Source organism: Bradyrhizobium zhengyangense (assembly GCF_022012555.1).
GTDB lineage: Bacteria > Pseudomonadota > Alphaproteobacteria > Rhizobiales > Xanthobacteraceae > Bradyrhizobium > Bradyrhizobium zhengyangense.
The window spans coordinates 1-222,501 of record NZ_JAKLTZ010000007.1 but is presented as its reverse complement, the minus strand read 5'-3'; the positions used below and the strand labels follow the sequence as shown (position 1 = coordinate 222,501).

Below are 222,501 nucleotides of genomic sequence, written 5' to 3'. Positions count from 1 at the left end.
GCGAGCATGGAGCCGACGGTGACGATGCGGCCGCCTTCACCCATCAACCGCGAGGCGGCGCGGATCGCCGCGATCACGCCGTGAACGTTGACCTGGTCCTGCCGTTCCAGCGCGCCGGTATCCGCATTGGCATCGTCGGTCGCGCCGCCGGCGGCGACGCCGGCATTGTTGACGAGGATGTCGAGATGGCCGAATTCCCTGGCGACGTCGTTGACGAGCTTCGTCACGTCCTTGGCCGAGGCTTGATCGGCCTTGAAGGCGCGAGCCTTGACGCCGCGGGCCTTCAATTCGGTGACGACAGCTTCGGCCTTGTCCGGCGAAGCCAGGTAGCTGATGGCGACGTCAGCGCCTTCATCGGCGAGCGCGCGGGCCGAGGCCGCGCCGATGCCGCGCGAGCCGCCGGTGACGAGGGCAACCTTGCCTGAGAGCTTCTTGGTCATTGGATTTCTCCAGTCCGTCAATTTCTGATGGGCCTTGGATAAGCCTCCGCCTGTGGTATAGAAATAGAAACTGTTGAAACATATTGTTTCCTAATATAACCCTGCGGACCCTCGCCATGGCCAAACTCCCCGATTTCGAGGCGCTCGCGATTTTCGCAAAAGTCGTGGAATTACGGTCGTTTGCCGGGGCCGCGAGCGAGCTCACGATGTCCAAGGCCACGGTGTCCAAGGCGGTCACCCGCCTGGAGGAGCGGCTTGGCGCCCGTCTGTTCAACCGCACCTCGCGCCGCCTTGCGCTGACCGACGCCGGCCACAAGCTCGCCGATCGCGCCACGCGCCTGCTCGCTGATGGTGAGGCCGCAGAGAACGAGGCGCTGGCGCAATCGGTGGCGCCGCGCGGCCTGGTACGGCTTGCGGTGCCCATGACGTTCGGCATCAAGGCGGTGGCGCCGCTGTTGCCGGAGTTTTTCGAGACCTATCCGGAGGTCTCGGTCGATCTGCATTTGAGCGATGCCACCGTCGATCTGATCGGCGAAGGTTTCGACATGGCGGTGCGGATCGCGCGGCTGCCGGATTCCTCGCTGATCGCGCGGCGGCTCTTCACCATGCCGCGCTTCACGGTCGCGGCGCCGTCCTATCTGAAGAAGCACGGCCGCCCGACGCATCCGATGCATCTCGCCCAGCACAAATGCTTCAGCTACGCCTATCTCTCGACGCCCAATATCTGGCACTACACCAATTCCGCCGGCGAGCAGGCCAGCGTCCGCCCCGGCGGCCTGCTTCGCGTCAACAACGGCGAAGCGCTGATGCCGTCGCTCCTATCAGGCCTCGGCATCGCGGAGCTACCTGAGTTCATCGTCGGCGATGCCATCTCTTCCGGCGCCGTCGAAGTGATCCTGAAAGACTGGAAGCAGGCCGAAGGCGCCGTGCACCTCGTCACCCCACCCGGCGGCCCGAGGCCCGCGCGAGTCGAGGCGCTCGGCGAATTTCTTGCCGCGAAGCTGCCGGGGACGTGCAAGCGGAAGCCGAAGAAGGGTGGCAAAACCGGTTAGCTACTACTGTATCCTCAGAGCAGCTATCGTAGGGTGGGCAAAGCGAAGCGTGCCCACGTCTTTGCTCGGGGGGATCGCGAGTGTCTCGATATCGGCGCGTACGAGGGAGGACGTTCTTCTTCACCGTTGTGCTCGAAGACAGGTCGAGCACGCTGCTCGTCGATCAAGCTGATCGCCTGAGACGAATGTACCGAACCGTCTTTGAGCGCCAGCCATTCGAGACGATCGCAATCTGTATTCTGCCGGACCATCTCCATGCGATCTGGACGCTGCCGGAGGGCGACGTCGACTTTTCATCGCGTTGGAATCTGATCAAGGGCGGATTCTCGCGGGGCTTACAGGCTGTCGCGCCTTCGATGAGCAAATTGAAGAAGCGCGAGAAGGGCATTTGGCAGCGCCGCTATTGGGAGCATGCAATTCGCGATGACGCGGATCTGGAACGACACGTTGATTACATTCATTTCAACCCAGTGAAGCATGGCCTCGTGACGCCGGTGCGCGATTGGTCTCTCAGCAGTTTCCATCGCTACGTCAAGCAGGGAGCACTTCCCGTGGATTGGGGCGGTGATATGCGGGATATTGCGGGGCAATTCGGCGAGTGACGCGGGCACGGCGCGCGAAGAGCGCGCCTTTGCCCACCCTACGGAATCTCGCAATGACGGTCTTCCAGCTACGACACCTTCACGCCGTCGATCGCGACGATCCGCAGGCTCGGCTTCAGCGTCTTCTCCAGCTCCGACTTCAACTCATGCACCCGCGGGTCGGTCGAGCGCGCGGCGCACACCGCGTATTGATGCACGGATTGCGTCAGGGCGCGGCGCGCCTCCGGCGTGCGCGTCAGTTCGGGCTTCGAAAGCCGCAGGACGATCGCCGCCAAATTCACCAGCATCTCGTCCAGGGCGACATCGATGGTCGCAAGTTTTCCCATAACACTCCCTCCACACTCGCCCTCGCAGGGCAACGGAGGGTGGAGGGATGCGTTCCGGACGAGGCCGAACATGGCTAACACTTCGTAAACGGCTTGTTCTTGCGGACCGTGACGCTAGGCTGGGAGGGAAACAAGAAAACAAGGGGAGGGGGCTGCCATGAATCGACGTATGGATCGACGTGACGTCTTGCGCGCGGTTGCCGCGTTGCCATTGTTGCGGGCCGCGTTGCCGGCGCAGGCCTTCGCGCAAGCCTACCCCGTTCGCAACATCACCATGATCGTGCCATTCCCCGCCGGCGGCCAGGCCGATCTCGCGGCGCGCCCGGTGGCGCAGGCGCTGGAGCGGATTCTCGGCAAGTCCGTCATCGTCGACAACCGCGCCGGCGGCGCCGGCGGATCGGTCGGCAACGCTGCGGCGGCGCGCGCCGAGCCCGATGGCTACACCCTGCTGATGGCCTTGTCCTCGCTCGCGGTGCTGCCCGAGGCCGACCGGCTGTTCGACCGCCCCGTCGCCTACGAGATGTCGCAGTTCATGCCGATCGCGCGCGTGCTGGCCGATCCGACGCTGCTCGCGGTGCCGACCTCGGCACCATGGAAGACGGCGCAGGAGTTCGTAGCGGATGCGAAGAAGCGTCCCGGCCAGATCACCTATGGCTCGTCCGGTCCCTACGGCACGCTGCATGTGGCGATGGAGATGTTCGCAAACAGCGCCGATATCAAATTGCTGCACGTGCCGTTCCGCGGTGCGGGGCCAGCGCTGACCGCGCTGCTCAGCGGCACCGTGCAGGCGATCGCGGCCGCACCGGGCACGCTGAAGCCGCAGGTCGACGACGGCAAGCTGCGCGTGCTCGGCAATTGCGGCGCGCAGCGCATCGCGAGCTTCCCCGACGTGCCGACCTTCCAGGAGCTCGGCTACAAGGATGTCGAGATGTACATCTGGGCCGGGCTGTTTGCACAGAGCGCGCTTCCCGCACCGATCGCGAGCCGCTTGCGCGAAGCGATGGCGCAAGTGATGACGAGCCCGGACGTGCTCAAGACCTTCGACGCGTCGGGTAGCCTCGTCGCGTATCAGGATGCGCCCGATTTCGCCAAGTTCGTCGCGACCGACAGCGCAAGGCTGATCGCGGCGGTGAAGAAGATTGGCAGGGTGGAATAGGTTCCAGCCGCTTCCTCACATTTTGTTGTTGGTCCAGAACCTGTCCGCGCCTCATTGATTGAAGACAAGTCGAGCGAGTTGGAAGGATCGGAACCATGCGAACAGAGCGGATTGCGCTGGGTGTGGCGCTCGCGATTGGCGGCATCGTCGCGCAGAGCGCAGCATTCGCCGAGGAATATCGCGGAACCATGGAGCAGCAGATGGCCTGCACGCCTGATGTCTGGCGCCTGTGCAGCGACCAGATTCCGGATGTGAGCCGCATCACCGCTTGCTTGCGGCAGAACACGCCGCAACTCTCCAGTGGCTGCCGCGCCGTGTTCGAGTCCAACAACCAGATGCCGCCGCAACAGCAGGTCCCGCGCAATCGCGCCGCACCGCCGCCGACGCGCTACAACAATGCGCCGTCGCCGCAGGTGCAGCCACGGCCTTATGATGATGACGACGATTAGCGCTGCCTAGCGCCTGTCCTGTTCAGGTCGACGTCCGAGCACCATCCGCAAGGCGGCGCCGAACAGAATGACCGCGACTGGCCAATGGAACCAGATTTTGTGCCCGCCAGAGAACAGATTGATCATGATCAGGAAGGCGGACACCGTGAGCGCCACCGCAACCGGCCGGGGCAGCTTTCCCAGCCAATCCGAAACGGCATTGGTGGACGATGATGGCTCGCGCCTGTCGCCCATCCGCGGAGCGCGCGCGCTCTCCGAGGGCGTTCGGTTTTCCTCCATCGGGATGCTGGCATGCCCGGCGGCTTGGCCGCCCAGGGTCACCCGATAGCTGGTCAGGGGCGCGATGTTCTTCATCGGGCGCTGGCCGAGACAGTCGAAGCCAACGGACAGTTTGTTGTGCACCTGATCGTAGACGGAGCTCGAGATCACGACCCCGCCGGGGTCAGCGAGCTCCTGCAGCCGTGATGCGATATTGACGCCGTCACCATAGATGTTGGTGCCGTCCACCATCACGTCGCCGAGGTTGATGCCGATGCGAAACCGCATCGCGTTCGCTTGAGGCGCGGCCGATTCCTGATCGGATATTTCCTGCTGAATCTCGATCGCGGATTGGACGGCCTCGACCACGCTGGCGAATTCGGCGATCACGGCATCGCCCCAGGTGTTCACGATGCGGCCGTCATGGCGCTCGACCAGTCGGGCAATGGCCGCGCGGGAGCGGCGGAGCGCTTCCAGCGTTCCGGCCTCGTCCGCTTCCATGAGACGGGAATAGCCGTACACGTCAGCGCACAGCACGGTGGTCAGTCGTCGTTTCACCTTGTCATCGGGCATGGTCCTCATCCTAGCCTCCCTGACCGGCAAATGCATCAGGCATCGCATCTGGCGCCGTCGCGGTTCAGCGACCGGTCGTCCCGTCCCGAAACCGTCACGTCTGTGCAACGAATTGCCGTCGGCCAAGTTGATTGCGGTCGGAAGCTGTCGATTGGAGGAATGTCATGTCCAAGACCGAATCCAAGACCAAATCCATGACCAGAATTCCTGCTGCACTTTGCGTGTTTGGCGCGATATTGCTCGGAGCACCTGCAATGGCAGCTCCAGTCACTGCTTTGTCCGGAGCCGCCAAGCCGATGGCGCAGGAGAACGACCTGGTGCAAGCGCGATTCGGCTGGCACTGGGGCTGGGGCCATTCGCACCGCGCGAACTATCGCTGCCGGCCCTACTGCGGCTGGGGCGGCTAGAGCGAAATGCGTTTCGGTTGAATCGGTGCAATCCGCGAGCTCCGACACCTCTCCTCGCTGGGGAGAGGTGTCGCAGGCCGACCGATCGAACCCGCGTTATGGCCTGTGCTCGCAGACGTCGACCCATTCCGCTGCGGTCAGCTCGGCCATCCGATCGGGCGTGATGCGCACGGCGCTGTGGGTCGAGCCCGCGGCCGGCACCACCACGTCGTACGCCTTCAGCGAAATGTCACAATAGACCGGCAGCGGCGATTTCAGGCCGAACGGGCAGACGCCGCCGACCTCGTGGCCGGTGATGTCGGCGACCTCTTCCAGTCCCAGCATCTTCGGCTTGCCGCCGAACTGCGCCTTTACCTTCTTGTTGTCCATGCGCGAGGTGCCGGCCGCGACGATCAGGATCACGCGCTCGCCGACGCGCAAGGACAGCGTCTTGGCAATCATGCCGGGCTCGACGCCATAGGCTTCGGCGGCCAGCGTCACGGTCGCCGAGCTGATCGGGGATTCCATGACTGATATGTCGGGGGCTTTCTCGGCGAAGAAGGCGCGAACGGATTCCAGGCTCATTCCAGTTGGCTCATCGAGGACTTACGGGCGGGCGGCAATCGCGGGCAGGTCCGAAAGCGAACGAACACGATAATCCGGCGCAAAGCCGAGCTCGTCCATCTGGGTGCGGATCGCCTTGAACATGGTCAGCGGTGCCACGAGTTCGGTCTCGACGCAAGCCAGCGCCATCGCCTCCGGCGTCACCCGCTCGATCCAGGCGACGTTCAGCCCGAACGCCTTGGCACCGGCGACGTCCCAGGGATTGGAGGAGACGAACAGCACCTCGCCAGGCGCGGTGCCGAGCACCTCGCCGATCAGCTCATAGGCCTGTGGGCTCGGCTTGAAGATCTTCTTGGCATCGACGCTGATGGTGGCGTCGAGCAGGCGGTCGAGCCCGGAATTGCGCACCAGCGCGTTCAGCATATCCGGGCTGCCATTGGAGAGGATGGCCAGCTTTCGCGGTCTCAAGGCCTCGAGCGCGGCGGTCGCGTCCGGATAGAGATCGAGATGCAGATATTTTTCGATGATCCGCTCGAAGGCCTCGTTCTCGTACGCCAGCCCAAGCACGCGCAGCGTATAAGCCAGCGAGTCGCGCGTGACGGCAGAAAAATCCTGGTAGCGCCGCATCAGCGAGCGCAGCCAGGTGTATTCGAGCTGCTTGATCCGCCAGACCTGCGTGATGATCTCGCCATAGCCCGGAAACGCATCCTCGGTGATCTCAGCGACCGACTGGATGTCGTAGAGCGTTCCGTAGGCATCGAAGACGACGGCTTTGAGATTCATCGGCTGTCCTTCCGGGCGGTGTAGTCACAAGAACCCCGCTTGGGGGCGTGCGCGTATCGTCAGCTTACCAGAGCACAGCAGACGCCGGCCACCGCAAGCGTGATCGCGGCTTGTGGACGCAGTGCAGATGTTGGCTGTTTCGCTGACCGCTCTTCCGGGCTTGGTTCAAGTTCCGAAATGCGGCCGTCGCCACTGTAGAATGCGTCACGCTAGTCGCACACTTCGGTAGCGAAGTTGGTAGCAGATGTGCTGAAATATTTTCGCTGCTCGATGCGACATCCGGGCTTGACGGGCCGGCAACCGGCACTCGAGCAGATCATCTGGCCGCTCGATCTCGCCTGCGGTTTCGAAGGCGTTGACTCGACCTGCTTTCGCTCGTCGTCCGCTCCTTTCGGCGATTCACGAGTCGCCACTGGCTTCTTGTCTTGGCCCCTCTCGCATTCGTTGTCACCATTGAGGTGATAATTTGCCCGGCAGGTGATCTTGACGCAGGTGTCGCCATCAGCCCTGAAGCCGTGCTCGCAGACAAGCGGACAAACCCGACCAGGCCTGGCCTTGATCGCATCGAGCGCTTCGAAGCTCGCCAGCTTGGTGTCGAATTTTGTTCCGGCAAACTTGTTAAACAGCGTCAGGGAGCGCTGGGAGGCATTGCTCCAGTCGCCGTCAGTTGCGCCCGTCATACAACCGACACGGCGCAGCTCAGACTGCACCAGCTTGATCGTCTCTTGAGGCGAGAGGGATGGCTGCGATGGCGTGGGCGGAAGGTCCGCAACCTTCATGGCGTTGTCGTTCTTGTCCTTGGTTTCCGTCGCCGCCTGCTTCTGCGCTGTAAGTTCGGCAGCAGCCTTCTCTCGGGCAATGCTGTCGGCTAGCGCGGTCTCGGCCGCCTGCTTTTCGGCAAGTGCCTTGGCGACTGCAGCTTCCGCCTCCTTGCGCCGCTGCTCGGCCTCTGCTGCCTTCGCCTCTTCAACCCGTTTGGCCTTTTCTGCCGCAAGCCGGTTGTCCTCGGCAGCCTTCGCGGCCGCCGCGGCCTTCTCCTGTTCGGCCTTGTTGGCGCGATCGGCGGCCAGACGTGCCTTCTCCTGCTCCGCCTGTCGGGCCTTGTCTACCGCCTCAGCGCGGGCTTCCTCGGCCGCGATCTTGTTGAGCTGGCCCTTGGCGAGACCGGCGTAGAATCCATCGGGATATTGGGTCAGGAACACGGTCCAGCCATCGCGGGTACCGAGTTGAAGCGCGAATTCGTAGTCGCGGCGAACGGCCTCCTGCGGATCGGCTTGCGCTCCCACTGCCGGTGCGGCCGGGACCAGAGACAGATCTTCGCCGCCGAGCGAACCGTAGACGTAAGGCTCTTGATGATAGGCCGTGCTCCTGAGAACGTCGTCGCGGACGAAGCCAAAGGCTTTGCGGAGATCGAGCCCTGGTTTTGGCAGGCGTTCGACCACGGCAATTGCAAATGGGCTGTTCTTCGAGTCTCCGTCCGACGCCGTCGAGCCCGCCTTGGCGGCAAAAGCGATCATCGTATTCGGACTCGACGGCTCGACCTTGGCAAGACCGCGACCGATAGAACGGCTGGCCACGGTGCGTTTCATAGTTCCGGCGAACGGGTTGTCCCGGCAGGCATCGAGAATGACGAGGCGAAGCTGCTTGGCTGGTTCGATCGTCGCCAGGATACGGTCGAGCGGAAGTGCCTCGTCGTAGACGTCCGTATCGACTTCCAGCGCGGCATCGGTCGGGACCAAATAGTTGATGCCATCGACCTCAATCCCGTGGCCTGCGTAATAAACAACGGCGATGTCGGCATCCCGGCTCCGGAGGCCAAATTCCCTCAGCGCTTTCCGCGTCTCGGCAATGTTGAGGTCAGTCTTGATCTCGACGAGATCGAATCCAGCGTTCCTGAACATGCCGCCAACCAAGGCGGCGTCATTCACAGGGTTCGCCAGCTTCGGCACGCTCTTGTAGGCGGAATTGCCGATCACCAGCGCGACCCGGCGTTCGGCATGGGCCGAACCGAACGTCAAGCAAAGCAAAAAGATTAAGAAAAACCAGCGAGGTGTGCGCATGGAAGCCCCGATTATGTGCACAGGGTATTTGCAGCTTGCCATAATGCAAGTGGGACTTTGTGATGTCGATCACAGTAAAGGTCGCCCGCCTTTGAAGCGCGTCACGAAGCTGATTTTCGGCATTGGCGCCAAGCCGACATGCGACTGGCGCCTGCTTGCGAAGGGAAAGGGCCTGTGTCCCCCCGGAACTTTGCCAACGCCTCTCCGTTCCCGTTAGCGGGCATGAACGTAGGGAGGCGTGATGAAATGGATGTTGGTCGTCTTGGTCGGCGGCGTCTCACCCGTCAACACCGATCTGGTGTTCGACAAGTTCAGTGACTGCCTCGCCGCCGAGGAGCAGATGCGGCAGCACTATGCTGACGCGTTCGAGGCGTGGGATCGCACGGCTGCGGCAAGGATCGAACGCCGCAGCGACTACAGGAAAGCCCGTGATATCGAGGCCAAACGGCTGCTCAGCAACGTAGGGACGTGCGTCCCGCACGGTGGCGGCGATGCGCAGCCGGTCACAGCACCGCAGCAGCAACCTTCTGCTCCAGCGCCGTCGCAACCTGCCGCGACACCGTCGCCGCAGCCAACGCCGCGACCTTAGTGAGTGCGCTGGTTGCGCGCGCCGGAATGATTCCGCCGCCCGCGAACTAAAGCGTCACGACGACCTTGCCGAAATGCGAGCCGCTCCGCAGGTGAGCATAGGCTTCGGGGACGTCCTCGAAATCGTAGATGCGGTCCACGATCGGGTGGATCGCATGTTCGGTCAGGAAGCGATTCATCGCAGAGAAATGTTCAACCGATCCGACGGTGACACCGATGATATCGGCATTTTCCCATTGCAGGCGAGCGAGATCTGGCTTCGGACCGAACCCCGTCAAGACGCCGATCTGAATGATCTTGCCGCCCGACGCGACGGATCGCAGCGACCGGTCATAGGTGCCAGGACCGCCGAGTTCGAGAATGTGGCTGGCACCTTCGCCACTGGTGGCCTTCATCACGGCGATATCCCAGTCCGGGGTGTTGCGATAGTTGATGAGGATCGAGCCGCCCAGTGTCCTCGCGCGGGCAAGCTTTTCATCCGAGGACGAGATCACGATCGCGCGCGCCCCGAGCGCCGCAGCGAATTGAAGTCCGAACAGTGCGACGCCACCCGTTCCCTGGACGAGCAGCGTGCCGCGCTTGCTCAACCCACCGCGTGTGACGAGGCCGTGCCAGGCCGTGACGCCAGCACAGGGCAAAGTGGCCGCTTCGACCGAGGACAAATGCGGCGGTACGGGGACGAGCGCTGACGCCGGCAGCACGACATACTCTGTCAGCATTCCGTCCGTCGCGTTGCCACCGAGGGACGACGCAACGTAGCTGGATTTGAACGGCCCGGAGATCCAATCGCGAAAGAACGACGCGGCGACGCGGTCGCCGATCTTCCATTGCGCGACCTCGGCGCCGATGGCGTCAACGATGCCCGCACCGTCGGAGAGCGGCACGCGGCCGTTGACTTCGTTCTGGCCCGCGCGGTCGAGGATCAGAAGGTCCCGGTAGTTGAGACTGACCGCTTCGACCCGGACGCGGACTTCACCATTGGCGGGTTCGGGCTTGCTGACGTCGGCTCGCACGAGGTGGCCGGCCCCCGCATGGCTGTTCAAATGATAGGCTTTCATCATTGCTCCCTTCACAAGTGGCATTCACTTGGATGAGCACCATCTGTACGGTCTGACAGTGCTGTCAGGGTCAAGAGGTCTTCAGATGAAAATTGGCGAGCTTTCCCGCAGCACGGGGGTCAGCGTCCGGATGCTGCGCTATTACGAAGGCGAAGGCTTGCTCGCGCCGCAGCGGACCAATTCCGGTTATCGCGACTATGGCCCGGAGGCAGAGGAGACCGTGCGGCGGATCAAAATGCTTGGTTCGGCGGGGATGAAGCTCGAGACGATCCAGCAATTGCTCCCGTGCGTCCGGAACAACGATCCGGCTTTCACGCCGTGCAATGAGCTACGAAGAATCCTCGCTCAGCAGGTCGGCCTGATCGACGAACGCATCGAGACGCTCAGCCAGAGCCGCACCATTCTGGCGGGCTATCTGGCAAGTGTGAACTGATCGCGCATCGCGCGTCGACTTCCGCCCTCGGGCCGTGAGCGGACGTCGTTAGGACGCGCCTAGATCCCCAAGATCTTCCGCGCGTTGGCCTTCAGCACCTTCGGCCGGATCTCGTCGCGGATGTCGATCTTGGCAAAGTCCGACAGCCAGCGGTCCGGCGTGATGACGGGCCAGTCCGAGCCGAACAGCATCTTGTCCTGCAGGATCGAGTTGATGTAGCGCACCAGGATCGGCGGGAAATATTTCGGCGACCAGCCGGAGAGGTCGATATAGACGTTCGGCTTGTGGGTCGCGACCGACAGCGCCTCTTCCTGCCAGGGGAAGGAGGGATGTGCGAGGATGATCTTGAGGTCGGGGAAATCGGCCGCGACGTCGTCCATGTACATCGGGTTGGAATATTTCAGCCGCATGCCCATGCCGCCGGGCATGCCCGAGCCGACGCCGGTCTGGCCGGTGTGGAACAGCGCGATCGCGCCGCCATTGTTGATCTCTTCGTAGAGCGGATAGGCCATGCGATCGTTGGCGTAGAAGCCCTGCATGGTCGGATGGAATTTGAAGCCGCGCACGCCGTATTCCTCGATCAGCCTGCGCGCCTCGCGCACCCCGAGCTTGCCCTTGTGCGGGTCGATCGAAACGAAGGGGATGAGGACGTCCAGATGGTCGGAGGCGATCTCCAGCATCTCTTCATTCTTGTAGCGGCGGAAGCCGGTCTCGCGCTCGGCATCGACGGGGAAGATCACGGCGGCGATGTTCTTGGAGCGGTAATAGGCCGCGGTCTCCGGCACGGTCGGCGGATGCTTGTGCGGCGACTTGAAATAGTCGGCCATCTGCGCCTGGAAATCGTCATAGCCGTCGTCGGGATGGGTGCCGCAAGGCTCCTCGGCATGGGTGTGGATGTCGATGGCGACGACCTTGTCGATATCAGGCAGCTTCAGCTTGGGCATTGGTGTCCTCCCGACGGGTTGCCGAATTGATTATATGATATAACGAATTTGGCAAGGCGTTGCTGGCGGAGAAACCGCAACCCGCTAAAGTCTTTGCGGGGCCTGGCCGGGGCCTGACAGAATCGGGCCGAACCGGCCGCTTCTACTGTGCATGGGGTTGTTTCGCGTTTTGCCTGCGAGGAACCAGCCAGACAACATTGACATGACCTCCCGCCATGCCTTAAGAACCGCCCCGTCCCGGGCGGTCGGTCCGCCAGCGGGAAATATCTCATTTTGCCACATTCGCGCGTGCCGAAACGGTAGTGCCGAACACGGCCTTTCGAACGTTCAGGATTCTGCCATGAAGGTCCGTAACTCGCTGAAGTCGCTGCGCGGTCGCCATCGCGCCAACCGCCTGGTCCGCCGCAAGGGCCGGGTCTATGTGATCAACAAGGTGCAGCGCCGTTTCAAGGCTCGCCAGGGCTGATATTGCCCTCGCGGTCGCCTTCGCGCGCCCCGCAAGACCACGGTCTCACACGAGTTTGACGCCGCCTTTGCTTTGCAAGGGCGGCTTTGCGCGTTTAGACTTTCACCATGACCGTGAGATTCCTTTTCCCGCGCACGCTGTGCCTGGCCCTGGTTCTTGGAACTGCCGGCCTCGCGCCGGCGCTGGCGCAGAATGATCCGGCCCCGCCGACGAAGCAGCAGAAGAAGCTGCCGGAGGCACCGGCCAAGCTGCCCAAGGCCGACCGCACCAAGAACCTCGATTTCCTGTTCGGCGCGCTAAAGGCCGCTCCCGACGACGTCAGCGCCAAACATGTCGAGGCGCGGATCTGGGCGATCTGGCTGCAGACCCCGAGCGACACCGCTGCCCTCCTGATGGCGCGAGCCAAGGCGGCGGTCGATGCGCAGAAGATCGACGTCGCGATCAAGCTGCTCGATTCCGTCATCAAGCTCCGGCCCGATTATATCGAAGCCTGGAATCGGCGCGCCACGCTCTATTACATGCAGAACGACTATGCCCGCTCGCTCGCCGACATCCGCGAGGTGCTGATCCGCGAGCCCCGTCACTTCGGCGCGCTCGCGGGGCTCGGCATGATCATGCAGGACGTCGGCGACGAGAAGCGCGCGCTCGAGGCCTATCGCAAGGCGCTCGCCGTCAATCCGCACCTCGAGAAGATCCCCGAGCAGGTGAAGGCTTTGACCGAGAAGGTCGAAGGCCGCGACATCTAGCCGATATTTCGATCATTTCTTGAGCGGTTGCGGCGCGCCGCGATTAACCACGATCGGAAGCGCAATGCGGCAAGGACTATTGCCGGTGCTGCCGCAGGTCTACCTGCATGGCAGGGAGCACAGCCATGATGCGTTTGATCTTTGCTTGTAGCTTGCTGTTGGCGTCGGGAACGATCAGCCTCGCCAATGGGCTGTTCTGGGTGGTTGGCAATCGCGCCACCGGCAAATGCAATATCGTGACCAGCAATCCGGTCATCATTGGCGACATCTGGTTCGGCGACGGTCCCTACAAATCCAAGGACGACGCCAAACTTGCGCGCTCGACCATCCGCGCCTGTCCCGTGCTCACGCCCGACGAGCAAAAGGCCGAGGACGACGCCGGCTAATCCGGCTTAGTGCAGCACGTTGGTGCCGCGCTCGGCGAGACCATGATCGGCGGCCGCGGCATAGGCCTTGGCGAGCTCGGTCTCGAGATGTTCGTTGATCAGCAGCAGCGCCCGCACCGCACCGCGCAAATCGCCGTTGCAGCTTGCCACAATCTCGTCGATTGCGGTGTCATTCGATCTGAAGCTCATCGAAAAATCCTCCGGTTCAAACCAGGACAATCCTGCCGGTCTTTCCTGCATCCCCTGAGGTTGCGAGGAGGGATCGGCGCCCATCCGCTTCCAAATGGCGGAACCGACCGTGGCGATTATAAGGACGGCGCGATGACGACTGCATGAAGCTGGTGGGAGGCTTGTAGGTCGTCGGGTGGATCATTGATTTCATTGAGTTTTTTAGTTCGGCAATTCTGCACATATCCACAGGGCGGCATTTCCGGTGGAAGCGCTGGGCCTCCCCGCGCGAAACTGCCGTCTGCGTCATTCGTAACTGCCATGTGCCCTGGATCGTCCGGACTGTCTCCATGATCGTTTTATCAGCCGTGACGGCGCTGGCCCTGCTCGCGCTGGTCACGCAGGCCGGCATCATCGTCGTGCAACGTTCCTTTCCGCCGCAGGGCCGGATGATCGAGGTCGAGGGCGCAACGCTGCACGTCGTCGACATTGGCCCGCGCGATGCGGGCTGGCCGATCGTCATGCTGCACGGCGCCAGCTCGAATCTTGAAGTGATGCGGCGTCCGCTCGGCGACATGCTCGCCGGGAATCATCGCGTCATCCTGATCGACCGCCCCGGCCATGGCTGGAGCACGCGCGCGCGACGGCAGGATTCGACGCCTCAGATTCAGGCGCGGATGATCGATGAGGCGCTCGGCAAGCTCGGGATCGATCGCGCGATTTTCGTCGCGCATTCCTGGAGCGGTGCGCTGGGCGCGCGCCTGGCGCTCGATCACCCAGGCCGCGTTGCTGGCCTCGTCATGCTGGCACCGGTGACCCATCCCTGGCGCGGCGGCGTCGGTCGCTACAACGAGATCATCGCAACGCCTGTCATCGGCCCGCTGCTCGCATTCACCATCACGCTGCCGCTGGGCTTTTTCGTCACCGAATCGGGCGCACGCAACGTCTTCCTGCCCCAGACGATGCCGGATGGATTCGTGAAGGAGTCCGCGACGCCGCTCTTGCTGCGGCCGCGCGAATTCATCGCCAATGCCTACGATCTCGTGACGCTCAAGGAAGCGGTGGCCGCGCAGGCGCCGCGCTACGGCGAGATCAAGGTGCCTGTGACGATCATCGCCGGCGCGCCCGACAAGACGGTGCGGACCGACATCCACGCGCGCCCGTTCGCCGCGACGGTGCCGGATGCAAAGCTGATCGTTCTGCCCGACCTCGGCCACATGGTGCAGAATGCGGTGCCGGATCTGGTGAAGACGGAGATCGAGACGATGATCGGTCAGATCGCCCCGGCGCAGGCGGCCGCAGATTAGCGGCCGCCATCAACCGGCTTACTGCTTGATCTTGCCGTCCTTGTCGAACTGCGAGACGTAGGTCCAGAGATTGTTGATCTCGGTCTCGTTCTTGATGCCGGCGAACGCCATCTTGGTGCCGGGGATCTTGGCCTTCGGGTCCTTGATGTATTCCTTGAACTGCGCCTCATTCCAGGTGATGCCGGAATTCTTGTTCGCATCTGAATAATTGTAGTCTGGCGCGGTGCCGGAATGACGGCCGTCGAGGCCGTTCAGCTCGGGGCCGACCTTGTTCTTGGCGCCTTCGCCGATCGCGTGGCAGGCCAGGCACTTATTGAACGATGTCTTGCCGGCTGCGGCGTCCTGCGCCATCGCTTTTGACGACATCGCGGTGGAGGCTGCGGCAGTCATGGCGAGGGCAACCAACGCGCCGAAAGTCAATTTTTTCATAGCTCTTCGTCTCTTCCCGGGGTCAGAGGGTGGATCGTGGTTTTGGCAGGTCCGGTGCACGGGGACAAGCTGCCAAACCCTGACAGGTTTCCTGATAGCAGACTTGCCTCAGAGAGAACTTGCGCTGCAACAAAGCAATGCGACCTTCGGAGGACCCTACCCAAACGTGGGCAGACATGATTGATTTGCCGGAACAAATTCCAATGCCCGACGAAGGTTTTGTAACATGGCCATCATGATGCCCGCGAGCGATCAGGCGGTGCTGGCGCGCCGCAGCGAGATCGTCGCCGCCTTGCGCGCAATCGTGCCCGGCGAGGGCGTGATCGACAGCGCCGCCGAGATGCGGGCCTATGAATCCGACGGGCTGACCGCCTATCGGCAGCCGCCGATGGTCGTGGTGCTGCCCGATACGACCGAGCAGGTCTCGCTCGTCCTGAAATATTGTGCCGCCCAGGGCATCAAGGTGGTGCCGCGCGGTTCGGGCACGTCGCTGTCAGGCGGCGCGCTGCCGCTCGAGGACGGCGTGCTGCTGGGCCTCGGCAAATTCAAGCGTATCCGCGAGATCGATTTCGACAACCGCGTCGTCGTCACCGAGCCCGGCGTCACCAATCTCGCGATCAGCCAGGCGGTCGCGCATGCCGGCTTCTATTACGCGCCAGATCCGTCCTCGCAGATCGCCTGCTCGATCGGTGGCAATGTCGCGGAAAATTCCGGCGGCGTGCATTGCTTGAAATACGGCATGACCACCAACAACGTGCTCGGCTGCGAGATTGTCCTGATGAGCGGCGAGATCCTGCGCATCGGCGGCAAATCGGCGGAGAATCCGGGTTACGACCTCATGGGCGTCATCACCGGCTCGGAAGGCCTGCTCGGCGTCATCACCGAGGTCACCGTGCGCATCCTGCAAAAGCCGGAGACGGCGCGCGCACTGATGGTCGGATTCGCGCAAGTCGAGGCGGCCGGCGAATGCGTGGCGCGCATCATCGGCGCCGGCATCATCCCGGGCGGCATGGAGATGATGGACAAGCCGGCGATCCACGCCGCGGAGGCCTTCGTCCATGCCGGCTATCCGCTGGATGTGGAAGCGCTGCTGATCATCGAGCTCGACGGTCCCAAGATCGAGGTCGATGAGCTGATCACGCGCGTCGAGACCATCGCCAGAGGCTGCGGCTCGGTGACGCTGCAGATCTCCAATTCGGAGGCCGAGCGCAATCTGTTCTGGGCGGGCCGCAAGGCCGCGTTCCCCGCGGTGGGCCGCATCTCGCCCGACTATCTCTGCATGGACGGCACCATTCCGCGCGGCGCGCTGCCGAAGGCGCTGGCGCGCATCCGCGAGCTCGGCGAAAAGTACCAGCTCGGCTGCGCCAACGTGTTCCACGCCGGCGACGGCAATCTGCATCCGCTGATCCTCTACGATGCCAACAAGCCGGGCGAGATCGAGCGCGCCGAAGCCTTCGGCGCCGACATCCTGCGCGCCTGTGTCGAGTTCGGCGGCGTGCTCACCGGCGAGCACGGCGTCGGCATCGAGAAGCGCGATCTCATGCCCGACATGTTCACCGAGATCGACCTCAACCAGCAGCAACGGTTGAAATGCGCCTTCGACGCGCAGGGCCTGCTCAACCCCGGAAAGGTGTTTCCGACCCTGCACCGCTGTGCCGAGCTCGGCCGCATGCATGTCCACGCAGGCAAGCTGGCGTTCCCGGATATTCCAAGGTTCTAGACGCTCGCGAAAGGAAGGGCCCGCGGGTGCGGGCCCTTCTCCGCGAGCCTCACAGCATCCCGTACTGCGCCCGCTCGCGCTTCGCGAGTAGCGGCAACGCCTGGTCGGCGATCCAGGTCTTGAAGTGCGCGCTCTCCTGGTGTGCTTTGAAGGCGGCCTCGTCGCGGAACAGTTCGTAGAACAGGAACTGGGCCGGATTGTCCTTCGCCCGCGAGATCAGGAACAGCTTGACGCCGTCCTCGCGCTGCGCGTCCGGCAGGAAACGGTCGAGGATCCCAGCGACCTTGTCGGCCTCGCCGGGCTTTGCCTCCCATTGTGCGACGACGAGCAGGCCGCCGCCGTCGACGGCCTCGCTGAGGGATTTTTGCGTTGCATAGTGGTTCATGGTCCTTCCTCCTTGTCTGTCTTCACCGGTTGGCCTCGATCGCGATCGACGCAGATTTGTAGCGACGGCCTGCTGGCTTTGGTTCGCCGGTGATCGAAGTATCGATGTCGTGAACGCTTCGGCCACGATCGAAGCGTCGATGTGGCCCTGCGACGGGTCGCGAACGCGCCGGCGAGGGGCGCTTGCGTCACGCCGCATTTGATTTTGGCGACGAATTTCGCTACCGCCTTCTCCCGTGGATACGCTCAAGGTCAGAGACGCCAAAGACGTCGAAGAGGTGGTGCGCGCGGCGATTGCCAACGAGCAGCCGCTCGAGATCATCGGTCATGGCAGCAAGCGCAGCATCGGCCACGCGATGGCGACCAATGCCGTGCTCGATATCTCCGCTTTGAACGCCGTCACCTCCTACGAGCCGAACGAATTGATCGTCACGCTCCAGGCCGGCGCGCCTGTTGCCGACGTGCTGTCGCTGATCGACGCCAAGAACCAGCAATTCGCTTTCGAGCCCATCAACACCGCGCCGCTGCTCGGCACGCCTGCCTCGGGAACCATCGGCGGCATGATCGCGGCCGGTCTCGCCGGCCCACGCCGGATCAAGGCAGGCGGGGCGCGCGATCATCTCCTCGGGGCGCATGCCGTCTCCGGCTTCGGCGACAGTTTTAAAACCGGCGGCAAGGTGGTGAAGAACGTCACCGGCTATGATCTCTGCAAGCTGCTGGCGGGCTCCTGGGGCACGCTGTCGGTGATGACCGAAGTGACGCTGAAGGTGATGCCGAAGCCGGAAGCGGAGCGGACGCTGCTGCTGCGCGGCCTCGACGATGCCACCGCCAACAAGGCGATGACGGCGGCCCTCGGCTCCCCCTACGACGTCTCCGGCGCCGCGCATCTGCCGAAATCGGTGCTCCGAACCAGGACTGACGGGCTCGGCGATATCGCCGGCCAGGGCGAGGCGGTGACCGCGCTGCGGCTCGAGGGCATCACGGCCTCGGCCAGCCATCGCGCCGGTTCCTTGCGCGAGCTGCTGGCGCCGTTCGGCGCCGCGACCCTGATTGAGGATGCCGTGTCGTCAGTGCTATGGGCCACCATCCGTGATGTGTTGCCGTTTGCGGCCGGCAGCGCGCTCGGTGCTTGTCCGGTGTGGCGGATCGTCTGCCCGCCGGCCTCGGGGGCGGCACTCGGCACGCAATTGGCGCGCGAGACCGGTGGCGATGTGATCTATGACTGGGGCGGCGGACTGATCTGGGCGGCGCTGCCGCCGAAGGCCGATGCGCATGCCCCTTCCGTACGCCAGCGTGCCGATGCAGTCGGAGGGCACGCCATGCTGATCCGCGCAGCCGAGGACGTCAGGCGCGGCGTCGACATATTCCACCCGCAAGCGCCGGGCGTTGCCGCCCTGAGCGAACGGGTCCGCGCCAGCTTCGATCCGAAGTCGATCCTGAACCGGGGACGCCTGAGGCGGGCTACGGCATGAAGACCGAATTCTCACTCGCGCAGCTTGCTAACCCCGACATCGCGGAGGCCGACAAGATCCTGCGCGCCTGCGTCCATTGCGGCTTCTGCACGGCGACTTGCCCGACTTATGTCCTGCTCGGCGACGAGCTCGATAGCCCGCGCGGTCGCATCTATCTGATCAAGGAAATGCTGGAGAAGGACCAGGCGCCGACATCGGAGGTGGTCAAGCATGTCGATCGCTGTCTGTCGTGCCTGGCTTGCATGACCACCTGCCCCTCCGGCGTGAACTACATGCACCTCGTCGATCAGGCCCGTGTCAGGATCGAGCAGCGCTATCAGCGCCCGCTCGCCGAGCGGCTGCTGCGCCGGGTACTCGCCTTCGTCCTGCCGGACCCGCAATGGTTTCGCATCAGCATGCGGCTGGCTCAGCTGGCCCGACCCCTCGCGGTCTTCCTGCCGACACCGCGGCCCTCGGCCACGCCAGGCCTGATCCAGCGCCTCAAGGCGATGCTGGCTCTGGCTCCCGGCCGGCTGCCGGCGCCGGGCGCGCTTCCGGGCAGCGTGTTCGCGGCGCTCGGCAAGAAGCGTGGCCGGGTCGCGCTGCTGCAGGGCTGCGCCCAGCAGGTGCTGGCGCCGCGCATCAACCAGGCCGCCATCAGCCTGCTCACCCGCCACGGCATCGAGGTCGTCCTGGTCAAGGACGAGCAATGCTGCGGCGCGCTGACCCATCACCTCGGTGATGACGAGGATGCGCTGGCGCGCGCTCGCGCCAATGTCGCAGCGTGGCACAAGGAGGCCGCCGGCGAGGGGCTCGACGCCATCCTGGTGACGACGTCCGGCTGCGGCACCGTGATCAAGGACTACGGTTATCTGCTGCGCGAGGACGCCGTGTTCGCAGCCGATGCGGCAAAGGTGTCAGCGCTTGCCAAGGACATCACCGAATATGTCGCCGGTCTCGGCCTCGCACCGAGCACGCAACAGGACAACATCGTCGTCGCCTATCACTCCGCGTGTTCGTTGCAGCACGGACAGAAAATCACAGGCCTTCCGAAAGAATTGCTTTCCAAGAATGGATTCGTGGTGAAAGATGTGCCGGAGAGCCATTTGTGTTGCGGTTCGGCGGGGACCTACAACATTCTCCAGCCCGAGCTTGCGGGCAGGTTGCGTGATCGCAAGGTCGCCAACATCGCCAGCGTCAAGCCGGACATGATTGCCGCAGGCAATATCGGCTGCATGGTGCAGATTGCCAGTGGCACGTCAGTTCCGGTCGTACACACGATTGAGCTTCTCGATTGGGCTACGGGCGGGTCGCGGCCGGCATTGAATGCGTCGAGCTGAGCCCTCGTCCCGAGGTGACAGCTGAAGGCGCCCGATCGACCATTGTTCGGCGGCAACAGGAGGACCACGATGGCGAAAGCGAGCAAGAAGAAAAGCAAGAAGGCTAAAAAGGCCAAGAAGGTTGTAGCGGCGAAGAAGGCGACGAAGAAGAAGGCGGCCAAGAAGTCTGCCAAGAAGGCAGCGAAGAAATCGGCCAAGAAAGCCGCACCGAAGAAGACAGCGAAGAAGGCCGCTGCCAAGAAGGCGGCGCCGAAAAAGGCCGCCAAGAAGACTGCGAAGAAGGCGGCACCGAAGAAGGCGAAGGCAGCTCCCGCTCCGAAGCCGGCGGCCCCAGTAGCCGCACCAGCTCCCGAGCCCGCCGCCGAGACCAGCTGGGCGATGCCTTCGTCTTCTGCGGAACCGACGCCGGCCGAAGGGCAGGGTTAGGCCCAGAGTTCGGCCAAGGCCAGGTTCACCGGACCAGGCTTCCCCCTCGGGCGACCGATCGACAACAGGAAGGCCGCAGCGGCGATGCTGCGGCCTTTTTGCATCTACGTCAGGGATTACCGGAGGCTGCCCGTTTTTGAGTCAGCTGATTCGTAGCGCGCGGGCCACGGAGCAACGGGCCTCCGTAGTATCCCGGCCGCCTCTGTGCACTTCGGCGTGAAAATAATGTGATCGAGAAGCAACACCGGCTGACAACCTTTCGCGGAATCGTCAGAACGCCCAAAAAGTCGGCAAATGCTCGTGTTTTTTGCTTCTCGCTTTGCGTCTGTCCATCCAAATTGCCTCAGTTACGAAATTTGCAAACAGGTCGGGTGCTCTGGGGGGCTTCCGGAGCTCGGCCGGGGTCAGAACTTGGTGATGGGGATCGAAATGAAGAAAGTGGCTTTGTTGGCAACGGCGCTGGCAATGGTGACGGGTTCGGCTTTCGCGGCGGACATGCCCTTGAAGGCTGTGAAGGCTCCTCCCGTGCCCGCGTTCGATCCCTGGGATGTCGCCTTCGGCGGCGCGATCATGAACGACTACATCTTCCGCGGCGTGACCCAGTCGAACCACAAACCGTCGGTCGCGGCCTATTTCGAGCCGCGCTACAACGTCACCAAGGACCTCCAATTGTACGCCGGCGTGTCCGCGGAGAGCATCTCCTTCGCCAACCGCGCCGCGGCTGAAGTCGACATCTACGGCGGTATCCGCCCGACCTTCGGCGCCTGGGCCTTCGATATCGGCGTGTGGGGCTATCTGTATCCGGGCGGAAGCTGCGCCGACAACGTGCTCACCGGCGGCGTCCCCGGCGGCGGCGTCTGCCCCGTCAGCACCACGACCATCTTCCTCGCCGACGGCAACGTCATGAAGAAGGACGTCAGCTTCTTCGAAGTCTACGGCAAGGTGAACTACACCATCAACGACAGCTTCACGGTTGGCGCGACCGAGTTCTACTCGCCGAACTTCCTGAACTCCGGAGCCTGGGGCAACTACGCGTCGTTGACCGCCAAGTACACGGCGCCCAGCACGATGTTCGGTGCTTCCGGCGTTGGCATGTACGTGTCGGGTGAATTCGGCCGGCAGTGGTTCGGCACCTCGGATGCCTTCTACGGCACCGGTGCTGGCACCGTGTTCGCCAACGGCATTCCCTACAAGGATTACAACACCTGGAATATCGGCGTCGGCTTCACCTACAAGGTGTTCACGCTCGATCTGCGTTACTCCGACACCGATCTGAACAAGGGTGATTGCAACGCCTTCACCAGCGCCTTCAACGCCACCGGCACCACCAACGTCACCCCGATCAACCCGGGCGGCGCCGGCTCCAACTGGTGCGGCGCGGCGGGTATTGCCAAGCTGTCCTTCGACCTGACGGCGATGACCAATCTGAAGTAAGTTTTGTCCCGAGACGACTAACAAGGGCGGCAGAGCGATCTGCCGCCCTTTTGTTTTGGGGGACTGTGCGAGCGGGAGAACGGAGCCGGAGCGTCACACTCCGTTCATTGCGAGCGCAGCGAAGCAATCCAGAGTCTTTCCGCCGAGACAGTCTGGATTGCTTCGCTGCGCTCGCAATGACGAGGTCTGAGCTGGGACCTCGCCCTCAGCGCGCGTAGCCCGGATGGAGTGCAGCGAAATCCGGGTCTATCGGCGCAGTGAGATATTCCCCGGATTGCGGGGAGCCTGTCATCGGGCGGCGCTTCGCGCCGACCCGTTGGCTCCCTCCGGGCTACCCCTCAGCGCGCTGCGCTCGGCTCCGGTTCGACTGGGGTACTGTCCTTGCCCAGCACATGGATCGCTCCGTCCTTCATCATCGCCACCTTGCGGGTGTGGAAGGCATCGAGCGTCGAGCGATGGCCGATCGAGACGATGGTGGCCTGCGGCAGCTTCTCGGCCAGCAGCCGGTAGAGGCGGGCCTCCGATGGTTCGTCGAGCGAGGCGGTGGCCTCGTCCAGGAACAGATAGTCCGGCGCATGCAGCAGCGCGCGGGCCAGCCCCAGGCGCTGCTGCTCGCCGAGCGACAGCATCCGGTTCCAGTGCCCGTCTTCGCCGAGCCGATCGGCGAGGTCGGGCAGGCCGACCGATATCACCGCGTCCCGGATCTGGCTTGCCTGGAATGCGCCGGGCGCTGCTGGATAGATCACGGCATCACCCAGCGCGCCGACCGGGAAATAGGGACGTTGCGGCAGCATCATCAGCTTCGCCTGGGCGGGGACGACGATGGTGCCGGTACCGAACGGCCAGATGCCGGCAATTGCCCGGAACAGCGTCGACTTGCCGGAGCCCGACGGCCCGGTCACGAGCACGCGCTCCGACGTCTGGATGGCAAAGCCGTCGGCTGCCACCAGCGGCTTGCCGTTGGGCAGATACACGCAAAGCTTCTCAAGCCCGATATTGCGGCTGCCGCCGGCCGCCTTGAGCTCGATCGTCGCCTGATGCGCCGGCAGGTTTACCGCGCTGTCGACCGACATCTCGAAGCCGTCGAGACGCGCGACGATCGCACGCCATTCGGCGATCGAACGATAGGCCGTGACGAAGAAGGACAGAGCATCCTGCACGCTGCCGAAAGCCGAGCCGGTCTGCATCATGTCGCCGAGCTGGATGCTCTTGGCGAAGTAAGCTGGCGCCACCACCACATAGGGAAAGATCACCGCTGCCTGACTGTAGCTCGCTGTGAAAGCGGTCAGGCGCTTGGTGCGCCCCATGATCGCATACCAATTGCCGATCACGAAGCCGAAGCGGTCCAGCAGGCGGCTGCGCTCGGCGCCTTCGCCCTTCAGCAGCGCGATCTGCTCGGAGTTTTCGCGGACGCGAACCAGATTGAAGCGGAAATCGGCCTCAAAGCGCTGCTGCTCGAAATTGAGGTTGATGAGCGGCGCGCCGATCCAGTGCGTCAGCGCCGTACCCAGCACCGCGTAAAGCAGCGCACACCAAAACAGAAAACCGGGGATGACGATATCGGTGCCGTAAAGGTGCAGTGGTGCCTTGTTGGACAGACCCCACAGGATCACGACGAACGAGGCCAGCGTCACGATGGACGACAGCAGGCCCAACCCGATCACCAGCGTTTGCTCGACGAAATTCTTGACGTCCTCGGTGATGCGCTGATCCGGGTTGTCGGCGGCGTCACCCGTGAGCTGCATGCGATAGTGCGTGGCCTCGTCGAGCCATTCGCCGAGGTAGTGCCTGGTCAGCCATTGCCGCCAGCGGATCTGCAGCCACTGGTTCAGATAGAGTTTGTAGACGGCGAGCGCGATGAAGACGGACGCGAGGCCGAGGAATATCCAGATCTCCGTGACGAACCGGGCCAGATCGTATTCCTGGATGGCCGTGAAAAACCGGTTCTGCCACTGGCTGACGAGGACATTGATCGCGACCAGCGCCAACTCCATCGCGATCACCGCGGCGAGCAGGCCGCGACCGGCCCATCTGTCCTCCGATCGGAAATAGGGGATGGCGATTCGCCAGACGATCGCGAGCGTGGCGCGGATGTTGTTCACAGAGGGATATCTCCTGAGGGATATTCACAGCGGCCCTGACGCCAGGCGGCTGAGGCCATGGCAGAAAGCGGCGCACTTAGACTAAAGTCGCAAGTTCTGCAATTTGCGTTGGCGAGCCGCAGCTTGCAACCCTAGCATGGGCATAACGGCGTGGGGTGGGGACCTCCAGATTTTCGCGAGCTTGTGAGCAGGGGCGGAACCGCTGCTTTCGCGAGGAATTCGCGTCCAACTCGGGGGTTATCGCTTGCAACGTCAAGCAGGTCTGGCCGTCCACGCGGGCCACCTGCCGCACACATGCGTGGGGGAGGAAGACCATGTGGAATCAAATCTATGATCCGTTGCACAGCCCCGTGCTGTCGACGATCGCGGCGGCGATACCTGTCGTCACGCTGCTGGTGCTGATCGCGAGCGGGCGCGTTCAGGCTCACATTGCGGCCATCGTCGCCGTGATCGTGACCAACCTGATCACGATCTTCGTGTTCACGATGCCGGTGAACATGTCGGTCCGCGCCTCGATCCTCGGCATCGTGACCGGCTTCTTCCCGATCGGCTGGATCGTTCTCAACGTCATCTTCCTCTACCAGGTGACGGTGACCACCGGTCGCTTCGAGCTGCTCAAGCGCGCGGTCGGCGGCGTCACCGAGGACCGGCGATTGCAATTGCTGCTGATCGCATTTTCGTTCGGTGCGTTCTTCGAGGGCGCCTCGGGCTTCGGTACGCCGGTGGCCATCACAGGTGCCGTGCTGATCGGTCTCGGCTTCTCGCCGCTTGCGGCCTCCGGCCTGTCGCTGATCGCCAACACCGCGCCGGTCGCCTTCGGCGCGCTGGGCACGCCGATCCAGGGCCTCGCCTCGGTCACCGGGCTTGATCCCTACATTCTCGGCGCGATGGTTGGACGGCAATTGCCGCTGTTCTCGCTGATCGTGCCGTTCTGGGTGGTGTGGGCGTTCGCGGGCTGGAGAGGCATGAAGGATGTCTGGCCGGCGATCCTCGTCACCGGCGTGTCGTTCGCGGTCCCGCAATTCGTGATCTCGAACTTCGTCAATCCCTGGATCGTCGACATCGGTGCGTCGCTGATCTCGATGGGCGCGCTGATCCTGTTCCTGAAGGTCTGGCAGCCGAAGCAACTCTGGCTGTCGCCGGCGCTGCGCGGGCACGATGAATCGGCGGCAACGATGGCGACGGCAAAACCGATCGACAAGACGCCGCTGACGCAAAGCGAGCTGTTCAGCGCGCTTCTGCCGTGGATCATCGTCTGCGTCGTGATGCTGGTCTGGGGCAATGGCGCCTTCAAGACCTGGGCGAACAACATCTTCGTCTGGAACTATCCCGTTCCCGAACTGCACCAGATGATCAACAAGATGCCGCCGGTCGCGCCGGCGCCGACCAAGGAAGCGGCGGTGTTCGGCTTCACCTACCTGTCCTTCACGGGCACCGGCATGTTGATCGCGGCGATCATCTCCGGCTTCCTGATGGGTGTCGGTCCGGGCCGGCTCTTGCTCGAATACGGCCGCACCATCCGGCTCTGCGCGATCTCGCTGATCACGATCTCGGCGATGCTCGCGATCGGTACGTTGACGCGGCTCTCCGGCGTCGACGCGACGCTGGGTCTCGCCTTTGCCGCAACCGGCGTGCTCTATCCCTTCTTCGGCACGCTGCTCGGCTGGTTGGGCGTGGCGCTGACGGGATCGGATACGTCGTCGAACATCCTGTTCGGCAACCTCCAGAAGATCACGTCGCAGCAGCTCGGCCTCTCGCCGATCCTGATGGCGGCGGCGAATTCATCCGGCGGCGTGATGGGCAAGATGATCGACGCGCAATCGATCGTCGTCGCCTCCACCGCGACCAACTGGTACGGCCACGAAGGCACCATCCTGCGCTTCGTGTTCTGGCATTCGATCGTGCTGGCCTGCCTCGTCGGTGTGTTCGTGACGTTGCAAGCCTATGTCTATCCGTTCACGGCCCTCGTCCTGAAGTAACAGGCGCCTCCGGCCCCGATACAAATCCCCGCGGGCTTGTCCCGCGGGGATTTTTGTATCTTGAACCGACGAACCTTCTCAAAGGCCTTGCCGTCTTATAGAAGACCCCCGGCAAATCGGGTCGGTTGAGAGGTCTCATGGTGTTGTTGAAGCGGATGGTGTGCACGGTCGCTGCAGTGCTTGCGATGTCCGACGTTGCGCGTGCGCAAGAGGGCTTTCCCTTCGGCACCGAGATGACGCTGGAGGCCGTTCCTCAGCCCGGCTCCAAGCGGATTCCCAACCTCGAGATCGGCGACAATGGCGAGGTCGTGCTCGAGCTCTGGTGCAAGGGCGGAAAAGGCCAGTTCTCGGTGGCCGGCAATACCGTGATCTTCGTCCCCGGCCAGATCCAGGATCGTTCCTGTCCGCCGGCCAGGGCGCAAGCCGACGACGAACTCGTCGCCGCGCTAGCCGCCGTCGAGACCTGGAAGCGCCAGGGTGAGGTGCTCACGCTGATCGGCCCCAAGACGCTGCGCTTCCGCCAGAACGGGAATTAGCCCTCTCCGTCATGCCCCGCGAAGCGGGCAATGACAGCGAGTTTGTCGCTTCGCCTACTTCCACACCGACTTGTCGGCGTCCCAGCGCTGGCCTTTCAGCTCCTTGGCGAGCGCTTCGATCGAGCCGTTGTCGTCGGGCTGGTCGCCTTCCTCATCGGCCGTCGCCTCGTCAGAGACATTGAGCTTGGCGCCGGTGCTTTCGTCGGCGGTCGTGGTCGAGGGGCTGCCGATCCAGAGGATCAGCTTGTCTGATGTCCCCGGCTTGTCGGCGGAAACGAGGCCCGCGACCTCGATCGTGTCGGTGAGCTCGAGCGCCGGGAAATCCTGGTTCGGCCGCTTGAACACCAGCTTGAGCTTGCCGGTGGCGGCGTTGAAGCTCTGCGAGACCGGCTTGGCCGCGAGCGTCCTGCTGAGCACGCCGGCGATCGCGCCTGCGAGCTTGTCGCGGTTGATCTTGTCGCCGTCGCGCCAGTCGGCAGCGCCAACGCGGATGGTGCGATCCATTTCCACCAGTCCGGCGGTCCAGCCTGCGGCCGTGACGCCTGGCATCGCCTTGAATTTTGCGAGCAGCGCGGCCGCGCGCTCCGGATCGACCGACATGTTGATGGTCTGCTCGCCGGCGCGCAGCGCGTCACAGCCGACGGTCAGGCTTGCCAGCGTCACCTCGACGTCCTGGCCCTTGAGGCCTTTCAGGAAGTCGGTCGCGGCATCGAGCTTGACCTTGACCGCGATCGCCTCCGGCGAGACTTCAGTGAAATCCTTCGGCTGGGGCGTGATGCCGTCGTCGGTGGTCTGGTTGTCCAGAAACTCCTTCTCGCTGAGATCGGCATTATCAGGCGAGGTCACTTCGGTCACGGCCTGGCCGATGCCGATCTGGCCGCGGAATTCAAAGGTGTCGCCGGTGGGCTTGCGCGTAAGCTTGACCGTGACAGGCGCCTTCGCGCCGAGGCTCGTGGTCGTGCCGGTCAAGGTCTGGCCGGAGACCTGGAGATTGACGACGAAGCGATCCTTGCGATCGGAATTCTTCGCCACGGGATAGCAAACGTCGAGCACGGCCGCGGTGACCGTCTTGCCCTGCCGCGTCTCCTTCAGGATGACGTCGGCGTTGCCGTCCATCAGCCCGTCGATCGAGGTGAAATAGCGCGTCTCGGTGCCGCCGGGCGCCGCGGCCTTCGGCGACAGCTTCATCTGGGCTGATACGAGCCCTGGAGACATGACGAGCAGGCTTGCCAAGAGAGCCGTCGGAAAAAGCGCGCGCATTGACGAAATCCTCAAATCAGAATCGGCGCGCCACCGTAGTGGGTTTTGTCCGCCGGTTGAAGCGCGGGCCAGTCTCGACAAAAAAGAAGGCCGCCCGGAGGCGGCCTTCGCAACAGTGTCAGGGGGAAGGATGGGCTCAGAAGCCACCCATGCCGCCGCCGGCCGGCATGGCGGGCGGGGCATCCTTCTTCGGCGCCTCGGCGACCATGGCTTCGGTGGTCACCAGCAGGCCGGCCACGGAGGAGGCGTCCTGCAGCGCGGTGCGCACCACCTTGGCGGGATCGATGATGCCCTTCTCGATCATGTCGACATAGTCCTCGGTCTGGGCGTCGAAGCCGAAGGTCTCGGACTTGTTCTCCAGGATCTTGCCGACCACGATCGACCCCTCGACGCCGGCATTCTCCGAGATCTGGCGGATCGGAGCTTCGAGCGCCTTCAGCACGATGTTGATGCCGGCCTGCACGTCGGCGTTGGCGTTGGTGAGACGGCCGACCGCCTTCTTGGCGCGCAGCAGCGTCACGCCGCCGCCGGGGACGATGCCTTCCTGCACCGCGGCGCGGGTGGCGTTGAGCGCGTCCTCGACGCGGTCCTTCTTCTCCTTGACCTCGATCTCGGTCGCGCCGCCGACGCGGATAACCGCGACACCGCCGGCAAGCTTGGCCAGACGCTCCTGCAGCTTCTCACGGTCGTAGTCCGAGGTGGTCTCCTCGATCTGGGCCTTGATCTGCCCGACGCGGGCCTCGATCTCCGGCTTCTTGCCGGCGCCCTTGACGATCGTGGTGTTCTCCTTGTCGATCACGACCTTGCCGGCGCGGCCGAGCATCTTCACCGTGACGTTCTCGAGCTTCATGCCGAGATCGTCGGAGATCAGCTGGCCACCGGTGAGGATCGCGAGGTCTTCCAGCATGGCCTTGCGGCGATCGCCGAAGCCCGGCGCCTTGACGGCGGCGACCTTGAGGCCGCCACGCAGGCGGTTGACGACCAGGGTCGCCAGCGCCTCGCCCTCGACGTCCTCGGCGATGATGACGAGCGGCTTGCCCGACTGCACGACGGCTTCGAGCACCGGCAGCATGGCCTGCAGGCCGGAGAGCTTCTTCTCGTGCAGGAGGATGTAGGCGTCCTCGAGCTCGGCGGTCATCTTCTCGGGGTTGGTGACAAAGTACGGGCTGAGATAGCCGCGGTCGAACTTCATGCCCTCGACGATGTCGACTTCGGTGTCGAGCGACTTGTTTTCCTCGACGGTGATGACGCCTTCGTTGCCGACCTTCTGCATCGCCTGCGCGATCATCTTGCCGATGGCGGCATCGCCGTTGGCCGAGATGGTGCCGACCTGGGCGACCTCGGAAGAGGACGCGACCGGCTTGGCGCGCTTCTCGATGTCCTTGACGACGGCATGGACCGCGATGTCGATGCCGCGCTTGAGGTCCATCGGGTTCATGCCGGCGGCAACCGATTTGGCGCCTTCGCGCACGATGGCCTGGGCCAGCACGGTCGCGGTGGTGGTGCCGTCGCCGGCGAGGTCGTTGGTCTTGGAGGCGACCTCACGCACCATCTGGGCGCCCATGTTCTCGAACTTGTCCTCGAGCTCGATCTCCTTGGCGACGGTGACGCCGTCCTTGGTGATGCGGGGGGCGCCGAATGACTTCTCGATGACGACGTTGCGGCCCTTCGGACCGAGCGTCACCTTGACCGCGTTGGCGAGAATGTCGACGCCGCGCAGCATGCGATCGCGCGCGTCTCCGGAAAACTTGACGTCCTTGGCAGCCATTGTCTGCAATCCCTGTTGTGTCGTGATGTGTCGTGCGTGGTGATGTGCGGCGGAACGATGGATGCCCGGACCTGATGATCCGGGCATAGCATTCAGCGGCCGTTCAGGCTGACGGCCTTAGGCCATCACGCCCATGATGTCCGACTCCTTCATGATCAGGAGCTCTTCGTTGTCGATCTTGACCTCGGTGCCCGACCACTTGCCGAACAGCACGCGGTCGCCGACCTTGAGGTCGATCGGGATCAGCTTGCCAGCCTCGTCACGGCCGCCGGGGCCGACCGCGACGACTTCGCCCTGGGACGGCTTTTCCTTGGCTGTGTCGGGGATGATGATGCCGCCCTTGGTCTTTTCCTCGGCGTCGATACGTTTGACCACGACACGGTCATGCAGCGGACGAAATTTGGACTTAGCCATGACGTTTCCCTTTGGAGGCTCGCTTTTTTCGAAAGCAGCGGAAGTGGGTGGCGGCGCCGCCGTCCTTCCTCTTCCCGAGGGGCGAACGGCGCGCTTAGCAATCGGTCTTTCCGAGTGCTAATAGTGCGCAGGGGATATGGCTTGGCTGCGATCCTGTCAAGCAAAGGTGGTTAAGCGATTGGTGAGGCGGATATAGGATGGTGGCATTGGAAACTTGTTCGGGGCTCGGGCGTATCAAAGGACGTCATTGCTCTGGCAGCGGTTTTGCGCTTGGCTGCGGGAGGGGTGCGGCCATGGTCTTGTTCGGGGGAATGCCATGATCAGTTCAGCTCACGCGCGCACGGTTGCCAATCTGGCGGCGGCCTCTTGCCTGGCGCTGCTGTTGGGGGCCTGCGGCGGCGGCATGAGCCTGCCGTCCTTCTCTTCGTCCCAGCCTGCGCCTGAGGCCGAGCCCGGCGTCGCGCCGGAAATGCCGGCCTCGATCCGCGCCGACGAGATCGTCGGCCGCTGGGGCCTCGCCTCGTTCCAGAACCCGGCCGACCGCGCCCGCACCGAGGCGGCGGCGAGGGCCCAGTGCAAGAATCCCTACGTGATCGGCGCCGGGTCCTCCGGCGGGGTGGTCATGCATCTGGCCGACCAGGCAACGCCCCAGGAGCTGCGGCTGAAGGGCTCGCCGAGCGGCAAGAACTATATCGGCCCGTCCGGTCCGACGCCCGGCGAGCAGGACCGCGAGATCGTCTCTTTCGACGGCCGCGTCATGATCACCCGCTTCGTCGACAAGGACGCCGCCACCCGCTACGGCAACATGGTCTATGTCCGCTGCGCGCCGCGGGCGTGACCGGGGTTTCGGCCTAACCACTCGTCATTGCGAGCGAAGCGAAGCAATCCAGTCTGTCTCCGCGGAGGCAGCTTGGATTGCTTCGTCGCTTCAGCGCAAAATTGCTGCGCGATTTTGTCGCGAGCTCCTCGCAATGACGAGAAACAAAAAATGCCGGCCCGAGGGCCGGCATTTTGTTTGTCTGTTTGCGCGTCCGCTTAGTCGAACAGCGCGTCGATGTCGTCCTGCGAGGCATGGCCGACGTCGCCGGCGAGCTTCGGGCCGTTGAGGAGCTTGTCGTCCTCGCTGCGAGTGTCGACCGGAGCCGGCACGTGAGCCTTGATGGCGTCGACGCCGCCCCAGATCTCCATCATCGCGTTGATGTGCTGCTCGATGAACTTCATCGTGCTCATGACCTTGCTGATGCGCTGGCCGGTCAGGTCCTGGAAGTTGCAGGCTTCGAAGATCGAGATGACCCGTTCCTGGATGTCGTCGGCAAGCCGCTTCTGCTGGTCGGCCGATTGCACCTTGGACATCGCGCTGGCCGCCTGGTCGATCGACTCGGCGGCTTCGAGGATCTGCTGGGTCGCCTGTTCGGTGCCGCCGACCACTGCACCGAGCTCGCCATTGACCTTGGCCATCTCGCCGCCGTCGAAGCTCTTGCCGTGCAGGGTCGCGATCTCGCGCTTGGTGCGGTCGATGGCGTCGTGGATGAGGTCGAGCTCGACCTTCAGCTTCTCGCACTGTTCGATCTGGGCGCGGTAGGTTTCCAGCAGCGCGCGCGTATCGGCAACTTCCTGCGCCACGACGGCATCGCTCGGCGGCAGCGCGGCTTGGCTGCTTCGTGCCATCTGGGCGCGGATCGCGCGCAGCTCCGCCATGATTTCGCTATGCATCGGGCCGGCCTCTTCAGTCACGTCTAAAACTGGCATCTCGCCACCGGCGATATCCTCGACACGAAAACGCTTGCGGTGAACAGCCATCAGGATACTCCCCCCACCTCACTCACGCGTCTTTGTAGACAGAAGCAATTTAACACGAGGTTCACGTCAGGAACTGTTGTGCAGCCGCGCGCGACGGCGCGCAAACGCACGATTAACCATGAGGCTTTGCCTTTCATCGAAAATAAACGCTGATCGGGAAATTGCAGCGTTGCTCGCGACGTGGTGAATCGAAACGCCTGATCTGTTTACCAAACGCAACGGAGTTTGCTCTTTATTGACCACGTCGGGGACGCGAAAAATCAGCCAGCGCGTTCGGCGGCGAATGCAACTAGACGAAACAGTACAGAGTACGTCGATGTTCAAGAAAATGTCTGTTGCGCTGCTCGGCAGCGCATGCGCCTTCATTGTCGGCGCGACCAGCGCCAGCGCCTTCGACAATAGCGTGCCGAACGATCCGCCCGCGGTGCTCTACCAGCCGCGTGTAACCCCCGCGCCGGTGCGCGTCGCCTCCAATGCCAGTATGGGCGGCGGTTTCATCGAGTTCCTGTTCGGCGACGGACCCGGCCGCGGCCCGGCCTATGCGCCGGAGCAGCCGATCTATCAGCAGCAGCCCGCTTACGCCGATCCGCGTCGCATGCCGCCGATGGGCGAGCCGCAGATGCAGGGCGGTTATCAGCAAGGCGCAAGCTACCAGCAGGAAGCGATCGATCCGCGGCAGCGTCCGTTCGATCCGAAATTCGAGAAACAGCTGGTCGACTATAGCGGCAAGGAAGGCGCCGGCACCATCGTCGTCGATTCCAACAACAAGTTCCTCTACCTCGTCGAAGGCAACGGCCGGGCGCTGCGCTATGGCATCGGCGTCGGACGCGAGGGCTTCACCTGGACCGGCGTGAAGTCGATCACCGCCAAGCGCGAATGGCCCGATTGGACGCCGCCGGCGGAAATGATCGCCCGCCGTCCCGACTTGCCGAGGCACATGGAAGGCGGCCCGGAAAACCCGCTCGGCGCGCGTGCAATGTATCTCGGCTCCACGCTCTATCGCATCCACGGCTCCAACGAGCCCTGGACCATCGGCACCAACGTTTCCTCCGGTTGCATCCGCATGCGCAACGAGGACGTCATCGACCTCTATGGCCGCGTCAATGTCGGCACCAAGGTCGTGGTGATGTGAGACTCTGACGTTTGATGTGAAAACGGCCGCCTCATCGGCGGCCGTTTTTGTTTGGCGCGTCGCGCGGCTTTACGCGTAGTCGCTGCCGCCATCGTCACCGCCGCCGAAATCGCTGTCGTCGGCCGTGTCCATATTGTCGTTGTTGTCGTAGTTCTGGTCGTCGTTGTCGCGATCGTTCGAGGCCTGGTCGAAGAAGCCCTGACGGGAATCCCGGTTCGACCCGATGTCATCGAGGCCGGCGTCGCGCGCGAGCGAGCCGCCGGACTGGTCGCCGCCCCAGGGACTGCCACCCGTGGAGCCGCCACCGCGCTCCTCGATGATGGTGGTGTCGCCGAAAGCCTGATGCGATCCGCCGCCCATCATGCCGCGAATGCTGGAGAGCAGCAGCGAGCCGCCGACCACGCCGGCCGCGGCCGCCGCCGCGGTGCCGAGGAACGAGCCGCCGCCACCGCCGACCGGCGGCGCGCCATAGCCCTGTCCGTATCCTTGTCCGTATCCCTGGCCTTGTCCGTAAGCCTGACCGTAAGGCGGCTGGCCGTAGCCGGGCTGGGCCTGCTGCATCGCCTGACCGCTGTTCCAGACCGGCCGCTGCTCGCGCGGCGGCACATTCGGAACCGAGCCGCGCGATTGGCTCGTGCCAAACAGCGTGTCGCGCATGGTGTCGAGAAAACCGCCGGACTGCGGCTGCTCGGGCGCATGGGCCGCTTCCAGCTCCTGGATGCGGTTATGCGCGCGCTTGAGCGCTTCGTCCTGCAACAGCGTGGTCTGCACCAGCGCATAGACCGCGCCGGGTGCCTTGCGTAAGCCGTCCGAAATCGCGGCAATCGCGTCGGGATCGCGCGGTGCATTTTCCAGTTTCGAAAGCCGGTCGAAAAGCTCGTCGACGAGTTGGCGTTCCTGCGGCGTCATGGTCAGTCTCCCTCGCGCGAAACAAGCGCAAGCGGGATGTAGGGTTCCATTGTGGCCCCAACAGTGGCTGCAGGATTAAATTTCGGTATGCGACAGACTGCCCCAAAGCTTAGCCTTTCAGGGTCGGCTTTCGCCGATTTCATCCCAATGTCACATGGCTCGTCGCGAGGAGCTGTGCGAAGGCGTCGCTTGCAAGATAGGCATGCTCGCGTTCCCTGACATCGGTCATCGGGTCGAGACCGGCGAGAACCTCGTCGACAAAGCCGGGATGGCACATGACGAGGCCGCCTTCGGGCAGGCCTGCGAGGAATTGCCGCATCAGCTCGCCGAACTCGGCCGCGCGGGTGAAATCATAGGCGCCGGCAAAGGCGGGATTGAATGCAAGGCCGGCGCGGCCCGCACGGCGGCGGAACGGTGCGCTGAGCAGATCGAGCAACAGGGCTTTCGGAGAGGCCAGCCGCTGCATCAGCGGCAAATCGCGTCCGCCCTGGCGCACCCAGGCCTTTGGCGCGATCTCGCTGACGGCCTCGACAAAGCCGTCGCGCACTTGCGGAAACAGCTGCACGTGCTGATGGCCGTCGACGAAGTCGGGCGCCCGGCCGAAGGCTTCCGCGAACGCCAGCAGCTGCGCCCTCACTTCGTTGCGAAAGAACTCGCTGTCGAGCCGCCGCAAAAATCCTGCACGCAGCAGTTTTGGAAAGGCCATGAACATGTCGCCGTCCAAGGGGCGGAAATGCATGGTGAGGGGGCGGAACGGCGCCGACAGCGTCACATGCAATCCGATCGCGCAGCGCGGGCTCGCCGTCGCGGCGGCAGAAAGCGCGTCGACCTCGCGCTGCTCGATCGCGGGGCCGACCATCATCACAGACGTCGCGTTGAGGCGGCCGCGTTCGATCAGGTCGCGAATGGCGCGGTTGACGCCGGGGCTGATGCCGTAATCGTCGGCGCAGAGCCAGATCTGCCGCAAGCGCGCGGCCGTGCTCATTCGGCCGCGGTCCTGTTGGATGCGTCCTGGCTCGAAGCGTCCTGGCTCGAAGCGTCCTGGCTCGAAGCGTCCTGGCTTGAAGCGTCCTGACTTGAAGCGTCCTGGGCCTTGTCGGCACCAAAATGCTTTTCGCTGTGCTCGGCGACGAAGTAGATCGGACGCGCCTTCAGCTCGGAGAGGATCTTGCCGATATATTCGCCGACGATGCCGATCATGATCAGTTGCACGCCGCCGATCGTCATCAGGCCGACCACGAGCGAGGGATAGCCCGGCACCTGCTTGCCCGTCGTGAACACCTCCCACAGGATCGAGAGGCCGAACAGGAAGGCGACGCCGGCAAGCGCGACTCCGAGCAGGCTGGCGAAGCGCAGCGGCGCCACCGAGAACGAGGTCAGGCCCTCGATCGACAGGCCGAGCAGGCGGGCAGCGTTGAAAGTGGTGACGCCATGGGCGCGCGCCGCAGGCTCGTAATCGACGCGAATCTGGCGGAAGCCGATCCAGCTGGCCAACCCCTTGAAGAAGCGGTTGCGCTCCGGCAGTTGCCGAAGCGCGGTGACCGCGCGCGGCGAGAGCAAGCGGAAGTCGCCGGCGTCCTCCGGAATCTTCTGGCGCGCGCCCCAATTGATCAGCGCGTAGAAGCCGTGCACGGCGAGGCGGCGCAGGAAGGTCTCGTTGTCGCGATGCGCCTTGGCGGTGTAGACGACGTCATAGCCGTCATCGATCCAGTGCCGCACCAGCTGCTCGATCAGGGCGGGCGGATGCTGACCGTCGCCGTCCATGAACATGACAGCGCCGAGCCGGGCATGGTCGAGGCCGGCCATCAAAGCCGCCTCCTTGCCGAAATTGCGCGACAGCGAGACGACCTGGACGTCGATCGCGTCGGCTGGCAGCGAGCGTGCGATCGACAACGTGCTGTCCGTGCTGCCGTCGTCGACATAGACGACCTCGCAAGAGAGGCGGTAGCGCTGCCGCAAGGTCTTGGCGAGATCGCAGATGCGCTGGTGCAGGGCGGCCAGGCCCGCCGCCTCATTATAGACGGGGACGACAATCGACAGCCCCTTCGCAGCGGCATTCGCTGCGGTGGTCGTCAGGGCGGAAACATCAGAGCCCAGCGTCATCGATCAAGGTTCCAGAGCGCGTTCAGGATCATCGGGGCAGCATATGATAGCTGCAGCTTGCTGTCGCTACGCTGAACGGAGCTGCTCAACGAGCTTTGGGCTCACTACCGCAGGAAAGTCTCAAGCTTGGCGAACAGCGGGTTTTCCCGATCGAACACGTAGTCGAGCGAGACCACCGAGACGGTCTCGGCCCCGTGTTCGCGCAGGAAGCTCGCCAGCGCATAGATCTGCCCAGGTGGGCAGTGCAGCGTGAGCATGCCCGACGAGGTCGGCCCGCCGAACGGAGCCTCGACGCCGAAGCGGCTGTGAGCTTCGCCGAGCAGGGTGGCGTCGCATTGCCGGAAGCGGGTCCGGACCTCGCGGTATTTGTTGGCGCGCGCCCGGGCCGCGATGTGGTCGAGGATGATGCGCGCGGTCTCGCGGGCTTGCGGCGACCAGTCGGCATCTTTCGAGGCGACCAGATTGGCCTGGCTGCGCAGGATCACGCCGTCGTCGAGCACCCGCAGGCCGTTGGCGGCAAGCGTCGCACCCGTCGTGGTGATGTCGACGATCAGCTCGGCGCTGCCGGCCGCCGGCGCGCCCTCGGTCGCGCCCGCGCTTTCGACGATGCGGTAATCGCTGATGCCGCGCTGCGAGAAGAACGCGCGGGTGAGATTGATGAACTTGGTCGCGACCCGCATCCGCATGTGATGCTGCTCGCGGAAGCCGGTGGCGACGTCGTCGAGATCGGCCATGGTGCGGACGTCGATCCAGGCCTGCGGCACCGCGACCACGACGTCGGCATAGCCGAACCCCAGTCCGTCGATCAGCGACACGCGCTTCTCCGCGTCCGCGATGTTGTCGCGCACCAGGTCTTCTCCGGTGACGCCGAAATGCGCGTAGCCGCGCGACAATTGCGCGGCGATCTCGCTCGCCGAGAGATAGGCGACCTCGACATTGTCGAGGCCCGCGATCGTGCCGCGATAGTCGCGGGCGCCGCCGGCCTTCGACAGCTTGAGGCCGGCGCGGGCGAAGAAGGCTTCGGTATTTTCCTGAAGGCGGCCCTTGGAGGGAACGGCCAGGACGAACGGCGCGCTCATGGCTTAAGCTCCCACCTTGCGGCCGATGCTGGTCAGCGCATCCACCCAGACCGAGAAGCCGACCGCCGGTATAGGAGCGGCCGCTCCGAGCTGGGTCATCAGTCCATCATAGCGACCACCGGCAACCAGCGGCTCGGTGCCGTTACCCCTGTGATGCACTTCGAATTCAAACCCCGTGTAGTAGTCGAGGCCGCGCCCGAACGCGGTCGAGAAGCGCGTGCTCTTCACGTCGATACCGCGCGCGGCCATGAAGCCGACCCGGCTCTCGAGCTGGTCGATCGCGCCATTCAGATCGAGCCTTGCCTCAGCGGTGAGCGCCCGCAGCGCGGCGACCGCCTCGTCCGGATTGCCCGATATCGACAGAAAGCGCTTCAGCACGGCGATCGCCTCGCGCGGCAGCGCGCCACTCTTCAAGGTCGATTGCTCGAGGAAGCGGTCGGCGATCTCGGCCGTGGTGCGGCCGCCGACATTGGTGGTGCCGGCAATCGACATCAGGTCGGTGACGAAGGCCAGCGCCGCCTTGCGGTCGGAGCCGGCGAGCGCCGCCAGCACGCCCTCATATTCGCTACGGGTCGCGGTAGTCTCCGCTGCCAGCCGCTCCAGATCCTGATCGAGGCTGATCTTGCGATTGAAGTCCTTGACCAGGCGGCGGCGCCAGACCGGATAAAGATTGAGTGCGTCGAGCAGCGCGTTGAACAGCGCGACGTCGCCGGTGCGGACCTCGACGTCGCGCACGCCGAAAGCGGCGGTCGCCTCCAGCGCCAGCGCCAGCGTCTCGGCATCGGCGGCAGCGCGATCCTGGCGGCCGAACGATTCGATTCCGGCCTGAAGGAATTCGCTGGCCTGTCCGCTGCGGTAGCGGAACACGGGACCCAGATAGCTGAACCCGGCCGGCTGGCCGGCGCGGCTGGATGCGAGGTAGTCGCGCGCCACGGGGATGGTCAGGTCGGGGCGCAGGCAGAGCTCTTCGCCGGACAGGTCCGTCGTCAGATAGAGGCTCTTGCGGATGTCCTCGCCCGACAGGTCCAGGAATGGCTCGGCCGGCTGCAGAATGGCGGGCTCGGCCCTGACATAGCCGGCCTGCGCGAACGACAGCAGCAGCGTGTCCGCCCAGGCGGCGGAGCCGGCAGCATTTGAGGTGGCAGTCGCGGTCATAACAGGGGTCCATCATCCCGGGAGAGCCGGGCAGGCAAGGGGAGGCCAAAGAGAGGCCAAGGAAAGGCAGAGGAATTGGCGCAGCCCTTAGCATGGTCGGAAAACGGTTTCGACCTCCAAAGGATCAATCGCTTAACGACTTTGGGACGGCCCAGGCGGCCCAGGCTGGATTCCCTGCTGGGCTCACGAAGCCGGAGGGCGATTCGCGAGGAAGGTATTATTATACCTAAATCGGCCTTTGCAGCCTCGTCAGAGTGGCCGGAGCAGCCTTGCTTCACTCACAGCCAGGGCAGTCTCCGCGCTCTTCCACAATCGATGCTTCGTGCACGCCAGCTTCTGGGGCGTCGGAGATCGCGCCATCGGCGAGTTGCTCTGCCAGATCGAGAATTCTCTGCCTCTTGCGCGCGTCCGTGATGCCGCGAAAGGCTTTGATCAGACCTAGTGCCTGGCGCTCCCAAACATCGTCGTCCATGGCCATTCATTCCTGTCGGGCCGCCGGCTGAACGGAGCAGGCATCATCGAAAGAGTTGGATGCTGTCGTGCATCGAAGTCACAGCAGCCATCGACCTGACCGCCGTCTCGCAGCCGCGATGTCGATCGGAACATCGTCCGACGCGCGTCTCATCCATCCGCAACGTCACTGTCAGTCACAATGAGAGATTGAGAATACTTGGCAAGTTGTCACATACTCAATCTGGGTATGCCTGATGGTACGATCGCGGCTGCCTTCGTCTACAACATGAATGCTGGTTTTCGATTCATGCCCAATGCTTCTGATGTCATCCGGACGGTCTCGCGGCATACGCTGGCCTACATGCTGTTTTCGATCAGCGAGATGTTCCGGAACTACGAAGAATTCGATCCGATGGACCTTCTGATTGTTCATGCGATTCTCAATGCGAACGTCATCAGTGTGATGAACGATCCGTCGCTGGACGAGAAGTTTTCGAGCATTCACACGGTCGAGCCGGACGCGATCAAGCAGGGCGTGTCGCGAGCGGCGCTCTCCCGTTTCCTGAGCCTGCCGCTGGAGACGGTTCGCCGTCGCGTAGCGGGACTGAAGCGGCGGAAGATTCTCGCCGAGACCAAGGCCGGACTGATCGTGACCGAGCAGAACGCATTCAAGTTCGGCAACAACCACGAACTGCAGAAGACCAATATGCTGCTGCTCACAAAATTGCTTCGCGATCTCAAGCGCGCCGGCATCAACGGACCGGATGATCTGAGTGCAGCCAAATTCGCGGTCGCGGCGAAGGAAGCGAAGTAAGCGACGGGATATGGATCAAAGCCTTCTCAACATCACCCGCGACGGCGCGAACAAGAGTGCGGCGGAACGCTTGTTGTCGTTCCAGGGACTCAAGCCGTCCTCGGCGCTCGAGCTGCAGACCTACGACATCGATCATTTCGGCGACAGTGAGAAATATGCCGGCGCGTCGAGCATGCCGTTATCATCAGGCTCGACTGCGATCATGCGTGCGCGGCTCAGCCTGCCGAATCTGAGCCTGTCGCTGGTGAAGACCTTCCCGCGGATCATTCGCGGGTATCAATTGGCACACGCCGCGGCCGTGGTGGTGCCGATGGACCAGGTGACCTCGACGCGCATCAATGGGCAGTCAATCGGCAGCTCCATCGTCGTTCTGAAGGGCGCCTCCGACTGCCTGGTCCATGAGCCGGTCGGCCGTCTGATCGGTGTCATCTACTTCACGCCGCCGGCGTGCGAGCCCTGGTCTCGCCTGGATGGTTATCATTTGCTGAGCCCGGCATCGGACATGCTAGCGTCCCTGCGCGGCCAGATTTCCGCGACGCTTGAAACTGCGGCCAACGATCCGGACTTGCTGAACGAGCCGGAGTCGCGAGCGGCCGTCGAACAATCGCTGCTCAGCGTGATGAACGCTGCCATCGCAACCAGCGTGGACAGCCGTTCGGCCCACGCCACGACGTCGACCTATCTGCGGATCGTCGCCGAGATGGAAAGCTTGATCCGGCACGATCTGACGATCTGGCACAAGACCACCGAAATGGCGGAGCGGGTGGGCGTGTCGGTCCGGACTCTCCAGAGTGCGACGCAGGCTATCTGCGGCATGAGCCCGCATCGCTATTCCAGGGTCTTGCGCCTCTGGTCGGTGCGCCGGCAGCTGCGCACCGGCCCGGCACGGCGCAGCGTGAAGGCCTGCGCCATTGCGCACGGCTTCTGGCATTTGAGCGAGTTCGCCGCGAGCTACAGGGCGGCGTTCGGAGAGTTGCCATCCGAAACTCTGCATCGATCGCTGCGCGAGCATGGCTAGGGCCATGATCGTTCGCCCGGCGTGACGACCTAGCTGCCCCAATCGCCCAGCACGGCCTGGACCAGTGCCAGCGCCGCCACTGCGGCCGTATCGGCCCGCATGATTCGCGGGCCCAGGGCCAGCCGCAGGATTTTCGGCTGCCTCAGCAGCAGGGCACGCTCTTCCTCGGCAAAGCCGCCCTCCGGGCCGATCAGCACGTCGATACCTTGGCCCGCCTCGCTTGCGCCTTGCAGGCTTTGGATAGGGCTTTGGACCTCCGCCGCCTCGTCGCAGAAGATGAGCAGGCGGCCGGCAGGGCGCTGACCGAGATACCGCTCCAGCGGCACCGGTTCGGCAACCGCGGCGATGCTCAAAATGCCGCATTGCTCCGCGGCCTCGACGACGTTGGCGCGCATCCGCTCGGTGTTGACCCGGGAGGCCTGGGTGAACCGGGTCAGGACCGGTTGAAGCCTGGCGGCGCCCATCTCGATGGCCTTCTGCACCATATAGTCGAGCCTGGCGTGCTTGAGCGGGGCGAAGACATAGGCGAGGTCGGGCAGCCGGTCCTGGGGGCGGACCTGCTGGAGGATGATGAGGCTATCGGGTCGCTTGCGGCCCTCGATCGCGGCCTGCCATTCGCCATCGCGGCCGTTGAAGGCGAAAACCTCGGCTCCAGCGGCAAGCCGCAGCACATTGCCGAGATAATTGCTCTGGTCGCGGTCGAGCGGAACCCTGGCGTCCTGGGCCAGGGCGGCGTCAACGAACAGGCGGGGGCCGCGAAAATCGTGGGAGGGCATTCGCTCAGGTCCGGTTTGTGGCCGTTCTTAACCGAAAGCCGTAGATTGGGGGGTAAATATCGCCGGATTGGTGCGTCGGCGCGCCGCGCTATTGCCCTATTCGACGGGTTGTTAAGCGCTGGCGGGAATCGTAAAAACGCCAGCACGCTGGTCGCGCTTCAATTGGGAAGACGCCTGAACCCCGTAGCTCCTGCCGGAGAGACACTCTTGATGATCCGTCGTTTGATGGTTCCGATCACTGCCGCCATGGTCGTCATGGGCGCCGCGGGCGCTTATGCCCAGGGGTTCCCGGCCCCGCTGCCCAATCAATCCGCGGCCGATCCCGCATTTCCACCCGTGAACGGCCGGGCGCCGGTCGCCTCCGTCGGCGCCGCGCCACAGGCCTCGTTCCCGGTCAATGGTGCAGCTCCTATTGGCGGCGCAGGCGCCTTCAGCGCCGCTCCGCCGACCCAGGCCGGTCCCGGCGAGGAGTGCATGAAGGCCTTCGTGCCGCTGCGCGAGGACGCCGAGAAGCGCGGCAAGATGATCAAGGCCGCGAGCGATCGCCATGCCCCGCCTGACGAGGCCTGCAAGCTGATCAGGGGCTTCGGCCAGGCCGAGCTCAAGATGATCAAATACATCGAGACTCATGCCGCCAAATGCGGAATCCCGCCGACCGTCGCCGCGCAGATGAAGGAAGGTCACAAGAACACCGAGTCCATGCAGACCAAGGTCTGCAACGTCGCGCAGCAGATGGCGAACGGGCCGCGCGGTCCGGCCGGTCCGTCGCTGAGCGAGGTGGTGGGCACGGGCGCGGCGCCGGAAGCCAATGCCAGCAAGAAGGGCGGCAGCACCTTCGACACGCTCAACGGCAACGTCCTCACCCGATGATACACGTGCCGCCGATTTGAAGTTCCTACGGTGCATGCCGCGAGATCCTCATAGGAACTTCAAATCGATAAGCGGCACGTGAATTAAAATTTCTTGCTAGTGCCCTTGTAGTTTTCGAAGTTCGTACCGGAATACGCCGCGATGGAATACGAACTTCGAAAACTGGGCACTAGCACATCCGCCCGCGTTGCCGATTCCACCGGCAACTGGGTCGATACGCTCGCGCCACAATGGGCGCGGCCTTACTTGCGCGTCTCCCGCTTCGATCGCCCGATCGGGTCCTGGCTTTTGCTGATGCCGTGCTGGTGGTCGGTCGCGCTCGCGAGTGGCATGGCGCATGACACGAGCCGCCTGCCGCTCACCATCGTCCTGTTCTTCATCGGCGCCTTCGTGATGCGCGGGGCGGGCTGTACCTGGAACGACATCACCGACCGCGACCTGGATGCCAAGGTCGAGCGCACCCGCTCGCGGCCGCTGCCCGCGGGGCAGATCAGCGTGAAGCAAGCGCTGGCCTTCATGATCGCGCAAGCGCTGATCGGCCTCGTTGTGCTGCTCCAGTTCAACCGCTTTGCGGTGGCGACCGGCATCGCCTCGCTCGTGGTCGTCGCCATCTATCCTTTCATGAAGCGTGTCACCTGGTGGCCGCAGGTCTTCCTCGGTCTTGCCTTCTCCTGGGGCGCGTTGATGGGCTTTGCCGTCATCTTCGGACGCATCGACCTCACTGCGCTGGTGCTCTATGCAGGGTCGATCGCCTGGGTGATCGGCTATGACACCATCTATGCGCATCAAGACTCCGAGGACGACGCGCTGATCGGGGTCAAATCCACTGCGCGCCTGTTCGGCGCGCATACACACCAGGCGCTGATCCTGTTCTATGGACTTGCCGTAGTGCTGATCGGCGTTGCGCTGGCGTCAGGCGATGTGCGCTGGCCAGCCTGGCTTGGCCTTGCGGCCTTCGCCGGGCACCTGGCCTCGCAGATCATGCGTTTGAGGATCGAAGACCCGGAACTGTGCAAGCGCCTGTTCAAGTCGAACCGCGATGCAGGGCTTTTACTGTTTGCGGGATTACTGGTCGACGCGGTGATGCGGGCGGCGTAGGTGGTGTCGTAGGGTGGGCAAACGCGCCCTTGCGCCGTGCCCATGATCTCTCAATGATTTAGATGGAAAAGGTGGGCACGCTTTCGCTTTGCCCACCCTACTGCACCTGTGATTGCCGCTCAGTTCCGCGCGATGATCTCGCGTTCCTCGCGGTGGACCGGCAGTTCGCGCGCCGTGGCGGTGCGGCGGCGCATCAGGAATTTCGGACGGCGGGCGCGGATCGCGTTGGCGCGGCGGCGGCGCGGTGCCGGCTTGCGGGCGCCTTCGTCGAGCTGCGGCAGCGCGAAGATCTCGCTCCAGATCGCCCAGGCTTCTGTGAGTTCGTCGCCGTCGGTACTGACCAGCAGCGGAACGGAGAGCGAGGGATCGCGGTGCACGAGGACGAGGGTCTGTGCCTCGTCATTGCCGCGCAGTGCGAGCCCGGTGAAGTCGCTGACGCGGACGTTGATCGCCATCTGCATGCCGCGCACGGCACGGCGCAGCACGACACGCTCGCGATGAAGCTCGATCTGCCTGGTGTAGCCGTCGGCGCGCGGATCATGCGCATCGAAGCGGACCGGAAGGGAAAGAGGGTCGAGCCGCAGAGAGCGGCTCGACCCGGCGGGGTTGGCCCCGCATGTTGCTGTTTGACGCCTCACGGCTTTCGTTCTCCCCGCCAGGATTATGTTCCCGGTCGATGCGAGGACGTTAGCGCAGGCCGTTCCGAAACCGCTTAAAAAGGCTGGTTAATCCAACCTCACCGCCCGCCATGATTGACAAGACCTTGGCGCGCATGATTGACGAGACGTTGCGTAAGAGCAGCGAATCTGAGCCTTCTTCGGGCTGAAAGTGCTTGAAGTCCGCACCATTTGGGCACATCTGGTGTTCAGGGCCTAAGATCGCCCCGAAACCTCCCGCGCCCCAACAGGATTTCGTTCGTGAACTCTTCACCATCCGCAAGCTCGACGTTGTCCTCCAAAGCCAATCGCGACCTGTTTGACCAATCCGCGCTGTCGGATCTGGCGCAACGCCTGGTCGAGGCGGCGAAGCGCGCCGGCGCCGATGCGGCCGATGCGGTCGCGGTGCGCGGCATCTCGCAAGGCGTCGAGGTGCGCGACGGCCGCGTCGAGGAATCCGAGCGGTCCGAGGGCGACGATGTGGGCCTGCGCGTGCTCGTCGGCCAGCGTCAGGCCGTTGTCTCCACCAATGACGCCAGCGGCGATGCCGTCACCAAGCTTGCGGAACGCGCGGTGGCGATGGCGCGCGTCGCGCCCGACGACAAATTCGTCGGCCTCGCTGATCCGGCACTGCTGGCGCGCGACTTCCCCGATCTCGATCTGCTCGATCCCGATGTGCCCGCGACTTCAGAGCTGGAGCGCCGCGCGCTCGAAGCAGAGGCGGCTGCGCTTGCGGTGAAGGGCGTGTCGAAATCCGGCGGCGCTTCGGCGTCATCAGGCATGGGCGGCATGGTGCTGGTCACCTCGACCGGCTTCCACGGCTCTTACTTGCGTTCGAGCCAGGGCATCTCGGCGACCGCGATCGTCGGCGAAGGCACCGGCATGGAGCGCGACTACGATTTCACTTCGGCGCCGCACGCTGCCGATCTGTTGTCGCCGGAAGCCGTCGGCCGCTCCGCCGGCGAGCGCACCGTGGCACGCTACAATCCGCGCAAGGTCGAGACCTGCAAGGTGCCCGTGGTGTTCGACCCGCGCGTTGCCGGCTCGCTGGTCGGCCATGTCGTTGGAGCCATCAACGGCGCCTCGATCGCGCGCAAGACCAGCTTCCTGAAGGACAAGCTCGGCCAACAGCTGTTTTCGAACAACATCCGCATCATCGACGATCCCCTGCGCAAGCGCGGCCTGCGCTCGCAGACCTTCGATGCCGAAGGCGTCGCGGTGAAGCGGATCGCGCTGGTCGACGAAGGCGTGCTGACGACCTGGCTGCTCGATTGCGCAACCGCGCGCGAACTCGGCCTCACCACCACAGGCCACGCCCATCGCGGCGTCTCGTCCTCGCCGTCGCCCGGGCCGTATAATCTGCATCTCGAAGCCGGCACGCCGACGCCGGCCGAGCTCATCTCCGACATCAGCCAAGGCTTTTACGTCACTGATCTGATCGGCTCCGGCGTCAACGGCGTCACCGGCGATTACAGCCGCGGCGCCTCCGGCTTCTGGATCGAGAACGGCGAGCTCACCTATCCCGTCAGCGAGGTGACGATCGCCGGCCATCTGTTCGAGATCTTCAAGTCGATGCAGCCGGCCAACAATCTCGAGTTCCGCTACGGCATCAATGCGCCGACGGTGCGCATCGAAGGACTGACGCTTGGCGGACGCTGACTTTCCCGACGCAACCATTCTGACGCGTGACGCAGCGCTGCTGCAAGACACGGTGCGCGAGGCGGGGAGCCTCGCGCGGTCGATGTTCCGCACCGAGCTGAAGAAGTGGATCAAGGGCGCATCCTCGCCGGTCTCGGAAGCCGACATCGCCGTCAACGATCTGCTCGAAGCGCGCCTGCGCGGTGCCACGCCCGACTATGGCTGGCTGTCGGAGGAGAGCGCTGATGATCAGGCGCGGCTGTCACGGCGGCTGACCTGGGTGGTCGATCCCATCGACGGCACCCGCAACTACCTCAATGGCCATGACGAATGGTGCGTCAGCGTCGCGCTGGTCGAGGTTTCAGCGCCGGTGCTGGCCGCGGTCTACGCGCCGACCACGAACGAATTCTTTTTCGCGGTTCGCGGCCAGGGCACCACGCTGAATGGCCATCAGGTCCGGGCGACGCCCGGGTCCTTGCTCGACTTCGCCCGCATGGCCGGCCCCAAGCCGATGGTCGAGCGACTCAATATGAAAGACGGCGACATCAAGCTGCACCCGCGAATCGGCTCGCTCGCGCTGCGGCTGTGCCGGGTCGCCAATGGCTCCCTGGATGCGGCTTTTGCGGGCGGCAATAGCCATGATTGGGATCTTGCGGCCGCCGATTTGATCGTGCAGGAAGCGGATGGTAGGATGAGCGACCTCTCTGGAGATCCCATCCTCTATAATCGCCGGGAAGTGACGCACGGGGTGCTGGTGGCAGCGGGACGCGATCGTCATGCGAGCATTGTCGCGCATTTTCGCAATCGTCCCTTGCCCTGAAGCGCCCGTCGGCGTGCTTGTCGACCACTGCTTTGCCGGGCAGCCTGTTAGGAACCGAACTCATGTCAGATAGTGCCCCGCAACAACTGCTTCACCTCGTCATCGGCGGCGAGCTGCTCGACCTCGAGCACAACACCTTCAAGAACCTGGACGACGTCGAGATCGTCGGCCTCTATCCGAACTATGCGTCCGCCCATGTCGCCTGGCGCGCCAAGGCGCAGAGCACGGTCGACAACGCGCAGATGCGCTATTTCATCGTCCACCTGCACCGGTTGCTCGACCCGAACGAAGAAACGAAGGCGCGTTGAAAAAACTGCTTCGCAATACGCTGCGAAGCAGCTGGTTTCAGCGTGCCGTCGGGGTCCTGGCGGCCGAATATCTGCGTCTGGTCTGGCGGACCAACAGGTTCACGTTCGATCCGCCTGACGTCTATGAGCTCGTCGAGCCGCACATGCCGGCGATCTTCGCGTTCTGGCACGGTCAGCATTTCCTCACCCCCTTCATCAAGAACAAGGACTCTTACCGGGCCAAGGTGCTGATCTCCCGCCACCGCGACGGCGAGTTCAACGCGGTTGCCGCCGAGCGGCTCGGCATCGGCACCATCAGGGGGTCCGGGGATCACGGCGGCGCGTTCCACCGCAAGGGTGGTGTCGGCGCCTTCAGGGAAATGGTGTACACGCTTCAAGACGGTTGTAATGTCGCGTTGACCGCCGATGTGCCCAAGCGTTCGCGCGTGGCCGGCCTCGGCATCATCATGCTCGCGCGGGAATCGGGGCGGCCGATCATGCCTTTTGCGATGGCGACCAGCCGCTTTATCAGGCTCAAGAACTGGGACCGCACCACCATCAACCTGCCGTTCGGCCGGGGCGCTCTGGTCGGCATCAAGGAAATCCACGTTCCCGCAGACGCCGACGCAGCGAAGATGGAAGAGCTGCGGCAGGAGCTGGAAGACACGTTGAACGAAGCCACACGCCGCGCCTATGCGCAGCTCGGGCGCAAGGGGCCTGCAGATGGCTAGCTCGCTGCCCCATCCCCATGCGGTCCCGAAGTCCCTGCCGATGACGCTGCGGATGTATCGGCGCCTGGCGACGAGCCTCGTGCCGCTCGCGCCTGCACTGATCAAGCGGCGGCTGAAGCAGGGCAAGGAGGATCCCGCGCGCGTCGGCGAGCGGCGGGGGCTCAGCCGGGATGTGCGACCGCACGGCCCGCTGGTTTGGATCCACGGCGCCAGCGTCGGCGAGGTGCTGGCTGCGGCGGCGCTGATCGAGCGCCTGCGCGATCTCAATTTGCGCATCCTGCTCACCTCAGGCACGGTCACCTCGGCCGCGGTCGTCGCAAAACGCTTTCCGCCCGACGTCATCCATCAATACGTGCCGTATGATTCTCCGCGCTACGTCGCGCGCTTCCTCGACCATTGGAAGCCGTCGCTGGCGCTGTTCATCGAATCCGATCTGTGGCCGAACCTGATCCTGGCGGGCGCGGCGCGCCGGGTGCCGATGGTGCTGATCAACGGGCGGATGTCGCCGCGCTCCTTCCCGCGCTGGCGGCGGATGTACGGCACCATCTCGGCGCTGCTGTCGCGCTTCGATATCTGCCTCGCGCAGTCGAGGACCGATGCCGAACGCTTCTCCGCGCTCGGCGGCCGCGACGTGGTCACCACGGGCAATCTCAAGCTCGACGTGCCGGCGCCGCCGGCCGATCCCGTCAAGCTCGAACGGCTGATGACGATGACGCGCGGCCGGCCGATCATCGTCGCGGCCTCGACCCACCCGGGCGAGGACGAGATGCTGGTCGCGGCGCATCGCAGCCTCGTCGGCATCTTCCCGCAGCTCCTCACCGTGATCGTGCCGCGGCATCCGGATCGCGGCTCGTCGATCTCTGGCATGATCACGGCGTCGGGTCTGAAGCCGGCGCTGCGCTCGCGCGACGAGCAGCTGGCGGCCGCCACCGATGTCTATGTCGCCGACACCATGGGCGAGCTCGGCCTGTTCTATCGCCTCTCGCCTGTTGTTTTCATGGGCGGATCGTTGATCCGCCACGGCGGGCAGAATCCGATCGAGGCGATCAAGCTGGGGGCGGCCATCGTCCATGGCCCGCATGTGTTCAATTTCGCCGATGTCTACGCGGCGCTCGATCAAAGCGGCGGCGCGCGCCAGGCCGACACGCAGGAGGCGCTGACGAAGCAGCTCGGCCTGTTGCTGGCCGAGCCCAGCGTGCGCGACAAGATGCAGCGCGCGGGTGCTGGCGTGGTCGAGGAGCTCGGCGGCGCGCTCGATCGCACCATGACGGCACTCGAGCCGTATCTGATGCAGTTGCGGATCGAGATGGGAGCCGCCAATGCGTGAGCCGGCCTTCTGGTACCGGCCGCGTTCCCCGAAGTCGCATCTCCTCGGCCCATTGGGCGCACTCTATGGCGCCATCACCGCGCGCCGCATGGCGCGCCAGGGCTTTGACGCCGGCATCCCCGTGCTCTGCGTCGGCAATTACCATGTCGGCGGCGCCGGCAAGACGCCGACCGTGCTGGCGCTGACGAAGTTGCTGCGCGAGCTCGGCGAAACCCCTGTGGTGCTCAGCCGCGGCTATGGCGGGCGCCTGAAGGGGCCTGTCATGGTCGACCGCGAACGTCACACCGCCACTGACGTCGGCGACGAGCCCTTGATGATGGTCCGCGACGTACCCGTCGCGGTCGCACGCGATCGTCTCGAAGGCGTCGTGCTGGCGAAATCGCAAGGCGCCACCGTGATCCTGATGGACGACGGCTTCCAGAATCCAAAACTGCTGAAGGACGCCTCGCTGATCGTGATCGACAGCGAGCGCGGCCTCGGCAACGGCAAGGTGTTTCCCGCAGGTCCGCTGCGCGCGCCGCTGCGGGCGCAGCTTTCGCGTACCGATGCGCTGGTGATGATCGGCGACGGCCGCGCCGCCAACGATGTCGCGGCCGAGCTCGCCAAGCGCAACAAGCCCGAGCTGCGCGCTCGCCTGAAGCCGGATGCGGCCTCGGTCGCGCAACTCTTCGGCAAAAAGGTTCTCGCCTTCGCCGGCATCGGCGATCCCGAGCGTTTCTTCCGCACCCTGCGTGCCAGCGGCATCGAGGTCGCGCGCACGCGCCCCTTTGCCGATCATCACATGTTCTCGCAGCTCGAACTCGCCGCGCTCGCAACTGAGGCGCAGCGCGAGCAGCTCACCCTGGTGACGACGGAAAAGGATCTCGCGCGCCTGCGTGGCACCGAGGGCGTGCCCGATGGCATCGTGCCGTTCAAGGTAGCGCTCGAATTCGACGATCCGGCCAAGTTGAAGCAATTGATCAGCGACCATCTCTACAAGGCTCGCGAGCGCCGCTTCAGCCAGCGATAAGATGCTGCTCTCGTAGAGTGGGCAAAGGCGCTCTTGCGCCGTGCCCACGATCTGTCGCGATCGGAAACAGGTGGTGCTATTCAGCCGACATTCATCGCCAACTCTCTATCGATCTCATTCGATCCTGGAGACACCGATGAAACTGCCCTTTGCCGCCGTTGCCGCCAGCCTTGTGTGCCTGTCTGTCGCGTCGGCGCAAACGACGACGGCTCCCGCGGCTCCAGGCGCCGCGGTGCCGGTTCCTGCGACCAAGCGCGTGGGTTGCCTCGGCTCGACGCAGAATTTGCAGGGCCAGGACAAGCGCGACCAGATGCAGCTCTGCATGGCGCAGGCGCGGCTCGATTGCCTGAAGCAGGCGATCGATCAGAAGCTGGTCGGCGAGGCGCGCAAGAGCGCGATCAAGACCTGCGTGGGCACGGATGGCGCGGAGCAGCAATAGACGCGCGCCGGAGGCCTCAATTCTGCGGCTTCGGCGCGTTCGGAAAATGCCGCTGCAGCACGGCGGCTGGCGTGGCGTAGGCTTCCTGCAAATCCACGCTCCAATACTTCAATTCGTCGAGCGGGATCCGCGTGTCGGTGATGGCGCAGCGCACGAACGTCCCCGGCGAGATCACGCGGAAATCGCCGTCGAGATATTGCACCTGGGCTTCGCCATGGCCCGAGGGGCCGAACTTGTTCAGCACGGTCGAAAGTCTCCGTGGAAGGGCACGATGTGTTGGACCAGATGTAGCATAGATAGGGTGGCTTGTCCGCCCGTTAAACCCACCGGTTTGTGATGTTTTGCAACCGTTTGCGCGTGATAGTGCTTGAGGCTGTGCGGCACCTCCTGCGACGGAATCCGATGCGCCCCGTAACTTCCGCCCTGTTCCTGGCACTGCTGATGTCGGCCGCGCACGCCGCGCCGGCGCCTGCGCCGCAGGCCGTCGAAATTCCGCTGTCGTCAGGCGTCCTGCATGCGCAGCTGTTCAAGCCGGAGGGGGCGGGCCCATTCCCGACCGTGATCGCACTGCACGGCTGCGGCGGCCTCGGCAGTCATTCCGATTCCGTCCAGCCGCGCTATCGCGACTGGGCCGAGCGTCTGCTCAAGACAGGCAATGCCGTGCTGCTGCCGGATAGTTACGGTTCACGCGAGCTCGGCCCGCAATGTCGCGTCAAGGACATCCACGTCAAGGCGCGGCGCGAGCGCGTCACCGACATCGCGGCGTCGCGCGCCTGGCTGATGAAGCAGAACTGGGTGGCCCGCGACCGCGTCAGCCTGATCGGCTGGGCCAATGGCGCCAGCGCGCTGCTCTGGGCGGTGCGTCCGCAAAGCGCGGCGCGCGATGCGGGCCCGGATTTCCGCGCCGCGATCGCGTTCTATCCGGATTGCCGGATCTCCGCCGGTCTCGGCTGGAGCACGCGGGTGCCGACGCTGGTGCTGATCGGCGCCAATGACGACGTCTCCTCGCCGCCGGCCTGTCGCCAGATGGTGGACGGCGCGCACGGCCGCAGCGCGCTCGCGCGCATCGTGGTCTATCCCGGCGCCTATCACGATTTCGACCGCGCCAACACGCCGCTGCACGCAACAAGCGGCAGCTCTGACGCCGCCGTTCCCGAGCACGGCCATCTCGGCACCGATTCCGAGGCGCGTAACGAGTCGCAGAAGGAAGTCGCGGCGTGGCTGTCGCGATAGCGCGAATGAGCCGGCTCGCCGCGCCTTAGCTCGGTAGAGGCGGATGGGCGGGCTTGCCACGCCGCAGCTCGACGGAGCGAAGGCGGGTTTCATTCTGCGGCGGTGCCTTAGTTCGACCATGATGTCGGCTAAACGCATCTGTCATGCGCAACCGCATCCTCATCTTCTCATCCGCACTGGCCATCTTCACCGTCGCGGTCTTCCTGTTCGAAGCCCAGGCCGGCTCGCCCCAACTCGCGCCGGATCATTGCGGCTTCTGGACCACGATGGACGCGGGACTGTCCTGCCGGTAGGGCAGGGACGACGGACTGTCTCCACACCATGGCTGTCATCGCCCGGCTTGACCGGGCGATCCAGTACTCCGAGACGTCAGTGAGTCACCGAGAAGCCGCGGCGTACTGGATTCCCCGCTTTCGCGGGGAATGACAGAAGACGCCTCAGAACAAACTGCCCTGATCCACCGGCTTGGCCACGCGCTTCGGTGCAGCCTTTGTCTCCGGCGCGGCCGGCTTCGGCTGCGCCGGCGCACGCTTGGCCATCGGCTCGGCGCGGTCCGCATCCGCCGTCGCGCCCACGCGTCCATCCGCGAACTCGATCGCGATCCGCGCATTCGGTCCGACGCTGTCGGCCGAATGCAGGGGATGGCCTGAATCATCGCGCACCAGCGCAAAGCCGCGGGCGAGCACGCCGCGATAGGAGAGGGCGGAGAGCAGCTTGCCGCTGTTCTCGACGCGGGCATCGAGCCGCTGCAGCAACGTCACCAGCGCGCGGCCCGCGCGCTCGGAAAGCCGCTGCGTGCGCTCGCGCTGGCGGAGAATCGCGTTGCGCTGCGCCTGCGCGTTGGAGAGTTTTGAGGCACGCAGGCGCACCTCGAGCCCGGCGAAGCGGTCGCGCCGCCGTCGCAGCAGCGAGCGCGCGGACAGGCCGAGCCGCTCGCCGCACACGGTGAGCCGGTGCCCGGCCTGCGCGATCTGGCCGTGCAGCACCCGCAGCGTCAGCTTCGAGCTCGCCGCCGTGAACCTGCGGAAATGCGCATGCGTATTGGCCTTCAGCCCGCGGGGCAGGGCGCTGCCTGCCGAATCCAGCCGCTGCCGCGGAATCGCCAGCAGATCGCCAGCCGACGGCAGCGCGCGTGCGGCCGCGCGCAATTCGTTGCGGCGGCTCTCATGGGCGCGCATCCAATAGGCGTGGGTCCGGCGTCCGAGATCGGCGACCTCGACGAACAATTCGCTGCGCACCGGCACGGCCATCTCGGCGGCCGCCGTCGGCGTCGGCGCGCGCTTGTCGGCGACGAAGTCGATCAGCGTGATGTCGGTCTCGTGTCCCACCGCCGAGATCAGCGGGATCATGCTCTCGGCCGCCGCGCGCACCACGATCTCCTCGTTGAACGACCAGAGATCCTCCAGCGAGCCGCCGCCGCGCGCGACGATCAGCACGTCGGGCCGCGGAATCTTGCCGCCCTCGGGCAGCGCGTTGAAGCCGCGGATCGCGGCCGCGACCTGCTCGGCCGAGCCCTCGCCCTGCACCTTCACCGGCCACACCAGCACGTGGCGGGGGAAGCGGTCCTCCAGCCGATGCAGGATGTCGCGGATCACCGCGCCGGTCGGCGAGGTCACCACGCCGATCACCTCGGGCAGCCAGGGCAAGAGCTGCTTGCGCGCCTCGTCGAACAGGCCTTCGGCGGCGAGCTTCTTCTTGCGCTCTTCCATCAGCGCCATCAGCGCGCCGATGCCGGCCGGCTCCAGCGCCTCGATGACGATCTGGTATTTCGACGAGCCCGGATAGGTCGTGAGCTTGCCCGTCGCGATCACCTCAAGCCCCTCCTGGGGCTTGAAGCGCATGCGGCCGTGCACGCCCTTCCAGATCACCGCCTCGATCTTGGCGCTCTCGTCCTTGAGCGCGAAATAGCAATGGCCGGAGGAATGGGCGCCGCGAAAGCCGGAGATCTCGCCGCGGACCCGGACATGGCCATAGGTGTCCTCGACCGTCCGCTTCAGGGACTGGGACAGCTCGGAAACGGTGAATTCGGGTGCGTTGTGAAGTTGTTCCGCAGGCGGCATCGGCAAACGATTCGGCATTTTGGGATCAGTCTCGACGTTAAGGATTTTCGCCGGCTAGCGCCATCCAAAGCGCGACGAAATGAGATTCGGTCGGCTGTCCGTGGTTCACCTCTCCCCAGCGGGGAGAGGTCAGATTGCTCCTGGCGATGCGAAGCATCGTCCAGTGCAATCCGGGTGAGGGGGCGCGGCGCCCAGTGAGACCAGATCCCCTCACCCGGATCGCATCTTGCGATGCGATCCGACCTCTCCCTGCGGGAGAGGTGATCCGAGCTCTGGGTGCGCTTCGAAATCCCGATTTGGGGGGTCGTATAGAAGAGTACTCTGTATTATAGAGTTCTCTAACGATGATCTGGTCAGGGAGTTCGACCATGGCAACGCGTCTGCTGCGAGGGGTGCTGGGCTTGCTCAAATGGGGTCTGTGCGCAGTCGGCGCCGTGGCGCTGATCCTGACCGCCCTGATCGCGACGCCGCTGCAGCGGCCCGCGGAGATGCGCTCAGTCTCGGATTCCGCCAAGGGCATCGACTGGTCCACGCTGCCGCCGCTGGAGCGTTTCCAGGCCCGCGACGGCACCTGGCTCGGCTACCGCCATTATCAGGCGAAGGGCGCGGACACCGGTCGCGGTGCCATCTTCATCCATGGCTCGTCCGGCTCCTCCGCCACGGTCAATCACGCGCTGACCGCGGCGTTCGCCGCGCACGGCGTCGAGACCTGGGCACTGGATACGCGCGGCCACGGTGCTTCGGGCACGCGCGGCGACATCGGCTATGTCGGCCAGCTCGAGGACGACCTCGTCGATTTCGTCGCCCATGTCCGCAAAAGTGCGCCGGATCTGCCGCTGACGCTGGTCGGCCATTCCGCAGGCGCCGGCTTCTCGCTCCGCATCGCCGCGACGCCGATCATCCAGGATCTGTTCGTCCGCACCGTCTTGGTCGCGCCCTATCTCGGCTATGACGCGCCGACCAATGTCGCGCATTCCGGCGGCTGGGCCAATGCCGACATCCCGCGCTTCCTCGGTCTCACGGCGCTCCGCAAGCTCGGCATCGACTGCTGCTCGCAGCTTCCGGTACTCGCCTTCGCGGTGCCTGCGAATTCGGAGCGCATTCTCACCGCGACCTATTCCGACCGCCTGATGCGCAATTTCGCCACGCACGGCTATCGTCTCGATCTGCCTGCGGTGACGCATCCGATGACGATCTTCGGCGGCGGCGAGGACGAGATGATGATCTCGGCCAAATATGCGGAAGTCGTGCAGGCCATCAGGCCTGATATCGATGTCAAGATCATCGACGGCGTCAACCACATGGGCATGGTCACCAACCCGAAGGCCGTCAATGCGATTGCCGAGGACGTGGCAACGCGGGGAGCGGGCCAGTCATGATCGACAGCAAGGAGGCGTCCGCCGCGCTGGCCGAGATCGACGACATCGTCCAGCGCGTGAAGCAGTCGCAGCTCTATGAGCTGGCCAGCCTTGCGGCGCTGTGGTGGGGCGTTCTGGTCTTCGCCGGCAATCTGGTGACTTGGGCGTGGCCGTTCTACGCGCGCTACGCCTGGCCCGCCGTCGACATCCTCGGTGTCGGCGGCCTGATCGCCATCCGATTGCTGACGCCGTCGCAAATCCAGGGCCAAAGCCAAGCCTTCGACGTCAGGATCGTGCTGGTGTTCGCGCTGTTCTTCGCGTTCGGAAACATCTGCACCGATGTGCTCGGTCATTTCGGCCCGCGCGAGCTCGGCGCCTTCTGGCCGATCTACTTCATGTTGTTCTACACGCTCGCCGGCCTCTGGTTCGGCTATGCGTTCGTCGCCATCGGCCTCGGTATCATCGCGCTGACGCTGATCGGCTTCTTCTACATCGGCGAGGCCTTCCCGCTCTGGATGGCCTTCGTCAACGGCGGCGGCCTGATCCTCGGCGGCCTCTGGATGCGGCGGATCTGATGGCCGAGCTCGACGACATCATCCATCAGCCGCTGCGGCTGAAGATCATGGCGGCCCTGAACGCATTGCCTGTGGCGTCAGGCCTGGAATTCGCCCGCCTGAAAAAACTCACCGGCGCCACCGACGGCAATCTCGGCGCGCATATCGAGACCCTCGCCAAGGCCGGCTACGTCTCGGTGGAGAAGGCTTTTGTGGGCAAGAAGCCGCAGACGACGGTGACGGCCACAGCGGCGGGCCGCGGCGCGTTTGCGCGGCATGTGGCGACCTTGCAGGAGATCATTGCGGGGAAGCAGGCGTAGGGGCGGTCGTCATTCGGTAGGCTGCTTCACACTCTCCCCTTGTGGAATGATCCCCCTCTTGAGGGATGGAGGTCTTCGCCCTACCCTACAAGTAGGGGAGGCTATCCAGTGAATAGGGCAGTCTTCGCCCCTCGTGGGTGGTTATGTCTGATTCTGCTGTGCCGAAAACATGGGAGGATGCCCTCAATCTTGTTCTGGGCAACGCTCCCTGGATTTTGCTGCTAGTGGCAGTCGAGCGAGCAGTGGAGGGGCACTTCGTCCAAGCTGGCGGAGCCCTCATAGGTTGTTTCATCTCCCTCGGGGTCGCAATCTATTGGAAGGTCTTTGAAGGCCTGACCAAACCCGAGGGGAGGCAACGTTTGGCTTTCGTTTTCATAGCTATCGGGGCCGCTATTCTGGCAACAGGCATTTACATGCTCGCTAGTCAAGGTTCGGCGACCGTTGACAAGAGCCAATTGCATGTAGCGAAGCAGCAGTCGGCACCGGAACAGCCGCCGCTGACACCCAGCCAACCACTAACACAAAAGGAAGAAGAGGCGCTTCAAGGTCTATCAGTGATTTTGAACAGCAGGGGCCCAGAGGTCATCGCAGTCTCAGAGAAGCTCCTAACCGGATTCAGCCCCATCCCCCAATTGAATCTGAATCAAAAAACCGTCTTCGACATGCGCGACGGACTCCAAGAGATTTCGAGTGCCCTGCACTTGATGGAGAATGTTCTTTATCGCGAGTTCATTCCCAAAAATCGCTACTACCAATCCGAACTGCTGGCGGCCTTAGGTGCGCCAAATATGAACAGTGCGGATGTTGTCGAAACTCCGATCTATAGGTTTCAGCAGGTTGTCTCCGCCATTCATGGCAGGATGCAGTGGGCAACGAGCACGGCGGATGAGGCAAAGAATCCAGCTATAACATCGCGATTGATGGACCTTGCCTATCCCGACATACCAGCTCTGAAGACCGCCAAAGATGATTTCAAGGCTTGGATCGATAGCTGCAATTCGCGGATTGAGCAGAGGAAGGCTCAGAAATGAGCAGGCGCGCGCTCAGAACGGCAAATCGATTGGTGTGACAGCTCGTAGCAACCACCGTTTAATGGTTGCTACGAGCTTGCTCACATGGGGGAAATTGCCGGTCTGGTTTGGGGGCAAACGAGTCTGCCCGCCTCAATAAAATTGCGGCGCAATAGACGGGCGCGTCGATATTTCTCAGCGCCCTGTCGGCTGTGATCGGGTCATTTGCATAGTGAATTGGAGCGCGGCCTGCGCCAACGCGGCTGAGATAGCGACGGCGTGGCACGCAAAGCACGTGATACGTACTAACGATACTTCAAAGAATTTCGCCCGTCTCCGCGTCAATTTTACGCTGCTGCAATTGGTCGTCGAATATCAGAATATCGTGGTCGCCGACGCCAGCTAGGATCATTTCTGCAATACGGTCCGAGGTAATGTTTAATTCGATGGTCTGCACACCCATTTCATAGGTCGTTGAAATCAGATCAAACTGGATGAGAGGCCCGCTCTCGACTTGCAAAGACCATCCGTCGGGCAATGTCCTCACTTCGTAAAGGCCTGACGGAAGTTTCTGTGCCGGGCTGCTATTGACCTTATCTGACATGAACGACGTGAATTGGTGACGTTCGGCGCCGCGAACGAGGAAGACCGGGTGCATGATGTGAATTCCTCCGGTAATTCCTACTCGCAGGCATTCCGCAGCAAACAGGTCCCTGTTCGCCTCGGACATGTTCATAGTCATGCTGTGGTTCTTCGCGCTCTGGATATGGAGATTGACGACGACTGTCTTAATGCGGCCTTCCATGTCGCGCTCTTCGGCTCCGCGCAGAACCGCAAGCTTGATATTTTTCGCCTTGGCGTATTTCTGGGCGTCGCGCGTATAGCCTGTGCATGTGACAATAATGGCTTCATCGGCGTTTGTATCCTCGACGACTGAACGAAAGTTTCGAACAATATCGAGGCCCACCTTATCTCCCGATATGTCAAAATCCTTGCACTCGATGATGACCCGCCAGGCCTTTCCGTTTTTCTCGATCGACACGTCAATCTGGTGCGGGACGTCTGAGTCCCCCGTCAACTGCAAGTGATGAATAACCGTGTTTTTGTCTTCAAGACTTTTGAAGACCATGGCCGCCAGCATTTCGTAGCGGGTGCCAGCCTTCGTACTCAAGATCGCGTGGTAGCGATCGTGCAATTCGTCGTATTTTGAGCGTTGCGCCATTTCCGGCTCCTCTCCGATCCATCATAGCTCCGGCGCGGAGGCACGGTCATGGTCCTCGGATTACGGTGACAGTGCACTAAACGGAGCAACCCTCTAAGGCTGCGCCAACTTTGCTATTTCTCGGTTTGCAAGCCGAACGACAGCCGTGGTTCTCCTCAACAGCCGCTGCCGGTCGATTGTCTTTGGATCGATAAAGATGTCGGGAAGACCGTTATATCTGAGAAGGTTTCCCTTATAAAAAACATTCAGTGCCTTCACTTCCTGCGCAAGCGCCGGGCGCATGGGTTGGAGGCCAAAGACCTTTAGAGCCGCCAGTGCGACGCCTTCCAGGTCGTGCCCGTATCCCCTGATCACCTTGTCGTACTTCTTGTAGTCGAGCAGCAACAGCAGCGCCTTCGCGATGATTTCGGTACCTTGGCAGACTAGGTGGAGCACCACATATTCGTCGCCCCCATGGTCTTGCAGCAAAATAGACGCGCCAAGGAAACTTTGACCCTTTGCATAGAGGGCGAGCGCAATCCGCTGCCGAGCGTAGTCCGTCAAATCGCTACTGCCGATGGTGACTTCCATGAGTGCCGTCCGACCCGCGCTAGAGGAAGCCAAGTTTCCCTTTGCCCACGGCAGTCGCGACTTTAACGGGACTCTCCAGCACTGCCCTGATGTACTCGTGAATCTCCTCACAGACCCGTTCAACGTCATCTTCGCTGAAGTTGAGTGGAATGCCTCTAAGCGCGCGCGGGCTGTCACCGATCCTAACCGTTATGGCGTCGCCAATCATCTCGAATTCCAGGACCACGCGCGGCCAGAACTTGCCCTTGCCGTTTGTGCGCGGAATCCCCACAGCAACACCCATCTGGATAGGAGCTAGCCTCAAGGTTCCTTTGTCATGCGTGCTGAACTTTGCACCCCGGTAGTCGCCGACCTCCTCTCGATACTCGCCTTCAGGCGGTACACCCCGCGCTTCAGACCCTTCACCTAGATAGATCGGCAGATGCCGCACGACGGCATCTCCAAGCGCTTCGATGGTGCGGAAGCTCTTGACCGTCATGTCGCTGTAAGCGGACATTGCATCTTGTAGGATCTTCAGTCGTTCGCTGAGAGCCATCTGTTTCGTCCTCTTTCTAAAGTCCACGTGCCTTGTTGTCGCGATGTAACGAACGCACCAACATCCTACCGTAAGTCTTGCCGTCCTCTGAATGCTCCAGATAGTTCCACTCGTCGCCCTCCAACAAGAGCCTGATGTACTTAGCGACGCTCAACGCCAATCGAGACAGGCGCCAGATATCGCGAATGAGAATCCTCTGGCTTGGATCAAGCCCAGTGGTGGCGTGGGCGAGAACCTTGTTTCGGTAGTGCTTTGTCCTCGTTAGGGCGTCCTGCTCTGCCTTTAGGGCGGACCATCGCGCCTTTAGCGCCCGCATCAACTTCGGTATGTCTCTGGTCGGCCCTGCCCTATGACCGACGGCACGCTGCCACTGCGTTTCCTTGTCGATCAAGAATCGTTGGAAGTCGGAAGTGCTCACGTCCTCCACAAGCTGTCCAAGCGACGCGTCATCATTTCTGGTGCCGTTGTCGCATAGTGCGCATAGTCTGATCACCATAATCTGCAACTGGTCAAACAAGATGGTGCTTAGCGCGCCGATGGCCTCCCTTCGAGCTTCAGCTTTTGACCTGTTTCGTTCAGGCCGTGAAACACTCCGAGCGTCTGCGCTAGGTTCTCAGCGAAGTGGTGTATGATCTCAGCTTTCTTGCAGAATGTTCGATAGAGTTCCTCCGCAGCTTTTGTTTTTGGACTTGGTTTACTCTTCATGGTTTGCTTCTTGCGTGCAAGCCTCCGGTGCGTTCTCACGTCTGCACGCAGTTAGAAGGCCACTTCCAAGGGGCGTCAGCATGAAGTTTGCTTCAGGGAGCAGCGGCATCCCAAAGGTAAATTGGGAGATGGTGGATGTACCTCCGGTTGGAAAATCCATCATGCCGCTCGCCGCAAGTTGGCGCTCGATCAATTCCCCAAGTACTCGCTGAAACTTATCTGGATTGACGACCGCCCAATTCCCGACACTCACGCCCATGTCATTTTGGAGAGGGACGCGTCCAAACAAATTATGTAGGTCAACGGACCTAGCTCGGAAGGTCACGCACCGAAGACGCACAAGGTTCTGTATGGATATGGCTCGCTCATCGGGGAGAAACTGCCGCCAATGTGTATCGGCCAGAGCATTCATCGCGTTCACGAACGTCTGATGCTCTTGCTGGGTCTTAAATCTTTTCCGGCTTTGATCTTCGATCTTGGCAATTAGCTCCAGAAACAAAACCTCTCTGGTCGAAAGAGACTTCAGGATATCAATGTAGACCTTCTCAGGCTTAACCGAAGCCGAAGGATCGACAGCATTTGCCATTAATCGTGCCCATAGCTCTTGGACACTTTCGTCTTCCTCTAGAGAAGCGGCTTCCATAATCAGAAGCCCTTCCCCAAACCCCAGCGCCTTCAGCTGTTCTGGCTTTAGGCCCCGCTCGTCAACTATGGTCTGAGCCTTCTCTAGGATACGCACTCCGTTCTTGAAGCGCCAAAACCGCATCTGGTCGCCAAAGATATGACTTAGCTCGCGCGATGCGGGCTCAAACAGCCCTGCTAAATAGCCTCCCACGCGGCCCAAAAGGTCCAAACCGCGCTGATAGGTCTTTTGCGTCTCCTGCTCAGCCTTGGCGACTTCGGTGACGACCTCCGCACCCGCCTTAACCACTGACTTAACAACGCCGTTGGCGTCACTTTCTGTCATAGGGCCTCGCATGAATGGGCAATCGGGCGAATCACTCCGAAAGCTAGAATACCTAGAGGAGGGCAGAAGCAAGCACTTATGCAATTCGGAATCCATACGATTCCAGAATGCACGTTGCGCGATGTACGGAAATTCGCCTAACCTTCGTTGCGGCGTTCAGCATCGGCGATCTTCGTCATTTCACCGAAAGCGGAGATAGATTCCGGGGCGTTGCCAATCGCTCTGCGCGCATGGCGCGCGGCCCAACGGATCCCGGGCTCGCGGTTTCGCCGCGCCCCGGAATGCCGGGGAGTCCGCCCCCATCCCCCTTGAGCCCCACCCCGATTCGTGCGACCTCGGCCCCCAGCAAAACCCCTCATTTCGAGCCTTCGATGCACATTCTCCTGCTTGGTTCCGGCGGCCGCGAACATGCCCTGGCGTGGAAGATCGCAGCCTCTCCCCTGGTGACCAAATTCTGGTGCGCGCCCGGCAATGCCGGCATCGCGCGTGAGGCGGAGTGCGTGGCGCTCGATGTCGCCGACCATGCGGCCGTGATCGATTTCTGTAAAAAGAACGCGGTCGAGCTGGTCGTGGTCGGCCCGGAGACGCCGCTGGCGGCCGGTATCGTCGATGATCTCACCGCCGCGGGCATCAAGGCGTTCGGCCCGAACAAGATCCCGGCGCAGCTCGAAAGCTCCAAGGGCTTTACCAAGGCGCTGTGCACCGAGTTCGGCATTCCGACCGGCGCCTACAAGCGCTTCACCAATGCCGATGACGCGCGCGCCTACGTGCAGAGCCAGGGCGCGCCGATCGTGGTGAAGGCCGATGGCCTTGCCGCCGGCAAGGGCGTCGTCGTCGCGAAGTCAGTGCGCGAGGCGGAGGACGCCATCGCCATGATGTTCGAGGGCGCGTTTGGCGAGGCCGGCACTGAAGTCGTGATCGAGGAATTTTTGCCGGGCCGCGAGATCAGCTTCTTCGCGCTGTGCGACGGCGAGACCGCGATTCCGCTCGCCTCCGCGCAGGACCACAAGCGCGTGTTCGACCACGACGTCGGCCCGAACACCGGCGGCATGGGCGCCTATTCGCCGACGCCGCTGGTCACGCCTGTTATCCACGACGCGATCATGGCCAAGATCATCCTGCCGACGGTGGCGGGCATGAAGCAGCGCGGCACGCCGTTCCGCGGCATTCTCTATGCCGGCATCATGCTGACGACGCAGGGCCCAAAGCTGTTCGAGTTCAACGTCCGCTTCGGCGACCCTGAATGCCAGGTGCTGATGCTGCGCATGATGTCGGACATCGTGCCCGCGTTCCTCGCGGCGTGTGACGGCCAGCTGAAGAATTTTGATCTGCGCTGGTATCCGGAATCCGCGCTCACCGTGGTGATGGCCGCGAAGGGCTATCCCGGCGATTATCAGAAGGGCACTGAGATCAAGGGGCTCGATGACGCCGCCAAGGTCGACACCGTCGAGATCTTCCACGCCGGCACCGTCGCGAAGGACGGCGCCATCCTCGCCAATGGCGGCCGCGTGCTCAATGTCTGCGCGCTGGGCGCGACCGTGACTGAGGCGCAGGCGCGCGCCTATCAGGCGGTCGACCTGATCCGCTGGCCGGAAGGCTTTTGCCGCCGCGACATCGGCTGGCAGGCGGTGGAGGCCGAGAAGGCCAAGAGCTAGTTCCTTGTCATTCCGGACGGCGCACCGCGCCGATCCGGAATCCAGAGCTGTGGGCCCACTCCGACATCCCAGAAATGCGCAATCAGCTGTTGGGCTTAGCCACCCCGCTGATAATACCGCTACTGTGCATGGGGTTGTTTTCGATTCTCGTGTCGAGGTGCCCCCCAATGACTGAGCAGAGACTGAGCAGAGACTGACCAGATAAGGATGCAGAAGATGTCCGATCTCGCCGACCTCTATCCCGGCTTCGCCTCCGAATGGACCGACACCTCGTTCGGCCGCATCTTCGCCCGCGTCGGCGGCAAGGGCCCGCCGCTGCTGTTGCTGCACGGCTTCTCCGAGACGCATGTGATGTGGCACCGCGTCGCGCCCGCGCTCGCCGACCGGTTCACGCTGATCATCGCAGACCTGCCGGGCTATGGCTGGTCCGACATGCCCGAGAGCGACGCGCTGCACATGCCCTACAGCAAGCGCGCGATGGCGAAAGCGATGGTCGAGATGATGGAGCGCCTCGGCCACGTCCACTTCGCACTCGCCGGCCACGACCGCGGCGGCCGCGTGTCGTATCGTTTGGCGCTCGATCATCCCGGGCGGCTGTCGAAGCTCGCCGTGCTCGATATCCTGCCGACCTATAATTACTGGGAGCGGATGAACCGCGCCTATGCGCTGAAGATCTATCACTGGACGTTCCTCGCCCAGCCCGCGCCGCTGCCGGAGACGCTGATCGCAGGGCAAGGCGAATTCTTCCTGCGCTTCAAGATGGCGAGCCAGACCAAGTCGAAGAATCTGGATGCGATCGACAAGCGCGCGCTCGAGCACTACATCGCCCCGTTCCGCGATCCCGCCCGGATCCATGCGATGTGCGAGGATTACCGCGCCGGCGCCTATATCGACTACGATTTGGACAAGGCCGATTTCGAGGCGGGCAAGAAGATCACCGTGCCCATGCTGGCGCTGTGGGGCAACGCCGGCATCGCCCAGGCCGCCGCGACCCCGCTCGATGTCTGGAAGCAGTGGGCGACCAACGTCGAGGGCCAGCCGGTGGACTCCGGCCACTTCCTCACCGAGGAGAACCCCGACGTCACCGCGCGGGCCCTGCGTGCGTTCTTCGCAGGGACCTAGCGCCGCTCGCGAAAGAACTCCTTGAGCAGCCGCGCCGCCTCGCTCTCGCCGACCCCGGAGTAGACGTCCGGGGCGTGGTGGCAGGTCGGGGAGGCAAAGAACCGCACGCCCGATTCCACCGCGCCGCCCTTGGGGTCGGCCGCGCCGTAATAGAGCCGGCGCACCCTTGCAAAGGAGATCGCGCCCGCACACATGGTGCAGGGCTCCAGCGTCACGTAGAGGTCGCAGTCGACCAGCCGCTCGCTGCCGATCTTCTTCGCCGCCTCGCGCAGCGCAATGATCTCGGCGTGGCCGGTGGGGTCGTAATCGGTCAGCGTCCGGTTGGCGGCGGTGGCGATGACCTCGTAATTCCGGACCACCACGCAGCCGATCGGAACTTCGCCCGCCTTTCCGGCATTTTCGGCCGTTTTGAGCGCCAAATCCATGAAAGAGGGGGCTTTCAAGCCTCGTATCATCCGAAGAAACCTGCTAGTAGCTGCGCCTTCAGCAGAAGTGCTTATCGAATTTGCCTGAGCATGCGGCTCGCAATGAGCGCGCGCAATGCTTTCCGGCCACCCCCTGAGTGAGATTATTCATGCCTCGCGACAGCGACAAAGACAACGATTCCCGCGGCCGGCGAGGCCCCCCCAAAGGTGGCCGCAGCGGCAAGCCGCGCGGCCCCGAGAAGAAATTCGCCAAGCGCGGCTTCGAGGGCAAGAGCGAGGGCAGGGGCGATCACGACAGCCGCCCGCCCCGTGGCGACCGCGACAGCCGTCCGCCTCGTGAGGGTAAACCCTTCCGCCGCCGCGAGGAGGGCGATGCCCCGCGCCGTGATTTTTCCGACCGGCCCCGCTTCAAGCGCGACGATCGCAGTGGCGAGGGCCGCGGCGAGCGCAGCTTCAAGCCGCGTGGCGACCGCCCGTTCTCCGATCGCGGAGCGCGCGATGGCGAGAAGCGCTCCTTCAAGCCGCGTGGTGAGCGTCCGTCCTATGGCCGCGACGACCGTCCGCCGCGCCGGGATCGCGATGACTTTCGTCCGGCGGGCCGCTCCAGTGACAGGAAATTCGGCGACAAGAAGCCCTATGCGCCGCGCGGCGACCGTCCCGAGCGCAAGTTCGACGGCGAGCGGAAATTTTCGCGGGGCGGCGGGCCGGATCGCGAACGCGACCGTGGGGATCGCGGGCCGCGCGAGGATCGTGGCGAGCGCAGCTTCAAGCCGCGTGGCGACCGCCCGAATTTCGATCGCGGTGATCGCGCGCCCCGTGGAGAGCGCCCCGAACGCAAATTCGAGGACCGGAAGTTTTCCCGGGGCGGACCGGATCGCGGGCCGCGCAAGGATTTCGGCGGCCGCGATCGCGGCGAGGACAAGCCCTGGCAGAAGCGCGACGACCGTCGCGAAGGCGGTCGCGGCGATGACCGTCCGCGCTTCTCGCGCTCGCGCGAGGACCGTCCATCGGGCGATCGTCCGTTCCGTGACCGTCCCAAATTCGATCGTCCGCGTGAGCGGCCCGAAGGCCGCTCCGATTGGCACGAGCATCCGCGCAGCGAAGGCCGTTTCGGTGATCGTCCGCGCCGTGAAAACGAGGATGAGAGCAGGATCTTCGAGAAGCGTCCGGCCTTCGGTGGCCGCGGTGCCTATCGCGCGCGCGATCGGGATTTCGAGGGACGCCCACGTCGCGAAGAAGCACCTAAGCCGAAGAAGGAAGGCGAACGCATCGCCAAGGCGCTGGCGCGCGCCGGTCTCGCCTCGCGCAGGGATGCCGAGGAGATGGTCACGCAGGGCCGCGTCACCGTCAACGGCCGTGTCATCAACTCGCCGGCGCTCGACATCACCAAGAACGACGTCGTTCTGGTCGACGGCAAGCCGTTGCCGGAGCGCGAGCGCACGCGCCTGTTCCTCTATCACAAGCCGCGCGGGCTGATGACGACGCATGACGACCCCGAGGGCCGTCCGACCGTGTTCGACAATCTGCCCGAAGGCCTGCCGCGGTTGATCTCGATCGGCCGACTCGACTTCAACACCGAGGGCCTGTTGCTGCTCACCAATGACGGCGGCCTCGCGCGCACGCTTGAGCTGCCCGACACCGGCTGGCTGCGCCGCTACCGCGTTCGCGCCCATGGTGAGATCACCCAGGCGCAGCTCGACCAGCTCAAGGACGGCATCGAGGTTGAAGGCGTGAAGTACGGTCCGATCGAAGCGACGCTCGAACGCGACCAGGGCGCGAATGTCTGGCTGGTGTTCGCGATCCGCGAAGGCAAGAATCGCGAGGTGCGTAACGTCTGCGCCCATCTCGGGCTCGAGGTGAACCGGCTGATCCGCGTCTCCTACGGCCCGTTCCAACTCGGAGAAGTGCCCGAGGGCCAGGTCGAGGAGGTCCGCGCGCGTGTGCTGCGCGATCAGCTCGGCGACAAGATCATCGAGAAGTCTGGCGCGCAGTTCGACGTCGCGAAGAAATCCCCAGGCGAGGGCGAAAAGACCTCCACGCGCGCCGTGATCGCCGACCGCAAGGGCCGCCGCGTGCTGGTGCAGCGCACCGGCAGCGACGAGGCGCGCGAGCGCAACGAGGAAGAGGCGAGCGGCTACGGCCCGCCCCGCCGCCCCAAGCGCGGCTATCACGGCAAGCGCGACCTGACGCCGCGGGAGGACTAGCTTGCGTATCGTCGGCGGTCGCTTGAAGGGGCGCAATCTCGCCTCACCGTCTTCGCGTGACATCCGTCCGACGGCGGATCGCCTGCGCGAGTCCGTGTTCAACATCCTCGTGCATGCCTATGACGATCCGATCCAGGACGCGCGCGTGCTCGATCTCTTCGCCGGCACCGGGGCGCTCGGCATCGAGGCGTCCTCGCGTGGCGCGAAATTCACGCTGTTCGTGGATAACGGCGCGGAGGCGCGGGCGCTGCTGCGTAACAACGTCGAGTCGCTCGGCCTTGGCGGCGTCACCAAAGTCTATCGCCGCGATGCGACCGATCTCGGCCCCGCGCATCCCGTCGAGCCGTTCTCGCTGGTATTTCTCGATCCGCCCTATGGCAAGGGATTTGCGGAGAAGGCGTTGGCGAGCTTGCGCGATGGTGGCTGGCTCACGCCTGGCGCGCTGCTGGTGGTCGAGGAGGCAAAGGCCGCGCAGTTCGTGACGCCGGAAGGTTTCGAGGAGCTGGAGCGGCGGGCGTATGACGACACGGAGTTCGTGTTTTTGAAACGCAACGCGTAATTCATCGCCGCCCGAACAGCTTCTCCACATCGGCGAGCTTCAGCTCGACATAGGTCGGCCTGCCGTGATTGCACTGGCCGGAGTTCGGCGTCTCCTCCATCTCGCGGAGCAGTGCGTTCATCTCCTCGGGCCGTAGTCTGCGGCCGGCGCGCACCGAGCCGTGGCAGGCCATGGTGGCGGCGACATGCATCAAGCGGCGTTCCAAAGGCAGCGCCTCGTCCCACTCGGCCATGTGTTCGGAGAGATCGCGGAGCAGCCCGCCTGCATTGGTCTTCCCAAGCAGCGACGGCGTCTCGCGTACCGCGACCGCGCCGGGGCCGAAGGATTCGATTGCAAGGCCAAAGGATGTGAGCTCTTCGCTGCGCTCCAACAGGCGCTCGACCGTGGCCTCGTCCATTTCGACGATCTCGGGGATCAGCAGGATCTGCCGCTGCACGCCGTTTGCGGCGAGTGACGCCTTGAGCCGCTCATAGACGATGCGCTCATGCGCGGCGTGCTGGTCGACGATGATCAGACCGTCGCGGGTCTGCGACACGATATAGGTCTCGTGGAGCTGCGTGCGCGCCGCGCCGAGCGGACGATCGACGAGATCAGTCACCGGCTGCGTCTCAAACCGCACGTCCGCGCTGGGCGCGCCGACATCGAAGGCGGCCTGCGCGCGCTCGGCGAAAGCGGGCGCGGCTGGGCCCTCGAATGACGGCATCGAAGCGACCGGCGCGGACGGTGAGGCCCGCCAGTCCCAGCTTGCAGGACGCGGCGGCGTGAAGGCCGGCCGGAACGAGGACAAGGCGCTCTCGCCACTATTGGCGGCGGTGCGGCGGCCCTCGCGTGCGAGACCTTCCTTCAGCCCGTGCACGATCAGCGCGCGCACGAGGCCGGCGTTGCGGAAGCGCACCTCGGTCTTCGCCGGATGAACATTGGCGTCGACCTCGCGCGGATCGAGCGTCACGAACAACGCCAGCACCGGATGCCGGTCGCGCGGCAGATAATCGGCATAGGCGCCACGCACCGCGCCGAGGATCAGCTTGTCGCGCACCGGGCGGCCGTTGACGAAAAGATATTGCCCGAGTGCGTTGGCTTTGGTCAGCGCGGGAGCGGCGGCATAGCCGGCGACGACGACGCCGTCGCGCTCGGCACGGACCTCGAAGGCATGGCTGCGGAACTCCGCGCCCAGAATATCGCCAAGCCGGGTCAGCCGTCCGGCCGCGCCGGGTAGCGCGGCGGCCCAGGTCACCGGCGCGCGCTCTTCGCCCGCGAGCGTGAAGGCAATGTCAGGCCTTGCCATCGCAAGCCGTCGCACCACCTCGCGGATCGCTTCGGCCTCGGTGCGATCGGTCTTCAGAAATTTCAGCCGCGCGGGTGTCGCGTAGAAGAGGTCGTTGACCTCGACGCGAGTGCCGTGCGCGAGCGCGGCCGGCATGATCTCGGACTTTTCGCCGCCCTCGACAGTGAGCGCCCAGGCATGCGGCTCGCTGGCATGCCGCGTGGTGATCGAGAGCCGTGCCACCGAGCCGATCGACGGCAACGCCTCGCCGCGGAAGCCGAGGGTGCGGATCTGCAGCAGATCCTCGTCATCAAGCTTGGACGTCGCGTGGCGCTCGACGGCGAGCGCAAGGTCCTTCGCGGTCATGCCGCTACCGTCGTCGGTAATGCCGATCCGCCTCCGCCCGCCGCCATCGGTGAAGACGTCGATGCGGCTCGCGCCGGCATCGATAGCATTCTCGACAAGCTCCTTGACCACGCTCGCCGGGCGCTCGACCACCTCGCCGGCGGCGATGCGGTTGACGACCTGTTCTGGAAGCTGACGGACGGGCATGGATTCGCTCAATGACGGCGCAGTTTATCCCCGTCGGAACTCAAATGCATGGGATAAGTCCTGCTACCCACATATCAGATCTGGATTTTCAGCACGCACGTGTTCCTTGCCGCCGCATATGAGGAGCACAATTCCGCGAAAGCGCCGCGAAATCCCTAAACGATGACCACACGGCCCGGCTTGCATCGCGATCGCGCCGTTCAGCTCTTTGCGCGACGGGGCGGTCCGGTCCAGACGAACGGCGTGGGGAATGGCCGAACCGCTCATCGCGAATAAAATCCAGGAGACATGGATGAAGTTGGTGAAGACCTCAGTGATCGCTTGCGCGCTTTCCGCTCTGCTTGCGGGCCCCGTTCTCGCGCAAGGAATGTCGTCCGACAGCAAGTTGCATGGCGGCGCGCAGGGCAAGACGACGCAAGGTGGCGTCGCAGGCAATAGCGAGGAGGAGCTGGAAGCACAGTCGGGCGGTGCGGGCCAAACGGGCATGAAGCCAGCGAAGGGCACGAAAGGCGCGGTCGGCACCACGGGCAGTGCCACGCATAAGAGCGCCACCGACGGGTCGGCTCCCGGCGGGGCGACCACCAACGGCAAGCGCTACTGAGCGTGAGATCTGAGTAAACCAACCTCCGGTCGCGTGGCGGCCGGAGGTTTTTTCCAATCAATCGTCGAAGCGACCGCCGCGGCCGGCCTTGACGTCGCTGCGGCGCTTCTTGCCGTCGAGTCGGCGCTGCTTGGAGCCAAACGTCGGCTTGGTCGCGCGGCGTGGTGTCGGCCGGATCATCGCCTCGGTCAGGATCTCGACGAGTCGGTCGATAGCGTCCTGGCGGTTGCGTTCCTGGGTGCGGAAGCGCTGGGCATGGATTACGATCACGCCATCCTTGGTCATCCGCTGGCCAGCGATGCGGGCGAGCCGGATCGTCGCATCCTCCGGGATGGTCAACTTGCGTGTGTCGAAGCGCAGCTGGGCCGCGGTCGACAATTTGTTGACGTTCTGCCCGCCCGGGCCAGAGGCGCGGACAAAGCCGATCTCGATGTCGTCCTCGTCGATGACGAGATCGCGGGATATCCGCAGCATGATGGCACCATTCGTGACATCAGGACATATCTCGGAACATCCATCTTCGGCAATGGCGGGATGGCGGAAACGCAAATGGCCGGGCGAGCCCGGCCATTTCAGGTAACGTCGGAGGCGTCAGTTCGACTTCGTCGCCGGTGCCGCCGCCGGTTGCGCGGCAGCCTGCGGTGCGCGGCCGACGATGACCGTCAGGAGCCCCTGGCTCCACAGCCGCTTGGCCGCGGCCTTGGCATCGTCCAGGGTCACAGCATCGACGATGGCGTTGCGCTTCTCGATATAATCGATCGGCAGCTTGTCCTGCTGATATTGCAGCAGCGCCTGTGCGAGCTTGGAGGAGGTGTCGAGCACCAGCATCTGCGAGCCCTTGAGGTAGGACTTGGCCTCATCAAGCTCCTTCTGGGTCGGACCCTCGTCGGCGATGCGGCGGACTTCTTTCTCGATGGCATCCATGGTGTCGCCGGCACGGTCGGCGCGGGTGCCGGTGTTGCCGATGAAGATTCCCGAATGTTCCATCCAGAGCAGCGATTCGAACACCGAATAAGCCAGCCCGCGCTTCTCGCGGACTTCGCGGTAAAGCCGCGAGGACAGGCCGCCGCCACCGAGGATATGGTTGACGACATAGGCCGCCATGAAGTTCGGATCGCTGCGCATCACGCCGGGACCGCCGAAGGTGATCACGGTCTGCGGCACGTCAAGCGGCACGAAGGCACGCTGCGGCGGTTTTGCAGCCTCGACGTCGGGGACCGGTGCCAGGGTGGCTTTGGCAGGCAAGCTGCCAAACGTGTGGTCGAGCAGTTTGCCCAAGGTCGCCGGATCGACGTCGCCGACCACTGCGATCTTCAGCGTCTCCCGGGCGAGGACACGGCCGACATAATCCTTCATGTCGGCAACCGTGATGGTCGGCACGCTCTCCAGCGTGCCGGTGGTCTGCCGTCCATAGGGATGATCGCCGAAGGTCATCTCCAGGAATTTCCGGCTCGCGAGCGAGGTCGGGTTGGTGGTGTCGCGGCGCAGGCCCGAGATGACCTGCGAGCGAATGCGCTCGACATCGACCGTGTCGAAATGCGGCGAGGTCAGCGCGGACCGCAACAGATCGAAGGCCTCGTCCTTGTTGTCGCGCAGCATGCGCAGGCTGCCGCGGAAGGTATCGCGGGTAGCGCTGAAGGAGAGCTCGATGGCGCGGCGGTCGAGCCGCTCATGGAACGTCTTGGAATCGAGATCGCCCGAGCCCTCGTCGAGCAGGTCGCCGACGAGATTGGCAACGCCGGGCTTGTCCTTGGGGTCCTGCGCCGAGCCGCCGGCAAAGGAATATTCCATGGCGATCAGCGGCACGGTCGCGTCCTGGACGAACCATGCTTCGATGCCGCCCGGCGACACCAGGTGCTGGATCTTTGCTGCCGCCTGCGACGGCGAGACCGAGGCGAGCGCGAGCGCAGCGCCGGTGACGAAGGAGAGCGCAACGTGGCGCGCGCGAAGGAAAGGATAGGTCACGAACGCTTCTCCTCACGCTTGGCAGCGGTGCTGGTGTCTTTGATCAGATAGCCGGTCACTGAGCGGTTCTTCTCGAACCATTTTTGCGCAGCTTCACGGACCTGCTCGGCGGTGACGGCACGGATGCGGTCGGGCCAGCTCCTGATATCCTCGATCGACAGGCCCGTGGTCAGTGCGCCGCCGTACCAGCGTGCCAACACCGCCTGATTGTCCTGGGCGTAGATCGCCTCCGCGATGAGCTGGGTCTTGACCCGCTCGAGATCCTCGGCACGGATCGGGTTCTGCGCAACGTCGGCGATCACGCGGTCGATGGCCTGCTCGACTTCAGCAAAGCTGACACCTGATTTCGGCGAAGCCGAGATCGCGAATTGGGTCGGATCCAGCGAGATGCTGGAATAGCTGGCGCTGGCGGAGACTGCGAGCGGCTTGTCGACGACGAGCGCGCGGTAGAGATAGGAGTTGCTGCCGCTGCCGATCAACTGCGCGAGCACGTCGAGCGCAGCGCTCTCGCCAGCCGCGGCGGTCGTCGCCGAGGGCACCAGATAATAGCGGCGCAGGCTCGGCTGCTCGACGCGCGGGTCGGACAATGTGACGGTGCGCGGCGCCGCTGGCTCCGGCTCCTGTGGGCGGATGCGCCGAGCGGGGATCGCCGGCTGGGCCGGGATCGGGCCGAAATTGCGTTCGACCAGCGGACGCACATCGGCGGCCTCCACGTCGCCGGCGATGACCAGGATCGCATTGTTCGGCGCGTAGAACCGGCGATAGAAAGCCAGCGCGTCCTCGCGATTGAGCTTCTCGATCTCCTGGTGCCAGCCGATCACCGGCCGGCCATAGGGATGATTGAGATAGAGCGCGGCCATGATCTGTTCGTTGAGGCGCGCGTCGGGGCTGTTGGCAACGCGCATGTTGTACTCTTCGAGCACGACATCGCGCTCGGGCAGCACGTTCTCGTCCTTGAGGACGAGGCCCGTCATGCGATCGGCCTCGAACTCCATCATGGTCGGGAGCTGCTCTTTCGTCACGCGCTGGTAGTAGTTGGTGTAGTCGACCGAGGTCGAAGCGTTCTCGTTGCCGCCGACGCGGAGCACGGTCTGGGAGAATTCGCCGACGGGGTGCTTCTCGGTGCCCTTGAACATCAAATGTTCGAGGAAGTGGGCGAGGCCGGATTTGCCTGGCGTCTCGTCGGCCGAGCCGACCTTGTACCAGATCATCTCGGTGACCACGGGCGTGCGGTGATCCGGGATCACCACGACCTGGAGGCCGTTTGGAAGCGTGAAGCTCGCGGGCGGCGCGGAGGTGACCGTCGTCTGGGCGAATGCGCTGCCGACGTTGAGGGCAGATGTCGAGAGCAGCGCGACGAAGAGGCAGGCAATCGATCGGTGTGAGGACATCACGATCCTTGTGAAAGCCCGGACCCTGATGTCCAGGCGTGAAAGCGCGGCATGCTACACCGCGCGGCTTTGAGCTTCGGGTCACGAAGCAGAGAACGCCGGCGAGTTGTACTTAAAAATAGGTCATCTGCCGCATCCGGCCTATACCGGACGATTGCGGCGTGCGCGCGCCTGCGGGCGGCGGCCGAGGAGCTTATTGCTCCTTTTCCTTACCCGATCGGACGTCGAAATAGGTCCTGCGCGTCGTGTCCTCTCCGGAGCCATAGGCGTAGCTCGGCGAGGGCGTCTGATATCCCGGCGGCGGCTCGACCAGCGATTGGCGCGGCGGCTCGCTCGTAAACTGCTTGGATTCGGGCTGGCCGCCCTTGAACAATTTCAACAGACCTCCGGTGTAGCCCATCTCGGCCGGGCTCATCGTCGGGTTGTTGGGGTTGCTGCCCGGCGGGGGCGGATCATTGTTGGCCTGCTGCGGGCCCGACTTGTGGGCGTTCAACTCGGCGGGCGACAGCGGCTGGCCAATTTTCCAGAACTCGTTCGCCTTGGTGCCGGGCACCTTCTTCCGCTGGGCAATGGCCTCCTGGCGACGCTTCTCGTCGGGATCCTTCGGCCAGTTCGGCGCGTTCTTGGCTTCAGAGCTGGGCGGCGGCAGGTCGAGCTTCGGCGGGACCACCAGCGGTGACCGCTCGCGGTACTCGATGCCCTTCTTCTCCATGCTCTTGGCGCCGATGCCGGACATCAGATTGTCGATGAGCTTCTCTTCGAAGGTCATGTCGTCGTCGTCATCGTCGTCGCCGGCGCGGACCGGGCCTGCCGACATCACGAGACCGATGCCGAGTGCGACAGCTGACAATTTCAGCGCCAGCCAAAGACCCCGCCGGGCGTCTCGACCGATCGAACCGCTGGTTTCGAAGCTGCGCATACCTGTACCTGTTCCATATTGTGGCAGTAGCAATCTCGCCGCGTCTCGCGCGATCACGCCTCGCCAAGCAAGGTTCCGCCTCCGGCCCGTATCGGCCGGGATCAGGGCGCTTTTGCGGCGGGTACCCCCAGGAAGGAATCATACAATAGGGCCGCCACCCCAGCAACGATGGCCACGTCCGCGAGGTTGAAAACGTACCAATTATAGGTATTTCCGCCGATTTCGATGTGAAACAGGGCGAAATCGACCACCGCGCCATAGACGAAGCGGTCGATGCCATTGCCGATGGCGCCGCCGATGATCAGCCCCAGTGCGACGGTGGCGAGGTAGGTCTGCGACCGCGCCATCCAGATTCCCAGCGCAATCACCGCAACGACCTTCACCGCCATCAGCGCGATCTGTGCTGACTGGCTGTCGTTCTGCAGCCAGCCGAAGCTGATGCCGATATTCCAGGCCAGCACCAGGTCGAAGAACGGCGTCACCTTGACCACGCCCCGGCGGGCAAGGTCGAAGCCGTTCAGCAGCCAGAGCTTTGAGGCCTGGTCGGCCACGAGTGTCACCACGGCCGCGATGATGCCGGCACGGAGCGGGGTCATGGCAGGCCGATCAGACGCTCACCCCCAACGCCTTCCATTCGCGCAGCGCCTTGGCGTCGCGCGGGGTGACGTCGGGATATTCAGCGTCCTCGCCGACAGCAGGCGAGATCTTCCAGGAGCGGGCGCATTTGGTGCCGACGGCCTTCTCGACCACGACCGCGACGCCGGGCACCGCATCGAGGCGGAATGCAGAGGCGGGCGCTTCGCCCTCGCGCACCTCGTAATTCGAGGTGATGCAGATCTCGGCAAGATCGGTGTCGAACAATGTCGCCAGCATGCGGCGGTCGGCGACATAGATCACCGGCGAGGCCTCGAGTGAGGAGCCGATGTTCTTGGCAGCACGTTCAAGCTCGAGCGCCCCGGTGACGACACGGCGGACGTTGCGGATGGTCTCCCACTTCGCGGCGAGCTTGTCGTCGCGGAGCTTTTCGAGGCCTTCCGGGAACAGCGTCAGATGCACCGACGGTTCGGCATCCGGCCTGTACATGCGCCAGCCCTCTTCCGCGGTGAAGCTCAGGACCGGCGCCAGCCATTTCAGGATCGAATTGCACAGCAGGTCGATCGTGGTCAGCGCCGCCTTGCGCGTCAGCGAGGACGGTGGATCGCAATAGAGCGTGTCCTTGCGGATGTCGAAATAGAACGCCGAGAGCTCGCTGTTCATGAAGGCGGACAGGGTCGCGACCACGCTCTTGTAGTCGAACGTCTCATAGGCCTTGCGGACCAATTCTGCGCGGAGCGCGAGCTCGTGCAGCATCAGCCGTTCGAGCTCGGGCATCTCGGCGTCCGCGACGGCGTCGGCGGGCTTGTAATGATGCAGCGTGCCGAGCATCCAGCGCACGGTGTTGCGCAGCTTGCGGTAGGTCTCGACCGTGTTCTTCAGGATCTCGGGCCCGATGCGCTGGTCGTCGGTGTAGTCGCAGGATGCGACCCAGAGCCGCAGGATGTCGGCGCCGGATTCCTTGATGACGGCCTGCGGCTCGATGGTGTTGCCGAGCGACTTCGACATCTTGCGGCCGTCTTCGGCCTGGGTGAAGCCGTGGGTCAGCACGATGTCGTAGGGCGCGCGACCGCGCGTGCCGCAGCTCTCCAGCAGCGAGGAGTGGAACCAGCCGCGATGCTGGTCCGAGCCTTCGAGATACATCACGGTATCAGTGCCGCCGTCGACCTTGCGCTTGATGCCGGCGAGACCGGGGAATTGCACGGGGTCTTCCAGCACGAAGGCGTGCGTCGAGCCGGAATCGAACCAGACGTCGAGAATGTCGTCGACCTTCTGCCAGCCTTCGTTCGCGCGCGATCCAAGGAAGCGCTCGCGCGCGCCCGTCGCGTACCAGGCGTCAGCGCCTTCCTTTTCGAAGGCATCGCCAATGCGGGTGTTGACGGCCTCGTCCTGGAGGATCTCGGCGGAGCCGTCGCCCTTCTCGCGCACGAACACGGCGATCGGCACGCCCCAGGCGCGCTGACGCGAGATCACCCAGTCGGGGCGTGCCTCGATCATGCCGTTGATGCGGTTCTCGCCCGACGGCGGCACCCATTGCGTCACCGAGATCGCCTGCAGCGCGCGGGCGCGCAGCGTGTCGCCGGATTTGGCCTTGCCGCCCTCCGCAATGTCCTTGTCCATCGCGATGAACCATTGCGGCGTGTTGCGGAAGATCACCGGCTTCTTCGAGCGCCAGGAATGGGGATATTGGTGCTTGAGCCGGCCGCGCGCGAGCAGCTTGCCGCCCTCGATCAGCGCCTTGATCACGGCCTCGTTGGCGTCACCCTTCTCGCCCTTGTCGTTGATGACGCGCTTGCCGGTGAAGCCCGGTGCCTGGTCGGTATAGGCACCGTTCTCGTCGACAGTGTAGGGGATCGCGCTGTTGATGCCGCGCGCGTCGAGCTCGCGGGTGTTCGCCATCCAGACGTCGAAATCCTCGCGGCCGTGGCTCGGCGCGGTGTGCACGAAGCCGGTGCCGGTGTCGTCGGTGACGTGGTCGCCGGACAAGAGCGGCACGGTGAATTCATAGCCGCCGGCGAGGCCCTTGAGCGGATGGGCGCATTCGATCGCGTCCATGGTATCGCCGGGGATGTCGCGAACCTTCTCATAAGCGGTCACGCGCGCCTGCTTGAACACTTCTTCGGCGAGCCCGTCGGCCAGGATCAGGAGATCGCCGGTCTTGGCCCAGTTGTCGGCGGGCGCGTCCGTGACCTTGTAGAGGCCATAGGCGATCTTCGGCGAGAACGAGATGGCGCGGTTGCCGGGCAGCGTCCAGGGCGTGGTGGTCCAGATCACGACGCTCGCCGAGGCGAGCGCGCCATGCGCCGGCGAGGTCACCGGGAATTTCACCCAGACCATGTCGGAGGTGTAGTCCTCATACTCGACCTCGGCCTCGGCGAGCGCGGTCTTCTCGACCACGCTCCACATCACCGGCTTGGAGCCGCGATAGAGCGTGCCGTTGGCGGCGAACTTCATCAGTTCGCGCGCGATCTGGGCCTCAGCCGGATAGTTCATGGTGGCGTAGGGATGAGCCCAGTCGCCGATCACACCAAGCCGCTTGAACTCCTCGCGCTGCACGTTGAGCCAGTGCGTGGCGTAGGCGCGGCACTCTTTCCGGAAATCGATCATCGCGGCACTGTCGCGGAAATCGGGCTTCTGCTTGCCCTTCTTGCGATAGTTCTCCTCCTCGACCTTCCACTCGATCGGCAGGCCGTGGCAATCCCAGCCGGGCACGTAATTCGAATCGAAGCCGAGCATCTGCTGGCTCTTGGTGACGAGATCCTTGAGGATCTTGTTCAGCGCCGTGCCGATGTGGATGTTGCCGTTGGCATAGGGCGGGCCGTCATGCAGCACGAACTTGTCGCGGCCCTTCGCGGTCTCGCGCAGCTTCTCGTAGAGGCCGATCTCGTACCAGCGCTTGAGGATCTCCGGCTCGCGCTGCGGCAGGCCGGCGCGCATCGGGAATTCGGTCTGCGGCAGGAACAGGGTCTTGGAATAGTCTTTGGCTTCAGACTTTGGGGACTTTTGCGGCTTTTCGGACATGAGGCTGACTGGCTCGGAATGGCGCGGGAACGGATGGCGATGCGGAATCGCGGGGTGAAACGACCAAATCCCGGTCTTGCGCCGAGCCTTGAGGCTCAGGCGGAAGCCGGGCTGCTAATCCCTATGATGCGCCGCGCAAACATGGGCTCTCCATAGCAGCCGAACGGGGGAAGCGCAAAGGTCCGGCGGGCGAGGCTTTGGGCCCTTAATCGACTATCCCGAGCCGCGGAAACGCGTCGGGGGCGGCCGCCAGCATGGCGCGGGCCCGGGCGGAATCCTCGTCCATCTGGTGGATCAGGGCGTCGATATCGCCAAATTTCAGCTCCTCGCGGATGAAGCCGACAAAGGCGCAGTCCAGCGCCTGCCCGTAAAGATCGCCCTTGAAGTCGAACAGGAAGATTTCCAGCAGCGGCGCGCCATTATCGAAGGTCGGGCGGCGACCGAAGCTCGCCACCCCGTTCAGCCGCTCGGTGCCGCGACCGACCCGCACGGCGTAGATTCCGTGCTTCAAGCCGCAATTCGCATCGAGCCGGATATTGGCGGTGGGATAGCCGAGGTCGCGGCCGCGTTTTTCGCCGTGGATGACCTCGCCGGTGACGAACCAGGGCGCGCCCAGCATGGTCGTGGCCTCGTCGATGAGTCCCTCCGCGAGCGCGATCCGGATGGCGCTGGAGGAGACAGGCCGCTCGTCGATATCAACATGGGGCTGCACGTCGACCTCGATGCCGAGCCGGGGGGCCTCGTTCACCAGCAGGCCTGGCGAGCCGACCCGGCCCTTGCCGAAATGAAAGTCGTAACCGACCGCAATGCCGCTGACGCCAAGGCGCCCGATCAGCTCATGGTGAATGAAATCTTGCGCTGTGGTGCCGGCTCTCGCCTTGTCGAAGGTCATGACCACGGCGCCGGCGAGCCCGGTCCCGGCCAGCAGCCGCAGCTTGGCGCGCTCGTCCGTCAGGCGGAATTGCGGGGTGTTGGGGCTGAAAAACCGGCGTGGATGCGGCTCGAAGGTCAGTGCCAGCGCAGGCCGGCCATGCGCCCGGCCCATTTCCAGGGCTGCTGCAATGACGGCCCGGTGCCCGAGATGGACCCCGTCGAAATTGCCCATGGCGACCACCGCGCCCTTCAGGATGGCAGAATCCGGCGTGGTATCGCGGATAACGGTAAATTGCGGGGCCATCAGGGGAATTCTCGAGCCGGCGGGACCGGCGGGGACCGTGGCGTGACCCGGCGGATGAAGTCAAGCGGGAGGGGGGGGCGCCGCAAGGAGCCTCATTTCGGTCGGTCGCAGGCCACCCCAGTTAACGCGCTGTTTAACGCCTTGGTGCTAGTGCTTGGGAGATGGAACTGAGGGGCCGCGGTCCGTCAGGTCCGATTTTAGATATTCCTGGGTATGCGTTGGGGGAGTCGAGATGGCGGTTGATTTGTCGATGCCGGTTCTGGTGGTGGATGATTATAGCACCATGATCCGTATCATCCGGAATCTGCTGAAGCAGCTTGGCTTCGATAATATCGATGATGCCAGCGACGGTTCGGCGGCACTGAACAAGATGCGCGGCAAGAAGTACGGCCTCGTGATCTCCGACTGGAACATGGAGCCGATGACGGGTTACGACCTGCTCCGCGAAGTGCGCGCAGATCCCAACCTCGCCACCACGCCCTTCATCATGATCACGGCGGAATCGAAGACCGAGAACGTGATCGCGGCCAAGAAGGCCGGCGTGAACAATTACATCGTCAAGCCGTTCAACGCGGCGACGCTGAAGACCAAGATCGAGGCGGTCTTCCCGGACATGGCGAGCGCGTAAGCGTCAAAGCCATCAGCTGAATTTGGAAAGCCCGGGACGATCGTCCCGGGCTTTTTGCATTTCGGAGGTCACCACTTCAATTCGCGCATCAGAGCCTTCGGCGGGTGGCCGAACAATTCCATCACCGACTTGGGATCGAGCTGGTCGAGGCCCTCGAACTCCTCGGCATGGATGCCGCGGGTGACGAACAGGCAATCGATGCCGAATTCGCGCGCACCGGTGAGGTCGGTGCGGACGGAATCGCCGATCGCCAGCACCTTCTTCCGGTCGATCGTGTGGCCCTGGCGCTCGCCGGCGAGCGCCATCGCGCGCTCATAGATCGGCCGGTGCGGCTTGCCGTAAAAGATCACCTCGCCGCCGAGCTCGCGGTACAGCTCCGCGATCGCCCCGGCGCAATAGATCAGCCGGTCGCCGCGCTCGACCACGATGTCGGGGTTGGCGCAGACCAGCGTCAGCTTGCGCTCGCGCGCTTTCAGCATCATGCCGCGATAGTCTTCCGCGGTCTCGGTCTCGTCGTCATAGAGGCCGGTGCAGACGATGTAGTCGGCCTCTTCGAGCGGCGCAGTTGTCGTATCGAGGCCGCGATAGATCGAATTGTCGCGCTCGGGGCCGAGCCAGAACATCTTGCGGCCGGGATGCTCGGCGACATAGAGCCGCGTCAAATCGCCGGAGGAAACGATGGCGTCGTAGGTTTCGTCGGCGACGCCGAGCTTACGCAATTGCCGCTGCACCGAGTCGGCCGGGCGCGGCGCGTTGGTGATCAGGATCACCGTACCGCCGTGGCTGCGATAGGTGTGCAGCGCCTCGCAGGCCTCGGGGAAGGCTTCCAGGCCGTTATGGACCACGCCCCAGATGTCGCTGAGCACGACATCGACGCCGCCGACGAGCTCGCGCAGGCTTTGGGCAAAATGCAGCGTGGTCATGACGCGCGCGGCCGATCAGACGCGGCGCGCGAGCGCTGCGTTGCCGGTGATGCGCTGTGACGGGGCAGCAGGCGTCGCGGCTGACGTTCCGCTTGGGCTGGGCGTACCGGAACCATTGGATCCCTGAATATCTTGCGCCTGGTTTGGCGACGCCCCGCCGGTAGCAGATGGGCCCTCGGGCCGCAATGGCCGGGGCGGCGCGAACAGAAAGCCCTGGCCGAACCGCACGTCATAGTCGAGCAGGTCGACCACTGCGCGCTCGCCCTCGATCCGCTCCGCGATCAAATCGATGCCGAAGCGGCCGAGCAGGTCGGACAGGTCGGAGGGGTGAATGTCCGAGGTTGAAGCCTGCTTCGGGTCGAGCAGGAGTGACGCCGGAACCTTGATGAAGCGGACGCCGCGGTCCGCGAGCTCGCGCGGCTCGATCCTGAGGTCCGTGACATGGTCAATCGAGAAGCGGAAGCCGCGCTGCGCCAGCGCCGCCAGATTCTCGGTCTCGGCCGGACCGAGCGCGCGGAAGGTCGATTGCTTGAACTCAAGCACCAGCGACGGTGCCAGCGCGCGATTGGCCTCGAGGAAATCGAGGCATTGCGCAAAGGTGGTGGAATTGCCGAGCGTCGAAGCCGCGACGTTGCAGAACACGCCGACTTCCTTGTTGCGCACCATCAGCCGACGCAGCACCTGGACGCAGCGCAGCAACACCATGTTGTCGATCCGCCCGATCAACCCGGAGGCCTCGGCGAGGCTGATGAACTCCTCGGCGGCAATCAGCTGATCGCGCTCGTCGCGCACCCGGATGACGGCTTCGTAGAACCGGACCTTGCGCTGCGGCAGCGTCACCATCGGCTGGAGGAATATGTCGATGCGGTTCTCGTCGATGGCGCTGCGCAGCGTCGCCAGCATCTGGGTCTGGTTGCGGCCGTTGACGGCATGAACGGCGCTGGCGGTCTGGGGCGGGACCGCCGGCGGCGTCGGCCGCGGCGGCGCTGCAGGAAGCGGAGGAGGAGCCGCCGGTCGCTCATCGAAGGGGGCAATCAGGTCGATTGGCGCTTCCACCGCCGGCCTTGCGACCGGAGCAGCAGCCGGCGCTGGCGCATGACCGGCCAGCAGGTCCTCATGGGTCGACACCGTGGCGGCAAGCTGCCTGACCAGCCCGCCGAGCTCGTTGATCTCGCTGACCACCGACTGGACCCGATCCGAATTGGTCGAGTTGGACGAGGCGATCCGGCCCTCGATCGCAGCGAGCCGCCGTCCGAACTCGGCCACCTGGCGGGCGAGGTCGGCGGTGCCGCGCGAGAGGTCGGCGATCTGGCCGCCGACGTCGCTGCGGTCGCGCAGCCGCATCGAGACCGCGTTGTAGAGGATCAGGAAGGTCAGCGCAGTCAGCGCCACGATCGCGGATTCGGTTCCGTTGATGCCGGCGACCGAGTAGAGCACGAGCCCGAGCGATGCCGCGACCAGAACCATGCAGATGGCGATGAAGATCGTCGAAATGCGAATCATGCCGCGCGTTATGCCTCAAGAGCTGACTGCCTCACCCGGGAAAACACGGGCTGCCATTCGCACCCGTCGCGCCTCATGCTCCCCTAGGCATGCATGACCTTAACATCATTGTTGATTCGAGGGGATAGCGGGGCGCAGGCGCGCGTGGTGACAGTCAGGACGGCGCGGCGGCACCGACCGTGTCGGCCGAGACCGCCTCGCGGCTGCCGAGCGGCTTGGGCCGTCCGGTCGTCGTATCGCGCAGCGTTTGCCGTTCGATCTCCGAGTTCAGCTCGGCGCCGAACATGATGACGATCGCGGACATCCACATCCACGTCATCAGGCCGATCGCCGCCCCGAGCGAGCCGTAGGTCGCGTTGTAATTGGCAAAGGCCGACAGATACCAGGACAGCAGCGCGGAGCCTGCGATCCAGAGCAGGGCGGCGGTCACCGCGCCGATGCTCAGCCATTCCCAGCGCGGCGCGTCACGGCTCGGCGCGAAGCGGTAGAGGATGGCGAGCGCCGCCAGGAGGACGACGAGCAGCAGCGGCCAGCGCGCCAGCGCCACGATCAGCTTGCTGTCCGGCGGAATGCCGAGGTGATCGAGCGCGAGCGGGAAGGCGACGACGGCGGCCACCATCAGCAGGAGTGCGAGGATGCCGCCGACCGTGAACGACAGGGAGATCAGGTTCAGCTTGATGAAGCCGCGCTTCTCGCGCTCCTCATAGGCGACGTTAAGAGCGTCGAAGATCGATTTGACCCCGGCATTGGCGCTCCAGATCGCCAGCACGAAGCCGAACAGGAAGGTGGCGCCGAGTGCCGTGTTTCCCTTGGAGACCACCCGCGCGACCTGGTCCGCGACGATCTGGAACGAACCTTCCGGCAGCATCGTCGCGAGCGTCTGGAGATTGCCACTGATGGTCGAGGGATCGGCGAACAGTCCGTAAAACGAGACCAGCGCGGTCACTGCGGGAAAGATCGCGAGCAGTCCGAAGAACACCACGCCGCCGGCGGTGGCGAGCAGACGATCGTCGTCGATGCGCTGATAGGTACGCCAGAAAATATCCTTCCAGCCCGCCCAGGGAATTGCGAATGGGCTTTTCGAGCCACGGCCATGGCCCGGCTGCATAGCCGCCCTTGCCGGGTTCGTTTCCGGTGAGTTCGCTTCCTTGTTGCGATGGTCTTGAGGTGGTCCCGGGCGGATGAACCCGGACTCCTGGAAATAGCGCTCTGCGGTCAGCACGAACACGGCTGTGGCGGCGACCAGCAGCCAGCTGTCGAATTGCTCGGTCTGCCGCGCCGGCATCATGCATCCTGTCTGCGGGCTGGGCGCCGCCGGCGCGCCGCCGTGAAGCCGACCAGGGTGAGAGCCGCAAGCATCAGGCCAAGCTGCACGGGCCTGATGGTGCGAGCCGAAGAGCCGCTGCCTTCACGGCCGCGTTCGCCCGGTGCGAGCGGCACCAGCGGAATCGTCGTCGCCACTTCTCTCACCGCCTGCTTGACCGTTCCGCGCGGGATCCGCGGCGTCGCGATCGCCACGCGCATCCGGCTGGCGAGCGGCACGATCGGCTTGGTCCGGCGGTTCATTTGCGCCATCGCCACCCCGGCGCAGATTGCGGCCAGCACCAGCAGTACCGCTGCGACGGCACCAAAGCCCCAGAATTGCCCGTAGGTGATAGCCACCCAGCGATACAGCGCGACCAGGCCGACGAAGAAGGCCGCGATCACGAACAGCCCGGCCACAGCGAACAATCCCGCAGCGACTGCATAGGATGTCACGCGCCCGGTCGTCTGGCTGGTGCGGTCGCGCAGATAAGACTGCGCGGCGCGCTTGAGATGGTTGAGTTTCAGCGCCATGCCGGCGCGCAGCAATTCGCCCGATGGCGCGAGCATGCGGACATCCTCCGAGAACGAGAACTTCGTCGGGAGATGAACGTTGCGGAATTTGACTTGTTCCGCGCGTGCGCGCGATCAGCCGAGATCGGCGGCCGAGATCCAGAACACCTCGCCCTCGGAGTCCTCAGTGTCGAGCCAGAGCAGGGGCAGTTCCGAAAAGGCCTCGTCGACCAGTTCGCGGCCGCGGCCGATCTCGCAGATCAGGCCGCCATGCGGCGTCAAATGATCCGGTGCATCGCGCAGGATGCGGCGGACCACATCAAGACCGTCGGCGCCGCCGTCGAAGGCAAGTTTCGGCTCGGCCCGGCATTCCGGCGGCAACGCCGCCATGCCTTCCGCGTCGACATAGGGCGGGTTGGTGATGATCAGATCGTATTTGTTATCCCCGAGCGGCGCGAACAGATCGCCGCGATGGAGCGTGATGCGCTCATCGAGGCCATGATCGGCAACATTGCGCGCGGCGACTTCGAGCGCGCCCTTGGAGATATCGACCGCATCGACCACAGCATTCGGGAAATGATACGCAGCGAGGATCGCAAGGCATCCCGAGCCGGTGCAGAGATCGAGCACGCGCTCGACGGCGGTGGGATCGTCGATCAGCGAGCCCACCTCGCCGTCGCCGCCGAAATGCGAATCCAGGAGCTCGCCGATGAAGGAGCGCGGAACGATGACGCGCTCGTCGACATAGAAGGGCAGGCCGCGCATGTAGATCCTGTTGACGAGATAGGCGGCCGGTTTGCACGTCGTGACGCGCCGATGGATGAGATCGAGCAGGGTCTTGCCCTCCGCCGCGGTGACGCGCGCATGGGCAAAGCTCTCGAACTGGTCGGGATGCAGATGCAGGGCCTCGCAGACCAGGAAGGCAGCTTCGGCGACCGGATCGGTCGTGCCATGGGCGAAGGCCAGTTTCGCCTCATTGAAGCGGCTCACCCCATAGCGGACGAAATCGATCAGCGTAAGCAACTCGCCGCGGCCGACCTTCGCGAGTTTCGGCGCGGCGCGGCCGCGCGCGGGCGTCTTGGATGCTTTTGCCATCAGGATTTGGCCCAGCGTGCAGCGGCCTCGTCGTCACGGGCGTGGGCCTCGACCCAGCCGGTGCCGGTGGCGCTCTCTTCCTTCTTCCAGAACGGGGCGCTGGTCTTGAGATAATCCATCAAGAACTCGGCTGCCTCGAATGCCGCGCGGCGGTGCTGCGAGGCGGCGAGCACCAGCACGATGTTCTGGCCGGGCTCGAATCGCCCGACGCGATGAATGACCGTGACGCCGTTCAGCGGCCAACGCGAGATGGCCTCGTCGACGTGGCGCTTGATCTCTTCTTCCGCCATGCCGGGATAATGCTCGAGCGTGAGCGCTGCTATCTTCGAACTATCCTCATCGGCGCGGCAGATGCCGGAGAAGCTGACGACGGCGCCGATGTCGGTGCGGCTTTTGGTCAGGACCGCGATCTCGCGCGCAATGTCGAAATCGTCCTCCTGGATGCGGATCGCGATGGGGCAGGTGGCGACAGGGGAGCTCATGGCCTAGCCGCCGGTCATCGGCGGGAAGAACGCGATCTCGCGGGCGCCGGCGATGGCAGCGTCCGCCTTGACGTGGGCGTGGTCGATCGCGGTGCGGATCACCTTCGGCTTCTCGAAGGCATACGCATAGGCCTCGCTTCTCGCGGAGAGCCAGGCGATCAGCTCCTCGACGGTGCGCACGGTCGCGGGCGGCTCGATGATTTCCTCGGCCTTTCCGACGCGCTCGCGCACCCAGGCAAAATACTTCACCTTCATCCCTCATCCTCCTTGATGAGGTGGTGGATGCCGGCGCGGAAATAATCGTAGCCCGTGTACATCGTCAGGATCGCCGAGGCCCATAGCAGGACGAGGCCGATCAGCGAGACCACGGAGACGACCTCGTCACCCGCGGGACCGGCGAGCAGGAAACCGATGGCGACGAGCTGAACGGTGGTCTTCCACTTGGCGAGCTTGGTCACGGGCACGCTGACGCGCAGCGCCGCCAGATATTCGCGCAGGCCCGAGACCAGGATCTCGCGGCACAGGATCACGATGGCGGCCCACAGCGACCAGCCATGGATGATGCCGTCGGCGGCCAGCATGAGGAGGCAGGAGGCGACCAGCAGCTTGTCGGCGATCGGGTCGAGCATCCGGCCAAATGCCGATTGCTGATTCCAGATCCGGGCATAATAGCCGTCGAGATAATCCGTGACCGCGGCGCCGATGAAGATCGCGACCGCGACCCAGCGCAGCCACAACGGATAGTCCATGATCGATTGCGCATAGATGCATCCGACCACGACCGGGATCGCAGCGATCCGGCCATAGGTCAGGATGTTCGGGAGGGACATCGCGCGGCTGGTCGTCCCTCGTGTCGTGGCGATGTTCATCCGTCCTACCAATACCGCTCAAGCCTGAAGGTCAACCGTCCGTCCCCATTGGGGTACAGGATGCGACGACCATATGACTACAGCCCCTTTAGTTCACCCCGGCTGGGGATGGAAATAGTCGAATATCCTGCGGGCGCTCTCGGCGCTCACCCCAGGAACCTTGCCAAGATCGGCGATCGAGGCCCGTTCGATCTCCTTCAGGGTTCCGAAATGGTGCAGCAAGGCCCGTTTGCGTGACGGGCCGATGCCCGGAATCTCCTGCAAACCGGCCTCGCGGATGTCCTTCTTGCGCAGCTTGCGGTGCGAGCCGATGACGAAACGGTGGGCCTCGTCCCGCAGGCGCTGGATGAAATAGAGCACCGGGTCGCGCGGCTCCAGCTTGATCGCCTCGCGCTCCGGCATGAACAGGGTCTCGCGGCCGGCGTCACGGTCCGGACCCTTGGCGACCGACATCAGCGAGACCTGGGTCAGGCCGAGATTGGCAAATATCTCCCTGACGGCATTGAGCTGGCCACGGCCGCCGTCGATGATCACGAGATCGGGCCATTGCGGGAAATCATCGTCCTTGGCCTTGTTGCTGTCCTTGGTCGCACCCTCTTCGGGCGGGTTGATCAGGCGCTTGAAGCGGCGCTCCAGCACCTCGCGCATCATGGCGAAGTCGTCGCCCGGGGTGATCCCTTCCGACTTGATGTTGAACTTGCGGTACTGGTTCTTCACGAAACCATCCGGGCCGGCGACGATCATCGCGCCGACCGCGTTGGTACCCTGGATGTGGCTGTTGTCGTAGACCTCGATGCGCTTGGGCGCATGCGGCAGGTTCAGCGTCGCAGCCATGGCGTCGAGCAGGCGGCTCTGGGTTGCAGTATCGGCGAGCTTGCGGCCGAGCGCCTCGCGCGCATTAGTCAGCGCGTGGGTGACGAGCTCCTTCTTCTCGCCGCGCTTGGGCGCGATGACCTCGACCTTGTGGCCGGCCTTGATCGACAGCGCGTTGGCGAGCAGGTCGCTCTCTTCGATCTCGTGCGAGAGCAGGATGGTCTTCGGCGGCGGCTTGTCGTCGTAGAACTGGGCGAGGAAGGACCCGAGCACCTCCTCAGGCGTATAGGTCTTCTCGGCGCGCGGAAAATAAGCGCGGTTGCCCCAGTTCTGCCCGGTGCGGAAGAAGAACACTTCGACGCAGGAGAAGCCGCCCTCCTGGTGGATGGCGAACACGTCGGCTTCCTCGACCGTGCGCGGATTGATGCCCTGCTGCGACTGGATCGCCGATAGCGCAGCGAGGCGGTCGCGATAGAGCGCCGCGCTCTCGAACTCGAGCTCGCCTGAGGCTTTCTCCATCTCCGCGGCAAGCTCCTGCTTCACGGCATGGCTCTTGCCGGAGAGGAAGTCGGTGGCTTCGCGCACCAGCGTCGCATAGCCGCCGAAATCGATCTCGCGGGTGCAGGGGCCGGCACAGCGGCGGATCTGGTAGAGCAGGCAGGGCCGGGTGCGGCTCTCGAAGAACGAGTCCGTGCAGGAGCGGATCAGGAACGCGCGCTGAAGTGCGGTGATGGTGCGGTTGACTGCACCGGCGGAGGCGAACGGGCCGAAATAGCGCCCGGGGCGGGTCTGCGCGCCGCGATGCTTGAGAATTTGCGGAGCCCAATGGTCGCCGGTGATCAGGATATAGGGAAACGATTTGTCGTCGCGCAGCTGCACGTTGAAGCGCGGCCGCAGCTGCTTGATCAGATTGGCTTCCAGCAGCAGCGCCTCGGTCTCGGTCGTGGTCGAGACGATCTCCACGGTCACCGTGGCCGCGATCATGCGCAGGATGCGCGCCGGCAGCGGCGCGCTCTGGCGCGCATAGTTTGAGAGGCGCTTTTTGACGTTCTTGGCCTTGCCGACATAGAGCACGTCGGCGTTCGCACTGAGCATGCGATAGACGCCGGGCGAGGTGGGTGCCAGCCGGACGGCGCGCTCGATCGCCTCGTGACCTGACGCCAGCGGCTCTTCGCCGATCGCGCCGCTTTCCTCGAGAATGTCGGGCAGCCGCGCATCGTCCTCATCGTCGCCACCGCTGGTGGCGGGATCGAGGTCCGGCGGCGCCGTCTCCTGGGGTGGGGCGTCGGTCGCGGCTTGCCGCGATTTGCGCGCGCGTGCGTCGCCCGGCTTGTCGGAGGAATCGTGAACCATGGTGCGAATTTAGGCGCTGGGAGGGCCGATTTGAAGTTCCGGCCGTACCGCACGCACAGGATGGCGCGTGCAGTCCCCGGTAACGCTTCCTTAAGTCTGTTAACAGCGCGGTAACGGGTCTTAACAGCCCTTTAACTTAAAACTCTCGATAAATCTTACGCGATAAAGTGGTGGTTCCGTAACCAAGCGGTTTGGCCTGGCGCGGCGGTGCGGGCATCGCACCGGTTACGGCAGTTGCGTTGGAGTGTGGAATGAAGAGGCTCGTTGTAGGCGCAGCCGCGTTGGTTGCAGCCGCCTGGACGGCTTCGGCAGGGGCCGCCGATCTCAATTACGGGCAGCGTGCGCCCTATACGGTCAATCAGCCGCTCAATGCCTATAGCTGGGCCGGCCCGTATATCGGCGCCAATCTCGGCTACGAATGGGGCTCGGTGAGCAACAATCCCGCAAAGCCCTCCGGCTTCGTCGGCGGCGCGCAGGCGGGCTACAATTTCCAGAACGGCCCGTGGGTGTTCGGCGTCGAGGGCGACATCCAGGCCGCGGGTGCCGATGACACCTTTGCGCCGTGGAAGTTTTCCAATCCCTGGTTCGGCACGCTGCGCGGCCGCGCCGGCTATGCCTTCAGCAACGTTCTGGTCTACGGCACCGCCGGCCTCTCCTTCGGTGAGCTGCGCGCGCAGACTTTCGGCTGGACGGAGTCGCACACGACGGCGGGCTGGACCGCCGGCGTCGGCGCGGAAGTCGGCCTTGCGCCGAACTGGAGCGCGAAGCTCGAATATCTCTACATCGACCTATCGTCGAGTCAGTTCGCGATTACAGGCGTCTCAAATGGCTATAGCGCCAGCGTTGTGCGCGCAGGCGTGAATTATCACTTCTGATAGCGAAATAAGAAAATACCGGACTGAAGCCTCCCGGCCGCTCGCGGCCGGGACTTTTTTTGCGTCAGGTTTTTTTGGGGCAGGTCCGCTACGATAGGATCACGAGATTGACCGCCTTCGGCCCCTTCCCCTTCTTGTCCGGTTCGACTTCGAACGTGATACGCTGTCCTTCGGCAAGGTCCTTCAGTCCCGCCCGCTCCACTGCTGTGATGTGAACGAAGACATCGCGACCGCCATCGTCCGGCTTGATGAAGCCATAGCCGCGCTCGCCGTTGAAGAACTTGACCGTTCCCGTATTGGCCATCGGGAAACTCCCCCTCATTGCTCCTCCGTCGCAACGCAGACGCGCGCCGCGACATGACCGGGCGTTACGAAGCCCGGGAGAGCTGGCCATCCTTAGGCGGACCCATCGGTCCGACCGGGATCTTTCTTAGGCCTTCACTCCGCCGCAACCATTCGCGGAAGCGGAACGTAAAGCCAGTCACGGAAACAGCATAATACGGTTCTTTGCAGATTGACTACCGCTCCTGCATATTTTTCCCAAGAATGCCGGAGTGTTACGGGCGCGGTATCTCCAATCGGAATCTGGCAGCCCCACCTTGGCCGAGCGGCATTTCCAGCTCGGGCAGGATCGTCTTGAGCTCGCCTTGCAGCGTGTAGGGCGGATTGACGATCAGAAGTCCGGCCGAGGTGAGGGCCGCACCATCAAGCTGCGGCGCGACGCTGAATTCGAGGCGAAGACATTTTCCCGGAGTCTTTGCTGCCGCTGCGGTGCGTGCCACGAGCTGCGCCAGCGCGTCGGTGGCGCGCCTGGATTTGGCAGGGTACCAGATTACATAGATACCGGTCGGCCATTTCGCGAAGGCGGTGGAGAAGGCCTCGCCCAGACTTTCGAACTCGTCTTTCGCCTCGAAGGGCGGGTCGATCAGCACGAGTCCGCGCCGCTCCTTCGGCGGCACGAAAGCCGGCAGCGCCATCCAGCCGTCGAGATCGACCACGCGCGCCTGTTCGTCGCGCCGCAGCACATCGATCAGCGCCTTGCGCGCCTTCGGCTCCAGCTCGCAGGCCACGAGCCGGTCCTGCGGCCGCATCAGGCCACGGGCGATCAGGGGCGAGCCCGGATAAGCCTTGAGCTCGCCCTTCGGATTGAAGGCGCGCACGATGTCCAGATAGGGCTTGGTCAGCGCCACTGTCTCGTTTGAGAGGCGCGCCTGCAGCAGTCGCGCGATCCCGGTCAGCCACTCGCCGCTGCGGCGCGCCTCGTCGCTGTCGAGATCATAGAGGCCAGCACCCGCATGGGTGTCGATGACCCGGAAGGCGGCCGGCTTGTCCTGCAAATAAGTGAGGATGCGCGCCAGCACGATGTGCTTGATGACATCGGCGAAGTTGCCGGCGTGAAAGGCGTGGCGGTAGTTCATGAGATTAGGACTACGTTGTTCTGGCGCGATCCTAACCCCTTGTCATTGCGAGCGCAGCGAAGCAATCCAGAATCCAACCGCGGCGGCAGTCTGGATTGCTTCGCGGAGCCTGTCATCGGACCGCGCTACACGCGGACCCGGTGGCTCGCGATGACGGAACTAACCGCCCCTGATTGGCGGCATGGTCACCTGGTCGCGGCGACAGCTGTGGCGTTCGAGCTCCTCGCAGGCGCGGAATTGCAGGTCCTTGCTGAGGCAGATGCGAACCTCGGAGAGCCTCGTCCGGTTGCAGGTGACCGAGACGGCTGCGTTGCTCAGGCCCGGATTGGCCTTGATGAAGGCTTCTTCGACCTCGCCAGGCGCGACGGTCTTGGCCTGCGACAGGTCAAGATATTCGACCGGAATCTTGATCACGGCGCGGGCTTTGCGGATCGTCTCGAAATAGTTGCGGCCGTCGAGCCCGGAGCAGGTGCCATGCTTGTCCCACTCGTTGAAGATCAGGCCTGGCGCCGGCATCAAATCCAGCATCGAGGAGACGATGTTACGGTTCAGCCGCGGTGACGGCCGCTGGCAATATTCCGGAAAGCCGCTCTCATATTGCGGCCACAGCCCGTGCACCACAAAGGAATAGGGCCGTCCCTCGCACTGGATGTTCGAACGCCCGCCACTGCGACCGCGCTCGGCCGCTTCCTCGCAGAACGACGGCGACCACGACAATGATAGCACATAGAAGTCGAATTCGCCGGGCGCGTTCTGCCGCTTGTCCTGCGCGTTGGCGCCGCCGCCCAGCGAGATCAGCCCGGCAAAGGTCAGCGAGATCACGAGACGGGAGATCGATTGCAATCTAAAATGAAACATGGAGACGCCTCTCAACTAGACTGTGCAATCAGCCTAGCAGCCATCAAGAACATTTCAAGAACAAATTTCGAGCGACCGACGCGCAGGTCGCTGGATCGGCCCGAATCAGGCGCTTCGACTCAGGGCTTTGCGGCGCGGCAGGACGGATTGTAGGCCCAGTTGCGGTCGAGCCCGACCACGCACCATTCGACGCCCTGGCCGTAGCCGGCAAAGCCGCCATCCTCGATGATCGAGAAGTGCACCCGGCGCATCTTGCCGTCAGTGAGCATGGCCTCGCCGGTGCAGTAGCGGCGCGGAATGTTGTCCGATGCCCAGGGGCGGAAGGCGGTCTCGTGAACGTTTGCGAAGCCCGTGATCTGCAGCGGCGAATTCCAGAACGAGCTTTCCTTCTCCCAGAACTGGGTCGAGATCGTCGGCAGTGCCTTGTCGCATTCGGCGACATTGCCGTCGTAACGCGGCCCGCTCAGCCAGAAGTTCAGCTCCAGCGGATTGGCCGCCTTGGCCTGACCGAGCGACAGCGCCCCGAACACGAGGCCGAGAACGGCGGCAAAGCGGAGCGATTTCGGGGAGGGGGCGCGCATGGGCAATCCAGACAGCATGATCTGTGAGGACCGGACGGTGCCGCGAAGGGCGGGGGAGGTCAAGTGCAGCGCGGCAACACTTGGCCAGGAGTTGATCACAACGTCGCTGCCGACAGGCCTTCCGTTCTTTTCACCGCTGCGCGGGCACCGTAAACTGTTGCCAACCAATCGGAGTGACGGGAATGCGAATCATTGCGGCCGCGGGCCTTCTTGCCAGCCTGGTTTTTGTCTCGGGTATGATGGCGAGCCAGTCGGCGCGCGCCGACCTCCTGCCGGTGCCGCCGTTCAAGGGCAACGACACCGGCGGCATCATCGCCTATTCGATGGCGACGCAGGTCGATGCGCGCCAGGTCGCGGTCGATCACTGCGCGCGCTACGGCAAGGTGGTGAAATTCCTCGCGGTGCAGGCCTATGAGGGCGGCTACATCTCATTCTCCTGCCGCTGGGTGCCCTATGGCGCCGCCGACCGGCCGATCCGCACGCTCTATTGAGGCATTTCGGAACGCCGACAAGGTCACGCCAAAGAAAAAGCTAGGCCATTTCAGCCCGGGAGTCTCTCGCATGACGCGCAAGCTCGCTTTGCTCGGATCAGCCGTTTGCCTCGCGGTGTCGGCGAGTGGCGCCTTTGCCGACGATCTGCCGGTGCGCAAGGCCGGTCTCTGGGAAATGAAGATGGTCAGATCAGGCTCTGCGATGCCGGAGATGACCATGCAGCATTGCACCGATGAGGCCGTCGACAAGGAGATGAACAACAACGTCTCGCCGATGGCCAAGCAGGTCTGCTCCAAGCAGGACATCAAGAAGACGGCCACCGGCTATGTCAGCGATTCCGAATGCAGCGTCGCCGGCATGTCCACGACCTCGCATGCCGAGATCACCGGGGATTTCAATTCGGCCTACACCGTGAAGACTTCGTCGCATGCCCAGGGCGGCGTCGCCGGTACTGCCGGGCGCGACACCACCATGACGCTGGAAGCGAAATGGCTCGGCGCCTGCAAGCCCGACCAGAAGCCCGGCGACATCGTGATGCCCGGCGGCTTCAAGATGAACGTGCGCGACGTCGACAAGTTGAAGGCGCTGCTGCCGAAGTGAGTTCGCTTCACCCTCTCCCACAAGGGGGGAAGGAAAGGAACCCTCCTACACCGGTATTCTCACGCTCGCGCGTAACCCACCCATCGGACTGTCACCCAGCGTGATGTCGCCGCCATGGGAGCGGGCAATGTCGCGGGCGATCGCGAGCCCGAGGCCCGTGCCGCCTTCGTCCTGGTTGCGGGCGTTGTCCAGGCGGAGGAATGGCTTGAACACTTCTTCGCGCAAATGGGTGGGAATGCCGGGGCCGTCGTCGTCGACCGTGACGGTCAGATAGCGATGATCGCGCTGGCCGGAAATGGCGATGGCCTTGCCGTAGCGCGCGGCATTGGTGACGAGGTTGGCGAGGCATCGCTTGAACGAGGCCGGCTTCACCGTCACCACGGGCAGCCCAGTGAATGTCACGGTCGCGGTGTGACCGTGGCGTTCGGCGTCGCTGCGCAATTCCTCGAGCGCCTGCGCCATGTCGGTCGGTTGCGACTGCTCGCCGGAATCGCCGCGGGCAAAGGCGAGGTAATCCTCCAGCATCATCGACATCTCGTCGACGTCCCTGCGCATGCCCTCGAGTTCGGGACTGTCGCCGATCAGCTCCAGTTCGAGCTTGAAGCGGGTCAGGATCGTGCGCAGATCGTGGCTGACGCCGGCGAGCATCGCTGTGCGCTGCTCCATCGCGCGTTCGATGCGCGACTTCATCTCGAGGAAGGCGCCCGCCGCGCGTCGCACCTCGCGCGCGCCGCGCGGCCTGAAGTTCGGCGCCTCGCGGCCCTTGCCGAAACTTTCCGCGGCGTCCGCAAGCCGCAGGATCGGCTTGATCTGGTTGCGCAGGAACAGCACTGACACGATCAGCAGGATCGAGGACGTGCCGACCATCCAGAACAGGAAGATCTCCGAGTTCGAGGCATAGGCCGCGCTGCGCTGTGCGAACACGCGCATCACGGCATCGTCGAGCTGGATGCGGATCTCGACGAGGTTGGAACGGCCGACCGTGTCGATCCAGAACGAGCGTCCGATCTTTTGGCCGAGTTGCACCGACAACGTTTGGTCGAGCAGCGAGAAGAACGGCTTGGGTCCCGGTGGCGGCATGTCGCCGCGGGGCAGGAAATCGACCACCAATTGCAACCGCTGCCCGATGCTCTTGAGCTGCGCGCGGTCCTTGTCCTGCGGATAGCTCTTGTAAACGTCGATCAGCGCGGCGATGTCCTGCACCACTGCGGCCGACAGCCGCCGTGTCACCGTGTTCCAGTGCCGCTCCATGAACACGAAGGCGACCACGGTCTGCAGGATCACCATCGGTACGATCATGATCAGCAATGCGCGCGCATAGAGGCCGGTCGGCATCCAGCCCTTGAACGCGTTGCCCATCCAGCCATTGGCGGCAGAGACGCGCCCGGCGGCGCTTCGGAGTAGCGTCAGGCCGGTGTCGATCGTGCTCATCTCGCGCGCTTCACTTGACTATGGCGAGGCGACCAGCCGGTAGCCGATGCCGCGCACCGCTTGCAGGAACAGTGGATTGGCGGGATCGGTCTCGATCTTGCGCCTGAGGCGGTTGATCTGCACGTCAACGGCGCGCTCGTTGACGCTGCCATTGCCCGTGAGCGCGCTGCGCGGCACGGTCTCGCCTGGCGTCTCCGAGAGAATGCGCAGCATCTCGCGCTCGCGGTCGGTAAGATGGATGACCTCCTCGCCCTGGCGCAACTCGCCGCGATCCAGGTGATAGACGTACGTGCCGAACGCGATCTTCTCCACCGCCGCGGCCTGGACCGGCGGCGCGGCGCGCTTGAGGATGTTGTTGATGCGCAGCGCCAGCTCGCGCGGCTCGAACGGCTTTGCGACATAATCGTCAGCGCCGATCTGCAAGCCCTCGATGCGGGCCTCGGCTTCGTGCCGCGCCGTCAGCATCAAAATCGGCACCGAGGACGATGTGCGGATGAACCGGGCGAGATCGAAGCCGGTTTCGCCGGGCATCATCACGTCCAGGATCAGCAGGTCGAAATGCAGTCCGAGCAGTTTGGCGCGGGCATCGCCCGCGCTGGCGGCGGTGGTGACGCGATAACCCTCGGCCGCGAGAAAGCGCGAGAGGAGATCGCGGATGCGGCGATCGTCGTCGACCAGCAGCAGGTGCGGGGCATCGTCGGCCGGTTGCGCCGGCGGGCGGGCGAGCGTAGCAGCAAGCGGCACGGTCACTCCTTTGACTCTTGATTGGCGGCGAAGATCGTCTCCAGCACCTTGTCCGGATCGTCGCGGTCGATCATCGCGCGCAGGAAGCGCTTGACGGTCTCGGCATCATCAGGCGCCATCTCGGCGAGCGCCTTGGTGATCCGCGTGGTCTGGAGGCCGGCGAGCTTCTGCACCAGCGCCTCGCCCTTGGGCGTGGCGTAGAGCAGGCGCTGGCGGCGGTCGTTGTCGCCGGTCTTCTGCACGATGTAGCCCTCGTCCAGCAGCTGCTTGAGCACCCGGCCGAGCGACTGTTTTGTGATGCGCAGGACGTCGAGCAGGTCGGCGACCTTCAGTCCTGGATAGCGATAGACGAAGTGCATGACCCGGTGATGAGCCCGGCCGAAGCCGAAAGCCTCCAGCTCCTGGTCGGGATCGCCGACGAAATCGCGATAGGCGAAGAACAGCAGCTCGATGATATCCCAGCGCAAATTGCCTCCTTCACCTGCCGCCGGCCGTGGCTCGGCAACGTCTTGAGAGGGAGTCGCGAAATTTATGTCAGGCATATTGACGTATCTTGGGTTCAATGTTACAAAACCATCAGCCCGCACGAAATTTTAAATCGTTTCGCATCGGGTGGCATTCCTAACAGCGGCCGGAGAGAAGCCGGACAGGCGACGACGGCCGGAACAGATCTACCGTGCGATTGTCGAGCGGCATTTCGGCAAAACATACTGGACTTCCGCCTTCCGCAAAAGCATGTCCTCGAAGGACATGCTGGCCACGGAAACCGGCCGTAACAAGGCTGGCGGTGGTTCGGCCAGAAACCACATCAAGCCAGCCGGGCCCGAACAGGGGCGGCCGGCGCCAGAACAGCGCCGCCACCGGCAGCGGGAGGCAAGGACATGAGCATGAAATTCGACATCCAGCCCGCATCCAATCCGACACCCGAGAAGGACCGGGTCGCCAAGCTGGTGGACCCCGGCTTCGGACGTGTCTTCACCGATCACATGGCTGTGGTCCGCTACAACCAGGCCAAGGGTGGCTGGTACGAGGCGAAGGTCGAGGCGCGCGCGAACTTCCAGATCGATCCGGCGGGCGCGGTGCTGCACTACGCCCAGGAAATTTTCGAAGGTCTGAAGGCCTACAAGCGCGACGACGGCGGCGTGAACCTGTTCCGCCCCGACGCCAATGCGCGCCGCTTCAAGGATTCGGCCGACCGCATGGCGATGGCGCAATTGCCGGAAGACGTCTTCATCGAGGCGGTCGAGCAGGTCGTGCGCATCGATCGCGCCTGGATGCCGGGCGGCGAGGGCAGCCTTTATCTGCGGCCCTTCATGATCGCGAGCGAGACCTTCCTCGGCGTCAAGCCATCCTCCGAATACATCTTTGCGGTGATCGCTTCGCCCGTCGGCTCCTATTTCAAGGGCGGGCCCGCGCCGGTTTCGATCTGGGTCTCGGAGAATTACACCCGCGCCGCGGTCGGCGGCACCGGCGCCGTCAAGTGCGGCGGTAATTATGCGGCGAGCCTGCGCGCGCAGGCCGAAGCGATCCAGCATGGCTGTGATCAGGTCGTGTTCCTCGATGCGGTCGAGCGCCGCTACATCGAGGAGCTCGGCGGCATGAATGTGTTCTTCGTGTTCGACGACGGCTCGCTCTCGACGCCGCCGCTCGGCACCATCCTGCCCGGCATCACCCGCGACTCCATCATCGCGCTCGCCCGTGATGCCGGAAAGACGGTCCGCGAGGAGCCGTATTCGCTGGAGCAATGGCGCAAGGATGCGGCTAGCGGAAAGCTGAAGGAAGCGTTCGCCTGCGGCACCGCGGCCGTGATCTCGCCGATCGGCAAGGTGCGCTCGGTCAGCGGCGATTTCGAGATCTCGGGCGGCGCCGCCGGTCCCGTCGCGATGGGCCTGCGCAAGCAGCTCGTCGATATCCAGTACGGTCGCACCAACGATCCGCACAACTGGATCCGCAAGGTGTTTTGAGCCTTCATCTCTCACTCCCTCGCCCCGCTCTTGCAGGGAGAGGGTGGGGTGAGGGGCTCTCACCACGAGTTCGAGAGATCTGAGTCCGCGGAGACTCCCCCCCTCACCCGGTCGCTTCGCGACCGACCTCTCCCCGCAAGCGGGGCGAGGTGAAGAACACTCCGGTTGCCGCATCGCGCGTCGGCTGGTAAACGCCCGCATGGCCGAAAAACCCAAAAAACCCCAGAAACTGAAGGCGCGGCTGCCGCGCGGGCTCGAGGATCGCGACCCTGCCGCGATCCGGGCGACGCGCGAGATGGTCGAGAAGATCCGCGCCGTCTACGAGCTCTACGGCTTCGAGCCGGTGGAGACGCCGGCGATGGAGTACACCGACGCGCTCGGCAAGTTCCTGCCCGATCAGGATCGCCCGAATGAAGGCGTGTTCTCGTTCCAGGACGATGACGAGCAGTGGATTTCGCTCCGCTACGACCTGACCGCGCCGCTGGCGCGCTATGTCGGCGAGCGCTACGGCACCGACGGTCTGGTCCTGCCGTACCGCAGCTACCGCGTCGGCTACGTCTTCCGCAACGAGAAGCCCGGCCCGGGCCGCTTCCGTCAGTTCATGCAGTTTGACGCCGATACGGTCGGCTCGGCAACGCCCGCGGCGGATGCCGAGATCTGCATGATGGCAGCGGACACGATGGAAGCGCTCGGCGTTGCGCGCGGCCAGTATGTGGTGAAGGTCAACAACCGCAAGGTCCTCGACGGCGTTCTCGAAGCCATCGGGCTGGCGGGTGAGGAGAATGCGGCGCGCCGCCTGACCGTGCTGCGCGCGATCGACAAGCTCGACAAATTTTCCGCTGACGAAGTGCGCAAGCTGCTCGGTCCCGGACGATGGGATGGTGGCGAAGAAGGCAAGGGCGACTTCACTAAGGGCGCCAATCTCAGCGCGGCGGAGGCTGACGTCGTTCTCGCTATCACCAAGCCGCGCGAGGATTGGAAAGAAGCCATCGCTGCGGCGGAAACCTACCTGGCCAAGAGCGAGACCGGTCAAGCCGGCGTCAGCGAGCTGGAAGAGATTGCCAAGCTTGTCACAGCGTCCGGCTACGGCGCGGATCGGATCAAGATCGATCCGTCCGTCGTGCGCGGCCTCGAATATTACACCGGCCCCGTATACGAAGTCGAACTTCTGCTCGATACCAAGGACGAGAAGGGTCGGCCCGTGCGCTTCGGCTCCGTCGGTGGCGGTGGTCGTTATGACGGTCTCGTCTCCCGCTTCCGCGGCGAGCCGGTGCCGGCGACCGGTTTCTCGATTGGCGTGTCGCGGCTGCAGGCCGCGCTGACGTTGCTCGGCAAGCTCGACACGCGGCCCGAAGTCGGGCCCGTCGTCGTCACCGTGTTCGACCGAGATCGCGTCGCCGACTACCAGAAGATGGTCGCAAGCTTGCGCTCCGCCGGCATCCGCGCCGAGCTCTATCTCGGCAATCCCAAGAACATGGGCAACCAGCTCAAATATGCCGATCGCCGCAACTCACCTTGCGTGATCATCCAGGGCTCGGATGAAAAGGCGCGCGGCGAGCTCCAGATCAAGGATCTCGTCGAGGGCGCGAAAGCGGCCGCCGCGATCGCCTCCAACCAGGAATGGCGCGAGACGCGGCCAGCGCAGTTCTCCTGTAGCGAGGCCGATCTCGTTTCAAGAGTGCGCGAGGTCCTCGCGCGCCATGACGTGAGCTGGGGCTAGCCATTCGCGAACGCCGACATGCCCGGGCTTGTCCCGGGCATGTCAGTCCTGTTTGATGCGCACCTTCAGAACGACCGGGGTGTGCCTGGTCATCGCGACAGCAGGGAGAAGATAATGCCTGAGATTACCGTCAGCATGGCCGAAGGCCGCACCGACGAGCAGAAGGCCGGCATGATGCGCGACATCACGCAGGCACTGGTGAAGAATCTCGGCGTCGACGCCGATGCCGTCGTCATCCAGATCAACGAAGCCCCGCTCCGCCACAAGATGAAGGGCGGCAAGACGTTCGTGGAACGCGCAGCCGCGGCGAAGAAGTAAGCTGGCGCTAGCACGGCATTCACCGCCGTCGTCCCGGCGAAAGCCGGGACCCATAGCCGCAGGGAGTGGTTGTGGGGGCGCTGGTAACTCCGAGTCTTAGCAAAACTAATGCTGCGGCTATGGGTCCCGGATCGGCGCTTCGCTTGTCCGGGACGACACCGTGTGTGAGGCACGATGGACGCACGCGATTTCATCCAGATCGGCATGAGCGCCGAGCGTACGCTGGTGGTGCCGGCCGAGCGCACGGTCGGGCATTTCGTGCCCGGCATGCCGATGGTCTATGCGACCCCGATGATGATCCTGGAAATGGAGATGACGTCGGGCGATGCGATCCGCTCAGCGCTCCAGCCGGGCTGGGTCACTGTCGGTACCGAGGTCGACATCCGCCATCTCGCGGCCGCCCTCGTCGGCGCGACGGTGCGGACGACGGCGAAAGTGATCGCAGTCGAGCGCCGCGTGATCCGTTTCGAGGTCGAAGCGTTCGAAGGCGCGCGCAAGCTCGGCGAAGGCCGCCATGCGCGCGGGCTCGTCAACGTCGAGATGTTCAACAAGCGGCTCGGGGCTTAGCCAAGGGCGCGATGCTGTAGTGCCGTAGGGTGGGCAAAGCGAAGCGTGCCCACGATCTTTATCCACCACAAAGGAATGGTGGGCACGGCGCTTTGCGCCTTTGCCCACCCTACCGCACCTGCTTACTTCGCGAGCTCCTTCGATCGCTTTGTCGCGGCCGCGATGGCGCGGATCATCAGATCGCGCAAGCCGGGCTCGCCCATCAGCACGCCGAGGGCGGCAGCCGTGGTGCCGCCGGGCGAGGTGACGTTCTGGCGCAGCGTCGCGGAGGGAAGATCCGACTGGTGCAGCAGCTCGCCGGAGCCGGCGACCGTCTCGCGCGCGAGCTTGGTCGCCAGCGCTTCCGGCAATCCCGCCTCCACGCCGGCCCGCGCAAGCTCTTCGGCGAGCAGGAATACATAAGCGGGCCCGGAGCCGGAGACGGCGGTCACCGCATCCATCAGGCTTTCATCTTCGACCCACTCGACCGAGCCGGTGGCGCGCAGCAATGCATCGGCGACCGCGCGCTGTGCGGCGCTGACGTTCTTTGCAGCGACCGCGACCGTGATGCCGCGGCCGATCGCGGCCGGTGTGTTCGGCATCGCGCGCACCACGGCGCCGCCGCAAACCTCTTCGAGCGCGGCGATCGTGGTTCCCGCCATGATCGAGACCACCGACGTCTTGTCCGAGACGAATGATTTCAGCTTCGCGCCTGCCTCGCGAAACATCTGCGGCTTCACGGCGACGACCATCGTATCAACAAAGCCTGCTGCCTTCGCATCTGGATTGAGCGCAACGCCCTTGGCGGCGAGCGCGGTGATCTCAGGCGAGAGATGCGGTTCGACCACGGCGATGCGGCCCGGATCGAGCCCGCCCGCCAGCCATCCGGTCAGCATCGCGCCGCCCATCTTGCCGGCGCCGGCGAGCAGGATGGTGCCGGTGATATTTTGGAGAGTGCTGTTTGCCACTGTAGTCACCCAAACAAAAGGTGTCGTCCCGGCCTAGTGCGCGATTGCGCACGGGGGGCCGGGACCCATAACCACAGGGGGTTCTAGTGGACGAAGGCGTTGGCAACAAGCCGCGTGCCACAAGATGAATCACGCAGTATGGATCCCGGCCTTCGCCGGGACGATGCGAGGGAGCTGCGGCCCCCCACTTCTTGAGACCTACGCCTCGCCCACCGTATCGAACATCGCCGCGTCCATCGCCTGCGCTGTGGTCTTGCCCGCCCACACCACGAACTGGAACGCCGGGAAGTAGCGCTCGCAGGCGTGGATCGCGCCGGCGAGCATGGCTTCGCATTGCGCGGTCGAGGCGGTGAGGCCACCCGGCAGCACCAGGGCCTGACGGTGCATGATCATGCCGGTGTTGGTCCAGAGATCGAAATGGCCGATCCACAATTGCTCGTTGACCGCAGCAACGAGCTTCTGCACCTCGCCCCGTCGCGCGGCAGGAATCTTCATGTCGAAAGCGCAGGCCAGATGCAGTGCCTCGATTTCACCCATCCAGGTGAAGGAGATCTGGTAGTCAGTCCATTGCCCCTTCGAGACAATGGTCAGCTCGTCCTCGCCGGAGCGTTCGAACGGCCAGTTGTTGCTGGCAGCGATATCCTCGACCACCGCAAGCGGGTGATTTCGGGAATCGATGGTACCTTCGAGCAGGGACATGCCGTCTCGACCTCTTGCCTTCTTGTTGTCTTTGATACGCACGCGGTTGGTCCGGCGCGCGCTTCCTCAATTTCGCTTAAGGCGATCCCCGGGAGTCGCTGTTGCGATCCCGGGACCAGCGCGGGCTTGTCGCGGATCAACTGATGTGATTTGCGGAATCTGCGCAACTGGGTCGCGAGTCCGTCCACAAGCCATGACTCGTTCGTCCACAGCTCATCTCGGCCACAATTGTTAACGATTGAGAACAAACCGGAATCCAATCGTTAATTCCACTGCGCGAGGGCCGCACCGCCCTGGCGGCATGGGACCATGCGGTTTTTGCTGCGGAACTCGCTTGCTTGCGGCCCCGGACTGGCGGCATATTTCCGCTCAGGTCGCTCAATCCCGGGCGGCCGATGTTCTCAGGGCGGGGTGAAAGTCCCCACCGGCGGTAAGGGCCGAAAGGCCTGAGCCCGCGAGCGCCTTCCCCAAGGTCTTTGACTGACGGGAAGGGTCAGCAGATTCGGTGCAACTCCGAAGCCGACGGTTAAAGTCCGGATGAAAGAGAACGGTCGGTGGCAGACGCATCGCAAGGTGCGGCTGTTTGTCGTTCCGTGTGCCCTGATTCTGGTCCCTTGAAGGAAAGCCATGAATCAGATGTTGCAAGATCCCCAGACCGATACTTCCCAGACACAGCCGCCGGTTCCGCAAGGCCCCGCGACCGAGCATCCGCGTTTTGCAAAACCGCAGCGGGTGGCCTTCGTGCAGGCCTGCTGGCACCGCGACGTCGTCGCGGAAGCCCGCATCGCCTTCATGAAAGAAGCCGAGGCACGCCATCTCACCCATGTCGACGTGTTCGAGGTGCCGGGCTCGTTCGAGATCCCGTTGCATGCGCAGGTCCTCGCCAAGACGCGGCGCTACACCGCGATCGTTGCGGCAGGCCTGGTCGTTGACGGTGGCATCTATCGCCACGAATTCGTCGCCGACACCGTGATCAAGGCGCTGATGGACGTGCAGCTCCGCACCGAGGTCCCGGTGTTCTCGGCCGTGCTGACGCCCCAGCAATTCCACGAGACCGAAGTGCACTACGATTTCTTCCGCAGGCACTTTGCGATCAAGGGCGTCGAGGTCGCGGCCGCCTGTGCGGAGACGCTGCTCGGCCTCGAGCGCCTGCGCGGCCAGGTCGCGGCGGGAATTGTGTAAAGGTCCGCTCACACGCCGCTGATTGTCAATCCCGTCGCCGTCCCTATAAAGTCGGCGGCGGGAGGAGGCCGTGCCGTGGAGACGGGCGGCCGGCAAGATCATGTTCGAAGGACACGATCCCTTTCTCGTCGCGCTGTCAGTGGCGATCGCGAGTCTGGGTGGCTATACCGGCTTTGCGCTTGCTGCTCGCATCCGCAACACGCCCGGCGTCAGCAACCGCGTCCTGCTCGCGGGGGCGGCCGCGTTTCTGGCGGTCGGTATCTGGACCATGCATTTCGTCGGCATGCTGGCCGCACCACTGCCGCCAGATACGGTCTATCTCGTCCTTCCCACCATCATCTCGTTCCTGATCTGCGCGCTGGTGGTCGGCATCTCGCTCTTCTTTGTTTCGATCGGCGAGCCCACGCTGAAACGCGTGGCGTCGTCTGCCGTGCTGCTCGGCGTCGGCATCGCCAGCATGCATTACGTCGGCATTCATGGGTTGGCTGGCTCGTTCGGCATCGTGCATGACCCCTCGATGGTGCTGCTCTCGGTCGTGGTTGCCATCGTCACCGCCTATGGCGGCCTGCGCGCCTTCCTGGCGCAGCAGGAAGGCGTTCGGCTGATCGTTAGCTCCATTGCTTTCGGCATTGCCGTCTCCGGCATGCATTACACTGCGATGCTGGGCATGCATTTCGAGCCGCTGACCGATGCGGCGCATCACCATGGCGGCGGTCTTGCCGCGTCGCAGCAAATCCTGTCGATCGTCGTTGCGGTGCTGTGCTTCGTCATCGCAGCAGGCTTCCTGCTATCGCTCGTTCCGGACTCGCGGCGGCAGGCGCCCGTCGCTGCGGAGCCGTCCGCTGTCGCGCCTGTTAGCGCCGAGCCGCTTCTGGCCGCAAGCGCATCGCCACGCCCGATGGCGCCGCTCGGCGGTCTCGGTCAGCCGCCGCGCGCGCCGGTTCCCCGACTGCCGGTCGAGAGTGCCGACGGCACGCACTTCATCGACACCGCGAGCGTCCGCAGCGTCCGGGCGGATGCGCATTACACACGCGTCCATGACGGCACGCGGGAGCGGATGTGCCCGTGGTCGATCTCGGAGGCCGAGGCGCAGCTTGATCCCTCGCTGTTCCTGCGGGTGCACCGCAGCCATATCGTCGCCATTCCCCATGTCGCCCTGGTCCGGAAAGAGGGCGATGGCGCCGTGCTCGAGCTCGACGGCCCGTCGCCGCATCGGGTGCCCGTGAGCCGGGCCAAGATCGCCGAGGTGAAGGCCCGGCTCGGGCTGGCGAGCCGGCGGCAGGTGTAGCGCCGTCATACGTCGCCCAAGCTGACGCAATTCGTGCGTTGCCACCCGCAATTCGTGCAAAAAGCCCGCGCTTGTGCCCGAACGATTGCGGGCAGTTCGGTCCGGAGAGACCGTTTCCTCCAACGTCGGCGCCGTCACGCGCAGAGACGATCAGGGGAGGAGATGATGATCCCGGGCTCATTCAGCTATCACCGGCCGGCGAGCGTCGCCGATGCCGTCAAACTCTTGTCAGACCTCGGCGAGGAGGCGCGGCCGCTGGCCGGCGGGCACAGCCTGGTGCCGATGATGAAGCTTCGGCTCGCCACCCCCGCCCATTTGGTCGATCTGCACGGCATCGCCGCCCTCAAGGGCATCAGCCGTAACGGCAACAATCTGATCATCGGCGCGATGACCACCCAGCACGAGCTGCTGGCCTCCGACGAGGTCGCGAAGGCGATGCCAATCCTGCACGAGGCCGCGCTGCTGATCGCCGACCCGCAGGTGCGCTACCGCGGCACGATCGGCGGCAATGTCGCCAATGGCGATCCCGGCAACGACATGCCGGCGCTGATGATGACGCTGGAGGCGACCTATCGCCTCGAAGGTCCCGGCGGCACCCGGGACGTTGCGGCCGCTGACTTCTACCAGGGCGCCTACTTCACCGCGCTTGAGCCTGGTGAAATCCTTACCTCCGTCTCGGTACCCGTGCCGGCGGCCGGGCACGGCTACGCCTACGAAAAGCTCAAGCGCAAGGTCGGCGACTACGCGACGGCCGCTGCCGCAGTCGTCCTCACTATGTCCGGCGGCAAGGTCGTGACCTGCGCGATCGGTCTCACCAATGTTCACGAGACGCCGCTGCTCGCCATCGATGCCGCCAAGGCGGTGATCGGAACGAGCCTCGATGCGGCCACGCTGAAAAAAGCCGCTGCTGCGGCCTCGGCAATTATGGCGCCGGCTGCCGATGCGCGCGGTCCGGTCGAATACCGAAAGCATGTCGGCGGCATCATGGTGACGCGGGCGCTCCAGCGCGCCGCCGCCATCGCGAAATAGAGGAGGGGACCAATGGCCAAAACACACGTCACCATGAAGGTGAACGGCGCCGAGGTCGAAGGCCTCGTCGAGCCGCGCACGCTGCTGGTGCACTTCATCCGCGAGAACCTGCAGATGACCGGCACCCATATCGGCTGCGAGACCACGCATTGCGGCGCCTGCACCGTCGACATCGACGGCATGTCGGTGAAGTCCTGCACGATGTTCGCGGTGCAGGCCGACGGCTCCGACATCATCACGATCGAAGGCATCGCGAACGCCGACGGCACGCTGTCGGCGCTGCAGGAAGGTTTCCGCATGATGCACGGGCTGCAATGCGGCTTCTGCACGCCCGGCATGATCGTGCGCGCGCATCGGCTGCTGAAGGAGAATCCTTCGCCGAGCGAGGCGGAAATCCGCATGGGCATATCAGGCAATATCTGCCGCTGCACCGGCTACCAGAACATCGTCAAGGCAATCCAGTACGCGAGCGCCAAGATCAACGGCGTGGAATTCCAGGAGGCGGCAGAATGAATGACCTCACTCCCACGCGGGAACAACGCTCCGCCGCACTCGAAGGCATGGGCTGCAAGCGCAAGCGCGTCGAGGATATCCGCTTCACGCAGGGCAAGGGCAACTACGTCGACGACGTCAAGCTCCCGGGCATGCTGCATGGCGACTTCGTCCGCTCGCCGCATCCGCATGCGCGCGTCAAGAAGATCGACGATAGCGAGGCACTGAAGGTGCCTGGTGTGCTCGCGGTGATCACTGCCGAGACGCTGAAGACCGTCAACCTCGCCTGGATGCCGACCCTCGCGGGCGACGTGCAGATGGTTCTGGCCGACGGTAAGGTGCTGTTCCAGAACCAGGAGGTCGCCTTCGTCGTTGCCACCGACCGCTACGCTGCCGATGACGGCATCAACAAGGTGATCGTCGAATACGAGCCGCTGCCGCCGCTGGTCGATCCCTTCAAGTCGATGGACAAGGATGCGCCGGTGCTGCGCGAAGATCTTGCCGGCAAGACATCAGGCGCGCACGGCCCGCGCAAGCACCACAACCACATCTTCGAGTGGAGCGTCGGCGACAAGGAACTGACGGATGCCGCCTTCAAGAAGGCCGAGGTGACGATCAAGGAGATGATCTCCTATCACCGCACCCATCCGTCGCCGCTGGAGACCTGCCAGTGCGTCTGCTCTTTCGACAAGATCAAGGGCGAGCTGACAATCTATGGCACCTTCCAAGCCCCGCATGTGATTCGTACCGTGGTGTCGCTGATCGCAAAACTGCCGGAGCAGAAGATCCATGTGATTGCGCCCGATATCGGCGGCGGTTTCGGCAACAAGGTCGGTGCCTATCCCGGCTACATCTGCGCGGCCGTGGCCTCCATCGTCACTGGCAAGCCGGTGAAATGGGTCGAGGACCGCATCGAGAACCTGACCGCGACCTCGTTCGCGCGCGATTATCACATGACGACCGAGATCGCCGCGAGCAAGGACGGCAAAGTCACGGGCCTTCGCGTGCACGTGCTTGCCGATCACGGCGCGTTCGACGCCTGCGCAGACCCGTCGAAATGGCCGGCCGGTTTCTTCAACATCGTCACCGGCTCCTACGACTTCCCGACCGCGCATCTGGCGGTGGACGGCGTCTACACCAACAAGGCGCCCGGTGGCGTCGCCTACCGTTGCTCGTTCCGCGTCACGGAGGCGGCCTATTGCATCGAGCGGGCCATGGATATTCTGGCGCAAAAGCTCAACATGGATCCGGCTGAGCTGCGGCTGAAGAACTTCATCAAGCCGGAGCAGTTTCCGTATCACTCGGCATTGGGCTGGGAATACGATTCCGGCGACTACCACACCGCCATGCGCAAGATGATGGAGACCACCGGCTACGCCGCGCTCCGGAAGGAGCAGGCGGAGAAGCGGGCCGCGTTCAAGCGCGGCGAGACCCGCGAGATCATGGGGCTCGGCGTCTCATTCTTCACCGAGATCGTCGGTGCCGGTCCGTCGAAGAACTGCGACATCCTGGGCATCGCGATGTTCGACTCCTGCGAGATCCGCATGCATCCGACCGGTGCGGGCATCGCGCGGATGGGTACCAAGAGCCAGGGTCAGGGCCACGAGACCACCTGGGCCCAGATCATCGCGACCGAGATCGGCATACCCGCTGACAACATCATGGTCGAGGAGGGTAACACGGACACAGCGCCTTACGGGCTCGGCACCTACGGGTCGCGCTCGACGCCGGTGGCGGGCGCTGCGATCGCCATGGCTGCACGAAAAATCAAGGCCAAGGCGCAGATGATCGCGGCCTACAAGCTCGAGGTCCACGAGGATGACCTCGAATTCGACATCGACGGCTTCCGGGTGAAGGGCCTGCCGGAAAAATTCATGTCGATGAAGGATATCTGCTGGGCGGCCTATAACTCAGTGCCGCCGGGCATGGAGCCCGGGCTGGAGGCGGTCAGTTATTACGATCCGCCCAACATGACCTATCCGTTCGGCGCGTATCTCTGCGTGATGGACATCGACGTCGATACCGGCGTGTACAAGGTCAGGCGCTTCTATGCGCTCGATGATTGCGGCACCCGCATCAATCCGATGATCATCGAGGGGCAGGTGCACGGCGGCCTCACCGAGGCCTTCGCGATCGCGATGGGCCAGGAGATCCGCTACGACGACACCGGCAACGTGGTCACCGGCTCGTTCATGGACTTCTTCATGCCGACCGCGGTGGAGACGCCGCATTGGGAGACCGACTTCACCGTCACTCCGTCGCCGCATCACCCGATCGGCGCCAAGGGCGTTGGCGAAAGCCCGAATGTCGGCGGCGTGCCGGCCTTCTCCAATGCCGTCAACGACGCGTTCTCGTTCCTGGGGAGCACGCACATCCAGATGCCGCATGATTTCTGGCGCAACTGGAGGGCGGCGAAGGATCTGGGGGCGGTGGCTTAGTGGGTCGGTTCGTCATTCCGGGGCGCCTCGAAGAGGCGAACCCGGAATCTCGAGGTTCCGGGTTCGGTCCTACGGACCGTCCCGGAACGACGGAGAGGTTACATGAAGAACCGTGACGAGATCGCGCAAGCGCTGGCCGCATCGGGCTACATCGCCGATGCGGACCTCGCGACTGCGATCTCGCTGATGCAGCTGTTGCGGCGGCCGCTGCTGCTCGAGGGCGAGGCCGGCGTCGGCAAGACCGAGGTGGCGAAGGCGCTGGCGAAGGTACACGCGACCGAGCTGATCCGGCTGCAATGCTACGAGGGCCTCGACCAGTCATCCGCGCTCTATGAGTGGAACTACCAGCGCCAGCTATTGGCGATCCAGGCCCATCGCGGCACTGACAGCATCGAGGACCAGGTGTTCTCCGAAAAATATCTGCTGGAGCGTCCCTTGCTCGCGGCGATCCGTCGGCGGAAGGCGCCGGTGCTGTTGATTGACGAGATCGACCGCGCTGATGACGAGTTCGAAGCATTCCTGCTCGAGCTGCTGTCCGACTTCCAGGTCTCGATCCCCGAGCTCGGCACCATTCCAGCAGTCACGATCCCGCATGTGGTGCTGACCTCGAACGGCACGCGCGAACTCTCCGACGCGCTGCGCCGCCGTTGCCTCTATCACTACGTCGACTATCCCGATGTCGACCGCGAGACCCGCATCATCCTGGCGCGGGTCGCAGGTGCCAGCCCGTCGCTGTCGCTCCAGATCGCGCGCATGGTCGAAGGCGTGCGCAAGGAAGAGCTGCGAAAGGTCCCCGGTGTCGCCGAGACGCTGGACTGGGTGGCCGCCCTCGTCGGGCTTGATGTTCGCGATCTCCATGATGCTCCGGAGATCGTTCATGAGACACTGGTTTGTCTCTTGAAGACCCACGAGGACCGCGCCCGCGTCACGCCCGAGGTGACGCAGCGCCTGCTGGGGAAGGTTGCATGAGCTGCTGCGGCTCCAGCCCTGGATACGATGATCTCAACGAGGTCTCCAAGCTCGTGTCCGCACGGCTTGCCGCGTTCCTGCGCACGCTCCGCGACGCTGGCTTTCGCGTCGGGCTCGCCGAAGGGCAGGATGCGGCGACGCTGATGTCGGCCGGTTATGCAACGAAGCCGGGGCTGCTGCGCGCGGCGTTCAAGCATCTCTTCTCGGCGCGGAAGTCCGATTGGGACAAGTTCGACGGGCTGTTTGATGCGTTCTGGCTCGGCAAGCGCGTGCGCTCGCGGTCTCGCACCATGGGATCAACGCCGGGCGCCAGCAATCCGTCGCTGAAGAGCCTGCAAGACAAATCGGCCGAGCAGGGCGGCAACCAGTCCGTCACCGACCAGCTTCCGTCATCCGACGATGCGCCCGAAGGCCGCTCCGGCGAAGGTCGCATGGAGGGCGCCTCGCGTGCGGAGAATTTGGCGGAGGTCGATTTCCGAAAGCTCAGCGATCCTGATCAGGTCGCGCAGGCGCACGAAGCCGCCGCGCAGCTCGCGAAGGCGATGCGCACGCGCCTGACCCGACGCGATCTGGCGCGCCGGCGCGGCTACCGACTCGATCTCCGGCGCACCATTCATCGCAACATCAGCCATGGCGGCGTGCCGATCAGCCTGGTCAAGCGGCAGCGCAAGCACAAGCCGCTGCGGCTGATCGTGCTGCTCGATGCCTCGGGCTCGATGAGCATGTACACTAGCGTGTTCCTGCGCTTCATTCACGGCGTGCTCGACCAATTCCGCGAGGCGGAGGCGTTCTTGTTTCACACGCGCCTCGCCTATGTCTCCGATGCTATGAAGGAGCGAGACGCGAGCCGCGCGCTGGACCGTCTCTCGATCATGGCGCAGGGCGCGGGCGGCGGCACGAAAATCGGTGAGAGCCTGCAGACCTTCAACCGTTGGCACGCTTCGCGCGTCATCCATTCGCGCAGCTGCGTCATGATCGTGTCCGATGGGTACGAAACCGGCGATGCCGCGCTGCTCGGTCGCGAGATGGCGGCGTTGCACCGGCGCTGCCGCCGCATCGTCTGGCTCAATCCGATGATGGCCTGGGAGGGCTATGCGCCCGAGGCGCGCGGTATCAAAGCGGCGCTGCCGCATCTCGATCTCTACGCGCCCGCGAATTCGCTGCAAGGCCTGCGCGCGCTCGAGCCCTATCTGGCAAAACTCTGAGGGACATGTCGATGACCGCTCATGCCGAGGTGCTGGATATCGTCGCCCAGATGAAGGCTGCGGAGCGCGCCTTCGTGCTCGCGACGGTGGTGCGGACGGTGTCGGTGACCGCGGCGAAGGCTGGCGCCAAGGCGATCATCGCGGCCGACGGCACCATCGTCGCGGGTTGGATCGGCGGCGGCTGCGCCAAGGGCGCGGTGCTGAAGGCGGCGCGCGAGGCGCTGGCCGACGGCGAGCCGCGCATGGTGTCGGTGCAACCGGAAAACCTGCTGGCCGAGCTCGGTGTCAGCGCGGGCGAGAGCCGCGACGGCATCCGCTTCGCCAGCAACATGTGCCCCAGCAAGGGCACCATGGATATTTTCGTCGAGCCGGTGCTGCCGCATCCCTCGCTTGTCATCCTTGGCGCAAGTCCGGTGGCGCTGTCGCTCGCAGCCCAGGCGCGCGTGCTCGGCTATCACGTCACGCTGGCCGCGCCCGCCGCCGAGCTCACGGCGCAACCCGACGCCGATGCGATCATCGATGGCTACCAGCTCGGTGAACTCAATGACGCCAAGCGCTTCGTGGTGGTCTCGACGCAGGGTAAGGGCGACGAAGCTGCCTTACGCGCCGCGATCGCAACCAAGGCCTGTTATCACGCCTTCGTCGGCAGCCGCCGCAAGATGGCATCGCTGCGCGCCAAGCTGATGTCGGAAGGCGCCAGCGCTGCGGCGATCGACGATTTCAAGGCGCCGGCCGGGCTCGATCTCGGCGCCATCACGCCGGAAGAGATCGCGATGTCGATCCTCGCCGAGATCACCGTGGAGCGGCGACGCGGTCAGCGCGCGGCCAATCAGTCAGCAAGCAGAAAGTGAGATACCGATCATGCAGATGAACGACAGCCAGCGCATTCCCGCGTCACGCGAAGAGGTGTGGGCGGCGCTGAACGATCCCGCCGTGCTGAAGCAGTGTATCCCCGGCTGCCAGTCGCTCGAGGTGACCGCGCCGAACGAGATGACCGCCACCGTGATCTTCAAGGTCGGCCCGGTGAAGGCGACGTTCAGCGGCAAGGTGATCTTGTCCGATCTCGATCCGCCCAACTCCTATCGCATCTCCGGCGAAGGCTCGGGCGGAGTCGCCGGCTTTGCCAAGGGCGGCGCACTGGTGCGGCTGGAGTCCGAGAGCGCCGACGTCACCGTGCTGCACTACGACGTCGACGCGCAGATCGGCGGTAAGCTCGCCCAGTTGGGAGCGCGACTGATCAACTCGACCGCGACGAAGCTTGCGGGAGAATTCTTCAAGTCGTTTGCCGGCGTGGTGAGCGCAAAGGCTGAAGCGGGTTAGGTGCCGTAGGGTGGGCAAAGCGCAGCGTGCCCGCAATTCTTCATCGCAGACAAAGACCGTAGGCACGACGCTTTGCGCCTTTGCCCGCCTTACGATAGCTGCGCAAGCATCTCCAGCGTTTACCCCAGCGACACGCCCGCCTTCGCCCGGCTGATCCCGAGCGTCAGGATGCGATGGAGCAGATCCTTGTACTTCAGCCCGTCGTGCTGGGCCGCCGTGGCGAACTCCTGGCTCTTGGCGATCTCGGGGTTGGGATTGGCTTCGATGAAGTACGGTGTGCCATCGGCGGCGAGACGAAAATCGATGCGCGCGTAGCCATCGAGGCCTAGCGCCCGGTAGATGCGTTTGGCGGCGCGCTGGATGCGTGCGGTGACTTCGGGTGCAAGGTCCTTCGCCGGCCCGTCGACGATGCCAACGCGCTCCTGATAGTCGGTGTCGTGCTTGGCTTTTTCGGTGGCGATGTGCCGTGAGCTGCGCCCGCCCATGCTGCCGAATTTCAATTCCCAGACCGGCAGCACGCGCAGCCGGTTGTTGCCGAGCACGCCGACATAGAGCTCGCGTCCCTCGATGAACTGCTCGGCGATCGCGGCGGTCTCGACCCGCTCGTGGATGAAGGCGACGCGTTCTGCGAGCTTCTCGTCGGTATCGACGATGGAGGCCTGCGAGATGCCGAAGGAGCCATCCATGTTGAGAGCCTTGACGATCAGCGGCAGCGCAAGATGTTTCGGCCGTTTCACCTTGCGGCGCATCGGGAAGACGGCGAAGGCAGGTGCGGCGATGCGGCGGTGATGCACCAGCGTCTTGGACAGGTCCTTGCCGCGCGCCAGAATCAGGCCGCGCGGATTGCACCCGGTATAGGGCACCTTCATCAGCTCGAGATAGCTGGCGATGTGCTGGTCGTAGGCGACGTTGTAGTGGAACTCCTCCAGCAGCGTGAAGACCACGTGCGGCTTGAACTCCTCGATCGCTTCGCGGATCGGCCTGATCTCCTCCTGCGCGCCGAGCGGACGGACCTCATGTCCGGCTGCGCGCAAGGTGCTGACGACGTCGTATTCCGTTTTCCAGTTGTTGATTTCCTGCGGCGTGTAGCCGTCGGAAGAGTCCGGCGGCACGAAGTCCGGATGCATCAGCACGAGAATACGGAGTCGTCTCATAGCGCGATCCATTTGCGCCGAGACGGGCCGAACAGCGCGTGCATCGTCTTGGCGGTCACGAGGACGGTGAAATCGAGAACGAGCTTCTGTTCGGATCCCACCGCGCGCAGGTCGAGCTCGCGGCAGCGGGAGATCATGTCGTCGAGCACGGCATCGAGCGTGAGCTGGTTCTCGCCGGTCCATCGCGCCACCAGCTGCCTGATCTGGGCGCGGTGCCGCCTGATCAGGCTCGAAGCGGGCTTCGAGCGATGATGCCGTGGATCGGCGGAAAACAGCCGCGAGAGGTCGCGGTCGTAGGTCTTCGGTGGCGTGAAAGCGTAGAACGCCTGCTTCTTCTTGTAGTGGTCTTCGAGCGTCTGGCTCAGCTTGCTGAGGGGATCGATGCGCTCGCGCGTCGTGATCAGCGGACGTTTTCCCGCGATCTCGCCCATCAGTTCGTCGACATATTCGAGCTTCTTCAGCGCCGGCCAGCCGGCATATCGCGTTCGCCAGTTCGAGCGCGGTCGCAGCCACACCGCAAAGGTCTCGGCGAAATCCTCGTCCGGGTGGCTCTGCGCGTACCACAGCCGCAGATGCTGGACGTAGCGTCGGCTCGCCGGATTGGGTCGGTAGTAGCGCGGATAGTGCTTTGAGGACGGGCCGAACAGCTGCTGCCAGCGCCGGCGCCGCTGTAATTGGAAGCCGTGCTGCAGCGCATGGCCGGCCTCGTGGCGGAGGATGGCCATGCACTCGCGCCAGGTGCCGCCCTCGACGTCGAACATCATCTTCTTCTCGAGCTTCATCAGGCGTGGATGAGCGAGATAGAACGGGATCGCGATCCCGGGCACATCTCCCGGACTGAACCACTCGCTCGAGATCCATGTGTGCGGCCGCAGCCGGATGCCGCGCTCTTCGAGCTCTTCGTGGAGCGTGGCGACACAATCCTCGAGCCAGGTGCCTTCGACCGTAACCCTCAGGCTGGAGAGGCGCTGCTGGAGCAACTCGTCATCCGACAGTTTTTCCCAAGCAAATTTCCGGCGGGGCATCAGGCATCCAGAGGGCAGAGATGACTCAGATCACGATGATGTCATGGGCGGCAGCCGGCAACAACCCGTGGGGCGGGGCGTGCTGCGGCGCGTCAGAGCGCTGAGGTCGTAGCGTGAGATCGTAGGGTGGTTAGCGAAGGCGTAACCCACCACTGTGCGCTTCCGCGCAGACAAAAGAGGTGGGTTACGCCTTGCGGTCCGCGCTTCGCGCAGTCCGCATGGCTAACCCACCCTACAAGATCGAGTTCAGTCGAACAGGCTCGACACGGACTCTTCCGCCGCGGTGCGCGCGATCGCATCCGAGATCAGGCTGGCGATCGGCAGCGTGCGGATGTTCGGCGCCTTAGTCACCGCGTCCGTCGCCAGAATCGAGTCGGTGATGACGAGCTCTTTCAGCTTCGAGCCGGCGATGCGGGCGGCCGCGCCGCCGGAGAGCACGCCGTGGGTGATGTAGGCGTAGACCTCCTTGGCGCCCTTGGCGATCAGCGCATCGGCTGCGTTCACCAGCGTGCCGCCGGAATCGACGATGTCGTCGACCAGGATGCAGCTATAACCGGAGACGTCGCCGATCACGTTCATGACTTCGGACTCACCCGGACGTTCGCGGCGTTTGTCGACGATCGCGAGCGGGGTGTTGATGCGCTTGGCGAGGCCGCGGGCGCGGGCCACGCCGCCGACGTCGGGCGAGACCACCATCACCTTGCCGAGGTCGAAACGTTCGCGGATGTCGCGCACCATCACCGGCGCAGCGAACAAATTGTCGGTCGGGATATCGAAGAAGCCCTGGATCTGGCCGGCATGCAGATCGAGCGTCATGACGCGGTCGACGCCGGCATGGGTGATCAGGTTGGCAACGAGCTTGGCCGAGATCGGCGTGCGCGAGCCGGAACGGCGGTCCTGCCTGGCATAGCCGAAATAGGGGATCACCGCGGTGATGCGGCGCGCCGATGAGCGGCGCAGCGCGTCGGTGATGATCAGCAGCTCCATCAGATTGTCGTTCGCCGGAAACGAGGTCGACTGGATGATGAAGGCATCCGAGCCGCGGATGTTCTCCTGGACCTCGACGAAGATCTCCATGTCGGCGAAGCGCCGGACCACCGCTTTGGTCAGCGGCACGTTGAGGCCCTGCGCGATGGCCTGGGCGAGAGCCGGATTGGAGTTGCCGGCGACAAGCTTGATGGAGCCGTTCTTGGCCGACATGGACGCTTCCTCCCGCGCTTTGCTGGATACGACGTTCAACATCAGAGAATACCCACTGGCAGCACGGTTACGACGGGCGAGGAAATATCAGGCGAGAGGCCGCACTGGCAACCCGGGATGCTACGTTTTCCCTCTGAAAATCCTGAGTCGGGCCAACGGCTTGGCCAGGACTTGGTTAGGACTTGGTCGGGACTTGAACCCGTGGTCTCGCGGAGGTTATCGCTGGGCGTAGCCAAGTGCCGTCACCGGCATGTCCGGCGCCGGAGCCTCAGGCGTCACGCTTGCGACCGCGGGGCCGCGCAGGCCCGGAACCGAGCCCGGCGCGTCAGGCGTCCCGTTGATCATATTGGAAAGTCCGCTGAATCCGGCCTGGGCGATCCTGCGCAGCACGAGGTCATCAGCGGCAGCCCACGGATCCTTACCGCCCTTGGCCGCCGTTGGTTCCTCACCGGAGAGGCGCAGCGCCCGCTGCTGGTTGGCGTCGTAGACGTCCCAGACCCAGGCGATCACGGTCTTGCCGCGCACGATTTGGGCGGAGAGGTAGCTGCGCACGCGGTAGGCAGCCGTCCCCTCGCGAGAAACGATCGAGAGGCTGCGCAGCTTGGATTCGGTGTCGAGCACGCCGACCATGCGGTCGAACACCTGCGGCGGCGGTCCGTCGATCGATTCGAAAGCGACCGTCGCCCCGGAGCCGGCGCTCGGCGCCGCCATCGCATAGGAATTGGCGGGCGCGTTGCCGCCGGCGCAGCCGGCCAGCGCCGTCGCTGCTGCCAGCAGCATAACCGCCAGCACGCGCGAGCCCGCACGGCGCAAGTTGGATGACGCTTCCCTCATTGAGGGCAGCGATATCGTTAAAATCGATTAAGGTCTAGGGCAGGGGAGACACAGATGACGCCGTCATTCCGGGTTCGATGCTTCGCATCGCCCCGGAATGACACGGGGTTTCTGTTGTGTTCACCCCTCCAGCGCGATCGCGTGAATGTGCCGGCCGTAGTCCGGCTCCTTGCGATGCACCGAGCGGCGATAGCTGAAGAAGCGTTCGTCGGCGTAGGTGTCGAGACCAAGGTCGTCGATCATCAGAACGCCGGCAGCTTCCAGGCGCTTGCGAATGAGGCCGGCGAGGTCGAACATCGCGTGGCCTTCGCGCACCGATGGAATGAAGAAGACGGCGTTCTCGGCATCTGACTCGATAAAGCGCGCCACGAACTCGTTGCCGACCTCGTAGCTGTCCTGGCGGATCAAGGGCCCGATCGCGGCGATGATGCCGCTGCGTGTGGCACCGAGCTTCTCCATCGCCGCAATGGTGGATTCCAGCACGCCCGTCAGCGCACCTTTCCAGCCGGCATGGGCGCCGCCGATGACCCGCGCATTGGGATCGACGAACAGCACCGGACCGCAATCGGCGGTGGAGACGCCGAGCGCGATGCCCGGCGTTCTGGTCACCATCGCATCGCCCTTCGGCCGCGGCCCGCTCGGCCACGGCGCATCGGCGACGAGCACGTCTGGCGAGTGGATCTGGTGCAGGCTGACGAAGCGATCGGCCGCGACGCCGACATGCTCGGCCATGCGGCGGCGGTTCTCGGCGACGAGGGCCTGATCGTCGTTGGAGCCGAGCCCGCCGTTCAGCGCGGAATAGATGCCGGTCGAGACGCCGCCCTCGCGCGTGAAGAAAGCGTGGCGCAGGCCGGGCACTGCCGACAGCAGTGACGAAGTCAGCGTCATCAATTGCCTCCGGCCTGTTCGAGATCGCTGAGGCCGGCAAGGCCCGTCAATCTTGGTTCGGAGATGCCGAGCACCTTGAACATCGAACCCATGCCGCTGCGTCCGGTATCGGTCAGCCGCTTCAGCGCCACGGAAATGTCGGTGGCAACTTCGGGCGTCGCCTTCTGCATCAGCGCGGCCGCGCGGGTGTCGATGCCGACGCGCTTGAGGAAATCGCCTTGCGTCACCGGCCCGTGCGCACGCGCGCCGACGTCCTCGGCTGCCCGCGCCAGCGCCTGAAAGTCGACATGGGCGGTGACGTCGGCCTGGCCCGGCGCCTTCAAGGGATCGGTGAAGGTGTGGCGCGCGATGGCCTGGAAGGTGTCGCCGGCATCGCTGCGCAAATGGCCGTAATCGATGATCAGGGCGGCACCGTCCTGGTCGCGCACGCGGGTGGCAAGCTTCATGATTTCGGTGTCGGGCCGCCATTCGAACACGGCACCCACAGGCGCGGCCCGCACCAAAGGCGGCAGCAGCACGTCGAAGCGCGGCGTCGGCTCGGCTGCCGCGCCGAACTGGAGCTTGCCGTTGGGATCGATCTCGATCACGCGCTCGTGCCAGCCGCCCTCGCGCTTCACCATCTGGTGGATCGGCAGCACGTCGAAATATTCGTTGGCGAGGATGACGCTAGGACCCTCCGGCACGTCGTCGATGCTGTCGTGCCAGGTGATGCTGTTGCGTACGCCCGACAATGTCGCCTGCTGCCGCTCGCGCAGCACTGGATTGACCTCGACCAGATGAATGCTGAGCCCCTGATAGAGCGGCGGCAACACGCGAAGCGCGCGCAGCGCGTCCGCCATCATGGTGCCGCGGCCGGGGCCAAGCTCGATCAGCCGCAGGGATTGCGGCGAGCCTATCTGCTTCCAGACCGAGGCGGTCCACAATCCCAGGAGCTCGCCGAACATCTGGCTGACTTCGGGCGAGGTGGTGAAGTCGCCCTCACGCCCGAGCGGATCGCGCGAAACATAATAGCCGTAGCGCGGATGCATCAGGCACGTCTCCATGTACCGCCAGACCGGCATGGGGCCTGAGGATTTGATCAGCGCCTTGATCTCGTTGAGCAATGACTGTTCGGTCACGACCTGTTGTCTCGAAATGATTTAATGAATTGCGGTTGCCGGCTTCGGCGCACCGCGCCTGATTGCCAATACAATAAGTACGCCGCCGACAATAAGCATCGGGATCGACAGCAGCATCCCCATGGTTAATCCGCCCCAGAGGTAGCCGAGCTGGACGTCCGGCTCGCGGAAATGTTCGCCGACGATGCGGGTCAGGCCATAGATCAGGATGAAGCTGCCGAGGATAAGACCCGGCCGCTTCAAGGCGCCAAGGCGGATCATCACCGCGAGCACGGTAAAGAGCAGGAGGCCCTCCATGCCCGCTTCGTAAAGCTGGCTCGGATGGCGCGGCACGTCGCCGCCGGTCGGGAAGATCATGGCCCAGGGCAGGCTCGGGTCGGCTGCGCGGCCCCATAGCTCCCCGTTGATGAAGTTCGTCAGCCGCACCAGGAATATGCCGATCGGCGCGACGCCGCAGGTGATGTCGCCCAGCGACAGGATCGAGATGCCATTCTTCCGGGCGAACCACATCACCGCCACGACACAGCCGAGGAAGCCGCCGTGGAATGACATGCCGCCCTCCCACAATTTGAAGATGGCGGCCGGATGCTCGACGAAGAAGGGCAGATTGTAGAACAGCACGTAACCCGTGCGTCCGCCGACGATGATGCCGAGTGTCACCCACAGGATGAAGTCGTCGATCTGCACCAGCGAGATCGGCGCCGGCCCGCCCCACAGGCGCTGCTTCTTCAACAGCGAGCGCGCATAGAACCAGCCGAATGTGATCCCACAGATGTAGCCGAGCGCGTACCAGCGGATCGCGAACGGACCGATCTCGAGGGCGATGGGCTTGAACTTGGGGAAGTCGATCAGCAGGAAAAGCATCAGGCCTTCTATGTCTAGACGAGATTGCGGCGATAGAGCGCCAGAAGGCGCTCCCAGTGCCGTTCGGCGGCGTCGCGGTCATAGACCGGGCGCTTGGGGAAGGCGAAGCCGTGATGGGTGCCGGGATAGATTTCGACCTCGGCCTTGGCGCCGCTCATGCCCTGCTTGACCTTCTCGATGATCTCGGTCGGCGCGTAGATGTCGGTCTCGGCGCAGGCGAAATAGAGCTCGGCCTTGGTCTTGCCGGCCGCGAGATGCGGGCTGTCGGCCTGATCGGTCGCAAGCTGCGTGCCGTAGACCGAGGCGGCGGCCTTGACGCTTTCAGGGAAGTGCGTTGCGGCGTTCACGGCGTAGCGGCCGCTCATGCAATAGCCGACCGTGCCGATGATCTTGGTGTTCGCGGCCGTCTGGCCTTCGGCATAGGTGAGCAGCGCGCGGGTGTCGTCCATGATCATGGGAATGGTGAGCGAGCCCATCAGCGCGAACATGCGCTTGCGCTCCGGTGCGTTCGGATCGGCCGGCAGCGCGCCGAGCTCCATCACGCCCGAGCGGTAATAGAGGTTCGGCAGCATGACGTAATAGCCCGAGGTCGCAAGGCGCCGCGCCATGTCGCGCAGCTCTTCGCGGATCGCCGGCGCGTCCATGTAGAACAGGATGACCGGAAACGGTCCGCCGCGCTCGGGATGAACGATGAAGGTCGCGGTGTGGCCGTCCTTGGTGGGAATTGCGATCTGCTGCTCGATCATGTCTTGCGTTCCGCCTTGTGATTCTTGTTATGCAGGGACGTTGAATACGATTGCAAGGAAACCGGGGCATGACAAGGATACCGCCGCTCGGCCCTTGAACCTGCCACCGCGGATTGCCATTGTCCTCTCACGCGTTCGCGCAAAGTTTATCGGGCCGCCAAGAGACCTAATAAGACACCTAATAAGAGACCGATCAGGAGACCGACATGACCCAGACCACCAACCGGTTTTTCGACGAGATCGGCCGCTTGATGAACGACGCCGCCGGAGCTGCCCAGGGCGCCAAGCGGGAGTTCGATACGGTGCTGCGCAACCAGGCCGAAAAATTCCTGCGCGACATGGATCTGGTCAAGCGCGAGGAGTTCGAGGCCGTCAAGGACATGGCCCGTCTGGCGCGCGAGGAGAACGAGGCCCTGAAAGCGCGTATCGCGGCGCTGGAGGCCAAGCTCGGCGGGTAGGGCGCCTCGGCGTCATTTCGGGGCGCGACGAGTCGCGAACCTCAGGTGCGCAGTTGCGCACCGGGGAATCTCGAGGTTCCGGGTTCGATGCTCCGCATCGCCCCGGAACGACAGATGGGGGGCGGTGACATCGGCCCGCAAAAAATCCCCGCATTTCCTTGTCATTTCCGCATCTTCCGGGTAAAAGCCCGCCACGTTCACGGCCCCCGCACCCCTGGAGGCTTGCTGTGGACCATGCCATGGGCCGCGCTGCGGCCCATTAACTTTTGCAAAAACAAGGACTTAGACTATGGCGACGACCGTCAAGGAATTGAAGGCGACCGCACGTCCGAAGAGCGGCAAGGGGGCCGCCCGGGCTGAGCGTCGCGCCGGGCGCGTACCCGGAGTGATCTATGGTAACAACCAGCCCCCGCTCCCGATCTCGGTTGACGATCGTGAACTGCGCCAGCGCATCCTCGCGGGCCGGTTCCTGACCACGCTGGTGGACGTCGAGCTCGACGGCAAGAAGCACCGCGTCATTCCGCGCGACTATCATCTTGATCCGGTCAAGGACTTCCCGATCCATGTCGACTTCATGCGGCTCGGCGAAGGCGCCACCATCCGCATCAGCGTTCCCCTCCATGTCGTGAAGGCGGAAGGTTCGCCCGGCGTGAAGCGCGGCGGCACCGTCAACATCGTCGCCCACGCGATCGAGCTCGAATGCGGTGTCGAGAATATCCCGCAATACATCGAGGCCGACGTCGGCGCGCTGGAAATCGGTCACTCGCTGCATCTGTCTGATGTCAAGCTGCCGGCCGGCGTGAAGGCGCTGACCCGCGAGGACGCGACCCTCGTCACCATCGTGCCGCCGTCCGGCTACGCCGAAGAGCAGAAGGCCGCAGCTGCGGCTGCTGCTGGTGGTGCGGCTCCGGCGGCAGGTGCTGCTGCTCCGGCGGCAGGTGCGGCTCCGGCCGCGGGTGCTGCTGCTCCGGCTGCTGCTGCCAAGGCTCCGGCTGGCGGCGACAAGAAGAAGTAATCCTTCAGAAGAGCTGGCGCGCGGTCCCTGATCGCGTGCTGGCTGAGGGGCGCGCCGCGTCATGCGACTCTTTGTTGGGCTCGGCAATCCCGGCGCGAAATACGCACGTAACCGGCACAATATCGGCTTCATGGCCGTCGACGAGATTGCGCGGCGTCATGGTTTTTCACCATGGCGCCGTCGCTTTCAGGGCGAGACCTCGGAAGGCACGCTCGGCACGGAGCGCGTGATCCTGCTCAAGCCCACGACCTACATGAACGACTCCGGCCGCGCTGTTCAGGAAGCGGCGAGCTTCTTCAAGATCGCGCCTGGCGATACCACGGTGTTTCACGACGAGCTCGAACTGCCGCCGGGCAAGGTGCGGGTGAAGATCGGCGGCGGTATCGCCGGCCACAACGGCCTGCGCTCGATCTCGGCGCATATCGGCAACGAGTACCGCCGTGTCAGGCTCGGCATCGGTCATCCCGGCGTCAAGGAGATGGTGCACGGCCACGTGCTGTCGGACTTCGCCAAGGCCGACAACGACTGGGTGACGACGCTCTGCGACGCGGTGGCCGAGCACGCCGCCCTGGTCGCCAAAGGTACTGACGCGACCTTCGCCAACAGGGTGCATCTGGCGATGCAGGCGAAGGGATTTTTGACCAAGGACGAGAACGGCAAGGAATAACGCTCGTGGGATTCAAATGCGGAATCGTCGGATTGCCCAATGTCGGCAAGTCGACCTTGTTCAACGCGCTGACCGAGACGGCCGCGGCGCAAGCTGCGAACTATCCGTTCTGCACCATCGAGCCTAACGTCGGCGAGGTCGCCGTGCCTGATCCGCGGCTCGACAAGCTGGCGGCGATCGCCAAATCTGCGCAGATCATCCCGACCCGGCTGACCTTCGTCGACATCGCTGGCCTCGTGCGCGGCGCTTCCAAGGGCGAAGGCCTCGGCAACCAGTTCCTCGCCAACATTCGCGAGGTCGACGCCATCGTGCATGTCGTGCGCTGCTTCGAGGATTCCGACATCACCCATGTCGAGGGCAAGATCGCGCCGCTTGCCGACATCGAGACCATCGAGACCGAGCTGATGCTCGCCGACCTCGACAGCCTCGAGAAGCGCGTCGACAACCTCTCCAAGAAGTCCAAGGGCAACGACAAGGACGCCAAGGAGCAGCTCGACCTGGTCAATCGCACGCTGGTGCTGCTGCGTGACGGCAAGCCCGCGCGTCTGGTCGAGCGCAAGGCGGAGGAAGAGCGTGCCTTCGGCATGCTCGGCCTGCTGTCGTCAAAGCCGGTTCTCTACGTCTGCAACGTCGAGGAAGGCTCGGCGGCCACCGGCAACGCCTTCTCCAAGGCGGTCGAAGAGCAGGCGGCCAAGGAGGGCGCGGTCGCCGTCGTCATCTCTGCAAAAATCGAATCCGAGATCGCGACGATCTCGCGTGAGGAGCGTGCCGACTTCCTGGAGACGCTGGGTCTCGAAGAAGCGGGTCTCGATCGTCTGATCCGCGCTGGCTACAAGCTGCTCGAACTCATCACCTATTTCACGGTGGGCCCGAAGGAAGCACGCGCCTGGACCATTCATCGCGGCACCAAGGCGCCTGGCGCGGCCGGCGTGATCCACACCGATTTCGAAAAGGGCTTCATCCGCGCCGAGACGATTGCGTATGACGACTACGTCACGCTCGGCGGCGAGGCCGGCGCCCGCGATGCCGGCAAGCTGCGCCTCGAAGGCAAGGAATACGTCGTCGCCGACGGCGACGTGATGCATTTCAGGTTCAATACGTAACGCAACACGGCGTCCGTGCCTGCCTATTCGTCGTCGCGGAACTGCTTGACGACAACAGCCGGATTCCCGGCGACGACCACGCGCGAGGCGACGTCCTCACGCACCACCGCTCCGGCGCCCACGACCGAGTGGTCGCCGATCGTCACGCCCTTGAGCACGATCGAGCGCGCACCCACCCACACGTTGTCCCCGATGTGCACCGGGGCGACGGCCCGGGCAACCGCAGGCTCGTGCCGGAGCCGTGGGGGCAGGTTGTGAAAGTCCGTGTCGACGATGTCGCAGTCGCTGATCAAGCAAGACGACCCGATGTCGACCTTCTGCGCGCAGCCGATCCAGCAGCCGTTGAGCAGGGTGCTATCGCCGATTGTCACCTGGCCACGCCCGGTGATGAGCACGCGCTTGCCGATCCGGCAGTTCGCACCGATCGACACCCGGACCCCGCGACCGAGCACCAGCCAGCCCTTGAACACGATCCCGGGTCCGAGCTGGAGCCGGCTCCCGTACCGCACCGTCAGCCATGCGCGCGAACAGGCGAAGAACAGGAGGGCACCGGCCCGCAGCACCGGGTTCTCGATCTTGCCCACTACATTCGCTCCTGACCCTTGCGGCGGCCCGCACCTCTCGTGCCGAGCCTCGCATCCGCACGTAAATACGCGGTGAAGAACGACGTCGCACCCGGCGCGCCCGTCTGGGTGGCGGCCTATGTCGCGGGGGCGGCGACGTGATGCATTTTAGGTCTAATGCGCAGAGCGCCCTACGGCACCTGTGCCCGCCTCAACGCACTCCGCCGCCCTGATCCCTGATCGCGCCGAGATGCTCGTTGATGCGGAATACGATCAGGATCAATTCCGCGGCGATGCGCGAGAACACCACGCCAACGACCACGCCTGCGATCGATTCCAGCACGACCAGGAAGCCGGCAAACGGACTGATCGCCATCGCGGTGAGGCCGGCGAAGATTCCGGAGAGTCCGAACAGGCAGATCACGCCGATCACCAGCCAGTAGAAGGTCTTGATGATCGTCGGCGTGATGAAGCGGTCCCACTGAAACAGATCGCTGAATGAAAACATCTCTCTCCCCCGGGCGGATGGTGCCCCCGGCCGCGCCAATCCGACAATGAGGCAGGCCGACTCGCCGAATGTAGCACGAGCCATGCGGGCCGGCGGGTTGAGATTGCCGCAAAGTGCGGCCACAATCTGTCCTTCCCGCAAAGCTTTTCCAAGATGACCCTGACCTTCGAAGATTTTCCGCCCGGCCGCTATGGAACGTTCGGCCCGCGCCATGTCACCCGCGACGAGATTCTGGCGTTTGCCGCCGAGTTCGATCCGCAGCCGATGCATCTGGATGAGGAGGCCGCCGGCAGGAGCATGCTGCGCGGCCTTTCGGGCTCCGGCTGGCATCTCTGCTCGCTGATGATGCGGATGATGGCCGACGGTTTCATCACCCGCGCCGCCTCGCTGGGATCTCCGGGGGTCGACGAGGTGCGTTGGCTCTCGCCGCTCAGGCCGGGTGATGATCTCATGCTCGACGTCGACGTCGTGGAGGCGCGCACCTCGAAGAGCAGGCCGAACCTCGGCATCGTCAAGTTCAAATGCACGGTGCGCAACGCCAAAGGCGAAGCGCTGTGCGAGATGACCTCGCCGATCCTGATCGAACGGCGCACGGGAGCGGCGTGATGCGGTTCTTCGAAGAGATCGAGATCGGACAGCGCCGCGACATCGGCACCTACAATTTCACCGCGGAGTCCATCAAGACGTTTGCCGCGAAGTTCGATCCGCAGCGTTTTCACCTCGACGAGGAGGAGGGCAAGAACTCGCTGTTCGGCGGGCTGGCTGCCTCCGGCTGGCACGTCGGCTCGGCCTGCATGAGCCTGCTTGTCGCCGACGGACAGCGCCTGGCGCGCGAAGCCGCGAGCCGCGGCGAGGAGATCGCGGTGTGGGGGCCGTCACCGGGCTTTCGCGACCTGCGTTGGATCAGGCCGGTGCTGGCCGGCGACACGATCAGTTATTCCAATGTCGTCATCGACAAGCGCAGCTCCGCCTCGCGTCCGGGCTGGGGCATTTTGACGGCCCGCACCACTGGCACCAACCAGCGCGGCGAGGAGGTCTATTCCATCACCGCCAGTGCCTTCGTGCCGATGCGGAAAAGCGCTTAGACCAGTTCCAAGATGAACAGCTAAAACAGCGCGCGAGTGTTGCCCGCGCGCTATGGACGTGATTCAGGGTGGCTGCCATAAGCCTCCCCGAGATGGCCGGTCGCCGCGAAGCAGTTGCCGGAACCATCGAGTTGCTAACCAATTATGAACCTGTCGCTGTCTATTTGAACGAACTGGGCAGAGGACAGGGGACGAGAACGATGGCAGACCGCGGCGCACTGAAATTGGTCGGATTTATCTTCGCTACCGCGACGCTGGCCGTGATGCTGGTCGCCGGTATCGTGGTGAAGAGCTACGCCGACGGCGCCTACACCCTGGAAGCCTCGACGGTCGAAGCGAGCCGTTAAGGGCTCGTTAACTTTCGCGGGGTCGCGAGGCGGCCTCCGCCCTCAGCGGCTATAGACGAGCGCCAGAACCGCGATCGCAACCGCCAGCAGCCCGACAAAGCGCAGCATGATGGTCCCGAACTGGCTCGGCGCGGGCCGCAGCGGTATCGGGTCCGTAGTATCGGGCCGAATGCTTTCCATGTGAGATGTCCCCGAGGCCCGGCCGTCAGCGGCACGGGCGCCTGGCATTGGTCGCCGGGGACGGGCGGTGGGTTCAAGACCTCCCAGAATCAAAAAACCGCCGCGCTCCTTTGCGGAACGCGGCGGCTGGTGATGCTTGGCTAGCTTGCGATCAGCTGTTGCGCAGACCGTCGGCGGCGCGCTTCCACTGGGCGACGTTGTCCGCGATCATGCGGGTCGACTTCATCGCGGCCTGGCTGAGCTGGGCGTAGCCCGAGATCTCGCGCTGAACGCGCTGGCCTTCGGCATGGAGCAGGTCGCGCAGGCTCTCAAGCTCGGAGATCAGGTTCTCGATCTCGGCAAGCGAGGTGCCGGCGACGCGTTGGATCAGCGAGTTGACGTTGGTGACGGTGGCTTCCGCGCTCGGATCGAGCGGCGGCGAATCCGTGGTCGTGGTGGCGGCCGGCCGGCGCAGATAGGCGATATCGTTGCGCACGAAATCGCGGATGCCGGCTTCGACTTCCGTCACGGCGGCGAGATTGCTGTCGACGGTTTCGGTCTCGGTTGCTTCAACCTTTTCCGGACGGATGGCGTTCATCGTTATTCCCCTGTTCGCGTTGAGCGCAGCGCGAGTGTCCCCCGCACGACGATGTGTGTCAGGCCGGCGCATCTTGGGCGTCGGATTTTGACCGCAACAGGGCCGAGATGCGGCAAGGGCGGACCATTCGGGGGCCTTGCCGTGGCGTATGGTTAGGGAAGTCTAAAGAAGGCTCACCAGCTCTTCTTGAAGCCGGCGGTGACGCTCTTGTTGATCGCGCCTTGCGAGGTTTCGCCGACCGAGCCGGAGACGGTGACGTTGTCGAACAGTTTCTGCTCGGCACCGACCTTGCGCAGCCATTTGTCGTCGGTGGTCGATAGGGTCTGGCCCGCGGTGACGCTGGTGCCGGTGTCGGTAACCGTGACCTTGGCCGACTGGTCGGTCTCGTAATTGCGGGTGATGTGGCCGCCGACGCCGGGCAGCGCCGTGGTGCCCTGCTGGTTGACGCTGTAGCCGTTCTGCAGCGTCAGCGAGGTGTCGCTCGAGAGCGGCATTGATTTGGTCAGCGACGCCCCGAGCTTGCTCTGCTCACTGCCGGGATCGACGCGGGCTTCGACCGCAGTCTTGTCCCAGATCGCGCCCGCGCCCGGCGCGGTCGCGGTGGCCCAGGCGCTGCCGGAGGATTGCGGCAGGTTGCCGCCATTTTCGGCCTTCTGCGCCAGCAGCTCCGACATCGTGGTCGGCTCTTTGGTCACCGTCATGTCGGCGCCGATGCGGGTGTCCCAGAACGAGGACACCGACTGCTTGACCTTCACCCCCGAGGAGCCGTCGGCATTGGCGTTGGACGACCAGTCCATCCCGTCCTTGGCCGCGGCCTTTGCGCGCTTCTTGGCGGCGATGAGGTCGTTGAGCGTGCCCGCGTCGATCGCGAGCTGGCTCCAGTCGAGCTTGTCGACGTCGATGCCTTTGAGCACGTCGGGGTCGTTGACGTCAGGGGCCTCGGCGACCTCGGCCTCGTCGTCGTCAGGCGTGGTCGCGGCGGGGGGCGGGGAGAAGGGCGGAATGATCTGCGCTGTGGCCGTCAGCACCGAACCCAAAATGAACGCGGCCGCCAGCGGCAGCCTGATCCAGCCGAAACCTGTCGAGAATTCCATTGCCCTTGCCCGCGAGCCCAGTTCGCGCGGAAAATGCGGAACTATCGTTGCGAAATTGTGGCGTTCGCCTCGCCCAGAGCATGATCCGGAAAAGTGTGCAGCGGTTTTCCGAAAAGATCATGCTCAAACAATAGAATGACGAACCAACGGGCCGCGCGCAAATGGCGTGCGCCCGGTGACGAGCATCTCCATGACGGCGTCCGGCGGGGCTGGAGGCCAGCACGTGTCATGGGAGCATCAATCGACCGGTCCCGAACTCTCGGAGCCCGTTGGTGTCCCCCTCAGCCGACGCTGGCCATCTTTGGCAGATGAATGGCGCGGCCGAGTGCCTGTTCGACCAGGTCGAACGTGTCGACCAGCACGCGCAAGCTGATCAGCCTATCAGCCCTGAACTGGGCGAACTGCGCGACGCGCAGGCTGATCGGCTTGTCGGAATCCAGCGCCGTGAGTGAATAGCGCAGCATCGACGAGGCGGAATCGACGCCCAGCATGATGCTCTCGCGCTCGAAACGGCGGACGCGGAAATTGTCGGCGAGCTGGCGGATGACCTGGAGCACGGCGGCCTTGCCCTGGCGCGCGCCCAGGAATGGAAACATGTCGATCGGGCCATAGATCGCCCATTCGACGTCCTCGTCGATCAGGGCCTCGATATCCTCGAAATGCCGGTCGTTGATCGCACGGTGCAACGCGCGCGAGAAACGCCAGAGGCTGTGCTCTGTCATTTTGGGCCGTCCTGAAACTGAAGCGTAAAAACGGAAAACAACCCCATGCACAGTAAGGTGCCCCAGGGCTGCTCAATTCATTTGTGTACGAACAAATACGGGATTTCTGGAAAAACTCAAATCACGTTTTTGCAAGGCACAAGTGAGCGCAAAGTGTGAGATTTACAATAGAACCCCGTAATCCTACCGGGTCCGGAAGCGGGGGAGGGAGGTTCAAGCCCCCGATCGTGCCAAATCCTCAGTGTCGTCCTGGCTTTCGCCCAGGACGACACTGCGTCACCCCCCGTCTCCCGCCCCCACGATCAGCGGCCCGATCTCCCGCTCCAGCACCTGCTGCACCAGATCGTAGGAATCGATGATCTCGCGGATCTGTGCGATCTGCCCGTTCCGGAACGTATAGAACACCGCCATGTCGAACTGCACGATGCGGCCGTTGTCGCGCTTGGTGAAATAGCTGTGCAGATAGGTCGCGACCTCGTCGCCGTCGGCGACGATGTGCGGCGCCTTGTAGCGGATCTCGGAGTAGCGCGACCAGACCGTCTGCCAGAGCTGGCGCAGCTCGGCCTTGCCGTGGCGCGGGCCCATATGCGGCAGCACGTCGATCGGCGCGTGGGTGAGGAAGTCGACGTCGTCGGTGCAGCACGACAGCGCGGCCTCGAGATCGCCACGTGCAAAAGCATCGAGCAGATGCAGCGCGCGTTGCTTGTTCAACGACTCGACGCTCATGCCGCTCCCGCCCTCATTGGCCACGGATCATAAACGCTATCGCGCCGCGCGCGGGTTCATCAATCCGCAAAAACACAGGTATTCGCCAAAATGGTCGCGCCTCATTGTCTGGCGGTTCATGTCCTGCAAGGCCGGGTTGCGCTGACATGGGCATGCCCGAAATCGGGCGGGCGCTCTGACGCCGCACGCATGAGGGCTGACGTCTCTCACCATGTGGCGAGCGCGGGAACCCGGCCGGCTCGTAGTCGTTGAGACGCTGACACCGCAGGAGACATCCATGAAATCCCCGCTTCTAGCCGTCACTGCCGCGCTTCTCATGCTCGGCGCGACCTCCGCCGCCAACGCCAAGGGCTGCATCAAGGGCGCCATCGTCGGCGGCGTCGCCGGCCATTATGCCGGCCATCACGGCATGCTCGGCGCAGCCGCTGGCTGCCTCTACGGCCGTCATCACGCCAAGGAGCAGGAGAAGCAGCAGCAACAGAGCCAGGTGAACGGGCAGGGCAAGCTGTAGCCCATTGTCATTCAGGGGCGCGCGAAAGCGCGAGCCCGGAATCCATCACGTCTCTGATTCCGGGCGCGAAATGGGGCGTGAGCCAGCTCACATCGCGTGTCTTCCCTCTTCGGCTAACGTCACCCGCATGTATCAGGGAGACGTGCCATGGCCGTCACCGCCACCGCGAGAAAGTCCCGCCTGCGCAACGCGCTCGAAGGCTTTGCGCTGACGGCGATCCTCCAGAGCTTTCCGACCTTCGCCGCAGCCGCGCTGCTGCTCAAGTTGTGCGGCAACCACGACCTCGTCGGCGACCCCGGCATCGCCATCTTCGTCGCCTTCGCCTCGCTGGTTCACGCAACCATTGCCGTCACGCTCGGGCCGAGCGTCCCGGCGCTGTTCAAGACGCTCTACGAGCCGGCATTCTTCGACGGCACCCTGTCACTCTCTGACAAGATTGCCGAATGGCGCACCCACCCGATCGCCTCGCTGCAACTGGTCGCGATCGTGCTGTTGCTGTCGGTGATGGCTGTGGTGACGGCGAGCGTGGGGTGAGAGAGCCCGAGCAGGCTAGCGTCGATCCAGCCCGACCAACAGATCTAGGAGGGCCAGCAAGCTCAACGACCGCGCCGTGGGTTGATATCGAAGCTTTGCGCCTTTTCGCTCGATTCGTTGGGCAAATTCAGGAACAGTCTTTAGGGCCCGATTAGTATTGTACTTCCTGACGGGTGCTCCAAGTTCGCCGGTCAATGCAGAGATTTCTTCACACGTTGCGGCGAGGCCAATCGTGATCAGCGCCCGTAAGCTTCGGTGTAATTCGCTAAGTGCGCGATTCTCGCGTGGGCCAGTACTGCGCGCGGTCTGTAAGATTTGCCGGATCACATCCTCAATCTTTTGGCAGTATTGATTGTGGGTGCCCTCGTTGATGATAGTGATTTCAGCGATGTCACTCGCGAGCCGAAGCGTGCCGAACATTCGCTGCTTCTCATCTTCCGCCGAAAACGACTTTATGGTTGTAAGATCGCCGTCCCTTGCCCTCTTAATGTGACGTTCGAATCTTATGCGTTGATCCGCATCGATCAGTACCACTCGAGCAGAAGGAAACCTGCGCCTCAGGAATAACAATTCCTCTGGTGTTCGCAGGCCCGTAACAACGTTCAGACGCGCGTCATCCTTGTCGATATAATCTGCGATCTTGCGCGCTACTGAATCCCACCCGATCTCACTCAAAAAAACCAACGCTTCTTCAGAGTTACTCGGAATTACGCCAGTCTCTTGCCCAATGCCCCGAAGTACTGTGCTCGCTTCATACACCCTGACCGACTCGTAGTTCGCCATATAGTCACTGAACGTTGTCTTTCCGGAGCACTTTGCTCCGATGACCAAAATGACCTGACGATCAGGCTCTTCAATTAAGGACAGCTGTTCGGGATAGGGGTTTACGGCCCTACGAGTGGTGTAGAAGTTTGGCCGTAGGTTTATGCCCGCGTTCAGCAATTCAAGTGTTGATAAGAGTTCCGTGAGGGCTTTGGAACGAAAGTCATAGTGCAGGGACTCCTCAAACTCCATTTCACCGAGTCGTTTGGTCGATCCCTCTGGAATGATCCAGCCATTAAAGGTCTTTGATGTTAGCCAAGGATATTGGACGGATGGCTCGAATGTCGGAGACGTGTCGGCGATTCTTCCGACCGTCTCTCCGTGAAAGAACAGAGGGGATTTCAGCGTTGGTATGTAAAGTGCAATATCGGAGTTCACTTTGGCGCGACGGTCGTTACCCTTCTGACGAAGCTGTTTGTCGACTTGTTCAAACGTTACCTGCGGAAACCACTCCTTAACGGCGAGTCCTGGGAAGTCGTTTGGACCGCTGAATGCTTCGATCCTGACTGATGTATCTTCCACAAAGAAGATCGATCGAACGCCAAATTCTGCCTTCACCTGATCGATAGCGCGCGATAGGAGGCCAGTGGTTCCTAATTCGTAATCCTCGTTGTAGGGTTCTCGTTTGCCTCGAAAGTTTCGCAGCTCATATCCATGCCGCATGAAGAGGAGCCTAGCCTGCAAAAGCTTCTCCGTATTGGAAGTGTAAAAGAACACATTTAGCACGCGGTCGTACTCGAATGCATTTCCGTAGTGGGGTCGAGGACGTTTCATAGGGGAGTTACTCCGAAGCCGACATTGCAGCCCGGAAATGTGCCGAGATAGCTTAGGCCAAGTTTATTGGACGTCTCTTCAAGTAGACGCTCGCCGTTAGTGTCGCGATGAAAGATGCAATAAATCAGGGGTCCAAGGCTGCTCATGCCAACAGCAATGCTAGGCAGCGCTTGGAGTTTGCGAAAGGCGTCTTTTGTTCTGTTGGATTGGGCGCGAAGTTCTTCGCATTTGAAGCCCACTGTATGTATCTCATCCAACGAGAGCTTCATGAGTTGAATGTCAGCGGTCGCAAAAGCCGGTACGACTCCGTGGTAGAGTGACGACATCGTTAGCAGGGCTTGCTCGTCAGGAATTGGGGTCTTTTCCTGAAAAAAGCTGACCTCTTGAACTCCGTGGAAGGTGGTCTCGTCGGGTATGATAAGTCCAACGAGCCAGGATTCTGGAAAAAGCCATCTGGCAAGTACGGGAGGGGTCTCCACCGGAGCGCTCACGCTAGATGGGCTAAATCGCAAGCCTGGTTGTTTCGCGTGTCCCCCGTCCCAAATTACCCCGCCGGTGAAAAATAGGCTAACTCCGACGCCCGAGGCTCCTCCTCGACCCGAAAGCTTTTTGATTTGATCGTTGGTTAGATTCATCCTTTTCAATCGATCGACGGCAGTTATCAAGGACAGTAACAGCGAAGTCTTTGTTCCGAAGCCAACGTGCTGTGGCGGACTGCATTCCAAGTGGGCCGAGAAACCGCCCTTTGCGCGATCTGCCAGGTTTTTGGCAGTCTTGTTTATTTCGTCGAAGGCGAATTTGTCTAAATGGGAAACGCCGGTCAATGAGACGGTGGAAGCGTCCTCGACTCGCCAAATGGTGGGAGGTCCAGAGAGGGAGAATCCAATGCCGCAGAAACTTCGAGCGGAGACGCCTGCGAGGTCCACTAGCCCCATGTGAATTCGCGGCCGCGCTAGAATTTGTAAGCGCATATTGTGGGCCTAGCTCTGCGTAGGTCTGCTAAATTGATCGTTGGTCCAAAGCTGATCAAAGTGGTTTCGAAGTTGGTCGTAAAGAAAGCCTCCTCGCTTAACCAAGAGTGTCGGCATATTTCGGCTTTGATCAGCGATTAAATAGGGGCCCCAAAATATCTCGTCATCGACGCGAAAGATGTTGATCGATGGCAAGGCCATCAGTCGTCGAATCTGAAAATTCTTCTCGATCAAGCCGGAAGCTCTTTGAATAGCGGCCTCGAATGCCTCGACGTCTCGCCGTATGTCGCCGTCGTTATGGCCCTCCTCGCGATCTCGAATCGAGGCAATGCTATTCTCTGGTGAGGGAAATGTTGGATCGAGCAGCAGTATCCTGAATGTGGTCTTTAGCGAGAGCTCGCTGAACTTGTTGCCGTAATCCTCTCTAAAACTGGCCAATCCAAAGCCCAGAATGTCGACCTCTTTTGCGTTGCTGAGACGGGAGTGATACTCGTCGCGAATGCTGACCGAACGGGTTGCAAAAATTCGCTGCAAGCCTGCAGCGGAAATGAGGTCGAGCCTATCTTTCGTTTGCTGCGATGCCGCTACGTAGAGGAATAGGATTTCTCCCGCGATTCCGGCCGCGATTAACGATCCGCCGACCCCAAGGAAAACGTCCTTGTAGAGCGACTGTGGGCCGATCACCGTGAGAAAAATTCCCAAGGCGAGCATTGCAATATGACCGACAATCCAAAAAATGTTGGTCGGATTTAATCCCCACTTCATAGGCAACCCCCAAATTGCCCGAGGGTATACTAAAAGTAGAAGAGCTTGCTAGCGTCCAATTTGCGATAGTCTAGACTACCTCTTCTTCCACCCACCCCGTCGTCCCGGCATCCCGCCCGTCGACTTCGGCGCGGGCCCGAACTCCGGGCCTGACTGCCGTGAGTCCGTCGGCTGAATGATCCGGCTCGTGCTGCCGAACGGCTTTGCCGGCAGGTTCGGGCTCTCACGATACGGCAGCGATTCCGGGCCGTGCATCTCGTCGAGATGCGGCTTGTGCACTTTCGAGCCGCTGCCGCCGCCGCTCGCCTTCAGCGCGGAGCCCACGGTCTTTTTCTTCATCGCGCTGACCGGCAAATTGGCGGCATCGCCGTATTTCCTGGTGCCGGCATAGGCGCCGGCCTTGCCCGCCACAGTGCGCTGCTTGGCGGTGGGGTCGTCGACCACGGCGAGTTCGGTGGCGCGCAGGCGCTTGACTTCGTCGCGCAGGCGGGCGGCTTCCTCGAAGTTCAGATCGGCAGCGGCTTCGCGCATCCTTGTTTCGAGATCGGCGAGCACGGCTTCGAAATTATGGCCGATCGAGATGACGTCGTCGGTCATGTCGTGGCCGCCGACCTCGACCAGCACGTGGTCGCGCTCGTAGACGGAGTTGAGGATGTCGCCGATGTGCTTCTTCACGCTCTCCGGCGTGATGCCATGCTCCGTGTTGTACTCGACCTGTTTTTCGCGGCGGCGGTTGGTCTCGGCGATGGCGCGCTCCATCGATCCCGTCATCTGGTCGGCATAGAGGATCACCTTGCCGTCGACGTTGCGCGCGGCGCGGCCGATGGTCTGGATCAGCGAGGTCTCGCTGCGCAGAAAGCCTTCCTTGTCGGCATCGAGGATGGCGACCAGGGCGCATTCGGGAATGTCGAGGCCTTCGCGCAACAGGTTGATGCCCACCAGCGCGTCGAACGCGCCGAGGCGAAGATCCCTGATGATCTCGATGCGCTCGATGGTGTCGATATCGCTGTGCATGTAGCGGACGCGAATGCCCTGCTCATGCAGATATTCGGTGAGGTCCTCCGCCATGCGTTTTGTCAGTACTGTTATCAGCGAGCGATAGCCGGCCTGGGCTGTGGCGCGCACTTCGCCGACGAGATCGTCGACCTGGGTACGGGCTGGGCGGATATTGACCGGAGGATCAATAAGTCCGGTCGGGCGAATGACCTGCTCGACGAACACGCCGCCGCTCTCGTTCAGTTCCCAGGCGCCCGGCGTGGCCGACACCGCGACCGTCTGCGGCCGCATCATGTCCCACTCCTCGAAGCGCAGCGGGCGGTTGTCCATACAGGAGGGAAGACGGAAGCCGTATTCGGCCAGTGTCGCCTTGCGGCGGAAGTCGCCGCGGAACATGCCGCCGATCTGCGGCACCGTGACGTGGCTTTCGTCGGCGAACACCAGCGCGTTGTCGGGCACGTATTCGAACAGCGTCGGCGGCGGCTCGCCGGGCAGGCGCCCCGTGAGATAGCGCGAATAGTTCTCGATGCCGGCGCAGCTTCCCGTCGCTTCCATCATCTCGAGGTCGAACGTGGTGCGCTGCTCCAGCCGCTGCGCCTCCAGAAGGCGCCCCTGGTTGTTGAGCTGGTCGAGCCGCATCTTCAGCTCGGACTTGATCGACTTGATCGCCTGCACCAGCGTCGGGCGCGGCGTCACATAGTGCGAATTGGCGTACATCTTGATGAATTCGAGCTCGTCCTGCTTGTGGCCGGTGAGCGGATCGAATTCCTCGATATTCTCGATGGTGTCGCCGAACAAATTGACGCGCCAGGCGCGGTCTTCATAGTGCGCCGGAAAAATGTCGATGACGTCGCCGCGGACACGGAACGTGCCGCGGGTGAAATCGGCTTGCGTCCGCTTGTACTGAAGCGCGACGAGGTCGGCGATCAGCTGGCGCTGGTCGATGCGCTCGCCCTTCTTCAGCGCGAAGGTCATCGCGGTGTAGGTTTCGACCGAGCCGATACCGTAGATGCAGGACACCGAGGCGACGATGATGACGTCGTCGCGTTCGAGCAGCGCGCGCGTCGCCGAGTGGCGCATGCGGTCGATCTGCTCGTTGATCGAGGAGTCCTTTTCGATGTAGGTGTCCGTGCGCGGGACATAGGCTTCCGGCTGGTAGTAGTCGTAGTAGCTGACGAAATACTCGACTGCATTGTCCGGGAAGAAGCTCTTGAACTCGCCGTAGAGCTGGGCGGCGAGCGTCTTGTTCGGCGCCAGGATAATGGCGGGGCGCTGCGTCGCCTCGATCACCTTGGCCATGGTGTAGGTCTTGCCCGAGCCGGTGACGCCGAGCAGCACCTGCGAACGGTCGTTGCGCTCGATGCCCTCGACCAGCTCCTTGATCGCGGTCGGCTGGTCGCCGCGCGGCTCGTAGGCCGACTTGATCTCGAAGCGCACGCCGCCTTCGGACTTTTCCGGGCGCGGCGGCCGGTGTGGGGTCCACACTTTCGTGGAGCCGTCGTCCTTGCGGAACTCGGGGCGGCCCTCGCGGATCAGCGATTCCAGCGCGTCGGCCGTGGCCTTGACGCCGAGCGCCTCCATCTTGCTGCGCGGCGGCCGCGCCAGCGCCTCGGCATCGTCCTCCTCGGTGGGAAGGCCGAGCTGCCGCGCCAGTTCCGGATCGAGCGTCGGAATCGTCGCCGCAGTTCCGTAATTGGCCTGCGGCGCTTCTTCCAGCCCACTGGCCTCTCCGCTCCCTCCCCCCTTGTGGGGGAGGGTCGGGGAGAGGGGTAAGCCACGAGTCGCGCTGTTCGATGCCGCGTCCTGCGGAAACTCCTTCGGCGTCGACGCGCGCGCCCGATGCGCGGCGGCCTCGCCACCGGCACGGCGGTCGCGCGAATTGTCCGGCGGCGGCTGTAGCCCGGTGCCTGATCCAAGCCCGGCATCGCCGCGATTGATCGCGGGATTCAGCAGTTCGGCCAGCGCCGGCCCAATCGGCTGCACGTCAGGCCGATGTGCCTTCGAATTCGGAGCCTTGGTTTTCGGGGATTTTGGGGGAGCAGGTTTCTTCGCCATGTGGCGAATATGGGACGAGTCCGCCCTTCAGAAAAGGGCGAAGGCACGTCCTTGAGCAGGCTGCTGACAGCAGGTTGGCAGCAGCGCCGGATTACGCCGCCGGCAGCGGTCCGTCGCCGTCCACGACCGTCAGGCGCGGCTCGAGGATGTCGAGATGGATCCCGCCGCAATCGGTGCAGCGCATGGTCCAGTACTCACAGCCGGCGCGGCCGCCGATCACGCGGAGCACCGTGAGATCGCCGTCGCATTCCGGGCAAATGGCCAGCACCTTGCGCGAATAAATCCGCGGACGCCCACCGTCGTCGAATTCGATCACTGACATGAACCGGCGTTCCCCTGCTGTGCCGCGATGTCCTTCAGTCCTGTTGCCGTGTCGCCGGCCTATTCGTCGTCGCTGTCGTCGGCATGCCGGCGGAAGCGGTCGATGTGATGCTTGGCGTCTGCGATCGCAGCGTCGGGATCGGGCCAGGCGAAGCCGACCTCCATGGTCGGAAACAGCACGCCGTCGATGGCAAGCGGGCTCAAATCGGCGCGCCGGATACGGGCGTGCCACAGTCCCTTGCCAGCTTCGAAAGATTCGATGTCAAAGCCGTCGTAAAGGGTCGTCATTGGTAGTCCCCAAATGCTCAGATGTCGGAGGGTTAGAGGACCACGTTTGCGGATTTCGATCTGTGAAGCGGTTCACAAGCGGCCGGCTTTTTCAGCCGAACGGCTGATACGCCAAGGGATTTTCAAGCGACGCGGATACCGCTCGCGTCAAGAAAACGCATCAAAACAAGAATTTAGTTCCGTGCTGCGCGCCCCGACCGCCGCGGCCGGGCCGCGGGTTCCGCCGCCGCCCGCATGATCCAGCGGCGGAACGCGGCAAAATCGCGCTGCTCGGTCTGAAAGCTGCGGTAGAGCAGGTACCAGCGCATGCCCTTGGGCACCGAGAGGTCGAACGGCGCCACCAGGCGTCCGGCGGCGATGTCGTCGTCGATATAGGGCCGGATGCCCATGGCAATGCCGAGCCCGTCGGCGGCGGCCTGCAGCGCCTGGCCGTAGAACTGGAACTCGGGTCCGCGTGCATTGATGCGGGTGAGGCCCGCCGCCTTCAGCCAGATCGGCCAGTCCTCCGGCGAATGGGTGACGCGGATCAGGCCGGGCCCCTTGAGGTCGGCCGGCCGCTTCAGGCCGCTGGCGAGGCGGGGCACGCACACCGGCGTCAAATCGCCTGCGAACAGCGGCTCGGCGACGAGGCCCGGCCAGTCGCCGGTGCCGAGCTTGATGCCGCAGCTCCAGTCCTCTCCGAACGGCACCTCGGCGCCGCCGGTGGTGAAGCGCACCTCGATGTCGGGCTCTTCGCTGCGAAACTCCGACAGCCGCGGGATCAGCCAGCGCATCGCAAAGGTGTGGCCGACACCGATGGTGAGCACGCGCACGCTTGCAGGCGCCGTCACCTGCGCGGTGAGGCTGGCGAGCGCATCGAAGATCGGCGTCAGGCCGCTCTGGTAGGCGCGGCCCGCCTGCGTCAGCACGAGCTTGTTGGCCTTGCGTTCGAACAGCGCGACGCCGAGCCGCTCTTCCAACAGATGCACCATGCGGCTGACGGCGGCCGCCGACACGTTCAGCTCGATTCCGGCGGAGGCAAAGCTGCCGGTCCGGGCCGCCGCCTCGAATGCCTTGATGCCGTTGAGAAAGAGCAGCCGCCGCAAACGATGGACCCTCAGGAAAGCTGATGCCAGGCCAAGATAACTCAGTTTGCGCGAATGGGGCAAGCGAGGCAGAAATATCAGCGTAATTCATGCTGATTTGTTTCTTTCGCCTCTCCCCGCAAGCCGGGCGAGGGGGAATGTGCAGCTTGCGTCCCTCACCGTCCTAGCAGGAGCCTCCCCACGTGACGCCCATCATGATCGCTGCCCTTGGATTGCTGATGGTCGGCACCGCGTTCCTGTCGGGGCTGTTCGGCATGGCGGGCGGGCTGATCCTGATCGGCGTGCTGCTGGCCTTGATGCCGCTGCCGACGGCGATGGTGCTGCATGCGATCACGCAGATGGCCTCGAATGGCTGGCGCGCGTTGCTGTGGCGCGCGCATATCCGCTGGCGGCCGGTCGCGAATTACATGGTCGGCGCCGCCATCGCGCTCGGTGCGTGGTCGCTCACGCGCTACGTGCCTGACAAGCCGACGGCGCTTTTGATGCTGGGCGCCACGCCGTTCATGGCGCGGCTGCTGCCGAGGGATATCAAGCCAGACCCTGATCGCCTCTGGCAAGGCACCGTCTATGGCACGATCTGCATGGGCCTGATGCTGATGACGGGCGTCTCCGGGCCGCTGCTCGACACCTTCTTCCTCGGCGGCGATTTCGGCCGGCGCGAGAAGGTGGCGACCAAGGCGATGTGCCAGCTCGTCAGCCATTTCACCAAGCTGATCTATTTCGGCGGCATCATCGACCAGGCCGCCTCGCTCGATCCGGTTCTTGCCGGCGTCGCAATTCTCGCCTCGATGCTCGGCACCACGCTGGCGCGGCGCATTCTCGAAGCCATGACCGACCAGCAGTTCATCGCCTGGTCGAACAAGCTGATCACCACCATCGCCTGCTACTACATCGCCTATGGCGGCTGGCTGCTGGTTCGCACGCCGGTGCTGGCCGCTTTCGACAAGGGAGGTTTGCAATGAGCGAGACGGCCGACCCGCTGGTGCTAGATTTCGTCGAATGGATCGCGCGCGAGCCGCGCGCCTATGCCGAGGTGATCTCGACCTGGAAGACCTCGTGCCCGCGCCTCACCATCTGGGAGGACGCCGCCGATCGCGGCTTCGTCGCGCGCGAGACGCGGCCCGGCCTCGGCCTGGTCATCGCGGTGACGGAAGACGGCGAGAAGCTGCTGCGAACCAACGGGCGGTAGCGACACATCGTCATTGCGAGCGTCAGCGAAGCAATCCAGAATGCTTCCGCGGCGGCAGTCTGGATTGCTTCGTCGCACCTGTGCAAAATTGCCTCGCAATTTTGTCACGGGCTCCTCGCAATGACGGAACACCATTCATGTCGCTCAAGCTCTATGAACTCGTCGGCACTGATGCCTCGCGTCCCTTCAGCCCGTATTGCTGGCGCACGCGGATGGCGCTGGCGCATAAGGGGCTGACGGCGGAATCGCTGCCCTGGCGCTTCACCGAGAAGAGCGTGATCGCGCCGCACGGCTCGGAGCGTGTGCCGGTGCTGCTAGATCACGACAGGCCGGTGGTCGATTCCTGGGCGATCGCGAACTACCTCGAAGACAATTTTCCGGATCGTCCGTCGCTCTTCGGCGGCGCGGGCGGCCGCGCCATGGCGCGCATGATCAATGCGTGGGGCGACATCGCCATCGTCGGCGGCATCTTTCCGCTCATCATCGCCGACATCCCGAACAATCTCGCCGAGGTCGATGCCGCCTATTTCCGCCAATCGCGCGAAGCACGCTTCGGCGGCAAGAAGCTGGAAGAGATCATGGCGAGCCGCGACAGCGGCGTCGTCGCATTCCGCAAATCGCTGGAGATCATGCGGCAGACGTTCAAGACGCAAGCTTATCTCGGCGGAGCCGCGCCGAACTATGCCGATTACATCGTGTTTGGCGGTTTTCAATGGGCGCGCGTGGTGAGCCCGTTCAAGCTGATCGAGGCCGACGATCCCGTCTATGCCTGGCGCGAAAGACTGCTCGATGCATTCGACGGCATGGCGCGGAAGTCGCCGGGATTTGCGGTGTAGACTTCGTAGGGTGGGCAAAGGCGCAAAGCGCCGTGCCCACGCAATGGAATTGGTGGGCACGCTTTCGCTTTGCTCACCCTACGATACTGCCGTAGCCGCCTTCCGCAAGCACTCCCGGCACAAGCAATCCTCGCCCTTCACCGGCATCGGCAGCTTGGCCGTTTCCTCCGCGCACCAGCAATTGCCCGAGAGATCGCAGCCGAACTCGGCGCCGCATCGGGAACAGGCAAGGCGGCGCGGGGCCGGTTGCGGAATCGTGATTTCTTTCGGATTTGTCATGATTTACGTCGAAGCTTTGCCGTCATTTTCATGTCGGGTTCATCTGTCGCCGCAGTATATTAGGCGCCGCGCAGAGACCATGGAAGCGGTTGGCAAGGCGCGGAGGACAAATCGATGGCCCGCGATTCGCAAGCCGCTCTCGTCGCGCTGAACCGCTTCGGCTTCGGGCCGCGCGGCGGCGCATCCGGCGATCTCATCAATGCGGCCTCCGATCCCCGCGGCTTCGTGAAGGCGGAACTGGCGCGTCCCCTGGGCGCGCTGCTGGAGGCGCCCGGCCTGCAAGCGACGCCGCAACTCGGCCAGGCCGTGTTCGCCTATCAGGACCAGGTCAAGCAGGCGCGCGAGGCCGCCAAGGCCGCAACGCCGACCGAAGCGCCGGCGCCGCCGCCTGCGAACCAGAAGCCCGACAATCAATTACGGCGCAATCTCTCGCTCAACACGGTGGCGAGCGAGATATCAGGTCAGCAGGTGGCTGAGGCCAAATCTGCCGACAACAAGCCCGCCGACGGTGCGATGAAGCCCGACGCCATGCAGCCCAACGCTGCAGCACCACCGGCTGCAAAGCAGCCGCAGCAGCCCCTCAACGTGATCCAGAAGACGTTTCGCACCGAAGCGCTGGCGCGGTTGCAGCGCGCGATGCTGGTCGATTGCGGCTTCACCGAGCGCCTGGTGGTGTTCTGGTCAAATCATTTCTGCATCTCCGCGAGCAAGGGCGAGCTGGCGCGGATGTGGGCCGGCGCGTTCGAGCGCGAGGCGATCCGCCCGCACGTGCTCGGGCGCTTCGCCGACATGCTGAAGGCGGTCGAGCAGCATCCGGCGATGCTGTTCTTCCTCGACAACCAGCAATCGCTCGGACCGGATTCGCGCGCGGGCCAGAACCGCAAGCGCGGGCTGAACGAAAATCTCGCGCGCGAGATCATGGAGCTGCATACGCTCGGCGTCGGCGGCGGCTATACGCAGGAGGACGTCACCTCGCTTGCGCGCATCATCACCGGCTGGACCTTTGCCGGCCGCAAGGGGCAGCTCGGCGCGCCCGGCTCTTTCGCCTTCAATGCCAATGCGCATCAGCCCGGGCCGCAGGTGCTGCTTGGCAAGACCTACGAGGCCAATGGTCTGGCGCAGGGCGAGGCCGCGCTTGCCGACATCGCGCGCCATCCCTCGACCGCGAATTTCATCGCCACCAAATTCGTCAGGCATTTCGTTGCCGACGATCCGCCGCCGGCGCTGGTGGCGCGGCTGCGCGATGTCTTCGTCAGGACCGACGGCGACCTCAAGGCGCTGGCGACGGCTCTGGTCGATTCCGACGAAGCCTGGAAGGCGCCGCTTACCAAGATGCGCTCGCCTTACGACTTCCTGGTCGCGAGCGGGCGGCTGCTTGCGCGGGTGCCGGAGGATCCCGGTCTCTATCTGGGCAGTCTGAACCTGCTCGGCCAGCCGCTGTGGACGCCGGCCGGACCCAACGGCTTCCCCGACACGGCTGCGGCGTGGGCCGCGCCCGAGGGCATGAAGCTCCGGCTCGACATCGCCTCGCAGATGGGTGCACGGCTCGGGCCCAACATCGATCCGCTCGACCTTCTTGAATTCGCGGCCGCCGACGCGGCATCCGTCGAAACGCGCAAAACCATCGAGCGCGCGGAATCGCGCCAGCAGGCCCTGGCGCTGCTGTTGATGTCGCCGGAAATCCAGAGGAGATGATGATGATCGACTGCGTCGAAAACCGGCTCCTCACCTCGCGCCGCGGTCTTCTGCTCGGCGGCGCCGCTTTCGCGGCCTGGGCTTACCTGCCGAAATTCGCGCGCGCCGCCGACGGGCGCGACCCGCGCCTGGTCGTGGTGATCCTGCGCGGTGCCCTCGACGGGCTCGCAACCGTCGCGCCGCTCGGCGACCCCGACTATGCCGCCCTGCACGGCTCGATCGCGCTTACGGCGGACGGTGCGCATCCTGCGACCAGGCTGGACGGCTTCTTCGCGCTGCATCCGGCGATGCCGGAATTTGCGCACATGTACCGCGACCAGCATGCCGCGGTGATCCACGCGGTCTCGACGCCTTATCGTGACCGCTCGCATTTCGACGGACAGGACGTGCTCGAGAGCGGCTATGCCGGACCGGGCCGCGTGCAGTCGGGCTGGCTCAATCGCGCGCTCGAAGCGCTGCCGCGCGGCGAGCGCGTGTCGAGCGGGCTAGCTGTCGGCCCCACCACGCCGCTGGTGCTGCGCGGCGCGGCACCGACCGTCGGCTGGGCGCCGGTCGCGCTGCCGCAGGCCGATGACGACACCGCGATGCGGCTGGTCGATCTCTACCGTCATCGCGATCCCGCGCTCGCCTCGGCGCTGACGCAGGGACTGCAGCTCGAGAAGGCTGCAAGCGGCGACGACATGAAGCCGAAGCCCGGCAACCAGGTCGCGCAGATGCGGCAGGTCGCGCGTGGCGCGGCCAAGCTGATGGCTGCCGATGACGGTCCGCGCATCGCAGCGCTCGCCTTCGACGGCTGGGATACGCACGCGAACGAAGGCGGCCCAGTGGGGCGCCTCGCCTTCCTGCTCGGCGGTTTCGATAGTGCGCTGGCCGAATTCGAAAGCGGCCTCGGCGATCGCTGGCGCGACACCGTCGTCGTCGTCGCCACTGAATTCGGCCGCACCGCGCGCATCAACGGCACCGACGGCACCGATCACGGCACCGGCACCATCGCGCTGCTCGCCGGCGGCGCGGTGAAAGGTGGACGCGTCATCTCCGACTGGCCCGGCCTCAAGCCCGCCAATCTCTACGAAGGCCGCGACCTCAAGCCGACCACCGATTTGCGCTCCGTCATCAAGGGCGTGCTGCAAGGCCAGTTCGGCCTGTCGGATCAGGTGCTGGCCCAGACCGTGTTCCCGGATAGCGCCAGCGCAAGGCCGATGAAGGGATTGGTGGCTTGACAGCCGCCGCCGTCATGCTGCGCCTTGCGGCGCGTCGCGGAATGTCGACATGATTGCCTGAGCATCAGGAGACCTCGCCCATGTACATCGCCATGAACCGCTTCCGCGTCACCAAGGGATCGGAAGCCGCCTTCGAGCAGGTCTGGCTGTCGCGCGACACGCACCTGGACAAGGTGCCCGGCTTCGTCGAATTCCATCTGCTGCGCGGGCCCGAGCTCGAGGACCACACGCTGTATGCGTCGCACACCGTGTGGGCGAACCACGCGGCGTTCGACGCCTGGACCAAGTCGGAAGCGTTTCGCGCGGCGCATGCCCGCGCCGGCGACAACAAGCCGCTCTACCTCGGTCATCCCCAGTTCGAGGGTTTTGAGGTGATGCAGACGGTCGGACGCGGCGCCAAATAGCGCGCCGTACCCGGAACGTCAGCCCTTCGTAATCTTGTCGATCTCGGCGAGATCCTCGGCCGTGAGCTGCCAGGCGATCGCCTTGACGTTCTGCTCGACCTGCTCGACGCGGGTGGCGCCGGCGATCACGCTCGACACTTGCGGACGCCCGGCAAGCCAGGAGAAGGCGAGCTCGAGCATCGAATGGCCGCGCGCCCCGGCAAAGGCCTGAAGCTTTTGGACGACGTCCTCGTTGCGCGGCGTGACATAGCGGTCGCGCAGCGCCGGCACCTTGCCGAAGCGCGTGTCGGCGGGCGCTGTTGCGCCGCGCTGATACTTGCCGGTGAGCAGGCCGCTCGCCAGCGGGAAGAACGGCAACAGGCCGAGCTTGTACTCCTGCGCGGCGGGCAGCAGATCCTTCTCGATGTCGCGGACCACGAGACTGTATTCGTCCTGCGCCGAGACGAAGCGGCTGACATTCATCGCGCGCGCGGTGAACTCGGCTTCCGCGATCCGCCACGCCGGAAAGTTGGAATGGCCGATGTAGCGGACCTTGCCCTGGCGGACGAGATCGTCGAGCGCGCGCAGCGTCTCGTCCAGCGGCGTCAGCGGATCGTAATCATGCTGCTGGTAGAGATCGATGTAGTCGGTCTTGAGCCGTGTCAGGCTGGCCTCGACCGCGCTCATGATGTAGCGGCGCGAAGCGCCCTGCTTGGTGCCGTCGGTCGCCATGGGCTTGGAATATTTGGTGGCGAGCACGATGTCCTTGCGGCGGTCGCCGAGCACCGTGCCCAGCACCGTCTCCGAGCCGCCCATGCCGGCATAGATGTCGGCGGTATCGAACAGCGTGATGCCGAGGTCGATCGCCCGATGGATCACCCTGCGCGAGGTTTCCAGATCGGTGCGCTGGCCGAAATTGTTGCAGCCGAGCCCGACCGCGGACACGCGCAGGCCGGAGCCGCCGAGATTACGAATTTCCATGGGAGATCCTGTCAGACGAGAGCAGGCGGCCATTGTGACCGCGGTGCACTGCAGCGGCAAGCGCCTGCCTGCGTTGCAGCCATGCCGATAGGGAGCGGCAGGCAAAAAAATGCGGCCCCTGTCAGACGCGGCGACTGACGGGGACCGCTTGGGCGCTTGATCGGTGACGGGGGGCCTGATCAGACGCAGCTACACCCTAATCCCGGTGTGTTACGCGCCGGTGACAGCTGGAGTTATCCACAGGCCCGAAAAATCAGAAGATCTTGCGATAGACGATGAAGCCGGAGCGTTCCGCGACCTTGTCGTACAGGCTCTGCGCGGTGGTGTTGGTCTCGTGCGTCTGCCAGTAGACGCGCGGCGAGCCCGCGAGTTTTGCGCGCTCGTAGACGCCGTAGATCAACGCCGAGGCGACGCCCTTGCCGCGCGCGGCCTCCAGCGTGAACAGGTCCTGCAGATAGCACGATGGCTCGATCGCGGTGGTGCTGCGGTGGAACAGATAGTTGGTTATGCCCAGCAGCTTGCCGTCGCTCTCGGCGACCAATCCATGCACCGGCTCATAGGCATCGAAGAAGCGCTGCCAGGTCATTGCAGTAATTGCCGGCGCAAGCGCGGTCGGACCGGAGCGGCCGTAGAAGGCGTTGTAGCCGTCCCACAGCGGCAGCCATTGATCGTAGTCCTGCCGGGTGACGAAGCGAATGGTGAGCGACATCTGGGAAATCCGCGGGTCGATGATGCGATGAGGCATCCTTCATACGGGATGATGGCGGTGCGGATCAATCGTGCTGCCAGGCGATCACTCCGCGACGCGCAAATAGCGGATCAGCTTGCGTCCGGTGGGATCGCGCAGCGAGCGATAGTAATCGGCGCGGGCGGGCGCGTCGGTGTGGCGCACGAGGTCGGTGACCGGCGTGTAGCTCAGCATGCGGCCGCCATCGGGCAGCGCGGCGCAGACGAAGCGCAGCACCTCGCCATTGCGCAAGGCGATATTGATCGGCGTGGCGTCGCCGGTCCGCACCATCTCCATGCGCTGCGCGATGAAGACGCCGAGCTCGTCCTCCGGCAATTCGAACGCGCCGGTGTCGCGGCCGTGATACATCAGCGCGATGAAGGGCGGCTTGTCGTCGGCCATCTCGTCCGGCAGCGCGAAATAATCGCGGAATGCGCGGTTGATGAATTCGGCACGGGTCTCGGCGTCGAGCAGCACGATGCCGATATCGACCTGGTCGAGCGCGGCCGATAGCCGCCCTGCGGTGGCGTGGTTGCGTCGCTCGGCCGCGAAGGCATCGAGTAGCCGCTCGCGCATCAATCCGGTGATGGCCGCGGTGCCGGTGGTCGTCAGCGCGAGCAGGCAAAGCTCCACAAGATCGCTTGCGGCAAAGCCTGGCGCGGTGCGATGGCTGAGCGCGAGCAGCACGGCGCCGATCACGGCGATGATGGCGCTGCCGAGTGCGGATGCAAAGCCGGAGAGCGAACCGGCCAACGCCACGATGCCAACGAACAGCGGCGCAAGCGAGAGAGCGGCAGCATGGCGATCGAGCAGGATCGCCAGCAATGCGATCGCTGCCGTCAGCACGGGACCGGACATGGCACGCCATCCGAACCGCATGGGGCCTCGCTCATTCCTCCCTGAACGAGATAAGGCCGTCAGACTGTCCCATGGTTGCACAAGCGCAATCCGGTTTCGCGCAATGCGCTTAAGCGGCGCTTGCGGGCGTGCGCAAAGCTTTCGGATGATTTTAGACCAAATGCGCGTGCTCGATGCGCTGCTGCAGCGCGGGCGCGTTCAGGGTCGATGTCCCCGGACTCCTGCGGGTGCCGACGAAAATCAACAGTGACGCCGCGACCAGGATGGCCGCCGTCAGGGTGATTGCAACGATGACCACAGGCGATTTCATCGGCGTCCCGTCACGATGCCGTCAGGCGCGGGGCCGCGCGGCACCTTGAAGACATTCCGCGATGAAACGGGGATCAGACCGGTAGACCCATCGCCATGGTCGCCTTGGTCGACAGCACTGTCAGGGTGACGATCAGGCAAAGCGAGACGGCGGCGACGGCGAGCGAGGCCGCAACCGCGTTGGTCAGCCGGGAAGACGAGACGGTATCGGTTTGGCCCTGAAAGCCGACCGTGCCGGACGCCCGCATCATGGGTCTAAATCCTTCAACGTGCGAGCGAATCACCCGCGACGCCGAACAATCTCACAATTTCAACCGGCAATATTGGGGCGGCAATTGCGACGAACATGGCGGGATTTGGGCAAAGGTTAACGCCATGCCCGCTATTTCTTAACGCTCCCCTGGTTTTCAGGCCCCGGCGGCGATGCTGGCGGGGTCGTCGATGTCGGCGGGACGCCAATCCATAGCGACGAAGCCGGGCGCGGCCTCGACGCGCTTCAGCCAGTCCCGGATCGCCGGGAAGGGTTGAAGGTCGAAGTCGCAGCGGTCGGCGAGATGGGTGTAGCCGTACAGCGCGATGTCGGCGACTGTGAGCTGGCGGGCGGCGAAATAGTCGCTGGTCTTGAGGTGGTTCTCCATCACCTGGAGCGCGCCATAGCCGCGCTCCATCCAGTCCTCCAGCGCGTGGGTCTGCAGGTCGCGGCCGCCCTTGACCAGCGACAGCCAGAAATAGGCGGCGCCGATGTTCGGCTCGAGCGCGTGCTGCTCGAAGAACATCCATTGCAGCGCCTCGGCGCGATCGATCCGGTTCTCCGGCGCGAGCGGCGTGCCGACGGCGACATACCAGAGGATGGCGTTGGACTCGGCGAGATAGCGGCTGTCGCCGACCTCGAGCAGCGGCACTTGTCCGGACGGATTCTTTGCCAGGAAGTCCGGCGTCTTGCTCTCGCCGCGCAGAATGTCCACCTCGATCGCTTCGTAAGGTACGTTCAGCAGCGCCAGCGCAAGGCGGACCTTGTAGCTGTTGCCCGAACGTTGCATCGAATAGAGTTTGTACATTCTGGGAGGTCGATTCCGAAGGATGGGCAAAGGACGAAAAGGCGCAGCGCTTGTTGCCCCGCACCGCGGCTAAACAATGATGCCGATGCGAATCCGCCGCAAGGGCTCGGCAATAGAAAAACTCGAAAACCCTACCGCACTGCAACGGCAGGAAAGATCATGTTCGCGCGGCGCTGCAAATCAGGTCACGCTTGCGTCAACATGCACGACTCATCGCATCGCGCAATCGTGGTGCAAAGCGGGTGATGGGGCACGACCTCGCTCCGCGCTAACCGCGGGTCTCGCGCGTCAGGACGCCGTCAGTCTTGTGGCGCCTGCGCGGCTCCAAAATTGCTCCGAGGACAAGCCTTTTCGGATATGAGGGGTTTGCCCGGCAAAGTTGCGGAAAATTGCGAAAATCGAGGCCTCGGCCGCGCGAAATTCGTAAACTTTCCGGAGATCGGACCGAAGTTTCTTGCGGTGCAGCGGCACACGTTTTAGGGTGTCTCCATTCCCACAATCAGAGTCGTGAGCCAAAGGGTTCACGACGCTTGTCAGGAGATGACGATGTCCTTCCTTGCCGCTGCGCTCGACCGTGTGAAGCCGTCCGCGACCATCGCGGTCACGGATAAAGCACGCGCGCTGAAAGCGGCGGGCCGCAACGTCATCGGCCTCGGCGCCGGCGAGCCCGACTTCGACACACCCGCCAACATCAAGCTGGCGGCGATCCGCGCCATCGAAGCCGGCAAGACCAAGTACACCGCGGTCGACGGCATCCCCGAGCTGAAGGACGCGATCATCGCGAAGTTTCAGCGCGAGAACGGCGTCGCCTACAAGCCGAACCAGATCATCGTCGGCACCGGCGGCAAGCAGGTGCTCTACAACGCGCTGATGGCGACCATCAATCCGGGCGACGAGGTGATCATCCCCGCGCCGTACTGGGTCAGCTATCCTGAAATGGTGGCGCTCGCCGGCGGTGAGCCGGTGCCGGTTGTCTGCACCGCGGCGACCGGTTTCAAGCTCGGAGCCGAGGCGCTCGAGCGCGCGATCACGCCGAAGACCAAATGGGTGATCCTGTGCTCGCCGTCGAACCCGACTGGCGCGGCCTATACGCGTGCCGAGCTGAAGGCGCTCACCGATGTCCTCGTCAAGCATCCGCATGTCTGGGTGATGACCGACGACATGTACGAGCATCTCGTCTATGACGACTTCCAGTTCACCACCGTCGCGCAGGTCGAGCCCAGCCTTTACGATCGCACGCTCACCGTGAACGGCGTGTCGAAAGCCTATTGCATGACCGGCTGGCGCATCGGCTACGCCGGCGGCCCGGCCCAGCTCATCAAGGCGATGTCGACCATCCAGTCGCAATCGACCTCGAACCCGTGCTCGATCGCGCAATGGGCTTCGGTGGAAGCGCTGAACGGTCCACAGGATTTCATCCCCGCCAACAACAAGGTGTTCAAGGAGCGCCGCGACCTCGTCGTCTCCATGCTCAACCAGGCCAACGGCATCGAGTGCCCGCGCCCCGAGGGTGCGTTCTACGTCTATCCGTCCTGCGCCGGTACGATCGGCAAGAAAGCGCCGTCGGGCAATGTGATTGGAAACGACGAGCAGTTCGTCACCGAGCTGCTGGAGACCGAAGGCGTTGCCGTCGTGCAAGGTTCCGCCTTTGGCCTCGGTCCGGCATTCCGCATCTCCTACGCCACCAAGACCTCGGACCTCGAGGATGCCTGCAAACGCATCCAGCGCTTTTGCGGCAATCTCCGCTAAGCTTGCAGGTACGATCCGGTATGAAAGGGCCCGCGCAAAGCGGGCCCTTTTTCTTTCACATCCGCGCGATCTGGCACGCCTACAACTATTGTGGCATAGAACGCCGAGCGGTTTCCTGCCGCTCCCTCCCTGCTCGCATCACATTCATCGCCGGAGACATTTCATGCGCCGCTCACTCCTTCTCGCCGGGCTCACCGCAGCGAGCCTCGTTGCCTCCGTCGTGGGCGCCAGCGCACAGTCGTCACGGCTGGTGCAGGTCGGCGTGCTCGAATGCCGCGGCGGCGCCAGCATCGGCTTCGTGGTGGGATCGGTCACCAATCTCGGCTGCGTGTTGCGCGTCGATGGCATGCCCGAGGATCGCTACGTCGCGACGATCCGCAAAGTGGGAATCGATCTCGGCATCACCCAGGAGACGGCGCTCGCCTGGGGCGTATTCGCGCCGGTCAACCGGCTCGGCCCCGGCGATCTCTCCGGCAATTACGCGGGCGCGCAGGGCAGCGCCTCGGTCGGCGTCGGCCTCGGCGGCAACGTGCTGGTCGGCGGCTCCAACAATTCGATCGCGCTTCAGCCGCTCAGCGTGCAGGGCCAGGTCGGCCTCAACGTCGCGGCCGGACTCGAAAGCCTGGAACTCCGTCCGGGCCGTTAAGTCGCGCCAGCGGAGGTGTTGCGTTCACCTCTCCCGCTGGGGAGAGGTGGAACACCAACCGCTAAGCCTTGATCGAACTAACGACGCACCGCAGCGACGTTTGACGCTTGCCAAATCTCGGGGACGGGCAGAGCATCTGCGTTTGCCGACCCAATCATGGGCCGAGCTCCAACCAAGGAGGCGGCGAAATGGGACAAGACGTCAGAAGTCCCCGAGGTCCACGGTGCATTGCGCTGGTGGGCCCTTTCCAATCAGGTAAAACCACACTGCTCGAAGCGATCCTGGCGCGGACGGGCGCAATCCCACGCGCCGGCAGCGTCGACGCCGGTACGTCGGTGGGCGACGCCACACCTGAGGCCCGTCATCACAAGATGACCGTCGGGCTCACTGCTGCCACCACGAGTTTCATGGGCGACAGCTATACCTTCCTGGATTGTCCCGGTTCCGTCGAGTTCGCCCATGACATGCGCGCCGCGCTTCCCGCGGTCGACGCCGCCATCGTGGTCTGCGAGGCCGACGAGAAGAAGCTGCCGCAGCTTCAGATCATCCTGCGTGAGCTGGAGGAGCTGAAGATCCCGCGTTTCCTGTTCCTCAACAAGATCGACCGCGCCAACAAGCGCATCCGCGAGTCGCTCGCAATGCTCCAGCCCGCCTCGCGCGTGCCGCTGGTGCTGCGCCAGATTCCGATCTGGAAGGGCGAGCTGATCGAGGGCTTTGTCGATCTCGCGCTGGAACGTGCGTTCATCTATCGCGAGCACAAGGCCTCCGAAGTCATTGCGCTCGACGGCGGCAATCTCGATCGCGAGAAGGAGGCCCGCTTCTCGATGCTGGAGAAGCTCGCCGATCATGACGACGCGCTGATGGAGCAATTGCTGGAGGACATCCAGCCGCCGCGCGATGCGGTGTTCGATGACCTCGCCCGCGAATTGCGGGATGGGCTGATCTGTCCTGTGCTGCTGGGTGCGGCCGCGCGAGAAAACGGCGTGTTGCGTCTGATGAAGGCGTTGCGTCACGAGGCGCCTGATATCACCGAGACCGCAAAACGTCTTGGTGCGCCGGAAAGCAAGGACGCGCTCGGCTTCGTCTTCAAGACGCTGCATTCGCAGCACGGCGGCAAGCTGTCGCTGACGCGGTTGCTCGCCGGCCATCTCGACGACGGCGCCACGCTGCAATCCTCCTCCGGCGGTGCGAGCCGCATCTCCGGCATTCTCGCCGTCAGCGGCGCTTACGACAGCAAGCGTGCATCGGCCGAAGCCGGCGACACCGTTGCGCTCGCCAAGCTCGACGCAGTCAAGACCGGCGACACCGTCTCGAGCGGCAAGACCGCGCCGGCTGCGCTGAAAGCCTCGGAGCCGACGCCGCCGGTGCTTGCCATCTCGGTTGCGGCCACCGACCGCAAGGACGATGTCAAGCTCGGCCAGGCCTTGATGCGATTGCACGAGGAGGATCCGTCCCTCGTCATCGTGCAGAATGCCCAGACCCACGACACCGTGCTGTGGGGACAGGGCGAGATGCACCTGCGTGTCGCCAGCGAGCGGTTGAGCGACCGCTTCGGCGTCAAGATCACCTCGCATCCGCCCGCGATCGGTTACCAGGAGACCATCCGCAAACCGATCACCCAGCGCGGCCGCCACAAGAAGCAGTCCGGCGGTCACGGCCAGTTCGGCGATGTCGTGCTCGACATCAGGCCGCTGCCGCGCGGCGAGGGCTTCAAGTTCGCCGAGAAGGTCGTCGGCGGCGCGGTGCCGCGCAATTATATTGGCGCGGTGGAAGAGGGCGTCGTCGACGGGCTCGCCCGCGGCCCGCTCGGCTTCCCCGTCACCGATTTGCAGGTGACGCTGACGGACGGCTCCTATCACAGCGTCGATTCCTCCGACCTTGCCTTCCGCACGGCAGCGCGCGTCGGGCTCAACGAGGGTCTGCCGCAGTGCCAGTCGGTCTTGCTGGAGCCGATTCACGTGGTCGAGATCGTCTGTCCGACCGATGCCACCGCCAAGATCAACGCGATCCTGTCGGCGCGGCGCGGCCAGATTCTCGGCTTCGACACCCGCGACGGCTGGAGCGGCTGGGACTGCGTCCGCGCTATGATGCCGGAAGCCGAGATCGGCGAACTGATCGTCGAACTCCGTTCCGCCACGGCCGGCGCCGGCAGCTTCACGCGCCAGTTCGACCACATGGCCGAAGTCACCGGCCGCGCCGCCGACCAGATCATCGCCGCGCATCAGCACGCGGCGTGACACCCCTACCGAAGTAAGGATCACCCCTCTCTCCGTCCCTCTCCCCGCAAAAAAAGCGCGGAGAGGGAGTGTTTTTGCTTGACTATATTTGATGTATTTTACATCATTGTATATGTTCAAGATATCACTTATAAGCGTTGATACGTGAGGCCGAGGTGATCACGTCATTTCAGATGCGGGCAGCCCGGGCGCTGCTCGGCATTGACCAGAAAACCTTGGCGGAACTCGCAGGCGTTTCGCTGCCGACCATCCAGCGGATGGAGGCGAGCACCGGCAACGTTCGCGGCGTCGTTGAGACCTTGATGAAGGTCGTCGAGGCGTTCGACCGGGCCGGCGTCGAGCTGATCGGCGAGCAGGCGCGCAGCGAAAGCGGCGGACGTGGCGTTCGGCTCAAGGAACCTGGGCCGCCGCGTCTGGTGGGAGCGTGATCCCGCGATGATCATGCTCGAGAGCAGGTTGAACTAGCGCATCGTTGCGGCCCGCACGATGCATCGGAGCGTTGTGGGGCATGAGCATCACAGGCGAACACGCAGGCAAGCTGCAACAGCTTCGTCGACCGACCTTTACCGAACTCTATCTGCCGAAGCTCGTGACCGTGTGGCGCGAGGGCTATGGCTTGGCGGATCTCCGCGCCGATGTGTTCGCAGGCCTTACCGTCGCGATCGTCGCGCTGCCGCTGTCGATGGCAATCGCGATCGCCTCGGGCGTCACGCCGGACCGCGGCCTCTACACCGCGGTGGTTGGCGGCTTCATCGCGTCGCTGCTCGGCGGCAGCCGGTTCCAGATCGGTGGACCGGCCGGCGCCTTCATTGTGCTGGTTGCAGCGACCGCCGATCGACACGGCGTCGACGGCGTCATCCTCGCCACCCTGATGGCGGGGCTTTTCCTGATCGCCGCCGGCTTCCTGCGCATCGGCACCTATATCAAGTTCATTCCCTATCCCGTGACGGTCGGCTTCACGGCCGGCATCGCCGTGATCATCTTCGCAAGCCAGCTCCGCGATCTCTCAGGGATCACGCTGGCGGGCAAGGAGCCCAGCGAATTCGTTTCGAAACTCGCGGCGCTGGCCGGAGGCCTGCACACCGTCAATCCGTCGGCGCTTGTAGTCGCACTCGTCAGCATTGGCATCATCGCTTTCTTGCGGCGCTGGCGGCCGTCCTGGCCCGGCATCCTGATCGCAGTCGTGCTCGCGGCGATCGCGAGCGCCGTGCTGTCGCTGCCGGTCGAGACCGTCGGATCGCGCTTTGGCGGCATTCCGCGCGAATTGCCGTTCCCGGCACTGCCGGCATTTTCGCTTGCGAAGGCACAGGCGGTGCTGCCGGATGCGATCGCGTTCGCGCTGCTGGCCGCGATTGAATCGCTGCTTTCCGCGGTGGTCGCCGACGGCATGACCGGACGCCGACACCGCTCCAATTGCGAGCTCGTCGCGCAAGGCGCGGCCAATATCGGCTCGGCGCTGTTCGGCGGCATCTGCGTCACCGGCCTGATCGCGCGCACCGCGACCAACATCCGCGCCGGCGCACGGGGGCCGCTGGCGGGCATGCTGCATTCCGTCTTCCTGCTGCTGTTCATGCTGATCGCGGCTCCGCTCGCAAGCTACATCCCGCTGGCCGCGCTCGCCGCCGTGCTGGTGGTGGTGGCCTGGACCATGGCGGAGAAGCACGAATTCGCCACGCTCCTGCGCTCGTCCTGGGGCGACGCCGTCGTGCTGCTCGCAACCTTCCTGCTCACGATCTTCCGCGACCTGACCGAAGGCATTCTGGTCGGATTCGCGCTCGGCGCGGTGTTGTTCATTCATCGCATGTCGGAGATGACTGATATCGAGGAGCGCGCGCCGCTGGTGGCCGCCGACCGTCCCGATGACGGCAATGGCGAGCGCGTTCCTTACGATCCCGCGCTTGCGGTCGATCGCGACGTGCTGGTCTATCGCATCACCGGCGCGTTCTTCTTCGGCGCGGCCGCGGCAATCGGCAACGTGCTCGACGGCGTCGCCGACACGCGCAAGGGCATCGTGGTCGATTTCGCCGCGGTGCCGTTCCTGGATTCGACCGCGGCAAACGTGCTCGGCCGCGTCGCCGCCAAGGCGCACCGCCAGGGCATCAGGCTGTTCATCACCGGCGCCTCACCCGCCGTCCGACGTGCGCTGCTCACCCACGGCGTCACGCCGCCTCGCGCGCGCTATCGCGCAACCATCGAGCGCGCGGTCGCCGATATCAAGGGCGTGCGAGGTGCAGTTGCCCCCGTCGCCGACGAGACCGTGAGCTAGCAGCCTGATCATCACTGTGGCGCCGGCGCGCTTGACAGGACCGGCCGGACGCGAAATGGATCGCCCTCGAACACGACCCGAGGGAAGGATGACCACGCCCAAGGCTCCCGCAGCCTGTTTGATCGGATGGCCGGCCGCGCATTCGCGCTCGCCGCTGATCCATCATTATTGGCTGCGCACGCTCGGCATCGAAGGCGGCTATGTCATCGAGGCCGTGCCGCCGGATGATTTGCGCGATTTCGTGCTTCGGCTGTCGCTGCGCGGCTTTGTCGGCGCCAATGTCACCATTCCGCACAAGGTCGGCGTGCTCGAACTGTCGACCCCCGATGCGCGCGCCAAGGCCGTGGGCGCCGCCAACACGCTGTGGTTCGAAGACGGCGAACTGCGTTCGACCAATACCGATGTCGAGGGCTTTCTCGGCAATCTCGACGCCAGCGCGCCTGGCTGGGACAAGGCCGGGGAGGCGCTGGTGCTGGGGGCGGGCGGCTCCTCGCGCGCGGTCGTGTTCGGCCTGCTCGAACGCGGCTTCACCAATGTCCATCTTGCCAACCGCACCCTGGCGCACGCCGAGGCCCTTGCGACGCAGTTCGGACCGAACGTGCTTCCGCTGGCCTGGGATGGGATCAGCGACGTCCTGCCGCGGGCCAAGCTTCTCGTGAACACGACCTCGCTCGGCATGCATGGCCAGCCTGCGCTCGCGGTCGATGTGGCGCGGCTGCCGGAAGCCGCCGTCGTCGCCGACCTCGTCTATGTTCCCCTGGTGACGCCGTTGCTCGCGGCCGCCAGGGCCCGCGGGCTGAGGACCGCCGATGGGCTCGGCATGCTCCTGCACCAGGCGGTGCGCGGCTTCGAGCTCTGGTTCGGCCAGCGGCCTGAAGTGACCGCCGAGCTCCGCGCGCTGGTCGAGGCCGATCTCACAAAGACTTGAGAGAATAGTGCGTCGTCTCCGGCGTTCTATCCCGCGGGGACAATCGGAGACATCAATGACGATCCAACGTGCCAATTTCACGCGCCCGCTCATCGCCGTCGCGATGGTGGCTGCTTCAACCTTTGCCGCCGTGGCGCAAAAGGCGCCGGTGCCGACCCGCGTTCGCGGCACGATCGAGAGCGTCGACGGCGACACGCTGCAGGTCAAGTCGCGCAGCGGCGAGGACGTCAAGCTGCATATCGCCTCCGACGCACGCGTCGTCGGCGTCACCAAGATCTCGCTGGCCGACATCAAGGTCGGCTCCTTCGTCGGCGCCACCACCGTGCCGGGGCCGGATGGCGGCAACAATGCCGTCGAGGTGCACGTGTTTCCGGAGAGCATGCGCGGCACCGGCGAGGGCTCGCGGCCCTATGATCTCAAGCCCAATTCCAGCATGACCAACGCCACGGTGTCGGAGAGCGTGGTCGGCAATGACGGCCATACGCTGCTGGTGAAGTACAAGGACGGCGAGAAGAAGGTGTTCGTCTCCGATATGACACCGGTCGTGACCTTCGTTCCCGGCGACAAATCGGAACTCAAAGCCGGCGCCCAGGTCATCGCCTTCATGAAGCAATTACCCGACGGCTCGTTCGAAACCAACCGCGTCAGCGTCGGCCGTGACGGCCTGACCCCGCCGATGTGAATCGGGCGAGCATGATCCGGAAAAGTGTGCAGCGGTTTTCCCTCGCGACAAACGCGGAACGCGTTTGCGCGGAGATCATGCTCAAAAAATTGAGGGAATAGCGGCGGTCAGACGGGGTTTGCCGTGTGATCGTCGCAAACCCTGAAGGGGACAATCATGGAAATGCTGAACAACTGGATGCCGCGCACCGTCGCGGCTGCGTTCGTCGCCTGTATTCTGACATCAGCGGTCTCGGCGCAGCAGGCGCCGACCGTCCGCATCCGCGGCACCATCGAGAGCGTCGACGGCAACATGCTCGGCATCAAGACGCGCGAGGGCAGCGATGTGAAGGTGAAGATGACCGACAACGTCGCCGTCTTCGCCGTGGTTAAGACGGAGCTCTCCGAGATCAAGGAAGGCTCCTATATCGGCGTCACCGCCATGCCCGAGCCCGACGGCACCCAGAAGGCCATTGCCGTCCACATCTTTCCGGAGAACCAGCGCGGCGTCGCCGAGGGCTTCCGTCCCTGGGACGCCCGCGCCAATTCCACCATGACCAACGCCACCGTGGCGCAGACGGTGAAGGGCACCGACGGCCAGAACATCACGGTGAAATACAAGGACGGCGAAAAGAAAGTCGTGGTGCCGCCTGACACTCCGATCGTCACCTTCGTCGCCAGCGACAAGTCGGAAGTGAAGCCGGGCGCCAAGCTGATCATTTTCGGCGCGGCGAAGAAGGACGACGGCACGCTGGAAGCCAACCGGGTGAATGTCGGCCGCGACGGCGTGACGCCGCCGATGTGAGCGAGCACTGAACTTGTAGGGTGGGCAAAGGCGCACTTGCGCCGTGCCCACCATCCTTATCTATTACGCGGAGTTGGTGGGCACGCTTCGCTTTGCCCGCCCTACCGCACCGCCGTTGCGTCTCACACCGCAATCACGTGATCGTCGATCTCGTCGATCCGGTTGACGCCGCACAGGCCCATCGTGGTCAGCAACTCTTTCTGGATGATGTCGATTGCCTTGGCGACGCCGGCCTGGCCGCCGGCGCCCAGGCCATACGCATAAGCGCGGCCGATCATGCACGACTTGGCACCGAGCGCGAGCGCGCGCATCACGTCCTGGCCGGAGCGGATGCCGCCGTCGAACATGATCTCCATCTTGTCGCCGACCGCGTCCGCGATCTCGGGCAGCACCTCGATCGACGACGGCGCGCCGTCGAGCTGGCGACCGCCATGGTTCGACACCACCAGCGCCTGCGCGCCGGTCTTGGCGGCTTCCTCGGCGTCCTCGACGTCGAGAATGCCCTTGATGATGAGCTTGCCCGGCCAGATGCTGCGGACCCACTCGACGTCCTTCCAGTTCAACGACGTGTCGAACTGCGAAGCGGTCCACTCGGCGAGGCGGTTGAGATCCTCGGTGTTCTTCACGTGACCGGCGATGTTGCCGAAGGTGCGGCGCTTGCCCTGCAGCACACCCGAGACCCAGGCCGGCTTGCTGGCGAAATCCAGGAGCTTCGACAGCGACCATTCGGGAGGCACCGTCATGCCGTTCTTGATGTCGGCGTGGCGCTGGCCGATCACCTGCAGATCGACGGTCAGCACCAGCGCGCTGCATTTGGCCGCCATCGCGCGCTGGATCAGGTCCTTGATGAAGCCGCGGTCTCTCATCACGTAGAGCTGGAACCAGAACGGCTTGTCGACGGCGCCCGCGATGTCCTCGATCGAGCAGATCGACATCGTCGATTGGGTGAACGGGATGCCGGCGGCCTGTGCCGCGCGACAAGCGTGAATCTCGCCGTCGCCATGTTGCATGCCGAGCAGGCCGACAGGGGCGAGCATCAGCGGCATGGTCGAGGGCTCGCCGAGGATCGTGGTCGAGGTGTCGCGCCTGGAGACGTCGACCAGGATGCGCTGGCGGAACTTGATCTGCTGCATGTCCTCGCGATTGGCGCGCAGCGTTTCCTCGGCATAGGAGCCGCGGTCGCAATAGTCGAAGAATGCCTTCGGCACGCGGCGCTTATGCAGCGCGCGTAGATCGTCGATACAGGTAATATGCTTCATGAACGTTCCCCGGCCCGTCTTGTCTTGGGAGTCTTGCGTCGGAAGATTTAGAGGTCATCTAGCATGGTTGGATGCACAGCCAAATCGTTTGCGAGGAGGGCGCCATGACCAAGCCGCACCCGGGGCCTTCGCCTGATAAGATCAAGGAGAAGCAGGCCCTCGACGACGCGCTCGAAGAGGGCCTCGAGGAGACCTTCCCAGCCTCCGATCCCGTCAACGTCACCCAGCCGGCGCCGAGCCGCGAGGACGGTCATGTGAAGCGGAAGGGGTGAGGAGGGTTCCGCCCCATTCCGGCGCCAAAACCGGAAATATAATGTTAACAGTCAGTTACCGGGAACAGGAGTTCCCGGTTCCGTAATGATTCATCATATTTTTTGAAGCCAATTTAGCCGTCCAGGCATTATAAGACCCCCAGCAAATCAGGGATACGGGGCCTGTTCGGGCACCCGGAGGTTGTCGTGGGGATCCCTGGTTGTTGCGCGTGGGGGACGATGATGAGCCGCAAATATTTCGGGACGGACGGGATCCGGGGCCGCGCCAACGGACTGATCACGCCGGAGCTCGCGCTCAAGGTCGGCCAGGCCGCCGGCCTTGCGTTTCAGCGCGGTGACCACCGCCACCGGGTCGTGATCGGCAAGGACACGCGGCTGTCAGGCTACATGATCGAATACGCGATGGTCGCGGGCTTCACCTCGGTCGGCATGGACGTGCTGCTGGTCGGCCCGATGCCGACGCCGGCGGTGGCGATGCTGACCAAGTCGATGCGCGCCGATCTCGGCGTCATGATCTCGGCCTCGCACAATCTGTTCGAGGACAACGGCATCAAGCTGTTCGGCCCGCAGGGTTTTAAACTTTCCGACGACGTCGAGAAGCAGATCGAGCAGCTGCTCGACGAGCCGATCGAGAAGCGGCTGGCGCAGAGCGCGAGCCTCGGCCGTGCCCGCCGTATCGACGGCGTGCATGATCGCTACATCGAATTCGCCAAGCGCACGCTGCCGCGCGATCTCTCGCTCGAGGGCCTTCGTGTCGTGATCGATTGCGCCAACGGCGCCGCCTACAAGGTGGTGCCGGAAGCGCTGTGGGAATTGGGCGCCGACGTGGTGCCGATCGGCGTCGAGCCAGACGGTTTCAACATCAACAAGGATTGCGGCTCGACCTCGCCGGAGGCGCTGTCGAAGAAGGTGCGCGAGATGCGCGCCGACATCGGCATTGCGCTCGATGGCGACGCCGATCGCGTCATCCTGGTCGACGAGCGCGGCCATGTCGTCGACGGCGACCAGCTGCTGGCGGTGATCGCGCAGAGCTGGAAGGAAGACGGCCGCCTCTCGCGTCCCGGCATCGTCGCCACCGTGATGTCCAATCTTGGCCTCGAGCGCTTCCTGAAAGGGCACGGGCTCGATCTCGTGCGCACGCCGGTCGGCGACCGCTACGTGCTCGAGCAGATGCTGAGCGGCGGCTACAATCTCGGCGGCGAGCAGTCCGGCCACATCATCCTGTCCGACTACGCCACCACAGGCGACGGCTTTGTCGCCGCGCTGCAGGTGCTCGCGGTGGTGCAGAAGCTGCGCCGCCCGGTCTCCGAGGTCTGCCACCGCTTCGATCCGCTGCCGCAGATCCTCAAGAACGTCCGCCACAAGGGCGGCAAGCCGCTCGACGATTCCGACGTCAAGTCGGCGATCTCCGACGGCGAGAAGCGCCTCAACGGCCATGGCCGTTTGCTGATCCGCTCCTCCGGCACCGAGCCCGTGATCCGCGTCATGGGCGAAGGCGAGGACCGCATCCTGGTCGAGGACGTCGTCGACACCATCGTCTCGGCGCTGGGCCAGGCCGCGGCGTAGCGGCCTTTCAAACGCGACTGGGGTGGGGTGATCTCACCCCACGATTCCGGACCGGTGGAGAGGGGCCGCGCATCCCAGCCATTTGCGATTGGCAGTGGCCTGTCCGCCGCCATCATCGTACCTAGCAACTCGTGGCAGTCTGCCGCGCCTGCCGGGATGCTGAATTGAACAAGCCTGTCGTCGTCTCAGAGGAAACGCTGACCGAGCCCGTCGTCGTCAGCGACGTCGCTCCCGCTGCCGCCAAAGCCGCGGGGCCGGCTTATATCGTGCTCGCCGGCATCAGCTTCTCGCACTTCCTCAACGACACCATGCAGTCGCTGATCGCCTCGGTGTATCCGATCCTGAAGGACACCTACGCGCTCGACTTCGCGCAGATCGGCATGATCACGCTGGCGTTCCAGTTCACGGCCTCGCTGCTGCAGCCGGTGGTCGGCCACTACACCGACAAGAAAGCGCAGCCTTACTCGCTCTCGATCGGGATGGCCTCGACCTTCTTTGGCCTGCTTCTGCTGAGTGCCGCGCACCAATATCTCGTCATCCTCGTCGCCGCCGCGCTGGTCGGTCTCGGCTCGGCGGTGTTTCACCCGGAATCGGCGCGCATCGCGCGGCTCGCCTCCGGCGGGCGCTATGGCTTTGCGCAATCGGTGTTTCAACTCGGCGGCAGTTTCGGCACCTCGATGGGGCCGGTGCTCGCCGCCCTCATCGTGGTGCCGTTCGGGCAGGGCAGCATCGCCTGGTTCTCCTCGATCGCGTTTCTTGCGATCGTCATCCTCTGGCGCATCGGCCGCTGGTACGCGCCGCAGATCACGACCAAGAAGGCCGCGCCGCTTCAGGCTCATCCCGATGCGCCGAGCTCACGCCGCGTCGCCGTTGCGCTCATCGTGCTCGTCGCGCTGCTGTTCTCGAAGCAGCTCTACGTCTCGAGCCTGTCGAGCTATTACATCTTCTATCTGATCGACCGTTTCGGCGTGTCGACGCAGACAGCGCAGATCTATCTCTTCATCTTTCTCGCCGCCAACGCGGTCGGCGCGTTCTTCGGCGGTCCCTTAGGCGATCGCTTTGGCCGCAAGATCGTGATCTGGATCTCGATCCTGGGCGCGCTGCCGTTCACGCTGGCGCTGCCCTATGCCGGTCTTTACGCGAGTGCGGTGCTGTCTGTGATCATCGGCCTGATCATCTCCTCGACGACGTCGTCGATCATCGTGTTCGCGCAGGAGCTGGTGCCGCACCGCTTCGGCATGATCTCGGGCGTGTTCTTCGGCGTCGCCTTCGGCATTGGCGGCCTGGGCGCCGCCGTGCTCGGCAAGCTCGCCGATCACACCTCCATCGCCTTCGTCTACCAGGTCTGCGCCTATCTGCCGGCGATCGGGCTGCTTGCGGTATTCCTGCCCAAGCTGCCGCAGCACAGGCGTTAACAAACCTTCTTTCGCTGCGCTGCGGCTTCATCAATCGTTAGCAATTGCGGCGCTCACCTGCCGCATTTTTGCAACGCTTGCGCCGCATCCACGTGTGCGCTCAGAAAAAATCAACCTTAAAAATTAGGGTTAAGTGGCGCTTAAGCATTTGCTGCCATCGTCCGCCTGTGAGTTTCCAGAACGTGAGGCATCTGCATTTTGTCTCACCGGCCATAAGGACGAAGCCAATGCGTAGCGTTAAGTCTCTCCTTGCCGCGGGTGCGGCATCACTGATCTCGTCGATGGCGTTTGCCGCCGATATGCCGATCGCGGCTCCGCCCCCCATGTACGCGCCGCCCGCCCCGCCCGCCGATTTCGGCGGCTGGTATCTGCGCGGCGACGTCGGCATGACCAACCAGAGCGCCAAGAGCATCGACGGCAACGTCGCGCCCGGGTTTACGAAGACCACGCAGGGTCTCGGCTTCGACTCGTCCCCGCTGTTCGACGTCGGTGTCGGCTATCGCTTCAACAACTGGTTCCGCACGGACGTGATCGGCCAGTACCGTGGCAAGGCCAATCTGCATGGTGCAGACCAGGTCATTGGGCCCGGCTTCGTCGGTTCCGACAACTACAGCGGCAGCAAGTCCGAGTGGGTCGTCATGGCCAACGCCTATGTCGATCTCGGCACCTGGTGGTGCATCACCCCGTTCATCGGTGCCGGTGTCGGCGGCTCCTACAACAAGATCAGCGGCTTCCGTGACGACGGGATTGCGTATCTCGCCGCGCTCACCCCGACCCCGAGTGCCAGCGTCGCTTACTTCGCCGACAACGGAAAATGGAACCTCGCCTGGGCCGCCCACGCCGGTCTTGCCTACAAGGTCAACCCCGGCTTCACCGTCGAACTGGCCTACAGCTACATGAACCTCGGCGACGCGGCGCCCGGCAACTTCCGCCTGTTCGACAACAGCGCGTCCGGCCCGACCTCGATCAAGCTCAGGGATCTGACCTCGCACGACGTGAAGCTCGGCGTGCGTTGGGATCTCAGCAGCCCGCCGGCTTACGTGCCGCCGCCGCTCGTCACCAAGGGCTGATCGCAAGCCTCAATCGCTTAACGTCTCTTAACGGCGCGGGATCATCCCGCGCCGTTTTGCTTTGCATTTTTTTCATGGCGCGCGGCGGCGAAAACGTCAGACGCAACCATTGGTTAAGGTTAACGAGCCATGATCACGCTGAAAAGTTCGAGTTCGATGGAGCGTTGCAATGCGTAGGCTTTGGTTGGTGGCGGCGGTGTTCGGATCTGTGTCCGCCGCACACGCGGCCGACATGCCGGATCTGCCCGTCCTGCGCGGCGGCTTCACCGACGGTCTGTCCAAGACGACCCACAATTGGGACGGCGCCTATGTCGGCGTCAACGGCGGCTACACGACCGACGCGACCGATTTCAGCCAAAGCGTGGTCGGTCTGACCAACTTCATCTTCCGCGACAGCGTGCTGCAGCAGCCGACTGCGAGTTGGTCGCTCATGAACAAGACCAACACGCAGAGCACGAATTTCGGTGCTTTCGTCGGCCGCAACTGGCAATGGTACGATGCGATCATGGGTCTCGAGGGCACGTACAGTTATTTCAACAATCTCGCCACGTCGACGACTGGCTCGAACTCGCTCGTCATCACCAATCCGGCCGGCGACAATCCGCCCACGGGCACGACCGACAATTATAACGTGACTTTGACCGGCACTGCTGCAGCGAAGGTCAAGGACATGATCTCGCTCCGCGGTCGTGTGGGCTGGGACGGCGGCGACTTCATGCCGTATGCGTTCTTCGGCGCTGCCGTCGGACGAATGGACGTCTCCCGCACGGTCACGAGCAACGTGACGCTGACCCAGGTCGTGACGACCACGGGTGTTGGTGGCGCCACATCGACCACGAGCACGACCTATGATGTGCCTTCGCAATCGCAAACTCAGAGCCAGCACCGGACCAACGCCTTCGCGGTGGGCTGGACCGCGGGTCTCGGCGTCGAATATTGCATCTGGGACGGTCTGTTCGCCCGCGTCGAATACGAATATGTGAGATTCTCGCCGGTCATGAACACCTCGGTGACGCTGAACAATGCGCGCGTCGGGCTCGGCTACAAGTTCTGACACGGCCTCGCTGCGTCGCGGTTGACAGGTTCGCTGCGGCCTGATGCTCTGTCGCCTCTTATGGGGCGGCGGCAATGCAGATTTACGGCGACAGCAATTCCGGCAATTGCCTGAAGGTGAAATGGGTGTGCGATCGTCTCGCATTGCCCTATCGCTGGATCGAGACCGACACGCGCAAGGGCGAGACGCGCACGCCGCAATTTTTGGCGATGAACGGCGCCGGCCAGGTGCCGACCGTGGCCTTCGACGACGGCCGCACGCTCGCGCAGTCCAACGCCATCATCCGCTATCTCGCCCGCGATAGCGCACTCATTCCGCGCGACGCCTTTGCCGCCGCCAAGATGGACGAATGGCTGTTCTGGGAGCAGTACAGCCACGAGCCCTATATCGCGGTGTGCCGTTTCCAGATGATCTATCTCGGCAAGTCAGTCTCCGAGCTCGATCCTGACAAGGTCAAGCGCGGCTATGTGGCGCTTGACCGCATGGAGGCGCATCTTGCCGCGAGCCGCTTCTTTGCCGGTGAGGAGGTTTCGCTCGCGGACGTCTCGCTGCTCGCCTATACGCGTGTCGCGCATGAAGGCGGCTTCGATCTCGACCGTTATGCGGCCATCCGCCGCTGGGTCGGCGAGGCCGAGGCGTTTCTCGGCCTTCCGTCTGCGCGCTGAGCCCGGAGCGTTCGTCGATGAATGACAAGTCAGTTTCCATCCGCCCCGCACGCCGCGAGGACGTCGCGGCGATGATCGCCATGCTCGCCGATGATCATCTCGGCCGCGCCCGCGAGCGGTTGGCGAATCCGTTGCCCGAGATCTATTACGAAGCGTTCGAACGGGTCGAACGCAACCCCAATCTCCAGCTTGTGGTCGCCGAGAGCGAGGGCAGGGTGGTCGGCTGCCTGCAACTCGCACTTCTGCCTGGCATCAGCTCGCAAGGTGGCATCCGCGGATTGCTCGAAGATGTCCGCGTCGCCTCTGATTGCCGCAGCCGCGGCATCGGCGAAAAGCTGGTGCAATGGGCGGTCGCCGAAGCCAAGGCACGCGGCTGTGTTCTGGTTGAATTGCTGACGCATTCGAGCCGCGTCGATGCGCAGCGCTTCTACAAGCGGCTCGGATTTTCGGCCAGTCATGTCGGCATGACTGTGCGGTTTTGATGCAGCTCGCAATGACCATTGTGCGATCAACGAAATCCGATCGCGCGTTCGTTCATCTTAACAGCTGATAAACTAACCCTTGGTCGTTCACGTGGATCGAGGAACGAACGGTGCTACGCCCGCGTCGGACACCGGGCTCGGTCGGTTCGGGGATTTCAATGACAAGCTATTCCATGATCAAGGTCGGCAACGATTACGTTGTGCAGGCCAATGACAAATGCATTTTGAAAGTCGGCAGCCGCCGCCGCGCTGCGCAATTGATCAGCGAGGCCACGGACTTGCTGAACGCGCTGGCGCCTGTCGTATCCCCAGATATTGCCCCGGACGAACCATCACTCCCCCGTGAGGCTCCTGAACTTTCTTGACTGACCTTCCCGATTCCCGTATCAGCCGCGGCGGGACACCTCCCCCCAACGGGAGGCTTACTATCTGGAAGGGTAGATCATGACTGTAGCGAAGCCCGCTTCGCGGCCGACCGTGCCGCATTTCTCCTCCGGCCCCTGCGCCAAGCGCCCCGGCTGGAACGCCCAAAATCTCAAAGACGCAGCGCTCGGCCGTTCGCATCGCGCGAAGGTCGGCAAGACCAAGCTCAAGCTCGCGATCGATCTGACGCGCGAAGTGCTTGAAGTCCCGGCCGATTATCGCATCGGCATCGTGCCGGCGTCCGATACCGGCGCGGTCGAGATGGCGCTGTGGTCGCTGCTCGGGGCGCGGCCCGTCACCACGCTCGCCTGGGAATCCTTCGGCGAGGGCTGGGTCAGCGATATCGTCAAGGAATTGAAGCTCAAGGACGTCACCAAGCTCAACGCTGCTTATGGTGAGATTCCCGACCTTTCCAAGGTCGATCCCAAGAGCGACGTCGTCTTCACCTGGAATGGCACCACCTCAGGCGTCCGCGTGCCGAACGCCGATTGGATCAGCGCGACCCGCGAAGGCCTGACCATTTGCGACGCCACCTCGGCCGCGTTTGCGCAGCCGCTCGACTGGGCCAAGCTCGATGTCGTCACCTTCTCCTGGCAGAAAGCGCTCGGCGGTGAAGCCGCGCACGGCATGCTGATCCTGTCGCCCCGCGCGGTGGAACGGCTCGAGACCTACAAGCCGGCCTGGCCGCTGCCGAAGATCTTCCGCATGACCAAGGGCGGCAAGATCAACGAAGGCATCTTCGTCGGCGAGACCATCAACACGCCGTCGATGCTCTGCGTCGAGGATTATCTCGATGCGCTGAACTGGGCCAAGTCGATCGGCGGCCTCAAGGCGCTGATCGCGCGCGCCGACGCCAACACCAAGGTGCTGGCCGACTGGAAGGCGAAGACGCCGTGGATCGACTTCCTGGCCAAGGACGCGGCGATCCGTTCCAACACCTCGGTGTGCCTGAAGTTCACCGATCCCGCGATCACATCGCTCTCCGACGACGCACAGGCCGAGTTCTCCAAGAAGCTCGTCGCCCTCGTCGAGAAGGAAGGTGCCGGCTATGACTTCGCGTATTATCGCGACGCGCCGGCGGGGCTGCGGATCTGGTGCGGGGCCACCGTCGAGGCCAGGGACGTCGAGCTGCTGACGCAGTGGATCGACTGGGCCTTCGCCGAGACCAAGGCGCAGCTCGCCAAGGCAGCGTAAGCTTTCTTTCTTCGCCTCTTCCCGTTCTTGCGGGGAGAGGCAGAATTCGCTCCCAGACATCACCCTATTCCGGTCGAACGCCGTCCCTTCCATCAGGGAAGGTAGAGGATCATTCCCATGACCAAGCCCAAAGTTCTCATTTCCGACGCGCTCTCGCCCGCCGCCGTGCAGATCTTCAAAGACCGCGGCGTCGAGGTCGACTTCCAGCCCAATCTCGGCAAGGACAAGGACAAGCTCGCCGAGATCATCGGCAATTATGACGGCCTTGCCATCCGCTCCGCGACCAAGGCGACCGCCAAGATCCTGGAGAAGGCGACCAATCTCAAGGTGATCGGCCGCGCCGGCATCGGCGTCGACAATGTCGAGATTCCCGCCGCCACGGCCAAGGGCATCATCGTGATGAACACGCCGTTCGGCAATTCCATCACGACCGCCGAGCACGCGATTACGCTCATGCTGGCACTGGCCCGCGAGATCCCGCAGGCCGACGCCTCGACCCAGGCCGGCAAATGGGAGAAGAACCGCTTCATGGGCGTCGAGATCACCGGCAAGGTGCTCGGCGTCGTCGGCTGCGGCAATATCGGCTCGATCGTTGCCGACCGCGCCCTCGGCCTGCGCATGAAGGTGGTCGCGTTCGATCCGTTCCTGTCGCCCGAGCGCGCCAAGGACATCGGCGTGGAGAAGGTCGAGCTCGATGACCTCCTGAAGCGCGCCGACTTCATCACGCTGCACACGCCGCTGACCGAGAAGACCAAGAACATCATCGACGCGGCCGCGATCGCCAAGATGAAGAAGGGCGTGCGCCTGATCAACTGTGCCCGCGGCGGTCTTGTCGACGAGCAGGCCGTGGTCGATGCGCTCAATTCCAAGCATATCGCCGGCGCCGCCTTCGACGTCTTCGTCGAGGAGCCTGCGAACACCAACGTGCTGTTCGGCCATCCCAACGTGATCTGCACGCCGCATCTCGGCGCCTCCACCACGGAAGCGCAGGAGAACGTCGCGCTGCAGGTCGCCGAGCAGATGTCGGACTATTTGCTCACCGGCGCGATCTCCAATGCGGTGAACTTCCCCTCGATCACCGCGGAAGAAGCGCCGAAGCTGAAGCCGTTCATTGCGCTTGCCGAGAAGCTCGGCTCGTTCGCCGGTCAGCTCACCGAGTCAGGCATCCTCAAGGTGGAGATCACCTATGAGGGCCACGTCGCCGAGATGAAGATCAAGGCGATCACCTCCGCGGTGCTGTCGGGCCTGCTTCGCCCGATGCTAGGCGAGGTCAACGTGGTGTCCGCGCCTGTTGTCGCCAAGGAGCGCGGCATGGTCGTGGACGAGATCGTCCGCGCCGCCCAGAGCGACTATGAGAGCCTGATCACCGTGACGGTCGCGACCGAACGCCAGGAGCGCTCGGTCTCCGGTACCGTCTATCATGACGGCAAGCCGCGCCTGGTCGACATCAAGGGCATCCGCGTCGACGCCGAGTTCGGCAAGTCGATGATCTACGTCACCAACGAGGACAAGCCGGGCTTCATCGGTAGCTTCGCCGGCCTCCTGGGCGACGCCAAGCTCAACATCGCGACCTTCCATCTCGGCCGCGTCGAGCAGGGCGGCGACGCCATCGCGCTGGTCGAGGTCGACGGCGCGGTGCCGGCGGACGTCCTCGCCAAGGTGCAGGCGCTGCCGCAGGTCAAGCAGGTCAAGGCGCTGAGGTTCTGAGGCCTCCGCTGCGCGCGCGCCCCACGGAATGACGATCATCATATATTCCGACGTGCGGAACAACGCCGCCCTTCTCGCGAGGGGCGGCGTTTTTGTTGATGCAACGCGGTGCTTTATTTCTCCCGCGATCCCCAAACTTTGTGTACCAATGGCGGTCACGACACTCCGTACAATCGTTCGAAAAGGGAGAAAACAATGCGTGAAGCCGTCATCGTTTCCTATGCGCGCACGGGCCTCGCGAAATCCGGCCGCGGCGGGTTCAACATCACGCCGCCGATGTCGCTCGCGGCTCATGCCATCCACCACGCGGTCGACCGCGCCGGCGTCGACAAGGATTACGTCGAGGATTGCTATCTCGGCAATTGCGCCCATGGCGCGCCGAACATCGGCCGTCAGGCCGCGCTGCTCGCCGGCTTGCCGAAGAGCACCGGCGGCGTCTCGGTGAACCGCTTCTGCTCCTCGGGCCTGCAGACCATCGCGATGGCCGCCAACTCGATCCGCTCCGACGGCGCCGACTGCATCGTCGCCGGCGGCGTCGAGAGCATCTCGATTCCGGGCGGCGGCACGCCGAAGGAATCGATCGATCCTGAATTGCTCAAGACCGCGCCCGACATTTTCATGGCGATGATCGACACCGCCGACATCGTTGCCGAGCGCTACAAGCTTAGCCGCGAATACCAGGACGAATATTCGCTGGAATCGCAGCGCCGCATGGCGGCCGCGCAGCAGGCCGGCAAGTTCAGGGACGAAATCGTCCCGATGAAGACCAGGATGAAAGTCGTCGACAAGGCCACCAAGGCCGAGAGCATCGTGGACTATGTCGTCGACCGCGACGAGTGCAATCGCCCGGAGACCACGCTCGAAGGTCTCGCCAAGCTCGAGCCGGTGAAGGGCCCCGGCAAGTACGTCACCGCCGGCAATGCCAGCCAGCTCTCCGACGGCGCCGCCGCCGTGGTGCTGATGGAAGCCAAGGATGCCGAGAAGCGCGGCCTCAAGCCGCTCGGCCGCTTCGTCGCATGGGCCGCCGCGGGCTGCGAGCCCGACGAGATGGGCATCGGCCCGATCTTCGCCGTGCCGAAGCTGTTGAAGCGTCACGGCCTGAAGATCGACGACATCGATCTCTGGGAGCTCAACGAGGCCTTTGCCAGCCAGTGCCTCTATTCGCGCGACAAGCTCGGTATCGATCCCGAGAAGTACAACGTCAACGGCGGCTCGATCGCGATCGGCCATCCTTTCGGCATGACCGGCGCCCGTCTCACTGGTCATCTGCTGCAGGAAGGCGCCCGCCGCAAGGCCAAGTGGGGCGTCGTCACCATGTGCATCGGCGGCGGCCAGGGCGGCGCCGGCCTGTTCGAGATCTACAGCTGATCCGACGCGCAAGAATATGAAAGGCACGGCGCCGCAAGCGCCGTGCCTTTTTCGTTGCGCATCCATCCTCACGAAACTATATACGCCCCGTCGGAAAAGGCAGATTTGGTCTGGTCAGCCCAAATCCTTTCGGTGACGAAAGCTCTGGTCTTTGGCCTTGTGCACGAGATCCCCACGACGAACAGCGGGCGCCATTTGGGCGCTCAATCGTTCGTCCGTGTGATCCTCGAAGCTCTGGGAACGCTCCGGTCGAACATCGACTCCAGGAGCGTCTCATGCAAACCCAATCCACTGATATCTATGACGTCATCATTGCCGGTGCCGGCCCTGTCGGCCTGTTTCTCGCCTGCGAATTGCGGCTCGCAGGTCGCTCGGTGCTCGTGCTCGAGCAAGCGCAAGATCCGCATTCGGCGCTGAAGCAGCTCCCGTTCGGCCTGCGTGGCCTGTCTGTCACGACGACCGAGGCCTTTCACCGGCGCGGCTTGCTCGACGAGATCGTCGCCGCGCAGCGCGCAAAGTCAGGCGCGATCAAGAGTGTCGCGCACTGGATGCAGCAGACGCGACGGCCCGCCGGTCACTTCGCCGGCATCCAGTTCTTCGAGGACGATGTCGATGCCACGAAATGGTCCTGGCGCCTGCCGACGCTGGCCGAAGCCGGCGTCGCGGTCGACATGGACACGCTCGAAACCGTATTGGCCGTGCGCGCATGCAGCCTGGGCGTCGACATCCTCAGGGGATTTGGCGTCGCCGCCATTGCCGCCTCGGACGACGACGTCACCGTGCAGGCGGCCGGCGCGACGTTTCGCGGACGTTGGCTGGTCGGCTGCGATGGCGGCCGCAGCATAGTGCGCAAGGCCTGCGGATTCGATTTCGTCGGCACCGACCCTGAATTCACCGGCTATTCCATCGACGTCGAGCTCGCCGATCCGGAGAAACTCAAGCCAGGCCGCAATTACACGTCGACGGGCATGTACACTTATGCGGTATCAGGCACGATCGCGATGGTCGATTTCGACGGCGGCCTGTTCCACCGGAGCGCGCCTGTTGCGCGCGAGCATGTGCAAGACGTGCTGCGCCGCGTCTCCTGCACGGACGTCACCATTACAAGCCTTCGCTTTGCCGCGACCTGGACCGACCGCGCCCGCCAGGTGACGGCCTATCGCAAGAGACGCGTGCTGCTCGCGGGCGATGCCGCGCACATCCATTCGCCGCTGGGCGGGCAGGGGCTCAATCTCGGTCTCGGCGATGCCATGAACCTCGGCTGGAAGCTGGCCGCGACGATCTCCGGCCACGCGCCGAGCAATCTCCTCGATAGCTATTCGCGGGAGCGACATCCCGTCGGCGCACAAATCCTCGATTGGTCGCGCGCGCAGGTCGCGATCATGCGGCCGACGCCTGCGACCCGCGCGCTCCAGGCGGTCATCCGCGATCTGATCGCAACCGGCGATGGCGCGACCTATTTCGCCGAACGCATCCGCGGCGTTGCGCTCCGCTACGATCTCGACGGCCGCCATCCGCTCGTCGGGCGCAGTGTTCCCGATTTCGAACTCTCTGACGGCACGACGGTCGGAGAAAATCTCAGAGAGGCGAAAGGGCTCTTGCTGGACTTCGACATGCGCCAATCGCTTCAAGCGCTTGCGAGCGGCTGGAGCGACCGGATTGCGTATCTTGCGGGCGCGCCGCGGGATCGGCTGGGCCTGAGCGCGGTGCTGGTGCGTCCCGATGGCTTTGTCGCCTGGGCCAGCGACGGCGCGCCCGATGATGACGACGCCGCCCAAGCCGCGTCGCGCTGGTTCGGCGAACCCCCGACGCGCGGATGTCCTTGAGTCTTGTTATGCACTCCGGCGTGCATTTTGTCATAATACACGTAGTCCTACGTGCCCGCAAATTAACGGAAGTTTTTATGCATTAGCGCCTCATAAACCGCATCTGTCACCAACCGGCTTTGCGATCACGATGCGGCTTTTCTCTCTGCGACTCACTCACAAGATTATTGCGATCGGCGTCATTGGCGTCGTCGGCGTCGCCCTGATCGGCGGCATTCATCTCTACGGCGAGCGCGCGATGGGAATCTCGCGCGACGCCGCCGAGAAAGCGCGCACCGTCTTCGAGCTGAACAGCAGGATCGCGGTCGAGCTGCTGGAGGCGCGCCGCGCCGAGAAGGATTTCCTGCTGCGCAGCGACCCCGCCCGCGCGCAGCGCCAGGTCGAGATCTCGCGGCAGGTCGCGCTGGACATCGAGACGCTGCGCGGCAAGATCGTGGCGCTCGGCAAGCCCGAGCTGGCGCAGAAGATCGACGCGATGAACGCGTCGCTGAAGACCTATCAGGCGCACTTCGCCGCAGTGGTCGAGGAGCGGCAGCGCCTCGGGCTGGACGAGAATTCAGGCCTCGAAGGCCGCCTGCGCGGTTCCGTCCACGAGATCGAAAGCAAGGTCGATCAGTTGCACGATGCCCCGCTCAAGGTGATCATGCTGATGATGCGCCGGCATGAGAAGGATTTCATGCTGCGTCGCGACGCCAAATATGGCGGCGAGATGAAGAAGCGCGCATCCGAATTTCTCGCCGGTATCGATGCCGGCGCGATTCCCGAAGCCGCGAAGGCCGAGCTGCGGCAGAAGCTCTCCGACTATCAGCGCGACTTTTCCGCCTGGATGGAGACCGCGCTCAAGCTCGCGAGCGAGTTGAAGGCGATGTCGGAGGCGTTCTCGACCGTCGAGCCCGTCATCGAGCAGGTCTCGAAATCGGTCGACAGCATCCGCCTCGAAGCCGACAAGCAGAACGACGCCGAGCGCGAGGGCATCCAGTTCTGGATCGCCATTGCCATCGCGCTGATCGCGGCGGGCGTGCTCGGCCTCGGTGCCTTCATCGGCCGTTCGGTCGCAAAGCCGCTGTCGGCGATGCGGGCGGCGATGATCGAGCTCGCCAACGGCAATTTCGCCGTCGTGCTGCCCGGCCTCGGCCGTCCCGACGAGATCGGCGAGATCGCGCAGGCCGTCGAGACCTTCAAGATCAACGCCGAGCAGAAGGCGCGCGAGGAGGCGGAGGAGAAGGCGCGGCAGGACAAGCTCGCCGCCGAGCGGCGCCGCGCCGACATGATCAGGATGGCCGACGATTTCGAGGGCGCGATCGGCGAGATCGTCGAGACGGTGTCCTCGGCCGCAACCGAGCTCGAGGCATCGGCAACATCGCTGACGACCACCGCGGGCCGGTCGACCGAGCTCGCCGCGCTGGTCGAGGCCGCCTCGGAAGAGGCCGCCACCAACGTGCAGTCGGTGGCCTCAGCCGCAGAAGAGCTGACCGCCTCCGTCAACGAGATCAGCCGCCAGGTGCAGGCCTCCGCGCGCATTGCCGGCGAGGCGGTCAGCCAGGCCGGCCACACCAACGATCGCGTCGGCGAATTGTCGAAGGCGGCGGCCCGCATCGGCGATGTCGTCGAGCTCATCAATGCGATCGCGGGCCAGACCAATCTCCTGGCGCTGAACGCCACCATCGAGGCCGCGCGTGCAGGCGAGGCCGGGCGCGGCTTTGCGGTGGTCGCTTCGGAAGTGAAGGCGCTCGCCGAGCAGACCGCGAAGGCGACAGGCGAGATCGGTCAGCAGATCGCGAGCATCCAGGGCGCGACCAACGAGTCCGTCGGTGCGATCAGGACCATCGGCGGCACCATCGAGCGGCTGTCCGAGATCTCTTCCACCATCGCGGCCGCGGTCGAGCAGCAGGGCGCCGCAACCGGCGAGATCTCGCGCAACGTGCAGAGTGCGGCTGAAGGCACCACGCAGGTCAGCGCCAATATCAGCAATGTCCGGCAGGGCGCGACCGAGACCGGCTCGGCCTCCGCGCAAGTCCTCTCCGCAGCGCAATCGCTCTCGAGCGACAGCAACCGCCTCAAATTCGAGGTCGGCAAGTTCCTCGACACGGTGCGCGCGGCGTAACGCGCATCTGCCAAGCTTATTCGCAAGCCGATCGGAAATCTTTGCTTCGCCGGGCGTTAAGCGCGACGGGGCAAAGGAGAACGCTCATGCGAACAATAATGGCAGCAATCCTTCTCACGGCTCCGCTGATGGCCGGGCCGGTCGTGGCGCAGAACCTGCAGAACGAGGCGGACAAGGGCATCAAGACGCAAAATTCCGGCGCCTCGGGCTATGTCGGAGACCAGGACAAGCCGGGCGCGGCCGCGTCCATGCCGGGAGACCGCAACAGCGCTGACAAGTCCAGCGGTGCTGCCACATCGCCCAGCGCGCAGAATTCGGGCGCCGGAATCGCGGGAGCGCCCGGCAACAAGAACGGCCCGCCCGCGCAAAAGGGAACAGTCGGCGTGAATTCGAAGGACTCCACCGTGCAGCAGCAGGATCCGTCGAACATCAAGGGCCTGCCCGGCAACAAGAGCGGCCCGCCGGCGAAGCGGTAGGCGATCGGCTTAGGCCCGCGCCGTCGCCGGCGCGAAGGTCACCTCGATCAGCGTGCCCTGGCCGGCGCTCTTGATGTTGAACTGGGCGCGGTTGGCTTCGACGAGCGCTTTCGTCAGCGACAGGCTCAGCGCGGAATTGTCCGCGGCATCGCCGGGCGGCGGCGTGCGGAACGGCTCCATCGCGGCGGCGACTTCCTGGTCGCTGAGGCCGTGGCCGGTATCCCTGATGCGAAGCGCCACCTCGCCGCGATCGTTGAGCGCGGTGGAGACGATCACCTGGCCGCCGGCGCTGGCAAGCCGGATCGAGTTCGAGATCAGGTTCATCGTCACCTGCCGCAGCGCGCGCGCATCCGCCGCCACCTGCGGCAGCGCATGCGCGAGCGAGGTGCGGATGATGATGCGCTCGCGATTGGCCTGCGGCTGCATCACGGTGACACAGGCCTCGACCATGTCGTTGAGGTTGAGATTGGCAAAGCTGAGATCGAGCTTGCCGGTCTCGATCCGCGACAGCTCCAGGAGATCGTCGATGATGGTGATCACCCGCTCGCCGGAGGCGCGGATGTCCTTCATGTATTCGCCGTAGCGCTCGTTGCCCAGCGAACCAAATCGTTCGGAGATCATCACCTCGGCAAAGCCGATGATGGCGTTGAGCGGCGTGCGGATCTCGTGGCTGATCCGCGCCAGCATGTCGGCCTTGGCATTGGCTGCGCCGTCGACCAGGCGCCGCGCCTTCGTCAGCTCGCTCTCGCCCTTCTTGGCCTGCGAGAGGTCGCGGAACACGGCGAAGAAGTTCGGGCCATCGGGCCGGGTGCGGCCCATGATCATCGCCAGCGGCAGCACGCCGCCCTTCTTCTCGCGGCCCAGCACTTCGCGGCCGTGATCGAGCAGGCTTGCGATATCCTGGCTCTTCAGGCTCTCGAGATAGTCGAGCACGATCTGCTGGCTCTCCGGCGCGAACAGCGTCAGCAAATTCAGCTGCATCAGCGCCTCGCCGTCATAGCCGAACAGCGCCTCGGCGCTGCGGTTGCAGGCGTGGATATTGCCTTCGGCATCGAACATCACGATGCCCTCGGCGGTGGTGTCGAGGATCGCGGCGAGATCTTCCGCGTCGGCATCGCCGACATCAGGCTCGGGCGCGAACAGCACGGGCTCGTCGACGTCGGTCTCGGTGGCAACGGGTGGCGCGGCCACCGGTGCCACGACGACCGGCGCGGCGACGACAGCATGCGGCAGCGCGCAGATCAGCGCATGCGCGCTGGCGCCGTCCCAGTCGATCGTGTGCAGATGCGCTTCGGTCGTCGCCAGTGGCTGCTCGCCATTGGGAAGTGCAGCGCTGATCGTCACCGGCGTGCCGGATTGCGATGTGCTGCTCGCGGCGGAAACGCCCGGCTCGACATAGAGCGCATCGAGCCCGCCGGCATCTTCCAGCGCACCAAGGCTGGCATAGCCCATGCGGTTGAGGAACGCGGCATTGGCGTAGAGCAGGCGATCGAGCCGGTAGATCAGTATCCCCGAGGGAATGAGATCCAGCAGCGCGCGGTCGCGCGAGCTGTGGCCGTAGGCGGGCGGTGCGGGCTCGCTCAGCCATTCGGCCGCGGCCGGCGGCGCCTCGAGCTCCGAGATCAACGGCTCCGAGATCAGGGGCTCCGAGATCAGCGGCTCGGATGTCTCAGGTTCTTGCGGCATCGCCGCGTCAGGCGCGATCTCGTCCGCCGGCGGCTCGGCGCTATCAGAGGCGATCTGCTCACGCTCGCGTTCGAGCCGCTCGGACAATTGCCGCGCCAGCTCGTTGAACGCGCTGTTCTCGACCGGCGTCAGCGTCGGCGATCTCTGGTCGGCTGATGACCTGAGGTCATTAGCTGACCTGGGATCACCGGGTGCGCGGAATGGCACGACATTCGGAGGCGTTTCCACTGGCGTTTCCGGCTCGGTTGGGTGTGAATTCGCTTCGGTGAAAAGTGCTGATGGTTCGGGTTCGATTGCGGCGGGCGGCTCAGGCTCAGGCGGCAGCTCGACCGGCGGAGGCGGCGCCTCCGCCTCCACCTTTGCCTCCGGTTCAGGCTCGACCACATCGGCCGAAAGGCCTTGAGGCTCGACCGGCTCGGCAAACAGCTCGTAGCGCCTGAGCGCATCGAGCCGGTTCAGCCCGTCGAGATCGCGGCAGACGCCAAAACCCTTGAAGCCGGCAAAGTTGCGCGCGCGGTCATAGACCGGCAGGCCGGCCAGCTCGACCGGCAGATGCTCGCCGCCATCGGCCGGCCAGTTCACGGTGATGCCGGCCCAGGTGTCGTGGCTTTCAAGCGCCTGCGCGACGCGGCCATCAGGGTCGAGCGCAAATTCCTCTGATATCTCGCGCCAGGGCCGGCCGAAGCCGGCCGCAGTGTGCGCGCCCATCAGGCGGATGATTTCGTCCGAGCCCAGCACAAAGCGGCCCTGCGCATCCATCTGCCACAGGAAGCGCAGCGGATGCTGGCGCGGTGTCTCAGCAGGGGCAGACCGCGTCTCCGCGTGTCCGGGCGGTTCGACCATGGCGCTCGTGATCGGCGCCGCTTGCGGCGGCACGATGGCTGCGGGCGGGTTTTCAACGATAGTTTCCGGCGCGGCCTCGATCGGTTGCGCGATGGTTTCGGGCGCGGGTGCTTCAGCGTCCTTCTCGGCGTCCTGGATCGAGACGATCTCCGTCGCCGCGTGTGCTTCCGGCTCGGGCGTCGCGGCGAGCGGCGGTGCCGGCGTCTCGTCCGGCTCAGCAAACGGATCGAACATCGCGATCCCGGCATCGGGCCCGTGCGCCGGCGCTGTTGCGACGGGCGGCGCAGGCTCAGCCGCTGGCTCGGTCTCCATCTCAGGCGCCGCGACCGGTGCGCTCTCCGCCGCGGGCTCAGCTTGCGCCACCGCCGGCTCGATCAGCGCAACCAGCCCGACATCGGCGCCAACGCCGACCCGCTGCAGCACCATCTTGCCGATGCCAACAGGCAACTCGGCGCGGCCCTTCGCCAGCGCCTCGTTGCGCGCCTGGTCGAGGCCGGCCTCGCCGAGATCGCGAAAGCCGAGCAGGGAGCGCGCCGCTTCGCTCGCGCCGGCGAACATGCCGTCAGGTGCGAATGCCGCCATCGGCGTCGTCGCGCCGTCGACGAGACGATGCAGCCGCTCGACCAGCGGCATGCTGCGCGAAGCGCCGTTCATCGCGCTGACGAGCACGCCGGAAGAGCCATCGGAAAAGTCGAGCCGCGCGCAGGCGCAGGTCATCAGCGTGCCGAGCCCGGCGCCGAAGCCGCGCATCCGCTCCAGCCTCACGCTGCCGCCGCCCGGCAGCCGGTGTGCGAGACGGACGATCTGGCGGCGATGGCCGTCGGCGGGGCCGAAGGTCTTTTGCGCGAGAGCAGCCGCGTTAGCCGCGCCGAAGAATTTGGCGCCGACCGCATTGGCCCACAGCACGCGCGAACCATCGGGCGACCACAGCCACGCCGGCAGGGGGGACGTCGCGTGCACGGACAGCCTGGGATCGCCGACGCCCCGCAACTGGAAATCCGAATTCGTCATCCGACCGGCTTCAACTCTTCGCGCCACGCTTCACATCAGGTCCGCCGGGAATGGCAGCCTTAAGAAAGGGTTACTATCGCCCGCGGGCGCGGGCAGGTCCACGCCCGGACCTTAACGGGGGCGTCCTAAAGCCGCGATAACCTTAATGTGGCCGAACCCGCAAGACGCCCGATCGTTGCATCCGCAGGATTCGCGAGGGGCCGGCGTCATCTAGGCAATACCGTCCAGGTTTACCCTCACGCCGGGCGAGGGGACCGGCCGAAACGGCCGGCAAACCAGCAAGCAGGACCAGGAGCAGCAGGCATGACCGATCAGTCCAATGGGCATTTCGAGATTCCGCCGGAGATGCGGAACATGGCGGAATCGAGCTTCAAACAGGCCCGCGACGCCTTCGAGAAACTGCTCGCCAATGCGGAGGCCGCCGCCGGCACGATGGAAGAGCGCGGCGCCTCGATGCGCGCCGGCGCCAAGGACATCGGCGCCCGCGCCCTCGCCTTCGCCGAGACCAATGTGCAGGCCTCGCTGAGCTACGCCCAGTCGCTGGCCCACGCGAGGGATCTCACCGAGGTGATGCGGCTGCATGGCGACTACGTCCAGTCCCAGATGAAGACCCTGGCCGAGCAGGCCGGCGAAATCGGCCAGCTCGTCAGCCGCACCGCGATGGATGCGACGAAGAGGCATTGAGTGGGTGAGGCCCTCTGCGCACCCCAACGACGGTCCGTTCCCTCCCCCACAAGGGGGGAGAGACCGCCGTTTTTCTCCGTCATTCCGGGGCGCGCGTAGCGCGAGCCCGGAATCCATCCGGCAGCGAGGGCGGCAGAGGAATGGATTCTCAGGTGCGCAATTGCGCACCATAGGTCGCGCGCCCGGAATGACTTGCGCACCTCAACCCCCGGTTCCCCAACCCCCGGAATCTCACCCCTAGGATTAAATTTTCGCAGCGCACCCCCGGATCACATTGCGCCGCACAATGTTGACATGTTAGTGAGCCACAGTACTGGCGCTGGACGAGCCGTCTTGTAGTTCTGCGTATCCAGTCTTCGTACCCGCCATTCAAAGAAGAAACGGCCCCGGTTGGCCCGGCGGGCGCGCCAGAAGGCTCACTCCATTTTTTCTTTAGCGTGAGGGACCAACATGACAGGTGCGACTGATCCGTTTTCTGCCTCGATCATCCCGTTCGAGGTTCCCGAGCAGGTGCGCGCATTCGCCGAAAAGGGCGTTTCGCAGGCCCGCGAAAACTACGCCAAGTTCAAGGACGCGGCTGAGACCCACAACGGCACCATCGAGGCCGTGTTCGCCTCCGCCCAGAAGGGTGCCAACGAGTACACCGCCAAGCTGATGGAATTCGCCAAGGCCAACACCACGGCCCATATGGATTTCACCCAGGAGTTGCTCGGCATGAAGTCGCCGACCGATGCGTTCCAGCTCTGGACCGGCCACGCCAAGACCCAGCTCGAGACCTTGCAGGCCCAGGCCAAGGAGCTGTTCGAGATCGCCCAGCGTTCCGCCAGCGCGACCGCCGAGCCGATCAAGGCCTCCGCCTCGAAGTTCTACCCCGCCGCCTGATCTCAACGGCGGATCGATCCAATTAAGAAACCCGGGCCTAGCGGCCCGGGTTTTTCTTCACCTCTCCCGCAGGGAGAGGTCGGATTGCATCGAAGATGCAATCCGGGTGAGGGGTTCTGCTCTCACTGGGTGCCGCGGCCCCTCACCCGGATCGCTCCGGCGCGCAATTGCGCGCCAAGCAATCCGACCTCTCCCCTGCGGAGAGAGGTGACCCACCGGCAGCCGACCGGAATCCTGCGGATTTATCGCGCCAAAGAGCGCCAAATAACGGCTTCTGCGGCCTTGCCAAAAACCCCCGTTGCACCTAGTTTCCGCCCCGTCCAGCCCCCCTTAGGCAGCAGGCCTTTTCAGGCAGTCCGGAGGCGCGGCTCGCAAGGATGCAGTTGTAGCTCAGTTGGTTAGAGCGCCTGTCTGTGGAACAGGAGGTCGGTGGTTCGAGCCCACCCAACTGTACCAGCGCTGTATATCCGAAGCGATCGAGCTGAAACCTACGTCGATATTCGCGGGCGCGCGCACAAACCCCTGCTGGCGGGCAGAAGGGACTACGCCTGAGCCTTGGCCAATTCATACGGGGAGGCGAGTAGCTCAATGGGTATATGCCATTCAGCGCTGATTGTGCGGATCATATCGAGCGTCAACGGGCGCACGCGATTCAGGATCTCGGACGCGCGATTCCGTCCGATGAGTTCGCTGAGGCCAGCCTGGGTTTTTCCCATGGATTGAATCGCGAACTCCAGGACCTCCACTGGATCGACATGCGGAATTTCGAAGTGCGCGTCCTCGTACTGTCGGACGAGAGTAGCGAGCACCTCGAACCTGTCGCTCTCAGGCGTGCCGATTGCTGGCTGAGCCTCGAAATAACGAGTCACCTCGCCAATCGCCCAGTTGTAGTCATCTTCGTTATGGAGAGGCCGAACATCCATCATCACACCGTCTCCGCATCTATCTTGTCGTAGTCGTCGTGCGTACCGACGAACTTGATGAGCGCAGTTTTGTGCAGGTACGCAAAGTGGGCGATGAGGCGGTACTTATTTCCACCAATGTCGAAGATAGCTCTGTTGTCTCCGACAAAGTCCACATTCGCACCGAACGCCCTCTTCAAATCCGCGGGCGAGCCCCAAGTCCCCCTGGAAACGACTTGATACCAGGTGCTGAGAGGCTTCTCGGCGTCTGGATGTCGCTCCCAAAAGTCCCTTAGCGCCTTCCTGGCTATTACGTTCATCGCCATAACATGTTCCCAAAATGGGATCAAATCAATATTCCCAGAATGGGAACAAAACTCTAGTCCATACCGCCTGAATTTGACGGGCCCTAACGAGTTTTGGGGCCCACGAGCGTGCGGTCTTTGCAATTTTAGGAAGTGCCTGACGAGGCCTGCAAGCCGTCGAACGGGTTCGACTTGCACCGTTTCCGCCCCATCCAGCTCCCTCGGTCGTCGGCCCTCTCAGGCAGCCTCCCGGGCGGCTCGCAAGGATGCTGTTGTAGCTCAGTTGGTTAGAGCGCCCGTCTGTAGAACAGGAGGTCAGTGGTTCGAGCCCACCCAACTGTACCACTTTGAAATCAATAGTTTATCGGCTTCGCCCTCGTCCCTGACCGACTAATCCGGACGGGCCGGGCCCGCCGGTCATTTGACCGTCCGATGGAGAAGGTCAAAAGCGCACCGAATCTATTCCCTGATTTGCAGTCGATAAAAAAGAAGGGGGTTGTCTTGGCTGTTATCCAAGGCAATCGCGCTCACCTATAGTGGTCCTCGGCATCGAATGCAGCCTCGCGGGAGCGGAAGTTGATCGATCAGCAGTATCAGCGTGAAATTCTAAGGGTGGCTCGATCTGTGCTCAATGGCATTCGGGTCAGCCTAGAGGCCCCCTACGCTGCGCAGCATCGCCAGAAGACTGCGTACGCGGCTGTTTACAAGACGCTGATGCTGGAGCTGGAGAGCCTACGATTGCCGCTCACTGCAGCTGGGCGAAACCATCTTGAACCGGAAGATCCCCTGACGCTAGCGAAGGAGCTGGCCCAACTTAGGCAGAGGTCTGAGTTCGGCGACATATTGCGCAGCGTGACTTTCCGCATGGGATCCGGCGACCCTCATGCAAAGCCCCAAGATAGGTTTTACGGACGCTTTACGGGTTCAATAAAGGTAGCCGATGCGATTCTCATGCTTGAGGATCTTCTACTGGAAGGGGTCGATCTCGATGACGTACCGATCGGTAATGTCTCTGTGCTCCGCGGCATTGTACCTGATCAGAAAATCGCGCCGGTTCAGTTCGACATCATCGATAATGTGATCGTTGTCGTTCACAAGAAGAGTTTGCCGAGGGATGCCGATTTAAAAAACATTGAAGCTGCGAAGGCAGAGCTGAGCCGTAGCGGTGAGAAGATTATTGCGGAGCTTCAGCAATCCAACTGTGACAAGCGATTGCTGTCATCAGTGCAGGAACTTCAAGGACAATTTCGGGGAGAGATCGACGCGATTAGCGTCGGATTGAAGAACATCGGTTGCGAGGCGATGTTTGCTGCGTTTGAGTCTGAATTGCCAGTGGCGGTTTCGTCGATGCTGCTGGCTTACACTCGCGGTGTCCAAATGTTTGTTGGCCAGTTTCCGGAGTGGACGATTTTCGTCGAAAATGCCGCCGCGGCTGACTTGGGAAAATCGGATATAGATCAGTTGAGGGTTGCGTCGGCGAGTGTCGTTCAACAGCTTAGCGCTCAGCCTGATTTGGTTAGTCCAGAGGTGCCTCGGACCCTGGCGTTTCTTACGGAGTTGCTTGGAAGCCCCACCGAGGCAGGGAAGCGCGCTGCCTTCGCGCTCATGCGAAGTGTTGAAAATCTGGTGAGCCGTGCTTTTGGATATGGAACGTCTTTCCTCGAAAGAACGGCGGACAAGACAATTGATCAGGCTTCGACGGCGGCGTCGAAAATTATTGTAGGCATGCTCTTGCTCGGTGTTGGCAGCGCGGTCGCGGTGGGCCCAATATCGAGCAAGATTCCTGACATGAATTGGATGAAGGCTGCGTCTGAGATCGTGAAGAAGCAGCTCTCGGAAATAGGAGTGAAGTAACTTCAGTTCGTAGTTCGGAATTACGGTGGCAATGCACGAGACTCCGGCCCATTACGCCGCATGCTATGGTGCACTGTCACCTTAACTCCAAGTTATACTGATTTTGGAGGGGCCGATGTCGCCGACATTTACGGTGGTCTTGGACGCGAATGTTTGGGTTGCGGAACGGTTGCTTCAGTCTTCATTGGGTAATGCCCTCCTCTATGCAGTCGCAGAGGCAAAAGCATCATTCGGTGTGCCTGAGGTGGTCGAACGCGAGGTGAACCAAGTGCTGCCAGAGATGGCAGAGGTTGCTGCCCGCAACATCAAGAGAGACACCACCATCTTGCGTCAACTATCTGGTCAGCGGCTCATGGTCACTGGGCCGACCTTGCTTGCGGTACAGGAGGGCATCTCGCAGCGATGGAAGCAATTGTCGGGATCGATTGAACGCGTCCCGTTCAACTTTGAACAAGCCAATTCCGCCTTGTCTCGCATTATGAAGAAGACGGCGCCTTGTGGTGAGAACAACGAACAATTTCGGGATTGCTGCATTTGGCATGCGGCACTAACTCTTGGTGCCGACAGACCTATCTACCTCGTGACCGCGGACAATGCGTTCTATGAAGGTCGAAAAGTCGGCAACAGTCTTGCCCGGGTGCTTGAAAGCGAGACGGAGCGCAAGGGCGTGAAAATCTTGATTCATCCAAGCATACGTGAGCTCCTTACCGCGCTTGGGGGAACCGCTGTCGCGATAGACGAGAGCGTCATCGCACAAGCTATTCTGGAGACGATCTCCCCCGCGGCTCGAGATATTGTGGTGGCGGGGAAAGCGCCAGGACAAGGAAAGTTCGAATTGGGTGAACCGCTTGGCTGGAAAATAAAGGGCTACGCGACTCCCAAGCCAGCAGTCGTTGCGATTTCTTTCGAGGTCGCGTTCGAACTCGACTTACTCGCAGCAGGAAATGAGGCGTGGGGACTAGAAAAGGGGCAGCTTAGGATTGAGGGAGAATGCGACTTTGATCCGAATCAGAAAATCATATCTCATATCGAGGTCAAGAACTGGTCGCAGAACTTAGGTGCATCGTGGGGTCGAAGTACAACTCACTCGTCTGACCTCGATAAGCAGTATCGGCCGAGCCACATGCGCGTCCTATCCTGAGAGCGCACTCTCACCGCAATCTGAGACGGCATCGCCTAGCCCAAATCGTTCAGTTATGCATGTTTTTTCCGCCATCGTTCATATAGGGCATTGATGTTGATGGATATCCCGAACATCCCAGGGCGAATATTCAAAATGGAGTTCGCGGTGTCTAAGAAATTCTCCGTCTTTTCGAACTTGTTCAGGAATTCGTTGCTTTCGCCTCGAACGTACTTGGACAGAAGGTCGAAGAATTGTGCCCACCCGCCAAATCGCGGCTCGGCCTCGCGCAGAGGGACAATCAATCGAACGGAGTTCGTACCTAGCCTCTCGGGATGTGCATCCGTGATGAGAAGAGCAGGTAAAGACCGATGTAGTATTGCCGCTCTTTCGTTGTCGCCCGCGTACTTCCTCGCCACTTGACTCGTGAACGCCTGAGGGTCGGTTCCCACAGCGATAACAGCGTTGCTTCCGATGCTCTTGGCGATCGACATAAAGTTTTGCTGCATCATTTCATAGAGCGGGTCGCGGTACTGGCCGTTGACCACGAATATGTAGAAATTGACCGTGTCGTCGATCGGCAGATTCGCCAACTCGTTTAACGCATAGCCCATCTCGGTGCCTCTTCTGAAATATTGGCTAAAGCTTGTAATTCAGCGGCGGCATCTCGCCGAACGAGTTTATGTACGCGTGGAGCAAGTCTCGTTCGATTGCGCGAGTTAGGGGGCCAGTAAACATTAAAGCTACGCCTAGCTTTTCTCTAGGGTAGTTCAATCGTCGGATTTGCCTAAGCATAGTGATCGCTCGATGCGAACGTTCGCCTCCTGGACGTCCTCGAGCCGACCGTCGCATCTGATTGATACGCGCGCTTAGGTCGCTCGCTTCGCCGATGTACAGTGTACCCGTCCTATCCTCTCCACAAAGCCGCTGCAAAATAGCTGGTGTGAAAAGGTCGTCCTTCTCTTGCAGAGCGATTAATCGGTAAACACCAGGACGTCCGCTCCTCTTTGCCGTTAAATATCCACCGCTAAGCCGATGAAGGCGCCAGCTAAATTCTTCGCATATGGAGGTCCACGGCGGCATTTCCCAAATGGACAGCGCGCGAATTAATTCACCGTCCTTCAGAGCGTGGAGTTGTCTCCAATGTTCTCGGAGATCCTCGACGGTTACTTCTGCCAGTGCCCCGTCCTCGCATCTGCACCCGGTGACTAGTGTTATCGTAGGATACAGACTTTTGCGTGCAAAGGCAAAATTATGACGTGTCCTATCGGGTCACCACCGCCGCCACCATCGGCAACGTCGCCGTCGCCGGCAGCGTGCACGACGCCACCGCGCCCTGAGACCGGAAATTGCGGTGACAGCGGTGGATTGCACTAAACTCTCGCTCCTCCCGAGCGCGCACAAGAGGCTGGCTGAGACCAGCTTTATGCACCCTCGCCGTGATCGCCGACGATCCGCACCAGCTCCACTTCGAGCCTCAACCCGGGCGATTGCTTCGCAAACCCCGTGCACACCGTGGACAAACCATCCGCCGACCGCCCCGACACCACGATGTCGATCTCATCCAATCCAAACACACCCGGCGGCCCCGGCGATACGCGTCGGGCGGAAAGGCTGGCTTTGAAGTGCTCGCCCTGCTGCGTCCAGTGTCCTGCATAGGCAAATGTGGAATCGCCGCCGCCGAGTGTCCCGTCAGGGCCGAACTCGACCACGCCAGCACCTTCGCCGACCGGCGTCTTGAACCAAACGGAATATCTGCCCGGGGTGATCACGCGAGCCACCACAGATGCGGTCTTCCGGCCGAGTTGAGCCAACCAAAATGGCTATCGCGTGGCGCGCGCAGGTCCTGCTGCGCCTGCAGGAACTCCGGTGACAGTGCACCAAACGCTCGACGCGGGGAGTGCCCTGTCTGCGACGCGTCTCAATGCCAGTTTCGTGCGCGGCGCCGTAGCTCCTCGGGTAGCAATGCGATATCGGTAGCGAGCCAAAGACGTTGATGGCCAGCCAGGCGGGAAAGATCGTGAGTTTCTTCGAGCGTCTCAAGACGGCAGCATCCGCTGAGTGGCGGGCCTACACCGAGCATCCCTTCACGAACGGGTTGGCAGACGGCTCGCTCCCCGAAGCGGCGTTCCGTCACTACCTCGTTCAGGATTATCTGTTCCTCATCGAGTTTGCCCGCGCCTACGCGCTCGCGGTCTACAAGTCGCCCAGACTTGCCGACATGCGTGAAGCGGCAGCCGGCCTCTCGGCCATCCTTGACGTCGAGATGAACCTGCATGTGAAGCTCTGTGCCGATTGGGGTCTATCCCCTGATGACCTTGAACAGGCCCCTCCGGCGGCCGAGATGCTGGCCTATACACGCTACGTGTTAGATGCAGGAATGCGCGGCGATCTGCTGGCGCTCAAGGTGGCGCTTGCTCCTTGCGTGATCGGCTACGCGGAGATCGCAACGCGGCTCGCCTCGCTCCCCCTCGCGGACGCACCGACGAACGCCTATCGCGTCTGGATCGCCGAATACGCCGGCGCGCCGTACCAGGAGGTCGCGGCCAAAGCGCGGGCGCACCTGGAGCATCTTGCCGATCTCTACGCCACGCCGGCCCGCGAGGCCGAGCTGATTGCGATCTTCAAGGAAGCCACCCGGCTCGAGGCCGACTTCTGGGAGATGGCCTGGCGCGTGGGCCCAGGGATTGAATAACAAGTGCTGAATAGCCTGTGTTGAATAGTGGTTTCGGCAATCGTCAGACGGCCCCTACCTCACCCCCGCCACCACCATCACCACTACCGGCAGCGTCACTGCCGCCAGCAGCGTGCACAGCGCCACCGCGCCCGAGACCGGGTTCACCATCCGCTGATACTGAACCGCGAAGATGTACGCATTCGCGCCTGTCGGCATCGCCGCGAACAGCACGACGACGCCCGTTACGATCGGCGGCAGGTTCAAAAGCTTGGCCAGTGCGAACGCCACCGCCGGCATCGCCAGCAGTTTGAGCGCGCTGATCGCGGCGACGCTGCCCATCTCGCCTTTCACCTCGAAGCGAAACAGGGTGATGCCGAGCGCGATCAGGGCGGCCGGCGATCCCGCCTGCGCGAGCAGCTCGATGGTCTTGTCGACGACGGGATTGAGGCCGAGGCCGGTGAAGCGCCAGATCACGCCGAAGCCGATCCCCAGCATCAGCGGATTCTTTGCAAGATCTGCAAGGATCGGCCAGATCACCGAGAGCACGGAGCCGGTGCGCTTGCGGCTGACCAGCTCCATCTGCAGGATGCCGCAGAGCCAGAGCAGCGGCGTGTTCACCGACAGGATCAGCGACATCGGGCCAGCCGCCTCGTTGCCGAGCGCGGAGAGCACCAGCGGAATTCCTAACATGACGATGTTGCCGTAGACCGAGCCGATCGCGAACACGACGCCGTCTTCGCGGTCCTCGCGCCGCTCGCGGATCAGCGCGGAGATCATCAGCGCCGCGATCCAGGTGATGGCGAGCGCGCCATAATAGGCGCCCCACATCCTGTAAGGGCTGACCTCGGGAAATTCCGACACGACGATGGTGCGGAACAGCAGCGCGGGGATCGCGATGCTGAAGGCGAATTCGGAGATGCCCTTGTGCGCGCCCTCGGAGACGAAGCGAAACAGCACCGACGCATAGCCGGCCGCGATCAACGCAAACACCGGCGCGACGATCAACACGGTGGCCATGCGGTCCTCCCCCTCACGGGGATTTCGGCCGACCACCCCACGCGCCTCTCGATGCTGCCATCATGCCGGTGTTTTGCCCGACAAGTCAAAGGAAAATTCGTAAAATCCGCAAACTGCGGGAATTGGCGAGGCGGCCCAGGGGCCTGGCTACTGTGCATGGGGTTGTTTTGGAGTTTGGGGGAGGGGCCGCCCCACCCACCGCTGTCATCCCCCGCGAAGCGGGGGATCCAGTACGCCGCGGCCCTTCGGCTCCATCACAACCGCCTCGGAGTACTGGATCGCCCGGTCCCGGCTCCGCCAAGGCTACGCCGAGGGCCGCACGAGTGCTCGGCGCGCCGAAGCTTCAGCGAAGGCGGCAAGCCGGGCGATGACAGCGGAGAAGCCGGCAAGCCCCCGCCCCTGTTGCCGAGACCGCACAGGTCCGAGCTTTCGCCTCGGCCCTCGTTGCCAACCAACGCCCGTTCACCCACACTCCCGGCCTGTTCGACATTTTGGAGGGACCGATGCCGGTATCTCGCGTCACGACGTCCATGGCTGCTGCGAGCCTCTCGCTGGCTCTCGCCGTTCTGGTCCAGCCGGGCATTGGCCTTGCCTACACGCCCGAGCAGCAGCAGGCCTGCTCGCCGGACGCGATGCGGCTGTGCGGCGAGTTCGTGCCGAACGTCGACGCCATCACTGCCTGCATGGTCCAGAAGAAGGCGCAGCTGTCGCCGCAATGCGCGGTGTTCTTCCGCCGCGGACCGGAGCCGGGCGAGGTCCGCGCCGGCGCGCCCGTCAACATCAAGCCGGTCGCCGCCAAGAAGGCCAAGCCGAAGGCGAAGAAGAAAAAGACCGACGACGGCTAGGCGCGTTCCCTCCGCGAAACCTCGTCATGCCCCGCGCGTCATAGTGACGCGAGGGCGACACCAGCCACGCGACAGCCACCGGACTCGTTTTGTTCGCGCAAAGCCGGCGCGCCGGCTTGCAGCAATTCCCATCGCCTCTGCTGAAAAAAGCGCCGCAATGCTTTGCGCGGCGAGGTTGTGGCGCTGTTTTTCCCGCGTGAGTGCTTGAAAAGCCTCGGGATTGCCGGCGTGGTCAGCTGATCATGTCTGTTCATGTCATCAGTCGCGCAAGGCAGTGTGACTCAAAAGCCAACACGTCTTGTTATTCCGTTGCGCCTCGTCGACTGCCGATAAATTTTTCTTTCACGAATCAGCGCGGTGATTCATTTTCGCGACCTGGGGTCAATCTGGGAGGCCAGAGGTATGAACGTTATTGTTTTTGCATCGCGTAAAGGCGGCTCGGGCAAGAGTACCCTGGCTGCACATCTCGCTGCGCAGATCAAGCAGAGCAAGCAGGTGATGCTGGTGGATGCGGATCCGCAAGGTTCGCTGACGCTGTGGCACAAGCTGCGGGGCACCAACGAGCCGCCGATCAAGGCGGCCGTGAACTCGGTCAGCGGCATCGTCTCCGCGGCCAAGCGCGACGGTTACGAGTGGGTGCTGATCGACACGCCGCCGAATCTCTCGGCCGTGGTCGACGACGCCATCAAGAACGCGACGATGGTGGTCATCCCGGCACGCCCCGGCGTCTTCGACGTCAACGCGGTGCAGGAAACCATCCAGATGTGCCGCGCGGCGCGCAAGCCCTACGCGGTCGTGCTCAACGGCGCTCCGGCACGCCGCGACGAATCCGAAAGCCCGATCGTCACCATCGCCCGCGAGGCGCTGGCCAAGTTCCGCGCTCCGGTATGGGGCGGTCAGATCACCAATCGTTCGGATTTGTTGATGGCACTCAGCCACGGCGAAGGCGCGCGTGAGTATCAGGCCGAGAGCCGTGCGGCCCAGGAAATTGCAAGACTGTGGGCGGCGATCGAGCGTTCAGTGAAAGCTATTCGCGGCACGGCGTCGGCTTCGGGCGCAATGCACAAGCAGGCGGCATAATTTCATTCAATCATTCCCCGGACGACAAACGCGCAGGGTCCTGCGCGTTTTGCGTTTTCAGGGATGATGACGAAGTTTACGCGACCATCAGCATGTAGAACACGATCACCGGCGACAGCGTCAGGATCACCGACCAGACGCCGACGGCCCAGAGAATGTCTCCGGTGGAAAAGCCCTGCTGTTCAGAGTCGTCGAAGCTTTGCGCGGCGCCGTAATGCGGCACCATATCGTTCTGATTGTTCAAGATCGCCCCCGCGATTTCTTCGCTTATGGGGACAACGATACGCGGGATGTTTTAAAATTCAGGCTCAGCGCCACGCTCGCATTTTGAGCGCATTTGCCACCACGGATTAACCATCGCCGCGGTCTGGCGTCGTCAGGCGAGCCAGACCCGGAACAGCAGCACCGGCATCAGGCCGAGCATCACCGCCCAGAAGCCGAACGACGACACCACCAGAATTCCCTGCAAGAGATCGGCAGGCGCGAACATTTCCGCCGCGGTCGGACGAACGCGTTGGCCCATGGTCATTCCCCCTTGTGAAAGACGTTGCTCGGGAAACGATAGGCGCCATTGCGTAAACGAGACGTGGATGCGCCATGCGGCGGCTGCGAAGAGCGTTGGTGTGCGGTTAACCACGGGCGCCTCTCCCCACGCGCGGGGAGAGGCGAACGAGGAGCTACGCTGCGACCTTGACCCGCCGCTCGATCTCGCGATCGAGCGCGGCGGCGAGCTCGCTGCTGACTTCTACCATCGGCAGGCGCACCTCGGGGCTGTCGATCAGGCCCGCCCGCCACAGCCAGTACTTCGCCGGCGCCGGGCTCGGTTCGGTGAACAACAGCCGCGTCAGCTCCGCGACCTCCCGCCAGTGCGCCTCTGCCGCACCTTGGTTGCCTTGCTTCAGCTCGCTGTAAACGGCAGCGAAGGTCGCGGTCTCGAGATGGGCAGACAGCAGGATGCCGCCGTCGGCGCCGTCGCTGAGCGCCTCGAAGTAATTCGCGTCCTCGCCGGTCAGCACGCGAAAGCTCTTCGGCCGGTCGCGCAGCAGCGCGATCGACTGCTCGCGGCTCGCGCCACAATCCTTCAAGCCCACGATGTTGGGATGCTCGGCGAGCCGCAGCATGGTCTGGTTGGTGATGCCGACGGCGCAGCGATAGGGAATGTTGTAGAGCGCAAGCGGCCAGGCGGCGTGATCGGCCAGCGCCTCGAAATGCGCAACGATCCCGCGCTGTGACGGCCGCACGTAATAGGGGCTCGCGATCAGATAGAAGTCGATCGGCCAGTCCGCGGTCTCGTCCAGCCGCTCCTTCATCCGCGAGGTGTCCACGCCCGAGAGCCCGAGGCCGATCGGGATGCTGCGGCGGCCGGTCGCCATCTCGTCGCGGACGATGGCAACGAGGCGTTCGAGCTCGGCCTCGCGCAGCGTCATGCCTTCGCCTGAGGTCGCCCCCAGGATGAAGCCGTCGATGCTTTGCGCGGCGTAGTGTCGCGTCAGCCGCCGCAGCGAGATCTCGTCGAGACGACCGCTCCGAAACGGCGTCACCAGCGGCAGCCACAGCCCATGCATATGGGTTCGCAAATCAGTCATGTTCTTATCTCCTTCTCGAGGATGAGCCTGAGACGGAGGGCACATGAAAAAACCCCGTCCAGGTGGCGGGGTTTTCGGGATTGGCTCGCGATGACGAAGTCAGCTAGCGCGCGCAAAAATCCGAGGTCCCCGGATGGGGGCCTTTTTTCGAGACGATTGCGCACGACTTCGTGATCATTTGGAAATGATGCGGGGAACGCCCAAAACTGTCAATACACGCGGAGGGCGAAGGTCTGATTGGGCAGAAAAAAAGCCGGACCCGAAGGCCCGGCTTAGGTATTGGCCACGTGAGGCCGACACAATCACCTTCCAAGAGGGATTACTGAACTCCCGCGCCACTGGAGGAGGGGGACAAATGCGCAACGCGAAGGCTCAGCGTAAAAACATTATGGGCTTGACCCGCGCCATGCAGCAACCGTCGAGGTCGCATGTCAGACATGCGGAAATCAGGACGGCCAGCGCTGCGCCTTGCTCACCACGAAGTCGCGGAACACCTGCACGCGCGCGACCGTCTTCAGCTCTTCCGGATAGACAAAATAAGTGTCGAGCTGGATCGAATCCGATTCGCCAAACAGTTGTACGAGGCGGCTCTGTTCTTCGATCAGATAATCCGGCAGCGCGGCGATGCCGAGACCCTGCTGACAGGCGCGCACCAGGCCGAGGATGTTGTTGACCCTGAAATAGGCTTCGCGCGGACCCGAGCCATTGCGGCCGGCTTCGACCAGCCAGTTGCGGTTCTGCAGATGCGGCGCGAAGTTGCCGTCGGCCAGCGTGATGATGCGGTGGGAGTCGAGCTCCTCCAGGGTGCGCGGCGTGCCGAAGCGCTTGATGTAGTCGGGCGAGCAATAGGCGTGGAAGCCCATCGCGAAAAGCTTGCGCTGGATGAGATCCGGCTGTGTCGGCTTGCGGGTGCGGATCGCAACGTCCGCCTCGCGCATCGACAGATCCAGTTCCTCGTCGGTGACGATCAGCGAGATCCGGATCTCCGGGTAGAGTGCGGTGAACTCGCCGAGCCGCGGGATCAGCCAGTTGATGCCGACGCCGGGCGTGGTGGTGATCTTGAGATCGCCGCTCGGCCGCTCACGGCTGTCGGTCAGTTTCGCGCGCGCCGCCTGCAGCTGCATGAACACGTCATGCGCGGTGCGGAACAACAGGTCGCCCTGCTCGGTGAGGATCAGGCCGCGCGCATGACGGTGAAACAGCGAGACCGAGAGCTCCTGTTCCAGCGCCGAGACCTGGCGTGACACCGCCGATTGCGACAGGCCGAGCTGTTCTCCCGCATGCGTGAAGCTGCCCGCTTCCGCCGCCGCGTGAAACACCTTCAGCTTGTCCCAGTCCATATCCGTAAATCCGTCGCGTGTTCGGGGCATGATCGTTATTCCGCTGCCGCGCGCTCGCTGGCGCGCAGGGCCAAGAAACGTTCGGCCTCGAGCGCTGCCATGCAGCCGAGGCCTGCGGCCGTCACGGCCTGGCGATAGGTTTCGTCGGCGACGTCGCCGGCCGCGAACAGCCCGGGCACGGAGGTCGCTGTCGAGTTCGGGGCGACCTCGACATAGCCCGACGGTTTCAGCTTGACCGCGTCTTTCACTAGCTCCGTTGCCGGCGCGTGGCCGATGGCGACGAACACGCCGTCGGTCTTCACATCCGTCAGCGCGCCGGTCTTGACGTTCTTGAGCCTGATATGGGTGACCTTGTTGGGGTTCTCGGTGCCGCAGATCTCGTCGACGGCGGAGTCCCAGATCACCCTGATCTTCGGATGCTTGAACAGGCGCTCCTGCAGGATGCGCTCGGCGCGGAAGTGGTCGCGGCGATGCACGATGGTGACCTGTGAGGCATGGTTGGTCAGGTACAGCGCTTCCTCGACCGCGGTATTGCCGCCGCCGACCACCACAACCTCCTTGTTGCGGTAGAAGAAGCCGTCGCAGGTGGCGCAAGCCGAGACGCCGCCGCCCTGGAATTTTTGTTCCGAGGGCAGCCCGAGCCAGCGCGCCTGGGCACCGGTGGCGAGGATCACGGTGTCGGCGAGATAGACATCGCCGGAGTCGCAGGTGAGGCGGAACGGTCGCTGCGAGGTGTCGAGCTTGATCACCAAATCGGTGACGATCCTGGTGCCGACATGCACTGCCTGCTTTTCCATCTGTTCCATCAGCCAGGGACCCTGGATCACGTCGGCGAAGCCCGGATAGTTCTCGACGTCGGTGGTGATGGTGAGCTGGCCGCCGGCCTGCATGCCCTGGATCAGGATCGGCTCGAGCATCGCGCGCGCGGCGTAGATCGCGGCGGTGTAGCCGGCGGGGCCGGAGCCAATGATGACGACCTTTGCATGAACAGGAGCGGACATATTTGCGGACGCCTTTCACGGGGGATTTGCAGCGCGGGCGCGGAACGTGCCGGGAGGCCTCGCGGAGGCGCTGAAATATCAGAGCTAATCTAAGCGTTCTGGTGAGCTATGCAAGAATTGCATTCCCTGTCGGCGGATTTTTCCAACAAGGAACAAAAGTCGATTGCGCTGCACGCGCAATAAAATTGCTCATTTGGCACAGACTGGGCTATGAGGATTGCGACAGACCCACCCAATACCGCCGATAAAGCCAGGAGTTCCAATCACGTGTCGCGGAACCTAGACGAGATCGACCTCAAGATTCTGTCCGAAATCCAGGCCGACGGTCGAATCACCAATGTCGAGCTCGCCAAACGGGTCGGTATTTCGCCCCCGCCCTGTCTGCGCCGGGTCCGGGCGCTGGAGGAGGAGGGTTACATCCACGGCTACCGCGGGCTGCTGGATGCGCGAAAGCTCGGTTTCGACGTCACCGTGTTCGCCGCCGTGCACCTCTCCAGCCAGGCGGAAGCGGATTTGCGCGCCTTCGAGGAGTTCGTCCGCGCCGAGCCGCTGGTGCGGGAATGCTGGATGCTGTCCGGAGAGGTCGATTTCATCCTGAAATGCGTCGCCCCCGATATGGCGACCTTCCAGGACTTTGTGACGCACCTGACCGCGGCGCCGCACGTTCGCAACGTGCGCACGTCATTGGTGCTGCATAATTCGAAATACGAGGCGGCGGTGCCACTCGACGTGAAGGGGCGGCGGTAAAAACGAAAAGTTACCGCCGCAGCGCATCCACGCTGATCGGACCGCTTCCGGCGGCCGCGAGGAAGAGGCACGCGAAGCACAGCACGATCGCCAGCGCGCCGTCGTTGACGACGGGAAAGAAGCTGTGCGGCATGTGCTCGATGAAATAGGCGAAAGCCATCTCACCGGACAGGATGAAGGCCGCCGGTCGCGTGAAGAGGCCGATCATCAAGAGGCCGCCAGCTACGAATTCGAACATGCCGGCAATACCCCAGAGCGACAACGGCGTGACGTCGGCAAACATCTCCACCGGCGGAAACTTGAACAGCTTGGCGACGCCATAGTGAAAGAACATTAGCCCAGCGACGAAGCGGAAGAGGCTAAGCAGATAAGGCTGGCTTCGCGCAGCGATGCGATCGATGTCCATCGTGTCCTCCCGTGCTCGAACGGCAGCGCCGAGCATGACGGAGGACGGTGCGGTTCACAATCGCGCCCTGGACACGTTGCGAAACAGAAAAGCCGCGCAATTCGCGCGGCTTTTCAGGCAGTCTTTGCGAAGTGGATTACCGCCACTCCACCTTGGTGATCTCGTAGGCCTTGGCGCCTCCGGGGGCGTTGACCTCGACGGTCGAGCCCTTCTTCTTGCCGATCAGCGCGCGTGCCAGCGGCGAGGTGATGGAGATGCGGCCCTTCTTGGCGTCGGCCTCGACCTCGCCGACGATCTGCCACACCGTCTTCTTCTCGGTGTCCTCGTCGACCAGCGTCACGGTGGCGCCGAACTTGATGGTGTCGCCGGAGAGCTTGGAAATGTCGATGATGTCGGCCCGCGCAAGCTTGTCCTCGAGCTCGGCGATGCGGCCTTCATTATGGGACTGCTCTTCCTTCGCGGCATGGTATTCCGCATTTTCGGAGAGGTCGCCGTGGGAGCGCGCTTCCGCAATATGCTCGATGATGCGCGGACGGTCCTCGGACTGGCGCTTCTTCAATTCTTCCCCGAGCGCGGCAAAGCCGCTCGCAGTCATCGGAACCTTTTCCATCTCTTCTCTCGTCTTCCAGTCGCGCGCCCGCCAAAAACGGAGGGCGCTGCAACCCTGATTCGTCAGTGCTTTCCGGACCTGAACACACCGCCACCGGAACGTTAAGTGGGCTGGCGCCGGAACAAAACAACCACATGGCCGGACAGTTCCTCCGGCCATTGTGGCTTGATGGCCAATCACTTAGCCCAAGGCTTACCCCTCAGGGCCGTGCCTTCCGCGCGCGATCAGGTTTCCGAAAAGTAGCTCTGCAGGGTCCGAACCTCAAGGTCCCCGCCCAGATAGGCGCGGATGCCCTGCGCGGCCGCCACGGCCCCGGAAAGAGTGGTGTAATACGGCACTTTATGCAAGAGGGCCGCGCGCCGCAGCGAACGGCTGTCGGCGAGCGCCTGCGGGCCTTCGGTGGTGTTGAGGACGAGCTGGACGTCGCCATTGGTGATGGCATCGACGATGTGTGGCCGCCCCTCCAGCACCTTGTTCACCTTCTCCGCCGGGATGCCCTGATCGGTCAGGAAGCGCGCCGTCCCTGAGGTCGCCAGCACCTTGAAGCCAAGCGAATGCAGCTGGCGCACGGCTTCGGCGATACGAACCTTGTCGCTCTCGCGTACCGAGACGAACACCGTGCCCTTGCGCGGCACCCGCGTGCCGCCGCCAAGCTGGCTCTTCGCGAATGCCACCGCGAAGGAGCGGTCGATGCCCATGACCTCGCCGGTCGAGCGCATCTCCGGACCCAGCACCGTGTCGACGCCGGGGAAGCGGGCGAATGGGAAGACCGATTCCTTCACGCCGACATGCTTGAAGTCCGCCTTCTTCAGCTTGAAGTCGGCAAGCTTCTCGCCGGCCATGATGCGCGCGGCGATCTTGGCGACCGGCGTGCCGACCACCTTGGCCACGAACGGCACCGTGCGCGAGGCGCGCGGATTGACCTCGAGCACGTAGATATCGCCGTCCTTGATGGCGTATTGCACGTTCATCAGGCCGACGACGTCGAGGCCGAGCGCGAGCTCGCGGGTCTGCCGCTCCAGCTCCGCGATCATCTTGCTGTCGAGCGAGTGCGGCGGCAGCGAGCAGGCGCTATCGCCGGAGTGAATGCCGGCTTCCTCGATGTGCTCCATGATACCGACGATGAAGGTGTCCTTGCCGTCGCAGAGGCAGTCGACGTCGATCTCGGTGGCATCGGACAGATAGCGATCGAACAGCAGCGGGTTCTTGCCGAGCACGGTGTTGATCTGTCCGGTCTTGTCGTTCGGGTAGCGCGCCTTGACGTCAGCAGGCACCAGCTCCGGCAGCGTGCCGAGCAGATAGTCGTTGAGCTGGTTCTCCTCGCGGATGATCTGCATCGCGCGGCCGCCGAGCACGTAGGACGGGCGCACCACCAGCGGCAGACCGAGATCGGCGGAGACGAGGCGAGCCTGCTCGACCGAATAAGCGATGCCGTTCTTCGGCTGCTTCAGGCGGAGCTTGTCGAGCACGCGCTTGAAACGGTCGCGGTCCTCGGCGAGGTCGATGGCGTCGGGCGAGGTGCCGAGGATCGGTACTTCGGCTGCTTCCAGCGCACGAGCAAGCTTCAGCGGGGTCTGGCCGCCGAACTGCACGATCACGCCATGCAGCGTGCCGTTGCTGCGCTCCTTGGCGATGATCTCGAGCACATCCTCGGCGGTGAGCGGTTCGAAATAGAGCCGGTCGGCGGTGTCGTAGTCGGTCGACACCGTTTCCGGATTGCAGTTGACCATGATGGATTCGTAGCCGGCGTCATGCAGCGCGAAGCAGGCGTGACAGCAGCAATAATCGAACTCGATGCCCTGGCCGATACGGTTCGGGCCGCCGCCGAGGATGATGACCTTCTTTTTGTCCGAGGGCGTGCTTTCGTCGGCGGCACTGCCCGCGAACGGCGACTCGTAGGTCGAGTACATGTAGGCCGTGGGGGACGCGAATTCGGCGGCGCAGGTGTCGATACGCTTGTAGACCGGACGGACGCCGAGCGCGTGGCGCTTGGCGGTGACTTCGGCCTCGGTCATTTGGGCGAGCACCGCGAGGCGCGCGTCCGAGAAGCCCAGGGCCTTGAGGGTCCGCATGCCGAAGGCATTGCCGGGCAGGCCGTGCTTCCTGACCTTCTCTTCCATGTCGACGATGCCGCGCATCTCGCCGAGGAACCACGGATCGATCTTGCAGGAGTTGAAGATATCCTCGTTCGACCAGCCGAGCCGCATGGCCTGCGCGACCTGCAGCAGGCGGTTCGGCGTCGGCGTGCCGAGGGCTGCGCGGATCGCGTTCTTGTCGTCGTCCTGGCCGAGGCCTTCGATCTCGATCTCGTCGAGCCCGGTGAGTCCGGTCTCGAGCCCGCGCAGCGCCTTCTGCAGGCTCTCCTGGAAGGTGCGGCCGATCGCCATGACTTCGCCGACCGACTTCATTGAGGTCGTCAGCGTGGAGGAGGCGCCGGGGAATTTCTCGAAGGCGAAACGCGGGATCTTGGTCACCACGTAGTCGATCGTCGGCTCGAACGAGGCCGGCGTCGCACCGCCGGTGATGTCGTTGGCGATCTCATCGAGCGTGTAGCCGACGGCGAGCTTGGCTGCGACCTTGGCGATCGGGAAGCCGGTGGCCTTCGAGGCCAGCGCCGACGAGCGCGACACGCGCGGATTCATCTCGATCACGACCATGCGGCCGTCTTCGGGATTGACGCCGAACTGCACGTTGGAGCCGCCGGTCTCGACGCCGATCTCGCGCAGCACCGCCAGCGAGGCGTCGCGCATGATCTGGTATTCCTTGTCCGTCAGCGTCAGCGCTGGCGCGACCGTGATGGAGTCGCCGGTGTGCACGCCCATCGGATCGAAATTCTCGATCGAGCAAACGATGATGCAATTGTCCTTTTTGTCGCGCACCACCTCCATCTCGAATTCTTTCCAGCCGAGGACGGATTCCTCGATCAGGACTTCGTTGGTGGGGGACGCATCAAGACCGCGCTCGATGATGTCGAGGAACTCTTCCTTGTTGTAGGCGATGCCGCCGCCGGTGCCGCCCATGGTGAAGGACGGGCGGATGATCGCGGGCAGGCCGATCTCGGACAGCGCCATCATGGCCTGGCCGAAAGCGTATTCCTGGTAGCGCTTGCGGCGATCGCTCTCGCCGAGCGTCCACTGCCGGTCGAGCTCCTCGAGGGCAGCGCCGGACAGCTTCTCGCGTTCGGCGTGGTACTTGTCGCGGAACGACTTCTTCAACTCGGAGGCATTGGCGAGACGCGACTTCGGCGTCTCGAGCCCGATCTTGGTCATGGCTTCGCGGAACAGCTGGCGATCCTCGGCCTTGTCGATGGCGTCGGCGGTGGCGCCGATCATCTCGACGTCGAACTTCTCCAGCGTGCCCTGCCGGCGCAGCGACAGCGCGCAGTTCAGCGCGGTCTGGCCGCCCATGGTCGGCAGCAGCGCGAAGCCGCCGGGAATGGCGTGACGTTCCTTCTCGATGATCTTGGCGACGATCTCGGGCGTGATCGGCTCGATATAGGTCGCATCGGCCAATTCCGGGTCGGTCATGATCGTGGCCGGATTGGAATTGACGAGGACGATACGGTAGCCCTCTTCCTTCAGCGTCTTCACCGCTTGCGTGCCCGAATAGTCGAACTCGCAGGCCTGGCCGATCACGATGGGACCGGCGCCGATGATCAGGATGGTCGAGATGTCGGTTCGTTTAGGCATCACCGCTCGCGGGCTGGAAACTGGGCACAAAAAAAGGGCGCGCTTGCCGCGCGTCCCCTTGTGCGAGAGCGCGGGGTCTTCCCTCGCGCGCGGGTGGGTCTTAGACCAGTTTTCGGGGCGGCGAAACCCCGAAAAACGCCCATCAACCGGCAATTTTGACCGGTTTTGGCCGCGCCTGCCAGCCACGGGCGAGATGCACCAGAAGCGAGGCCGCGACGCTCGATCCGCCGATCCAGCCGAGGTCATCAGGCGAGAGGGTGGCCAGCACCGCGCCACCCAGCGCCCCACCGATGGCAAAGCCGAGATACATCGCCGATGCGTTCAGCGAGAGCGCGATCATCGAGGCCTGGGGTTCAATTCGGATGATGCTGGCGATCTGGGCCGGATAGAACGCCCAGCCGGACAGGCCCCAGAGAAAGATCGCGCCCAGCACCGCGTAATGTGCCTGTCCGGGCAAGAGCTTCAGGACCAGCGAATGCAGGATCAGCGCGCTCGCCATGCCGGCGAGCCCGAGCGCGGCGGTGGTCATCGTTCCAAGCCGGTCGGCCAGGACGCCGCCGAGCATGTTCCCGATTGCGGCAGCGCCGCCAAACACCAGCAGGGCAAGGCTGATTTGCGAGGCATCGAAGCCGAGGCCGCGCAGCGGGACCGCGAAATAGGTGAACACTGTGAAGCCGCCGAGCGCCCATAGAATCGTGATGGCGAGCGCAATCACGACATTGCTGTGACGCGCCACCGCCAGCCGTTCGCTGAGCGAAGCCGTGTTCCGCGGCAGGCCGCGGGGCAGGCCGAGCAACAGGCCGGCAAGCGCGACCGCGCTGATGACGGCGACCATGGCAAAAGTTGCGCGCCAGCCGAGCAGGCTGCCGACGAGGTTGCCCAGGGGGACGCCGATGACGGTCGCGACCGTGAGGCCCGAGGTGACCAAGGCGACCGCGCGGCCGCGCCGTTCCGGCGAGGCGACCGCCACGGACACAGCCAGCGCTGTCGGCATGCACAGCCCGGAGCCCAGGGCCATCAGCATGCGCGAGGCGAGCAGCAGGGCGTAGTTGGAGGCCACCATCGCCGCGAGGTTTCCGGCGATAAAGGTCGTCAGCGCGAGTGCCAGCACTGTGCGGCGGTCAACGTTGTTCAGGGTCACCGCGAGGATCGGCGAACCCACGGCGTAGGTGAGAGCGTACGCGGTGACCAATTGGCCGGCAGCCGAGACCGAAATCGAGAGGTCGTTGGCAATCACGGGCAAAAGTCCAGCAATTACAAAACCTTCTGTACCGATCGCAAAGGCCCCCAGGGCCAGCCAGAACACGCTCATGGTTCGAATTCCCTATGTTCAATGTTTATTGAACTATCGAATAAGCTGATTTGAGAGTCAATTGGTTCAAGAACTATTGAACATTGGGCCAGCATCGCTATGATTCCCCGCATCATGAGCCGCACGCCGCCCCATCCCACGCGAGAGCAGATCGAGCTGCCGCTGGTTCTGGATTGCCTGAGCGATCCGATCCGGCTCGCGATCGTTTATCAGCTCGCCCAGCAGGAACGTGTCAGCAGCGAGCTCTGCTGCGGCGACTTCAACGGCCTCGCCGGCAAGTCGAACCTCACCTATCACTTCGCGAAGCTGCGCGATTGCGGGCTGATGCAGACGCGCGTCGCAGGCACGAACCGCTTCATGCGGCTGCGTCGCGAGGATCTCGATGCGCGCTTTCCGGGCCTGCTCGATGCCGTGCTCAAGTCAGCGGCGAAGGATGCGGACCGGCTTCAGCTTGTTGCGGAGTGTGATGTGGTTGAGGCGGACTAGTCTGTCTGCGCCACGCCCGGCTTCGCCCTTCGGGCTTCGCCGCGGCAGCCTTCGCTACGATGGGCTTGCCGAGCCGAAGCGGCGTCAGCCGCGAAGGCTGGAGACCCGGCCTGGATTTGAACCAGGATGAAGAGCAATGCACCGCTCTCGCGTAGACGCTTCCGCCACCGGGCCGCGGCGATCATTGCCGATCGAGGTGCGACAAGCCACCTCAGGTGGTGGTTATGCTTAACGCACCAGCGGAGGCCGGGCGATGAAGGTCATGCGCCAGCGGTTGTGGCCGATATTGGTGTTGGCACGCTGGCTGGCAAAGCCCGCCGCTTTCAGCTTGGCCGTGATCTCGTCCTCACTGTAGCGCTGCAATCCGATGCGCGACCGCAAATGACGGTAATCCGACAGCGCAGTGCTGACGAGCCCGATCAGCGCATCCTTCAGGAAGCCGTGACGAAGTCCGAACGACAGCAGTGCCGCCACGTCCCTGAACATGCCGACGTGCGGCTGGAGAATATCGCCGAGCACCAGCTTGCCTGATGGCTTCAGGATCCGCCTCACATTGCGGAGCGCGGCATCGAGCTCCTCGGATGTCATGTATTGCGCGACCGAGTTCATCACGACGAGGTCGATTGACTGGTCCTGCATCTTGCTGACGTCGTCGAGCGAGCGGACGCGGATCCTGGTGTCGGGCGCAAACCGTGCGATCAGCCGGCCGCGCACACCCGGCGCGGGCTCGGCCAGAATCAGCTGGCCACAGGCTGACGCCACCTGGCTGGCCGAGAGCGCCTCGCCGCAGGCATAGTCGAGCACCGTCGCATCGGGCGAGGTGATGTAGCCGATGATGTCCCGCGCGATGATCTGGAAGTGCAAATCGCGATGCAACTTGCTGACATAGATCGTGTGCGTCGAGTCGTAATAATCGATCCAATCGTCCATGATATCCCGCCCGGGGGTTCCTGTCCGGGAACCGCGCTGCCTGCCTTGCGTTAGGGGTGCGACGGCGCGCCGTCAATGTCCGCGTCCTAACAGGAAGGTTTCCCGTGAGCAAAGCCCCCAACAAGGTCTCGCCCGATCTCGACACCCCCACTGATCTGCAGCCCCAGGCGGTCAACAAGGTTTCCGAGGCGCTCAACGTGCTTCTGGCCGATGCGTTCGCGCTGTACCTCAAGACCAAGAATTTCCACTGGCACATCAGCGGCCGGCATTTCCGGGACTATCATCTCTTGCTGGACGAGCAGTCCGACCAGATCTTCGCCACCACCGACCAGCTCGCCGAGCGCGTCCGCAAGATCGGCGGCACCACGCTGAAGTCGATCGGCCAGGTCGCAAAGCTCCAGACCATCAAGGACAATAACGAGGACTATGTCCCGCCGCGCGAGATGCTGCGCGAGCTGATGCAGGACAACAAGCACGTCGCCGCTAGCATGCGCAAGGCGCATGAGGTCTGCGACGACGCCGGTGATGTCGCCAGCGCCAGCATCCTCGAAGTCTTCATCGACGAGACCGAGCGGCGGACGTGGTTCTTGTTCGAAGCCACGCGGCAGGAGGGCGGCAACGAGGCGTAAGGGCACAAGTGCCGTAGGGTGGATTAGCCGTAGGCGTAATCCACCACGTCTGTTTCAACGGGAAAGGAAGAGGTGGATTACGCTTCGCTAATCCACCCTGCGTACCTTCGTTGCCGCTACCGCCACAACCGCATCAAGGCGCCGTGCCTTCCCGTCACCGGATCGGCCGGCGGCCGCGCGACGTTTGGAATCGTCTTCAGCGCCTTGGCATGGTTCTCGGGCGTTGCCCGCGTGATCTCCATCTTCGATCCCGGCGGATAGGCGCCGATCACGCAGAAATCATCGCTCGCTGTGATGCACTGATGCCCTGTGCCGGCCGGCAGGATCGCGATGTCGCCCGCTTTGATCTCCAGCTCCTGGCCATAGTCCCCACCGAATCGAACGCGGGCACGGCCGCGCGCGACGCCGAGCACCTCATGCACCGTCGCGTGGTAATGCAGATAATCGTAGACGCCGTTGCGCCATGTGCCGCCCCAATTGTTCGTCTCGAACAGGTTTTCGATGGCCTGTTCAGGCTGCTTTGGATCGAGCGTCACCGCGCCCTGGTAGATGAGGAAGGGAAGAATGTTGTTCGGCACGAGCCCGTCGTTCTCGAAGACGATGGCGAGCGGCTCGGCATAGTCGCGGACGACCGACATGGATGGGCTCCCGGGAGCATTGGACGAGGAGTCAAGACAGCGCGAGCGCCCTTTGTTCCTGTCGCCAGTCCATACGCTGGCTTGACGGAGATCAAGGCGCCAGTCGCCGTTCGAAGGCACGCAATTCCGGGAGAAATGGGATGGAACGCCATGTACGCATCCGACGTTGCGCAGCGTCATTTTTCGGCGGCCCTCGATGAGGCCGAGACCTCAGGTCTCGGTCACGAAGCCGTCTGTCGCGCCTTGCTCAATCTCGTGATCTCGAAATATCTGGAGACGAGGTCCGTCACCGATATCAAGGCCGAGCTGCGCTTCATCGCCGAGAATTGCGATCCTGACACGGACTTCATGTTCATGCGTCCGTGACGGCGCCATAGCCGGCGGTCTCATCCGCCGGCCTGATAGAGTCTTTACGCGCTCTTCTTCTGCCGCATCAGATCGGCGAAGCGCTGGAACAGATAGTGCGAGTCGCGCGGGCCCGGTGATGCCTCCGGGTGATACTGCACCGAGAACACCGGCTTGCCGTCGAGCTGGATGCCGCAATTGGATCCATCGAACAGCGAGATGTGGGTCTGGGTCGCGCCCTTTGGCAACGTCGTCTCGTCCACGGCAAAGCCGTGGTTCATCGAGGTGATCTCGACCTTGCCGGTGGTCTCGTCCTTGACGGGATGATTGGCGCCGTGATGGCCCTGATGCATCTTCTTCGTCTTGGCGCCGACGGCGAGGCCGAGCATCTGGTGACCCAGGCAAATGCCGAAGGTCGGCGTGCCCGACTTGATGACGTCCCGGATCACAGGCACGGCGTATTTGCCGGTGGCGGCCGGATCGCCCGGACCGTTGGACAGGAAGACGCCGTCCGGCTTCATCGCCAGAATGTCTTCAGACGACGTCGTCGCCGGCACCACCGTCACCTTGCAGCCGACGCCGGCGAGCAGGCGCAGAATGTTGCGCTTGATGCCGTAGTCGATCGCGACGACGTTGAACTCGGGCTTGTCCTGACGGCCAAAACCCTTGTCCCAGAGCCAGGGCGTTTCGTCCCAGGTGAAGCGCTGGGCGGAGGTGACCATCGGCACGAGGTCCATGCCCTCGAGGCCGGGCCATTCGCGCGCTTCTTCCTTCAGGCCGTGCAGATCGAACTCGCCGTTCTTGGCGTGCGCGATCACGGCATTGGGCATGCCCTTGCTGCGGATCAGCGCGGTCAGCGCCCGCGTGTCGATGCCGGAAAGGCCGATGATGCCGCGTGCCTTCAGCCAGGCGTCGAGATGCTTGGTGGCGCGGTAGTTCGAGGGGGCGGTGATCGCGGTGCGCAGGATCACGCCGCGCGCGCCTGGCGTCGCGGCCATGTTCACCGTCTCGATGTCTTCCTCGTTGGTACCGACATTGCCGATATGCGGGAAGGTGAAGGTGATGAGCTGGCCGGCATAGGAGGGATCGGTGAGGATTTCCTCATAGCCGGTCATCGCGGTGTTGAAGCAGACTTCACCGACGGCGTGGCCTTCGGCGCCGAGACCAAAGCCTTCAAGCACCGTGCCATCGGCGAGCACGAGGAGCGCGGTCGGTTTATGGTCCGGCCAGGCGGGATCGTTGTCATGTTGTGTCATGAGCCCGCTTCATAAGCCCCCAACTCGCGCCCGTCAAAGCGGGAAACGCCGGATTCACATGCGTTTTTGCATATTTGACAGGTCTCTTCAGGGACTTAGGGTGAGTCCTGAAATTTTGCGCCGTTTTGGCCATCAGGCGGGAAACAATGAACCCCCCGTGACAGGTCCGCTATGGCCTCTTTCCCGCGAACGGCTTAGATCAGGGCCGAAGATTGAGAGGACGACGATCATGCTGCGCGACGACATCAACAATGCGGTCAAGGAGGCCATGAAGGCCAAGGAGGAGCGCAAGCTCTCCACGCTGCGCATGGTCAACTCGACCATCAAGAACGCCGACATCGACGCCCGCGGCCAGGGCAAGCCGCCGCTGTCCGACCCCGATCTGCTGGCCGTGCTGCAGAAGATGATCAAGCAGCGGCAGGAGGCCGTCGAGCTCTACGACAAGGGCGGCCGCGCCGAGCTGGCCGCGCAGGAGCGCGAGGAGATCGCGGTGATCTCGGCCTATCTGCCGAAGCAGATGTCGGACGACGAGGTCAAGAAGGCGATCTCGGATGCCATCGCTGAGACCGGCGCTGCCGGCATGAAGGACATGGGCAAGGTGATCGCGGTGCTGCGCGCGAAGTACGCAGGACAGATGGATTTCGGCAAGGCCAGCGGCCTCGTGAAGGCCGCGCTGTCGGGCTAGCTGCTCCCCCTCGAGGGGAGGATGGGCACCTTTGTCGCGGTTGAGATCCGGTCTACTCTCTCCTGATAGACAAAATCGGGAGCCAACCGATGACCGCCATCAGACCCTTCCGCATCGCCATCAGCGACGACATTCTCGCCGATCTCAAATCGCGCCTCGCCCGCACGCGCTGGCCCGAGGCCGAGCTGGTCGATGACTGGAGCCAGGGCGCGCCGCTGAAATGGATCCAGGAGATATGCGCCTACTGGGCGAACGGTTACGACTGGCGCGCACGTGAGGCAAAGCTCAACCGCTTCGACCAGTTCACCACCGGGATCGACGGGCTCGACATCCACTTCCTGCATGTCCGTTCGAAGGAAGCGGGCGCGCTGCCGCTGATCATCACCCACGGCTGGCCCGGCTCGATCGTGGAATTCCAGAAGGTGATCGCGCCGCTCACCGATCCGGCTGCGCATGGCGGCAATCCCGCCGACGCCTTCCATGTGATCTGTCCTTCCTTGCCGGGCTTCGGCTTCTCTGCAAAACCCAAGACCACTGGCTGGGGCGTCGACCGCATCGCCGCAACCTGGGCCAAGCTGATGGATCGGCTGGGTTATACGCGCTACGGCGCGCAAGGCGGCGACTGGGGCTCGGCGGTGACGACCTCGCTCGGCGCACAGGATGCGGAGCATTGCGCCGGCATCCACGTCACGCTCGCCTTCAACGCCGCGCCGAAGGTCGATGGCGATCCGACGCCGGAGGAGAAGCGCGCGCTGGCCGGTCTCAAGCATTACGTCGATCTGGACTCCGGCTATTCAAAACAGCAATCGACGCGGCCGCAGACGCTTGGCTATGGCCTCACGGATTCGCCGAGCGGGCAGGCCGCCTGGATCCTGGAAAAATTCTGGGCCTGGACCGATTGCAACGGCCACCCCGAGAACATTTTCGACAAGGACGAGCTGCTCGACAACGTCATGCTCTACTGGACGACGGAGACGGCGACCTCGTCGGCGCGGCTCTACTGGGAGAGTTTTGGCAAGCGCCGCACGACGCCCAAGGTGACCGTGCCAACCGGTGTCGCCGTGTTTCCCAAGGAGATCATCACGCCGGTGCGGCGCTGGATGGAGCCGAATTTTCTGGATATCACGCATTGGAGCGAGATGGAGAAGGGCGGGCACTTTGCGGCTTTCGAGCAGCCCGAGCTGTTCGTGCGCGATATCAGAAAATTCTTCGCGACGGTGCGCTGAGTCATGCTGACCGAAGCCGCAACCTACGACGAGCTCTATCGTAACTTCCGCTGGAACATCCCGGCGCGCTTCAACATCGCGGAGGCGTGCTGCGATCGCCATGCCGACGGCACCGGCCGGCTGGCGCTTGTTTATGTCGACGAGGTTGGTGCCACCACGCGCACCTCTTTCGACGAGGTCGCGGAGATGTCGCGCCGCTTCGCCAATGTGCTGAAGGCGGACGGGCTTTCGCGTGGCGATCGCGTCGCGGTGTTCCAGTCGCAGTCGCTGGAGCTGCCGATCGCGCATTTGGCGGCGTTCCGCTCCGGGCTGATCTCGATCCCGCTGTTCACGCTGTTCGGCGAGGATGCGCTGGAATTCCGACTGTCGAATTCGCAAGCGAAGGCGATCATCACGGACGAGGCAGGCTGGGAGAAGCTCACAAAGATCCGCGAACGGCTGCCTTATCTGCAGGACATCTACGTCACGAGCGGCGCCGTGCACGCCGGCGCGAAACCGTTCTGGTCGGCAATCGAAACCGCGTCCGAGGATTTTGCCAATGTCGACACCTCCGCCGACGATCCCGCGCTGATCATCTACACCTCGGGCACCACAGGTAATCCGAAGGGCGCGCTGCATGCGCATCGCGTCGTGCTCGGCCATTTGCCCAACGTCGAGATGTGTCACAACTTCCTGCCGCGTCCCGGCGACCTGATGTGGACGCCGGCAGACTGGGCCTGGATCGGCGGCCTCATCAACGGCCTGTTCGCCTTCTGGTATCACGGCATTCCGCTGGTCGGACATCGCGCGCGAAAATTCGAGCCGCAGGCGGCGATGCAGATGATGGCCGATCTCGGCGTCCGCAACGTCTTCCTGCCGCCGACCGCGCTGAAGCTGATGCGGCAGGCGGGCGTCAAACATCCCGGCGTCAAGCTGCGCAGTATTTTCACCGGCGGTGAATCGCTCGGCGGCGAGCTGCTCGGCTGGGTGCGGGACACCTTTGGCATCGATGCGCACGAAGTGTTCGGCCAGACCGAGTGCAATCTCGTGATCGGCAGCAACGCCCATCTGTTTCCGATCCGGCCCGGTTCGATGGGCAAGGCGACGCCGGGGTTCGACGTCCGTATCGTCAACGACAAGGGCGAGGAGCAGCCGCGCGGCCAGCGCGGCATTATCGGCGTTCGCCAGCCATGCCCCGTGACCATGCTCGAATACTGGCGTAACCCGGACGCGACGGCGAAGAAGTACGCCGGGGAATTCCTGCTGACCGGCGATCTCGGCGTGCAGGATGACGACGGCTATTTCTGGTATGTCAGCCGCGAGGACGACGTCATCACCACGGCCGGCTATCGCGTCGGTCCGTCCGAGATCGAGCATACGTTGATGAAGCATCCTTCGGTGGCGATGGCTGCGGTGGTCGGCATTCCCGATCCGATCCGCACCGAATCGATCAAGGCCTGGATCGTGCTGCGCCCGGGCTTTGCCGCTGATGATGCGCTCGCGCGCGAAATCCAGGAGTTCGTCAAGGTGCAGCTCGCGGCCCACGAATATCCGCGTTACGTGGAATTCGCGGAGACCCTGCCAATGACGGCGACGGGAAAGGTGCTGCGGCGCGAACTGCGGGCAAGAGGTTAGCTTCCGACAATGCCGAAGACGTCTCACGCCGCGGGGCTGCACCGCGCCTCACTTGCGAAGCTCGATGATCTCGATGCGGCGCTGGAGCTCATGTATTATGGCTGGCGCGGGATGACGCTGGAGGCCGACGACTATCTGGCAAAGCAGGGCCTGTCGCGCTCGCACCATCGCATTCTCTACGTGGTGGCGCGCCGGCCGGATATCGCCATCGGGTCGCTGATCGAGATCCTCGGCATTTCCAAGCAGGCGCTGAACCGGCCGCTCACTCTGTTGCTGGAACGCAAGCTGCTGACGTCGCAGCGGTCGCCCGAGCAGCATCGCTCGAAACTGTTGCGTCTGACGGCTGCGGGGCAGCGCATCGAGCAAACGGCCTCGGGGCATGAGCGCGAGGTCATGCGCAAGGCATTTGATCGCGTCGGCGCCCGCGGCGCGGCGGCCTGGATGGCCGTCATGAAGACGATCGCCGACAATAACTGATCGGCTTTCAGGTCAATAGTGTTGACATGAAAGGTAAGCTTTGCCAATTTCCTCGTGAGCCGGAAGAGGCTTGTGTTGGAAAATGATCATGCACCTTTCGGATTTCGTCCTGCTGCTCAACACGCTGTGGTTCGGTGGCGCTTTCATCCAGTTCAGTATCGCGCAAACGAACACGTTGAAGATCCTGCTGCCTCGGGAAGAGCGCAGCAATCCGATCGCGCCGACGCTGGCGGCCAGCGTAGCTTTCCTCGGCGGGATGAATCTGCCGATCGGTCTACTCTCGTTCTATTTGCTGGCGGCGCGTCCGTCGTTCTTCCAGCCGGTCGAAGCGCAGCTTGCGCTGTTTCTGTTCTTCGCCGCCTGCCATTTCAGCCAATTCGCCTATAATCTTCCCGTGCTGATGCGCGGCGGACGCGTCGGGGTGGCTTACTGGCCGGTGCTGAAAGGCCCGATGCTCAGGATCTTCGTCATCGATGCAACGCTGTTTGCGGCCAATCTCGGCGTCGCGCTGCTGCTCATATCTCGTTAGCGCGATGGCGCCGACAACGCGGACCGCAGCATCGCGGCGAGGTCCTGCCGCTTGAACGGTTTTGTCAGAATGCGGGCGTCGATCCCGTCGGGAGTCTTGACCGGAGTCTGGCTGTAGCCGGAGGTGAACAGCACTTTGAGGTCAGGCCGCAGCGCTGTAGCTTGCCGCGCCAGTTCCGGTCCGAACATGCCGCCGGGCATCACGACATCCGTGAACAGCAGATGGATGTCGCCGGGCTCGCGCAGGACATCCAGCGCCGTGGGCCCGTTCGACGTCGCGATGACACGGTAGCCGAGCGTCCGCAGCTCGCTCTCGACATAGGCGCGCACCATATCGTCGTCTTCGACCACGAGAATGGTCCCGCTTGCCTCGGGTGGGAGGATCGGTTCCGCGGGAGCCGGCTCCTCGTTCGGCGCCGAAGCGATACGTGGGAAGAACAGCCTGACGACGCTGCCTTCCCTGGGCTCGGACTGGAGCTGCACGAGTCCGCCGGACTGTTGCGCAAACCCGTAGACCATGCTCAGGCCGAGGCCTGTGCCCTTGCCGACCTCCTTGGTGGTGAAGAACGGCTCGAACGCGCGGTTCGCGACATCAGCTGCCATGCCGCAGCCGGTGTCGGTTACGGCCACCATGACGTAATCGCCGGGCCGCGGCTCGCCGTCGACGTCGAGTTCGGACGAACCGAGCGAAATATTGCGCACCTCGACCGTCAGTCTGCCGCCGTCGGGCATGGCATCGCGCGCGTTGAGCACGAGGTTGAGCAAGGCGGTTGCGAGCTGGCTTGGATCGACGCTGGCCGGCCACAGATCGGCGCCGAAGGCGAAGCTGCATTCGATGTGCTCGCCGAGCGACCGGCGCAGCAACTGCTCCATGCCGACGACCTTCTCGGCGATGTCGATCTCGCGCGGTCTTAAGGGCTGCTTGCGCGCGAAGGCGAGCAGGCTTCGCGTCAGGTCGGAGCCGCGCTCGGCCGCCGTCGCGATATCGCTCGCGATCTGGTGCAGTTCCTTGTTGTCCGCCAGCCTGTCGGCGAGATGCTCGGAGTTGCCGAGGATGACGGTCAAGAGATTGTTGAAGTCATGCGCCACACCGCCGGTGAGCTGGCCCATGGCCTCCATCTTCTGGGACTGGCTGAGCTTGTGGCTGAGGTCGGCGATGGCGGCGCGCTGCTGCTCGAGCGACTCCGCGGTGTCGTTGAGCAGCATCATCAATCCGCCGAGTTCCCCGCGCGGATGCGGCGGCGGAATGCGTGCGCTGAGATCGCCGAGCCCCAGCCGCTTCGCCATCGTGGCGAGCCGGCCGACCTGGCGTCCGACGCTGACGGTTGCGAGGATCCAGACGCCGGCGAGCAGCAGCAGCGAGGCCACCGCGAGGATCGCCAGATCCTCGTAGAGCCGGCGGTTCGCCGCCGCGACCAGTCCGTCCTTGGAGCGTCCAACGATAATATAAAGGCCGGCCTTGCGGATCGACGGCGAGCGGGCGACAGCCCAGACCTGCGTGTGGCCCGTGCGATCGGTGACCTCGCGAGATGCCGCACCATCGGGCGACGACGCCGCAAAGCGAAACAGATCGGAGCCGGCGATCGACGCGCCGACCGGATCGCTCCAGCCGCCGCCCTTGGGGGCGACCAGCACCGTACCCTTGCTGTCGACGAACAGGATCTCCTTCTCGGCGAGCAACCGCCTGTCGTGAAACTCCGCGAACTTGTTCAGGTTGAACGAGGCGAGCAGGACGAATTTCAGCGCGCCGGCGTCAGAGCGCGCCGGATAGGCAATCTGGAGGACCGACAGTCCGGTCAGGCGGCCGAACACCGGCTCCAGCGCGACGGTACCTTGCGAGACCTTCGCCTGCCTGAAATAGGCACGATCATTCAGATCGAGCGTGCGGTTGCTGCGGAGCGAGTCGCAGAACAGGCTGCCGTCCGGATTAATCGTCAAGATTCCCGTGAACTGCGGATACTCCTCGCGCACATCGGACAGAAACGCAGAGCACGCCGCCTTGTCGCTTGTGTCGAGATCGCGGGCGCGGGCAAGGCCATAGTCAAGCTGGGCAGTGCCCTGGATCTTCTCGTCGAGATCGCTGGCAATGTCGTCGGCTGAAGCGACGAGATTGGCCAGCGCAGCGTTGATCTCGCTGGTCCGGTTCTGCACGAAGCGCAAGCCGACGAGGCTCGCCGGCACCAGCATGGCCGCGATGACGAGGATCAGTAACCGGGTACGCAGGCTCATCGATCTGCCGGTCCGCTGTTGGAGGTACAATTTGCGGCACGATCGTCTGCCCCGTCCATAGGCGTCGGTGCGAAATATAGTACCGAAGGCTAAAGATTTTGCCACCGGCGCGTTGCGGTGTCGCTGGCGACCTCCCGCTATCAGGCATCAAGTTGCGCCCGCGCGCAGTGACGCTAATATTGCGCCCTGCGCGCGGCAAAAGATCGCGCCGATGAGCGGAGGAAGCTGATGTCCATCTCGGGCAAGGTCGATCCGGTGGTGCGTCCTGTTGCGGCGACCGACATCGCCGAGTCGCTGGTCGAGGGCCTGCGCGATTTCCAGGCGCTGCCGATTTACGGGCTCTGCTTCGGCGCGCTCTACGCCGCCGGCGGCATCACCATCATGCTCTGCCTCACCGCCTTCGGCATGGTCTATCTCGTCTATCCGCTGGCGGCCGGTTTTGCCCTGATCGGGCCCTTCGTCGCGATCGGCCTTTATGAGGTGAGCCGCCGCCGCGAGCGCGGCGAGCCCGTCTCTTTCGGCGCGATCTGGTCGGCGATCCGCTCGCGCAGCGAAATCGGATGGATGGCCTTCGTCACGCTGTTCGTGTTCGTGATCTGGATGTACCAGGTGCGGCTGTTGATCGCATTGTTGCTGGGCCTGCACGCCTCGTTCTCGAGCTTGCAGGAATTCATGACGGTGGTGCTGACCACCAACGAGGGCTTGCTGTTCCTCGCGATCGGCAATGCGGTCGGCGCGGCGTTGTCGTTGATCCTGTTTTCACTGACCGTGGTGTCGTTTCCGCTGCTGCTCGATCGCGAGGTCGATTTCGTCACCGCGATGGTGACGAGCGTGCGCGCGGTGGTGACGAGCCCGCTGCCGATGATCGGCTGGGCCGCTGTCATCGTGATCCTGCTGATCGTGTCGGCGCTGCCGTATTTCCTCGGCCTGGTGGTGACGCTGCCGGTGCTCGGGCATGCGACATGGCATCTCTATCGGCGGCTGGTGGTGCCGGTGGCATAAAAGAGGCGCCGGACGCAACGGAAACGGGCTATTCGTCCGTTTCGCCGGCGTTATTCGACTGACAGAGCATTCGGCGCTGCAAAAGCCCGGGGCGGGGCGAGAAAACGATAGCTAATTGCTGTGATTGCGCGCACGGTGCGCCAATGTCGGAAAGAACAGCCGTCTTTGCGCGCACGCGACGCGACGAATATGCGCGGGCAATGTGAACAAACTCATCCTTCACACCCGTGGATGCTGCTGATCACGACGGATGCCTGAAAGATTTCACTGCAGTTCGATGTGAACGAACGCCAACCGAAAGCACCTGATGCAAACTCTCTCCCCACGGCACGTCAAGACAGAAGAAGCGCTCCGGCTCGGCGTGGAGTCGGGCTGGTACGCAATCAAGGTCAGCGGGACCTTCGTCTCGGGCCCGCACGACTCCGAAGCGGATTGCCATCGCAAGATCGACGAGATTCATCCACCGCCGGTGAAGAAGAAGCGATGAGGCCGCAGATTCTGGCCACTACGGCGTCTTGATCCCCATCGCCTTCAGCGCCGCCAGCATCCGTGCCGGCGGTGCTGTCTTGATCTGCGGCGCCTTTCCTGTCTCCAGCAGGCTCTTCAGCCCCGACAGGATCGCCGGCCAGCCGGCGCGGCCGCCGGAGAGGATGTCGTCGCTGAGATCGCGATCGTGGCGTTCGCTCATGATGAGACGGACGGCTTCTCCGGCTTGCTCGATCTCGTAGGTCACGAGCGTGGTGCCGAGCTTGGCGACGAGGTCGGGCCAGTTGACGTTCCATGTCACCGTCAGCTTCCTCGGCGGATCGTATTCGAAGACTTCACCAGAAATGTGCTCCGAGCCGTCAGGCGCGCGCACGACAAACGTGCCGCCGAGCTTCGGCTGCATCTCCACGGCGAAGCCCGAAAAATACTTTCGGCTGAATTCGGCCGAGGTGAGGGCCTCCCACACCTTCTCCGGCGTCGAGGCGATGTAGATGGTGTAGACCGTGAGGGGCTTGAACTGGTCGAGATTCATTTTGCGTCGAATCCCTTGTTGAGGGCTGCGCGCGTGATGTTGAGCAGCTTGCCGGTCTCGAGCAGGCTCTTGAGCTGCGACAGAATGGCCGGCCAGCCGTTGGAGACGGCGCCGAGATATTTGCCGCCCTCGATGAAGCCATCATGCAGCACGGTCAAACGCACGACCGGTCCGAAGGGTTCGATGGTGAAGACGACGCGCGAGATCGGCTCGCCGCGCAGTTCTTCATATTTCAGATGCTTGAAGCTGTAGGACAGCCGTCGCGGCGGATCGGCCTCGAGGATTTCGCCTGAATCGGTGACCTCGCCGTCCAGCGAAAGCGCAAAGGGCGAGCCGACCTTCCAGTCGGAGCGGACCTCGGCGCCGAACCAATATTGCCTGGTGAACTCGCTTGACGTCAGCGCCTGCCACAGCTTTTCCGGCGTGGTCTCGATGTAGGTGACATAGACGAATTGTGGCTTACTCATCACGCTTCTCCAGCTGGCGTTTCAATTCGCCGAGTGCGGCGAGCTTGCCGCGCTCGAATTTCCTGATCCAGCGCTCGCCGATCTGGTGGATCGGCACCGGGTTGAGATAGTGCAGCTTCTCGCGGCCATGCTTGATGGTCGTGACCAGATTGGCCTCTTCCAGAATGACCAGGTGTTTCGTCACGGCTTGGCGCGTCATCGCGAGGCCTTCGCAAAGCTCGTTTAGCGTCTGGCCGTTCCTGGCGTGAAGCCGGTCCAGCAGCGACCGTCGCGATGTGTCGGCGAGCGCTTTGAAGACTTCATCCATGGCGGCGATATTAGGCAACCAAATGGTTGCCTGTCAAGATGGTGTCTTTGGCGCGTGCGATCGGCTGTGCTAACCTTGACGCTCAGCCAACGCAGATTGGTTCCGGGGAGGACCTTGATGTTCCGTTGCGTCTTGACTGCTGCCGCCCTCGTCTTTTTCGCCGGCAGCACTTTTGTTCACGCCCAGAAGCAGACGATCGGCGCGCCGCCTGAGGCGTCGAACATGAAGCTCGTCGGCAGCAACGATCTTCAGGGGCGCAGCGCCTATCAGCCGACCATCCATCATCAGGGCGACCGCTGGATCGCCTATATCGGTCATCATGGCGGCACCGATGACGTGCTGGCGCCTGTCAATCCGATGACCGGCAAGGCGGAGCCGAACGGGACCTCGATCATCGACGTCACCGATCCCGCGCATCCCAAATATCTCAGGCACCTGCCGGGGCAGGAGGGCAAATATGAATCCGGCGGCGCGCAGATGGTGCGCGTGTGCGACGGCAAGACCTTGCCGAAGGGCGATCCCAACGCGGTCTACATGTTGCGCACCTTCGGCAGCCAGGCGCATGAGATCTGGAACGTCGCCGATCCCGCCAACCCCGCGCTGATCACGCGCCTCGGCGGCTTGAAGGACACGCACAAGAGCTGGTGGGAATGCGACACCGGCATTGCCTATCTCGTCTCGGGCGCGCCGGACTGGCGCACGCGGCGCATGACGCAGATCTACGATCTCTCGGATCCGGCGCATCCGCAAAAGATCCGCGACTTTGGCCTGCCCGGCCAGGAGCCCGGGTCGACCGGCGCGGTGCCGACCGAATTGCACGGACCGATCTCGACCGGGCCGAACGGCAACCGCGTCTATTTCGGCTATGGCACCAACAAGGGCGGCATCCTGCAGATCGTCGATCGCGAGAAGCTGCTGACGGGGCCGAAGGAGCCGACGCCCGACAATCTGCGCTTTCCCGAGATATCGCGGCTGCCGATGTCCGCCTTCAACGGCGCGCACACGACGTTTCCGATGCTCGATATGCCCGTCGCTGAGTTTGCCGAGGACAAGGACGGCAAGACGCGCGACATCGTCATGATCGTGGATGAGGCGATCCTCAACGAATGCGGCGAGGCCAGGCAGATGGTGTGGTTCGCCGACGTCACCACCGAGACGCGGCCGATGATGATCTCGAGCTACACCGTGCCGGAGGCCAGCGGACAGTTCTGCCAGCGCGGCGGCCGTTTCGGCTCGCATTCGTCGAATGAGAGCATGGCGCCGGTCTATTACAAGAAGATGGCTTTCATCGCCTTCTTCAACGCCGGCGTTCGCGCGCTCGACATCCGCGATCCCTATCATCCCAAGGAAGTCGGCTATTTCATCCCGGCGATCACGCAGGCGACCGACAAGCGCTGCATTCCCGTGGAGGGCGGCGAGCGCTGCAAGGTCGCGATCCAAACCAACAATGTCGAGACCGACGATCGCGGCTACATCTACATCGTCGATCGTGCCAACACCGGCCTGCACATCCTCGAACTGGCCGGAGCGGCGCGGGCCGTCGCCGGCTTGCCGAAGAATTGACGATGCGGCGCGCGGCGGCGATTGCGGCCACCCTGATGGCGCTCTGCGCGTCAGGTGTCGGTGCCTATCAGCTTGCGCCGTCGTCTGCGCCGCCATCTGCCCGATGGCGCGAGATCGCCTGGCCGTTCCCGCGCGACGGCTGGCCCGCTGGGCGTGCGTTCCACTGCGAGGGAGGGGCTTGCGACGGCGCCGAGCTCTACGTTCGCGCCAAACGCGGCTTTTGCAATTGCGACAGCGGTGTCGCCGATGACGACGAGGTCGATCGCGTCGCCGATATCGATCTGATCACCCCGCGCTTTAGCGCGACTGCGCCGGGTGAAGTCGTGCATGTCGGCGAGATGCACGGCCGTGCGCGGCGCTATGATCTTGCGATCCTTGACGGCACTAGCCGCGCCGCGGTCGGTGTTGCGCTCTCGCGGCGCTGCGATCTCTTCGTTGCGGCGGCGCAGGGGCGGGGTAATGCCAACGCGATGCAGCGTGCGGCGCTCGCTTTTCTCGAGACCCGGGAGATGAAAGCGTGGGTCGTCGCTGCGCTGGACGGAAACTAGTTGTCATGCATTAATACCCGCAAACACCGCCATCAGCAGAGTTCTCCCCATGATGTCCATGCAAGCCTATCTCGCTTTCATCGCCGCCTGCATTGCGCTCGCGCTGCTGCCGGGGCCGATCGTGACCCTCGTTATCGCCAACGGCCTGCGCCATGGCACGCGTGCCGCGCTGACCAACATTCTCGGCGTGCAGATGGGGCTGTTGATCGTGATAGGCATCCTTGCCGTCGGCCTCACCACGCTGATGGCGACGATGGGCTATTGGTTCAACTGGGTGCGCTTTGCGGGCGCGGCCTATCTGGTCTGGCTCGGCATCAAGCTGATCCGCTCTCCGGTGCAGGGCGTCGACGCGGACGCGCCGCCGCCTCCCCCTCGCGGCGGCTTTCTTTTGCAGGGCTTTGTCGTGGCGTTGTCGAACCCGAAGCTGCTGGTGTTCTTCGGTGCGTTCATTCCGCAATTCATGGACATGAGCAAGGATCATTTGTCGCAGGTCCTGGTGCTCGGCATCACCTTCATGGTGCTGGCCGGCCTGACCGACGGAATCTACGCGCTGCTTGCCGGCCAGGTCCGCGGCTTCTTCTCGGCGCGCCGCACCCGCCTGGTGTCGCGCGTCTCTGGCGGCTTCATGATCGGCGGCGGCATCTGGCTGGCGCTGATCCGGGCCAAGTAAGCTTGAACCTTCGCCGCGCTCGCGCTGTTCGTGGCGAGGCGCGGCGGCTAGCCGACCAGCAGCGCCGGCTTCAACTCCACCTCGATCTCCGCGAAGATCCGCGCCAGCCGCTCGGCCCATTGCTGCTGGCCGGATTGGTCCGCGATCAGGTCCTGGCGGATCTCGATGCCGGTGTTGACGAGACCGCGCGCCTCGCCATGGACGGGGATGGTGTAGTCGCTGAGATCGCTCACCGCATAGGGCTCGTTGTCGCCGACGACGAGATCGCCCTCAGAGCGCAAGTGCTTCAGCAGCAGCTGCGGCAGCACCTTGTCGCGATTGTAGAGCGCGCCGATGTGCCAGGGCCGCGCAACGCCGGCATAGACGGGCGTGAAGCTGTGCAGCGACACCAGCACCGTCGGCTGCTTCGCGTGGATCCGGCTGTCGATCACCGCGTCGATGCGCTGATGATAGGGCTCGAAGATCTCGCGCCGCCGTGCCGCGCGTTCACCGTCCGAGATGCCTTCGTTGCGCGGGATCGCGGTCGCTTCGGAAATGACGGGGATCGAGCTCGCCACGCCGGGCGAGCGGTTGCAGTCGATCACGAGCCGCGAATAGCGCTGCGCGATCAGATGCGCGTTAAGCATGTTTGCGAGCCGCTCCGCGACGCCGGCGATGCCGATGTCCCAGGCGATGTGCCTGACAAGCTCGTCTTCCGATACACCGAGATCGCCGAGCGCACGCGGCAGAATGCGGCCGTAATGGTCCGATGTGAGCAGAAAGGGCGATGTCCCCTCTGCATTCACCTCATGCACTGGCGGAATATCGTCGTCGCCAAGGAGTTGATCCGTCGCCCCGGCTGTGTTGAAAGCCATCCTGATTGCCTATCGAAAAAGCAGTCGCCCCGGACATTGGGCAACAAGCGTTAATATCAGGTCTGCCCAACATCACCATGATCTCCCGACGATGCCGCTGCTGACGATTCATCACAAGACCGAATATCGCTACGTCAGTCCCGTGGCCTTCGGCGAACACAGATTCATGCTGCGTCCGAGCGATGGCCATGATCTGCGCGTGCTCGCCTCCAGGCTCGATATCTCGCCGCAGCCGATGTCGCTGCGCTGGATCCACGACGTGTTTGGCAATTCGGTCGCGATCGCCGATTTCGACGCGCGCGCCGATCGCCTGATCTTCGACTGGCGCGTCACCGTCGAGCACAATCCGGTCGACGAGTTCGCGCTGACGCCCGACGATCCCGCCTACTTCTATCCCTTCGTCTATGACGACGCGGAATTGCCCGATCTCGTCCAGTACATCACGCCGCAATACCCCGATGCCGAGGGCAAGGTCGCGGCCTGGGTGCGCGGTTTTCTCGACGAGAATGCACTTTCGCCAACCTTCGATATCCTCAGCCGCATCACGCATGCGATCCGCGAGCAGTTCAAATACCAAAGGCGTCACGAGCCCGGCACGCAGGCGCCGTCCGATACCTTGCGGCGAGGCACCGGCACCTGCCGCGACTATGCGCTGTTCATGATCGAGGCGCTGCGCCGGCTAGGCATCGCCGCTCGCTTCGTCTCCGGCTATGTCTTCGTCCCCGAGGACATCGCCCAGCACCATGTCGGCGGCGGCTCGACCCATGCCTGGGTGCAGGTGTACTTGCCGAGCGCGGGCTGGATCGAGTTCGATCCGACCAACGGCATCGTCGGCACCCGCGACCTCATCCGCGTTGCGGTCGCGCGCGATCCGCGCCAGGCCATTCCGCTGCACGGCATCTATATCGGCACCCAGGATGCGTTCGACGTCATGGACGTCAGCGTCAGGGTGGTTTCGGCCGAGGAGCGCGGCGAGGAGTTGGAAGCGGAGGTCGTGTAGACACCCACGGCCTTCGCCGCGACGACAGCGAATGTACAGCTCTGTCACTCCACAACATTGCCAGCTATAGAGCCTCATGACCTCCGATCGTCTCTTCGTCTACGGCACCCTGATGCGCGGCTTCGACCATCCGATGGCGCGGCTGTTGGCGCAGCATGCGGATTTTCTGGGCGAGGCGACGTGCCGGGGCCGGCTGGTGCTGGTGAAGCATTATCCGGGATTGCTGCTGTCCGAGGTATCCTCGGACGTCGTGCATGGCGAGCTCTTCCGCTTGCGCGCCGGCGATGAGCTCCTGCGCGAGCTCGACATGTATGAGGCCTGTGGCGAGGGTTTTCCGGAGCCGACGGAGTATCTGCGCCGGCTGGTCGACGTAACAGGCGCGGATGGCGCGACCGCGCCGGCCTGGACCTATGTCTACAACTGGCCGGTGACGAACCTGCCGCACATCGAATCCGGCCGCTTCCTGGACCACTAGGCCGACAGCACTTCCTTCACCACGCGCACGTCCACCTCGCGCTCGACATAGCTCCATTCTTCGGTCTGCCTGAGCATCCCCACCAGCTCCTCGAACAGCGAGGCGTGCGCGGGCGCGAATTCGAACCAGGCCAGGAAATCGAAGGGCTCGCCGAGGTCGCGGCAGTGATAGAGCTGGCGCGCGATGGCGGGCAGGAAGCGCATGCTGCTCGCAATGTGGTGCGACTTGTCTTCAAAAATCCTGCGCCGCTCTTCCTGCGTCAGATCCCACCAGGCCTGCGATTTGCGGATCGGGATCAGCGCTGCGCTGGTCGCCTCCAGCCGGCCGAGACCGGCCTGCACCGCGGCGAGCTGCTGCTGCTCGGGCCGTTCGGTGTAGCGCAAATTGCTCGGCACGCCGACCAGGCGCCAGGCATTGCGCGAGGGCACCAGCGGCAGCGCGACGGCGTCGCCGTCGGTTACCGACAGCGCCGGCATGAAGGGCAGGGGCTCGCCCGTCACAGGCGATATCGAGGTCACGCGCCAACCCCCGCTCTGGCCGCCCCGAAAGGTCCTGAACATGGCCTATGGAAGCGTGGAACCGGGCGGGGTTCAAGCTTTTCCCGTCATTCCAGCGCGCCACTTGGCGCGAGCCCGGAATCCATTGTGCCGCGGAAATGCTGGGAGGAATGGATTCCGGGCTCGCGCTCCGCGCGCCCCGGAATGACCGAGGGGGCTGTGAACAGCGCGCATAATCCCGACAAACCTGACTTTTACGTCCCCCGCACCTATATCCCTGATCCCTTCGCCCGACTCACCCGGTTCGCGCTACACCATGGCCATGCGCTTCACGCCCCAATTCCTCGACGAGCTTCGTGCCCGGCTTTCGGTCTCCGAAGTCGTGGGCAAGCGCGTCAAGTTGAAGAAGGCGGGGCGGGAGTGGAAGGGGCTGTCGCCGTTCCAGCAGGAGAAGACGCCGTCCTTCTACGTCAACGACCAGAAGGGTTTTTACCACGACTTCTCCTCCGGCAAGCACGGCGACATCATCACCTTCGTGATGGAGACCGACGGTCTGCCGTTTGCCGAAGCCGTCGAGCGGCTCGCCAGCATGGCGGGCCTGCCGCTGCCGGCCGTGACGCCCAACGCGGCGCGCGAGGAGCAGCGGCGCCGCTCGCTCCATGACGTCATGGAGCTCGCCGCAAAGTATTTTTCGGAGACTCTGGCCTCGCGCCTCGGCGCCAAGGCGCGTGGCTATCTCGCCGACCGCGCCATCTCGCCGGCGACGCAATTGCAGTTCCGCCTCGGCTATGCCTCGTCCGAACGCTTCGCGCTGAAGGAGCATCTCGGCAAGCTCGGTGTCTCCGTCGAGGACATGGTCGAGACCGGCCTCTTGATCGGCGGCGACGACATTCCCGTGCCTTACGATCGCTTCCGCGATCGCGTGATGTTTCCGATCACGGATCTGCGCGGCCGCGTCATCGCCTTCGGCGGACGCGCGCTGGAGAAGGACGTTCCGGCAAAGTACCTGAACTCGCCGGAGACGCCGCTCTTCCACAAGGGCGACAATCTCTACAATCACCAGACCGCGCGCAAAGCCACCCATGACGGCGCATCGCTGGTCGTGGTCGAAGGCTATGTCGACGTCATCGCCATGGTCACCGCGGGCTTTGCAGGCGCGGTCGCGCCGCTCGGCACCGCGCTCACCGAGAGCCAGCTGGCGCTGCTCTGGAAGATGGCGGACGAGCCGATCCTCTGCTTCGACGGCGACCGCGCCGGCCAGAAGGCGGCTTATCGTGCTGCGGACCTTGCCTTGCCATTTCTCGCGCCCGGCAAGAGCCTGCGTTTCGCGCTGCTGCCGGAAGGGCAGGATCCCGACGATCTCGTGCGCTCCGGCGGACGCGGCGCGATGGAAGAGGTGATCGCGGCGGCCCGTCCGCTCGCCGACATGCTGTGGTCGCGCGAGCTCGAAGGCGGCAATTTTGCCACGCCCGAGCGCCGCGCCGCGCTGGAAGCGCGCATCAAGGAATTGTCCAACGGCATCCGCGACGAGGTGGTGCGGCGCTACTACCGCAACGAATTCGTCGAGCGCCTGCAGCGCACCTTCTCGCCTGACGGCGGCCGCGGCGGCTTCGCTAACAGGGGCAATTTCGGCCAAGGGGGTGGTGGCCGCCCCTTCCAGCCCCGCGGCGGGCAGGCGAATCGATTCGGTGGCCAAGGATTCGGGCAAGGATTCGGGCAAGGATTTGGGGGCGGCCGCCGCGGCCCGCCGGGTCCGGCCCCGCTGCCATCAGGCCCCTACCAGGCGGCGAGCCCCCAGCTGGCGGCGAGCCCGATCATGCGCGGACAGCGCAGCGCCATCTCCCGCCGGGAGGCCCTGATCCTGCAATGCCTGATCAATCACCCCTGGCTGCTGGATGATCACCTTGAGGAAGTGGCCGCACTCGAGCTGGCCCACCCCGAGGCCCACAAGCTCAGGGCCGGCATCATCGCCGCTTTCGCCAACGACCATCACCACTCGCCGGACCCCGGCGAGCAGGCCGAGAAGATGCGGTCCGATATCGTAAAAGGTGGATTTTCACAGCTTCTTCAAAGGGTTGAGGGCGGCATCACCACCGCGGCGGTGTGGGGCGCCCGCGAGGGCGCCGCGAGGGACGACGTTCTTGCCACCTGGCATCAACTCGTTGCCTTGCATCGGCAGTACCATTCACTACTTAGAGAGCTGAAGGACGCCGAGCTGGCCTTGGGGGAGGACCCCAGCGAGGCCAATTTAGCGTGGCTGCGTGACGTCAAGGCTCGGATAGGAGAGGTCGACGGTACCGAGGCCCTGATCGAGGGTTTTGGCGAGCTGTCGGGCCGGTTCCAGAAGAGCGTGTGATGAAAGAATCATGCGGACGGACGTCGCTGGCACCGCTAAAAGACTCGCCAAATCCGAGGTTTGGCGGCAAAAACAGGGTTAATCGAGGCTTAACGGTCTTGTAGCACTTTGGCCTCGCGGCCGCAGGCAGAACAGACGCGTCAGGAATGAATCCGCGCAACAGCTGTTGGCACTTCACCTGCATCCGCCGCGACAAAGAGGCTCACGAAGCGTTAGGCAAATCCGGCGAGAGAAAGGTCGGGGTGGCGAGATCTGTGCGCGCCGCCCTTTCCGTGTCGAGATCTGGCGAAGCGAGAGCGTCGAGCAACAGGTTCAAGTGATTTCACGCGGGCGCGCGCACGTCTGCATGAAACGCGTTTAGGAGCAATGGATGGCCACCAAGGCAAAGACGCTGCAGGCGAAGGACAAGGAAAAGGACGACAAGGCAGCGGACGCGCCGGAGAAGGACTCCCAGGACGCGCCGTCGCCGTTGCTCGATCTGTCCGATGCGGCAGTGAAGAAGATGATCAAGCAGGCCAAGAAGCGCGGCTTCGTGACCTTCGATCAGCTCAACGAAGTTTTGCCGTCCGACCAGACCTCGCCGGAGCAGATCGAGGACATCATGTCCATGCTCTCCGACATGGGCATCAACGTCACCGAAGCCGACGATAGCGAAGGCGAAGAGGACAAGGACGAGGGCGGCGAGGACGAGACCGATAACGAGCTCGTCGAGGTCACGCAAAAGGCCGTCACCGAGGTCAAGAAGAGCGAACCCGGCGAACGTACCGACGATCCCGTGCGCATGTATCTGCGCGAGATGGGCACCGTCGAGCTGCTCTCCCGCGAGGGCGAAATCGCCATCGCCAAGCGCATCGAGGCCGGCCGCGAAGCGATGATCGCGGGCCTCTGCGAAAGCCCGCTGACCTTCCAGGCCATCATCATCTGGCGCGACGAACTCAACGAAGGCAAGATCTTCCTTCGCGACATCATCGATCTCGAGGCGACCTATGCCGGTCCCGACGCCAAGGCCGGCATGAACAATGCGATGATCGCTGGTCCCAATGGCGAGAACGGCGAAGCGCCGGCCGAAGGCCAGGCTGCCGCTGCCGTCGGTGCGCCCGCGCATGTCGCGCCGCCCGCGGCGCCGCCGGCGCCGACCCCGTTCCGTGCCGCGCCTGCCGGCGGCAATGTCGGCGAGGCCGAGAAGGATCCTGCGGAGTCTGCCGCCGAAGCCGACATGGACGAGGACGACGAGTTCGAGAACCAGATGTCGCTCGCGGCCATCGAGGCCGAGCTCAAGCCGAAGGTCGTCGAGATCTTCGACAAGATCGCCGACAGCTACAAGAAGCTGCGCAAGCTTCAGGAGCAGGACATCCAGAACCAGCTCCAGAACGAGTCGCTCTCGCCGCATCAGGAGCGCAAGTACAAGAAGCTGAAGGACGAGATCATCGTCGAGGTGAAGTCGCTGCGCCTCAACCAGGCCCGTATCGACAGCCTCGTCGAGCAGCTCTACGACATCAACAAGCGCCTCGTCTCGCATGAGGGCCGCCTGATGCGCCTCGCCGACAGCCACGGCGTCGCCCGCGAAGACTTCCTGCGCAACTACACCGGCTCCGAGCTCGATCCGCGCTGGCTCAACCGCGTCTCGAAACTCTCGGCCAAGGGCTGGAAGAATTTCGTCCATCACGAGAAGGACCGGATCAAGGACCTCCGCCACGAGGTGCATCAGCTCGCCGCGCTGACGGGCCTCGAGATCGTCGAGTTCCGCAAGATCGTGCACTCCGTGCAGAAGGGCGAGCGCGAAGCCCGCCAGGCCAAGAAGGAGATGGTGGAAGCCAACCTCCGTCTCGTGATCTCGATCGCCAAGAAATACACCAACCGCGGCCTGCAATTCCTCGACCTGATCCAGGAAGGCAATATCGGCCTGATGAAGGCGGTCGATAAGTTCGAATACCGCCGCGGCTACAAGTTCTCGACCTACGCGACGTGGTGGATCCGGCAGGCGATCACCCGTTCGATCGCCGACCAGGCCCGCACCATCCGCATCCCCGTGCACATGATCGAGACGATCAACAAGATCGTGCGCACGAGCCGTCAGATGCTGAACGAGATCGGCCGCGAGCCGACCCCGGAAGAGCTCGCCGAAAAGCTCGGCATGCCCTTGGAGAAGGTCCGCAAGGTCCTCAAGATCGCCAAGGAGCCGCTCTCGCTCGAAACCCCCGTCGGTGACGAAGAGGATTCACACCTCGGCGATTTCATCGAGGACAAGAACGCGATCCTCCCCATCGACGCCGCGATCCAGTCGAACCTGCGCGAAACCACCACGCGCGTGCTCGCTTCCCTCACCCCGCGCGAAGAGCGCGTCCTGCGCATGCGCTTCGGCATCGGCATGAACACCGACCACACGCTGGAAGAAGTCGGCCAGCAGTTCTCGGTGACGAGAGAGCGTATCCGTCAGATCGAAGCAAAGGCGCTGCGGAAGCTGAAGCATCCGTCGCGGTCGCGGAAGCTGCGGAGCTTCTTGGATAATTGATCCGGATTATTATGCCGGGGCTTAACCTCGGTTTTATGTAGACGAAACGGCGGGCCCAAAGCCCGCCGTTTTCTTTTTCTGGATAGGGAATTTGCGTGGCTCGAACTAGCACTACTTTGGCAGATTGTTGATTTTGCCGCGATTTATAGGATTCCCGAATCAATTTTTCAATGATTCATGGGTGGT

Annotated in this window: 233 protein-coding genes, 2 tRNA genes and 1 riboswitch (1 of these 236 only partly in view); of the genes, 122 read left to right on the top strand and 113 right to left on the bottom strand. The window is 63.8% G+C overall.

The window, feature by feature from the left end; translation table 11 throughout:
* On the bottom strand, window positions 1-440 hold the 5' portion of the coding sequence (locus L6639_RS26545; RefSeq protein WP_237864576.1) for an SDR family NAD(P)-dependent oxidoreductase. Its footprint begins 313 nt before the window's first position; the window shows 440 of its 753 coding nt (coding positions 1-440); its start codon is at window positions 438-440; its stop codon lies off the left edge, out of view.
* Between the two features lie 116 nt (window positions 441-556).
* Here L6639_RS26545 and L6639_RS26540 point away from each other — a divergent pair, with 116 nt between their 5' ends.
* Both L6639_RS26540 and L6639_RS26535 read left to right on the top strand, forming a co-directional pair.
* A complete protein-coding gene (locus tag L6639_RS26540) occupies window positions 557-1,492 on the top strand; it encodes a LysR family transcriptional regulator (RefSeq protein ID WP_237864575.1) in 936 nt (311 codons plus the stop codon).
* Between the two features lie 80 nt (window positions 1,493-1,572).
* Window positions 1,573-2,094: an REP-associated tyrosine transposase gene (locus tag L6639_RS26535; protein WP_237864574.1), complete on the top strand. Its 522-nt coding sequence runs from the start codon at window positions 1,573-1,575 to the stop codon at window positions 2,092-2,094.
* A gap of 68 nt (window positions 2,095-2,162) precedes the next feature.
* Here L6639_RS26535 and L6639_RS26530 read toward each other — a convergent pair whose 3' ends face one another.
* Window positions 2,163-2,420, bottom strand: a complete 258-nt coding sequence (locus L6639_RS26530) for a hypothetical protein (protein ID WP_237864573.1) — start codon at window positions 2,418-2,420, stop codon at window positions 2,163-2,165.
* A 169-nt stretch (window positions 2,421-2,589) separates the two neighbouring features.
* Here L6639_RS26530 and L6639_RS26525 point away from each other — a divergent pair, with 169 nt between their 5' ends.
* On the top strand, window positions 2,590-3,576 hold the full coding sequence (locus L6639_RS26525) for a tripartite tricarboxylate transporter substrate binding protein (protein ID WP_237864663.1): 987 nt from the start codon (window positions 2,590-2,592) through the stop codon (window positions 3,574-3,576).
* Between the two features lie 95 nt (window positions 3,577-3,671).
* A complete protein-coding gene (locus L6639_RS26520) occupies window positions 3,672-4,025 on the top strand; it encodes a hypothetical protein (protein ID WP_237864572.1) in 354 nt (117 codons plus the stop codon).
* 6 nt (window positions 4,026-4,031) lie between these two features.
* On the opposite strand, the gene L6639_RS26515 is transcribed toward L6639_RS26520, so the two are convergent.
* Window positions 4,032-4,856 carry an adenylate/guanylate cyclase domain-containing protein gene (locus L6639_RS26515; RefSeq protein ID WP_237864571.1) on the bottom strand — a complete coding sequence of 275 codons (825 nt, stop codon included), beginning with the start codon at window positions 4,854-4,856 and terminating at the stop codon, window positions 4,032-4,034.
* A 164-nt stretch (window positions 4,857-5,020) separates the two neighbouring features.
* Here L6639_RS26515 and L6639_RS26510 point away from each other — a divergent pair, with 164 nt between their 5' ends.
* Window positions 5,021-5,263: a hypothetical protein gene (locus L6639_RS26510; protein WP_237864570.1), complete on the top strand. Its 243-nt coding sequence runs from the start codon at window positions 5,021-5,023 to the stop codon at window positions 5,261-5,263.
* A 96-nt stretch (window positions 5,264-5,359) separates the two neighbouring features.
* Here L6639_RS26510 and L6639_RS26505 read toward each other — a convergent pair whose 3' ends face one another.
* The 3 genes from L6639_RS26505 to L6639_RS26495 all read right to left on the bottom strand — a co-directional run bounded on the left by L6639_RS26505 (window position 5,360) and on the right by L6639_RS26495 (window position 8,649).
* Window positions 5,360-5,827, bottom strand: coding sequence for a YbaK/EbsC family protein (locus L6639_RS26505; RefSeq protein WP_237864569.1), 468 nt, complete (start codon window positions 5,825-5,827; stop codon window positions 5,360-5,362).
* A gap of 21 nt (window positions 5,828-5,848) precedes the next feature.
* On the bottom strand, window positions 5,849-6,589 hold the full coding sequence (locus L6639_RS26500; RefSeq protein WP_237864568.1) for a haloacid dehalogenase type II: 741 nt from the start codon (window positions 6,587-6,589) through the stop codon (window positions 5,849-5,851).
* A gap of 209 nt (window positions 6,590-6,798) precedes the next feature.
* Window positions 6,799-8,649 carry a caspase family protein gene (locus L6639_RS26495; protein WP_237864567.1) on the bottom strand — a complete coding sequence of 617 codons (1,851 nt, stop codon included), beginning with the start codon at window positions 8,647-8,649 and terminating at the stop codon, window positions 6,799-6,801.
* Window positions 8,650-8,890: 241 nt separating this feature from the next.
* Here L6639_RS26495 and L6639_RS26490 point away from each other — a divergent pair, with 241 nt between their 5' ends.
* Window positions 8,891-9,238 (top strand): hypothetical protein, encoded by a 348-nt coding sequence (locus L6639_RS26490; protein WP_237864566.1) that lies wholly within the window; start codon window positions 8,891-8,893, stop codon window positions 9,236-9,238.
* Between the two features lie 46 nt (window positions 9,239-9,284).
* On the opposite strand, the gene L6639_RS26485 is transcribed toward L6639_RS26490, so the two are convergent.
* Window positions 9,285-10,295, bottom strand: coding sequence for a zinc-dependent alcohol dehydrogenase family protein (locus L6639_RS26485; RefSeq protein ID WP_237864662.1), 1,011 nt, complete (start codon window positions 10,293-10,295; stop codon window positions 9,285-9,287).
* An 85-nt stretch (window positions 10,296-10,380) separates the two neighbouring features.
* On the opposite strand from L6639_RS26485, the gene L6639_RS26480 reads away from it, so the two are divergent.
* Entirely contained in the window at window positions 10,381-10,728 is a 348-nt protein-coding gene (locus L6639_RS26480) for a MerR family transcriptional regulator (RefSeq protein WP_237864565.1), read from the top strand.
* A gap of 59 nt (window positions 10,729-10,787) precedes the next feature.
* Here L6639_RS26480 and L6639_RS26475 read toward each other — a convergent pair whose 3' ends face one another.
* Entirely contained in the window at window positions 10,788-11,672 is an 885-nt protein-coding gene (locus L6639_RS26475; RefSeq protein ID WP_237864564.1) for an amidohydrolase family protein, read from the bottom strand.
* A 340-nt stretch (window positions 11,673-12,012) separates the two neighbouring features.
* On the opposite strand from L6639_RS26475, the gene ykgO reads away from it, so the two are divergent.
* The 3 genes from ykgO (at window position 12,013) to L6639_RS26460 (ending at window position 13,270) form a co-directional block, all read left to right on the top strand.
* Complete coding sequence (gene ykgO, locus L6639_RS26470; protein WP_006611362.1) at window positions 12,013-12,138, top strand: type B 50S ribosomal protein L36; 126 nt, start codon at window positions 12,013-12,015, stop codon at window positions 12,136-12,138.
* Between the two features lie 107 nt (window positions 12,139-12,245).
* On the top strand, window positions 12,246-12,884 hold the full coding sequence (locus tag L6639_RS26465; RefSeq protein ID WP_237864563.1) for a tetratricopeptide repeat protein: 639 nt from the start codon (window positions 12,246-12,248) through the stop codon (window positions 12,882-12,884).
* A gap of 125 nt (window positions 12,885-13,009) precedes the next feature.
* The gene (locus L6639_RS26460) at window positions 13,010-13,270 is read left to right on the top strand and encodes a hypothetical protein (protein WP_237864562.1); all 261 of its coding nucleotides are present in this window, start codon (window positions 13,010-13,012) and stop codon (window positions 13,268-13,270) included.
* Window positions 13,271-13,276: 6 nt separating this feature from the next.
* Here L6639_RS26460 and L6639_RS26455 read toward each other — a convergent pair whose 3' ends face one another.
* Complete coding sequence (locus tag L6639_RS26455) at window positions 13,277-13,459, bottom strand: hypothetical protein (protein ID WP_237864561.1); 183 nt, start codon at window positions 13,457-13,459, stop codon at window positions 13,277-13,279.
* 329 nt (window positions 13,460-13,788) lie between these two features.
* Here L6639_RS26455 and L6639_RS26450 point away from each other — a divergent pair, with 329 nt between their 5' ends.
* The gene (locus L6639_RS26450; RefSeq protein WP_237864560.1) at window positions 13,789-14,745 is read left to right on the top strand and encodes an alpha/beta fold hydrolase; all 957 of its coding nucleotides are present in this window, start codon (window positions 13,789-13,791) and stop codon (window positions 14,743-14,745) included.
* A gap of 18 nt (window positions 14,746-14,763) precedes the next feature.
* Here the strand turns inward: L6639_RS26450 and cycA are convergent, their stop codons facing one another.
* Entirely contained in the window at window positions 14,764-15,174 is a 411-nt protein-coding gene (gene cycA, locus L6639_RS26445) for a cytochrome c-550 CycA (RefSeq protein ID WP_237864559.1), read from the bottom strand.
* Between the two features lie 226 nt (window positions 15,175-15,400).
* On the opposite strand from cycA, the gene L6639_RS26440 reads away from it, so the two are divergent.
* Window positions 15,401-16,894, top strand: coding sequence for an FAD-linked oxidase C-terminal domain-containing protein (locus tag L6639_RS26440; RefSeq protein WP_237864558.1), 1,494 nt, complete (start codon window positions 15,401-15,403; stop codon window positions 16,892-16,894).
* Between the two features lie 49 nt (window positions 16,895-16,943).
* Here L6639_RS26440 and L6639_RS26435 read toward each other — a convergent pair whose 3' ends face one another.
* Complete coding sequence (locus tag L6639_RS26435; protein WP_237864557.1) at window positions 16,944-17,279, bottom strand: putative quinol monooxygenase; 336 nt, start codon at window positions 17,277-17,279, stop codon at window positions 16,944-16,946.
* Window positions 17,280-17,514: 235 nt separating this feature from the next.
* Between L6639_RS26435 and L6639_RS26430 the strand changes: the two genes are divergently transcribed.
* The 4 genes from L6639_RS26430 (at window position 17,515) to L6639_RS26415 (ending at window position 21,929) form a co-directional block, all read left to right on the top strand.
* A complete protein-coding gene (locus L6639_RS26430; RefSeq protein WP_237864556.1) occupies window positions 17,515-18,750 on the top strand; it encodes an FAD-binding protein in 1,236 nt (411 codons plus the stop codon).
* On the top strand, window positions 18,747-20,069 hold the full coding sequence (gene glcF, locus L6639_RS26425; protein WP_237864555.1) for a glycolate oxidase subunit GlcF: 1,323 nt from the start codon (window positions 18,747-18,749) through the stop codon (window positions 20,067-20,069). The genes L6639_RS26430 and glcF overlap by 4 nt, the downstream gene beginning before the upstream one ends.
* A gap of 69 nt (window positions 20,070-20,138) precedes the next feature.
* A complete protein-coding gene (locus L6639_RS26420; RefSeq protein WP_237864554.1) occupies window positions 20,139-20,495 on the top strand; it encodes a histone in 357 nt (118 codons plus the stop codon).
* A gap of 429 nt (window positions 20,496-20,924) precedes the next feature.
* The gene (locus L6639_RS26415; RefSeq protein ID WP_237864553.1) at window positions 20,925-21,929 is read left to right on the top strand and encodes a TorF family putative porin; all 1,005 of its coding nucleotides are present in this window, start codon (window positions 20,925-20,927) and stop codon (window positions 21,927-21,929) included.
* A 338-nt stretch (window positions 21,930-22,267) separates the two neighbouring features.
* Here L6639_RS26415 and L6639_RS26410 read toward each other — a convergent pair whose 3' ends face one another.
* Window positions 22,268-24,031 (bottom strand): ABC transporter ATP-binding protein/permease, encoded by a 1,764-nt coding sequence (locus L6639_RS26410; RefSeq protein WP_237864552.1) that lies wholly within the window; start codon window positions 24,029-24,031, stop codon window positions 22,268-22,270.
* Window positions 24,032-24,345: 314 nt separating this feature from the next.
* On the opposite strand from L6639_RS26410, the gene L6639_RS26405 reads away from it, so the two are divergent.
* Both L6639_RS26405 and L6639_RS26400 read left to right on the top strand, forming a co-directional pair.
* A complete protein-coding gene (locus L6639_RS26405) occupies window positions 24,346-26,010 on the top strand; it encodes an L-lactate permease (protein ID WP_237864551.1) in 1,665 nt (554 codons plus the stop codon).
* A gap of 137 nt (window positions 26,011-26,147) precedes the next feature.
* Entirely contained in the window at window positions 26,148-26,546 is a 399-nt protein-coding gene (locus tag L6639_RS26400) for an META domain-containing protein (protein ID WP_237864550.1), read from the top strand.
* 54 nt (window positions 26,547-26,600) lie between these two features.
* Here the strand turns inward: L6639_RS26400 and L6639_RS26395 are convergent, their stop codons facing one another.
* The 3 genes from L6639_RS26395 to L6639_RS26385 all read right to left on the bottom strand — a co-directional run bounded on the left by L6639_RS26395 (window position 26,601) and on the right by L6639_RS26385 (window position 29,988).
* Entirely contained in the window at window positions 26,601-27,806 is a 1,206-nt protein-coding gene (locus L6639_RS26395; protein ID WP_237864549.1) for a hypothetical protein, read from the bottom strand.
* Between the two features lie 136 nt (window positions 27,807-27,942).
* Window positions 27,943-29,574 carry a chaperonin GroEL gene (gene groL, locus L6639_RS26390; RefSeq protein ID WP_237864548.1) on the bottom strand — a complete coding sequence of 544 codons (1,632 nt, stop codon included), beginning with the start codon at window positions 29,572-29,574 and terminating at the stop codon, window positions 27,943-27,945.
* Between the two features lie 117 nt (window positions 29,575-29,691).
* Window positions 29,692-29,988, bottom strand: coding sequence for a co-chaperone GroES (locus tag L6639_RS26385; protein WP_014491914.1), 297 nt, complete (start codon window positions 29,986-29,988; stop codon window positions 29,692-29,694).
* Between the two features lie 316 nt (window positions 29,989-30,304).
* On the opposite strand from L6639_RS26385, the gene L6639_RS26380 reads away from it, so the two are divergent.
* A complete protein-coding gene (locus L6639_RS26380; RefSeq protein WP_237864547.1) occupies window positions 30,305-30,826 on the top strand; it encodes a hypothetical protein in 522 nt (173 codons plus the stop codon).
* 197 nt (window positions 30,827-31,023) lie between these two features.
* Here L6639_RS26380 and L6639_RS26375 read toward each other — a convergent pair whose 3' ends face one another.
* Entirely contained in the window at window positions 31,024-31,788 is a 765-nt protein-coding gene (locus tag L6639_RS26375) for a protein phosphatase CheZ (RefSeq protein WP_237864546.1), read from the bottom strand.
* A 316-nt stretch (window positions 31,789-32,104) separates the two neighbouring features.
* Between L6639_RS26375 and L6639_RS26370 the strand changes: the two genes are divergently transcribed.
* A complete protein-coding gene (locus tag L6639_RS26370; protein WP_237864545.1) occupies window positions 32,105-32,920 on the top strand; it encodes a L,D-transpeptidase in 816 nt (271 codons plus the stop codon).
* Window positions 32,921-32,989: 69 nt separating this feature from the next.
* Here L6639_RS26370 and L6639_RS26365 read toward each other — a convergent pair whose 3' ends face one another.
* From L6639_RS26365 to L6639_RS26340, 6 genes are all read right to left on the bottom strand, one after another.
* The gene (locus L6639_RS26365; RefSeq protein WP_237864544.1) at window positions 32,990-33,829 is read right to left on the bottom strand and encodes a DUF2076 domain-containing protein; all 840 of its coding nucleotides are present in this window, start codon (window positions 33,827-33,829) and stop codon (window positions 32,990-32,992) included.
* Window positions 33,830-33,968: 139 nt separating this feature from the next.
* Complete coding sequence (locus tag L6639_RS26360) at window positions 33,969-34,814, bottom strand: ChbG/HpnK family deacetylase (protein ID WP_237864543.1); 846 nt, start codon at window positions 34,812-34,814, stop codon at window positions 33,969-33,971.
* Window positions 34,811-35,932 (bottom strand): glycosyltransferase family 2 protein, encoded by a 1,122-nt coding sequence (locus L6639_RS26355; RefSeq protein ID WP_237864542.1) that lies wholly within the window; start codon window positions 35,930-35,932, stop codon window positions 34,811-34,813. Before L6639_RS26355 ends, L6639_RS26360 begins: the two co-directional genes overlap by 4 nt.
* 104 nt (window positions 35,933-36,036) lie before the next feature.
* Window positions 36,037-37,011: an ATP phosphoribosyltransferase gene (gene hisG / locus L6639_RS26350; protein WP_237864541.1), complete on the bottom strand. Its 975-nt coding sequence runs from the start codon at window positions 37,009-37,011 to the stop codon at window positions 36,037-36,039.
* 3 nt (window positions 37,012-37,014) lie between these two features.
* The gene (locus L6639_RS26345; RefSeq protein ID WP_237864540.1) at window positions 37,015-38,166 is read right to left on the bottom strand and encodes an ATP phosphoribosyltransferase regulatory subunit; all 1,152 of its coding nucleotides are present in this window, start codon (window positions 38,164-38,166) and stop codon (window positions 37,015-37,017) included.
* Between the two features lie 274 nt (window positions 38,167-38,440).
* Entirely contained in the window at window positions 38,441-38,638 is a 198-nt protein-coding gene (locus L6639_RS26340; RefSeq protein WP_237864539.1) for a hypothetical protein, read from the bottom strand.
* A gap of 228 nt (window positions 38,639-38,866) precedes the next feature.
* Between L6639_RS26340 and L6639_RS26335 the strand changes: the two genes are divergently transcribed.
* Window positions 38,867-39,433 carry a hypothetical protein gene (locus L6639_RS26335; protein ID WP_237864538.1) on the top strand — a complete coding sequence of 189 codons (567 nt, stop codon included), beginning with the start codon at window positions 38,867-38,869 and terminating at the stop codon, window positions 39,431-39,433.
* 10 nt (window positions 39,434-39,443) lie between these two features.
* Entirely contained in the window at window positions 39,444-40,451 is a 1,008-nt protein-coding gene (locus L6639_RS26330; protein WP_237864537.1) for a helix-turn-helix domain-containing protein, read from the top strand.
* Between the two features lie 29 nt (window positions 40,452-40,480).
* Here L6639_RS26330 and L6639_RS26325 read toward each other — a convergent pair whose 3' ends face one another.
* On the bottom strand, window positions 40,481-41,227 hold the full coding sequence (locus tag L6639_RS26325; RefSeq protein ID WP_237864536.1) for a 16S rRNA (uracil(1498)-N(3))-methyltransferase: 747 nt from the start codon (window positions 41,225-41,227) through the stop codon (window positions 40,481-40,483).
* Between the two features lie 210 nt (window positions 41,228-41,437).
* On the opposite strand from L6639_RS26325, the gene L6639_RS26320 reads away from it, so the two are divergent.
* Together L6639_RS26320 and ubiA are read left to right on the top strand one after the other, a co-directional pair.
* The gene (locus L6639_RS26320; protein ID WP_237864535.1) at window positions 41,438-42,097 is read left to right on the top strand and encodes a hypothetical protein; all 660 of its coding nucleotides are present in this window, start codon (window positions 41,438-41,440) and stop codon (window positions 42,095-42,097) included.
* A gap of 141 nt (window positions 42,098-42,238) precedes the next feature.
* Window positions 42,239-43,195: a 4-hydroxybenzoate octaprenyltransferase gene (gene ubiA, locus L6639_RS26315; protein WP_237864534.1), complete on the top strand. Its 957-nt coding sequence runs from the start codon at window positions 42,239-42,241 to the stop codon at window positions 43,193-43,195.
* Between the two features lie 119 nt (window positions 43,196-43,314).
* Here the strand turns inward: ubiA and L6639_RS26310 are convergent, their stop codons facing one another.
* Window positions 43,315-43,833, bottom strand: a complete 519-nt coding sequence (locus tag L6639_RS26310; RefSeq protein WP_237864533.1) for a DUF6101 family protein — start codon at window positions 43,831-43,833, stop codon at window positions 43,315-43,317.
* A gap of 279 nt (window positions 43,834-44,112) precedes the next feature.
* Here L6639_RS26310 and L6639_RS26305 point away from each other — a divergent pair, with 279 nt between their 5' ends.
* From L6639_RS26305 to L6639_RS26275, 7 genes are all read left to right on the top strand, one after another.
* The gene (locus tag L6639_RS26305; RefSeq protein ID WP_237864532.1) at window positions 44,113-45,510 is read left to right on the top strand and encodes a TldD/PmbA family protein; all 1,398 of its coding nucleotides are present in this window, start codon (window positions 44,113-44,115) and stop codon (window positions 45,508-45,510) included.
* Window positions 45,497-46,309: a 3'(2'),5'-bisphosphate nucleotidase CysQ gene (locus L6639_RS26300; protein ID WP_237864531.1), complete on the top strand. Its 813-nt coding sequence runs from the start codon at window positions 45,497-45,499 to the stop codon at window positions 46,307-46,309. Before L6639_RS26305 ends, L6639_RS26300 begins: the two co-directional genes overlap by 14 nt.
* Before the next feature lie 62 nt (window positions 46,310-46,371).
* Complete coding sequence (locus tag L6639_RS26295) at window positions 46,372-46,617, top strand: DUF4170 domain-containing protein (RefSeq protein WP_237864530.1); 246 nt, start codon at window positions 46,372-46,374, stop codon at window positions 46,615-46,617.
* Window positions 46,614-47,327: a lysophospholipid acyltransferase family protein gene (locus tag L6639_RS26290; protein WP_237864529.1), complete on the top strand. Its 714-nt coding sequence runs from the start codon at window positions 46,614-46,616 to the stop codon at window positions 47,325-47,327. The genes L6639_RS26295 and L6639_RS26290 overlap by 4 nt, the downstream gene beginning before the upstream one ends.
* On the top strand, window positions 47,290-48,654 hold the full coding sequence (locus tag L6639_RS26285) for a 3-deoxy-D-manno-octulosonic acid transferase (RefSeq protein ID WP_237864528.1): 1,365 nt from the start codon (window positions 47,290-47,292) through the stop codon (window positions 48,652-48,654). Before L6639_RS26290 ends, L6639_RS26285 begins: the two co-directional genes overlap by 38 nt.
* A complete protein-coding gene (gene lpxK, locus L6639_RS26280) occupies window positions 48,647-49,663 on the top strand; it encodes a tetraacyldisaccharide 4'-kinase (protein ID WP_237864527.1) in 1,017 nt (338 codons plus the stop codon). Before L6639_RS26285 ends, lpxK begins: the two co-directional genes overlap by 8 nt.
* A gap of 136 nt (window positions 49,664-49,799) precedes the next feature.
* Entirely contained in the window at window positions 49,800-50,102 is a 303-nt protein-coding gene (locus L6639_RS26275) for a hypothetical protein (protein ID WP_237864526.1), read from the top strand.
* 16 nt (window positions 50,103-50,118) lie between these two features.
* Here the strand turns inward: L6639_RS26275 and L6639_RS26270 are convergent, their stop codons facing one another.
* Window positions 50,119-50,346 (bottom strand): DUF2093 domain-containing protein, encoded by a 228-nt coding sequence (locus tag L6639_RS26270; protein WP_237864525.1) that lies wholly within the window; start codon window positions 50,344-50,346, stop codon window positions 50,119-50,121.
* 158 nt (window positions 50,347-50,504) lie between these two features.
* Between L6639_RS26270 and L6639_RS26265 the strand changes: the two genes are divergently transcribed.
* Entirely contained in the window at window positions 50,505-51,335 is an 831-nt protein-coding gene (locus L6639_RS26265; protein ID WP_237864524.1) for a dienelactone hydrolase family protein, read from the top strand.
* Window positions 51,336-51,478: 143 nt separating this feature from the next.
* Window positions 51,479-51,628: a hypothetical protein gene (locus L6639_RS26260; RefSeq protein ID WP_237864523.1), complete on the top strand. Its 150-nt coding sequence runs from the start codon at window positions 51,479-51,481 to the stop codon at window positions 51,626-51,628.
* Between the two features lie 144 nt (window positions 51,629-51,772).
* Here L6639_RS26260 and xseA read toward each other — a convergent pair whose 3' ends face one another.
* Window positions 51,773-53,413: an exodeoxyribonuclease VII large subunit gene (xseA, locus tag L6639_RS26255; RefSeq protein ID WP_237864522.1), complete on the bottom strand. Its 1,641-nt coding sequence runs from the start codon at window positions 53,411-53,413 to the stop codon at window positions 51,773-51,775.
* A 350-nt stretch (window positions 53,414-53,763) separates the two neighbouring features.
* Between xseA and L6639_RS26250 the strand changes: the two genes are divergently transcribed.
* The 4 genes from L6639_RS26250 (at window position 53,764) to L6639_RS26235 (ending at window position 56,658) form a co-directional block, all read left to right on the top strand.
* Window positions 53,764-54,774, top strand: a complete 1,011-nt coding sequence (locus L6639_RS26250) for an alpha/beta hydrolase (RefSeq protein WP_237864521.1) — start codon at window positions 53,764-53,766, stop codon at window positions 54,772-54,774.
* Window positions 54,771-55,328, top strand: coding sequence for a hypothetical protein (locus L6639_RS26245; RefSeq protein WP_237864520.1), 558 nt, complete (start codon window positions 54,771-54,773; stop codon window positions 55,326-55,328). The genes L6639_RS26250 and L6639_RS26245 overlap by 4 nt, the downstream gene beginning before the upstream one ends.
* Window positions 55,328-55,627 carry a winged helix-turn-helix domain-containing protein gene (locus tag L6639_RS26240; protein ID WP_237864519.1) on the top strand — a complete coding sequence of 100 codons (300 nt, stop codon included), beginning with the start codon at window positions 55,328-55,330 and terminating at the stop codon, window positions 55,625-55,627. Before L6639_RS26245 ends, L6639_RS26240 begins: the two co-directional genes overlap by 1 nt.
* Window positions 55,628-55,770: 143 nt before the next feature.
* A complete protein-coding gene (locus L6639_RS26235; protein ID WP_237864518.1) occupies window positions 55,771-56,658 on the top strand; it encodes a hypothetical protein in 888 nt (295 codons plus the stop codon).
* Between the two features lie 295 nt (window positions 56,659-56,953).
* Here L6639_RS26235 and L6639_RS26230 read toward each other — a convergent pair whose 3' ends face one another.
* The 5 genes from L6639_RS26230 to L6639_RS26210 form a co-directional block, all read right to left on the bottom strand.
* Window positions 56,954-57,859: a restriction endonuclease gene (locus L6639_RS26230; RefSeq protein WP_237864517.1), complete on the bottom strand. Its 906-nt coding sequence runs from the start codon at window positions 57,857-57,859 to the stop codon at window positions 56,954-56,956.
* A gap of 93 nt (window positions 57,860-57,952) precedes the next feature.
* The gene (locus L6639_RS26225) at window positions 57,953-58,429 is read right to left on the bottom strand and encodes a hypothetical protein (RefSeq protein ID WP_237864516.1); all 477 of its coding nucleotides are present in this window, start codon (window positions 58,427-58,429) and stop codon (window positions 57,953-57,955) included.
* A gap of 19 nt (window positions 58,430-58,448) precedes the next feature.
* Complete coding sequence (locus L6639_RS26220; RefSeq protein WP_237864515.1) at window positions 58,449-58,964, bottom strand: hypothetical protein; 516 nt, start codon at window positions 58,962-58,964, stop codon at window positions 58,449-58,451.
* A 16-nt stretch (window positions 58,965-58,980) separates the two neighbouring features.
* Window positions 58,981-59,481 carry an AbiU2 domain-containing protein gene (locus L6639_RS26215; protein ID WP_237864514.1) on the bottom strand — a complete coding sequence of 167 codons (501 nt, stop codon included), beginning with the start codon at window positions 59,479-59,481 and terminating at the stop codon, window positions 58,981-58,983.
* Between the two features lie 177 nt (window positions 59,482-59,658).
* Entirely contained in the window at window positions 59,659-60,636 is a 978-nt protein-coding gene (locus L6639_RS26210) for an Abi-alpha family protein (RefSeq protein ID WP_237864513.1), read from the bottom strand.
* A 371-nt stretch (window positions 60,637-61,007) separates the two neighbouring features.
* Here L6639_RS26210 and purD point away from each other — a divergent pair, with 371 nt between their 5' ends.
* Window positions 61,008-62,291, top strand: coding sequence for a phosphoribosylamine--glycine ligase (gene purD / locus L6639_RS26205; RefSeq protein ID WP_237864512.1), 1,284 nt, complete (start codon window positions 61,008-61,010; stop codon window positions 62,289-62,291).
* 216 nt (window positions 62,292-62,507) lie between these two features.
* The gene (locus tag L6639_RS26200) at window positions 62,508-63,413 is read left to right on the top strand and encodes an alpha/beta fold hydrolase (RefSeq protein ID WP_237864511.1); all 906 of its coding nucleotides are present in this window, start codon (window positions 62,508-62,510) and stop codon (window positions 63,411-63,413) included.
* Here the strand turns inward: L6639_RS26200 and L6639_RS26195 are convergent.
* Complete coding sequence (locus L6639_RS26195) at window positions 63,410-63,868, bottom strand: nucleoside deaminase (protein ID WP_092230031.1); 459 nt, start codon at window positions 63,866-63,868, stop codon at window positions 63,410-63,412. The two genes, L6639_RS26200 and L6639_RS26195, sit on opposite strands and share 4 nt — an antisense overlap.
* A 119-nt stretch (window positions 63,869-63,987) precedes the next feature.
* Here L6639_RS26195 and L6639_RS26190 point away from each other — a divergent pair, with 119 nt between their 5' ends.
* Together L6639_RS26190 and rsmD are read left to right on the top strand one after the other, a co-directional pair.
* A complete protein-coding gene (locus tag L6639_RS26190) occupies window positions 63,988-66,042 on the top strand; it encodes a pseudouridine synthase (protein ID WP_237864510.1) in 2,055 nt (684 codons plus the stop codon).
* 1 nt (window position 66,043) lies between these two features.
* Complete coding sequence (rsmD, locus tag L6639_RS26185; RefSeq protein WP_237864509.1) at window positions 66,044-66,601, top strand: 16S rRNA (guanine(966)-N(2))-methyltransferase RsmD; 558 nt, start codon at window positions 66,044-66,046, stop codon at window positions 66,599-66,601.
* Between the two features lies 1 nt (window position 66,602).
* On the opposite strand, the gene mutL is transcribed toward rsmD, so the two are convergent.
* Window positions 66,603-68,417 (bottom strand): DNA mismatch repair endonuclease MutL, encoded by a 1,815-nt coding sequence (gene mutL / locus L6639_RS26180; protein WP_237864508.1) that lies wholly within the window; start codon window positions 68,415-68,417, stop codon window positions 66,603-66,605.
* A 250-nt stretch (window positions 68,418-68,667) separates the two neighbouring features.
* Between mutL and L6639_RS26175 the strand changes: the two genes are divergently transcribed.
* The gene (locus L6639_RS26175) at window positions 68,668-69,018 is read left to right on the top strand and encodes a hypothetical protein (RefSeq protein ID WP_237864507.1); all 351 of its coding nucleotides are present in this window, start codon (window positions 68,668-68,670) and stop codon (window positions 69,016-69,018) included.
* A 57-nt stretch (window positions 69,019-69,075) separates the two neighbouring features.
* On the opposite strand, the gene arfB is transcribed toward L6639_RS26175, so the two are convergent.
* The 7 genes from arfB to L6639_RS26140 form a co-directional block, all read right to left on the bottom strand.
* Window positions 69,076-69,492, bottom strand: coding sequence for an alternative ribosome rescue aminoacyl-tRNA hydrolase ArfB (gene arfB, locus L6639_RS26170; protein ID WP_237864506.1), 417 nt, complete (start codon window positions 69,490-69,492; stop codon window positions 69,076-69,078).
* A 117-nt stretch (window positions 69,493-69,609) separates the two neighbouring features.
* The gene (locus tag L6639_RS26165; protein ID WP_237864505.1) at window positions 69,610-70,983 is read right to left on the bottom strand and encodes a M16 family metallopeptidase; all 1,374 of its coding nucleotides are present in this window, start codon (window positions 70,981-70,983) and stop codon (window positions 69,610-69,612) included.
* Window positions 70,980-72,374, bottom strand: a complete 1,395-nt coding sequence (locus L6639_RS26160) for a M16 family metallopeptidase (RefSeq protein ID WP_237864504.1) — start codon at window positions 72,372-72,374, stop codon at window positions 70,980-70,982. The genes L6639_RS26165 and L6639_RS26160 overlap by 4 nt, the downstream gene beginning before the upstream one ends.
* A gap of 193 nt (window positions 72,375-72,567) precedes the next feature.
* A complete protein-coding gene (locus L6639_RS26155; RefSeq protein ID WP_237864503.1) occupies window positions 72,568-73,293 on the bottom strand; it encodes a hypothetical protein in 726 nt (241 codons plus the stop codon).
* A gap of 101 nt (window positions 73,294-73,394) precedes the next feature.
* On the bottom strand, window positions 73,395-73,889 hold the full coding sequence (lspA, locus tag L6639_RS26150; RefSeq protein ID WP_237864502.1) for a signal peptidase II: 495 nt from the start codon (window positions 73,887-73,889) through the stop codon (window positions 73,395-73,397).
* 10 nt (window positions 73,890-73,899) lie between these two features.
* Complete coding sequence (gene ileS, locus L6639_RS26145) at window positions 73,900-76,908, bottom strand: isoleucine--tRNA ligase (RefSeq protein ID WP_237864501.1); 3,009 nt, start codon at window positions 76,906-76,908, stop codon at window positions 73,900-73,902.
* Window positions 76,909-77,113: 205 nt separating this feature from the next.
* Complete coding sequence (locus L6639_RS26140; protein ID WP_237864500.1) at window positions 77,114-78,085, bottom strand: bifunctional riboflavin kinase/FAD synthetase; 972 nt, start codon at window positions 78,083-78,085, stop codon at window positions 77,114-77,116.
* A 232-nt stretch (window positions 78,086-78,317) separates the two neighbouring features.
* Here L6639_RS26140 and L6639_RS26135 point away from each other — a divergent pair, with 232 nt between their 5' ends.
* Window positions 78,318-78,713 (top strand): response regulator, encoded by a 396-nt coding sequence (locus L6639_RS26135; protein ID WP_027551917.1) that lies wholly within the window; start codon window positions 78,318-78,320, stop codon window positions 78,711-78,713.
* Window positions 78,714-78,781: 68 nt separating this feature from the next.
* Here the strand turns inward: L6639_RS26135 and L6639_RS26130 are convergent, their stop codons facing one another.
* The 9 genes from L6639_RS26130 to uvrC all read right to left on the bottom strand — a co-directional run bounded on the left by L6639_RS26130 (window position 78,782) and on the right by uvrC (window position 87,566).
* Window positions 78,782-79,636, bottom strand: a complete 855-nt coding sequence (locus L6639_RS26130) for a TIGR01459 family HAD-type hydrolase (protein ID WP_237864499.1) — start codon at window positions 79,634-79,636, stop codon at window positions 78,782-78,784.
* Between the two features lie 15 nt (window positions 79,637-79,651).
* Window positions 79,652-81,139, bottom strand: coding sequence for an EAL domain-containing protein (locus L6639_RS26125; RefSeq protein ID WP_237864498.1), 1,488 nt, complete (start codon window positions 81,137-81,139; stop codon window positions 79,652-79,654).
* 154 nt (window positions 81,140-81,293) lie between these two features.
* Window positions 81,294-82,424 (bottom strand): YihY/virulence factor BrkB family protein, encoded by a 1,131-nt coding sequence (locus tag L6639_RS26120; RefSeq protein ID WP_237864497.1) that lies wholly within the window; start codon window positions 82,422-82,424, stop codon window positions 81,294-81,296.
* Entirely contained in the window at window positions 82,424-83,011 is a 588-nt protein-coding gene (locus tag L6639_RS26115) for a phage holin family protein (protein WP_237864496.1), read from the bottom strand. The genes L6639_RS26120 and L6639_RS26115 overlap by 1 nt, the downstream gene beginning before the upstream one ends.
* 78 nt (window positions 83,012-83,089) lie before the next feature.
* Window positions 83,090-84,049, bottom strand: coding sequence for a 50S ribosomal protein L3 N(5)-glutamine methyltransferase (gene prmB, locus L6639_RS26110; protein ID WP_237864495.1), 960 nt, complete (start codon window positions 84,047-84,049; stop codon window positions 83,090-83,092).
* Entirely contained in the window at window positions 84,049-84,531 is a 483-nt protein-coding gene (locus L6639_RS26105) for a molybdenum cofactor biosynthesis protein MoaE (protein WP_237864494.1), read from the bottom strand. The genes prmB and L6639_RS26105 overlap by 1 nt, the downstream gene beginning before the upstream one ends.
* Window positions 84,532-84,534: 3 nt before the next feature.
* Window positions 84,535-84,786 carry a molybdopterin converting factor subunit 1 gene (gene moaD, locus L6639_RS26100; RefSeq protein ID WP_237864493.1) on the bottom strand — a complete coding sequence of 84 codons (252 nt, stop codon included), beginning with the start codon at window positions 84,784-84,786 and terminating at the stop codon, window positions 84,535-84,537.
* Window positions 84,783-85,400 (bottom strand): CDP-diacylglycerol--glycerol-3-phosphate 3-phosphatidyltransferase, encoded by a 618-nt coding sequence (gene pgsA / locus L6639_RS26095; protein WP_212236107.1) that lies wholly within the window; start codon window positions 85,398-85,400, stop codon window positions 84,783-84,785. The genes moaD and pgsA overlap by 4 nt, the downstream gene beginning before the upstream one ends.
* A 93-nt stretch (window positions 85,401-85,493) precedes the next feature.
* Complete coding sequence (gene uvrC / locus L6639_RS26090; RefSeq protein WP_237864492.1) at window positions 85,494-87,566, bottom strand: excinuclease ABC subunit UvrC; 2,073 nt, start codon at window positions 87,564-87,566, stop codon at window positions 85,494-85,496.
* A gap of 251 nt (window positions 87,567-87,817) precedes the next feature.
* Here uvrC and L6639_RS26085 point away from each other — a divergent pair, with 251 nt between their 5' ends.
* A complete protein-coding gene (locus L6639_RS26085; RefSeq protein ID WP_237864491.1) occupies window positions 87,818-88,441 on the top strand; it encodes an outer membrane protein in 624 nt (207 codons plus the stop codon).
* A gap of 88 nt (window positions 88,442-88,529) precedes the next feature.
* Here L6639_RS26085 and L6639_RS26080 read toward each other — a convergent pair whose 3' ends face one another.
* From L6639_RS26080 to L6639_RS26065, 4 genes are all read right to left on the bottom strand, one after another.
* Window positions 88,530-88,745 (bottom strand): cold-shock protein, encoded by a 216-nt coding sequence (locus tag L6639_RS26080; protein ID WP_027534220.1) that lies wholly within the window; start codon window positions 88,743-88,745, stop codon window positions 88,530-88,532.
* Window positions 88,746-88,998: 253 nt separating this feature from the next.
* The gene (locus tag L6639_RS26075; protein ID WP_237864490.1) at window positions 88,999-89,859 is read right to left on the bottom strand and encodes a 23S rRNA (adenine(2030)-N(6))-methyltransferase RlmJ; all 861 of its coding nucleotides are present in this window, start codon (window positions 89,857-89,859) and stop codon (window positions 88,999-89,001) included.
* A 159-nt stretch (window positions 89,860-90,018) separates the two neighbouring features.
* The gene (locus L6639_RS26070; RefSeq protein WP_237864489.1) at window positions 90,019-90,717 is read right to left on the bottom strand and encodes a ribonuclease T2 family protein; all 699 of its coding nucleotides are present in this window, start codon (window positions 90,715-90,717) and stop codon (window positions 90,019-90,021) included.
* A 119-nt stretch (window positions 90,718-90,836) separates the two neighbouring features.
* Window positions 90,837-91,298 (bottom strand): hypothetical protein, encoded by a 462-nt coding sequence (locus tag L6639_RS26065; protein ID WP_237864488.1) that lies wholly within the window; start codon window positions 91,296-91,298, stop codon window positions 90,837-90,839.
* 182 nt (window positions 91,299-91,480) lie between these two features.
* Here L6639_RS26065 and L6639_RS26060 point away from each other — a divergent pair, with 182 nt between their 5' ends.
* Both L6639_RS26060 and L6639_RS26055 read left to right on the top strand, forming a co-directional pair.
* Complete coding sequence (locus tag L6639_RS26060; protein WP_237864487.1) at window positions 91,481-91,789, top strand: hypothetical protein; 309 nt, start codon at window positions 91,481-91,483, stop codon at window positions 91,787-91,789.
* Between the two features lie 70 nt (window positions 91,790-91,859).
* Entirely contained in the window at window positions 91,860-92,390 is a 531-nt protein-coding gene (locus tag L6639_RS26055) for a DUF3617 domain-containing protein (RefSeq protein WP_237864486.1), read from the top strand.
* Window positions 92,391-92,435: 45 nt separating this feature from the next.
* Here the strand turns inward: L6639_RS26055 and L6639_RS26050 are convergent, their stop codons facing one another.
* From L6639_RS26050 to L6639_RS26040, 3 genes are read right to left on the bottom strand one after another with little or no spacing between them, the layout of a single operon-like run.
* Window positions 92,436-93,821, bottom strand: coding sequence for an ATP-binding protein (locus tag L6639_RS26050; protein WP_237864485.1), 1,386 nt, complete (start codon window positions 93,819-93,821; stop codon window positions 92,436-92,438).
* Window positions 93,822-93,839: 18 nt separating this feature from the next.
* Window positions 93,840-94,571 carry a response regulator transcription factor gene (locus L6639_RS26045; protein WP_237864484.1) on the bottom strand — a complete coding sequence of 244 codons (732 nt, stop codon included), beginning with the start codon at window positions 94,569-94,571 and terminating at the stop codon, window positions 93,840-93,842.
* Window positions 94,568-95,107: a MarR family winged helix-turn-helix transcriptional regulator gene (locus L6639_RS26040; protein WP_237864483.1), complete on the bottom strand. Its 540-nt coding sequence runs from the start codon at window positions 95,105-95,107 to the stop codon at window positions 94,568-94,570. The genes L6639_RS26045 and L6639_RS26040 overlap by 4 nt, the downstream gene beginning before the upstream one ends.
* A 339-nt stretch (window positions 95,108-95,446) precedes the next feature.
* Here L6639_RS26040 and L6639_RS26035 point away from each other — a divergent pair, with 339 nt between their 5' ends.
* From L6639_RS26035 to L6639_RS26020, 4 genes are all read left to right on the top strand, one after another.
* A complete protein-coding gene (locus L6639_RS26035; protein WP_237864482.1) occupies window positions 95,447-96,529 on the top strand; it encodes a branched-chain amino acid aminotransferase in 1,083 nt (360 codons plus the stop codon).
* Between the two features lie 199 nt (window positions 96,530-96,728).
* Entirely contained in the window at window positions 96,729-98,249 is a 1,521-nt protein-coding gene (gene hisS / locus L6639_RS26030; protein WP_237864481.1) for a histidine--tRNA ligase, read from the top strand.
* 114 nt (window positions 98,250-98,363) lie between these two features.
* Entirely contained in the window at window positions 98,364-98,567 is a 204-nt protein-coding gene (locus tag L6639_RS26025; protein WP_008144861.1) for a tautomerase family protein, read from the top strand.
* A 174-nt stretch (window positions 98,568-98,741) separates the two neighbouring features.
* The gene (locus L6639_RS26020; protein ID WP_237864480.1) at window positions 98,742-99,134 is read left to right on the top strand and encodes a thioesterase family protein; all 393 of its coding nucleotides are present in this window, start codon (window positions 98,742-98,744) and stop codon (window positions 99,132-99,134) included.
* 122 nt (window positions 99,135-99,256) lie between these two features.
* Here the strand turns inward: L6639_RS26020 and proC are convergent, their stop codons facing one another.
* Both proC and L6639_RS26010 read right to left on the bottom strand, forming a co-directional pair.
* Complete coding sequence (gene proC, locus L6639_RS26015; RefSeq protein ID WP_237864479.1) at window positions 99,257-100,081, bottom strand: pyrroline-5-carboxylate reductase; 825 nt, start codon at window positions 100,079-100,081, stop codon at window positions 99,257-99,259.
* Between the two features lie 198 nt (window positions 100,082-100,279).
* Window positions 100,280-100,780 (bottom strand): type III secretion system chaperone family protein, encoded by a 501-nt coding sequence (locus L6639_RS26010; protein ID WP_220006469.1) that lies wholly within the window; start codon window positions 100,778-100,780, stop codon window positions 100,280-100,282.
* A 393-nt stretch (window positions 100,781-101,173) separates the two neighbouring features.
* A riboswitch (FMN riboswitch) is annotated at window positions 101,174-101,333 on the top strand.
* Window positions 101,334-101,407: 74 nt separating this feature from the next.
* Between L6639_RS26010 and L6639_RS26005 the strand changes: the two genes are divergently transcribed.
* The 9 genes from L6639_RS26005 to L6639_RS25965 all read left to right on the top strand — a co-directional run bounded on the left by L6639_RS26005 (window position 101,408) and on the right by L6639_RS25965 (window position 110,703).
* On the top strand, window positions 101,408-101,962 hold the full coding sequence (locus tag L6639_RS26005) for a 6,7-dimethyl-8-ribityllumazine synthase (protein ID WP_237864478.1): 555 nt from the start codon (window positions 101,408-101,410) through the stop codon (window positions 101,960-101,962).
* 100 nt (window positions 101,963-102,062) lie between these two features.
* Window positions 102,063-103,250 (top strand): MHYT domain-containing protein, encoded by a 1,188-nt coding sequence (locus L6639_RS26000; protein WP_237864661.1) that lies wholly within the window; start codon window positions 102,063-102,065, stop codon window positions 103,248-103,250.
* Window positions 103,251-103,415: 165 nt separating this feature from the next.
* On the top strand, window positions 103,416-104,279 hold the full coding sequence (locus L6639_RS25995) for an FAD binding domain-containing protein (protein ID WP_237864477.1): 864 nt from the start codon (window positions 103,416-103,418) through the stop codon (window positions 104,277-104,279).
* Window positions 104,280-104,291: 12 nt separating this feature from the next.
* Window positions 104,292-104,792, top strand: coding sequence for a (2Fe-2S)-binding protein (locus L6639_RS25990; protein ID WP_237864476.1), 501 nt, complete (start codon window positions 104,292-104,294; stop codon window positions 104,790-104,792).
* Window positions 104,789-107,209 carry an aerobic carbon-monoxide dehydrogenase large subunit gene (locus L6639_RS25985; protein ID WP_237864475.1) on the top strand — a complete coding sequence of 807 codons (2,421 nt, stop codon included), beginning with the start codon at window positions 104,789-104,791 and terminating at the stop codon, window positions 107,207-107,209. Before L6639_RS25990 ends, L6639_RS25985 begins: the two co-directional genes overlap by 4 nt.
* Window positions 107,210-107,311: 102 nt before the next feature.
* Window positions 107,312-108,178 (top strand): AAA family ATPase, encoded by an 867-nt coding sequence (locus tag L6639_RS25980; RefSeq protein ID WP_237864474.1) that lies wholly within the window; start codon window positions 107,312-107,314, stop codon window positions 108,176-108,178.
* Entirely contained in the window at window positions 108,175-109,383 is a 1,209-nt protein-coding gene (locus tag L6639_RS25975) for a vWA domain-containing protein (protein ID WP_237864473.1), read from the top strand. The genes L6639_RS25980 and L6639_RS25975 overlap by 4 nt, the downstream gene beginning before the upstream one ends.
* 11 nt (window positions 109,384-109,394) lie before the next feature.
* Entirely contained in the window at window positions 109,395-110,234 is an 840-nt protein-coding gene (locus L6639_RS25970; RefSeq protein WP_237864472.1) for an XdhC family protein, read from the top strand.
* A 10-nt stretch (window positions 110,235-110,244) separates the two neighbouring features.
* Window positions 110,245-110,703: an SRPBCC family protein gene (locus tag L6639_RS25965; RefSeq protein WP_237864471.1), complete on the top strand. Its 459-nt coding sequence runs from the start codon at window positions 110,245-110,247 to the stop codon at window positions 110,701-110,703.
* A gap of 119 nt (window positions 110,704-110,822) precedes the next feature.
* On the opposite strand, the gene L6639_RS25960 is transcribed toward L6639_RS25965, so the two are convergent.
* The 8 genes from L6639_RS25960 to L6639_RS25925 form a co-directional block, all read right to left on the bottom strand.
* Complete coding sequence (locus tag L6639_RS25960) at window positions 110,823-111,857, bottom strand: D-alanine--D-alanine ligase family protein (protein WP_237864470.1); 1,035 nt, start codon at window positions 111,855-111,857, stop codon at window positions 110,823-110,825.
* Window positions 111,854-112,882: a putative zinc-binding metallopeptidase gene (locus L6639_RS25955; RefSeq protein WP_237864469.1), complete on the bottom strand. Its 1,029-nt coding sequence runs from the start codon at window positions 112,880-112,882 to the stop codon at window positions 111,854-111,856. The genes L6639_RS25960 and L6639_RS25955 overlap by 4 nt, the downstream gene beginning before the upstream one ends.
* 246 nt (window positions 112,883-113,128) lie before the next feature.
* On the bottom strand, window positions 113,129-114,082 hold the full coding sequence (locus L6639_RS25950; protein WP_164933654.1) for a ribose-phosphate pyrophosphokinase: 954 nt from the start codon (window positions 114,080-114,082) through the stop codon (window positions 113,129-113,131).
* Window positions 114,083-114,298: 216 nt separating this feature from the next.
* Window positions 114,299-114,916 carry a hypothetical protein gene (locus L6639_RS25945; RefSeq protein ID WP_237864468.1) on the bottom strand — a complete coding sequence of 206 codons (618 nt, stop codon included), beginning with the start codon at window positions 114,914-114,916 and terminating at the stop codon, window positions 114,299-114,301.
* A 120-nt stretch (window positions 114,917-115,036) separates the two neighbouring features.
* Entirely contained in the window at window positions 115,037-115,804 is a 768-nt protein-coding gene (gene pgeF, locus L6639_RS25940; RefSeq protein ID WP_237864467.1) for a peptidoglycan editing factor PgeF, read from the bottom strand.
* Window positions 115,804-116,922: a class I SAM-dependent methyltransferase gene (locus L6639_RS25935; protein ID WP_237864466.1), complete on the bottom strand. Its 1,119-nt coding sequence runs from the start codon at window positions 116,920-116,922 to the stop codon at window positions 115,804-115,806. Before L6639_RS25935 ends, pgeF begins: the two co-directional genes overlap by 1 nt.
* 21 nt (window positions 116,923-116,943) lie before the next feature.
* Window positions 116,944-117,786, bottom strand: a complete 843-nt coding sequence (gene lgt / locus L6639_RS25930) for a prolipoprotein diacylglyceryl transferase (RefSeq protein ID WP_237864465.1) — start codon at window positions 117,784-117,786, stop codon at window positions 116,944-116,946.
* A gap of 14 nt (window positions 117,787-117,800) precedes the next feature.
* On the bottom strand, window positions 117,801-118,532 hold the full coding sequence (locus L6639_RS25925; protein WP_237864464.1) for a dienelactone hydrolase family protein: 732 nt from the start codon (window positions 118,530-118,532) through the stop codon (window positions 117,801-117,803).
* A gap of 206 nt (window positions 118,533-118,738) precedes the next feature.
* On the opposite strand from L6639_RS25925, the gene L6639_RS25920 reads away from it, so the two are divergent.
* The 4 genes from L6639_RS25920 (at window position 118,739) to ychF (ending at window position 121,775) form a co-directional block, all read left to right on the top strand.
* A complete protein-coding gene (locus tag L6639_RS25920) occupies window positions 118,739-118,990 on the top strand; it encodes an accessory factor UbiK family protein (RefSeq protein ID WP_128953911.1) in 252 nt (83 codons plus the stop codon).
* A 289-nt stretch (window positions 118,991-119,279) separates the two neighbouring features.
* Window positions 119,280-120,005: a 50S ribosomal protein L25/general stress protein Ctc gene (locus tag L6639_RS25915; protein ID WP_237864463.1), complete on the top strand. Its 726-nt coding sequence runs from the start codon at window positions 119,280-119,282 to the stop codon at window positions 120,003-120,005.
* A 61-nt stretch (window positions 120,006-120,066) separates the two neighbouring features.
* Window positions 120,067-120,672: an aminoacyl-tRNA hydrolase gene (gene pth, locus L6639_RS25910; protein WP_237864462.1), complete on the top strand. Its 606-nt coding sequence runs from the start codon at window positions 120,067-120,069 to the stop codon at window positions 120,670-120,672.
* Window positions 120,673-120,677: 5 nt separating this feature from the next.
* Window positions 120,678-121,775 carry a redox-regulated ATPase YchF gene (gene ychF, locus L6639_RS25905; RefSeq protein WP_237864461.1) on the top strand — a complete coding sequence of 366 codons (1,098 nt, stop codon included), beginning with the start codon at window positions 120,678-120,680 and terminating at the stop codon, window positions 121,773-121,775.
* A 23-nt stretch (window positions 121,776-121,798) separates the two neighbouring features.
* Here ychF and L6639_RS43095 read toward each other — a convergent pair whose 3' ends face one another.
* Complete coding sequence (locus L6639_RS43095; protein ID WP_338076556.1) at window positions 121,799-122,359, bottom strand: acyltransferase; 561 nt, start codon at window positions 122,357-122,359, stop codon at window positions 121,799-121,801.
* A gap of 190 nt (window positions 122,360-122,549) precedes the next feature.
* Window positions 122,550-122,846 (bottom strand): DUF4282 domain-containing protein, encoded by a 297-nt coding sequence (locus tag L6639_RS25895; protein ID WP_027534247.1) that lies wholly within the window; start codon window positions 122,844-122,846, stop codon window positions 122,550-122,552.
* A 153-nt stretch (window positions 122,847-122,999) separates the two neighbouring features.
* On the opposite strand from L6639_RS25895, the gene L6639_RS25890 reads away from it, so the two are divergent.
* The 3 genes from L6639_RS25890 to L6639_RS25880 all read left to right on the top strand — a co-directional run bounded on the left by L6639_RS25890 (window position 123,000) and on the right by L6639_RS25880 (window position 124,278).
* Complete coding sequence (locus L6639_RS25890; RefSeq protein ID WP_237864460.1) at window positions 123,000-123,452, top strand: MaoC family dehydratase; 453 nt, start codon at window positions 123,000-123,002, stop codon at window positions 123,450-123,452.
* The gene (locus L6639_RS25885) at window positions 123,452-123,931 is read left to right on the top strand and encodes a MaoC family dehydratase (protein ID WP_237864459.1); all 480 of its coding nucleotides are present in this window, start codon (window positions 123,452-123,454) and stop codon (window positions 123,929-123,931) included. The genes L6639_RS25890 and L6639_RS25885 overlap by 1 nt, the downstream gene beginning before the upstream one ends.
* Before the next feature lie 200 nt (window positions 123,932-124,131).
* Window positions 124,132-124,278 carry a hypothetical protein gene (locus L6639_RS25880; RefSeq protein ID WP_237864458.1) on the top strand — a complete coding sequence of 49 codons (147 nt, stop codon included), beginning with the start codon at window positions 124,132-124,134 and terminating at the stop codon, window positions 124,276-124,278.
* 42 nt (window positions 124,279-124,320) lie between these two features.
* Here the strand turns inward: L6639_RS25880 and L6639_RS25875 are convergent, their stop codons facing one another.
* The 5 genes from L6639_RS25875 to L6639_RS25855 form a co-directional block, all read right to left on the bottom strand.
* Window positions 124,321-124,458 carry a hypothetical protein gene (locus tag L6639_RS25875; protein WP_237864457.1) on the bottom strand — a complete coding sequence of 46 codons (138 nt, stop codon included), beginning with the start codon at window positions 124,456-124,458 and terminating at the stop codon, window positions 124,321-124,323.
* 151 nt (window positions 124,459-124,609) lie between these two features.
* Window positions 124,610-125,035, bottom strand: a complete 426-nt coding sequence (locus L6639_RS25870) for a hypothetical protein (RefSeq protein ID WP_237864456.1) — start codon at window positions 125,033-125,035, stop codon at window positions 124,610-124,612.
* 173 nt (window positions 125,036-125,208) lie between these two features.
* On the bottom strand, window positions 125,209-126,129 hold the full coding sequence (locus tag L6639_RS25865; RefSeq protein WP_237864455.1) for a hypothetical protein: 921 nt from the start codon (window positions 126,127-126,129) through the stop codon (window positions 125,209-125,211).
* Between the two features lie 281 nt (window positions 126,130-126,410).
* Complete coding sequence (locus tag L6639_RS25860; protein WP_237864454.1) at window positions 126,411-126,851, bottom strand: nuclear transport factor 2 family protein; 441 nt, start codon at window positions 126,849-126,851, stop codon at window positions 126,411-126,413.
* Between the two features lie 276 nt (window positions 126,852-127,127).
* Window positions 127,128-127,577, bottom strand: coding sequence for a nuclear transport factor 2 family protein (locus L6639_RS25855; protein WP_237864453.1), 450 nt, complete (start codon window positions 127,575-127,577; stop codon window positions 127,128-127,130).
* 277 nt (window positions 127,578-127,854) lie between these two features.
* On the opposite strand from L6639_RS25855, the gene L6639_RS25850 reads away from it, so the two are divergent.
* A complete protein-coding gene (locus L6639_RS25850; protein WP_237864452.1) occupies window positions 127,855-128,088 on the top strand; it encodes a hypothetical protein in 234 nt (77 codons plus the stop codon).
* A gap of 147 nt (window positions 128,089-128,235) precedes the next feature.
* Window positions 128,236-128,622, top strand: coding sequence for a hypothetical protein (locus tag L6639_RS25845; RefSeq protein ID WP_237864451.1), 387 nt, complete (start codon window positions 128,236-128,238; stop codon window positions 128,620-128,622).
* A gap of 15 nt (window positions 128,623-128,637) precedes the next feature.
* Here the strand turns inward: L6639_RS25845 and L6639_RS25840 are convergent, their stop codons facing one another.
* The 7 genes from L6639_RS25840 to L6639_RS25810 form a co-directional block, all read right to left on the bottom strand.
* A complete protein-coding gene (locus tag L6639_RS25840; protein WP_237864450.1) occupies window positions 128,638-130,218 on the bottom strand; it encodes a non-canonical purine NTP pyrophosphatase in 1,581 nt (526 codons plus the stop codon).
* Window positions 130,215-131,189 (bottom strand): beta-ribofuranosylaminobenzene 5'-phosphate synthase family protein, encoded by a 975-nt coding sequence (locus tag L6639_RS25835; protein ID WP_276575763.1) that lies wholly within the window; start codon window positions 131,187-131,189, stop codon window positions 130,215-130,217. Before L6639_RS25835 ends, L6639_RS25840 begins: the two co-directional genes overlap by 4 nt.
* A 9-nt stretch (window positions 131,190-131,198) precedes the next feature.
* Window positions 131,199-131,954: a hypothetical protein gene (locus tag L6639_RS25830; RefSeq protein WP_237864448.1), complete on the bottom strand. Its 756-nt coding sequence runs from the start codon at window positions 131,952-131,954 to the stop codon at window positions 131,199-131,201.
* A gap of 75 nt (window positions 131,955-132,029) precedes the next feature.
* Window positions 132,030-135,005 (bottom strand): excinuclease ABC subunit UvrB, encoded by a 2,976-nt coding sequence (gene uvrB, locus L6639_RS25825; RefSeq protein WP_237864447.1) that lies wholly within the window; start codon window positions 135,003-135,005, stop codon window positions 132,030-132,032.
* A 91-nt stretch (window positions 135,006-135,096) separates the two neighbouring features.
* Window positions 135,097-135,327, bottom strand: coding sequence for a hypothetical protein (locus L6639_RS25820; protein ID WP_237864446.1), 231 nt, complete (start codon window positions 135,325-135,327; stop codon window positions 135,097-135,099).
* 59 nt (window positions 135,328-135,386) lie between these two features.
* The gene (locus L6639_RS25815; protein ID WP_194464357.1) at window positions 135,387-135,614 is read right to left on the bottom strand and encodes a hypothetical protein; all 228 of its coding nucleotides are present in this window, start codon (window positions 135,612-135,614) and stop codon (window positions 135,387-135,389) included.
* A gap of 173 nt (window positions 135,615-135,787) precedes the next feature.
* Window positions 135,788-136,699 carry a LysR substrate-binding domain-containing protein gene (locus L6639_RS25810; protein ID WP_237864445.1) on the bottom strand — a complete coding sequence of 304 codons (912 nt, stop codon included), beginning with the start codon at window positions 136,697-136,699 and terminating at the stop codon, window positions 135,788-135,790.
* Between the two features lie 182 nt (window positions 136,700-136,881).
* On the opposite strand from L6639_RS25810, the gene L6639_RS25805 reads away from it, so the two are divergent.
* The 3 genes from L6639_RS25805 (at window position 136,882) to L6639_RS25795 (ending at window position 138,724) form a co-directional block, all read left to right on the top strand.
* Window positions 136,882-137,661 carry a TSUP family transporter gene (locus tag L6639_RS25805; protein WP_237864444.1) on the top strand — a complete coding sequence of 260 codons (780 nt, stop codon included), beginning with the start codon at window positions 136,882-136,884 and terminating at the stop codon, window positions 137,659-137,661.
* Window positions 137,658-137,888, top strand: coding sequence for a hypothetical protein (locus tag L6639_RS25800; protein WP_237864443.1), 231 nt, complete (start codon window positions 137,658-137,660; stop codon window positions 137,886-137,888). Before L6639_RS25805 ends, L6639_RS25800 begins: the two co-directional genes overlap by 4 nt.
* Window positions 137,889-138,025: 137 nt before the next feature.
* Window positions 138,026-138,724, top strand: coding sequence for a glutathione S-transferase family protein (locus L6639_RS25795; protein WP_237864442.1), 699 nt, complete (start codon window positions 138,026-138,028; stop codon window positions 138,722-138,724).
* 78 nt (window positions 138,725-138,802) lie between these two features.
* Here L6639_RS25795 and L6639_RS25790 read toward each other — a convergent pair whose 3' ends face one another.
* Window positions 138,803-139,003: a cysteine-rich CWC family protein gene (locus tag L6639_RS25790; protein ID WP_237864441.1), complete on the bottom strand. Its 201-nt coding sequence runs from the start codon at window positions 139,001-139,003 to the stop codon at window positions 138,803-138,805.
* 114 nt (window positions 139,004-139,117) lie between these two features.
* On the opposite strand from L6639_RS25790, the gene L6639_RS25785 reads away from it, so the two are divergent.
* The 3 genes from L6639_RS25785 (at window position 139,118) to hmuQ (ending at window position 142,322) form a co-directional block, all read left to right on the top strand.
* Entirely contained in the window at window positions 139,118-140,698 is a 1,581-nt protein-coding gene (locus L6639_RS25785) for a DUF1800 domain-containing protein (RefSeq protein WP_237864440.1), read from the top strand.
* A gap of 2 nt (window positions 140,699-140,700) precedes the next feature.
* Window positions 140,701-141,918 (top strand): DUF1501 domain-containing protein, encoded by a 1,218-nt coding sequence (locus L6639_RS25780; RefSeq protein WP_237864439.1) that lies wholly within the window; start codon window positions 140,701-140,703, stop codon window positions 141,916-141,918.
* 80 nt (window positions 141,919-141,998) lie between these two features.
* Window positions 141,999-142,322, top strand: a complete 324-nt coding sequence (hmuQ, locus tag L6639_RS25775) for a heme-degrading protein HmuQ (protein WP_237864438.1) — start codon at window positions 141,999-142,001, stop codon at window positions 142,320-142,322.
* Window positions 142,323-142,340: 18 nt separating this feature from the next.
* Here hmuQ and L6639_RS25770 read toward each other — a convergent pair whose 3' ends face one another.
* From L6639_RS25770 to L6639_RS25745, 6 genes are all read right to left on the bottom strand, one after another.
* Complete coding sequence (locus L6639_RS25770) at window positions 142,341-143,282, bottom strand: aldo/keto reductase (RefSeq protein ID WP_237864437.1); 942 nt, start codon at window positions 143,280-143,282, stop codon at window positions 142,341-142,343.
* 253 nt (window positions 143,283-143,535) lie between these two features.
* Window positions 143,536-143,991 carry a GNAT family N-acetyltransferase gene (locus L6639_RS25765; RefSeq protein ID WP_237864436.1) on the bottom strand — a complete coding sequence of 152 codons (456 nt, stop codon included), beginning with the start codon at window positions 143,989-143,991 and terminating at the stop codon, window positions 143,536-143,538.
* Between the two features lie 84 nt (window positions 143,992-144,075).
* Window positions 144,076-144,888, bottom strand: a complete 813-nt coding sequence (locus L6639_RS25760) for a PAS domain-containing protein (protein WP_237864435.1) — start codon at window positions 144,886-144,888, stop codon at window positions 144,076-144,078.
* 130 nt (window positions 144,889-145,018) lie between these two features.
* Window positions 145,019-145,177: a hypothetical protein gene (locus L6639_RS25755; protein WP_237864434.1), complete on the bottom strand. Its 159-nt coding sequence runs from the start codon at window positions 145,175-145,177 to the stop codon at window positions 145,019-145,021.
* A gap of 73 nt (window positions 145,178-145,250) precedes the next feature.
* Entirely contained in the window at window positions 145,251-145,427 is a 177-nt protein-coding gene (locus tag L6639_RS25750; protein WP_164933646.1) for a hypothetical protein, read from the bottom strand.
* A gap of 156 nt (window positions 145,428-145,583) precedes the next feature.
* Entirely contained in the window at window positions 145,584-146,234 is a 651-nt protein-coding gene (locus tag L6639_RS25745) for a glutathione S-transferase family protein (RefSeq protein ID WP_237864433.1), read from the bottom strand.
* Window positions 146,235-146,780: 546 nt separating this feature from the next.
* Between L6639_RS25745 and L6639_RS25740 the strand changes: the two genes are divergently transcribed.
* The 8 genes from L6639_RS25740 (at window position 146,781) to L6639_RS25705 (ending at window position 155,525) form a co-directional block, all read left to right on the top strand.
* A complete protein-coding gene (locus L6639_RS25740) occupies window positions 146,781-147,983 on the top strand; it encodes a pyridoxal phosphate-dependent aminotransferase (protein ID WP_209960265.1) in 1,203 nt (400 codons plus the stop codon).
* Window positions 147,984-148,146: 163 nt separating this feature from the next.
* Window positions 148,147-148,629 (top strand): DUF992 domain-containing protein, encoded by a 483-nt coding sequence (locus tag L6639_RS25735; protein ID WP_237864432.1) that lies wholly within the window; start codon window positions 148,147-148,149, stop codon window positions 148,627-148,629.
* A gap of 188 nt (window positions 148,630-148,817) precedes the next feature.
* Complete coding sequence (locus L6639_RS25730; RefSeq protein ID WP_237864431.1) at window positions 148,818-150,866, top strand: elongation factor G; 2,049 nt, start codon at window positions 148,818-148,820, stop codon at window positions 150,864-150,866.
* A 155-nt stretch (window positions 150,867-151,021) separates the two neighbouring features.
* Window positions 151,022-151,294, top strand: a complete 273-nt coding sequence (locus L6639_RS25725; RefSeq protein ID WP_237864430.1) for a helix-turn-helix domain-containing protein — start codon at window positions 151,022-151,024, stop codon at window positions 151,292-151,294.
* 80 nt (window positions 151,295-151,374) lie between these two features.
* Window positions 151,375-153,132, top strand: a complete 1,758-nt coding sequence (locus L6639_RS25720) for a SulP family inorganic anion transporter (protein WP_237864429.1) — start codon at window positions 151,375-151,377, stop codon at window positions 153,130-153,132.
* A gap of 88 nt (window positions 153,133-153,220) precedes the next feature.
* Window positions 153,221-154,060: a shikimate dehydrogenase gene (locus L6639_RS25715; RefSeq protein ID WP_237864428.1), complete on the top strand. Its 840-nt coding sequence runs from the start codon at window positions 153,221-153,223 to the stop codon at window positions 154,058-154,060.
* 55 nt (window positions 154,061-154,115) lie between these two features.
* Complete coding sequence (locus tag L6639_RS25710) at window positions 154,116-154,742, top strand: hypothetical protein (RefSeq protein WP_237864427.1); 627 nt, start codon at window positions 154,116-154,118, stop codon at window positions 154,740-154,742.
* Between the two features lie 162 nt (window positions 154,743-154,904).
* Complete coding sequence (locus L6639_RS25705) at window positions 154,905-155,525, top strand: single stranded DNA-binding domain-containing protein (protein WP_377803110.1); 621 nt, start codon at window positions 154,905-154,907, stop codon at window positions 155,523-155,525.
* Window positions 155,526-155,647: 122 nt separating this feature from the next.
* Here L6639_RS25705 and L6639_RS25700 read toward each other — a convergent pair whose 3' ends face one another.
* Window positions 155,648-156,784, bottom strand: a complete 1,137-nt coding sequence (locus L6639_RS25700; protein ID WP_237864426.1) for an alpha-hydroxy acid oxidase — start codon at window positions 156,782-156,784, stop codon at window positions 155,648-155,650.
* A 104-nt stretch (window positions 156,785-156,888) separates the two neighbouring features.
* On the opposite strand from L6639_RS25700, the gene L6639_RS25695 reads away from it, so the two are divergent.
* The 14 genes from L6639_RS25695 to L6639_RS25630 all read left to right on the top strand — a co-directional run bounded on the left by L6639_RS25695 (window position 156,889) and on the right by L6639_RS25630 (window position 172,406).
* Window positions 156,889-157,056 (top strand): hypothetical protein, encoded by a 168-nt coding sequence (locus L6639_RS25695; protein WP_237864425.1) that lies wholly within the window; start codon window positions 156,889-156,891, stop codon window positions 157,054-157,056.
* Window positions 157,057-157,278: 222 nt separating this feature from the next.
* Entirely contained in the window at window positions 157,279-158,622 is a 1,344-nt protein-coding gene (gene glmM, locus L6639_RS25690; protein WP_237864424.1) for a phosphoglucosamine mutase, read from the top strand.
* A 164-nt stretch (window positions 158,623-158,786) separates the two neighbouring features.
* Entirely contained in the window at window positions 158,787-160,037 is a 1,251-nt protein-coding gene (locus L6639_RS25685) for an MFS transporter (RefSeq protein ID WP_237864423.1), read from the top strand.
* A gap of 227 nt (window positions 160,038-160,264) precedes the next feature.
* A complete protein-coding gene (locus L6639_RS25680; protein WP_237864422.1) occupies window positions 160,265-161,107 on the top strand; it encodes an outer membrane protein in 843 nt (280 codons plus the stop codon).
* 169 nt (window positions 161,108-161,276) lie between these two features.
* A complete protein-coding gene (locus L6639_RS25675; RefSeq protein ID WP_237864421.1) occupies window positions 161,277-162,161 on the top strand; it encodes an outer membrane protein in 885 nt (294 codons plus the stop codon).
* A 74-nt stretch (window positions 162,162-162,235) separates the two neighbouring features.
* Window positions 162,236-162,826, top strand: a complete 591-nt coding sequence (locus tag L6639_RS25670; protein ID WP_237864420.1) for a glutathione S-transferase family protein — start codon at window positions 162,236-162,238, stop codon at window positions 162,824-162,826.
* A 17-nt stretch (window positions 162,827-162,843) separates the two neighbouring features.
* The gene (locus L6639_RS25665) at window positions 162,844-163,308 is read left to right on the top strand and encodes a GNAT family N-acetyltransferase (RefSeq protein ID WP_237864419.1); all 465 of its coding nucleotides are present in this window, start codon (window positions 162,844-162,846) and stop codon (window positions 163,306-163,308) included.
* A gap of 158 nt (window positions 163,309-163,466) precedes the next feature.
* The gene (locus tag L6639_RS25660; protein WP_237864418.1) at window positions 163,467-163,673 is read left to right on the top strand and encodes a hypothetical protein; all 207 of its coding nucleotides are present in this window, start codon (window positions 163,467-163,469) and stop codon (window positions 163,671-163,673) included.
* A gap of 79 nt (window positions 163,674-163,752) precedes the next feature.
* Window positions 163,753-164,925 (top strand): phosphoserine transaminase, encoded by a 1,173-nt coding sequence (locus L6639_RS25655; protein WP_237864417.1) that lies wholly within the window; start codon window positions 163,753-163,755, stop codon window positions 164,923-164,925.
* Window positions 164,926-165,042: 117 nt separating this feature from the next.
* Window positions 165,043-166,632, top strand: a complete 1,590-nt coding sequence (gene serA / locus L6639_RS25650) for a phosphoglycerate dehydrogenase (protein ID WP_237864416.1) — start codon at window positions 165,043-165,045, stop codon at window positions 166,630-166,632.
* A gap of 195 nt (window positions 166,633-166,827) precedes the next feature.
* Entirely contained in the window at window positions 166,828-168,000 is a 1,173-nt protein-coding gene (locus L6639_RS25645) for a thiolase family protein (protein ID WP_237864415.1), read from the top strand.
* A gap of 275 nt (window positions 168,001-168,275) precedes the next feature.
* Entirely contained in the window at window positions 168,276-169,826 is a 1,551-nt protein-coding gene (locus L6639_RS25640; RefSeq protein ID WP_237864414.1) for an FAD-dependent monooxygenase, read from the top strand.
* A gap of 130 nt (window positions 169,827-169,956) precedes the next feature.
* Window positions 169,957-171,930 (top strand): methyl-accepting chemotaxis protein, encoded by a 1,974-nt coding sequence (locus L6639_RS25635; protein WP_237864413.1) that lies wholly within the window; start codon window positions 169,957-169,959, stop codon window positions 171,928-171,930.
* 248 nt (window positions 171,931-172,178) lie between these two features.
* Window positions 172,179-172,406 (top strand): hypothetical protein, encoded by a 228-nt coding sequence (locus L6639_RS25630; protein ID WP_237864659.1) that lies wholly within the window; start codon window positions 172,179-172,181, stop codon window positions 172,404-172,406.
* A 9-nt stretch (window positions 172,407-172,415) separates the two neighbouring features.
* Here L6639_RS25630 and L6639_RS25625 read toward each other — a convergent pair whose 3' ends face one another.
* Window positions 172,416-175,946, bottom strand: coding sequence for a PAS domain-containing sensor histidine kinase (locus L6639_RS25625; RefSeq protein WP_237864412.1), 3,531 nt, complete (start codon window positions 175,944-175,946; stop codon window positions 172,416-172,418).
* 303 nt (window positions 175,947-176,249) lie between these two features.
* Here L6639_RS25625 and L6639_RS25620 point away from each other — a divergent pair, with 303 nt between their 5' ends.
* The 3 genes from L6639_RS25620 (at window position 176,250) to L6639_RS25610 (ending at window position 177,968) form a co-directional block, all read left to right on the top strand.
* On the top strand, window positions 176,250-176,630 hold the full coding sequence (locus L6639_RS25620) for a phasin family protein (protein ID WP_237864411.1): 381 nt from the start codon (window positions 176,250-176,252) through the stop codon (window positions 176,628-176,630).
* A 450-nt stretch (window positions 176,631-177,080) separates the two neighbouring features.
* Window positions 177,081-177,512: a phasin gene (locus L6639_RS25615; protein WP_237864410.1), complete on the top strand. Its 432-nt coding sequence runs from the start codon at window positions 177,081-177,083 to the stop codon at window positions 177,510-177,512.
* Between the two features lie 379 nt (window positions 177,513-177,891).
* A tRNA-His gene (locus L6639_RS25610) sits at window positions 177,892-177,968 on the top strand.
* Window positions 177,969-178,054: 86 nt separating this feature from the next.
* Here L6639_RS25610 and L6639_RS25605 read toward each other — a convergent pair.
* Entirely contained in the window at window positions 178,055-178,438 is a 384-nt protein-coding gene (locus tag L6639_RS25605; RefSeq protein ID WP_237864409.1) for a helix-turn-helix domain-containing protein, read from the bottom strand.
* Entirely contained in the window at window positions 178,438-178,734 is a 297-nt protein-coding gene (locus tag L6639_RS25600; RefSeq protein ID WP_237864658.1) for a type II toxin-antitoxin system HigB family toxin, read from the bottom strand. Before L6639_RS25600 ends, L6639_RS25605 begins: the two co-directional genes overlap by 1 nt.
* A gap of 561 nt (window positions 178,735-179,295) precedes the next feature.
* Between L6639_RS25600 and L6639_RS25595 the strand changes: the two genes are divergently transcribed.
* On the top strand, window positions 179,296-180,573 hold the full coding sequence (locus L6639_RS25595; RefSeq protein ID WP_237864408.1) for a hypothetical protein: 1,278 nt from the start codon (window positions 179,296-179,298) through the stop codon (window positions 180,571-180,573).
* 115 nt (window positions 180,574-180,688) lie between these two features.
* Entirely contained in the window at window positions 180,689-181,714 is a 1,026-nt protein-coding gene (locus L6639_RS25590) for a PIN domain-containing protein (protein WP_237864407.1), read from the top strand.
* A 53-nt stretch (window positions 181,715-181,767) separates the two neighbouring features.
* Here L6639_RS25590 and L6639_RS25585 read toward each other — a convergent pair whose 3' ends face one another.
* Complete coding sequence (locus tag L6639_RS25585) at window positions 181,768-182,307, bottom strand: hypothetical protein (RefSeq protein WP_237864406.1); 540 nt, start codon at window positions 182,305-182,307, stop codon at window positions 181,768-181,770.
* Window positions 182,308-183,117: 810 nt separating this feature from the next.
* Window positions 183,118-183,465 (bottom strand): hypothetical protein, encoded by a 348-nt coding sequence (locus tag L6639_RS25580; protein ID WP_237864405.1) that lies wholly within the window; start codon window positions 183,463-183,465, stop codon window positions 183,118-183,120.
* Between the two features lie 248 nt (window positions 183,466-183,713).
* Here L6639_RS25580 and tenA point away from each other — a divergent pair, with 248 nt between their 5' ends.
* Entirely contained in the window at window positions 183,714-184,388 is a 675-nt protein-coding gene (gene tenA, locus L6639_RS25575; protein WP_237864657.1) for a thiaminase II, read from the top strand.
* Window positions 184,389-184,442: 54 nt separating this feature from the next.
* Here the strand turns inward: tenA and L6639_RS25570 are convergent, their stop codons facing one another.
* Window positions 184,443-185,387 (bottom strand): AEC family transporter, encoded by a 945-nt coding sequence (locus tag L6639_RS25570; RefSeq protein WP_237864404.1) that lies wholly within the window; start codon window positions 185,385-185,387, stop codon window positions 184,443-184,445.
* 503 nt (window positions 185,388-185,890) lie between these two features.
* On the opposite strand from L6639_RS25570, the gene L6639_RS25565 reads away from it, so the two are divergent.
* The gene (locus L6639_RS25565; protein WP_237864403.1) at window positions 185,891-186,232 is read left to right on the top strand and encodes a hypothetical protein; all 342 of its coding nucleotides are present in this window, start codon (window positions 185,891-185,893) and stop codon (window positions 186,230-186,232) included.
* Between the two features lie 402 nt (window positions 186,233-186,634).
* A complete protein-coding gene (locus L6639_RS25560; RefSeq protein WP_148751612.1) occupies window positions 186,635-187,312 on the top strand; it encodes a ParA family protein in 678 nt (225 codons plus the stop codon).
* Between the two features lie 76 nt (window positions 187,313-187,388).
* On the opposite strand, the gene L6639_RS25555 is transcribed toward L6639_RS25560, so the two are convergent.
* The 5 genes from L6639_RS25555 to trxB form a co-directional block, all read right to left on the bottom strand.
* Window positions 187,389-187,556 carry a hypothetical protein gene (locus L6639_RS25555; RefSeq protein WP_237864402.1) on the bottom strand — a complete coding sequence of 56 codons (168 nt, stop codon included), beginning with the start codon at window positions 187,554-187,556 and terminating at the stop codon, window positions 187,389-187,391.
* A 132-nt stretch (window positions 187,557-187,688) separates the two neighbouring features.
* A complete protein-coding gene (locus tag L6639_RS25550; RefSeq protein ID WP_237864401.1) occupies window positions 187,689-187,835 on the bottom strand; it encodes a hypothetical protein in 147 nt (48 codons plus the stop codon).
* A gap of 154 nt (window positions 187,836-187,989) precedes the next feature.
* A complete protein-coding gene (locus L6639_RS25545; RefSeq protein ID WP_237864400.1) occupies window positions 187,990-188,898 on the bottom strand; it encodes a 4-hydroxy-tetrahydrodipicolinate synthase family protein in 909 nt (302 codons plus the stop codon).
* A 446-nt stretch (window positions 188,899-189,344) separates the two neighbouring features.
* Window positions 189,345-190,268 carry a LysR family transcriptional regulator gene (locus L6639_RS25540; protein ID WP_177234815.1) on the bottom strand — a complete coding sequence of 308 codons (924 nt, stop codon included), beginning with the start codon at window positions 190,266-190,268 and terminating at the stop codon, window positions 189,345-189,347.
* Between the two features lie 5 nt (window positions 190,269-190,273).
* Window positions 190,274-191,239 carry a thioredoxin-disulfide reductase gene (gene trxB, locus L6639_RS25535; protein ID WP_237864399.1) on the bottom strand — a complete coding sequence of 322 codons (966 nt, stop codon included), beginning with the start codon at window positions 191,237-191,239 and terminating at the stop codon, window positions 190,274-190,276.
* Window positions 191,240-191,506: 267 nt separating this feature from the next.
* On the opposite strand from trxB, the gene L6639_RS25530 reads away from it, so the two are divergent.
* A complete protein-coding gene (locus L6639_RS25530; RefSeq protein WP_057741909.1) occupies window positions 191,507-191,986 on the top strand; it encodes an Lrp/AsnC family transcriptional regulator in 480 nt (159 codons plus the stop codon).
* 10 nt (window positions 191,987-191,996) lie between these two features.
* On the opposite strand, the gene L6639_RS25525 is transcribed toward L6639_RS25530, so the two are convergent.
* From L6639_RS25525 to L6639_RS25510, 4 genes are all read right to left on the bottom strand, one after another.
* Complete coding sequence (locus L6639_RS25525) at window positions 191,997-192,392, bottom strand: DoxX family protein (protein WP_249798351.1); 396 nt, start codon at window positions 192,390-192,392, stop codon at window positions 191,997-191,999.
* A 136-nt stretch (window positions 192,393-192,528) separates the two neighbouring features.
* A complete protein-coding gene (gene greA, locus L6639_RS25520; protein ID WP_018318257.1) occupies window positions 192,529-193,002 on the bottom strand; it encodes a transcription elongation factor GreA in 474 nt (157 codons plus the stop codon).
* 224 nt (window positions 193,003-193,226) lie between these two features.
* Window positions 193,227-196,691, bottom strand: coding sequence for a carbamoyl-phosphate synthase large subunit (gene carB / locus L6639_RS25515; RefSeq protein ID WP_237864398.1), 3,465 nt, complete (start codon window positions 196,689-196,691; stop codon window positions 193,227-193,229).
* Between the two features lie 142 nt (window positions 196,692-196,833).
* A complete protein-coding gene (locus L6639_RS25510) occupies window positions 196,834-198,003 on the bottom strand; it encodes an MFS transporter (protein ID WP_237864397.1) in 1,170 nt (389 codons plus the stop codon).
* A 114-nt stretch (window positions 198,004-198,117) separates the two neighbouring features.
* On the opposite strand from L6639_RS25510, the gene L6639_RS25505 reads away from it, so the two are divergent.
* Window positions 198,118-198,489 (top strand): ArsR/SmtB family transcription factor, encoded by a 372-nt coding sequence (locus L6639_RS25505; RefSeq protein ID WP_237864396.1) that lies wholly within the window; start codon window positions 198,118-198,120, stop codon window positions 198,487-198,489.
* 98 nt (window positions 198,490-198,587) lie between these two features.
* On the opposite strand, the gene L6639_RS25500 is transcribed toward L6639_RS25505, so the two are convergent.
* Window positions 198,588-198,663 (bottom strand) — tRNA-His (locus tag L6639_RS25500).
* 54 nt (window positions 198,664-198,717) lie between these two features.
* Window positions 198,718-199,419 carry a class I SAM-dependent methyltransferase gene (locus tag L6639_RS25495; RefSeq protein ID WP_237864395.1) on the bottom strand — a complete coding sequence of 234 codons (702 nt, stop codon included), beginning with the start codon at window positions 199,417-199,419 and terminating at the stop codon, window positions 198,718-198,720.
* A gap of 104 nt (window positions 199,420-199,523) precedes the next feature.
* Here L6639_RS25495 and L6639_RS25490 point away from each other — a divergent pair, with 104 nt between their 5' ends.
* On the top strand, window positions 199,524-200,048 hold the full coding sequence (locus L6639_RS25490; RefSeq protein WP_237864394.1) for a Dps family protein: 525 nt from the start codon (window positions 199,524-199,526) through the stop codon (window positions 200,046-200,048).
* 116 nt (window positions 200,049-200,164) lie between these two features.
* Here L6639_RS25490 and L6639_RS25485 read toward each other — a convergent pair whose 3' ends face one another.
* Window positions 200,165-200,686 carry a cupin domain-containing protein gene (locus L6639_RS25485; protein ID WP_237864393.1) on the bottom strand — a complete coding sequence of 174 codons (522 nt, stop codon included), beginning with the start codon at window positions 200,684-200,686 and terminating at the stop codon, window positions 200,165-200,167.
* Window positions 200,687-200,836: 150 nt separating this feature from the next.
* Between L6639_RS25485 and L6639_RS25480 the strand changes: the two genes are divergently transcribed.
* Window positions 200,837-201,052, top strand: a complete 216-nt coding sequence (locus L6639_RS25480; RefSeq protein ID WP_237864392.1) for a hypothetical protein — start codon at window positions 200,837-200,839, stop codon at window positions 201,050-201,052.
* Window positions 201,053-201,096: 44 nt separating this feature from the next.
* Here the strand turns inward: L6639_RS25480 and carA are convergent, their stop codons facing one another.
* Window positions 201,097-202,287, bottom strand: a complete 1,191-nt coding sequence (carA, locus tag L6639_RS25475) for a glutamine-hydrolyzing carbamoyl-phosphate synthase small subunit (RefSeq protein WP_237864391.1) — start codon at window positions 202,285-202,287, stop codon at window positions 201,097-201,099.
* A 229-nt stretch (window positions 202,288-202,516) separates the two neighbouring features.
* Here carA and L6639_RS25470 point away from each other — a divergent pair, with 229 nt between their 5' ends.
* The 5 genes from L6639_RS25470 (at window position 202,517) to L6639_RS25450 (ending at window position 206,818) form a co-directional block, all read left to right on the top strand.
* Window positions 202,517-202,972 (top strand): GatB/YqeY domain-containing protein, encoded by a 456-nt coding sequence (locus L6639_RS25470; RefSeq protein ID WP_237864390.1) that lies wholly within the window; start codon window positions 202,517-202,519, stop codon window positions 202,970-202,972.
* A gap of 89 nt (window positions 202,973-203,061) precedes the next feature.
* Window positions 203,062-204,198 carry an epoxide hydrolase family protein gene (locus L6639_RS25465; protein ID WP_237864389.1) on the top strand — a complete coding sequence of 379 codons (1,137 nt, stop codon included), beginning with the start codon at window positions 203,062-203,064 and terminating at the stop codon, window positions 204,196-204,198.
* 3 nt (window positions 204,199-204,201) lie between these two features.
* Window positions 204,202-205,812: an acyl-CoA synthetase gene (locus tag L6639_RS25460; RefSeq protein ID WP_237864388.1), complete on the top strand. Its 1,611-nt coding sequence runs from the start codon at window positions 204,202-204,204 to the stop codon at window positions 205,810-205,812.
* 9 nt (window positions 205,813-205,821) lie between these two features.
* Window positions 205,822-206,289, top strand: a complete 468-nt coding sequence (locus L6639_RS25455; RefSeq protein ID WP_237864387.1) for a MarR family winged helix-turn-helix transcriptional regulator — start codon at window positions 205,822-205,824, stop codon at window positions 206,287-206,289.
* Window positions 206,290-206,377: 88 nt separating this feature from the next.
* Window positions 206,378-206,818 carry a hypothetical protein gene (locus L6639_RS25450; protein WP_237864386.1) on the top strand — a complete coding sequence of 147 codons (441 nt, stop codon included), beginning with the start codon at window positions 206,378-206,380 and terminating at the stop codon, window positions 206,816-206,818.
* Here L6639_RS25450 and L6639_RS25445 read toward each other — a convergent pair.
* A complete protein-coding gene (locus tag L6639_RS25445) occupies window positions 206,815-209,046 on the bottom strand; it encodes an ATP-binding protein (protein ID WP_237864385.1) in 2,232 nt (743 codons plus the stop codon). The genes L6639_RS25450 and L6639_RS25445 overlap by 4 nt on opposite strands.
* Window positions 209,047-209,274: 228 nt before the next feature.
* Between L6639_RS25445 and L6639_RS25440 the strand changes: the two genes are divergently transcribed.
* Window positions 209,275-210,048 (top strand): DUF2189 domain-containing protein, encoded by a 774-nt coding sequence (locus tag L6639_RS25440; RefSeq protein ID WP_237864384.1) that lies wholly within the window; start codon window positions 209,275-209,277, stop codon window positions 210,046-210,048.
* A 307-nt stretch (window positions 210,049-210,355) separates the two neighbouring features.
* A complete protein-coding gene (locus L6639_RS25435) occupies window positions 210,356-210,535 on the top strand; it encodes a hypothetical protein (protein WP_237864383.1) in 180 nt (59 codons plus the stop codon).
* Window positions 210,536-210,553: 18 nt separating this feature from the next.
* On the opposite strand, the gene L6639_RS25430 is transcribed toward L6639_RS25435, so the two are convergent.
* The 3 genes from L6639_RS25430 to L6639_RS25420 are packed head-to-tail and all read right to left on the bottom strand — an operon-like array spanning window position 210,554 to window position 211,840.
* Entirely contained in the window at window positions 210,554-211,066 is a 513-nt protein-coding gene (locus tag L6639_RS25430) for an SRPBCC family protein (protein WP_237864382.1), read from the bottom strand.
* Window positions 211,063-211,533, bottom strand: coding sequence for an SRPBCC family protein (locus L6639_RS25425; protein ID WP_237864381.1), 471 nt, complete (start codon window positions 211,531-211,533; stop codon window positions 211,063-211,065). The genes L6639_RS25430 and L6639_RS25425 overlap by 4 nt, the downstream gene beginning before the upstream one ends.
* Window positions 211,526-211,840, bottom strand: a complete 315-nt coding sequence (locus L6639_RS25420) for an ArsR/SmtB family transcription factor (RefSeq protein ID WP_237864380.1) — start codon at window positions 211,838-211,840, stop codon at window positions 211,526-211,528. Before L6639_RS25420 ends, L6639_RS25425 begins: the two co-directional genes overlap by 8 nt.
* Before the next feature lie 117 nt (window positions 211,841-211,957).
* On the opposite strand from L6639_RS25420, the gene L6639_RS25415 reads away from it, so the two are divergent.
* From L6639_RS25415 to L6639_RS25405, 3 genes are read left to right on the top strand one after another with little or no spacing between them, the layout of a single operon-like run.
* Window positions 211,958-213,403, top strand: a complete 1,446-nt coding sequence (locus tag L6639_RS25415; protein WP_237864379.1) for an LVIVD repeat-containing protein — start codon at window positions 211,958-211,960, stop codon at window positions 213,401-213,403.
* A gap of 2 nt (window positions 213,404-213,405) precedes the next feature.
* Entirely contained in the window at window positions 213,406-213,951 is a 546-nt protein-coding gene (locus L6639_RS25410) for a hypothetical protein (RefSeq protein WP_237864378.1), read from the top strand.
* 52 nt (window positions 213,952-214,003) lie between these two features.
* Window positions 214,004-214,621, top strand: a complete 618-nt coding sequence (locus L6639_RS25405) for a LysE family translocator (RefSeq protein ID WP_237864655.1) — start codon at window positions 214,004-214,006, stop codon at window positions 214,619-214,621.
* Window positions 214,622-214,668: 47 nt separating this feature from the next.
* Here the strand turns inward: L6639_RS25405 and L6639_RS25400 are convergent, their stop codons facing one another.
* Window positions 214,669-215,475: an N-formylglutamate amidohydrolase gene (locus L6639_RS25400; protein ID WP_237864377.1), complete on the bottom strand. Its 807-nt coding sequence runs from the start codon at window positions 215,473-215,475 to the stop codon at window positions 214,669-214,671.
* Between the two features lie 91 nt (window positions 215,476-215,566).
* On the opposite strand from L6639_RS25400, the gene L6639_RS25395 reads away from it, so the two are divergent.
* Both L6639_RS25395 and L6639_RS25390 read left to right on the top strand, forming a co-directional pair.
* A complete protein-coding gene (locus L6639_RS25395) occupies window positions 215,567-216,475 on the top strand; it encodes a transglutaminase family protein (protein ID WP_237864376.1) in 909 nt (302 codons plus the stop codon).
* A 76-nt stretch (window positions 216,476-216,551) separates the two neighbouring features.
* On the top strand, window positions 216,552-216,950 hold the full coding sequence (locus L6639_RS25390) for a gamma-glutamylcyclotransferase family protein (RefSeq protein WP_237864375.1): 399 nt from the start codon (window positions 216,552-216,554) through the stop codon (window positions 216,948-216,950).
* Here the strand turns inward: L6639_RS25390 and L6639_RS25385 are convergent.
* Complete coding sequence (locus tag L6639_RS25385) at window positions 216,947-217,510, bottom strand: chlorite dismutase family protein (RefSeq protein ID WP_237864374.1); 564 nt, start codon at window positions 217,508-217,510, stop codon at window positions 216,947-216,949. The genes L6639_RS25390 and L6639_RS25385 overlap by 4 nt on opposite strands.
* Before the next feature lie 259 nt (window positions 217,511-217,769).
* On the opposite strand from L6639_RS25385, the gene dnaG reads away from it, so the two are divergent.
* Both dnaG and rpoD read left to right on the top strand, forming a co-directional pair.
* The gene (gene dnaG, locus L6639_RS25380) at window positions 217,770-219,803 is read left to right on the top strand and encodes a DNA primase (RefSeq protein WP_237864654.1); all 2,034 of its coding nucleotides are present in this window, start codon (window positions 217,770-217,772) and stop codon (window positions 219,801-219,803) included.
* Between the two features lie 370 nt (window positions 219,804-220,173).
* Window positions 220,174-222,315, top strand: a complete 2,142-nt coding sequence (gene rpoD, locus L6639_RS25375; protein ID WP_237864373.1) for an RNA polymerase sigma factor RpoD — start codon at window positions 220,174-220,176, stop codon at window positions 222,313-222,315.
* Window positions 222,316-222,501: the final 186 nt, after the last annotated feature.

Coding starts and splice junctions, on each gene's coding strand:
- L6639_RS26540 (WP_237864575.1), top strand. CDS start 557: ATGGCCAAACTCCCCGATTTCGAGGCGCTCGCGATTTTCGCAAAAGTC.
- L6639_RS26530 (WP_237864573.1), bottom strand. CDS start 2,420: ATGGGAAAACTTGCGACCATCGATGTCGCCCTGGACGAGATGCTGGTG.
- L6639_RS26525 (WP_237864663.1), top strand. CDS start 2,590: ATGGATCGACGTGACGTCTTGCGCGCGGTTGCCGCGTTGCCATTGTTG.
- L6639_RS26520 (WP_237864572.1), top strand. CDS start 3,672: ATGCGAACAGAGCGGATTGCGCTGGGTGTGGCGCTCGCGATTGGCGGC.
- L6639_RS26515 (WP_237864571.1), bottom strand. CDS start 4,856: ATGCCCGATGACAAGGTGAAACGACGACTGACCACCGTGCTGTGCGCT.
- L6639_RS26510 (WP_237864570.1), top strand. CDS start 5,021: ATGTCCAAGACCGAATCCAAGACCAAATCCATGACCAGAATTCCTGCT.
- L6639_RS26505 (WP_237864569.1), bottom strand. CDS start 5,827: ATGAGCCTGGAATCCGTTCGCGCCTTCTTCGCCGAGAAAGCCCCCGAC.
- L6639_RS26500 (WP_237864568.1), bottom strand. CDS start 6,589: ATGAATCTCAAAGCCGTCGTCTTCGATGCCTACGGAACGCTCTACGAC.
- L6639_RS26495 (WP_237864567.1), bottom strand. CDS start 8,649: ATGCGCACACCTCGCTGGTTTTTCTTAATCTTTTTGCTTTGCTTGACG.
- L6639_RS26490 (WP_237864566.1), top strand. CDS start 8,891: ATGAAATGGATGTTGGTCGTCTTGGTCGGCGGCGTCTCACCCGTCAAC.
- L6639_RS26485 (WP_237864662.1), bottom strand. CDS start 10,295: ATGAAAGCCTATCATTTGAACAGCCATGCGGGGGCCGGCCACCTCGTG.
- L6639_RS26480 (WP_237864565.1), top strand. CDS start 10,381: ATGAAAATTGGCGAGCTTTCCCGCAGCACGGGGGTCAGCGTCCGGATG.
- L6639_RS26475 (WP_237864564.1), bottom strand. CDS start 11,672: ATGCCCAAGCTGAAGCTGCCTGATATCGACAAGGTCGTCGCCATCGAC.
- ykgO (WP_006611362.1), top strand. CDS start 12,013: ATGAAGGTCCGTAACTCGCTGAAGTCGCTGCGCGGTCGCCATCGCGCC.
- L6639_RS26465 (WP_237864563.1), top strand. CDS start 12,246: ATGACCGTGAGATTCCTTTTCCCGCGCACGCTGTGCCTGGCCCTGGTT.
- L6639_RS26460 (WP_237864562.1), top strand. CDS start 13,010: ATGATGCGTTTGATCTTTGCTTGTAGCTTGCTGTTGGCGTCGGGAACG.
- L6639_RS26455 (WP_237864561.1), bottom strand. CDS start 13,459: ATGAGCTTCAGATCGAATGACACCGCAATCGACGAGATTGTGGCAAGC.
- L6639_RS26450 (WP_237864560.1), top strand. CDS start 13,789: ATGATCGTTTTATCAGCCGTGACGGCGCTGGCCCTGCTCGCGCTGGTC.
- cycA (WP_237864559.1), bottom strand. CDS start 15,174: ATGAAAAAATTGACTTTCGGCGCGTTGGTTGCCCTCGCCATGACTGCC.
- L6639_RS26440 (WP_237864558.1), top strand. CDS start 15,401: ATGGCCATCATGATGCCCGCGAGCGATCAGGCGGTGCTGGCGCGCCGC.
- L6639_RS26435 (WP_237864557.1), bottom strand. CDS start 17,279: ATGAACCACTATGCAACGCAAAAATCCCTCAGCGAGGCCGTCGACGGC.
- glcF (WP_237864555.1), top strand. CDS start 18,747: ATGAAGACCGAATTCTCACTCGCGCAGCTTGCTAACCCCGACATCGCG.
- L6639_RS26420 (WP_237864554.1), top strand. CDS start 20,139: ATGGCGAAAGCGAGCAAGAAGAAAAGCAAGAAGGCTAAAAAGGCCAAG.
- L6639_RS26415 (WP_237864553.1), top strand. CDS start 20,925: ATGAAGAAAGTGGCTTTGTTGGCAACGGCGCTGGCAATGGTGACGGGT.
- L6639_RS26405 (WP_237864551.1), top strand. CDS start 24,346: ATGTGGAATCAAATCTATGATCCGTTGCACAGCCCCGTGCTGTCGACG.
- L6639_RS26400 (WP_237864550.1), top strand. CDS start 26,148: ATGGTGTTGTTGAAGCGGATGGTGTGCACGGTCGCTGCAGTGCTTGCG.
- L6639_RS26395 (WP_237864549.1), bottom strand. CDS start 27,806: ATGCGCGCGCTTTTTCCGACGGCTCTCTTGGCAAGCCTGCTCGTCATG.
- groL (WP_237864548.1), bottom strand. CDS start 29,574: ATGGCTGCCAAGGACGTCAAGTTTTCCGGAGACGCGCGCGATCGCATG.
- L6639_RS26385 (WP_014491914.1), bottom strand. CDS start 29,988: ATGGCTAAGTCCAAATTTCGTCCGCTGCATGACCGTGTCGTGGTCAAA.
- L6639_RS26380 (WP_237864547.1), top strand. CDS start 30,305: ATGATCAGTTCAGCTCACGCGCGCACGGTTGCCAATCTGGCGGCGGCC.
- L6639_RS26375 (WP_237864546.1), bottom strand. CDS start 31,788: ATGGCTGTTCACCGCAAGCGTTTTCGTGTCGAGGATATCGCCGGTGGC.
- L6639_RS26370 (WP_237864545.1), top strand. CDS start 32,105: ATGTTCAAGAAAATGTCTGTTGCGCTGCTCGGCAGCGCATGCGCCTTC.
- L6639_RS26365 (WP_237864544.1), bottom strand. CDS start 33,829: ATGACGCCGCAGGAACGCCAACTCGTCGACGAGCTTTTCGACCGGCTT.
- L6639_RS26360 (WP_237864543.1), bottom strand. CDS start 34,814: ATGAGCACGGCCGCGCGCTTGCGGCAGATCTGGCTCTGCGCCGACGAT.
- L6639_RS26355 (WP_237864542.1), bottom strand. CDS start 35,932: ATGACGCTGGGCTCTGATGTTTCCGCCCTGACGACCACCGCAGCGAAT.
- hisG (WP_237864541.1), bottom strand. CDS start 37,011: ATGAGCGCGCCGTTCGTCCTGGCCGTTCCCTCCAAGGGCCGCCTTCAG.
- L6639_RS26345 (WP_237864540.1), bottom strand. CDS start 38,166: ATGACCGCGACTGCCACCTCAAATGCTGCCGGCTCCGCCGCCTGGGCG.
- L6639_RS26340 (WP_237864539.1), bottom strand. CDS start 38,638: ATGGACGACGATGTTTGGGAGCGCCAGGCACTAGGTCTGATCAAAGCC.
- L6639_RS26335 (WP_237864538.1), top strand. CDS start 38,867: ATGCCTGATGGTACGATCGCGGCTGCCTTCGTCTACAACATGAATGCT.
- L6639_RS26330 (WP_237864537.1), top strand. CDS start 39,444: ATGGATCAAAGCCTTCTCAACATCACCCGCGACGGCGCGAACAAGAGT.
- L6639_RS26325 (WP_237864536.1), bottom strand. CDS start 41,227: ATGCCCTCCCACGATTTTCGCGGCCCCCGCCTGTTCGTTGACGCCGCC.
- L6639_RS26320 (WP_237864535.1), top strand. CDS start 41,438: ATGATCCGTCGTTTGATGGTTCCGATCACTGCCGCCATGGTCGTCATG.
- ubiA (WP_237864534.1), top strand. CDS start 42,239: ATGGAATACGAACTTCGAAAACTGGGCACTAGCACATCCGCCCGCGTT.
- L6639_RS26295 (WP_237864530.1), top strand. CDS start 46,372: ATGTCAGATAGTGCCCCGCAACAACTGCTTCACCTCGTCATCGGCGGC.
- L6639_RS26285 (WP_237864528.1), top strand. CDS start 47,290: ATGCGCAGCTCGGGCGCAAGGGGCCTGCAGATGGCTAGCTCGCTGCCC.
- lpxK (WP_237864527.1), top strand. CDS start 48,647: ATGCGTGAGCCGGCCTTCTGGTACCGGCCGCGTTCCCCGAAGTCGCAT.
- L6639_RS26275 (WP_237864526.1), top strand. CDS start 49,800: ATGAAACTGCCCTTTGCCGCCGTTGCCGCCAGCCTTGTGTGCCTGTCT.
- L6639_RS26265 (WP_237864524.1), top strand. CDS start 50,505: ATGCGCCCCGTAACTTCCGCCCTGTTCCTGGCACTGCTGATGTCGGCC.
- L6639_RS26260 (WP_237864523.1), top strand. CDS start 51,479: ATGCGCAACCGCATCCTCATCTTCTCATCCGCACTGGCCATCTTCACC.
- xseA (WP_237864522.1), bottom strand. CDS start 53,413: ATGCCGAATCGTTTGCCGATGCCGCCTGCGGAACAACTTCACAACGCA.
- L6639_RS26250 (WP_237864521.1), top strand. CDS start 53,764: ATGGCAACGCGTCTGCTGCGAGGGGTGCTGGGCTTGCTCAAATGGGGT.
- L6639_RS26245 (WP_237864520.1), top strand. CDS start 54,771: ATGATCGACAGCAAGGAGGCGTCCGCCGCGCTGGCCGAGATCGACGAC.
- L6639_RS26240 (WP_237864519.1), top strand. CDS start 55,328: ATGGCCGAGCTCGACGACATCATCCATCAGCCGCTGCGGCTGAAGATC.
- L6639_RS26235 (WP_237864518.1), top strand. CDS start 55,771: ATGTCTGATTCTGCTGTGCCGAAAACATGGGAGGATGCCCTCAATCTT.
- L6639_RS26230 (WP_237864517.1), bottom strand. CDS start 57,859: ATGGCGCAACGCTCAAAATACGACGAATTGCACGATCGCTACCACGCG.
- L6639_RS26225 (WP_237864516.1), bottom strand. CDS start 58,429: ATGGAAGTCACCATCGGCAGTAGCGATTTGACGGACTACGCTCGGCAG.
- L6639_RS26220 (WP_237864515.1), bottom strand. CDS start 58,964: ATGGCTCTCAGCGAACGACTGAAGATCCTACAAGATGCAATGTCCGCT.
- L6639_RS26210 (WP_237864513.1), bottom strand. CDS start 60,636: ATGACAGAAAGTGACGCCAACGGCGTTGTTAAGTCAGTGGTTAAGGCG.
- purD (WP_237864512.1), top strand. CDS start 61,008: ATGCACATTCTCCTGCTTGGTTCCGGCGGCCGCGAACATGCCCTGGCG.
- L6639_RS26200 (WP_237864511.1), top strand. CDS start 62,508: ATGTCCGATCTCGCCGACCTCTATCCCGGCTTCGCCTCCGAATGGACC.
- L6639_RS26195 (WP_092230031.1), bottom strand. CDS start 63,868: ATGATACGAGGCTTGAAAGCCCCCTCTTTCATGGATTTGGCGCTCAAA.
- L6639_RS26190 (WP_237864510.1), top strand. CDS start 63,988: ATGCCTCGCGACAGCGACAAAGACAACGATTCCCGCGGCCGGCGAGGC.
- mutL (WP_237864508.1), bottom strand. CDS start 68,417: ATGCCCGTCCGTCAGCTTCCAGAACAGGTCGTCAACCGCATCGCCGCC.
- L6639_RS26175 (WP_237864507.1), top strand. CDS start 68,668: ATGGCCGAACCGCTCATCGCGAATAAAATCCAGGAGACATGGATGAAG.
- arfB (WP_237864506.1), bottom strand. CDS start 69,492: ATGCTGCGGATATCCCGCGATCTCGTCATCGACGAGGACGACATCGAG.
- L6639_RS26160 (WP_237864504.1), bottom strand. CDS start 72,374: ATGTCCTCACACCGATCGATTGCCTGCCTCTTCGTCGCGCTGCTCTCG.
- L6639_RS26155 (WP_237864503.1), bottom strand. CDS start 73,293: ATGCGCAGCTTCGAAACCAGCGGTTCGATCGGTCGAGACGCCCGGCGG.
- lspA (WP_237864502.1), bottom strand. CDS start 73,889: ATGACCCCGCTCCGTGCCGGCATCATCGCGGCCGTGGTGACACTCGTG.
- ileS (WP_237864501.1), bottom strand. CDS start 76,908: ATGTCCGAAAAGCCGCAAAAGTCCCCAAAGTCTGAAGCCAAAGACTAT.
- L6639_RS26140 (WP_237864500.1), bottom strand. CDS start 78,085: ATGGCCCCGCAATTTACCGTTATCCGCGATACCACGCCGGATTCTGCC.
- L6639_RS26135 (WP_027551917.1), top strand. CDS start 78,318: ATGGCGGTTGATTTGTCGATGCCGGTTCTGGTGGTGGATGATTATAGC.
- L6639_RS26130 (WP_237864499.1), bottom strand. CDS start 79,636: ATGACCACGCTGCATTTTGCCCAAAGCCTGCGCGAGCTCGTCGGCGGC.
- L6639_RS26125 (WP_237864498.1), bottom strand. CDS start 81,139: ATGATTCGCATTTCGACGATCTTCATCGCCATCTGCATGGTTCTGGTC.
- L6639_RS26120 (WP_237864497.1), bottom strand. CDS start 82,424: ATGCCGGCGCGGCAGACCGAGCAATTCGACAGCTGGCTGCTGGTCGCC.
- L6639_RS26115 (WP_237864496.1), bottom strand. CDS start 83,011: ATGCTCGCGCCATCGGGCGAATTGCTGCGCGCCGGCATGGCGCTGAAA.
- prmB (WP_237864495.1), bottom strand. CDS start 84,049: ATGGCAAAAGCATCCAAGACGCCCGCGCGCGGCCGCGCCGCGCCGAAA.
- L6639_RS26105 (WP_237864494.1), bottom strand. CDS start 84,531: ATGAGCTCCCCTGTCGCCACCTGCCCCATCGCGATCCGCATCCAGGAG.
- moaD (WP_237864493.1), bottom strand. CDS start 84,786: ATGAAGGTGAAGTATTTTGCCTGGGTGCGCGAGCGCGTCGGAAAGGCC.
- pgsA (WP_212236107.1), bottom strand. CDS start 85,400: ATGAACATCGCCACGACACGAGGGACGACCAGCCGCGCGATGTCCCTC.
- uvrC (WP_237864492.1), bottom strand. CDS start 87,566: ATGGTTCACGATTCCTCCGACAAGCCGGGCGACGCACGCGCGCGCAAA.
- L6639_RS26085 (WP_237864491.1), top strand. CDS start 87,818: ATGAAGAGGCTCGTTGTAGGCGCAGCCGCGTTGGTTGCAGCCGCCTGG.
- L6639_RS26080 (WP_027534220.1), bottom strand. CDS start 88,745: ATGGCCAATACGGGAACGGTCAAGTTCTTCAACGGCGAGCGCGGCTAT.
- L6639_RS26075 (WP_237864490.1), bottom strand. CDS start 89,859: ATGAACTACCGCCACGCCTTTCACGCCGGCAACTTCGCCGATGTCATC.
- L6639_RS26070 (WP_237864489.1), bottom strand. CDS start 90,717: ATGTTTCATTTTAGATTGCAATCGATCTCCCGTCTCGTGATCTCGCTG.
- L6639_RS26065 (WP_237864488.1), bottom strand. CDS start 91,298: ATGCGCGCCCCCTCCCCGAAATCGCTCCGCTTTGCCGCCGTTCTCGGC.
- L6639_RS26060 (WP_237864487.1), top strand. CDS start 91,481: ATGCGAATCATTGCGGCCGCGGGCCTTCTTGCCAGCCTGGTTTTTGTC.
- L6639_RS26055 (WP_237864486.1), top strand. CDS start 91,860: ATGACGCGCAAGCTCGCTTTGCTCGGATCAGCCGTTTGCCTCGCGGTG.
- L6639_RS26050 (WP_237864485.1), bottom strand. CDS start 93,821: ATGAGCACGATCGACACCGGCCTGACGCTACTCCGAAGCGCCGCCGGG.
- L6639_RS26040 (WP_237864483.1), bottom strand. CDS start 95,107: ATGCCTGACATAAATTTCGCGACTCCCTCTCAAGACGTTGCCGAGCCA.
- L6639_RS26035 (WP_237864482.1), top strand. CDS start 95,447: ATGAGCATGAAATTCGACATCCAGCCCGCATCCAATCCGACACCCGAG.
- hisS (WP_237864481.1), top strand. CDS start 96,729: ATGGCCGAAAAACCCAAAAAACCCCAGAAACTGAAGGCGCGGCTGCCG.
- L6639_RS26025 (WP_008144861.1), top strand. CDS start 98,364: ATGCCTGAGATTACCGTCAGCATGGCCGAAGGCCGCACCGACGAGCAG.
- L6639_RS26020 (WP_237864480.1), top strand. CDS start 98,742: ATGGACGCACGCGATTTCATCCAGATCGGCATGAGCGCCGAGCGTACG.
- L6639_RS26010 (WP_220006469.1), bottom strand. CDS start 100,780: ATGTCCCTGCTCGAAGGTACCATCGATTCCCGAAATCACCCGCTTGCG.
- L6639_RS26005 (WP_237864478.1), top strand. CDS start 101,408: ATGAATCAGATGTTGCAAGATCCCCAGACCGATACTTCCCAGACACAG.
- L6639_RS26000 (WP_237864661.1), top strand. CDS start 102,063: ATGTTCGAAGGACACGATCCCTTTCTCGTCGCGCTGTCAGTGGCGATC.
- L6639_RS25995 (WP_237864477.1), top strand. CDS start 103,416: ATGATCCCGGGCTCATTCAGCTATCACCGGCCGGCGAGCGTCGCCGAT.
- L6639_RS25990 (WP_237864476.1), top strand. CDS start 104,292: ATGGCCAAAACACACGTCACCATGAAGGTGAACGGCGCCGAGGTCGAA.
- L6639_RS25985 (WP_237864475.1), top strand. CDS start 104,789: ATGAATGACCTCACTCCCACGCGGGAACAACGCTCCGCCGCACTCGAA.
- L6639_RS25980 (WP_237864474.1), top strand. CDS start 107,312: ATGAAGAACCGTGACGAGATCGCGCAAGCGCTGGCCGCATCGGGCTAC.
- L6639_RS25975 (WP_237864473.1), top strand. CDS start 108,175: ATGAGCTGCTGCGGCTCCAGCCCTGGATACGATGATCTCAACGAGGTC.
- L6639_RS25970 (WP_237864472.1), top strand. CDS start 109,395: ATGACCGCTCATGCCGAGGTGCTGGATATCGTCGCCCAGATGAAGGCT.
- L6639_RS25965 (WP_237864471.1), top strand. CDS start 110,245: ATGCAGATGAACGACAGCCAGCGCATTCCCGCGTCACGCGAAGAGGTG.
- L6639_RS25960 (WP_237864470.1), bottom strand. CDS start 111,857: ATGAGACGACTCCGTATTCTCGTGCTGATGCATCCGGACTTCGTGCCG.
- L6639_RS25955 (WP_237864469.1), bottom strand. CDS start 112,882: ATGCCCCGCCGGAAATTTGCTTGGGAAAAACTGTCGGATGACGAGTTG.
- L6639_RS25950 (WP_164933654.1), bottom strand. CDS start 114,082: ATGTCGGCCAAGAACGGCTCCATCAAGCTTGTCGCCGGCAACTCCAAT.
- L6639_RS25945 (WP_237864468.1), bottom strand. CDS start 114,916: ATGAGGGAAGCGTCATCCAACTTGCGCCGTGCGGGCTCGCGCGTGCTG.
- pgeF (WP_237864467.1), bottom strand. CDS start 115,804: ATGACGCTGACTTCGTCACTGCTGTCGGCAGTGCCCGGCCTGCGCCAC.
- lgt (WP_237864465.1), bottom strand. CDS start 117,786: ATGCTTTTCCTGCTGATCGACTTCCCCAAGTTCAAGCCCATCGCCCTC.
- L6639_RS25925 (WP_237864464.1), bottom strand. CDS start 118,532: ATGATCGAGCAGCAGATCGCAATTCCCACCAAGGACGGCCACACCGCG.
- L6639_RS25920 (WP_128953911.1), top strand. CDS start 118,739: ATGACCCAGACCACCAACCGGTTTTTCGACGAGATCGGCCGCTTGATG.
- L6639_RS25915 (WP_237864463.1), top strand. CDS start 119,280: ATGGCGACGACCGTCAAGGAATTGAAGGCGACCGCACGTCCGAAGAGC.
- pth (WP_237864462.1), top strand. CDS start 120,067: ATGCGACTCTTTGTTGGGCTCGGCAATCCCGGCGCGAAATACGCACGT.
- L6639_RS25895 (WP_027534247.1), bottom strand. CDS start 122,846: ATGTTTTCATTCAGCGATCTGTTTCAGTGGGACCGCTTCATCACGCCG.
- L6639_RS25890 (WP_237864460.1), top strand. CDS start 123,000: ATGACCCTGACCTTCGAAGATTTTCCGCCCGGCCGCTATGGAACGTTC.
- L6639_RS25885 (WP_237864459.1), top strand. CDS start 123,452: ATGCGGTTCTTCGAAGAGATCGAGATCGGACAGCGCCGCGACATCGGC.
- L6639_RS25880 (WP_237864458.1), top strand. CDS start 124,132: ATGGCAGACCGCGGCGCACTGAAATTGGTCGGATTTATCTTCGCTACC.
- L6639_RS25875 (WP_237864457.1), bottom strand. CDS start 124,458: ATGGAAAGCATTCGGCCCGATACTACGGACCCGATACCGCTGCGGCCC.
- L6639_RS25870 (WP_237864456.1), bottom strand. CDS start 125,035: ATGAACGCCATCCGTCCGGAAAAGGTTGAAGCAACCGAGACCGAAACC.
- L6639_RS25865 (WP_237864455.1), bottom strand. CDS start 126,129: ATGGAATTCTCGACAGGTTTCGGCTGGATCAGGCTGCCGCTGGCGGCC.
- L6639_RS25860 (WP_237864454.1), bottom strand. CDS start 126,851: ATGACAGAGCACAGCCTCTGGCGTTTCTCGCGCGCGTTGCACCGTGCG.
- L6639_RS25855 (WP_237864453.1), bottom strand. CDS start 127,577: ATGAGCGTCGAGTCGTTGAACAAGCAACGCGCGCTGCATCTGCTCGAT.
- L6639_RS25850 (WP_237864452.1), top strand. CDS start 127,855: ATGAAATCCCCGCTTCTAGCCGTCACTGCCGCGCTTCTCATGCTCGGC.
- L6639_RS25845 (WP_237864451.1), top strand. CDS start 128,236: ATGGCCGTCACCGCCACCGCGAGAAAGTCCCGCCTGCGCAACGCGCTC.
- L6639_RS25840 (WP_237864450.1), bottom strand. CDS start 130,218: ATGAAACGTCCTCGACCCCACTACGGAAATGCATTCGAGTACGACCGC.
- L6639_RS25835 (WP_276575763.1), bottom strand. CDS start 131,189: ATGCGCTTACAAATTCTAGCGCGGCCGCGAATTCACATGGGGCTAGTG.
- L6639_RS25830 (WP_237864448.1), bottom strand. CDS start 131,954: ATGAAGTGGGGATTAAATCCGACCAACATTTTTTGGATTGTCGGTCAT.
- uvrB (WP_237864447.1), bottom strand. CDS start 135,005: ATGGCGAAGAAACCTGCTCCCCCAAAATCCCCGAAAACCAAGGCTCCG.
- L6639_RS25820 (WP_237864446.1), bottom strand. CDS start 135,327: ATGTCAGTGATCGAATTCGACGACGGTGGGCGTCCGCGGATTTATTCG.
- L6639_RS25815 (WP_194464357.1), bottom strand. CDS start 135,614: ATGACGACCCTTTACGACGGCTTTGACATCGAATCTTTCGAAGCTGGC.
- L6639_RS25800 (WP_237864443.1), top strand. CDS start 137,658: ATGAGCGAGACGGCCGACCCGCTGGTGCTAGATTTCGTCGAATGGATC.
- L6639_RS25795 (WP_237864442.1), top strand. CDS start 138,026: ATGTCGCTCAAGCTCTATGAACTCGTCGGCACTGATGCCTCGCGTCCC.
- L6639_RS25790 (WP_237864441.1), bottom strand. CDS start 139,003: ATGACAAATCCGAAAGAAATCACGATTCCGCAACCGGCCCCGCGCCGC.
- L6639_RS25785 (WP_237864440.1), top strand. CDS start 139,118: ATGGCCCGCGATTCGCAAGCCGCTCTCGTCGCGCTGAACCGCTTCGGC.
- L6639_RS25780 (WP_237864439.1), top strand. CDS start 140,701: ATGATCGACTGCGTCGAAAACCGGCTCCTCACCTCGCGCCGCGGTCTT.
- hmuQ (WP_237864438.1), top strand. CDS start 141,999: ATGTACATCGCCATGAACCGCTTCCGCGTCACCAAGGGATCGGAAGCC.
- L6639_RS25770 (WP_237864437.1), bottom strand. CDS start 143,282: ATGGAAATTCGTAATCTCGGCGGCTCCGGCCTGCGCGTGTCCGCGGTC.
- L6639_RS25765 (WP_237864436.1), bottom strand. CDS start 143,991: ATGTCGCTCACCATTCGCTTCGTCACCCGGCAGGACTACGATCAATGG.
- L6639_RS25760 (WP_237864435.1), bottom strand. CDS start 144,888: ATGCGGTTCGGATGGCGTGCCATGTCCGGTCCCGTGCTGACGGCAGCG.
- L6639_RS25755 (WP_237864434.1), bottom strand. CDS start 145,177: ATGAAATCGCCTGTGGTCATCGTTGCAATCACCCTGACGGCGGCCATC.
- L6639_RS25750 (WP_164933646.1), bottom strand. CDS start 145,427: ATGATGCGGGCGTCCGGCACGGTCGGCTTTCAGGGCCAAACCGATACC.
- L6639_RS25745 (WP_237864433.1), bottom strand. CDS start 146,234: ATGTACAAACTCTATTCGATGCAACGTTCGGGCAACAGCTACAAGGTC.
- L6639_RS25740 (WP_209960265.1), top strand. CDS start 146,781: ATGTCCTTCCTTGCCGCTGCGCTCGACCGTGTGAAGCCGTCCGCGACC.
- L6639_RS25735 (WP_237864432.1), top strand. CDS start 148,147: ATGCGCCGCTCACTCCTTCTCGCCGGGCTCACCGCAGCGAGCCTCGTT.
- L6639_RS25730 (WP_237864431.1), top strand. CDS start 148,818: ATGGGACAAGACGTCAGAAGTCCCCGAGGTCCACGGTGCATTGCGCTG.
- L6639_RS25720 (WP_237864429.1), top strand. CDS start 151,375: ATGAGCATCACAGGCGAACACGCAGGCAAGCTGCAACAGCTTCGTCGA.
- L6639_RS25715 (WP_237864428.1), top strand. CDS start 153,221: ATGACCACGCCCAAGGCTCCCGCAGCCTGTTTGATCGGATGGCCGGCC.
- L6639_RS25710 (WP_237864427.1), top strand. CDS start 154,116: ATGACGATCCAACGTGCCAATTTCACGCGCCCGCTCATCGCCGTCGCG.
- L6639_RS25705 (WP_377803110.1), top strand. CDS start 154,905: ATGCTGAACAACTGGATGCCGCGCACCGTCGCGGCTGCGTTCGTCGCC.
- L6639_RS25700 (WP_237864426.1), bottom strand. CDS start 156,784: ATGAAGCATATTACCTGTATCGACGATCTACGCGCGCTGCATAAGCGC.
- L6639_RS25695 (WP_237864425.1), top strand. CDS start 156,889: ATGACCAAGCCGCACCCGGGGCCTTCGCCTGATAAGATCAAGGAGAAG.
- glmM (WP_237864424.1), top strand. CDS start 157,279: ATGAGCCGCAAATATTTCGGGACGGACGGGATCCGGGGCCGCGCCAAC.
- L6639_RS25680 (WP_237864422.1), top strand. CDS start 160,265: ATGCGTAGCGTTAAGTCTCTCCTTGCCGCGGGTGCGGCATCACTGATC.
- L6639_RS25675 (WP_237864421.1), top strand. CDS start 161,277: ATGCGTAGGCTTTGGTTGGTGGCGGCGGTGTTCGGATCTGTGTCCGCC.
- L6639_RS25670 (WP_237864420.1), top strand. CDS start 162,236: ATGCAGATTTACGGCGACAGCAATTCCGGCAATTGCCTGAAGGTGAAA.
- L6639_RS25665 (WP_237864419.1), top strand. CDS start 162,844: ATGAATGACAAGTCAGTTTCCATCCGCCCCGCACGCCGCGAGGACGTC.
- L6639_RS25660 (WP_237864418.1), top strand. CDS start 163,467: ATGACAAGCTATTCCATGATCAAGGTCGGCAACGATTACGTTGTGCAG.
- L6639_RS25655 (WP_237864417.1), top strand. CDS start 163,753: ATGACTGTAGCGAAGCCCGCTTCGCGGCCGACCGTGCCGCATTTCTCC.
- serA (WP_237864416.1), top strand. CDS start 165,043: ATGACCAAGCCCAAAGTTCTCATTTCCGACGCGCTCTCGCCCGCCGCC.
- L6639_RS25645 (WP_237864415.1), top strand. CDS start 166,828: ATGCGTGAAGCCGTCATCGTTTCCTATGCGCGCACGGGCCTCGCGAAA.
- L6639_RS25640 (WP_237864414.1), top strand. CDS start 168,276: ATGCAAACCCAATCCACTGATATCTATGACGTCATCATTGCCGGTGCC.
- L6639_RS25635 (WP_237864413.1), top strand. CDS start 169,957: ATGCGGCTTTTCTCTCTGCGACTCACTCACAAGATTATTGCGATCGGC.
- L6639_RS25630 (WP_237864659.1), top strand. CDS start 172,179: ATGCCGGGAGACCGCAACAGCGCTGACAAGTCCAGCGGTGCTGCCACA.
- L6639_RS25625 (WP_237864412.1), bottom strand. CDS start 175,946: ATGACGAATTCGGATTTCCAGTTGCGGGGCGTCGGCGATCCCAGGCTG.
- L6639_RS25620 (WP_237864411.1), top strand. CDS start 176,250: ATGACCGATCAGTCCAATGGGCATTTCGAGATTCCGCCGGAGATGCGG.
- L6639_RS25615 (WP_237864410.1), top strand. CDS start 177,081: ATGACAGGTGCGACTGATCCGTTTTCTGCCTCGATCATCCCGTTCGAG.
- L6639_RS25605 (WP_237864409.1), bottom strand. CDS start 178,438: ATGATGGATGTTCGGCCTCTCCATAACGAAGATGACTACAACTGGGCG.
- L6639_RS25600 (WP_237864658.1), bottom strand. CDS start 178,734: ATGAACGTAATAGCCAGGAAGGCGCTAAGGGACTTTTGGGAGCGACAT.
- L6639_RS25590 (WP_237864407.1), top strand. CDS start 180,689: ATGTCGCCGACATTTACGGTGGTCTTGGACGCGAATGTTTGGGTTGCG.
- L6639_RS25585 (WP_237864406.1), bottom strand. CDS start 182,307: ATGGGCTATGCGTTAAACGAGTTGGCGAATCTGCCGATCGACGACACG.
- L6639_RS25570 (WP_237864404.1), bottom strand. CDS start 185,387: ATGGCCACCGTGTTGATCGTCGCGCCGGTGTTTGCGTTGATCGCGGCC.
- L6639_RS25565 (WP_237864403.1), top strand. CDS start 185,891: ATGCCGGTATCTCGCGTCACGACGTCCATGGCTGCTGCGAGCCTCTCG.
- L6639_RS25560 (WP_148751612.1), top strand. CDS start 186,635: ATGAACGTTATTGTTTTTGCATCGCGTAAAGGCGGCTCGGGCAAGAGT.
- L6639_RS25550 (WP_237864401.1), bottom strand. CDS start 187,835: ATGGGCCAACGCGTTCGTCCGACCGCGGCGGAAATGTTCGCGCCTGCC.
- L6639_RS25545 (WP_237864400.1), bottom strand. CDS start 188,898: ATGACTGATTTGCGAACCCATATGCATGGGCTGTGGCTGCCGCTGGTG.
- L6639_RS25540 (WP_177234815.1), bottom strand. CDS start 190,268: ATGCCCCGAACACGCGACGGATTTACGGATATGGACTGGGACAAGCTG.
- trxB (WP_237864399.1), bottom strand. CDS start 191,239: ATGTCCGCTCCTGTTCATGCAAAGGTCGTCATCATTGGCTCCGGCCCC.
- L6639_RS25525 (WP_249798351.1), bottom strand. CDS start 192,392: ATGGACATCGATCGCATCGCTGCGCGAAGCCAGCCTTATCTGCTTAGC.
- greA (WP_018318257.1), bottom strand. CDS start 193,002: ATGGAAAAGGTTCCGATGACTGCGAGCGGCTTTGCCGCGCTCGGGGAA.
- carB (WP_237864398.1), bottom strand. CDS start 196,691: ATGCCTAAACGAACCGACATCTCGACCATCCTGATCATCGGCGCCGGT.
- L6639_RS25510 (WP_237864397.1), bottom strand. CDS start 198,003: ATGAGCGTGTTCTGGCTGGCCCTGGGGGCCTTTGCGATCGGTACAGAA.
- L6639_RS25505 (WP_237864396.1), top strand. CDS start 198,118: ATGAGCCGCACGCCGCCCCATCCCACGCGAGAGCAGATCGAGCTGCCG.
- L6639_RS25495 (WP_237864395.1), bottom strand. CDS start 199,419: ATGGACGATTGGATCGATTATTACGACTCGACGCACACGATCTATGTC.
- L6639_RS25485 (WP_237864393.1), bottom strand. CDS start 200,686: ATGTCGGTCGTCCGCGACTATGCCGAGCCGCTCGCCATCGTCTTCGAG.
- L6639_RS25480 (WP_237864392.1), top strand. CDS start 200,837: ATGTACGCATCCGACGTTGCGCAGCGTCATTTTTCGGCGGCCCTCGAT.
- carA (WP_237864391.1), bottom strand. CDS start 202,287: ATGACACAACATGACAACGATCCCGCCTGGCCGGACCATAAACCGACC.
- L6639_RS25470 (WP_237864390.1), top strand. CDS start 202,517: ATGCTGCGCGACGACATCAACAATGCGGTCAAGGAGGCCATGAAGGCC.
- L6639_RS25465 (WP_237864389.1), top strand. CDS start 203,062: ATGACCGCCATCAGACCCTTCCGCATCGCCATCAGCGACGACATTCTC.
- L6639_RS25460 (WP_237864388.1), top strand. CDS start 204,202: ATGCTGACCGAAGCCGCAACCTACGACGAGCTCTATCGTAACTTCCGC.
- L6639_RS25455 (WP_237864387.1), top strand. CDS start 205,822: ATGCCGAAGACGTCTCACGCCGCGGGGCTGCACCGCGCCTCACTTGCG.
- L6639_RS25450 (WP_237864386.1), top strand. CDS start 206,378: ATGCACCTTTCGGATTTCGTCCTGCTGCTCAACACGCTGTGGTTCGGT.
- L6639_RS25445 (WP_237864385.1), bottom strand. CDS start 209,046: ATGAGCCTGCGTACCCGGTTACTGATCCTCGTCATCGCGGCCATGCTG.
- L6639_RS25440 (WP_237864384.1), top strand. CDS start 209,275: ATGTCCATCTCGGGCAAGGTCGATCCGGTGGTGCGTCCTGTTGCGGCG.
- L6639_RS25435 (WP_237864383.1), top strand. CDS start 210,356: ATGCAAACTCTCTCCCCACGGCACGTCAAGACAGAAGAAGCGCTCCGG.
- L6639_RS25430 (WP_237864382.1), bottom strand. CDS start 211,066: ATGAATCTCGACCAGTTCAAGCCCCTCACGGTCTACACCATCTACATC.
- L6639_RS25425 (WP_237864381.1), bottom strand. CDS start 211,533: ATGAGTAAGCCACAATTCGTCTATGTCACCTACATCGAGACCACGCCG.
- L6639_RS25420 (WP_237864380.1), bottom strand. CDS start 211,840: ATGGATGAAGTCTTCAAAGCGCTCGCCGACACATCGCGACGGTCGCTG.
- L6639_RS25415 (WP_237864379.1), top strand. CDS start 211,958: ATGTTCCGTTGCGTCTTGACTGCTGCCGCCCTCGTCTTTTTCGCCGGC.
- L6639_RS25410 (WP_237864378.1), top strand. CDS start 213,406: ATGCGGCGCGCGGCGGCGATTGCGGCCACCCTGATGGCGCTCTGCGCG.
- L6639_RS25405 (WP_237864655.1), top strand. CDS start 214,004: ATGTCCATGCAAGCCTATCTCGCTTTCATCGCCGCCTGCATTGCGCTC.
- L6639_RS25400 (WP_237864377.1), bottom strand. CDS start 215,475: ATGGCTTTCAACACAGCCGGGGCGACGGATCAACTCCTTGGCGACGAC.
- L6639_RS25395 (WP_237864376.1), top strand. CDS start 215,567: ATGCCGCTGCTGACGATTCATCACAAGACCGAATATCGCTACGTCAGT.
- L6639_RS25390 (WP_237864375.1), top strand. CDS start 216,552: ATGACCTCCGATCGTCTCTTCGTCTACGGCACCCTGATGCGCGGCTTC.
- L6639_RS25385 (WP_237864374.1), bottom strand. CDS start 217,510: ATGTTCAGGACCTTTCGGGGCGGCCAGAGCGGGGGTTGGCGCGTGACC.
- dnaG (WP_237864654.1), top strand. CDS start 217,770: ATGCGCTTCACGCCCCAATTCCTCGACGAGCTTCGTGCCCGGCTTTCG.
- rpoD (WP_237864373.1), top strand. CDS start 220,174: ATGGCCACCAAGGCAAAGACGCTGCAGGCGAAGGACAAGGAAAAGGAC.